We start from the raw sequence: 230686 nt of genomic DNA on the forward strand, positions 1-230686 counted from the left end.
ATGATAGACACAGCAAATATTTGGGATAAATGTCTAAACGATTTGCGTTATAACGTCAAAGACAACGTGTTTACTATGTGGCTGAGACCTCTGTCAGCTCATCAAGAAGCACAAACTTTAATTATTCTTGCTCCCAATGATTATTTTGTGACGTATATCAAGAAGAATCATCTTCAAGATATTCAGCAGCTGGTGACCAAACACAGTCAAGGTAGTATTGAAGAGGTCGTCGTACGTGTTGATAATGCTGGCCGTAATGCAGAAGATAACAGTCAATCAGGTTCTTTATTTGTAGAAGACGAGGTCTCCCCTACCCCATCCGAACATAAATTTGAATCTATTCATCATAACAACGCAAAAGCAGATATCGACGCGAACATGCGTCATAATGAGCCAGTTGAGTCTGCTGATACAAAATCATTAAGCTATCTGAACCCCGACTTTACTTTTGAAACCTTTGTTACAGGTAAGTCCAATAACTTGGCTTACAAGGCTTGTTATGAGCTTGGTAAGCGCCAATCAAAAAATCGTCACAATCCCTTATTTATATACGGCCCTTCTGGCTTGGGAAAAACGCATTTAATGCATTCTGTAGCTCATCGCTATTTAAAAATAATCAAAGTTTTTATTATTTCACTTCTGAGAAATTTATAAATCAATTAGTTTATTCATTAAGAAATAACAAAATAGAAGATTTTAAAAAGAAAATAAAAAAGTAGATTTATTAATTGTAGATGATATTCATGTATTGGCAGGGAAGACTAAAAGTAGTAATGAGTTTCTAACATTATTTGCAGATTTTACTAGTGGTGATAAACAGTTAATTTTGGCCTCTGATCGACACCCATCCCAAATGACGGAATTTGATGAACGATTTAGATCACGGTTTTCTTGGGGGTTAACAGTCGCTGTTGATCCTCCTGAGATTGATACTCGAGTACAAATTCTGCAGAAAAAAGCAGCCTCCTACGGGATGGTATTACCAAAGGAATGTGCGCTATTCATTGCACAAAATGTGGTGTCTAATGTCAGACGTTTGGAAGGTGCTTTAAATCAGGTATTTGCCAATGCTAACTTAACAGGAGCACAGATTACTCTTGAGATGGTGCAATACGCACTAAAAGACATCGTTGCGATGCGTGTGCAGGCAGTGAATATGGATAACATCCGTAAGATAGTTGCTGAGTACTATGATGTCACGGTCAAAGATATTATGGGGCGTAAACGTACGCGTAGTATTGCAAGACCACGTCAAATAGCGATGGCTTTGTCGCGTGAATTAACAGGCGATAGCTTCCCTGAAATTGGTCAGTCGTTCGGTGGACGCGACCATACAACGGTGATGCACGCTTGCGATAAAGTAAATGAGTTAAGAGCAGCAGATCCTGCGTTTGATAAGGATTATAAAACTCTAGCTCTAATGTTACAGGCAGGATAAAGGCGCCAAATATCATTGTGTTTTAGTAGATACAGATGGTTTATAATATCGAAAATATAAGTGCAAAGATGCTTTGTAGATTATCGTTAGTAGACAAGGTATTATTAAGCCATTACGATAAATATTTATAAAAAAATCATTCAAATAAGAGTAATTAAGCATGCAATTATCGATCAATCGAGAATCGTTACTAAAAGCTATCAACTTGATCGCCAAAGCCGCTGATAAACGCCACAATATGGTTATATTGGGTAATATCAAGCTACAGCTATCAGAATCTGAGCTTATCTTAACAGCGTCAGATTTAGAGGTAGAGCTGACATCGACATTGAAATTGCCTGCTGGTGCTTGTGTAGAAGCAGGTACAACGACACTTCCTGCAACCAAGCTAAAAGATATTTGTAAATCGCTACCTGCACAGGCTCAAGTTAATCTAGCAACTCAAGCAAATGAGCGTTGCTTATTAACTAGTGGTAAGAGTCGTTTTACATTAGGAACATTGCCAAGCGAAGACTATCCGAGCTTGGGTAACCCTGAGAATATCACACCTCTGACTATCAGCCGTAATCGTCTGACAGATTTGATTCACAAAACGCAGTTTGCGATGGCGATTCAAGATGTACGCTATTACTTAACAGGTATGTTGTTTGACGTTTCACAGCAGCAACTGACAACGGTAGCAACAGATGGCCATAGATTGGCATTAGCCCGTAGTGTTATCAATGTAAGCGCAGATCTCAATATGCAAGCTATCTTGCCACGTAAGGCAGTGATCGAACTTGAGCGTCTAGCTTCTGAGCTTGGTAAAATGTTGGGTGATCAGGACAACGCAGTTACCCTAAGTTTTGGCCGAGAGTTTTTACAAGTAAGTTTGCCGTTTGGTGATGTAGATAGTGCAGGGCAAGTTAGCCAAGATCTAATGGTGACGTTTACCGCACGTTTAATTGATGGTAAGTTCCCTGATTATCGCCGTGTGATGCCGAGCAATACTGATAAATTGGCTTTATTCAGTCAAGAAAAATGACAGACGTACTACGTCGTGTTGCCATCTTGAGTAATGAAAAATCTCGTGGTGTGGTCTTTAATTTTGCTAGCGATGGTATGGTCGAAGTACGTGCTAATAATGCTGAGCAGGATGAAGCAGTCGAGATGATACAAGCTAAGTATCAAGGTGAGCCGATGGAGCTGTCGTTTAATGCTGCGTATCTGCAAGATGTATTGGGCGTTATCCAAGGCGATTTACAAATGCATATGAGCCAATCGAATGCCTCTGTATTGGTCAATCAACTAAATGATGAGTTCCATCAATATGTCATCATGCCAATGCGTATATAGTGTTTTTTTTCTTTAGAGACAAACAAAATTGAATAGAAATAGTACGTTTTAAAGAACTTTGTTTTTAGTACTGAATATTAATTTTTAATAAACTTTTGCCTGCTAGATTAGCAGGCTTTAATGGGCGGCTATCGATACCATGATTGAACGTCTACAAATATCCCATCTTAGAAACCTTACTAAAATTAGTTTAGAGCCTGCTGCCTGCAACATAATTATTGGTGCAAATGGCAGTGGTAAAACCTCGTTGCTCGAATCTATATTCTTGTTATCAAGAGGTAAGAGCTTTCGTCATCACCAGCCAAAACGTTATATCCAACATCATCAGAATAACACGACTGTTCATGCTAAGCTCAATGATAGCCGTACTTTAGCTATTCAAAAGCAAGTAGATGCTACGACTATCCTACGCCTCAATCAAACCACTGTTTACAATCAGAGTATCTTGACAGAGCAGCTACCTACGTTGCTGATAGATCCATCGACAATGGATATGTTGGAGCAGGGAAGCGCCAGCCGTCGGCAGCTGCTAGATTGGTTAGTGTTTCACATGAAACAAGGATTTCATCCACAATGGATGGCTTATCAACGTCTTCTAAAACAGCGCAATAGTTTGCTAAAAATTACTCGTAATTTGACTCAAGTACAGCTTGCTGAGCTGAAATCATGGGATAAAGGGTTGAGCAACCATGCTGCCTTGATTCATCATTATCGCGAGCAAGTATTTACTGAATGGCAGCCTTATTTTTCCAAGAGCATTATACAGCTATTGCCATCTTACGCTGAGCAACTGAGCCTAAGCTATAACGCTGGTTACGACACCAGTGTCGCACTAGATGTGCAGCTTAATGAGCGGTTAGAGCAGGATTTGCAATTGGGATATACCCGTATAGGCAATCATCGTGCTGATATTCATGTGCATTGGCGTTCTGATGAGTCTATAAGCGACCAAACCACAGATCACAGAACAGCAGCTTCAGCACATAGTATCCAAACCAAATTACCGGCTTTAAAAGAGCAGGCAGCAAATGTATTGTCTCGCGGTGAAAAGAAACTGCTTATTACTGCACTGCGCCTATCGCAGCTACCACTGTTGCTAAACGATGAAGGGGGCAGTGACCCATTCAATGATGATTTATCATCGAAAGCAACCCCTGTTGTACTCCTAGATGATATCAATGCAGAATTAGATGATAGAGCTATAGAAATACTGCTATCGACCCTAGCTCAACTCCCTTGCCAAATATTTATGACCAGTCTGACAGATGATATTTTACCTTTAGTTAATGAACTTTGGCTACAACCAAATGTGTTTCACGTGAAACAAGGTGAGATTCTGCTTACTAACTAGTATTTCATTTTTCTGCTTATACTTTTGACGATAACCTATCTACTTTCACCTTTCATTACTCAGTACACTAGCCACTACTATCTGTCCTGACAGTTACTATGTTAAGACGACCTTTCACAGACCGTAAAACTCTCAGTAAACAGTGACTTAGAAGCAAAAAAATGTTAAAATAACCCTTTATTTTTGTCCTGTGCTCAGCAATTTATTTGATAGCATCATGGAAAAGATTTCTATTTTTCAATTCTTTATAAGTGTTTGATAAATATGTATTTTATTTATTTCAATAGTTTTAACAACGGTTAGAAAAACAAAGACTATTACTAATAAATAATTTGCTAATTTTATCTCTGTGCGGCCTTTTTTGAGGCTAACGGTGGTTAGTGGTTTAGCTGCTCATATGCACTTTAGATTATGAATAATATACGTTAATTCTAAGATGCCATTATGTAGCGGACTTTTTATAAGTGCGCTAATCGTAAATGGCTGATTATGGCTAGATTAAGGAATGTACATGAGTGATTCATTACCTATTGACCACGAGCAATTGATAGACGACAGTGCTACTGAAGCAGCTGTGCCTACGGTAGTTTCAGAAGTGTTACCTTCTGATTATAGTTCTAAAGATATTCGCGTATTGCGTGGGTTAGAGGCCGTACGGGTGCGTCCTGGTATGTATATCGGTGATACCGATGATGGCACAGGCTTGCATCATATGGTCTTTGAGGTAGTGGATAACTCTATCGATGAGGCGCTTGCCGGTCACTGTGATCAAATTGATATTGTCATCCACGAAGATGAATCTGTCAGTGTGATGGATAATGGTCGCGGTGTGCCTGTTGATATCCACCCAGAAGAGGGTGTATCAGCGGCTCAGGTTATTATGACTGTCTTGCATGCGGGCGGTAAGTTCGATGACAATAGCTATAAAGTGTCAGGTGGCTTGCATGGTGTAGGTGTATCAGTCGTTAACGCTTTGTCTCAAAAGCTTGAAATGAATATCTGGCGTGAAGGCTATCATTATCATCAGACTTATACTGATGGTGTACCTGATAGCGATATCCAACAGATGGAAGCAACCGATCAAACAGGTACCCAAATCCGCTTTTATCCTAGCAGTGATGTGTTTACTGGTACGATCTTTGAGTACGATATCTTGGCAAAACGCTTACGTGAGCTGTCATTTTTGAACTCTGGTGTGCGTATTGTTTTGACTGATGAACGTATTGATAAGCGTCACGAGTTTGAGCATAAAGGTGGCTTGCTAGAGTTTGTTAGCTACATTAATGCTGGTAAAGACGGTATCAATGAAGTCTTTCATTTTACCAGTCAGCAAGATGATGGTATCAGCGTAGAAGTCGCGCTACAGTGGACAGATACGTATAACGAAAAAGTACTGTGCTTCACCAACAATATCCCGCAAAAAGATGGCGGTACTCACTTATCTGGTTTCCGTTCAGCATTGACGCGATGCTTGAACAGTTATATGGATCGCGAGAACCTATTCAAAAAGAGAAAGTCGCTGCAACTGGTGATGATGCTCGCGAAGGGTTAACTGCAATTGTCTCTGTAAAAGTACCAGATCCAAAATTCTCAAGTCAGACCAAAGATAAGCTAGTATCAAGCGAAGTGAAATCTGCTGTTGAATCAGCGATGCATGATAAGTTCAATGACTATCTGTTAGAGAATCCAGGTGCTGGTAAAGCCATTGCTAATAAGATTATCGATGCAGCACGTGCGCGTGATGCGGCTCGTAAAGCGCGCGAGATGACACGTCGCAAGACCACTTTGGATATTGCAGGTCTACCTGGTAAATTGGCTGATTGCCAAGAAAAAGATCCAGTATTATCTGAACTATACATTGTGGAGGGTGACTCTGCAGGTGGGTCAGCTAAACAGGGTCGTAGCCGTAAAACGCAAGCAATTTTACCGCTAAAAGGTAAGATTTTAAACGTTGAGCGTGCTCGTTTCGATAAGATGCTATCGTCTGCCGAAGTGGGTAACCTGATTACTGCGTTAGGTTGTGGTATTGGTCCTGATGAGTATAATCCTGATAAAGTACGCTACCACAAAATCATCATCATGACCGATGCTGATGTTGATGGATCGCATATTCGTACGTTGCTATTGACGTTCTTCTTCCGTCAAACACCTGAGTTGATCGAGCGTGGTTATGTATATATTGCTCAGCCACCGCTATACAAAGTGAAAAAGGTCGTCAAGAGTTATACCTAAAAGATGATGAAGCGCTTAAAGCGTATCTATTGTCTTCAACGATTGATAATACCAAGCTACATATCAGTGCCGATGCGCCTGCGATTACTGGTCAAGCGCTTGAGACACTACTCAATGACTATAACCAAACGCAGTTGATCAAAGCACGTTTACAGATTCGTTTTCCAGCGGTGATTTTGGACGCATTGACGCATACACCAAAACTTAGCACTGACATGACTTATGATGAGTCTGCCATGCAGGATTGGAAAGCAGCAATGCAGACTAAGCTTGATCACTTCGGTAGCGATCTAAGCCCTGAGATTGAACTGGTTAATATCCATGCGCCGCAGCCAAAAATATGGATGCAGCCGCAGCAGATCTATTGGGTATGACGCCAGTAGTAGGTACCGCAGAAGGCGAAGCGTCAGATAGTGAGGCTTTATCTACCAAAGCACAGTGGCTGCCACGCGTCACGGTATATGTGCATCAACTGGCACACCATTATCTGTTAGATGCTAGCTTTATCAACTCTGGTGAGTATGGCAAGTTGTTACGTCTATCAAGCGAGTGGAATACGTTGCTTGAGAGCGACGCCTTTATTCGCCGTGAAGCAAGTGCGGGCACAACGAAAGATATCCCAGTACGTGACTTTGATTACCTATGGCAACAAATGATGCTGGATGCGCGTCGTGGTCTAGCTATCCAGCGTTACAAAGGGCTAGGTGAGATGAACGCCGACCAGCTGTGGGATACAACGATGGATCCTGAAAACCGTCGTATGCTACGCGTTACGATCGAAGATGCTATCGCTGCTGACCATATGTTTACCTGTTTAATGGGTGATCACGTTGAACCGCGTCGTATCTTTATTGAAGAGAATGCGCTAACAGTATCGAACTTAGATATCTAAATTTAAAATTGGTTACTGACAATTTATAAAAATACCGCTTTGATATTCAAGGCGGTATTTTTGTTTCACGTGAAACTCATTTTTTAACGTTGCTATTACTTAATAATTATAATTTGTGGGAATCAAATGGTTGAAGTAATTTTACTCGCTATTGCTTTAGCGATGGATGCGTTTGCAGTGTCGATAGGGTTGGGTGCTAAGGCTCAAAAATACAGTCATCAATATGTACTGCGGTTGGCTATCTATGCTGCGCTATACTTTGGTATTGCTCAGGGCGTGATGCCTCTTATTGGATACTTATTGGGTGCGGCAATGTTGGGTTGGCTGGCCGCTGCTGCACCTTGGGTTGGCGGTACTATATTGATTGCTCTAGGTGGCAAAATGCTTTACGAAGTGTTTACTACTGATGAGTCAGAGGATGACAGTGATGATCTGGACGTCAATAATGATGCTATTAATACTGGTAGTGACACAGTAACAGCCACGAGTAAGCATGGACATATTAATCATCACACCATGTTTACGTTAGCGGTTGCAACCAGTATTGATGCAATGGCGGCAGGGTTTACGCTGAATTTATTGGCACTGAACGCGTGGTTAGCATGCCTTATTATCGCTGTAGTAACCGCTATATTTGGCTGGATCGGGGTCTATTTGGGACGTCGCTCAGGCACATGGCTAGAAGATAAAGCTGAAGCATTGGGCGGTATCGTGCTTATTGCGATTGGTCTAAAAGTGATGTTTTTTAGCTAATTTATTTAGTTTTTTACTGAGTATTTATACAAAGACACCGCTTTGAATATCAAAACGGTGCTTTTTTGTTTCACGTGAAACTCGAATTGGCAATTTTGCTTAGTGATTATTCTTCGTCAGTGTCAAAACGCCAAGCTAGTACGCGAGTGCTTTTTGACCTTGGCTCATCTCGATGATACGCATTTGAGCGACGTTCAACTGCTTTAATAATAATTGCAATGGCTTAACGTTTTCAGATTTCGACACTAAGGTAGTGAACCAACCGACGTGCTCTGCAAAGCTCTGACTTTCTTTTGCCATCTTAGTCAAGAACGCAATTTCTCCACCTTCACTCCATAGCTCTTTGTGCTGACCGCCAAAGTTCAGGTTTTGCGCAGCGTTGCCTGATTTGGTTGAACTGCGGCTGATTTGCTCGCTTTCATTCTTACCACGATGGCGCTGCAAGTTATGTTGCTTGCGACTATTGGCTTCCATCGCTTCTTCTAATGAAGCATGAAACGGAGGATTACAAACCACGACATCAAAATAATCTTGACGACCAATGATGTTTTTAAAGATAAACTTAGGCTCAGGCTGCAGCTTTACCTTGACCGCACTTTTCAACTTTGGATTGGCTTCACAAATCAGCGCTGCGGTGTTGACCGAAATAGGGTCAATATCACTTGCTGTAAAGCGCCAGCCATAGCTTTGGCTACCGACGATAGGATAGATAGCACTGGCACCAGTACCGATATCAAGGGCGTGAATTTCCTTGCCCGTTGGCGGTGTGTTATCGGCATTTACGTGAGTGGTTTGCGCCAGTAAGTCCGCGATATAGTGAATATAATCGGCACGTCCAGGAATAGGCGGGCATAGATAGCCTTCAGGAATGTCCCAAAATTTAACACCGTAATAGTTCGCCAACAGTGCTTTATTTAGCACGCGAACAGCCTGATGATCCGAGAAGTTAATCGTCGACTCACCTTTAGGATTGGTAATGGTGTGGTCAGCAAGCTCGGGTAAGGCGCGAGTCAATACTGCAAAGTCGTAACGACCTTGGTGCGGGTTGCGTGGGTGCAGCTGACCGAGTTTTTTCGCGGTCGCAGGAGATCTGTTTCTATGTTTACTATTTGCAGGGTTACGGGTCATGGGCTTACTTGTCATAATGTCAGGCTACGATATATGGATATAAGTAACCAGTGTAGCAGATTTCGCAGGTTGCTAATTATTTATCCGCGCTTTATCGGTCGCTTATCGGTGACGCAATATCAAGTTAAGCCCTAATACGATCATCGCAGTACCCAATACGCGGTCGATCCAATGTTCAAAACGCTGAAAGCGTCGATGTACCGCAGGGATAGAAAGTAGCATGACGACCGTACTAAACCATGCCATCTGTAACACCATCATCCATACACCATAAATAGCCAATTGCCAAAGCGGTATATCAGGCGACAATACAAGAGTAAAAATGGCTACAAAATAGACAGGTGCTTTTGGATTGAAGACGTTACAAAGGAAACCGCGACGCAACGTGGCAAAGGTAGATTCGTTATTGCTAGGCGATTTTTCGATAGTGGTTTCTTTGGTTGTAGGTATAGTTTGACTAGTGAGCGTATCTTGTGGAACGTGAGCACTTGAACTTACTTGTGGTTCTGTTTTTTCTAAAGGATGCGTTTTTTCTAAAAGGTGAGCTGTGTCTAAATCTGCTGGTTTTTTAGGCTTAGCTTGGATACCTTGCCAACCTAAGTAAATCAGATAGCCGCCCCCAACCATTTAATAGTAGTCAATAACGGCTGTGAATGAGCAATGACAGTCGCCAGTCCTAATACAGAATAGATAATATGGACGGCAAGACCCAAGGTAATACCGAGACTACAAATCAAACCTGTGCGTCGGCCTTTTGCTAATGTCTGCTGCGAGACTAAGACAAAATCAGGGCCAGGTGAGGCCGCAGCCAATAGATGTACGCTAGTGATGAGCAAAAAACCGTGCCAAAATTCCATAAAATACTCTGAACCATATTTAGACCTGCAACATAGTTGCACTTATCGTAAATGAGGTCAAATTTTATCGATTTACGCTTTATTCGAGTCAGTTCTATTGCTTGTATTATCGCGCGAGGGTGTCTATATTAAAAGTGGGTTTATCGACAAATTTCTACGAATGAAGTACCGAGATTCGACTATACCTATTGTATGACAACCTATTATATAACCACTCATTATATAACAATGATTATTTCAACAAGGACAGCACCATGACTACGGACAGCAACGCCACAGAAAACCGCATCACTTATAACACCCAAGGCCATGTTTGCCTTGTCGGGCTCAATCGCGCCAATAAACGTAACGCCTTTGACAGCCATATGATTGGTCAACTGTCTGATGCGATGACACGCTACGAGCAAGACGACAATTTACGCTGTGCATTGATATTTGCGCATGGTGATCATTTTACCGCTGGGCTGGATTTGGTAGAGCTGCAAGACAAGCTAAACGATGGTGTGTTTGAGTTTAATGATGATCAAATCGACCCATGGGGCATTAGTGGAAAACTGCGTACCAAACCTGTGGTCGTGGCGGTAAAAGGTACTTGCTTCACCGTAGCTATCGAGCTGATGCTAAATAGCGACGTGGTCATCGCTAGTGATAACTGTAACTTTGCACAAATGGAAGTACAGCGCGGCATCATGCCATTTGGTGGGGCGACGGTACGGTTTGTAGCCGCTGCTGGCTGGCAAAAAGCCATGCCGTATCTACTCACTGGTAAAGCATTCGATGCGCAAACGGCAGATAGGCTGAATTTGGTCAGTGAAGTAGTAGCAAATGGAACTGAGTACGAGCGTGCATTGACGCTGGCACAAGAAATTTGCAAAGCTGCGCCGTTAGGTGTGAGAGGTGCATTGTCTTCAGCACAAGATGCCAGTCGAAATGGTGCAGCGACTGCATTGGCCAATATCCATAGCTATCTGCCGCCGCTGTTTCATTCAGAAGATGCGAAAGAAGGCGTAATGGCGATGGTTGAGAGACGTGAGGCTGAGTTTAAAGGGATATAGATAATGATGTTTTTCGATAGTGAGCTGTTTGGAAAAGTTCCTTCTCCAGAGTCAATTGAAGATTTATTAGCCTTAGTTAAGAGTCATGCTCCAAATCGTAGAAATGTTTATTTTTGGAGAGGGCAAAGTGATATCCAATGGCCTATTCATAGTGCAGCTTACAGACGGTTGAATATTACTAATAAAGAAGTGACTGAGCAAATTATGCAAAGTTATGAGAAGTCTTTGTTAGAGCATGCTACTCATCAAGGTTATAGATACGATAATAATAGAGAGCTTAAAGATCTAGAGTTACTAGCTAAACTTCAACATCATGGAGCTGCAACGAGATTGCTTGACTGCTCTAGAAATTTGTTAATAGGTCTATGGTTTGCTTGCACATCTGAGCAAGAAAAAAATGGGCTACTTTTCGGATTTCATTCCAACTTTGTTGGAGGATATGAAAATGAGCTTGAAGTTAGGTCTTATGCGGATGTGTGTAATGAGCTAGAAGGTTATGATCATCCATTCGTTTGGCAACCGCCAGTAGTTTCTAAAAGAATAGCATCTCAAAGTGCCCAGTTTCTTTATAGCGGAGTTACTAATAAACCGTCTGGAAGTGTAGCTATATCTAATAATATAGATTCATATATAGCCATAAACATTACTCCTTCCTTTAAAAACTAGCTTTCAAAGAGCTAGCAGAGACTTTTGATATAAGACATTTAACGTTATTTCCTGATCTTGATGGATTTGGGTATGTACATAGTTTTAGGTTCGGTCAGTTTCAACACAACCGTTGGTAAGCTAAACGAGTCTTTTACTAAGATTTTGAAAGGGTATAATATCTTTAAAAAAGTGAATTAAGAATAGAAATATTACTTTAAGCTACTTTAGCTGAAACCATCTACTTACATAGAGCAGCAAATGGCAGAATTGGCTCCAGCTTCATAATAACTCTGATAACCACGGAATCTAACGCAGCAATTCAAAATACCATCATATAAACTAACAATACCACCTAAAAAACCTCGCAATCGCGAGGTTTTTTTATTGAATTCGGCTAATTACATCTGCAGCAGCATTAGAAACTAGGTTCTAATAGACTATTATTTAGCTGACTTATAGTAATCAACCATCATCGTACCTAAAGTGCCGTTGTCATCGATCGTGACGATTCTGACCGTACCTGATTGTGCTGCGGTACTCGACTGCACTTGTCCGGCGTTACCTAGGACGACTTGGTTGTCTTTAGATGCCTTTGCCTCGTTACCGATAGCGATACTGTTCATGCCACCTGCCATAGATTTATTGCCAACCGCGACCGAAGTTGCGCCTTGAGCTGCTGCCGCTTCACCGACAGCGGTAGAGCGTACACCACTTGCATTGGCTAGATGACCAAACGCTTGTGCGCGTTCAGCAGTGGCTTTTGACTGCCAACCGATAGAGGTTGAGCCTAGACCAGTGGCATTGGCTTCACCGCCTACGGCAGTGGCTGAGTTTAGTCCTGCATTGGCTTTATTACCGACAGCAACCGTATCATTATTGCCACCTGCCATAGCTGCTTCACCGACAGCGGTAGAGCGTACACCGCTTGCATTGGCTAGATGACCAAAAGCTTGCGCACGTTCGGCAGTGGCTTTAGATTGCCAACCGATAGAGGTTGAGCCTAGACCAGCAGCGTTAGCTTGACCGCCAACGGCAGTAGCTGAGTTTAATCCTGCATTAGCCTGACTACCAATGGCAACGGTATCATTGGTGCCGCTAGTCGTGGCAGCATTGCCGAGAGTGATGGCGGTGCTGCTAGTTGCGTTTGCAGTTTGATGGTCAGTTCCTGTTGCCATAGCAGTGCAAGAAGCAGTTGCGGCAATGGCAAAGGTGAGCGCACTAATCTTTAGTACTGATTTCGGTAAAAAGTCCATTTTCATTCTTCATTCCTTTTTGTTAGCCTTGATGGCTTATTAGATAGTTTGGGTAGATGTTGATAGATTATAATCATGGCAACATCAGCGCACTCTGGCACAAATAACTTTATGATAGATAGAGTCCGAAACCTTAATGTAGCATTAATTTTTAATCATTATTAAAACAATGTTCACTTTATATCTTTGACGGTTATTTAAGCCGATAAATGGATAATTAAAGTCTAAGAGCACTTTAATTATTTGTAAAAAATCGAATGCGCCTTAATCTACTAGAGCAGATAGCGTAGCGTATATTGATAATATAGTGCACATATTGCGATGTGTTTTTGACGTTTCAAACCATTATTATTCCAAATAAGAAGAGTAGCAATGCAATATAACTTTGATGAAATAATCGACAGACGCGATACCGGCTCACTTAAGTGGCACTATACCGATGACACGATTGCGCTATGGGTCGCGGATATGGATTTTAAGGCTGCCGCACCGATATTAAGCGCGGTTGAGCAAGTCGTGCAGCATAGCATCTTGGGTTATACCAAGCCTACTGATGCCTTATACAACTCGATTATTAACTGGCATGGCAGTCGTTATGACTTGCAGTTAGAGAAGCAAAATATCTTGTTTTCCCCTGGTGTCGTGCCAAGCCTAGCGCTGATGATGAATGTCTTTACCAAGGTAGGCGAGGCGGTAATGGTCAACGATCCTATCTACACGCCTTTTATGACTAAGGTTGAGCAAAATGATCGCAAGCTTGTACTCTCTGCATTAAAGGAAGTCGAAGGTAAATATCATCTGGATTTGGCTGATATCGAAGCCAAGATAATCGAGCATGAGGTTAAGCTTTATCTACTGTGCAATCCGCACAATCCTGGCGGGCGTGTATGGACGAGGGACGAACTAAAAACGCTACTGGCCATTTGCAAAAAGCACAACGTGGCGATTGTTAGTGACGAAATTCATCAAGATTTGACCTTGACTGGTCATACGTTTACGCCATTTCTGACGCTAGCAAAAGGCTATGAGCACAATGTAGTCAGCCTGACTTCGATGACCAAAACCTTCAACATCGCAGGTATCAAAGGCTCAATGATATTTGCAACAGATGAGGCATTGGTCAAAAAAATCAGCCAGCAGCAGCAGTTAAATGATGAGTATGAGCTGAATCTATTTGCGTATACAGCCATGCGTAGTGCTTACGAGCACGGCGGTGAGTGGCTAGAGCAGGCGCTTAATTATATAGATGCCAATATTGAATTGACGATGCAGTTTTTAAATGAGCATTTGCCTGATATTAAAATCATGCGCCCAGAAGCATCGTACCTAATTTGGCTAGATTGCTCAGCATATAGCCAAGACGATCAAGCATTATATGATGCGCTTAGAGCTGCTAAAGTTGAGCTAAACGCTGGCATTAAATATGGCGAAGAAGGACATTTAAAGATGCGCCTAAATGTGGCCTGTCCTAAAGAAATATTGAGGGAAGGTTTGAATCGCATTCATGCAGTGTTGGGTGATATTACGTAGTAAACCTAGTAAATGGCTGATGAACAGAGAGGAAGATAGTTTGCTCATAATTGGGTTTGCTGTCTACTCTTTGCTTATTTTTATCATTGCTTAGAGAGTAATTATTCAAATTGAGGGTATGCGCGAATAATAATCGTGAATAATTAACCATCTAATAGCCAATAGAGGGCGTAAACTTGTTAAAATAGGGCACCAATTTATCTATTGATGGATATCGATTTATGACCACTGCTGCTGCCACTCCTGCAATCAAAGAAGATCGCATCTTAATCCTCGATTTTGGCTCGCAATATAGCCAGTTAATCGCTCGCCGTGTGCGCGATTCTGGGGTGTTTTGTGAGATGTTCCCTTATGATATCGACACTCAGCGCATCATCGATTTTGGCGCAAAAGGCGTCATTTTGTCAGGTGGCCCTGAGAGCGTCCACGCAGAAAACAGCCCACGTATCAACGATGCGGTATTTGATCTAGGCGTGCCAGTACTAGGTATCTGCTACGGTATGCAAGCGATGGCAGATCGTTTCGGCGGGCAAGTTCATGCCAGTGATATCCATGAGTTTGGTGCGGCGACTATCGAAGTAAATGGTCACTCGCAGCTGACTGACGGTATCGAAGACAGCAAGACTGACGGCGCGGCTGCCAAGCTAAACGTTTGGATGAGTCATGGTGACAAGGTCATTGAAGTACCTGAAGGCTTTGACATCATCGCTAGCACGCCAAGCTGTCCGATCGCGATTATGGCCAATGATGACAAGCAATACTACGGTCTACAGTTCCATCCAGAAGTCACGCATACGCTACAAGGTCAAGCGCTGCTTGGTCGTTTCGTTCATCAAATCTGTGAATGTGCAGGTGAGTGGACGCCAGACAATATCGCTGATATGCGTATCGCACAGTTAAAAGAGCAAATCGGTGACAAGCAAGTATTGCTAGGTCTATCGGGCGGTGTTGATAGTTCAGTCGTTGCCGCGTTATTGCACAAAGCAATCGGCGATCAGCTGACTTGTGTGTTCGTCGATAACGGTCTATTGCGTCTGCATGAAGGTGACCAAGTCATGCAAATCTTTGCAGAAAACATGGGTGTAAAAGTCATCCGTGTTGATGCTGAAGATTTGTTCTTAGATGCGCTAGCGGGCGAGTCTGATCCAGAGAAAAACGTAAAATCATCGGCAAAACCTTCATTGACGTATTCGCTGATAGCGCGCGTCAAGTGAGCGAGCAGAGCGATGGTAAAGTGGTTGAGTTCTTGGCACAGGGTACGATTTACCCAGACGTTATCGAATCTGCTAAGTCACATCAAGGCAAAGCACACGTGATTAAGAGCCACCATAACGTAGGCGGTTTGCCAGATGATTTGGCATTTAAACTGATTGAGCCGTTACGTGATTTGTTCAAGGACGAAGTGCGCAAGCTTGGTATTACATTGGGCCTACCAGCCAAAATGATCTATCGTCATCCGTTCCCAGGTCCAGGTTTGGGCGTGCGTATCCTTGGTGAAGTCAAAAAGAATATGCTGATATCCTGCGTTTGGCAGATGCGATCTTTATGCAAGAGCTTGAGCGTTCAGGCTGGTATGACAAGACGGCACAAGCATTTGCGGTATTCCAACCAATCAAATCTGTCGGCGTGGTCGGCGATGGCCGTCGCTATGCGTGGGTAATCGCGCTACGTGCGGTTGAGACTGTAGACTTTATGACGGCTCGCTTTGCACATCTGCCGTATGATTTGATCGAGACGGTATCGAACCGCATTATGAATGAAATCGCTGACGTATCCCGCGTGACTTATGATGTGTCGAGCAAGCCGCCTGCAACGATTGAGTGGGAATAGCATCAAACTAAAAATCTGATTAGCTCAATATAGTCATAAAAAAGCACTCAACTTAGTTGGGTGCTTTTTTTGGTTTATATGAAGAATTTAATTATTTTCAGAAGCTTTTATATACTATTGTGTGTTAACTTTTGTATAGTTAATTTTTACCATATAGTAGGCAATTAAAAATTGATTGCCTAAAAATTACGAAAAGGACAAGGTTTTATGATTAGTAAGATTGAAACTCAGAAGATAAAGATTAAAAACCAACCGTCAACAGACGGTACTTTTTGGAGAGGTTTAGGGGGTCATTTTAGTAACTTGACTCAAATTATTAGTGAATTTGTAGATAATAGTATTTCAGGTTTTGTGGAGTCACCTATACCAGTCGCTAACATCACAGTTAGTATAGTTAGAATCGCCAACGGTGATGTGAAAATTAAAATTATCGATAATGCTTCAGGAATTAAAGACTTAGATTCCGCATTTGAAATAGGTTCTATAAAGACCAAGTCAAGTAGCTTAAATGAACATGGTTTTGGTATGAAGCATGCTTTGGCATCTGCTAACCCTAATAATAATGACTGGGTAATAACAACTAGAACTATTGAAGACGCACATCTAAATCAGTACAAAGTTATTTCAGCACCTTATAAGTTTGATGATTTCGAAGCTACTTTATATGATGGCGCAGATCTTGAATCTAAAACGGGAACTAAGATTGAGTTCACTGTGAACAGGCAGTTGTTCAAAACAATAGTTGCAGGTTTGCCAGGAAACTATCAAGCTCTTTCATCAATAGTTAAAATATTGAAAGAGGATTTGGGTTATATATACTCTGCATTTATAAAAAATAATATAGCTTCAATAGTAATTGAATTCAACGAAGAGGGTCAAGAGCAGGAATTCGAAAAAGTTACTGCTGTTGAACCACAGGTAGAAGCGACTATTGATCCTGGTAATAGTCAGGAAAATATTGATTTAGGTGATGGTAATGTAGTTCTAGAATATAAATTTAGTAAAATAAATGAGAATCCAACATATAAGAAACATTATATAAAAACTATGTCGACTTCTGGTGTCGAGATAAGGATAAATGGTAGATTGTTAGCTGATAATTTGTTTAAAGAGATATGGGGTATAGAAAAACATAACTCATATAATTATTTGTTAGTACAAATAGATATTAAGTCTGAGTACTCTAACAGGTTACCGAAAACAACAACTTCTAAAACTGGCTTAAGACAAGATGATGAAAAGTTATCAGTTCTATATGAATGGATAAAAAAGAAGCTACCAACTCCAAAGCAAGACTCTAAGTTAAGTGACCATGAAATTGATCTATTCAAACAACTCAAAGACACTAAGAAACCTCATATAGCAGATACTGATATTATAACTTTAGAACAGCGTGCATATACAAATTTGAATGAAAAGATACGAATAGACTTCTATCTTAATCAAAATAATGAAATAAAGATTTATGAAGGAAAGAAAGATAAGACAACACCTAAAGATGTTTATCAACTAATGATGTATTGGGATGGTTTAGTATATGATGGTATAAATCCTGATGTTGGTATCTTAATTGCAGCTGAACACCCTAAGTCAGTAGAGTCGATCGTAGAATTAGTAAATAATAGGCTAGATGATAATAAAAGAAATTACAATTTCATTATGAAAACATGGAACCAAGAAGGTATTCCTTACCCAAATTAATTCGAATATAAAGTAACTTTATTCTAAAGGGAACAAAAAGCAGCACCTCAAAAGAGATGCTGCCTTTTTTATAATGCTTAACTGCTAAGCTAAAATTTTATCCTTTCACATTCACCACATAACGCCCAACCACTTTGCTAGACATAAAGCGATCTAAGTATTCTGGCGTTTGCTCTAGTGTAATCTCTTCCCCATAACTCTCTAGGTTAGGCAGTTTCATATCCGTAGCGACACGTTTCCAAATCGCTTCTTTATCAGCCAACGGGATATAGACCGAGTCGATACCCAATAATGATACCGCTCTAGTGATGAATGGCATGACCGTCATCGAAAACTCAGCGCCACTGGCTAGGCCACAGCTTGTCACCGCGCCGCCCGCTTTGGTTTGTTTGAGCAAATTAGATAGGTAATCGCCACCGATAGTATCGATAGCGTTTGCCCATAGCTCACGGCCAACAGGTTTGTTACCGATTTCATTGATGGTATCGCGATGACGTACTTCGCTCGCGCCAAGCTCTTTTAGATGTTCGCTTTGCTCTGGTTTACCTGAGAATGCAATCACCTCATAGCCGAGCTGCTTTAAGATAGCGATACTGATCGTACCCACGCCACCTGTTGCACCAGTCACGGCAACTGGGCCATCACTTGGTTTTGCGCCCATTTTCTCTAGCTTTTGCACACTTAGTGCTGCGGTTAGGCCGCCAGTACCATAGGTCATCGCTTCTTTTAGCGTCAGCGTTTCTGGGCAAGGTAGCGCCCACTCTGCGGGGATTGAGATCATTTGACCGAGACCACCATCTGTGTCCATACCGAGATCATAGCCGAATACCAATACCTCTTGTCCTGCGCTAAACGTGCCTGATTTATCACTGACGACCACGCCAGCTGCGTCGATACCTGGGGTATGCGGGTACTGTTTGGTGATTCGTTTATTACCAGTGGCTGACATCGCATCTTTAAAGTTTAACGATGAATAATGCACTTCGATGAGCAAATCATTTTCTGGCAAGTCACTGACTTTGCGCTCTTGAATGCTTTTTTGAATTCGCCATCGCTGGTTTCTTCGACAACTAAGGCTTTGAATGTTGTATCGTTTGACATAGCTATATCCTTACTAAATATTATTATTTGGGTTGATAGGTAACTGCTGATGAAACTAATTACTTTGAAATCATCATGACAACAGCATGGTTAAAATAAAAAAGCCCATAGTATTATCTGACGAGTAATACAAATGGACTTTTCATATTTATGATGCCTTCAATGACAATCAATGCAAGGTCAGAGTATCGCTTAAGGTTTTAGGATAACTTTACCTTTTTTACTTGATTGTACTTTTCCAGAGACGGCAGTTGTGATGTCATCTAGACTATAAATGGCTTCGATAGGGAGTTTTAGATCGCCGTTCGAAGCGCGTTCTAGTAGCTCATCGATTAGACGTTGTTTGTTAGCAAGATCCATTTCTTGACTGGTTTTACTGCCCCAGAATCCTTTGACAGTCGCTTGCTTAAAGATCAAGCTACCAGCATCTAATGCCATTGGTTTGCCTGACATGATACCGAATGAGACCAGCGTACCTTTGCTACCAAGTAATGATAGTAGCTCGTTGCTCGACTCACCACCGACTGAATCAACGGCTGCTGTGATCTTGTCATCACCAATGATAGCGCGAACTTGGTCTTTCCAGTCATCATCAGCGGTGACGACATTGTTTTTGATACCGAGCGAGGTCAACTCTTCTATCGCGTCTTTACTACGTACGAGATTGATCGTATTCACACCGCGTGCTGCTGCTAGCATCGCAAGGGTTTTACCCACCGCGCCGTTTGCCGCGTTATGAATAATCCATTGACCGCTAGTTACTTCTAAGAATTCTAATAGCATTAGGGCAGACAACGGCATAGCGATCAGCTGGGCAGCTAACTCGTCTTCGATGCTATCAGGCATGTTAAATACCATGCTGGCAGGAGCGACAAAATACTCCGCCCACGTCTCGTGCACACTGGCACAAGCCACACGTTGACCAACACTTAGATCTGTCACATCATCGCCCACGGCATCGATAATACCTAGCGCCTCACTACCACCGATGGCTGGCATCTCAGGCTTATAGCCGTATTGACCACTTACGGTTAGCAAGTCATGGTTATGAATAGGGGAGAGAATGGTTTTGATACGGACTTCGTTGGCAGCAGGCTGCGGCATGGGACTGTCGCCAGCGCTCAATACGTTGGAGGGTTTGCCAAAGCTGTTATGAATAGCACTACGCATGATGATTTCCTTTGTTTATTTTTAATAATCGTATTCTAGTTATTTGATTGTCTGTCAGTGATGGACACTTGAAGAAAGCGTGCAATCAGCTAACAACAGTAGCAACTTTGATGGATTGTTATCAGTACTTTTTTGGTTAAGTAACGTTGTTGCTTACTGATGAGGACATTGCACAATCATGGCAAATTCAAGACAGCGATATTATTGGGAAATATGCTGTAGTGCGCAGGAATATTTAATAAAACTCTATCCTGCTCAGTACATGCTCTTGTATTAGATAGGCGCAGATGTACGCACTTGGCCACGCAAAAATAAAAGCCAGTCCCCAAGAATGCATCAATTCTGTAAAAAGCCATCAACGTAGCCTACTTTTACCAATAATAGCGCTGACGAGATAATAAGCGACATCATCATCGCCATCAGACCTGTAAAGATAAGGCGATAGAGCTTGCGACGAATGCGTATTCTGATAGTGGGAAAGTTGGTCATAGTATTTGGTGTCCTACAGGATGATAGCAATTAATGACGCTCAGCCTATGATGCTGGCGTATGGCACAAATATAATTATGCGGTAATAAATAAGCGTAACTGACAAGATAGTTGGCTACGAGGGCACATGATACGCTTCGAAAATGAGTAGGTAAAATCGTTATTATTAATGGTAGGGTTTGCGATATGTTATTAATATGATTATTGTCTTTAAAGCAGCATTTTAAAGCTTTTTGAAGAGCTTATTGCTAAAACGAATATCTCTAAAAACAGCGCGTTCTCAACAGTCAGTTTTGCTACGATAACTTACTATAACTAAGACCAAAAACAACTAGGAGTATAGTATGGCAGCTCAAGAACAACGAGGGTCTCAACAAAAAACATTAGGAATCATCGGTGGTATGAGCTGGGAGAGTACCGAGAGCTATTATCGTCTGATTAATGAAGGTGTCAAGCATCAGCTTGGCGGACTACATTCAGCAGATTTGTTGATTCATAGTGTGGATTTTGCGTTGATCAATACGTTACAGGAGCAAGGCAGATGGGACGAGCTAGGTATGATAATGGCTAACAGTGCTCAGCGTCTACAAGTAGCTGGCGTACAAGGAATCATGATTGCTTCTAACACGATGCACAAACTGGTCGATGACGTGCGCTCCGCCACAGACTTGCCATTGACTCACATCGCTGATGCGACTACTGATGCTATCAAAAAACAAAATCTTAACAAAATAGCCTTACTTGGTACTCAGTTTACGATGACTCAAGATTTTTATAAGCAGCGTCTTATGGATGCGGATTTACAAGTATTGATACCAGAAGATGAGGCGAGAGCAGAAGTACATCGCATTATCAAAAAAGAGCTGTGTGTCGGTGAGTTTAAAGACAGCTCACGAGCGTATTATCGTCAAGTGATTAAAGATTTGGCAGCGAAAGGGGCAGAGGGTGTGATCTTGGGCTGCACAGAGATTGGTCTACTTATTAAACAGGCTGATAGCCCCATACCTGTATTTGATACCACAGCTATTCATGCAGCTGCGGCGGTAGATTTTTGTTAGAGTAGTGCGAACTGATAAAAATATTTAAGCCTATAATGTTTTTACCAGTCGCTCAAGCAGTTCAAGCGTGCTTTCTTGTTTGACCAAAGTTATCCCTTGTCCTGCCCATAAAGATTGATGTTCTGCATCCATATTCTGAGACGCATGAGCTCGCATAGATTTGGACATGGCATTTAATTGTGGGTAGGGCGGTAGCTCATCTGCACTCTCAAATTGAGCAAAATCACGTAGATAATCGTTTAATAAACCACGAGCGAGCTTACCTGAAAATAATCGAGTTAAGCGTGTCTCTGAGCTGCGCCTGCTGTGACTGGCATCGAGTAAGGCTTGTTTATAAGTATCATTGATACCGCATTGGTCAGTGGTCAAAAACGCCGTCCCCATCTGTGCAAGCTCAGCACCTGCCGCTTGTACTGCCTTGATATCCTGCCCCGTCATAATGCCACCTGCTGCAATCAAAGGAATATCAGTACAGGCGCGGGTTTGGGCAATCAAAGTCAATAATCCCAATGGATCTCTTTCACTTTGCGGTAACCAACCACCGCGATGACCTCCTGCTTCGACCCCTTGTACACATACCGCATCTGCGCCAATATCTGCCCATGCTATCGCTTCTAGTGGATGATTGGCAGTGCCGATGACGCGCGTGCCGAGACCTTGCAGACGCTGAACTTGCTCAGCACTGATAATGCCAAAGGTAAAACTGGCAACAGGAACGGGATTGTCATAGAGCACTTGTAGCTGCTCTGCGAAGCTCTGCGCTGGGCGTTCAGGTAGTGCAAATTCGATATTATTGTCTTGATAGTACTGACTTAGCCAAGCGGGAATTTCGGTATCAAAGGTCGTAGATTCTTGCTCAGACAATACCATGAGATTGATCATAAACGGACGGTCGGTGAGCGATTTAATGGTATTAATTTGGCTGGTCAAAACATCTGGCGCCGTCATGCCAGACCCTAATGAGCCCAGCCCACCAAAATTATTCACCCTCGCTGCCAGTTCAGGTGTGGTTGCTCCTGCCATTGGCGCTTGAACGATAGGGTAGGTGATATTAAGCGTATCAAGTAAGGTCATGAATGGTTCCTTTTTATTAGGATATTTGCATGGCTTACTTTAACAGAGCTGAGTACAGAGTATGTGAGATAGTGTTTATTTAGTTAGGAAATAGGAGGGGTGGGTTTTGGCTACGAAGTTGTAGTTTATTATTATTAATATGGAAAACATTATAATAATCTATGCTAAATTATATTTAATAATAAACTTAAGTTAAGAGGTTGGTATGAGGTTAGTTAAGGCAAGAATACAAAATTATCGTAGCATAATAGATGGGCGGTAACCCTCCCAAACCTAAGACACCTAATAAATAGAATTAAGCCGCTTGATTGAGTTTCTGTATTGGCGTAAAGCCGCCATTGCCCATATGTGGGCGCTCATTATTGTAGTGATATAACCAAGCCTCTGCTTGTGTGCGTACTTGATCAAGAGTATCAAACAGCTCCTGATTTAACCAATCATAGCGCATCGTTCTATTAAAGCGCTCCACATAAGCATTTTGCTGTGGATTGCCAGGCTCAATGTAACTAATCGTGATGACTTTCTGCTCAGCCCAGTCTTTAAGTGCATTACTGATATACTCAGGGCCATTGTCACATCTTATCTGCACAGGTCTACCTCGGCACTCAATTAACTGGTTCAAGCTACGTATAACCCTCCCAGCTGGTAGCGAGAAGTCAATCTCTACTGTCAGTGCTTCACGGTTATAGTCATCAATCACATTAAACAGTCGAAAGCCACGACCATCTGTTAAGCTATCATGCATAAAGTCCATGCTCCAGCTTTGATTGATCTTATCAGGTACTGCCAGTGGTACAGGCTTATTCGAAATAGAAGACTTAAAAACAATCATGGTTGGACCGAATGAAGCAGGAAAAACAGTAGTTTTGAAAGCTTTACAGCAGCTAAATAAACCAAAAGATGTAGATGGATTTGAAGCACTTAGAGATTACCCAAGGTCAAAATATAACGACATAACTTCTGGGAGAGTATTAATTGAAGATGTTACCGTCGTAACTGGTTGGTTTAGGCTAGATGAAGATGATAAAGAAGCTATACCTGCTGAATTTCACGATTGCATCTATGAAGTAAATAAAAGTATTGATAATCAGGTATACCACTCTCTTGAAAATGCTCCTCCAAAAATTTACTACAAAGATATTAGAAATGATTTATCAAGGTTGATAGCGCATTTAGATAAGCAGTATGCTATTGAATACCCAAACAAAGAAACTGAAAAACCCAGTGGGAATCTAAATACGATTATTAAAAACTGGAGTGATAATACAGTCATATCAGCAGATAAAGCTGGCGAGTTAAAAGGTTTTCTAGAAAATAATTTTGCTCTTATTGATGAAGATAATAATAAGGAAGAGCAAAGATTCGAAAACTTGAAAGATTTGATTCAGTTGAATGAACAGAGAGATAGTGTTCTAGAAACGTTAGATGAAAGAAAACCAGTATTTATTCTATTCAACAATTATTTTAAAGTTAAGCCTTCTGTACATTTGGCACATTTAGTACAAAGGACTGAAAATAACCTATTAGATGATGCTTATTATGATTATGGAAATTTATGTCTTCTCAAGCTACTAGGTTTTACTGCAAGAGAACTTTCAGAGTTAGGAAATACGCAAAGCCCTAAAATTAACGATACAGTAGCGCTAAAAGCTTATAAAGATAAACTTGATAGTAGAAGTTATCAACTAAACGCTGCAAGTGTTCAGTTAACAGATGAAATTCGAAAGGTATGGATGCCAAATCCCGAACGACCTGAAGCAGATAAATTGAAAGTAACAGCTGATGGACAGTATTTAAAAGTCGTTGTAGAGGACGATATTGGTGTTGATATTGAGCTTGATCAGAGATCTGAAGGCTTTCAATGGTTAGTGTCATTTTTTGTCGTATTCTTTGCCGAAGCAATGGATAAACATAAAAATGCTATTTTACTTTTAGATGAGCCTGGCATGAGTTTACACGGCTTAAAACAAAGAGATTTTAGAGAAACTATCACAAGATTAGCAGAAAAAAACCAGACTATTTATACTACTCATTCTCCATTTCTTGTAGGTCCCGACGAATTAGATATCGTTAAGGTAGTAGAAATGAAAAACCGTAGAGATGGGACCAAAATACATACTACGATTTCCTCAAGTGATCCAGCTGGTCTCCTACCTCTCCAAGAGGCATTAGGATATGATTTAGCTCAAAGTCTATTCACACAAAAGAAAAATTTAATTTTAGAAGGGATTACAGACTATTGGTATATAGAAGCAACTGCGGCGCTTTTACGTAAAGATAATGTAGTAAATTTAGATAATAAGATAGCTCTTGTCTTCGCTAATACAGCTGGTAAGGTTGTGTATTATGCAACTATATTACACGCACAGAAATTGAAAATTGCAGCGTTACTTGATTCAGATAGTGCAGGTGATCAAGCTGCTCAACAGGAAAATCTAATTCACACTTTAGGCAACAAGAACATATTTCGCACTAAGGACTATTGTAAAAATGTTTCTAAACCAGAAATCGAAGACTTACTACGTGAAACGCTTATCAATATTGTGGAGTCAGAATATTCTATTAACTGTAAAGAAATAGCAGATTCACAGCCTAGTAGAAGTATTGTAAATATATTCAGTAAAGAAGTACCAAATTTTTCTAAATATGATTTAGCTAAAGCTTTTATAAGATGGTCTAGAGATAACGATTCGTCAAAACTCTCTACTGATGAAGTTGAGGGTTGGAAGAGTCTTATAGATGACGTAAATAAGGCTCTAAAGTGATATCCAAGCTAATAATTTATGGGTCAGTATCTCGTTGATATTATTGATATTATTGATATTATTGAGATAATGACCCAATTTCATAACTTTATCAACTAACTTTGCTTATCTTTTAATTCAGCTGCAATGACCCTTTCGCATTCATCAGTAGCTCAACCACATCATCACCGCTAATCACTTCAAAGCGCTTGTCGATATCTGACTCTTCTACACCGTTGTATTTCATACAAGCGCCGCAGACCAACACTTGACCACCTTTTTCGATAAAGGCCTCTAGTAACTCACCAGCTGGCTCAAACGGATCGCCGATATCTACATTGTCTAGCGCGTTTGGTTTTGCCAGATGTACGGCATCCACCATTAATATCACAGTAGCAGAATGGCCTTTCTTCAATGCCACGCCTGCCATGGTAAACGCTAAAGTAATTTTGCTTGGGTTTGATTCGCTATTATCAAATAACGTACCGACATAATCTGTTGTATTAGCCATATTATTCTCCTTATAAGACTATATTTGTTTTGTCTGAGTATGTACTCACTACTATCCTAACATTTATTATATGTATTTATATAATGAGCTGTTATGGAATAGTAGCTATAAGGTTGCTTGCTTATACCATCTGTTAAATAAGCTAAAAGTAATGGGTTTCTAGCTTATAAAATTAAGTTAGTCAGCTGTATCAACAGGTGGCCACGGACGATCAGCATCACTTTTGATCCACTCAGCCACGTAACCTGTTGGCGGTAGATCCCAGTTAGATTGGTCAAGTGCAGCTAGTACTTGTGCCGTGTCGATCACTCTGCCACCCTTTGTCACACCAGTACGCAGTAGTCCAGATGAGCAGGGCTGGCCCTTGACCCACATTGATTGCTCTATATACAACCAGCGCGCATCGATACCGACGATTTTGGTCTTGAGCGTGACTTTTTGAAAGGCGCGAATACGCTTACGGTATTGAATAGTACTGCCAGCGATGACCAAACCCCAGCGTTGTTTTAACAACTGCTTGCCAAGCCCAGTCCGTACTGCAAAGTCCATACGACCCAAATCATAAAGCGTAAATACGCGGCCGTTATTCATCTCCAAAAAATTATCTATATCGGATAAGCGGCAGCGAAACTGAATCTCACTGGTGTCCTTAAACGTCAGTGTATCGCCTTTTTTGCTTTTAAGGCAGCATGAGCAATGGTGCTAGCATAACGGATAAATGGGTACATAAAACACTCTCAAAAGGTTATAAACGTTGGCGTTATTATTTTGTCATTGATGACAGTAATTATTTATTGTCAGAGCCCACATCCTGAGAAGACTCGCTATTAGAAGCCACGCCAATCCAATTAAAATAATCGCTGACCGTTTCAGGTATCCAGTTAATATCGAATTTTGAAGTCTTGGATTCTTTATCATTGGTGACAGACAATTTGCTTTTGGACTGACCGTTGTCTGAGCGATAACGCAAATAACCGATGTGCCCACCGTGCTCAGTATCTAAGATAGTGACATTCTCAGAGACATCATTTGGGGTAGCGGTAAAGCCGATAAAAGGGTCGTCCTTTGCACTGATTAATAGCAGAGGGTGAGTGACGTTGCGCAAATACGGCATGGCGGATGCGGTATGATAATAGTCGTTTTTGGAGCGATATCCGTGACGCGGCGCGGTAAAGATATCATCGAAATCACTGATACGATTGGCAGCTTTGATAGAATTGATTTCATCTTGAGTGAGATCGTTTGCCAATGCTTTTTTGATAATTGGGTTAAGCAGATAAGGCGTATAGATACGATGACTCAAGAAGCTGTGCATAGTAATGGCAGCTGAAGACATATCGACTGGCGCGGAGATAACAACGGCACCTTTACATAGAACTTTGTCCTCATATTCGCCCATGTATTTGGCCAGTGCATTGCCACCTAATGAGACGCCAACGGCATAGATATTGGCATACTGCTCACGCAAATTCTGTAGCGCATGATGCACCTCATCAGTGTCGCCTGCATTATAAAATACTGTGCCACTAGCAGGAATACCACCGCAACTACGGAAATGTGCCACCACAAAATGCCAACCTTGCGCGTGCATTTGGTACGCTAGTGCGCGTGCGTAATGACTGTCACTACTGCCTTCCATGCCGTGGAATAAGACAATCAACGGAGTTTGCTCAAGTTCGCCATCTTTTGATACTTCTACAGGGTGCGCATCATAAAAATCATAAGCAATATCGCTCTCGTCCAATGAGTCTTTTTCGACCACGCGGCGGTAGGTCGGTGCCTTTGGCGCAAAAAACTTGGGTAAGATGCTTTGCAAGTGTGGGTTGGTCAGCCAAAATGGTGGCTTAAAAGGTGCTGGAGAAAAAGGTTTGGTTGAAGTTGGCATATATTGGTCTTATTTAATAATCGTGGAAAAACAAATAGAGTAGTGTGATAAGGGTTTTTTATCATAACGTCAGTACCTGTGAAAACCAATAATTTTCAGTGAACGCATAATTACTGAAAACAGCTACTGAAAATTAGCTACTGAAAACAGCTACTGAAAGCAGTTACTGAGAAGTAGGTGCTACAAATTATTAACCGAGAAACAGTTACTGAAAAAGCTAACGAATAAATATACTGAAAAAGAACTATCTAAAACGGCCGATAAGTAGTTAGTCAGAATTTTTTAGTCTTCTGATTTATCCAATACTCGACCATCCATTGCTAAGCGGGCTTTTAGACTTTCGACATCTGCTTCAGCAAGTGTAGCGGTTAAAGTCACTTGTTTGCTATAGGCGACATCGTCGATATGACCGCTAAGGCTCTCTATCATATAGCGACATTGCGCTTCAGTCGCAAACTCTGCCAGTATCTGAATCTGGGTCATCGGTACATAAGGGTTTAATATCATCTCGTCGACGGCCGCTTGAGCAGAGCCCGCATAAGCACGGGTGAGACCGCCAGCACCCAATTTGATACCACCGAAGTAACGTACTACGATGATAATCACATTGCCGATCGACTTATGCTGCAGTACATTCAATATCGGCCTGCCTGCCGTACCGCTTGGCTCGCCATCATCATCGAAACCAGCACTAGTGGTATTATCTGGATCACCGATGATGTATGCCCAGCAGAAGTGCCGTGCATCGGGATATTGCTCGCGTAGTTGTTCCACGTGAAACATTGCTTGCTCACGAGAGGTCACCGGATAGGCGTAAGCGATAAACTCAGATTTTTTAATTTCGAGTCGCGTGGTAACGGCACGTTTTAGCGTTTGATAGCTCATATTTCATCAGGCTTAGGTTGGATATGTTAAACTGGTCTGACTTTCACTGGCTTTTGTATTGAGCACAGTGTTCATTTAATTTTTCATTATAGTACCATTTCTAACCATCGAAGATAACGAGCCGCTCACGGCTGAGTGCTGGCGTCGTTAGTTTCTGATTTAGGGCTGGTATAATAAAACCGATGGTAGTAAATAGTATGCGTTTAGATAAATTCATTAGTAAAGCCACCGAGCTGTCGCGTAAAGAGTCAAAAAAGATCATGCACGCCGGCGAAATCACCGTAAACGATCAAGTGGTTAAAGATCCTGGCCTACATGTCGATGTGGTCAATGATGATGTGATGTGGGCAGGCGAGCCGTTGTCGGTCGCTGCGGGCAATCGCTATATCTTGTTGTATAAGCCTGAAGGCTTCGAGTGCACGCTCAAAGTTAAAGAGTATCCAATTGTCACCGAACTGATTGCTGTACCAGAATTGGGCAGCTTGCGTATCGCTGGACGTCTCGATGTCGATACCACTGGCGCATTGCTCATGAGTGATGATGGCGGCTGGCTACATCGTGTCACCAGTCCTAAGCACGAGCATGCAAAGGTGTACGAGCTGACTTTGGCAGATGCAATGGATAGTGATGCACAAGAGAAAGCCGTGAAGAAAGTGGCGGAAGGCATCTTGCTTGAAGGTGATTATGAGCCGACAAAGCCGGCTGTTCTTGAGTTCATTGATGAAAAACATGCACGTCTGACATTAGAGCAGGGCAAGTATCATCAGGTCAAACGTATGATGGGTTACTTTGGTAATCGAGTAACTGAGCTGCACCGCGCCAGTATAGGTCATATCAATCTAGAAGGCCTAGAAAAAGGTGACAGCCGTTTCTTAACGCCAGAAGAAGTTGCCAAGTTTTAATAAATGAGCACTGAAACTATTAAGCTTTGGCATTAGGGCGTGTCTTCAATTGGATAAGCCCTAAATAATAGTTACAATACCGCATCTATTGAGTCGATGCGAGAAATACAAGTTATGGCAAGAAAAGCATTAACAGATACGCTTTGGGATCAATTGCAATCGACGATGATAAAGTACGGCTGCTATCAAACTCAAAACAGCCGAGAGATCATGGAAGCCATACTGTGGAAACTACGCACAGGGGCGCCTTGGCGTGACATACCTGAAGAATTATGTTCGTGGAAAACAGCCTATAGTCGTTTCAACCGCTGGTCGAAAACTGGCTTATGGGCGGATTTTTTTGGCTTACGAAAAGAAGTTGATACGGAATGGGTATTCACAGACGGAAGCTATGTTCGCTGTCATCAGCATGCAAGTGGAGCTCGGCGTGGTGAAGAGCGAGCAATTGGACAAAGCCGTGGCGGAGCAACTACAAAGATACACCTATCCTGTGATGCCGATGGATATCCGCTCCATTTTAAAATCACTGGGGGTGACGTCCACGACAGTCAAGTTGCAGGTGAATTGATTGAAATGATTGGACAAGCTGATTACTTTATCGCTGATAAAGGCTATGACTCAGAGTGTATCAGAGACAAAGCTCGCAGCCATAATATGATACCTGTCGTTCCTAAAAGGAAGAATGCCAAACAGCCTAATCCAGAGTTTGATAGCTATTTGTACAAGCTGCGTCATCTTGTTGAAAATATGTTTGCAAGGCTTAAACACTTTCGTAGTATCGCTACTCGCTATGAGAAGTTGGCTCGTAATTTTAAGTCGATGCTTTACCTAGCGTGTCCTCAATTCATTGCAAGATGAATTGAGGACACGCCCTAGTATTTGTCTTGAAACTATCGTTTTGGACCCATTAGCAGCCGCTACCTAGTGAGCTGCTTTTTGCGGTCTGCTATATTGTATTTATGTCTATTATCTGGCTGTGTTGCCTATCTCTTAAAGCTAAGTAGCAGTTTTGCGACATTGGTCAGTTAGTGCTATGCAAAACTATTCCATATGCTACAGTCTTTTCTATCTACGTTTTTATATAATAATCTTTTAGTGTTGACTCAGTGAGGCCCAATTAATAGGGTTAAGAATTAAAAAACAGCCATGATTAAAATCAGATAGGAATCTCTCTGTGACATTACCTGTATTAAAGTCCGCTAGCCTAATCAGCGTCATACTATTAGCAACCACTGCTTGCGCTCAGCCAAGTTCAGCGGATGCTAATAGCAATAACGTAACGCAAAGCACTACAAGTTCACAAGCAGCTCAAGTAGTGAGTGCGACTGTCGATAAGCGATTGCGTCAAATATTGATCCAAGCAGGCATCAAAACACAGATTACTTCTATTGTGCCATCCAAACTGCCTAATATGTATAAAGTGAATTTGGCTGGACAACTGCCGCTGCACATCACCGAAGATGGTCGTTACGTCATTCAGGGTGAGCTACAGAAAAACCCAAGCAAACGGGTAGTGACTAAAACACCAGTACGTAGCACGAGTGCGCAGGTAGGCGAACCTGTCAGTGCCTCAGTCAAATCGTCTATGCTAGCAAATATGGCTGCGCTTAAGAACATGAGCGCTAAAACGCCATTCCTTTATACCGCAGTACCGGGTGTTATCTGGGGAGCAACGCTAGAAGGCGTGCCGTTTTTACTATCAGATGATGCGCAGTATATTACCGATGGCGAAATATCAGTCATCGAAAATGGTCAGTTTATCGGTCTCGATGAGAACTTTGAAAAACATAAAAACCAGTCTGTGTTTGCGTCATTGGACAAAAGCCAGTTGATTACTTATCCAGCAACCACTACTGAGAGAGCCGTTATCTATGTGGCGGATGATGTGAATTGCCCTTACTGCCGCCGACTGCATCAGCAAGTGCCCTCGCTCAATGCAAAAGGTGTGACGGTCAATGTCATCGGCTATCCGATATATGAGGCGTCACCGAAGCAGATGCGCGGTATCTGGTGTCAAGTGGATGAAGACAGTCGTCGTCAGGCGTTTGACAAGGCGATGCTACAGGGTGAAATGACACCTGCATCAGCAAGTTGTACGGTTGACCATGTGACACCCAATCGTGAAAAAGCTGCTGGACTCGCGGTAATGGCGACACCTGCAATCTACCGTGAAGATGGCGTGCTATATCAGGCGAGTTTTGAGAGTCCAGAATTTCTAGAATTCTTGGGTGTTGAATAATTGATTGGTATGGTTGAGTGCTTCAGTAATTCAAAACTTTAAGGTATTGGACTGCTGAACAACGTAAAAAAACCGCCTTATGAATCAGTTTATAAGGCGGTTTTTTATGGTTCTATTCAGACATTTTTGCATCTCAAAAGCTGTCTTAAATAATTTATGGTAAGACGATATCAACGATTTTCCAATGGATAAGCCCTTCACGCTGCATCTCGATAGTGAGAGGATATCCTTTTACCTGACCACTGATACTAAAGCAATTGATACCGCAGTAGCTAAGCGTTGGCTTTTCGCTGTCATTGCCTTGGGCGACTTGCTGCTCAAGTTCGGCCGCTTGTTTTTTCATGACTTGCTGCATTTGGCTTTTGACCACGGCATCGACATCACCGCGCTGAATGATTAAGCTCTTAATTAGGTTTTTCAAGTCAACTTGATCGCTAGCGATGGCCCATGCTGCAGCTAGCTCTTTGGTTGCTGTATTGGCTTGACCTTGGGTATTAATCACCTTTTCGATATTCTGCGGTGTGATGGCACCTTCAACTGCCTGCGCGATAAAACCATTCGCGGCTTCGGTCAACGGCTCACCGCCCAGTTCAGAAATTAGTGGATACTTAGTCATTGTCGTCGCAAATTGTCTGGTTAGCTGGTTTTGAACGCTTGGTCGCACTTGCTCATAATCAATAGCCGCTGCGATAGTGGCACCATCTTTATCGTCATAAGCATTTTTGAGCTGATAAGCGCTGTAATAAGGCGAGCCTGCATACACTGCTACCGCAATGATGATTAATAGAATAACCAGCTTTTTCATAAGACTTGGTACCTTGTCGCAATCGTCATCACTATGAGTATAAATGACCGTAGATGTGGCGGTAAATATTAGCACGACTGGGCACTGCTCAGGTACGAAAAGCTTTGCAGTAACCTTAATGAATCGTTTGGCTTTTGCCGCGGCGAAGCCAACTGCTAATTTCATCATTTAAGAGCTTGATAAATCAGCAGACCATCTCCATAAATAGCGCAAACTTTTTATAATTGATTTGGCTAAGCAGCCTTCACCGTATTTGTTGGTTAAGTCTAAGCATTATGGTTCTATAGCATATGATTTGTAATGTTTCATGTGAAACGCTATACGTATCCACTAGCTAAGAACCACGAATAAGATTAAGACAACTATCAATTGAGCTTATGATTTGACGAACCGGTGTGGCTGTAAAGACGATAGGAGAGAGCATGAGTAAGCGCGATTTTTATGAAATATTAGGTGTCAGCAAGACCGCTGACAGCAAAGAAATTAAGCGAGCCTACCGTAAGCTTGCCATGAAATACCATCCAGATCGCAACTCTGATGATCCTGATTCGGAAGACAAATTCAAAGAAGCTTCAATGGCTTATGAAGTATTGAGCGACGAAGAGAAACGTTCAGCCTACGACCGTATGGGCCATGCAGCCTTTGAAAACGGCATGGGTGGCGGCGGCTTCGGCGGCGCAGGTGGCGGTAACTTCCAAGATATCTTTGGCGATATCTTTGGTAACTTCGGTGATATCTTCGGTCAGCAGCGTGGCGGTGGCGGTGGGCGTTCGCGTCGCGGCTCTGACTTGCGTTATGTGATTGAGCTGACATTAGAAGAAGCTGTACGTGGCTGCAAAAAGAAATCAGTTTCACGGCTCCTGCGCCTTGTGATACCTGTGATGGTAAAGGGGCAAAAAATGCGTCCGATGTGGTCACCTGTCAGACTTGTCATGGCCAAGGTCAAGTACGTATGCAGCAAGGTTTCTTTGCAGTACAGCAAGCTTGTCCTCATTGCGGCGGTACTGGTAAACAGATCAAAAACCCTTGTTCAGACTGTCATGGCAACGGCGTAAAAGACAAATCACGCACGTTAGAAGTCTCTATCCCTGCAGGCGTCGATGATGGTGATCGCGTTCGTCTAGCAGGCGAGGGCGAAGCGGGCGGCGCTGGCGTACAAAACGGCGATCTATATGTCGAAGTACGCGTCAAACATCACAATGTCTTTACCCGTCAAGGCGCTGATCTATATATGGATGTACCCGTAAGCATCACTGATGCAGCATTGGGTAAAGAAGTCGAAATCCCAACCTTAGATGGTAAAGTAAAAATCAAAGTGGCAGAAGGTACGCAAAGCGGTAAGTTATTGCGTGTACGCGGCAAAGGTGTAACGCCAGTCCGTACTACCATGAAAGGTGATTTGATTTGCCGTGTGGTTATCGAAACGCCAGTGAATCTGACTCGTGAGCAAAAAGACTTGTTACGCCAATTCCAAGACACGTTGGATGATGACAGCAAGCATCAACAGTCGCCACATAAAAAGTCATTCTTCAAAAAAATCGGTGATTTGTTCGATTAAGAAATAGTTTAACTAAGTAGCTAGTATTAAACTAAGCCCAAAGGTTTCACATGAAACCTTTGGGCTTTTTATTGATGGTATAAAAAGCCATTCATGTGATGATATTTGCTAAACTTACGATAAATATGGTCAAAGATAATTTCACCAAATATAAAACGTCTAAGGTAAAAACATGAGCGAACAATCGAATAATAAATCTATCAACGTTGGGGTAATCGGTGCAGGCGGACGTATGGGTCGTATGCTCATCGAGGCAGTACAGAATAACCCGCAAACTACATTAAAAGCAGCGATTGAGCGTCAAGGCTCTAGCCTAGTCGGTGCTGATGCCGGCGAAATTGCTGCTATCGGCCATTTAAATGTGCAAATCGTTGATGACTTAGCCGCTGTGATTGATGATATTGATGTACTGATTGATTTTAGCTTACCTGACGCCACTGAAGAAAATATGCAAGTTTGTGCTGAGCATAATGTAGCTATGGTCATCGGTACCACAGGATTCAATGAACAGCAAGAACAAGTACTGGCAAAAGCAAGTGAGAAAATAACTATCGTATATGCGGGCAACTATTCGACAGGCGTTAATTTATCATTGAAGCTACTCGGTATGGCTGCCAAAGCGTTTGGTAATGATGCTGATGTAGAAATCATTGAGGCACATCATAAGCATAAAATTGATGCGCCTTCTGGTACGGCGTATATGATGGCCGAAGCCGTCGCGGAAGCGCGCGGACAGAACCTAAAAGACGTCGCTATTTATGGCCGCGAAGGACAAACTGGCGAGCGCAAATCTGGAACAATTGGTATTCATGCAGTACGTGGTGGCGAAATCGTAGGCGACCATACTGTGATGTTCATCGCAGATGGTGAAGTGGTCGAGATTACCCATCGTGCACGTGCGCGCATGACATTTGCCGCTGGTGCAGTGCGTGCCGCAACTTGGGTCGTTGAGCAGGAAGTAGGTCAGTACAACATGCAAGATGTACTTGGATTAAGTGACTAACGACTATTTATAATTAATGGTTGATGATTGACTATAGCGTGATGACTGATGACTTAATAGCAGCAAGGGAGCAGGTATGAATAGTATCAAACGTTATGTTAGGCATAAACTGATAAATACTTTTTGTACCACCAACCTTGCAAGCCTATCAGCCTTTGCACTGAGTCTAGCGGTTCTACCAATTAGCGTACAAGCCAGTACTGCTCAAACCTATGTTATCCATACTTATGGCGGGGCTAGTTTGTTACCTGCAGTAAGGCAGCTATTAAGTAGTAGCGCAGACGGTGGCACGGTGACTAATTATCAAGATAAATTGGTACTGCAAACGACGGCACGCAATTATCAGGCGGTACAGCAGTTATTGTCTCAGATCGACCGTCAGCCACAGGCATTGACGGTCGCTGTACGTGTTGGCAATAGTAGTGGCCTGCAAGGTAGTATTCAGCAGGGTCAGGTCATTATTACCAATCGTGGTATCCAAGGTACAGGGGTTATTAGTCAGCGTAGCAGCCAACAGCAGAGTAGTAATCTATATCAAGTACAAACACTATCTGGCAGTGCGGCGAGTATCAGCACAGGTACGCTCTACTCATTGACTCAAACCTATAATGCTAATAACTATTCAACTTATCATCGTTCAGCTAACGATAATTTCAAACCACAGATCGTGATTCAGCAGCAAATACTACTGCCAACGACACAAGGGATTGCCGTCACACCAAGACTGCTGCCTAGCGGGCAGGTAGAAATACAACTTTCACAAGTGGAAGAAAGGTTAGTGCAGCCGAATTTACCTTATAATCAAATGAGTTCTGCTGATAATACTAACCGTGCTAGTAATGCTATTCGGGCTAGTAATGCTATTCGGGCTAGTAATGCTATTCGGGGTCAAAGATTGAACAGTACGATTATCGTGCCACGTGGACAGTGGGTGACGATTGGACAGATTTCACAAAACTCAAGCAGTAGTACCAGTAACGGTAGCCGAACTATTAATAACAACAATAGCGTGCCTATTTCCTTACGAGTTGACTAGTTATGAAATCGTTACGTACAAAAAAGCGCGACACGAGTATTAACAACCGTGCCGCGCTTTTTTGTGGAACAGTATTAAGTACTAGTCAATATAAACCACTTCGAGCGGTGGGAAACCATTAAACTCTACCGATGAGTAAGAGTTGGTATAAGCACCAGTGGTCAGCCAGTAGATTTTATCACCAATCTCAAGCTCTTCTGGTAGCTGATAACCCGCTTCTTCATACATGATATCGGTTGAATCACAGGTTGGGCCTGCCAATACCACAGTACCCTCGCTGGTAGACGTTTCCATCTTAGGCGTATAGACAGGGTACTTGATAGCTTCGCCTAGCGTTTCGATTAAGCCTTGGAATAGACCAACGTCGGTATATACCCAACGAGTCAAATCGGTATCTGACTTACGAGAGATCAGTACCACATCACTAACCAAGACACCTGAACCACCAACGAGTGAACGGCCTGGTTCTAAAATAATCTCAGGCATCTCATCATCATTATAATCATCAGTCAAATAGCTGGTAATCTCTTCTGCATAGACCTTAATAGGATTGACTTCGCTGATGTAGTTGGTTGGGAAGCCGCCGCCCAAATTAATCATTTGTAGCTTGATGCCTTCTTCGTTCTTCATCCAGTCAAACATATATTTAACTTTGGCTAATGCATCATCCCATGCAGCGACGTCTTTTTGCTGGCTACCAACGTGGAATGAGATACCATAAGGCACCAAGCCCAGCTCACGTGCTTGAACCAGTAGGTCGATGGCCATATTAGGATGGCAACCAAACTTACGTGATAATGGCCATTCTGCTGTCTCTGATCCTTGCACTAAGATACGAACAAATATTTTAGAGCCTGGAGCGTGTTTGGCAATGTTTTTTAGATCCGCTTCTGAATCAGTCGCATATAGATCGATGCCTTTCTCAAAAGCATATTTAACATGCTCAGCTTTTTTGATGGTGTTGCCATACGAGATACGAGATGGATCAACGCCGCAACCAAGCACGCGATCAAGCTCATAAATAGAGGCACAGTCAAAGTTAGAACCAAGGTTTGCTAGTAAATTGATTACTTCCACCGCAGGGCTAGCTTTCATTGCATAATGCAGTTTTGCATTAGGAAACAGACTTACCATTTCATGGTATTTGGTTTCGATTCGACTAAGGTCAACTACCAAGAAAGGCGTCTCGCGACCTTCAGCAGCCTTGGTAAATTTCTGCCAGCTGGCAGGGTCAAAATATTGGTCAATTTTGATCATTGTCATAGTAGTAAACCTTTGTGGAAACTGTATCGGTTAGAAAAGTTATCGCCAAACAGTGAATGCTAAATATTAACACTCACTGTAGACGTAACTATGTGAAGGATAAAGACGAAATAAAGAGATAAGAATAAAGAGTAGAGCTTTAAGAATTGACGGCTTGTGTCTGTTTTTCTGCTGATTGAGCTTCTTGCTTTTCGCGTATTTTAAGAACTTTGCGAACTTTATCACGAGCACGAGTCTGTTTAAGACGAGACAAGTAGTCAACGAAGATTACGCCATTTAGGTGATCCATTTCATGCTGGATACAAACAGCAAGCAGTCCTTCGACTACTTCGTCGATGACCTCACCGTTACCGTCTAACGCTTCGATACGGACTTTATTAGGACGCTCGACCTTGTCATAGACATCAGGTACAGATAAGCAGCCTTCTTCATACGGTTGCTTTTCTTCTACCAGTGGCGTGACTTTTGGATTGATAAAAACTCTAGGAGAGCTTTTGTCTTCAGACAAATCCATAACGATAAGCTGAATATGATGATCCACTTGACTGGCTGCAAGCCCAATGCCTTGAGCATCATACATCGTCTCGATCATGTCTGCGATTAAGGTTTTGATTTCAGCAGTCACTTCCTTGACAGGCTTGGCGATAGTACGCAAGCGAGGATCTGGGTAACTTAAGATAGGGAGTAGTGCCATAACGCTCACCTCAATGATAAGGACAAAATAGGGTTGATATTATAAGATAAATGGGGACAAAAGTAATGCTTATCAATACTTTCCCGTTCATATCAGGTTTTATAAGTCTGTAGAATAGAGAGGCTTATGTTTATTGATACAAAAAAACCTCGCTTAGTGCGAGGCTTCTTTGATTGTTTTGTGTGACTGCTAACTATATGCGGTCATTAGGCACGGCGTTTGCTTACAATCATTTCATATAAGAACAGTAGGATAATTGCACCAATTACTGAGAATATAAGACCAGTGAAACCACCATCAGCGTTAATACCGATTAGGCCAGCTAGGAAACCACCTAGCATTGCACCAACGATACCCAATACGATAGTCATAACCCAACCCATAGGGTCATTACCTGGTTTGATAGCACGTGCTAATAAACCTGCGACTAAACCTACAATAATCATCCAAATAAAGCTCATGTTATTCTCCTAATATTATTAATATTTATAATGTGTTACAAATTTTGATAAATCTATTGTAAACACTCCTCAGACGCAAAAGTAAGCATAAAATGTTACTACTGTAGGGGCTATGTGAGGAAAAAGTCCGATTTGCTATTGAGTAAGAGCAATAAGTAAACGAAAGGTTACAAAGGTAGCAGTGGTGCTAACAGCGTTTATCAACGTGGTACTTGTAAGGCTGAATCCATATAATGAAGATATGTAAATATTAGAAATAAAAAACGCAGCCATCTATTAGATGAGCTGCGTTTGTATAGAGAAAAATAAGAAAAGCTATTTCTTGATTCTAGCTAAAAGCGTTAACCGTTATGCAATGCCGTTAATAAACGCTGATGAATCCCTTCAAAACCGCCATTTGACATAACCACAATCGCGTCACCTGCTTTTGCATGACCGCTGATATGCTCAATAATAGCATCAATGCTTGATAGTACTTGTTGGTTGCCGATAGAGTCGCTAGTAGACTTAGCTTGTTCGATGACCTCTTTTAAGCCCCATTCCAAACCAGTAGGCTCGTACCATAATGTGTAGTCAGCAAGTGCTGCTGATTGAGCCAAGCTGTCTTGATGAATGCCCATTTTCATGGTGTTGCTACGCGGCTCAATGATAGCCCAAATGCGTCTATCAGCCAGCTTCTTTTTGGCACCATCCAATGTGGTTGTAATAGCTGTTGGATGATGGGCAAAATCATCAAAGACTAAAATGTCATTGACGTCGCCAATCAGTTCCATCCGGCGCTTGATACCAGCGAAATCTGATAAAGCAGCACAAGCAGTCTCAACACTGACACCAACATCATAGGCCGCAGCTACAGCAACTAACGCGTTATTGACGTTATGGATGCCGCTCATTGACCAGTTTACGATAGCAGAGGCATCTTCATTAGCGGCAAAACTGACTTTGAACTTACTACCGTCTTCTTGAATCAGCTCAGCCTGCCAATCGCTACTATCTTTTAGAGCACGCGCATTTTCGCTGGTATCAGCTAAAGTAGAGTCGATGACAGCAGTACGCCAAATAGGTGTCCAAACCCCTTTCGCTAGCGTATCTTCTAAACTGATGGTCGCGGCTGGCATGATAATTTTGCCAGTGCTTGGAATCATACGCACCATATGGTGGAACTGAGTTTGTATCGCATTAAGATCTGCGAAGATATCTGCATGATCAAATTCAAGGTTATTCAAAATAGCAGTACGCGGACGATAGTGAACGAACTTCGAACGCTTATCAAAGAAGGCAGAATCGTACTCATCTGCTTCAATCACAAAATAACCAGATTTATCATCATCGCTTTTATCAGCACCCAAATAGCTGCTATGGGCAAACACTTGCTGTAAGTGCTCGTCAGTCGTATCAACCAATGGCACACCGCCAATCAAAAACCCTGCATCAATACCAGCATAATGTAATATCCACGCAAGCATAGTCGTGGTTGTAGTCTTACCATGCGTACCTGCAACGGCGATTACGTGGCGTGACTGCAATACTTGCTCAGATAAGAACTGCGGACCTGAGGTATAGCGCAAGCCATTATCTAGCATATACTCAATCACATCCATGCCGCGCTTCATCGCGTTCCCAACGACGACTAAATCTGGCGTTGGTTGCAAGTGCTCTACCAGATAGCCTTCTTCGATAGTCACGCCAGCATTTTCGAGCTGAGTGGACATAGGAGGATAGACATTGGCATCTGACCCCGTGACCGTATGCCCAAGCGCACGTGCTAGCAATGCCAGTGAGCCCATAAAAGTACCACAAATACCAAGGATATGAATATGCATAGACGTTCCGTACGCGCTTGAATGAAAAGAATAGAGAGCTGATAAAATAAAGTGTGAGGTGCTTAGCTGTTAGCAGTAAAAATAACCACTTTGATAAACAACGACCAATATATCAGCTGGCAAACAAGCAATCATTGTAAAGTAAACCCTGTTCGATGACCAATAAAAAACGCCTAACAAGTAGGCGCTATGTAGCTAATGTAATTTGGTCATTTTAGTATGTAGCGATACGCCAACTATAGTTAGCATGATGACGCTTTTATTTGCGAGATAACGTATAGTCATCCTCTAAATTATCGTGTTCATCAATCCGTATTAAGTGGTTGTCTTGGATATGATAGGTCTCGATATTTTTTCCTTCATAGACAATGGTGATCTTATCATTGTCTTGTCGGTAGATACCCGATTCGAGTAGAGGTGTTTTTGGTTTTTCAGGATTATGATAATAACTTGATTTTAGTACGGAACCATCAGCGAATAGGTTCAGTGTAACGTCGATACTGTCGCAATCTATACAAGAGACCATACCGCCATAATCGCCCATCAATGTCGCTTGCAGCATACTGCTTTTTGCTTCTGATCGCTCCATAGAGCTGTCTGCATAGGTATCTTTATTTGACTGAGCAGCAGCAATTAATGATTGCCCTTCCACCATTTCGCCTGTCTCATCATCATTCGCTAGCTCAGCACTCTCAATATTGTCATCTTGCAATGATTGTGAAGCCTCCTGCGATTCAGAACCAGTCGACGCAAACGTAGATACCATGTCTTTATCGGTATTGGACGAGGCACTATCACAGCCTACGAGTAGCACACATAGTGACGCTACAAGTAACGAAGGACGCCACCGTTTTACGATAGCAAGCGTGGTAGAGCGAACGGGAGCAAAATATATCATGGTCATACCAAAAACAGTTTTTAACAAGTATTTTTCAAGCTCATCTATACTATCGACAACGTAAAGCCATTGTCAAAGATAAGGATAATAAGGCATGGGCGCGTAGTAATAATATAAATTAAGAACTTGACAGCATTATCTTATATTCAAAATACAGATAGCTTATGAGTAGAAAGCGACAAATATCTAATGCTTATCCGTTTATAAGGTAAGCTGACTAAAGATATCAAAGGCTTGAAAATATCTCTGTGGGCTTTTTGTTGTTGGCCTTATATCTAAAAGGCATAAGTCGACATTAGCGATACCTGTTGGTAACGCTAATATGGGTTGTAAGGGCGGGTTAATAGTAGACAAAAAAACAGACATCGTATCGAAGATAGCAATGTCTGTTTTAAAAGCAGAACTAGGAAAGAAACCTAACGTCTTATTGAGTCATAAGATACTAATTAGCAGATTTTACGATACGCATTAATATCAAGACATGTACGATCAGCAGCACACTAAATAGAATCAACGACTGCTCAGGAATACTTAATCCCATAAGCGTCCAATCAACAGAGGCGCATTCGCCAGATCCTGCAAATACTTCTTTGAATACTTGTAGGATAGGGAGGGTATCGAGCCAATAGTTCAGTCCTGGACCACAAGAAGGTACTTGGTCAGCAGGTAAATGTTGCAGCCATACATGGCGTGCTGCTACCGCAGTTGCCCAGCCGATACCTAATAGGCTACCAAGCCATAATAGTAGTCTTATCACTTTAGACTTAGGATTAAACAACGCTGATATCAGGGCAAAACCGCCCATGACGATCAAGCCAACACGCTGAAAAATACAGAGCGGGCAAGGTGAAAGCCCTAAATGACGCTGTAAATAAAACAGCGCAAAGCTCATGCCTATCACGGCCATTATCACCAAAAATACTTGCAGGTTACGGTAAGTGGTTAGCTGTCGCATTGTGCGGTTACTCTTATGGGTTTATCTATAATAGATGTGGGGTAGCAATCCAGATTAAACAGTCAAAATTGCACAGTCAGGACTTAGAAATCAGACCTTAGCAATCGTCAACTAGTCATCAGAATTCAGCAATCAATAACTGGCAGTTAAAAGTTAGTAATCAAAAGCTAGTAATCACGCCTTAGCGATACTGCTGTAAAAATTCCGTAAAGTCTTCTGTTTCAGACTGCTCAATCTCAGCTTGCTGTAAGATAGATTTTTCTGCCAATACTTCGTATTTAGCTTGAGTATTTGGACTAAGTGTCTGCTGTAATAAAGACTCGCGATGCTGCTGAGCCAACGTAAATCCAAGCTGCCATAAGCTGCCTAAGCGTTTGCTATCGGAATTTACTTGTGCAGAGATAGTCGACTCAGAGTGTCCTGCTTTGCCTTGCATCAATGCTACAGCCGCGCGGTAATCGTTACCACCGTAGTGAGCATCAAGCAATGCAGCAAGCGGCTGCATACGCTCTAAATGCGTTAGCATCCAGCTTTCAAGTGACTGCTCTTGGCCATTATTGATAATATGCAAGTCATCACGGCGACCTTCATTGACCACCCGCTCAAGATTGATAGCGAGCGTGTCTTCTTCTTCAGGTAGCAGGTCTGGTGAGTCACTAAACAGGCAATACAGCGCCATCACTTCCAAGAAGCAAGCACTAGAGAGGCGAATACCTACGTCACTGTATGGGTCAAGATCGATAGCGCGGAACTCAACATAGGCGATACCGCGACGCTCAAGCGCTTCGGTTGGTGTTTCACCGCTCATTGCGATTTGTTTAGGACGAATAGGGCTGTAGTACTCGTTTTCTATTTGTAGAATATGATTGTTAATTTGGATCGGGTTACCATCTTCGTCTTCTAAGCCAAGCTTAGCAAAGCTCTCGTGCGGTGTTTGGATGGCACGGCGTAGACCATCGACATACTCTGGCAGATAGTTATAACGGATATCAAGTTGCTCTTGCACGCTATTGGTATAGCCAAGCTTGCCCATACGCAGGCTAGTCGCAGCAGGTTTGTAATAGGTCGAATCATTGAGCAATTCTAAATCGTGCTCACGCCCTGCCAAGAAACAAGGACACACGCTCGGACTGGCACCCAGTAAATATAAAACAAGGCTGGTTAGACGTTTAAAGTTACGAATCAACCCTAAGTATTTCTCGTTTTTGAACTCTGTCAACGTTTGACTTTGTGCGGTCGGTATTTGGGCTTGCCATGTCTCAAACAACGTATCACCAAAAGACAAGTTGTAATGCAGACCAGCAATCGTCTGCATGCGGCGACCATAGCGGATACCAAGGCCACTACGATATAGGGTTTTTAGCTTACCCGTATTAGAGCTACCATAATCAGCTAGTGGAATATCTTCATCTTTAGAAGACAACATACAAGGCATCGATAATGGCCACATCAGCTCACCTTCAGGTATGCCCTGATAGACCAATACGTGCAATTGGCGCAGCATATTGAGGGTCTCTTTTGGTGAGGATTTTGGTTCAGTGATGAGCTCAAGCAGACTTTCTGAGTAATCGGTAGTAATAAAAGGATGGGTAAGTTTTGACCCAAGTTTGGCTGGATGCGGGGTCTGTGCCAAGAAACCATCAGGCTTTACGCGTAGGCCCTCTTTTTCAATACCGCGGAGCATACCCGTTAAGTGTTGGCTATCAAACCAATTAGGGATCTCGAAATTAACAAAGCTACTCGCAAAATTACTCATAATAGTCATCTATTGTTATTTATTATGGTGGATCAAAACACGATAAGCGTTTGTCCATAAAATAGGTAAATGTTAGGTCAATAATTCCGTCAGTTTAGCTCAAAGCTGTCTTGAAAACCACGGACAATTACAAATACGATAAGCTTTAGGCAAAGCGATTTGTGAGGGTTTTGACCCTGTTTTTAATACAAATTCATCTTGAATATAGCGTTATTCTGGCCAGACAGTTTGATAAAAAAGCATCTACCTGAGAGATAGATGCTTTGTTCATTATGCCTACAAGCCATTTGACATAGTATTGGCACACTATCGCATTATCTTAATAATCATAGCGCGACCGCGTCTATTTGGCTTATATAGAGAATGACGAACCGCAGCCGCAAGTGGTCGTGGCATTTGGATTGGTCACGACAAAACGTGCCCCTTCCAGTCCTTCAGTATAATCAACGGTCGAGCCTTGCAAGTATTGATAGCTTAGCGAATCGACGACTAACGTCACATCACCATTATCAAAATTGGCATCGTCTTCGTTTAGATCGTTGGCAAAGTTAAACCCGTAAGAGAAACCAGAACAACCGCCACCTGTCACATAGACACGTAACATAAGATCGCTATCGCCTTCTTCTTCGCGTAGACGGCGTACTTTTTGCGCCGCACTATCAGTTAGGCTTAATACGGTTGGGTCTACTGGTTGGCTTGAGCTTGGACTAAATTGGTTGGCTGATTCGTTCATATCTACCTCAGTTGCTAGGATCAAATGCGGTCGTCGTCCTGTTTGGGTTTGCAATAGGGTACTTGCAAATAAAGATACGCACGGCGTTTGATTTAATTGGGTGCTGTCATTATGGCAAAGCTATTGGTGCATTATAAGCTGTTTGTGCAATTTCAAAATAGTATTTGTGCCACTACAATATTTTATTGGCTCTATTGATAGTGGGCACTTATCTTTTAGCAGTATATCATAATGGGGGTGCTGATTCGTTTGTCAAGAGTGATGCAACTATTGAATTATTACTAATAAATGACAGTGTCCCAATTTTGATATTGTGTTTTTTAAAATAACTGCGTCAATGGGCTAAACCAATAACCAGACTAAAAAATAATAGCGTGTGACTGTATAAAACACTACTTAATAATATTAGGCAGTCTTAAAGCTTATTAGTCATATTACGGTATTTTACGGCCATAACCTTTATAATAGTAACAACCATGTATGAGCTCAAGAGTCGCTTGTACAACATAAGGTGTTTGGCGTAATAAATACTTAGTTTTGAAATAGTTATTTAATTGTTTGCCTATGGGGCAAGCGTTTGAAATAATAGCCGCCAGTTGGCATACCCTATGTGTGTTTCTTATTGCCCTATATCTATATTATTGTTGAGATGAAGAAATTATATGATCGAATTTAAAGACGTTGGTGTTCGCCGTGATGGTCGTGAATTGTTTGCAGGTGCAAGCTTTCAGCTCCATCCAGGTCACAAAGTTGGACTGACGGGCAACAACGGCACAGGCAAATCTACTTTATTTGCGCTGTTACTGACGCAGATGGGTACAGGCGATACAGAAGTCACCCTTGATAAAGGTGAAGTCAGTATTCCTGATAGCTGGCATGTGGCGCACATGGCACAGGAAGTTGGTGCTACGACGCAGTCTGCAATCGATTATGTATTGAGCGGTGATGAGCAGTGGTATGAAATTAATGCTGCGCTAAATGATTTGAGCAGTGTCAGTGATGAGCAAATTGGTGTGCTACACCAGCAGTTCGATGAAATCGACGGATATCGTACGCCGACCAAAGCAGCACAAATTATGGCAGGTCTTGGTTTTAAGACTAGCCAGCATGAGCTGCCTGTAGAAGGGTTTTCTGGTGGTTGGCGTATGCGCTTAAACCTTGCCAAAACCTTGATGAGCCGTGCTGATTTGATGTTACTTGATGAGCCAACCAACCATTTGGATTTGGATGCTATCCTGTGGCTTGAAACATGGATTAATGCCTACATGGGTCTGGTCATCGTCATCTCGCATGATCAGGCATTTCTAGATGCGACAGTCGGTCATATCCTGCATGTAGAGCAGCAAAAAATCACCCTTTATACTGGTAACTATCAGCAGTTTATCCGTACCCGTCACGAACGTATGGCGCAGCAGCAGCAAGCGTTTGAAAAGCAAGAAGCAACTAAGGCACATTTAGATGATTTCATTCGTCGTTTCCGTGCCAAAGCCAGTAAAGCTAAGCAAGCACAGAGCCGTATTAAGCAGTTAGAGCGCATGGCAGAGCTGTCACCAATGATGGCTGACAACCCGTTCTCCTTCCAGTTCTATGAGCCTGCAAACATGAGCTCACCGCTGATTGAGCTGACCAACGCAGATATTGGCTATAGTGACACACCGCTTCTACATAATGCCAATGTACAGGTAACCCCTGATACCCGTCTCGGCTTACTGGGTATGAACGGCGCTGGTAAATCAACGCTGATTAAAGCATTAGTCGGTGAGCTTGGTGTATTAACAGGGAAGTATCGTGTTTCGGATACGCTAAAGCTAGGCTATTTCAATCAGCATCAAATGGATATCCTAGATGCCAAAGCCACGCCTATAGAGATGCTACGTCGCCTAGCAGGTAAAACCTCCGATGCGATGCTACGCTCGTTTTTGGGTAGCTTTGACTTCCGCGGTGAGCGTATTGATACACCAAGTGAGCTATTCTCAGGTGGTGAGCGTGCACGTCTAACGCTAGCATTGATCGTTTGGCAACGTCCAAATGTCCTTGTGCTTGATGAGCCAACCAACCATTTGGATTTACAAATGCGTCAAGCGTTGACCATAGCCTTGCAAGGTTTCCAAGGCGCAGTGGTACTGGTATCGCATGATCGAGAACTAATTGCCAATGTCTGTGATGAGCTGTATCTAGTACATGATGGCATCATCGAAGAGTTCGATGGTGACATTGGCGACTATGGTAAATGGCTAGCAGAGAAGCGCAAGCAAGAGAACGCATCAGATAAGAATACCGGTAAGAAAAAAGTAAAAAAGAGAGCAAGAAGTTTGTTTCACGTGAAACAGATAATAGCCAAGCAAGCAACAAGTCATCTGATAACTCATCAAACAGTAAAGCTGCGACGCCTGCGCTTAGTAAAGAAGAGCAGCGTAAACTAGCCGCTGAACAGCGTAAAATGACAGCACCTATCCGCCGCGAGATAGAAGAAACAGAAAAAACATTGGCTAAGATTGATAAGCAGCTCGTGACGCTGGAAGAAAAACTGGCTGATACGGAGCTGTACGAAGAGAGCCGTAAGTCTGACTTACTTGTATTACTCAATGAGCAAACAGCGCTACAGCAGCAACATAGTGATAATGAAGAGAAGTTACTACTATCAATGACGACTTTAGAAGAGATGGAAGCTAAGTTCGCATAAAGCGTTCTAGATAGTTAGTTATATAAGCAGACATAAAAAAGGGATGGCATAAGCCATCCCTTTTTATTACATTATTCCTTACGATATTTGCCATCACCGTACGACAGTATTTCCATCGTGGTCGTACAAAGCTGACAGTTTATTTCACCAGCAGCGGCTTTTGATAAATCAAGGATACGACCTCTAATAAAAGGTCCTCTGTCCGTGATTTTTACAACGACGCTCTGCTTTGTCTTTTGATTGGTTACTTGTACCTTCGTGCCGAACGGTAACGTGCGATGTGCAGCGGTTAGAGAGTTCATGTTGAAGATACTGCCACTCGCTGTGCGCTTGCCATGAAACTTACTACCGTAGTAACTGGTATTGGCAGCGAAAACTGTGGTGCTAAGTAGTAGCGATAAGGTGACAACCAAAGACTTGATTAAATAAGACATTTAATACCTTTAAGCAATTAATAAAATAGACAGATGCTCTTGCCTACGTTATCTATACTCCCTATGAGTATGAATAATAGGGGATTCTACAAGAGCTAGCTTGTCATATTATTACTGCCGTGTAAAAAAATCATGAGGTCAAATAGCTGTTTTTTAAGGAAAAATAGCTATTTTTTAGCAAAAATAATGATGGCGTGGGTACTAAAATTAGACTTATAAAGAGTGATTCTCATAAAGAAGCCAACAAAATATTGGAAAGCCATTAATACAATATAAATAGGTAATATATAAAGACCAAATCTATCGATATAGCATAATTATCGTTATGAAAGCTCAAGTAGAAATAGATAATATAATGTAAAAAAACCTTGCTATATTCTTACTATTTTGTAGAATAGATAAGGTTAGACATTATTCTAGAGTATCTATCAAATATACTCATAATAAGTTTGATTTTTTATCAAATAATCTATTTTTTATCGTCTTTCGAGGAAGTTTTATGTTAAAGAAAATTGCGTTCGCTTCAGTTGTTGCTGCTATGATTCCATTTAGCGCAGCTAATGCCGATCTTGGTTCTAAATTTAAAACGGCAGAAACTGGTCGCACTATCGAGCAGATTTATAAGCAGTGTGGTATTGGTGGCGCTTTGTTTGGTAATTCTAGCCCTATCTTAGCTATTATCTCTAACGTGACTTGGGATTTAGGTACTACGGCTGCTACTTCTGACTCTATGTCTCCTGAAACTTGCCAAGGTGGTAACGTTAGAGCTGCGGTTTTGATTAAAGAAGCCTTCCCAAGTGTTGAAAAAGATCTAGCTTCAGGCCAAGGTGCTCATTTATCAGCATTACAAAGCGTTGCTAACTGTGATTCAGCCGCTAGTGTACGTGCACAGTATGGTCAATATGCACAGACTTCTGCTTATCGCACTGCTACGCAAGATCAAAATGCAGAAGCGCTATTCAGCATCGTTAAAACAAGCTGTGCTATCTAAATATTGAAAGTGCTAGGTATTAAGTTTTTAGTTTAATACTCAAACTTTTGATGATTTAATGATAAAAACACGTAAACCTAGTGCTTACGTGTTTTTTATTGCTCATGTATTTATGGTATCTAAATAAAATGCAAAAGATGTTTTTATGGGTGGCCTGTTTGGCTGCAACGACTATTTGCAATGCGGAAGTTGATGAAACGAATGCCTATGCTTCAGATCCAGTAATAGTAGATAACGAAAATAAGTTCTCTTCTAGTAATGATTCGGCTATCGCAGCAGACATGACTTTAAGTGATCGCGAGAACTTGTCAGATATTGAGCCAAGCGTACAACGACTCACTGAATCGCAGATACAAGAGCAAAACCGAAACTCTCAAAAAAATACCGCTATTGATCCCATAAAACTAAAATCATTGGCTAAGCACTCCCAATGGCAACATTTATTGTTTTATAAAAATGGCAAGGCTGAAGTCATCTCACCAGATTTTTATTTAACCAATCCTAAGCCTCGTTCGAAACGTAATTTTGACCCCTATGCAGAGCTTATAGCAACGATAGAGCAAATGAATAATGAGGGCGTAGTTTGTAAGTATCCAGCCAGATATTTATGGCTTAATCATCATTTACCAGAACTGAACGTCGATCTCAAAAACTGCTCAAAATTACCCGATGCGAATCAAGAAATAAGCCTGATCCTAGTAAGCAGCTATTTAAAAAACCCAGCTTCTTCATTTGGTCATGTACTGGTCAAAACCAACACGCCTATAGATAATGCCAATAATACGAACAGTGATGTCAGAGAGCTATCTAGCGAGGACTTACTTAATAACTCATACAACTTCGGCGCTCGTATTCCAGAAAATGAGAACGGTGCGATGTACGCGCTAAAAGGACTATTTGGGTTTTATGATGCTGGGTTTTCAGAGACGGAATTTTTTAAACAAGACGCGGTATATTCCAAGAACGAGCAACGTGATATGTGGGAGTACGTGCTCAATCTAGATACCTTTGAAACGCAATTATTGAACTATCATTTGTACGAAGCAAAGTTCGCTCGCTTTGACTATTATTTTATCAAACAAAATTGTGGTTATCGCTCAGGAGAGATACTTGAGCTGATAAGCGACATAAAAACGACTGAGCGAGTAGGTCCTTGGTATGCGCCAGACTATGTATTCGATCAGCTATTAGAACACGACAACGGCGCTGATTCCTTAGTTTCTTCAGTACGCTATTTGCCCTCTGAACAAACGCAGCTGCGCGAGAAGTTTGTACAATTATCTAGGCCAATACAAGCCATCATAAACTCTGTCATTCGTACAGAAGACACTGCCCCACTTGCTACTTTAAACGCGGACGATAAGGCAGTTGCGCTTGATTTTCTGATCTTACATCGTACTTATAAAATCACACAAGACAATACACCGAAGCAGAGAGCTCTCAAAAGCGAATTGCTCAGTCAGCGTTTTGCGCTACCAGCTAGCAATGGTTTGGCTCAGCTGCCTGTACCAAACAAACCCTCTCCAGCATTGAGTAACAAAACCACGCAGACTACCGTCGTTTTATCTGAGGAGAGGGCAGAAGTTGGTTTATCGTTATTTGTAAAAGACCCACTGAACGCTCATACAGATATTGATAAACGTTTTGAAGCCGTAAAAGCGTCACTGGGTTATAGCTTTGATATGCATCAATGGACATTGACGGATTTCGTATTTTTAGACATGCAGCAGATTGAAGATCTTAGACAACCGTTATCAGGCGAACCGAAACTGTCTTGGCAACTAAAAACAGGCGCTCGTATAGACATGTTTACTGGTAATCGACATAGCCCTTATGCACAAGCTGGCGTTGGCGCAGGCGCTAAGTTTGGTAAACATATACTTGGCTATGGTATGGTCAATGCGACGGTCCATGATCAAGATAGACACGCAGATATCGGTATTGAGCTTGGCTTACGTATGAAACGTAATAGCCAAAGTGCTGAATTGTCTTACGTAACTTCAAAGAGAGAAGGGCGCGCTGCTATTGATGTTGCCAAATTGACATTACGTCAGCAGCTATCAAAGAATAACGATGCTAGGCTTATAATGACATATTCAGACACTGTGATGGCCGATAATAGCGTAGTGTTAGGTGAATCAGATAAGATAGATGCTGCAGTCGCTTGGCATCACTACTGGTAATATTTATATAACGGTGTTTGTGGTAATTATTGTTATGATGATAAGTAGGCTACAAAAATTGCTATAGCAAAATCTAGTAGCTATCTATACCGTATCGTTTGAAATTGGCAGACTGATACCACTAATATGTTTTTATTTTGGGGAAATAACATGGCAGAGAAAAACTACTATGACATTTTAGGGGTCAAAAAAGACGCCTCAGACGCTGATATCAAAAAAAATACCGTAAGCTCGTTCGTCAGTATCATCCCGATGTCAGTGATCATCCAGACGCTGATAATAAAATTGCAGAAATAAACAACGCTTACGAAACGATCAGAGATAAAGAAAAGCGCGCCGAATATGACGCTATGCTCAATAATCCATTTGCTGGTCAAAGTAGATCAAGTGGGTTTGGTGGTAGTGGGCAAACTGATGCGGGTCAAGGTGGTTTTCGCTGGGAAGATATCAAAGACCAGTTTGGTGACGGTGAGGCCTTTGGTGATGGTGGTTTTCGCTTCGATGACATTTTTTCAGCATTTGGTCGCGGCGCACGTGGGTCAACTGGTGGACAAACGGGCAGTCGCTCTCAAAGCAGTGGCTTCGATCAATTTGGTGGTGGCTTTGGGACGCAAGATAGCAAAGGTCAAGATCAACATGCCGAGATTACCGTTGATTTATCTTCAGTCTATAGTGGCGACGACTATAGTATTAAGTTAAACGTCCCTGTTCGTCAGCCCAATGGCAATGTCGACTACGACAATAAAACCCTTAAGATAAAAATCCCTAAAGGTATCACTGACGGTAAGCAAATTCGTTTAGCAGGGCAAGGTGCTGCTGGTAGCAGTAATGGCAAAAATGGTGATTTGTTTTTAAAGGTTAAAATTCGTCATGATGCCAATATTCGTATAGAAGGTGCAGACGTTTATCAAACTGTGAATATTGCACCGTGGGAAGCGGCATTGGGTGAAAAAATCAACGTCAGTACGCCAGCGGGTATGCTTGGTGTGACCATTCCTAAGAATAGCAAGTCCGGTAGCAATTTACGTCTTAAAGGAAAAGGTATCCCTGCTAAGCAAGCAGGTGACTTGTATCTAACTCTAAATATCGTCAATCCTGATGTCAGTAGTGATGCGTCGATACAGGCTTATGAGCAGCTAAAACAAGCCTTTGCGGATACCAATATTAGTCGTTAAACAAGATTATGAATAACTGTCATTTATTACTGAAGTAATAAACGGATAGCAGAGATGAACACGATACCGATGAAATAAAGAGAAAACGAGGATAATAGCTATGAACCACTCGACTGAATTTACAGACATCATCATGAGCTTAGATGAACTGGTCTCTGCCTGTGGCCAAGAGCGCCAATGGGTCATCGAATTAATCGAAGAAAATATCATTGAATATGATGTACCAGAGCATGAAAAATTTACTGGTTATCAGCTGACGACAGTGCGCCGTGCATCGCGACTGAGTCGTGACTTTGAAGCCAGCGTACCAGCAATTGGTTTGATACTTGAGCTGTTAGATGAGGTTGAGCAACTGCGCCAACTTAAACGTCAAATAGAGCAGCAAACACCAGTCATCGAAGTCGACATAGACAACCTAAAGTAATCAAACAATCAAAATACCGCATAAAAAAGGGCCCTATAAAGGCCCTTTTTTATGTCTATAGAAAACCCTTCAGCAGAAATTAACGCGAATACGTCGGATCCGCTGCTGCTGTAAACAATACATCAGTAGAAGAGTTCAAGGCAGTTTCAGCTGAATCTTGAATCACACCGATGATAAAGCCAATCGCAACCACTTGCATCGCGATATCATTTGGAATGCTAAATAAGCTAGCAGCGAGTGGAATCAATAGTAATGAACCACCAGCAACACCAGAAGCACCGCAAGCACTAATCGTAGCAACCAGACTGAGTAGCAGCGCTGATGCAAACGTCACTTCGATACCCAACGTATGAGCAGCAGCAAGCGTTAATACGTTAATCGTAATCGCAGCACCAGCCATGTTTATAGTGGCACCTAGTGGAATGGTCACCGAATAAGTGTCTTCATGCAATCCAAGCTTACGGGCAAGGTTCATGTTGACTGGAATATTGGCCGCTGAACTACGTGTAAAGAAGGCAGTAATTCCTGATTCGCGTAGACATCTGAACACGAGTGGATAAGGATTTTTGCCCGTTTTAATAAGGACGATAAGCGGATTGGCGACCAACGCAATGAATAACATACAGCTGATTAATACCATTAAGATACGCGCGTAGCCTGCCAAAGAAGCAAAGCCTGTCTCAGCAACCGTGCTAGCGACTAGGCCTAAGATACCAAATGGGGCTAAAGCAATAATCCATTTAACCACTTGTGAGATGGCATCAGCAAAATCGCCAACGACATTGCGCGCCGTATCACTGGCTTGGCGCAATGCAAAACCAATAATAATTGCCCATGCTAAGATACCAATATAGTTGGCTTCAGCGATTGCATTGATCGGATTGGCGACCAAGTTCATGAGCAAGTTCGTCAAAACTTCTTTTAGGTCAGCAGGTGGTACTTGTGCGATATCGGCGTTGATCAAGACCAGCTCTGTCGGGAACAAAAAGCTGGCACCGACTGCCGTTAGCGCTGCCAAAAAAGTGCCGAACATGTACATGATAAGCACCGGCTTTACGTAGACTTCATTGCCACTGCGATGTTGACTAATGGCTGCCATAACCAGAATAAATACTAGGATGGGAGCGACTGCTTTTAGTGCACCGACAAAGAGTGTACCAAGCAACCCTATGGCGGTGCCGATACTTGGCGCCAGCCAACCAATCAATACCCCTAGCACCAAGCCAATAATAATAAGCGACACCAGCCCTATACGCTGATACATCGCAATTAATGAACGCATCTGTACACCCTCAAGTCCGTTAAAAGTAAGTGAATTGTCACAACAGAAAATCTATCGAAGGATGGTAGCATTTTTTGACATATTCGCATACCGCTCATAGCAGTAGCTGTTGCGTGCAAACAGAGGGATAGTAGAGTCATACAACTAGTACAAAAAGAATGCAGCACTTATAGGCAAGGGCCAGCTACTCAGAATACCTCATTTATAAGAGAGTAAAAGCAGCGATATAGGTAGTGATATATAAGGTAGGAAGAGATTTCGCTGTAAAAGGTAAGAGAGAAATAAACAGCAAAGCTATACCTTAAAGTGGGTCAGATCGTAACCTAATTGCTGGTAGGCTTTATATTTGTTGCGACCTTCTTGGGTACTTGTAGCATCAGGTCGGATCAGCTCAAGGATTCGGGAAGGTTTTGAATTATTAGTAGCAGCCATGAAATCGTTGACGGGACGTGTCGTTGTATTGAGCACGATACCATTAAAATTTGCTGGCATATGATTGCCTAGCAGTACAGGCGCTAATGATTTATGAGCAACAATGTTGATGTTGCTATCATCAGTACCTCTATCATTGGTACTTTTACTGTCAGGATCAGAAAGACATTGATGCGGTATAAAACTCGTGGACTCTTGTGCCCAAAGTGCCGTATCTAGATTTGATAGTAATGTCTCGTCTTCAATTAAAATCAGCAAAGACTGAGCGCTTTTGTTAAGCGCCGTCTGAGTCAGCTGACAAATAAAGCCCAAGAAATCTTGGGCCTTACTTTCACTTAATACATAAAAACTAATTTTCATAAATGGATTAAGCCATCTCTGCGCTGTTTTTTAGATATTGCATAAACAGTGGTACAGGACGTCCAGTGGCTGCTTTGTCTTTGCCTGAGTTCCATGCAGTACCAGCGATGTCTAAATGGGCCCATGCTTGACCTTCTTCAATGAAACGCGACAAGAAGCAGGCGGCAGTTACCGCGCCAGCACCTTTACCACCAATGTTTTGCATATCAGCGATTGGTGAGTCAAGCTGAGCTTGATATTCATCATCCAAAGGCATATGCCAAATAAGATCGCCTGATAGGTTACTGGCATTTTCTAAATCAAACAGGACATCTTCATCATTACTAAATACTGCTGAACGAACATGACCTAGTGCAACCACACAAGCGCCAGTCAAGGTGGCAACATCGATGATGGCTTTTGGCTGATAGCGCTGCACGTAGCACAAAGTATCTGCTAGTACCAAGCGACCTTCAGCATCAGTATTTAAGATTTCGACTGATTTACCATTCATCGCTTTGACGATATCGCCTGGACGTGTTGCATCACCTGATGGCATGTTTTCAGCACAGGCTAGCGCACCAACGACGTTGATTGGTAGACGAGCTTCGCACAACGCTTTGATTGTACCAAGTACTGACGCCGAACCACCCATGTCAAACTTCATCTCATCCATCGCCGCACCTGGCTTGATTGAGATACCGCCTGAATCAAAGGTTACGCCTTTACCGACTAATACGATAGGTGCGTCGTCATTGGTCGCTTGTGCATGGTCATTGCTATTTTTGCTTGCATTTTTAGCTGACTTTTTGGTTGGTAGTTTATCGGCCAATGCCTTTAGACCACTCACTTTTGCGTTGCTAGTGGTGTGCTCGGTAGTGCCTGCATTTGAACTAAATTCTGATTTACCACGGTACTCCATGAGTACCAGTTTACCTTCTTTGGTAGAGCCTTGTGCAACGGCCAAGAAGCAATGCATACCTAGCGCTGACATCTCGTCCTCACCTAGTACCTTCACGGTTAATAGGTCAGGGTAAGTTTTTGCAAGTTCTTGAGCTTGTTCAGCCATGTAAGCTGGGAAGCATATATTGCCAGGTTCATTGGCCACATCACGAGTGAGGCTCTGACCAGCAAATACTGACTGAGCAAAGGCAAGTGCAGGCTGTAGTGACTCATCAGCTAACAGATAAACATCAGTCAATACAGGACTCGCTTGCTCAGACTTATACTTGTCAAAGCGGTAGCTTGCTGCTAGTAGATTAAGGGCAAATTGACCAAAGTGATTTTCTTCCAGTGCATCACCCAAGGCGACAGTGATAGAAGACACACGCTTTTGTGTGCTGCTATAGATAGTGTTGGCGATTTTTTGCAGTACGGTGTTGTTGAACTTATCAGTGTTACCTACACCGACCAACAGCAGTTGTACAGGGTTTTGCTTAGTGGTTTTTTTATCACCTGCTAATGCGTAGTCAGCAACAGTCTCACAGGTAGTGCCCTTGAAGTGAGATACTTCAATCAGCTGCTCAATACGAGTGGTATATTCGGTCAGCACAGATTCAGCAAGAATGTTTTTCTTGTCATCGACCAATACAACTAGACAAGCATCGTCTTTACTTTTGGCTTCTTTTTTCAGGATTTTTTGCGTATGGGTCTTTGGTAAATGCTGAGATAATTTGATATTCATATAGTTATCCTTATTAGAGTTATGAAAATTGCAGGATTTAAATGACTGCTTATACCTGTCAGATTATTAAATTATTTGGTCTGTTGAGCAATCACAGTAGTGTAGCATATTGCGATAATCGTGCGCAGTTAGCAAGTCTTGGGTAATACGTTTGAATTATTATGCTGTACTAACTTACGCTATGGTTTAGCGGTTACATTTACATTATCATTTTTCGATGAGGCCAACATACTAGTCATTGACCAATTCATCGGTCGTTACCATCGCGGCAAATCTATCTTGTAATGCTGCCATGGCAGTATCATGCATGATTTCAGCGTTTATCGGCTCTCTTGTAGCGCTAGGTAGGTCGCGAGTGGCACAGGCATCGTGACAGACGAAACTATCAAAACCTAAATCAAATGCGGCGCGGACGCTTGAGCTGACGCACATATGACTCATAAAACCCGCAAAAATAATCTGCTTCTTTTCTGCTGCTGAGATCAATGACTGTAATTGCGTATCATAAAAGGCATTCGGATGCTTTTTGGCAATCACTGTTTCGCCACCTTGCGGCTGCAACTGTTCGACGATCTCAACGTTAGCTGATAAAGGATCAAAGACATTGCCATTCTTGGCGCCATGATGGGTAATGTGGAAGATAGGTAAATCTTGCTGACGCGCTTTATCGAGTACTAGGCGCGCATTGGCGATGGCTTTTGCCCCAGCGTCCCCTAATGGCATAGCGCCATCGACGTATTCGTTTTGATAGTCGATAAGAACCAGCGTGCAATTTGACCAGTCAAGCGTATCGAATGTGCCGCCAGCGAGTTCAAGTAGGGTAGAGGGTGTAGAGGTCGTTTTATTCATTAGTATTATTCTCCGTTTGACGATATAAGTATATTTTTCTATCAGTCAGTCTAGCAACTAATAACAGAGATAAATGTTTGATGATACGAATGACAAACAAACCTTTCTAAAATAAATAAAGCAAAAACCTGACGCTATAAATATTATCAACTCAATGTAATTTGAGGTTTTATTAATTATTTATCCAATATTTGCTATGTTTATCACCTATTGTCAATAATGCGCTGTCAGCAAGGTGTAGGTAATGTTTTCAAACACATTTCACAGCCATTTTTGGGCAAAACATGCTAGCATTAGCGGTTATATCTGTCGCTTGTGTTTATTGAGTATGACTAACCAGTCGCTTAGTAACGTTTACCGTTATTTGAGTATGTAGATGACCCATATCATGCTGATGATATGTCGTCGTACGACCTAAATATTCAATAAGCTCATCATCAATCGCGCACATACCAACCGTTTAAGAGTACCCATTGTGATATTACGCCGCTACATGACACAACAAGTTGCCTCGACCACTGCCTTAGTGTTGGGGTTTTTGGTAGTGATGATGCTCGGCGGTCGTTTGATACGCTATTTTGGCATCGCTGCTGAAGGTCGTTTGGACGTCAGCCTACTGTTTACTATCATTGGGTATAACCTACCGTACTTTTTAGAGCTCATTTTACCGTTAGCATTCTTTATTGCTTTGATGCTCGTATTTGGCCGCTTATATGTCGATCAAGAAATGGCAGTAATTAATGCTAGTGGCGTGTCTCGCGGTAGACTTGCTCGATTGATGACACCATTAATATTGGCATTGTTCGTCGGCGAGGCGGCACTATCTGTCGTTGGCAAGCCTTGGGGTGTCCGCTCGTCTGAAGCTGTCTGGCAGCAGCAAGCATTGACCAGTGCGTTTGATTTGATTCGTCCGAACGAGTTTATCAGTAGCGGTAATTATCATTTGTATGTGGGTAGTCTCAGCGATGATAAGAAAAAACTGCAAGATGTGATCTTGATCCAATCTGAACCTGCGAAAAAAGGTAGTGCTGCTGAAAGTGTCGATGCTAATGCTACTGATATGAATAATACGATCGACAGCGAAACAGCCGAACAAATTGGCATATCTGACATACCAAAAAATATTATAAATAGTGGTGCAAAGGACATTAGCAAAGACACGATTACGTTGGCTAAGCGTGCTGAGCAAGTGAATACTGGCAATAGCGGCGTTACTCAGTTGGATTTGTTCCAAGGACGTCGTTACGAAGTTGGCGCAGGCAGTCTGAAATATAATCAAGTCGCTTTTGATCGTTATCGCATCACCTTGACTGAGTCTTCACAGGAAGTTATCACCGAAGACAATATTGAAATGCAGAAGATTGGACCATTGTGGCAAGTCGCAACGAGTAGCTCACCATCAGGCTCTAACAGTGCAATGCGCGCTGCACAAGGTGAGCTTGGCTATCGTTTGGCGCTACCATGGCTGATGATTATCGCGCCTATGTTGGCCGTGCCACTGGCGCAAGTCCGTCCGCGTCAAGGACGTTGGCTGCGCTTGTTTCCTTCTATCTTATTATTTGTCAGCTGTGCATTAGGTATCATCTCGCTCAAAAACGCGGTGAGCAAAGACAGCATCAGCGTATGGGCGTATGCATGGCTTATCTTAGGATTTATGGCATTGGCGCTTTATATGAATTGGGGTAGCCGTGTGCAACATCGACTGCGCTTTCGCAAACAAGAAAATAGGCTAGCCGCTGCCACCACTAGTTCAGTTAGCGACATAGATAATCAGAACAACAGCTCACAAGGAGGGCAGTTTTAATGCGCTCTTTATTTGCTAAGTCAGCCGAGTCTGATCAATTGGCTAAGAAACCTGCCAATCTAAAAGTCCTCAGTCGCTATGTCAAACTCAACGCTCTATTGGCTATTATCGCTGCCGTCATTGGTTTATGGGCCTTGCAGCTGATTTTCTCTTACTTATCAGAGCTTGATTCTTTAGGCGATAACTACACCATGGGCGAGGCGCTCAAATATATCTTTTATCGCTCGCCTTACTTTTTAGAGCAATTTATCCCAACGGGTGCGCTATTGGGTGCTGTCATAGGATTGGGCTTGCTGGCTAATAAAAGCGAGCTGGTTGTCATGCGCGCGGCTGGGGTCAGTATCTATCGTATCGTCGGCTGGGTATTACAGCCCGCTTTGATATTTGTGCTATTGGCATTGGCTATCAATCAGTTCGTCCTACCGTCTTCTAACCAGTTAGCGAAACAGATTAATGATGAAGACAGCACCTCACTGGTCACATCAGTACGCGGCTACTGGACGATACAGCCACGTTTCGAAACCGCAGAAGATGGCAGTGCAACACCTGATGGTAGCGATATTTTATATATTGATTATGCTGATGTCGCGGGTAATATTGGCGAGGTGAAACGCTGGCATTTGGACAATAACGGTAATTTACAAACTGCTGTCCACGCGGAAGGTGGGAAATATACTGGCCGTGAACCAATTGATGTAAATAGTGAGAAGCCAAGTGAGCAGTATCGTTACGAGTGGCAATTAAACGATATGGTTAAGCTCTCTATCAATCAAGGTTTTGAGAGTAGCCAAGCCGTTTCACCATCAGATACGTTAAGCTTACCCTTTGCCCCAGAGTCTGTGTATCTGCTGACGCGTAAGGCAGAAGATTTGTCATTGACGCAGCTGTACGAGCATCGCGCGTTTATGCGTCAACAGGGCAATCGCTCCTTAGAGCATGAAGTGGCATTTTGGCAAAAGCTACTATCGCCATTATCCATATTGTCGCTAGTGATTGTTGCTTGTTCATTTGTCTTTGGCTCGCTGCGGACGCACAGCTTAGGCTTGCGTATCGTTGTGGCATTGTTGTTTGGTCTACTATTTAGCTATATTCAAGACTTAGTTGGTTTTGTATCGCTAGCGACAGGCTTTTCACCGATGCTTATGGTGCTATTGCCGATTATCGGCAGCGCGCTATTGGGTGGATATTTGATAAAACGCCAGATGTAAAAAGACAATTGGTCATACAAAATAAAAAGCACGCTAAATCTAATTTAGCGTGCTTTTTTATGTCGATTTCAATTTACGCCTCAGTTTAAATAGCCGAAACTCAAGCAGGCAAAGCTAAAACTAGTCTTTGGTCGCCATCGTAATTGTATAGGTTTTACCTTGTTTGATTTTGTCGCTATTGCCAAACACTTCGGTAAACGAGCGTTTCACAAATTGGCGCAGACCGTTGATGGTCACCACGTAAAAACGTCCACCTTTACGCATGCGTGCATAGGCATCGAGGAAGTATAAATAATGCTGCTCTTTACCGACTTTGGCTGGCAAGTTCGACATCACAAGGCTAAAGTCTTTATCTTTTGCCACATGATTAAAGCCATTTGATAAATGCACATCGACATTGTTTAGACCATTTTTCTCACAGTTACGACGTGCGTATTCTACTGCCATAAAATCTTTATCAATCAGCGTATGCTGACCATTCGGACATTCACGCGCTGCCGTCATACCAAGTACACCATAACCACAGCCCAAATCAATCGAATCATCATCTTGCTCAAAATCTACATAATCAAGCAGCATCAAGCTACCATCATCGAGCTTTTGCGGTGAAAAAATGCCCCACGTGGTCGCAAAATCAAACGGCTTACCCAGCACTTCTTGGCGAAAATTGATATCTTCGCGCCAGTGTTCGGCGTTTTTTAATAGGTCAGCAGGTGGTCTATGGCTCATGGGATTCTCGGATAATAGATAGGAAAAAGGTAGTGCGCAGCCCATTTAGGCAGCATGTATATCATGACGCACTTTAATAAGGGTATTGTAACGAGAAAAGGATGGGTTTGCAGCTATCTATTTCTAGAACTGCATTTTGCTATATCGCAAAAATTTTTAAGAAAAATGTTAGAGACATTAGATAAGAGGCATCGCTTAAGATAGAATCAAATTTAACCTGATAGTCTCTAAGTATTATTTATGCCAGACATTACATTCGTATCTAAAGTAGACTTCTGGCTTGTACTGTTACTTTGGGGTTTGAGTTTATTTACTGTGTCTGTTCCATTATGGCAGTGGAAGCGAGGTGCTCACAAATCCCTCATACAAACCATATTAATGACGGTTACTCTCATACCTATTGCAGCACTAATGCTCATCCCTTTTTCGGTACTAAGTACATATTAACGAACGAACAGCTACAAGTAGATAGTGGATTCTCTGTTCAAAAAATTGAGATTACAGATATCACCTATATTACGCCGACTCGAAGTATGAGTTCTGCGCCAGCACTATCATTGGATAGGATTAAAATATCATATCAAGATGAAGAAATACTAATCTCACCAAAAGACAAGTCACGTTTTTATCGGGAGATACAGGCACGTAATCCAAGTATAGCGATAGATACAGCAGGCGAATAGAATGGCATTATCGTTAGCTGGATTCAGCTATACATCGTTCCTGATAGTGAATTTTTTTGAAACTACTTCCTCAAACTCTTCTTTAATAAATGATCAAATATAAATGGCCCAAATGGTAAAAACGAGCCAAGCACGCCAGCAGGTAGTGCCCAAAGCGGCATTTTTATTCTGCTCGCGGTGATGATTAATACCATGACATAAGCAACGAATAATACCCCATGCACTGGGCCGACATAGCTCACCGCTTCTGGAATATCGAACATATATTTGAGTGGCATAGCGATACCAAGTAACAATAGAAAAGATGTACCTTCTAAATAACCCATGATAGTAAGGTTTCTGAGTGCAGTGTTTTGACTCTTTGATAAGGCAGATGGTTGAGCTTGCGACACGATATATTCCTCTTACAATCATCAATAATATTAGATTTCAATGCTGCCCATATGGCAAGGCTACCCACGTGGATGATGCTCCGCATGTAATTTCTGCAATCTCGCTGTCGCCACATGAGTATAGATTTGCGTGGTGGACAAGTCACTATGTCCTAGCAATAACTGCACACTACGTAAGTCTGCACCATGATTGAGCAAATGTGTGGCAAAGGCATGACGTAGCGTATGCGGGGATAATTCTTTATCGATACTGGCAACTTTGGCGTACTTCTTAAGTAAATACCAAAAGTTCTGCCGCGTCATATAGCCACCTTGCGCCGTCAAAAATACCGCTTGGCAATTGCCCGATTTTAAATGAGCAATCAAATCGCCACGTCCATGAGACAGATAATCTTCCAATGCATCCGCTGCATATTCGCCGAGGGGCACCAGTCGCGTTTTATTCCCTTTACCCGTGATTTGTAGCCAGCCTGAGTTTAGATTCACTTGCTCTAATGAGAGGTTAATCAACTCACTCACCCGCAGACCGCAGGCGTATAAAACTTCTAGCATGGCTTTATCACGGAGACCGAGCGCGGTGCTGGTATCAGGTGCGGCAAGTAGATTATCGACATCCGCTTCAGCTAAGTCTTTTGGCAGCGGACGACCTAGCTTTGGGCTTTTGATACGCTCACAAGGATTGTCCTCACGCAGATTACTGGCAATCATCCATAGATAAAACTGACGCAAGCTTGAGAGCATGCGTGCTTGGGTACGTGGGGTTTTGCCATCTTGAGCAAGGAGCGACAGACAATGCAGCACATCATCAGGCTGCCAACGTGTCAGGGCAATAGAATTGGTCAGCTCACAAGAGCGTAGGTCGCGCACGTACGCATTACGAGTACGCGTCGCTAGACCTCGCGCTAGCATGGCTTGACGAAACTCAGTCATGTAAGCTGGCTCATCATCGACCGCCAATGCTTTAGGCTGTCGTTGTTGCACGGCGCGATCACGACTCATAGGATAATACTCAGATAGGGGTTAAGTTAGCAATGACAGACAGTTATTAAAATAATGCCAAATCTATCATGCCGTTTTTTCTTAACCAGATAGCGATATAGCGTTACGCTTGCAGGCGTATCATCATCGCTATCGATGGTGATTTCGTCAGGATCAGCGTCTAAGCTCACGTTTTCAGCCAATGTTTCTTGGCCTATTAGCTCATGCCCCAAATGGCGACAGAAATTCGGAATGTCGCGCGTGGTAGCTGGATCTGTCGCCAATATCTCAATCACTTCACCGCCATCTGCTTTGCGAATGACGCGGTGTAGCATCATGACGGGTTCAGGACAAATGAGCCCTTGAGTATCTAAGTGATGGTGGATAAGCGTGTCTGGTATCGAAGTGGTCATAGTCATTATCGTAAAGCTAAATAAGTGAATTTGAGGGTAAGTAGTTTGCTTAAGTGCTTATCGCGGCGTACTTTGTAGATCGTCTATGCTTTAGTACTTTCAGCCTCTTCGTCGGCATCAGGCGTATCAGCTACTTCTAAAAAGTTAAAAAACCGCTTAAAACTTACTTTAAATAAAAATGCCACACCTAGCCAACAAGATAGTCCCAACCATGCAGTATCGGCAAAAATTAATCCACCAACCAATATAATAGTCGATACGCCAATACTCATGGCAATCATCGACGGTTGGTTTAAGCGATAACGATAAACGACCAATGCATCATAAATAGTAATGGGTATCGTGAGGGCTACCAGGGCGTAGGGCAAATTGTAAAATAACTGATAAAGCAGCTGGTTGTCATGGAAAGCTTTGATACTAGCAATCGTGCCAAAGACCACAAATGCAAAAATAGCCGCATAAATGAGATAAATCGCTATTTGGTTGGCACGTTGGGCGCCTTTAATACGGGCAATAGCAAGTGGAGCAAAACCATGCTGTGACTTATGTTGCGAGGGTTGGTCTGAGACAGTGGTCATAGTAATCAGTCATTTATCCGTTAAGAGGTACGATGTATCGAAGTGACATTATAGCCGCACACGTGTCTTTTACCTATTTGGCTGCTTTATTCTGCTTTGATTGCATCGATAGCGATACTGCTATTAGGATCAGCAAAATAGGTCGACATTAGGATACAAGCGGAGATATCATCGATTGGGTCGCGTTCGTTTTTGATCCAACCATTGTCCCATGCGATTTCTCTTGCTTCGATTGAAGTCAGCCGCTCATCACACAGTGATACGGTCACTGGCAGATGTTGTTCCATCACTCTATGGGCCAGACGACGAGCGAATTTGTGCGCTCGTTTTGAAAGCATGGAGCTAGTACCATCCATATTAAGCGGTAGACCGACCACGACTTGCGCCACGCCCCAGACTTTGATGATACCAATTAAATTGTCCCAATCTGGCTGGCCGTTATTCATTGCCAAAATGTCAAAGGCACGCGCCGTCTGCGTAATGGTATTACCGAGCGCCATGCCCATCTTTTTGACGCCGTAATCTAGCGCCAAGATAAGATGCGGCTTTACTTCTGGCTCGATAGTTTCAGCAGTGATATTGCTATCGAGAGTATCAAATTCATTTTCAATGTCATTATCTATAGCGTCTGTGCTACTGGCTGTAAAAGTACTATCTACCATAGTAATGGGTGTCCTTTATGTCTTTATCTAAATTCGCAGAGCGTATGATATTACGCATGACCTATGTCACTACTAAAATAGTCAAAGTTGACACCGATTTTGTCGGCTGCGATTTGCCAGCGTTCTTCAAACGGTGTATCAAATAATAAGTTCAGATCAGCAGGGCAGACTAACCAGTCACCATTACTGAGCTCTTGGTCTAGCTGTTTTTTGCCCCAACTGGCATGTCCAAGGCACAGTTGATAATGACCAACACCTTGGCCTGCGGCAATACGCTTTAGAATATCTTGGCTAGTTGTGATGCAAACGTTCTCCGAAATAGCAAAAGAAGAAGCCCATTCTGGCTGACCAGTATGCAGCACAAAGCCGACCTCAGGATACATAGGGCCGCCCTCTAATGCCACATCTTCCATCACCTGCGGATTGGTCACTTCAATATCTAAATCTTCTAGCAGCTTACCTACGCGAGATTGCTCGAGCGGACGATTGACCATCAGACCTAGTGCACCATGCTTGTCATGACGGCAAATATATATAAGTGCCTGCTCAAACCTTGGGTCTGACAGCTCTGGTGCTGCAATCAAAAAATGATGGGTCAAATTGGTTTTAGACATAGAAACAAATGCAACCTAATAATAAGGGTGAAAGACCACTATATGGTGATAATCAACAGAAAAGCAAGATTCGCACTAATTGCTACTGACCATCATACAGACTCAGATAACCATCCGTTTTGATGAAAACGAACGGTTATTTAACGTTAGATAGGTCAGGTAGAGCGTTATTTAACATCGGATAATAAGCTGCGGGCATGATCGCGCGTGACATCAGTAATAATGACACCACCAGACATACGCGCCAACTCGTCTACTTGCGCACTGTTGGTCAGTATGAGTAGCTCGCTTTCGGTCTGTTCTTGATGGTGCTTTTGTACCAAGATATGTTGATGCGCTTGCGCTGCGACTTGTGCTTGGTGTGTGATGGCTAGCAATTGCTGTGTTTGCCCAAGCGAGCGTAGCAGTTCGCCAACCACTTGCGCAGTACCGCCACTAATACCAACGTCGACCTCATCAAATACCAACATAGGCTTGGCAGCGTTGTTATCAGCATTGGTCGCTTGTAAGACTTGCATCACGAGCGCCATACGTGACAGTTCACCACCTGAGGCGATTTTGTGTAGAGGCTGCATTGGCATACCGACATTGGCGCTGAATAATAAATCAATATCGAAACAACCTTGGGCATTGTACTGACTAGGTTCAGCTTTTTGGTAAAGACAAATTCACAGCGAGCATTAGGTAGCGCAAGCGGTTGTAGTTGTTTGATGAGTTGCTTACTAATTATCGGAGCAGCTTTTGTGCGCTCTTTATTCAACTGTGTCGCCAGAGCGAGATAGTCTTGCCAAGCCTGCTCAATTTGCGCTGCCATTGCATCACTGCTTGGCTCGTTCTCTAGCTGCTCTAATTGCGCTTCCCAGCCTTTTGCTTCATCAATTAAATCACTCGCTGGCAAGCTATGCTTACGTGACAGACGATGTCCTAAGCTGATTAAATTGTCTAGTGTTTGCAAGCGTTCAGGATCAGGTAGCTGCTGTTCGGCATAATCTGATAGCAGCGCAGTCACCTCAGTGATTTGCTGCTGTGCTAGATGGAGCTGTTCAGAAGCTTGTTCAAACGTTTGACTGACGCTTACTTGATTGTCACAGAGTTTAATCGCTTGTCCGAGCAAGGTCATTACATCTGGCTCATCGGTATCGTTGTCGAGTAAATGCAGACCATGACTGGCCTCTTGCATTAAGGCTTCAATATTGGAGAGCTCTTCGTGTTCAGATTCAACTTCGGCGTAGTCCACAGCCAATAATGGCGCAATATCTGCTAATTGGCTCTGCAACAACTGAATACGATCTTGACGCTGGGCTTCACGGCTCGCGATATCATCCGCGCGACGTTTTAGCTGCTGATAGGCTTGATAGCTACTGGCAGTTTGGATGGCTAGCGGTGTTATCTGGGCCATCTCATCAAGCCATTGCACCACAAACTGCGGCTTAAGCAATGCTTGCTGAGCATGTTGGCTATGTATATTGACCAGTAAAGTGCCTAAGCTCTTTAGCTCCGCTAAGCTAACTGGTGAACCATTTAGCCATGCTTTTGAGCGGCCAGTATTGCTTAATTGTCGACGAATAAGTACTTCAGGCTCTTCTAGCGATCGCTCATTTTTGGTAAACCACTCAGCGATGACACTGTTATTTTCTACATCAAATTGAGCGTAGATATCTGCATGCGCGGCGCCATGCCTGACCATCGCACTGTCTGCTCGCTCACCGACACACAGTGATAGTGCATCTAGCAATAACGACTTGCCAGCACCTGTTTCACCAGTGATGACATTAAAACCTTCAGCCACGCTCAGCTCATGCTGAGCAATCAACGCAAACTGATGTAAAGTTAACGATACTAGCATCAACGCCTCTCAGGACAGACAATGGACATCATATAAATCTTAGGAAGCCATCTATAAATAGGATAAATGAGGAAGTGAAAATATCTGTTTAAACTTGCTAATTAGATAAATATTGTAGGCAAATAGTATGGTGTTAAATGTGCGTAAATACAAACTTTAAGACGAGGTATAACAGAATTTATTATTGGGAGATTACCATAAAACTATTAAAAACTGACAATAAATCATCAACATAATATCTATAATGTTAATCATTAGGGTCATTGGATATCTAAAGATAAGCATAGTATGCGAAGAAGTATTTTGACTGATAATGATAAAAATATACCTAAGTTAGTGGCCTAGCATCCGCCTAGAAAAATACTAAATAAATATGAAATGAGTGAGTAGATACTTTCCATCAAATAGCATTTTCCTAGTCGCTTTAACAAACTTTATAGATATAATGTGGTAGCATAATCTCACATAATGATAAACTCTTCTTATGAGTTTGATGCGCTATGCAACCTAATAACGAGTCATAATTTTGTAAAATTGTAGGCGTATAGTGGTAAAAACATGCCACTCGATCATTATTCAAAAGCGTTTTCATAGAACCTGTGGCTACTCTTAGCACGCAGATATCTAGTAGAGAAGGATACCGCACTCAGTGCAGAGAGGTGTGTTGATGACGCGGCTCTAGCGGTAACCAGTTACTTATTTTTTAGTTTTACCATAATTATTTGATAAGGAAGCCACTATGACAGCGGCGCAATTTACTAACGTAACAATTAATGCCCAAGCGACAGTATCTTATGATGGTCGCTGTTCCAGCCATACCATTATGTTTGAAGACGGTCGTCACAAAACCTTGGGTGTGATCTTACCTTGTGATAACTTGGTTGAGCATTATCACTTTAGCACCAATACATCCGAGCGTATCGAAATCACCGGCGGCGAGTGTGAAGTGAAAATTAATGGTGATGACGAGTTTAGCTACTACCGTGCTGGTCAATCGTTTGTTGTCGAAGGCAATAGCGGTTTTAACCTACGTACTGAAGAAATTGTCCAGTATGTCTGCCATTTAGAAGGTTGATATTATCAACAATGCGATTAAGTTAACATTGGGTGCGGTCAAGCTAGTACCATCAGTGAATAGCTAACGCCATCAAATCTTAATGACCAAACAATAAACAATATCGGATTGGTGTTGTTTATTTCTGTTTTTAGTGCTGACCTAATCGCTCCCTCATTGGCAACGAGTTGCAGTGCTCAATGCCAATGACATTCTTCTTATCCCATCGCTTACCGCGATATCCACCTGATATTTAATAGGCATATTATGGCAAAACCCATTTATTTTTACGGCATTCATGCCATTGATGCGTTACTTAAACACCGCCCTTTGGATGGTCTTAGCTTGTTTGTGCAACAGGGACGCGAAAGTGATAGTCATGTACAAGCGATTATGGCTGAGGCGGAAGCTAATGGTATCAGTATCCAGCCGACCCAAAAAGATAAGCTGACACAGCTATGTGGTAGCCCGCAGCATCAAGGCGTGGTACTCAATGCTCGTCCGCTAGGTTTTGCTGATGAAGGTCTGCTTGATACCATTATTGGTCGCGAACAGTGCTTATTGTTAGTGCTAGATCAAATCACAGACGCACATAACTTTGGCGCTTGCTTGCGCACAGCCGTAGCAATGGGTGTGGACGCCGTGGTTTGTCCGAAGCACCATGCAGCAAGCCTGACGCCCACAGTCGCTAAAGTATCTGTTGGGGCCGCAGAGATGATGCCGATTATTAGTGTCACCAATTTGGCACGCACATTGTCGCAAATCAAAAACGCAGGAGTATTTGTGTTTGGTACGGCGCTCAATGCCGATGCGAAGCCTATCCATGCCGCTGATCTGACTGGCAAAATCGCCATCATTATGGGGTCAGAAGGAGAGGGGATGCGCCGCCTGACAATGGAGAGCTGCGATGAGCTAGTTTATATTCCGATGTCAGGAAACGAGCATGGCAACCTACAAAGCTTAAACGTAAGCGTCGCTACTGGTATGGCTCTATATGAGGTTAATCGCCAGCGAACTTTAGCTGCTGGGCAAGCGTAAGGTACTCTTGGTGTAGGGGCTCTAGCTGTAAGTATAGAGAGGCAAGGTCGCTCTCGTTGAGTATGATATCGTCTGCATGACGATTGCGCTCTTCACGACTAAGCTGGTTGGTCATAATGGCTTTGATTTTTTGAATACTTTGATCATCACGCTGACTGGCACGCGCAAGCTGCGTGTCTTCGGTGGCATCCATCACAAGGATACGTTGGCATAAATTGGCAAGACCCGCTTCTGCTCCCTCAATGAGTAGAGGTGCGGACAATACCACATAAGCTGAGGTACTAGACTCTAACTGTGCTTTTGCTGTCTCACGTATCGCTGGATGCGTGATCGCCTCAAGCTCAATAAGCGCTTCAGGATTTGCAAATACATGCGTACGTACAGCGGCCCTATCCATTGACCCATCACCATTTAACACCCAATCACCGAATCTTTTTTGGATTTTGCGCAGAGTATCGCTGCCTTTAGTAACGATCTCATGAGCGATCACATCGGCATCGATAATATCGATCCCTTGCTCAGAAAACCAAGCACTAGCGGCAGATTTACCACTACCGATACCACCCGTCAAACCGACTACGAGCTTCTTATTTTTTGGTTGCGTGGTTTGTGGCTGGTGTGAATAAAAGTGCGATGTATTTTTTGACATAATAATGGCTTATCTGACAGATAGAACAATGAATGCAGTTTTGAACTCACAATCGGCCTTTTAAGGTTTCGTTCATGGGTCACTGCCGAAAATTTACTACAATAATCTAGTGTACGCTATCAGTTATTAGACATACATACCAAGATACCAACTGACAATATCTGAGCCGTATAATAAGGCAACAATACCTGCAATAGCGATATAAGGCCCGAAAGCAAAAGGTCGACTTTCACCCTGTTTTTTCATCAAGATCAATCCAACGATAGAGCCAAGTAAAGACGATAGTAGGATGATTAAGGGTAACATCATAGGTCCGAGCCAAGCACCTAATACTGCTAGTAGTTTAAAATCCCCTTGACCCATTCCATGTTTTTTAGTGATTAAATAGAATACCTTGACTACTATCCATAGCGATAAAAACCCAAGTAGTAATCCCCATATTGATTGTGTTGGTGAGACGAACCAGCTTTGTGAGTTTACCGCCAATCCTAAGCCTGCCAAAGGAAAAGTTAGACGATCAGGTAGTAGCTGTGTGTCAAAGTCGATACCTGTTAACGCCACTAGTGTCCATACTAAAACCAATGCGGACAAGCCTGTAGTACTTACCCCAAACTTATATATTACTAATACGGACAGGATGGCGGTTACTAGCTCAACGAGAGGATAACGTAGACCGATAGCCGCTTTGCAGCTTGAACAGCGTCCGCGTAGTAATGGCCAACTTATTAAAGGAATATTTTCATACCACTTAATTTTATGTGCGCAATGAGGGCAGCGTGAAGCAGGGCGACTTAGGGTAATCGGTTGGTCAGTAGCGACAATATTTGCTATGGGCAGCGTATGCTCGCGTGGCATATCTGCCTGTTCAGACATAAACTGGCTACACTCTTGTCTCCAACCATACACCATCATCAGCGGTATGCGATGAATCACGACATTTAAAAACTGCCAACGCAAAGACCTAATAGGCCAAATACGAATAAAGCTAGGGTACTGTTCTCTTGTAGTAACTGTATAAATTGCATCAAGTCATTATCCTACTACTGCGCCCATCTGGAAGATTGGCAAGTACATTGCGATGACTAGGCCACCAACTAATACACCTAATACTGCCATAATTAACGGTTCCATTAAGCTGGTCAATCCATCAACAGCGTTATCAACTTCGTTTTCGTAGTAGACAGCGACTTTATCTAGCATTTCTTCTAAGCTACCAGACTCTTCGCCAATGCCAACCATTTGAATGACTAGACTCGGAAACAAGTTGGTCGAGCGTATGGAAAACTGTAATTGCTGACCAGTGGATACATCATTCTTAATTTGCTGAGTGGCATTATAAAATACGACATTATTGGTCGCACCAGCAGTAGAGTCTAGGGCATCGATAAGTGGAACACCCGCCGCAAAAGTTGTAGATAGTGTACGAGAGAAACGTGCAATAATCGCTTGATAGGCGATGTTGCCAAATATGGGAGCTTTTAAGACAGCACGGTCTAAAAAGTCACGAAATTTTTAGATCGTTTTTTAGCTTCTGAAAAACCGATAATTGCACCACCGATAGCAATAATTAAGATGAACCACCATGCTTGCATCCATTCAGACATGCTAACTACCATCTGTGTAAAGGCAGGCAGCTCTGCGCCAAATGATTCAAATAGATCAGAGAATACAGGTACTACTTTTATCAATAGAATCATGGTGACAATGATAGCAACCACGATAACGGCAATAGGGTACTTCATTGCTTTTTTAATTTTTGCTTTTAGTAGCTCACTTTTTTCTTTATAAGTAGCGACTCGTTCAAGCATCGTCTCAAGTGCACCGGATTGTTCGCCCGATTCGACGAGGGAGCAGAATAAATCATCAAAGTAACGAGGATGTTTGCGCAAAGAAGAGGCAAAGGTGCCACCTGCTTCAATATCTGCTTTTATTTTCAATACTAAGTCTTTCATACTTGGATTATCGAGCGAGTCGGCGACAATCTCAAATGACTGGGTCAACGGTACACCTGCTTTCATCATTGTTGCCAACTGCCGAGCAAAAATAGCAATATCAATGGCTTTAATAGCTTTTTTGAAGGTATAAAGTGGTTTTGGCTTTTTCTTAATCCCTTTAACCGTAATACCTTGTTTACGTAGGGTGGCTTTTGCCAGCTCTAAACTACGGCTAGTAGTTTCGCCCTTTACCTTCTGCCCGCGTCGGTTTACACCATCGTAAACAAAATCTAACAACATATCGGTCTTAGCTTTTGCCATATTACTACCCTCGAAATTGTCTAATATATATTGTATATTTACAATAGAATACCAGACTTAAGATACCAGTCAGGCATACTTTATTTTAGCGTAAAAAACCAGTGTTTATCTGTTTTATCTTGAAAAGTATCCGATAATAAAAGTTACAGGTTTATAACTTAATTGATAATTTGAATGCTAAGACCTAGCATGTATATTCTATGAGGGTACTTATTATTCAGAAGTCACCCGCATCATTTCTTGAATACTCGTGACACCTTGCAACACTTTTAAAATCCCAGAACGACGCAAATCGCGAAAACCATTTTTAATGGCAGCGTCTTTAATATCTATTGCGTTACCATCTTCCATGATAATGCGTGAAATATCAGGACTCACTTTCATCACTTCATAGATACCTACACGGCCTTTATAACCTTCACGGCATTCATTACAGCCGACTGGTTCATAAATGACATTGTCAGTGTTATCTAGATCAATATCAGTAAAACCAATCTCTAATAAGCTCTGACGCGGTATGCTAATAGGTTTTTACAGTTCTTGCAGAGACGTCGTGCCAATCGTTGGGCAATAACTAGATTGACTGACGTGGCAATATTAAAAGAAGCGACGCCCATGTTACGTAGACGCGTTAATGTTTCAGGTGCCGAGTTAGTATGCAAGGTAGAAAGAACCATATGACCTGTTTGCGCCGCTTTAATCGCAATCTCAGCAGTCTCAAGGTCACGAATCTCACCGACCATGACAATATCAGGGTCTTGACGTAAAAAAGACTTAAGCGCATTGGCAAACGTTAGACCAACTTTGGCGTTAACGTTAACTTGGTTGATTCCTTCAAGATTAATTTCGACTGGATCTTCAGCCGTTGAGATATTGGTTGCGCCAGTATTTAAGATATTGATACCAGTATAAAGGGAGACAGTCTTACCAGAACCAGTAGGACCAGTGATAAGCAACATGCCCTGCGGTTTGTGCAATGCTTCTAAAAACATTTCCTGCTGATCTGGTTCATACCCCAATGCATCAATACCTAGCATGGCTGAGGATGGATCAAGGATACGCAAAACAAGCTTTTCACCGAATAACGTTGGTAATGAGTTTACTCGAAAATCAATGGCTTTATTTTTAGAAATTTTTAGTTTAATACGTCCATCTTGTGGTATCCGGCGTTCTGAGATATCCATTTGCGACATGACTTTTAAGCGTGCCGCAATTTTATTTGCAAGTTGAACCGGTGGATTGGCCATTTTTTGCATGACGCCATCGACACGAAATCGTACTCTGAAAGATTTTTCGTATGGCTCGAAATGTAAATCAGAAGCACCCATACGGATAGCATCGACTAGCATTTTATTGACGAATTTTACGACAGGTGCTTCATCGACGCCATCGTTTAGCTGAGTTTCGCCATCCTCTTTATCTTCGTCACCGTCTTCAAAGCCAACATTTAAATCACTATCAGAGAAGCTATCAAAGCTTTGCATCGTATCCGCGTAAATATTTTCAATACGCTTTTTAAGCTTATTTTCTTCGACAACAATGGTTTCTATCGATAGCCGAGAGTTAAAGGCAATAGCATCAATGGCGTCAACGCGTGTTGGATCACTCAGCGCGACAAACAGGCGTTGTCCTCGTTTAAAGAGTGGTAATGCATTAAACTTGCGAACGATTTTTTCATCCACTAAGTCTTTTGGAATAACATCAACGTTTAATGCATCAAGATCGAATAGAGGGTCGCCGAAAGCTTGGGATAGCATTTGGGCAAGTTGATAAGCATCGGCCAATTTATTGTCTACCAGATAAGGTACCAGTCCTATTTGCTGCTGCTGCGACTCAATCTGTGCCGTCTTCATGTTCGCTTCGCTAACGACACCGTCGCTAATTAGTTGCTGCGCTAGACCGCCGTACTTACTAGTTGCGATAGACATTTTAACCTCTCCTTTGATACAAAATATTCTGTAGACTTGCTTGGTCTTGCCCGCTATATACTTGTCGTTGCTAGTCGATAACTCGCTATAACTGTCTGGCTTTGTTTATCTTATCTACCTGTATATCTATATATAGAACCAGCAACAATATTTGATTTTATAAACTCTATATTTCATCAACTCTGTAGTATAGAACTTTACTTTAGTTTGAAAAAATTATATATACCATTAGACGACTAGCTCGTAAAAATAATGGTCTATTGATGCATTATATGTAGATAAGTTTGCAGAAGTGATTCTGTGCATGGTGGCACGCTACTATAGCACTTACGAATTATTTGTTATACTGACGCGCATATTAGCCGAATTGGCATGAATACATGAGACAAGGTAAATAAGTATGCAAGCTTGGGTAATTGGCAATTGGAAACAGAATCCTGCGACTAACAGTGCTGTCAATGCACTATTGGACGACTTATTGACTAAAGTTAATACTGAAGAACAAGCCAACTCGCAGGCATCAAAAAACCGCTGTAAATTAATGGTAGCACCAAGTTGTGTTCATTTAAGTACAGTGAGTACGCGTCTAGCAGATAGCTCAATACTCTGTGCCGCACAGGACGTCAGTACCTATAGTGCAAGTACAGGAGCCTATACGGGTGACTGCTCAGCGCAGCAGGTAGCAGATGCAGGTGCCACTTGGACGCTACTTGGCCACTCTGAGCGTCGCCAATATCACAAAGAGTCTCATGATTGCCTGATAAGCAAATTGTCTCATGCGTTTTCTCAGAAATTAGGCGTGGTGTTTTGTATCGGCGAAACGCAAGAGCAGTATGACAATGGTCAAACACTCGACGTTATCAATGAGCAACTTTCGGTTATTAAGGATTTACTGACTCAACAGCCAGAGTTAGCATCATCGTTATCTGAAAGGCTGCTCATCGCTTACGAACCTGTATGGGCCATTGGTACAGGTAAAGTGCCTACTGTGGCAGAAGTGAGTAAGACTCATCAGTACATCAAACAAACGGTTGCAAGCTTTGCTGATATAACAGATACGATTACCGTGCTGTATGGCGGTAGTGTTAATGCTGATAATGCCAATAGCTTTGCTTCTGACGCTATGATTGATGGCGCATTAGTAGGCGGTGCTTCATTAAAAGCAGAGAGCTTTCTAGCGATTGCCGATGCATTTAACCAAGCCAATGCTTAAATGAATAAATAACGCTCAGATATCAAGATCATAGCTTATAGACAGTATGCTTTTATCAGTTAGTAAAAGTAGGTTTAACACTGCCCTTGCAATCGTGTACAATGCGCCTTATTTATATAGTCGATTTGGCATTTGATCATGCCGATTGTCATTCTATTAACCTTACGTTTTATTTTCCGTTATCAGTCGTCATTACGCGGCAAAAGAGGCCACCATGTTTACGTTTATATTAGCCCTGCATATTATTGTGGCCATTGCCATGATCGGCTTGATTCTGATACAGCATGGTAAAGGGGCAGACGCTGGAGCTTCTTTTGGTGCCGGTTCATCAGGTACCGTGTTTGGCGCAGCAGGAACTGCTAACTTCTTGACGCGTGCCACGGCAGTACTAACGGTCATATTTTTTATTACTAGTATGACACTTGCTGTTCATGCTCGTAAGCAAGCAGAAGATCAGTTTCGTCTAGATGCGCCAGTTTCAGCACCGCAAACGCCGCGTCCATTGACTCAAAATCCTGAGTAAGCCTCTTTTAAGTAGGCAGCGCTTGCTATTTTGGTAGGTTAGATTTACAATGCTTTCCTGTTTTCGCAACTCCTGTTCTATAGATGCCTACCTTAAGCATCATCGATTATAGACTGGATGATAGGAACAGAGCAGTACAATGCGATTGTGGTGGAATGGTAGACACGCCATCTTGAGGGGTGGTGGCGAAAGCTGTGGGGGTTCAAGTCCCCCCAATCGCACCAAGTTTTACAGACGCAGCATAGCGTCAGGTTGGATTTTTAGCAGATAATACTTATTTTATAATTAATTTAAAAAAGTATTGACACTTCTACGAAACCTCCCTATAATATGCGTTCTAGATTGATGCGGGGTGGAGCAGTCTGGTAGCTCGTCGGGCTCATAACCCGAAGGTCGTTGGTTCAAATCCAGCCCCCGCTACCACTTTTTATACTGATGTTTTGTACACTAAATTTGTCAGTACCGATTAGCCCACCATTATGTTTGTGGGTTTTTTTGTATCTGAAGGTCAGTGTTATCGCGGTATCTATCCTACTTATGCTAAGCTCTAAGTCTATAGAGTACGATATTACTCGTCACTGGTCATCATCGGCCGCTACCGGCACGATGCTTCTTAAGCAACACTATCTTTTATTCCTCATACTTTTATCGATAGTAGTGCTTTATAAATAATAAAAGCATTGTTTGGCCGAGCTTGATGTTTTTTACGCTCGTCCCTATATAAATGCACAATATGTATCATATATTTGTGATTTAAAATTATATACTGACCGTGATTCTTATCATCATAAGATTGTTATATATAGATAAGAGTCAATCTTTAATACGGTTTACTAAGTACGATAGATAAGTGAATAGGAAAATACAAAGAGATTATGAAGCTTTCGACTAAAGTTGCAGAACTGACTAATATTATTGCCCCTGCCGTGGCCGCTTGTGATGTGTCACTATGGGGTATCGAGTTTGCGCCACAAGGTCGTCGCTCTTTACTACGTATCTATATTGAGGCATTGCCAGAAGAGCAAGCCCAAGATAAACAAGTAACGATTGAAGACTGCGCGGCAGTAAACCATCAAGTAAGCGGTATCTTAGAAGTTCATGATCCTATCGCTGGTGAATACATCTTAGAAGTATCTTCACCTGGTTTTGATCGTGCGTTTTTCTCAGATGAGCAAATGCATGCGTATGTTGGTCAAACTGTGAGCTTGCGTCTGATTCAAGCTATCGGTACAGGCGATCAAAAACGTCGTAAAGCCACAGGTACTTTAGATAGTATTGATGAAAACTCTTTAAAACTGACGTCAAGTGATGGCGAGCAGTTTGAGATTGCACTAAGTAATATTGATAAAGCCAATTTGATTTATGAAGATGCCTAGATTTTTACTAGGGTAACTGTTTATAAATAGACAGTTTTATCTTCCAATAGCTTATGTGGCTTATAGCAACTATATAATAGCAGCACCCAAATTATAAAATTTAAGTCAATTAAAAAATGATAGGACAGGTATAGCATGAGTCGTGAAATCTTAACGGTAGTAGAAACTGTCAGTAATGAAAAGGGCTTAAATCCTGAAGATATCTTTGAAGCAATTGAAGACGCTTTAGTGGTATCGACTAAGAAAAAAGTATATACCGAGCAGCCAGAAGTGGCTGTACGGGTAGCAATCGACCGTGCAACTGGCGATTACGATACTTATCGTTACTGGACAGTGGTTGCAGATGAAGACCATGAAATGCCAGCTTGTCAGCTTGCTATCACCGATCTTGATCAAGAAGAATGGTCAATTGGTGATATTAAAGAAGAGCAAATTGAATCAATCGAATTTGGTCGTATTGCTGCTACACAAGCCAAACAGGTTATTATCCAAAAGATTCGTGAAGCTGAGCGTGCACTAGTTGCAGACGCTTTCGAGCCGCGTGTTGGTGAGATGATGTATGGCGAAGTCAAAAAACAGACTCGTGATGGCTATATCATCGATTTGGGTGACAATGCTGAAGGTTATTTGTCACGCGATCAAATGTTACCACGCGAACAATTACGTGCAAAATCGCGCATTAACGCTATCTTGTACCATGTAAATCGTGAAAACCGCGGTGCGCAGTTACTGTTATCTCGCACGCATCCTGAAATGCTATCAGCATTGATGCAAAAAGAAGTGCCTGAGATTGCAGAACAAATTATCGAAATTCGTAACGTCGCTCGTCTACCAGGTACTCGTGCTAAAATAGCCGTGAAGACTAACGATCATCGTATTGATCCAGTTGGCGCTTGTATTGGTATGCGTGGCACACGTATCCAAGCAGTACAGCAAGAGCTAGATGGTGAGCGTATTGATGTGGTGGTATGGTCAGATGATCCTGCCCAGTTTATCATCAGCTCTCTAGAGCCTGCTGACGTAAGCAGTATCATTTTAGATGAAGATACGCAAACGGCAGATATTATCTTTAGCACCAATGATCAGTTGGCGCGTGCTATTGGCTCACAAGGTCAAAACGTACGTCTAGCGTCTGAGTTGACAGGCTATAAGCTTAATATGATGCTCGAAGAAGAGTATCAGCAACGTCAGCAAAACGAATCAAAAGCGTTTATTGAATTATTCTATGAGCGTCTAGAAGTAGACAAAGATTTAGCACAGGCATTGGTTGATATTGGTTTTACCAGTATTGAAGAAGTTGCCTATGTACCAGTTGAGACTTTCTATGATATCGAAGGTCTAGACGATGAAGCAATTGATATGATTCAAGAGCGTGCTAAAGAAGTCGTCATCGCTGATGAACTGGTCAAACAACAGAACATGAAAGAGCCAAGTCAAGAGCTTCAAGAGCTTGAAGGTATGACAGTCAGTTGGGCTTATAAAATGGCGCAAAAAGACATCATTACTGTTGATGACTTGGCAGAACAAGCCGTCTTCGATCTAGAAGATATCGAAGGATTAGACTCTGAAACTGCAGGAAAACTCATCATGAAAGCTCGGGAATCTTGGTTCGATGAATAAGCGGTAACTGCATATCGCTGTCTTTTGGTGATATGCTATTGAGAATAAAGCGCTGATATCTATTTATAAGTATCAGCCTTAACCCAATCATTTGTAGCCAACAACTGAATTGAACATATAGCAAATAATAGACAGTAGGTGATAATAAATGGCAGATAAGACCGTCAAAGAACTGGCAGAAATGGTAGGCAAAACTACAGATGCTGTAAAGCAGCAATTAGTAGATGCTGGCCTGCCTGCTCGCGCAGAGGATGACCTAGTCACCGAGCTTGAGCAAGAAAAGCTGGTGACGTATTTAAAGCAAAGTCATGGTCAACAAGAAAAGCGTCGTATTAGTCTTAAATCTAAGACGACCAGTACTGCACGTGTGACCGGCTCTTCTGGTAAATCTAAGAGCGTCAACGTAGAAGTGCGTAAAAGAAAGTATTCGAAAAGCCTGATCCAGAAAAAATGGCTGAAGAGCTAGCCGCTCGTGAGCAGGCTCTAATTGAGTCTCAAGAACGTGCAGCAAAAGAAGCTGAGGAACGCGCCGCTACTAAGAAAAAAGCGGAAGAGCGTCAAGCAGCAACGCTAGCAGCAATGCGTGCAAGCCTAGGCTCTAGCAAAAGATCAGACGACAAAAACGATGATATTTCTACATCAGTTGTCGTCAAAAAAGGCGGCAAAGCGACTGCTGAAGTTAAGCCTAAAGAGCAGCCGAAGAAAAAGGTTGCTGCTACTAAGCCTAAAGTTGAAACCGCTGCTGAACGTAAAGCTCGCGAGATTCGTGAGAAAGAAGAAGCGCGTCTGCGTGAAATCGAATTAGAAACCCGCCGTACACAAGCTGAAGAAGCGCAAAAGCGTACACTTGAGCAAATGCGCAAAATGGCTGGTAAATATACAGATCGTGAGCCTGTTACTGAAGTACGTAAAGATGAGCCATTGGCTGAAGGTTTGGTCGGTGATGCACTAGAAGAGTCTTTCGAAAAAGAGCGTCGCGAAATCAAACGTGGTTCGAACAGTACTGGTACTCGTGGTCGTCGTCGTAAGAACCAAGATGAACGCGAAATCAAAAACCGCAAAAACGGTTTGCGTTCAACTCAAGCATCACAGCATAAGTTTGAAAAACCTGTCGAAAAAATCGTCTATGATGTCGAGATTAGTGAGCAAATTTCAGTTGCCGATCTTGCGCAGCGCATGGCGGTTAAAGCTCGCGAAGTAACTAAATTACTTATGAAAATGGGTGAAATGGCTCGTGAGTCAGATACGATTGATCAAGCAACCGCAAGCTTGCTTGTTGAAGAAATGGGCCACAACCCAGTACCAGTTAGTGATACTAAAGTTGAAGATGACTTACAATACGCAGTTGATGAGCGTAGTAGTAACGTTCAGACTCGTCCACCAGTAGTGACTATCATGGGTCACGTCGATCATGGTAAGACTTCACTACTAGATAAAATTCGTGAAACGAAAGTTGCGAATGGCGAAGCGGGCGGCATTACACAGCATATCGGTGCTTATCATGTAAAAACTGATCGCGGTGTTATTACTTTCCTTGATACTCCAGGTCACGCAGCGTTTAGCGCAATGCGTTCACGTGGTGCTCAAGCGACTGATATCGTTGTATTGGTGGTTGCAGCTGATGATGGCATGATGCCACAAACAGCAGAAGCGATTGATCATGCACGTGCAGCTGGTACGCCGATTATTGTTGCTATCAACAAAATGGATAAGCCAGGCGCTGATCCTGACCGTGTTCTTAATGAATTAACGACGAAAGAAGTTGTTTCAGAAGAATGGGGCGGCGATACACCAATGGCTCGTATCTCAGCCAAAACTGGTGAAGGTATCGAAGACCTACTAGAATTCATTAGCTTACAAGCTGAGCTAATGGAGCTAGAAGCGCCATTAGACGGTGCTGCTCAGGGTGTGGTTATTGAGTCAAGACTGGAAAAAGGTCGTGGTCCTGTCGTTAGTGTCCTAGTGAAAAAGGTACATTGAAGCAAGGCGACTTGGTTCTAGCTGGTGAGCACTATGGTAAAGTTCGTGCATTGACCGACGAGCATGGCCAACGTATTAAATCAGCTGGTCCTTCTATTCCTGTAGAGATTTTGGGTCTGCCTGAAACACCTGCTGCTGGTAGTGAGTTCCTAGTTGTAACGGATGAGAAAAAGCTCGTGAAGTTGCGGACTTTAGAACCAACCGTGAGCGTGAGCGTCAACTTGAGCGTCAAAATGCCATGCGTTTAGAAAGCATGTTTGATCAGATGGGCCAAGGCGATGTGTCATTCTTGAATATCGTACTAAAAACAGACGTACGTGGTTCACTTGAAGCACTACTAGCTGCCCTAAACGAATTGTCTACTGACGAAGTAAAAGTCAGAGTGATCAGTTCAGGCGTTGGTCCTATCTCTGAGTCTGACGTAACCCTGGCAGAGTCTAGTGAAGCGGTACTGTTAGGCTTCAACGTTCGTGCAGATGCTACCGCACGCCGCAAAGCAGACACTGCTAACATGGATATTCGCTACTATAGCGTAATCTATGGTTTGATCGATGATGTTAAATCAGCAATGAGCGGTATGCTTGCTCCTGAACATCGTGAGAAAATCCTTGGTGTTGCAGACGTTCGTGAAGTATTCCGTTCTAGTAAGTTCGGTGCTGCTGCTGGTTGTATGGTGGTCGAAGGTACAATCTATCGCAACAAACCTATCCGCGTATTGCGTGATGACCAAGTTATCTTTACTGGTCAATTGCAATCATTGCGTCGTTACAAAGAAGACGTTAATGAAGTACGTACTGGTATGGAATGTGGTCTGGCCGTTCGTGGCTATGATGTTGAAGCTGGCGATAAGATCGAAGTCTTCGAAATCCAAGAGTTCGCACGTACTATCTAAAGCTGCTGTTCGATAGCAGAGTATGTATTAATGCAATATGCGTAATCCGCTAAGCTTTTAGATACTTTGCTAATATTCAGCTGTACTTAGGCCTAACAGGTACATCCTGCTAGGCCTTTTTAGCACATATCAGTGCAACATTTATTAATCAACAGATTTATACAGTAATAAAATAAGCCCATTAAAGTAAGGTAATAACATGAACCAACGTTTACAAAGATTATCGGATCAGATTCAGCGTGAGCTTGCTGTTCTTATTCGCGATGAAGTCAATGACCCTCGTCTAACGGGTTTTGTCACGATCTCTAGCGTCAAAGTTAGCCCAGATTTAGGCTATGCGGATGTCTATGTCACTATCATGGAGCCTGAGCTCAATGATGCTATGAACAAGACCAACCATGAAGAAAGCATCAAAGTACTTAATAAAGCGGCAGGATTCTTGCGTACGGAATTAAGCCATAGCTTAAAGACACGTACTACGCCGCGCCTACGTTTTCATTACGATGAAGTGACTGCTCGTGGTAACTATATGATGGACTTGATTAGTAAAGCCGTGACTAAAACTGAGCAAAACGAGAATGACGAGTAAATTATTATTATGTCTATAGCGTCTAAGCAGGTTGATAAACAAGCCAATAAAGTACCTGATAAAGTAAAAGTTTCAGGTGTCATATTGGTGGATAAACCCAAAGGTATGACCTCGCAGCAAGTTGTGTCAAAAGTGAAGTATTTATTTAAATCACCTTTCCACGATAGTAAAAAGGCAGGGCATACAGGAACGCTTGATCCGATGGCAACTGGCCTGTTGCCTATTTGCTTGGGTGAAGCCACCAAGTTTAGCCATTATCAACTGGATGCTGATAAATCTTATCAAGCGACTATTTTGCTAGGTAGTCAAACCGATACTGGTGATGCTGATGGTCAAATCGTAACGCAGGCTTCTATCCCCGTATTTGACGAAGCCTCATTAGCGACTATTGCCCAGCAGTTCTTGGGTGCTCAGCAGCAGATACCACCGATGTATTCAGCGCTAAAAAAGACGGCAAAAAATTGTATGAATATGCTCGCGCTGGTATTGAGGTTGATAGACCACCTAGAGATATTACGATTAAAGCAATCAATCTACAGATGATAGATGATACCCAGATTAATCTAACGGTTACTTGTACCAAAGGTACTTACGTACGTGTATTAGCGGAAGATATTGCAAAGCAGCTAGGTACGCTAGGACATTTGACGGCATTACGTCGTACACAAGTAGGGAACTTCAGCATTGATGATGCGATCGCTTTATCTTCATTAGAAGAGCATGGTTTAGAGGAGCGTCAGTTTTGGCTGCTGCCTATCGATGCTTGTATTGATATCGATGCTGAACTGACGCTGACAGAGGAGCAATGCGCCCGCGTACATATGGGTCAGCGCCTAAACGTATTTGATGAGCTAACAGGTAAGCTCAAAGATTATGTTGCAAGCAATGCTGCTTATCAAATATCCAATGCCAGTGAAGCAGAAACTAATACTGTTGGTACTGAAGACAGCATTGACATCTCGCAGCCTTTAGAGCACGAGCTACCTATTGATATACGTTTACTTAATGAGCAGGGAGAGTTTCTTGGTTTGGGGTCTGTGAGCTTAAACGGACGTCTACAACCTAAGAAATTGATTCAGCGCTAATAGTAAAGTTTTCATCAATGCTACTTAAATAGAGAAACTACCACCTAATATTGGCTTGATTTACTAATAGTTTACACTAATCACATACCGTCACATTTTATTGCAGGTTTCGCCTATGGTGAAACCTGTTTTTTTTGTACTCTAGATTCATCAGATAGGGAATACTGAGTTAAAAAATAAAACGGACAAATATTATAAAAATAAAAAATTGCCATAAGGTTAATAACTAAAACGATAAACAATTAAAAGTAAAAACCAATGCAGAAAGGACGCATTTGAACAAAAATAAAATAGTTCAAAGGAGAATGTACTGCCAAACAATAATAAAACTAACTTATAAAAATATACTGGCTCACAAAAACTAATAGATAAGAAGAAGGAAAGTTATGAAAACGATCGCTTTTTTACTACATAACCACTTTGAACAAGCAGAGTATGAAGACGTCAATAATCAGCTAAAAGACAAAGGCTATAAAACACTTCTCATAACAACAAATGATAAAAAAGAAGTGCAAGCCATGCAGCAAGACGTAGATAAGAGTGATACTTTTACTGCTGATATCTTTGTAGAAGATGCTAACGTTTCTGACTATGATGCATTGGTGTTACCAGGTGGTACTGTCAACGCTGATACTATTCGTGGTAACGAAAAGGCTCATCAAATTATCAATGCTATAAATGAAGCAGGAAAGCCACTAGCTGTTATTTGTCATGCTCCTTGGGCTCTCATCAATACAGGTATTGCTAAAGGCAAAACACTCACCGCTTATCCTACTTTGCAACTAGATTTAGAAAATGCTGGAGCAAACTACGTAGATAAGACAGTACAAGTAGATGGCAATCTTATTACCTCGCGTAACCCAGACGATATTCCTAATTTTGTTGATGCCATAGATAAAGCATTATCTTAGAATTTTGACTTCTAATTAAACAAGTCTAATCAACTAAGTACTATTAAATTTCAACTCTGTACAACTAATATTCATAATCATAACTAAGGAAGATACTATGTCAAACTCTAACCCAAACGATACTAAACTTGAGCAACAACGTTCTGATTCAGCAGAAGCAGCACTTAAAGGTCAAACTGAAGACAATCACAATGAAAATAGCGAAGCAGCAGCAGAACGTATCGCAGCTAATTTAGAAAGCGCGAAAGAAGACAGGTAAGTTTTTAATATGCCACCTGTAGTAGGGTGGCATTAATACGTTTATAGTTTGCACGTCTTATGCTCGATGAGTGCAACTACCGTTAGTCCACAAAATAATAATTCAGGAGCTAATATGAGTAATTCACCGAACAATATGGACGAGCAGGAAAAAGAGATTGAAAAGCTTGCAGAAGAAATCAATCCAAGTGAGCATACTGCCCCAGACAGTCTAGCGGAAGTTACTACTGCTGCGCCTCTTGAAGATGATGAACTAGGCGGCAATGCGACAGAGTCTGACGCTAATAGGTATCCTAGGTAGGCTCTTAATAGATAGTTATATAATAACTGTCATCTATTAACGATTGATTGTAGTTTTACAAGTATTATGAAAAACTGCTGCTAGTTCAGCAGTTTTTTGTTATAATTACCCCCACATTTAAATTAGGTTTTGAATGATGTACTGTCATTAGCGCATTACTTTGATTAAGTAGTGCTATAGCTAAATGCAATGTACGATTCAAAACATACTAAATGGTTGTTAACTGAGCTTGTCGTACACTAGGTCAACTCTAGTAATGCAGGGTTGTCCTGAATGGCGTACAGGTTATTTTATTTATTATTCTATTGCTTTAATACTGACTCAAATTGCAGCCTGTATTTAAAGTTTTTAGCATTGCCGGAGATATTTATGCTAACTAATACCGATCGTGAACAAATCATCGCTCAATACCAACGTGGCGAAAATGACACTGGTTCCCCAGAAGTTCAAGTAGCTTTGTTGAGTGCTCGTATCAATGATTTGCAGAACCACTTTAAAGCACACAAAGCTGACCATCATAGCCGTCGCGGTCTTATCCGTATGGTTAACACGCGTCGTAAACTGCTTGATTACTTAAAAGGTAAAGACCTTGGTCGTTACACTACTCTAATCAGCCAGTTAGGTCTACGTCGTTAATCTAACGACAATAGTACGAGTGGATGCTGAATTTTTTGCTAAATCGCTTGGAACTTGTTTGTTGTTATCGATAAAATAGATTTTTCCAAAAACGGTGTGGAATAGTTTCACGCCGTTTTTTTATGCTTATTCGTTTTAGATACCGTGCTCAAATAGTAAGAGCTATAGCTCCTTTTATAGAATAGTTAAGAGGAATATAGGTATAAACTGTACTAACCAAGTCTGAAATACGGTATTTTCTGACGATAATTACGCTACTGTGCAATTAATTGGTCAATGGCTATAAATCACTGTAAAATAATGCCTTGTGAGTTTGATAGCGCATCTGCTACAGATATGGCGATTATTGATAAAATACTTATGATTTGGCTTGGTAATCGGCGCGGATAGCTGATATTTGAAAGCCTAGAAAATAGCATGTAGGGTTTTTAGCATCGAAGTCTTTTGACTTAATGTCTTTTGATAGTATTTATAGTAAAGCCAAAATTGCACGACCGAATATACATAATAGTACGATGTCTAACTCAGACAAATATATGAGACAACCAAGTAACGTTATTGGCATTGGTTGCGATGATTTCTAATAGAAAACATGTCAACTGATAGCCATATACACAGAATTTTAATGACAGATATCAGCTTTTTTGACGCTGATATCAGTTTTGTCAGTCAACATTAGGAAGATTATATGACAATGTTCAACACCATTAAGCGTGAATTTCAATATGGCAACCAGCAGGTTGTTATCGAGACAGGCCGTATTGCCCGTCAAGCAAACTCTATTTTAGTACATATGGGCGGCGTAACAGTATTAGTTGCAGCAGTCGTAAAATCAGAAGCTAAAGAAGGTCAAAACTTCTTTCCGCTAACGGTTAATTATCAAGAAAAAATGTATGCAGCGGGTAAAATCCCAGGTGCTTACGGCAAACGCGAAGGCCGTGCGAGCGAATTTGAAACCTTAACTTCACGCTTGATTGACCGTCCGATTCGTCCGCTATTCCCAGAAGGCTACGTAAACGAAATCCAAATCACCGCTACAGTTGTATCATCAGATAAAACTCAGTCTGCAGATATCGCTGCACTAATCGGTGCCTCAGCAGCATTGGCTATCTCTGATGCGCCATTTAATGGTCCTGTTGCTGCCGCTCGTGTTGGTTTCATTAACGGCGAATACGTTCTAAACCCAACATCTGAGCAGCTTGAAACCAGTGATCTAGACTTGGTTGTGGCTGGTACTAAGTCTGCGGTATTGATGGTTGAGTCTGAAGCGGCAGAGCTGTCAGAAGACCAGATGTTAGGTGCAGTATTGTACGGCCATCAGCAACAACAAATCGTTATTAATAACATTGCTTCAATGGCTGAAGAAATTGGCACTGCTAAGCAGCAATATTCTGCTCCTGAGCGTGATCAAGCACTTACCAGTAGCATGAAAGAGCAGTTCGGCGAGCAAGTTGCTGACGCTTATACCATTACTGATAAGCAAGCACGTTACACGAAGCTTGATGAAATTAAGCAATCAATTATTGATGCACTTGCTGGTGATGCTGAGTCAGAAACTTATGCTGATACCGTATCTGAGCTTAAAGAAATCTATAACGACCTTAAATATCGTACCGTTCGTGACAACATCTTGTCAGGTAAGCCGCGTATCGATGGTCGTGACCCTGAGACAGTTCGTGCGCTTGACGTACAAGTTGGTGTATTGCCATATACGCATGGTTCAGCATTGTTCACACGTGGTGAGACGCAGGCATTGGTTACTACCACACTTGGTAACAGCCGTGACGTCAACATGATTGACTCACTAGGTGGCACGATTCGTGACCATTTCATGCTGCATTATAACTTCCCGCATTTCTCAGTTGGTGAAACTGGCCGTGAAGGTATTCCAAAACGTCGTGAAATCGGCCATGGTCGTCTAGCACGCCGCGGTGTACAAGCGATGTTACCAGATAGTGAGCGTTTCCCGTATGTGATTCGTGTGGTATCAGAAATTACTGAATCTAACGGTTCATCTTCTATGGCTTCTGTTTGTGGCGCAAGCTTGGCATTGATGGACGCAGGCGTACCATTAAAAGCACCAGTTGCTGGTATCGCGATGGGTCTGGTTAAAGAAGGCGATCGTTTTGCTGTATTGTCAGATATCTTGGGTGATGAAGATCATCTAGGTGATATGGACTTTAAAGTAGCCGGTTCTAAAAATGGTATCACTGCACTTCAGATGGATATCAAAATCGAAGGTATTACCCCTGACATCATGGAGCAAGCGCTTAAACAAGCTCATGCAGGTCGTATCCATATCCTAGAAGCAATGAACCAAGTATTGCCTGAGAGCCGTACTGAAATCAATGCTCATGCACCAAACTACGCGGTTATCGAAATCAACCCGGACAAGATTCGTGACGTTATCGGTAAAGGCGGCGCAACTATCCGTCAGCTAACGGAAGAAACTGGCGCGGTTATCGATATCGATGATGCAGGTACCATCCGTATCTTTGGTGAAAACAAAGCAGCGACCAAGGCAGCTATCGGCAAAATCGAAGCACTAACTGCTGAAGTTGAAGTTGGTAAAACTTATGAAGGTACCGTTGCTCGTATCGTCGACTTCGGTGCATTTGTAAATGTCTTGCCAAACACTGATGGTCTAGTACATATTTCACAAATCGCAGAAGAGCGCGTAGAGAATGTGTCAGACTACCTAAAAGAAGGTCAGGTCGTTAAAGTACTTGTACAAGACGTTGACAACCGTGGTCGTATCAAACTAACTATGAAAGGTGTTGAGCAGAACTAATATTCAATATCTGATGTGGTTTAAATAAGAAAAAACCGCCTTGAAATGCTCGTTATGAGTATTCAAGGCGGTTTTTTTATGTGTCCAAAAAGATGATGACTGGCTAGCTAAAAGGCCATTTATAACTCAATGCTTTTAGGCAGGTGTATATCGATACGAAGTTTTGGTAGGTCTTGTAAGTACTCAGTTAGTAATGGCAAAGTATCAGCATGCCAGTCTAAAGGCAGGGTATCTACTGTAGTGCTTTCACTGGATACGATATCACGTGGTCTGCCTGAGATAAGTGGCCGTGCAAGCAATGCAACTCTGCGTATGCCTTGGTAACGTATAAGCGGCATTATTTGCTGTTGCAAATCAATCAAGGCAGCAGTCAGCCAACGTGTGCGCGCTGGATGATAAGGATGGTTTGATATCACAAGGTTGGCAATATAGTTTGGCTGGTTACCGTTACTACTGATACCAAGTCCGACCTGCTCACGTGTACGCTTATTAATTAAGCAGCTACCAACATTCAGACTACCATCGCGGCATGCACGATGATAGTGACTATAGTTATCAGCAAATAGAGTTTTCGCTCGTGTGAGTACAGGATCTAAAACGATACCAGTATTGTTGACAGGTAAAACAAGCAGCTGTGCATTGCTATTTAAAATAGAGGCATGTGTGAATTGCAAAATCGCCATCGTAAGCCTCTCTATAACTAAATCAAGTATACGGTTATTGAACCGTCGCTTTATTAGAGTCGTTTGCTTCTAACTGAGCAATTTGTTGTTCGAGTAGCGCAATTTGTTCTGCCTTCATATCAGTCAACTGCTTATTCATAGCCACTTGTTCAGCGGCTAACTTTTCTTGTTCGGCCAGTCGCTGACGCTCATCTTCTAAACGATCAATCTCTTCTTTCGCCAAGCTATCATTTTCTGGTAGAGGCGCATCTAATATAGCAGTAGGATTTGGTATCGCGTTATTGTCATTATTGGCTGCTCCAGAGTTTTCATCTATGAGCACACCATCGTTAATCACAGAATCATCTGTTTCTTTCGAAGTGCTGTCTTTGGCTAATTCTGTCTGCGTTTGCTCAGTTGCTGGTGCTGAAGTGGCGTTATCTACAGGGAGTGTGGATTGAGTGCCAGCCCTTCCTATGATAAGGTAGACAATGATAATAAGTAGCAATATGGAGATAAGTACTACCAAAATTTTCTGACGTGATTTAGTCTGTTTCTTCTTAGAAGTGTGGGTGGATGAAGGCCGGATATTGTCTGGTTTCATATTATGATCGATTCAAGTCAAGAATATAAGTAGCCATACTATAGCAAACTCAAAATAAAAAGCCTATCTATTGATAGATAGGCTTAATAGACTCATTAAATAATAAAGTATTTAATCTAGTTTCAAGTATAAGTGCTAGATAGCTAAGGCTTAAATTTTACAGTGCCGCTGGTGCCAGTCGCCATCGCATCACGAGCCATCTGATCTTCTAAATGGTTCTTTGCACTAATGGCATCAGGATCGGGGCGTTGCTCTGTGTGTCCACACTGAGTACATTCAATATACTCATCTGGGGCAGGGGTTACGATATTGACTTGCACCACAGCGTCCATCTCCTGACATTTCGGACAACGTACCCCTGCTAAAAATCGGCGCTTGGGACTAGATGATTGATAACGCATTTAAATGACCTCGCGCGTCGTTTGAGTATTTGCGGCCTCAATATTTTCAGCATCAGTGAAACCATTATGACGTAGCAAGGCATCGATACTGGCGCTACGACCGCGGAAATTTTCAAAGTTGGTCTTCGCTGGGAAACTGCCGCCAACAGATAAGATAGATTCACGGAACGCTTTGCCTGTCGCTGGGTTGAAAATACCGTCTTCTTCAAACTTGCTAAACGCATCAGCTGACAGCAGTTCCGCCCATTTATATGAGTAATAGCCTGCAGCATAACCACCCGCGAATATATGACTAAAACCATTAGCAAAGCGGTTATAGTCAGGTGTTTGCATAACGGAGATATCATGACGGACAGTATTGAGCGTCTCTAAAATACCATCGTAACTTAGTGCTGGCGTATGAGCGTGAATGAGTAAATCAAATAGAGCAAACTCAATCTGACGCAGTGTTTGCATGCCGCTTTGAAAGTTTTTCACTGCTAGTAGTGCATCGAGCTTGTCTTTAGGTAATGGCTCACCAGTCTCAACGTGACTGCTGATAAGAGCGATACCTTCAGCGTCCCAAGCCCAGTTTTCCATAAACTGACTAGGAAGCTCGACCGCATCCCATTCAACGCCATTGACACCAGCGACATCGCCCACCGTGACTTGAGTCAATAAATGATGCAAGCCATGACCAAACTCGTGGAATAAGGTTAATACTTCATCATGGGTCAATAAACTAGGTTTGCCATCAAGTGCTGGCGTGAAATTACCAACCATAAAGCAAACGGGTAGTTGCTGATGGTTCTGTTCTTCGTAGCTATAGCGAGATTGGAAACCACTCATCCATGCACCGCCACGCTTACCACTACGTGCAAATAAGTCAAAGTAGAAGCCACCAAGCAAGCGATCATCAGCGTCGAATAATTGATAAAAACTCACATCGTCATGCCAGCGAGAGACTGAGTCACTTTCTGCATCTTTATGACCTTGCTCTTGTACTTTGATACCGTATAGACGCTCAACGATAGTGAACAAGCCATTAATCACTTTGGGTAATGGGAAATATGGGCGAATCTCCTCTTGCGATAAGCTGAACTCACTTTGTTTTACCTTTTCAGCGATATAGGCGCTATCCCACGGTTGCAACTCGTCAATGCCATAATCGCTAGCATATTTTTGTAGCTGTGCCAAATCTGCTTTGGCAGCAGGGGTTGCTTGCGTTGCTAAGTCACGTAAGAATGTTTCAACTTCTAAGACGCTGTCTGCCATCTTAGTCGATAGCGATACTTCAGCATAATTTGCAAAACCAAGTAGCTTAGCCTTTTGCTCACGTAATGAGAGTATTTGACTCATATTGTCAGCATTATTTAATGAATTACCTTTTGCATTGGTATGCGTATCAAACTCAGAGGCGCGCGTGACATAAGCATGATACAGCGTCTCACGCAGGCTACGATCGTCCGCATGAGTCATGATCGCTAGATATACGGGGATATTTAAACTGGCCACATAATAAGGAGTAGGAAGTGCATCTATATCTGTTTGACTCAGAGTGCCATTAGCAAGCTCACGCGCTTTGTATTGCTCGCCTGCATCTGCCAATAGTGCCAGACCGCTCTCTGTTAACCCCTTTAACTGAGAACCTTCTAAAGGCAGGGCAAATGCTTGTGTCGCATCCAAGATATTGTCCGAAAAGGTTGCAGACAGGGTTGATAACTCACTTTGGATAGCGGCAAAATTTTCTTGCTCAGCTTGAGGTAACGCAACGCCTGATAGCTCAAAACTACGTAATGCCAGTTCGATTGCACGTGCACGAGCAGGCTCTAACGTAGCAAAGAAATCTGTGTCATTGACGATAGCTTGATAGCGATTAAACAACGGCTGATGCTGTCCAACCCGCGTACCGTAAGCAGATAGCTTTGGTAGCAGCTCATGGTGAACATGACGAATCTCATCGTTACTCATCACGCTATTGAGATGCGACAAAATACCCCAGCTACGATCTAATGCCAAATTGACATGGTCAAAGCTCATCACATCTGCTAAAGCTTGTTCAGCGCTTATTTTTTCAGCACTTGTTTTTCAGCACTTGTTTTTTCAGCACTGCCGCTTTCTATCGCGGTTAAAGTATCTAAAAAAGCATTGGCAGCATCAATAGCATCAATTACTTGGTTTTGTAACGTATGTGGCGCAGTGTCGGCAAAATCGACAAGGCGTAAATCTAAAGGAGAAGGTGTCATATAGGTATCCGATATCAATGAATTATTATTAATCAAAATGAGAAAAGTCTGGCTATTATTGAAATATACAGTGTGTTCTTATTTTATATATAGATTATATAAAAGATGGGTTCGTTTGGTAAAAATACAACCTAAGCACTTTTATACGATTCAACTAATTAGGACAGTGCTAGCAATCTGAAAGTAGATGTCGAGATTCTGGTATTTAGATTCAACTTCTCAAGATAATTATCTGAATATGTAGCTATGTTCGTTAAGGCAGTTCTTTAACAATATAGAGTGCTCTACTTACAAAGCGCTATCATTTGCTTGCAAATTAACCCTACAGGGAGTGGGGTATAGCTGTTAGCATCAAGATAATGGAATTTAAATATTATGCATCGATAAGATGTAAGAAAAACACGGATAGAAATTTCTACGCTTATAACAGTATATGAGTGAAGAGATATATAAATTTAAAAATGAATGATAATAAAACAAGGAGCAATATATGAAAGCGACTCTTAAAAGTTTACGTGAAACTAAAGCTAACCCTGCAGTAAGTATCTTTGTTAAAACGCATCGTGAACATCCAGCTAATGAGCAAGATCCTATCGCTCTAAAAAACCAATTAAAGGTTGCCGAAGATCGTCTGACAAAAGAGTACGATAAACGAACAGCGACTACCATTCTAGATAATATTCAAAATAAAATCAGTGAGCTCAATCACAATTATAACCTTGATACTTTAGCTATATTTGCTAGTACAGATGATGTGCAAGTCATTCGTATGCCAATTGATACAACAGAACGCGTTGTGATCTCAGATAGATTTGCTACGCGTGACTTGGTTCGTGATATGGCAAGTGCGGTTCATTATTATACGGTGGTCTTAACTCGTGATAATGCGCGTTTGATTGAAGCGTCTAACGACCGCGTTGTAAGAGAGTTCGATAAAGATGATGATGCACAAAACAATATGGAGAACATTCAGTTCCCTGTTGAAAACAACGGACTATACACAACAGGCGACGGTGGCTCAGATCGCTCATCAAACAATGAAAGCAGTCACTTAAAAGAATTCTTTAACCAAGTTGATAAAAGTGTCCAAGAATTGTGGGGCGAGCATAAAATGCCTCTTGTTATAGTTGGTGATGCAAAAAATATTGGCTACTATAAAGAAATCTGTGATCGTCCAGACAATATCATCGCTACAGTATCGAATGCGACCAATCTAGAAGACGGTAGTGCTCAGCATATCGTAGATAGCGTGCAAGAAGCCGTAGAAGAGTATCGCACCTCATTACATAAAGCTGCATTGGGCGAAATCGACAAAGCTCGCGGTGCGAATATGTTGCAGACTGACTTGCAGGAAGTATATCGAAGTGCTTTCCAAGGAGCTGGCGAGACACTTTATGTACGACGTGGCTATATACAATCTGCTAAGATTGATGAAAAGGCACAAACGTTAAGCCCTGCCAATGATGCTACTACGGAAGGCATCACAGATGATGCAATCGGTGAAATCATCGAGCACGTCATTCACAATGGCGGCGAAGCTGTATTTATGCCACAAGATATTATGGGTGAAGATCAACCAATAGCGCTAGTAACTCGCTACTAATCTGACTATGACACCTATGCGCGATGTTCATTTATGAATCAGCCATTTATGAATTAGCCGTTAATAATACATAGGTGTACTATGAGAGCATTGGTTCAATACGAGCCAGTGCTCTTTTTATGTCTGTCATTACAATCACTATGGATGCTATCGTAGCTGAGCTATTGATCTTTACTCCATAAATAATGAGCGTACAACTAACCAAACTATGACTACCACCTCTTTTGTTTTAACCAGCTACAACATCCACAAAGGCATGTCACCGCTGAATCGCCAAGTGAAGATGCAAGGTATTGCTCAGGCGCTAGAGTCTGTGGGTTCAGACGTCTTGTGCCTGCAAGAAGTGCAAGGCCAAAACCTTAAACGCAATATGCAATACAACGAGTACCCAGATCAATCGCAGCATGAATGGTTCGGCGAATTTTTAGATTTGCAAAACAGTTACGGTAAAAACTCCGAATACGAAAACGGCCACCACGGCAATGCAGTATTGAGCCGCTTTCCGCTAGACCCCAAACACAATGTAAATATTACGGTTAATAAGCTTGAGCAGCGCGGTGTCTTGCACTGTGAGGTACAGCCTATCGGTTGGGAGATGCCAGTTGTCGTATTGTGTGCACATTTAAATTTATTTGAGCGTGATCGTATCAAGCAGTATCAAGCGATTAGTGATTATGTGCGAAATGAGATTGCGCCGAATCAACCGCTCATCTTGGCAGGCGATTTTAACGATTGGAAAAAGATGTCTTGTGACAAACTGGCGTCAGATCTCGGTATGATAGAAGCGTTCAAGCATTGTCATGGCAAGCTGTTGTCAACCTTTCCCGCAAAACTGCCAGTGCTTAGTTTAGATCGTATCTACGTGCGCAATTTGCTTGTTAAGGATGCTTGGGTACACACTGGAAAACCTTGGTCCTCGCTATCAGATCACCTGCCCATTAGTGCAGAACTGATGTTGCCCTAATACCTAACTATAATAATTCGTCTAAATGTATTATATTGGCAATCTATCGATATATGAACAATTGTCTTTATTGATCATATTATTAATTAACTATGTTCTCGATTGAAAGTGATATTAACAGCACAACGTTTCAATAAAATGAATAACAAGTACAGCCTAATAAACAAAATATAAGGATATCCTACGATGGCAACAACGTCTACTACTGATAATAATCAACAAGCTAACCACAATATACCTAAGACACAGCACGCCGTACTCATACGCGAGTTCGGTGAGCCTGAAGTAATGAAATATCAAGATGGTGCTGATGTCCCTGAGCTACAGGACGACCAAGTACTGGTAAAAATTGCCTATGCTGGGATTAACCCTGTCGATTATAAAACTCGCCAAGGTAAAGGCTGGGGTGCGGAAAACATTCGCAAAGACAAGTTTGAGAATGATCAGCCAGCTATTTTAGGGTTCGATGTATCAGGCGAAGTAGTCAGCAGTAATAGCGACGAGTTTGCTGTTGGCGATAGAGTAGCGGCCTTGACCTTTAGCGGTGGCGGCTATGCGCAATATGCAACAGTAGATGCCAAGTTGCTCGCAAAAGTACCAGATAATGTCAGCTTAGAGCAGGCAGGTGCTTTGCCTTGTATCGGACAAACGGCACTACAATTTGTAGATTTTGCTGATATAAAAACAGGCGAGCATGTGGTGATTAATGCACCAGCAGGCGGTGTTGGTCATTTATTAATTCAACTGCTCATGAATAAGGTGGCACAAGATAACATCAAGGTGACGGTAATTTGCTCGCCAGAAAAATACGCCAAGCTTGATGAGTTGATAGACGTATCTAAGCTGGCGGGTTGGATAGATTATACCAAAGATGAAGCGTTTCCTGACCTACAAGCCGATATGCTACTTGATTTAGTCGGTAATGATGCAGGTGTCCGCGCGCTTAGCGTACTCAAATCAGGTGCTCGAGTAAATGTGTTGCCAACTATTTGGGTTGATAAGCTCAAAGAAGCCGGTCAGCAAAAGACTTAGCAGTAGCAGGTTACAAAGCGCAGCGTAGTGGTCAAGATATGGCGCGTGCTTTACAGGAAGTGGCCGATGGTAATTTAACTTTAAAAATTCAAAAAACCTATCCACTCTCAGAAGTCGTTGCAGCGCACCATGAGTTACAAAAGGCGATGCTTTTGGCAAGATTGTCTTAGCAGCAGCTGAGTGAATGTCAAGATTGCCTAATTATTTGGTAGTATTTATTAGTAAAGGGATATCTGTTGAAACCCAGTAAACTTAACTGATGACTTAACAAATCATACAAAAGTTTTATTTTGAACAACAGAACGTCCCTGTAGTCTTCGTTTATTTATCATAGGATAGAAAGCGAACGATACTAATAAAGGGAATAATATGACTATCAACAATAAGACTATCAACAATAAGACTATCAATAATAAGACCAGCAATGAAAGAACAGATGACCACATTGCTTATGAAGCAAAAGTCCGTGCAGAGATAGAAGCATGGAAGAACCCTGATAAAAGGATCTTGGACAAGACGTTAGCAGTGCTTAATACCCCTGTGATAGCAGCTGGTGATGCATTGATGGAAGCTCCACAATTTGGTAATTCTCTAAAAAAAGCAACTGAGGGAACGATTACTGCTTTGAGTGATGCAGCCAACTGGACATTGGACACTCAAGGCATTATCGATAGCTATCAAGAGACAGCAGATATTAATGACTCCTCTATTAAAACGCTGTCTGACATTAAACGTCTACCCATTGCTGTTGTAGATAAACAAGTTAAGTTTTTCAAAAGCAAATATGTAGCGCTAACCAGTGCGCAAGGGGTGACCACAGGGGTCGTAGGCTGGGCAGGTATCCCTGCTGACGTCGTTGGGCTTATTACAGCCAATCTACGTGCGATTGGAGAATATGCAACGTACTATGGCTTTGATATCAATGATGAAGGCGAGCAGCTATTTGCTATGTCTTTATTGGCTGTAGCAACTTCTGCCTCTGTTGAAGAGCGTAAAGCGGCGTTAGATGACACTCAGGCGATGATTAAAGATCCAGAAACTCAAGCATTCAATCAGATTAATGAAGAAGTCATGTCTCGTGTACTGCGTCAGACAGCGACTAAAGTAGCCACTAACATCGTTAAGACAAAAGCGGCGCAAATCATTCCAGCGGTAGGCGCAGTAGTCGCAGGTGGTGTTAATGCTAGCTACACTGCCAATGTGTGTGAAGCTGCTTACCAGTGTTATCGTGAGCGTTTTTTAGATCGTCTCGCGTAAGAATTAAATGACTCGTTAAGTCAGCGATAGTATCAAGATGTAAGCATATGCCGAAACGTTAGACTGATTCTCCCAGCATCGACCGTCTTTGTCTTAGTAATCGTATGCTTCCAAAAGGTTTGTGTATCACCATGCATCACAACGAGCTGACCAGACTCAAGATAAAGTTCAACTTTGTCTTGAGTTTTTTTATGTTTAAAAACAAATTTACGTGTGGCACCAAGCGATAAGGAGGCGATAACTGGTTGATGACCGAGCTCTTTTTCGTCATCAGCATGGTAGCCCATACCATCAGTGCCAGAAGGGTAGTAATTAAGCAGGCAGGTATTGAAACTAGCGATGACACCAATCTCTGCTAAAGCTTGCTCGATACCCTGTTTCACGTGAAACACCATATCTGACCATGGAACAGTTTGCCGTACATGGCCTGAATATTGATAGTCTGCATCTTTATCTCCCATCCAGACAATTTGCCGAGTAGTTATATGGGTCTTACCAAATAACGTCACGATGTCTGGCTGCCACGGTAGCTCATTTAGTAGAGTATTATAAAGGGCAGTGGCATCGTCGATAATTACGCCTAGATCATTCACCTTACCATCATAGGGCAGTAAATTATCGGTGGGTGCAGGAGCAAAGAGGTCAGTCATAATTCAGTCGTTGTAAATCCTTATTTACTGCTTTGATAGTGCTCGTTGATAATTTGAGCGCATAGTTCAGGTGCTTCCATTGGCAATAGATGACCATAATCTGACAGCGAAATAAGACTGCTATCTGGGACAAATTTTTTCCATTGCTTTCGTACTTTGTCATTGATGAACAGGGTAGGCTTACCTGTAATCAACGTATAGGGACAGCGTAGTTTTTTGAGTGCGGCATCGATATGAGGTGCGCCAAAATAATTGGCCAGCTCTTGTTCTGGTGCAAATATAAGCGTATAGCTACCATCTGTGTTTTTGCTCAGACTTTGCTCAGCAAATACTTGCAAGTGCTCATCGCTGATACGCTTATAGGCACGCTGCGCACGTAGGCTCTCGTAATAACTATGGGTACTTGGCCAAGTAGATTGCTTAGTTAACGTACTTTTGAAAGGCTCGCGGCTTAGTAGGACAGAGCGTGGCAAAAGGTTATATAAGGTAGCTTGGTTTTTGGTAAATGTGACAGGCTCGATCAGGTATAATTGCGAAAACAACTCTGGACGTTTGGCAGCTGCTATCGCTGTGGCTGTCGCCCCTTGCGAATGACCAATACCTACGACAGGCTTGTCTTGTGTCTTTTCTAAAAACTCAATCAGCATATCAGCATCTTGCTCTCGCGTCAGACGACGACTTTGCGGCTTATCATACCAGTAGCCACGTAGGGCAAGTGAGCTGATATCAAACTCAGTGGCTAGCTTACTTAATAGTGGCGTATAAGTACCAACAGTAAAACTATTACCACTATAAAAATGTGCTGGCGCGCGGGGAGTAGAGCTTGAATCTAGCGGCTGATTAAACTGGCTAAGGTCGTAGTAACGTGCCTGCTTTCCGCTAAGATTAATGCGGTTTGTGAATGCTTCCATAAAATAAACACTTCCTTGTGACTTATTTTGAGTGATTTGTTTTTCGTAGCTTTGCTTTTTATGATTGAGCTGACTTAATGAATCCTAGTTATCTTCACCTAAGAAGCCACCGCTTTGACGTTGCCACAGTCGAGCGTAGACACCATTCAATGCTAATAGTTCATCATGACTACCTTGCTCAATGATGCGACCTTGATGCATAACGACCAGTCTATCTAACGCAGCAATGGTAGAGAGTCGATGGGCGATAGCGATAACCGTTTTGCCGGTCATGATGTCATTTAAGCTTTCGGTAATGGCATATTCAATCTCAGAATCTAGCGCACTGGTCGCTTCATCCAAAAGTAAAATCGGCGCATTTTTTAGCATAACACGTGAGATAGCAATACGTTGACGTTGACCGCCAGATAGTTTGACTCCGCGTTCACCCACTTGGGTATCAAGTCCTGTATTGCCTTTATCATCGTACAGATCTTTGATGAAATCCCATGCCTGAGCTTGTTTGGCAGCGATCATAATCTCTTCGTCAGTAGCATCAGGACGACCATAGGCGATGTTTTCACGCACAGTACGATGTAGCAACGAGGTATCTTGAGTCACCATGCCAATCTGTTGGCGCAACGATTCTTGCGTAACGGCATCAATAGCCTGACCATCAATTAGAATCTTACCGCTATCGACATCAAAAAAGCGCAATAGCAAATTGACCAAGGTCGATTTACCAGCACCTGAGCGCCCAACCAAACCAATCTTTTCACCCGGCTTAATATCTAAGTGGAAGTTGTCCAACAGTTTGATATATGAGTTAGGAGCGCGCTTAGCGATGTTGGTACTATCAATAGGCTCGCTAGTTTGGTCATTGTCTTCTTCGTCATTTTCATAACTGAAGTCGACATGGTCAAATACGATACGCCCGTCCGTGACGGCTAGCGCTGGCGCGTCAGGTTTATCAATGATCGTCTGCGGTGCTGACAACGTACGCATACCGTCTTGAACTGTACCGATACTCTCAAACAAACTGGCTGTCTGCCACATAATCCAACGCGTCAAACCATTTAGACGTAATGCCATAGCAGTCGCAGCAGCAATGGCACCAACACCAACTGCGCCTTGTTGCCACAAGTACAATCCAATACCTGCCGTACTACTGACCAAGATCACGCTGATAAGATGGGTCGATACTTCTAAATAGCTGACCCAGCGCATCTGTGCATGTACCGTACCTAAAAATTGCCCCATGGCGTTTTTAGCATCAGCCTAGCTCACGACGAGAGTGGCTAAATAGCTTAACGGTCATGATATTGGCATAAGCATCAGTGATTCGTCCTGTCATCAAGGCACGGGCATCCGCTTGCACAATCGCTGTCTCCTTGAGCTTAGGGATAAAGTACCAAATGGTGATGGCAACCAAGACCAGCCAAATAATAAATGGAATGAGTAGTAAGCTGTCTAAATTAAACAAAATCACCCCTGAGGTGATAAAGTAGACAGAGACATACATAAACATATCGGTGACGGTCATTACGGTATCGCGTACTGCTAGGGCTGTCTGCATTACCTTAGCTGAGACACGTCCCGAAAACTCATCCTGATAAAACTGCATGGATTGCCCAAGCATGCGCTGATGAAACCGCCAGCGCATCTGCATAGGAAACACGCCCTGCAAGGTCTGAAAGTGGATAAACGATGACAAGGCAATCCACAATGGGCTTACTATCATGACAGCGAGCATGATGAGCAGCATATCGCCTTTTTCTACCCATAAGTTTTGCGGCGTATAAACGCCCAACCAATCGACGATATTACCTATCCAAGCAAACAGCATGGCCTCGTAAATACCGATACCAGCGGACAAAATCATAAAAATTAGTAGCCAGCCGCGTAAGCCATTGGTACATGCCCACAAAAACTTCAGCATACCATCTTTAGGTGATGGCAATGGCATGGGTGTGTCTGGAAAGGCGGGTAGGCGGTTTTCAAAAAAGCGAAATAAAGCATTCATAGGCAGTAATAAAACATCAATAGCAGTACGTCAAGATGAACGAGAGGACTCGTTATCTAGAATCTTTACTTTTGTGATTGGGATTAGGTGCTATTTTAGCAAAATTACTAATCATACCTGCATGCTAATTGTAATTTACTTAAGAATAGCTGTGTCTTTAGTGCCTTAGTCACAACAATAATAAATAGATTGCTGTGGAAAACATATTTTGTTACATTCCACATCCAAACTTATTCATATTTTAAATATTGCTTTTATAAGCATGATTTCATTGCGAAAATCAGCTGATTAGCAGGCATTTTATTTAATGGTTTTTATAAATGTACGAACAGTAATAACTCAACATTGAAGTTCAAAAGGTAGCAGTGAATGATGTATTTAATAATAGCGGTGCTATGTAGCGTCGCTGTCTCAGTACTTTTGAAAATATTGCGCCAGAAAAATATAGATATTCGTCAGACCATCGTGGCAGGCTATCCTGTGGCTTTTTTACTGACTTGGGTGTTACTAAAACCTGATGTAAGTGCCATTCATGCGCTTGATAGCGCTTGGGGCATCATCATTGCACTTGGAGTACTACTGCCTGCCGTATTTATCATTCTCGGACGAGCTATTAAAGCGGTGGGGATGGTAGCAACCGACGCGTCTCAGCGCTTATCACTTATTATTCCTATCGTAGCGGCTTTTTGCTATTCGGTGAGGTGCTGACTGGTACACGTATACTTGGACTGGCGTTGGGCTTTTTGGCATTAGGTGCGCTTGTCTATCGACCACAGCATAACGATATTACTCGGCAAGCAAAGCATACGCCACTGTGGTTATTCGGGGTATGGGCAGGCTACGGCATTATTGATATTTTGTTCAAACAAGTTGCCAAACAAGGGGCAGCTTTTCCGTTGACTCTACTGGTTAGCTTCGGGGTAGCAGGTGTATTGCTTTTAATCTATTTACTTGTCATAAGGGTACGTTGGCAAAAACAAGCGCTTATGACAGGCTTGCTGCTCGGTACATTAAACATGGGCAATATTTATGCTTATGTGCGGGCACACCAAGTGCTGCATGATTCTCCTAGCATCGTTTTCACTGGTATGAATGTCGGTGTTATTGCCGTAGCGACATTGATTGGCGTAGGAGTGTTTAAAGAGCAGCTAAACCGTATCAACATAATAGGATTAGTATTGGCAGTCTGCTGTGTAGGGGTACTATTTTTGGCGTAAAGCGCACTGTCCAAAAGTATTGGTTTCATAATTTTTTAGCTATATTGTCACGTATCCTATATAGGCATATAAATCATCCTATGATAAGGTTATCTACAAATAACACGGCTTGTATGGAATAAAAAAGCTTAGTTTATGATATTTAACTTAACCAATAAAAATAGGATGCAGGCTCAATGGAATACGATAAGCAATTACAGCGTATAAAAAATGGTTCAGGCTTTATTGCTGCTCTTGATCAAAGTGGCGGCAGCACACCGAAAGCGTTAGAGACTTATGGTGTCAGCAGCGACGACTATGATAACGATGAAGCCATGTTTGATTTGGTTCATGAAATGCGTGCTCGTATCATGACGTGCGACTGTTTTGATAGCGAGCGTGTACTTGGTGCAATTTTATTTGAAGATACCATGGAGCGCGAAGTCAATGGTAAGTCGACAGCTAATTACCTATGGGAAGATAAAAATATCGTACCATTCTTGAAGGTAGATAAAGGTCTGGCTGAGCAAATGAGCGGCGTACAAGTTATGAAGCCAATCCCGAATCTAGATCTATTATTGGATAAAGCAAAAAACTATCCCCTATTCGGTACTAAAATGCGCTCAGTCATTTATGAGCCAAACGTCGATGGTATCGAGCTTGTGGTACAGCAGCAGTTCGATGTGGCTAAGCAAATTATTTCAAAAGGTTTGATGCCAATCGTTGAGCCAGAGGTCAACATCGACAGTGCCCAAAAGCATGAGTGCGAAGTACTGTTAAAAGCCGATATCCTGCGCAATCTGGAACGCTTAAATGACGAACATCAAGTGATGCTGAAGCTAACATTGCCAGAAGAAGCAGGGTTTTATCAGGAGTTGATTGACCATCCTAAAGTGTTAAAAGTTGTGGCGTTGTCTGGTGGTTATAGTCGTAGCGATGCTTGTGCCAAACTCAAACAAAACCCAGGTATGATTGCGAGCTTCTCGCGTGCCTTTACTGAAGGCTTGAGTAAGCAACAAAGTGATAGCGAGTTTGCTGAAACCATTAATGCCTCAATTGAAGAGATTTATCAGGCGTCGAAAGTGTAAACGTAGTAAATAAAAACTCGCACATGAATCATGAGTAAATAAGCAAAAAAGCCCTACTAGATAAGTGTGCAAATACTTAAATAGTAGGGCTTTTCTTATTTCAAAAGCATAGGTTATTAACACTACACCTCTTTATATAACTGGCGTCCTTCGTTGTTATATTTCTTAGTCATCTCCGCCATGCCTTGGCGAATTTCCTCAGCAGTGGCTTCACCAACTTGTCCAACGAGCTCTGTATCTACCTCTTTGATTAGATGACCAGCGTCAGTTAAGTCGCCTGTTTGCGGCGTTACTTTTTGGTTGGCAGCAGCTTTATCCAGCCCTGCTGCATATTCACGCACGTTTTGAGTGATTTTCATTGAACAAAACTTAGGGCCACACATGGAGCAAAAGTGTGCCGATTTGTGTGCGTCTTTTGGCAACGTCTCATCATGATATTCACGTGCAGTATCAGGATCGAGCGCTAGGTTGAACTGATCATCCCAGCGGAATTCGAAACGGGCTTTAGATAGCGCGTTGTCACGTGCTTGTGCTCCTGGATGACCCTTAGCAAGGTCAGCAGCGTGTGCAGCGATTTTATAAGTAATAATGCCGTCTTTAACGTCTTTTTTGTTTGGTAGACCTAAGTGTTCTTTTGGCGTGACATAGCATAGCATCGCTGTACCAAACCATCCAATCATCGCAGCTCCGATGGCGCTAGTAATATGGTCATAGCCTGGGGCGATGTCTGTGGTTAATGGCCCTAAAGTATAGAAAGGCGCGTCAGCACATAGCTCAAGCTGCAAGTCCATGTTTTCTTTGATGCGGTTCATCGCAACGTGTCCAGGGCCTTCGATCATCACCTGTACATCGTGATCCCATGCCACTTTAGTCAATTCACCAAGCGTACGTAGCTCACCGAACTGCGCTTCATCATTGGCATCTTGCAAGCAGCCAGGACGTAGGCCATCACCTAGACTAAATGCCACATCGTACTGCTTCATAATCTCGCAGATGTCTTCGAAATGCGTATATAAAAAGCTTTCTTTGTGATGGGCTAGACACCACTGCGCCATGATTGAACCACCACGTGAGACGATACCTGTCAGACGCTTTGCGGTGAGCGGTACATAGCGTAATAGTACGCCGGCGTGAATGGTAAAGTAATCTACGCCTTGTTCTGCTTGCTCGATCAACGTATCACGGAATATCTCCCACGTTAGGTCTTCTGCGACGCCATCGACTTTTTCTAATGCTTGATAAATCGGTACGGTACCAATCGGCACAGGAGAGTTACGGATTAGCCATTCACGGGTTTCATGAATATGATTACCCGTTGATAAATCCATAATGGTATCCGCACCCCAACGCGTGGCCCACGTCATTTTGGATACTTCTTCATCGATAGATGAACCTAACGCTGAGTTACCGATATTGGCATTGATTTTTACCAAGAAATTGCGCCCGATGATCATCGGCTCAGATTCAGGGTGGTTGATGTTGTTTGGGATAATTGCGCGTCCAGCCGCCACTTCATCGCGAACAAATTCAGGGGTGATGATTTGAGGCGTATTGGCACCGAAGCTTTCTCCATCATGTTGACGCATATCGGTCAGTTCATGCTGCTTTTGCGTTTCGCGTATGGCGATATATTCCATCTCAGGAGTGATGATGCCACGGCGTGCATAGTACATTTGCGTGACGTTCTGTCCTGCTTTGGCGCGACGCGGTTTATCAATATGAGCAAATCTAAGATTGGCAGTGCTGATATCGCGAGCACGCGCTTGTCCGTATGAGCTAGATAGGCCGCTTAATTGCTCGGTATCACCGCGTTCTGCGATCCAGTTCTCACGCAATTTTGGCAATCCACGTGTGAGGTCGATATCGACATTAGGGTCGGTATATACACCTGAGGTGTCATATACATAAAACGGCGGATTATGCTCACCGTCTTTATCTCCAGTGCCACCTACAGGTGTATCAGCCAAGCTGATTTCACGCATCGGTACTTGGATGTCAGGTCTTGAGCCTTCGATATAGACTTTTCTTGAGGCAGGTAAAATACGGTGCAAGTCGCGTGCATCTTCTTCGAAACGGGCATCACTTGCGGCACGGTGAGCAGGGGTTTTTAACGCATCTGCTTTTTTATCTGCTTTGACGTTGGTCGTGTCAGCAGCATTTGAAGCAAGCGTTGAGTTGTCGGCTGGGTTATGCGTTTGGGCTTTCGGTGCAATTGAGGTGGTGTCTGCAGTAGTCATATGCTGTCCTAGCGTGTTGGTTTTTGAATAAAATCAACACCGCCAGTATCTGCGGGGGTAGGCATCCATCATCTAGACAAATTTATATCATGAACCCACAACTTCGACCAAAAAGTATCGTCGCGCATGGTGATCATCAAATATTGGACGCAGCTTTATATCCTCTCTTCTTATCTGTTTATGCATTACGCATATTAAGACAATAGTGACGATAAAAATGTATTTCTACGCGCCCTTTGTCATAAATAACAAAGTGCTTAAGACTTCCCTGCGTCGGTACTAACCGCATCAGGTTCGGCGGGTGATCTCTCAGCGAATGTATCAAGGCGACTACTTTGATAAAGCAAGTTTAATAAAGTGAGCCAAAAATACACCGCACCCCGAGTCTGTCAGTGTTGTAAATCAGCCTTCATACTAACAAAATTCTGTACCAACGGCTAATAGTATTTGGATACAAATATTCTGTGTCAAACACACGGTTCAATATTTTCGTGAATAATTTTTTTGAGTGTTGATAGATGAGGGTACTTAGTATTACTAGGTTGTAGACAAATTGTTCAAATATTATGTAAAGCGAATGAAGGATTCTAGAAGTTGTCATTAAACTGTCATAAAGATTTGGCAAGATAACACGCATATCACAAGCAATGCTTTTTTATACCGTTGTTAAACTTCAGGAGTCCTACATGCGTTATTCGTTATTAGCAGTGGCCGTCAGTTGTACATTAATGCTTACGGCGTGTAATAAGTCAACAGATACAGCGGAGCCAACTGCTGATACTAGCAGTAGCGCTGTGACAACAGCTGAAACAACCTCTCAGACAGCATCTTCTGCTACGTCAGATTTTAAATCTGCTGAAAATATCGCTATGAATATTACAGGTGCAGGTGCGTCATTCCCGCAGCCTATCTATGCGAAATGGTCATATGATTACAATGCTGCGACTGGTGGCCAAGTCAACTATCAGTCGATTGGCTCATCTGGTGGTATCAAACAAATTCAGTCAAAAACAGTAGACTTTGGTGCTTCTGATGCCCCAATGACGCCTGAAGAGTTAGACGAAGCAGGTCTGATTCAGTTCCCAACAGTCATCGGTGGTGTTGTACCAATCGTCAACATTGATGGCGTTGAGCCTGGTGCACTGAAGCTAGACGGTACGACTTTAGCTGATATCTATTTGGGTAAGATTAGCAACTGGAATGACCCTGCGATTAAGGCGATGAACCCAGATTTGACCTTGCCAGATGCCCCAATCACAACAGTATTCCGCTCAGATGGTTCAGGTACGACCTTCAACTTCACTGACTATCTTGCCAAGGTTTCACCAGACTGGAAAGACACTGTTGGCGTTGATAAAACCGTCAAATGGCCGACCTCTGCTACTGGTGCAGGCGGTAAAGGTAACGAAGGCGTTTCAAGCTACGTAAACCGCATGAAAAACTCTATCGGTTATGTTGAGTATGCTTACGCTAAGCAAAATAAAATGTCACATACTGCGCTGAAAAACGCAGCTGGTAACATCGTACAGCCATCTGCTGAGACGTTTGCTGCGGCAGGTGATATCGACTGGTCACAACAAGAAGGCTTTTATAAAGTCATCACCAACTCTGAAACTGACCAAGCATGGCCTATCGCTGCTGCGACCTTTATCTTGGTACATAAGCAACCAGAAAATCCTCAGCAAGTCGCTGGCGTATTGAACTTCTTTGACTGGGCTTATACCCAAGGTGATGACAGCGCCATGGAACTAGACTACGTACCATTCTCTGACACGGCAGTAGCCTTGTTCAAAGAGAAGTGGAACGAAGTGAAAGGTAGCGATGGACAGCCTGTCTACAAGCCAGCTCAGTAATTTGTTTTTGCTAAATACTATTTAGCAACTGACAAGTTATCCTCTCGAATAACTATTCTCCGGTAGTTATTTGAGAGGTTTTAACACAGCAAATTTGATGGATACATCTCGATAAATATGCTTACTCATACCGTTTAAGTTTGTTGTGTTAAGACCTGATATACATCTTTTTAATATTTCGATTCATCCCATTCAATGCTGAGACACTTATGACAGACTTAAGGTCCCAACTGGCTAAACAAAAACGTTACGACGCTTTATTTGTTAACTCTACTAAAGCGTTTGCCATACTCGTCCTCCTATCTTTAGGGGGCATTTTGGTGTCTCTAATTGTTGGAGCATGGCCGAGTATTCAAGAGTTTGGTTTGGGATTTTACACCAGCAATAACTGGGATACAGTCGCCAATGAATACGGGGCATTAGCGCCTATTTACGGTACTTTAGTCACGTCATTTATCGCTATTGTTATCGCGGTTCCAGTCAGTTTCGGTATTGCGATATTTTTAACCGAGATGTGCCCTAAGTTCCTCAAAAAACCACTTGGTATCGCCATTGAGTTGTTGGCTGGTATTCCATCTATCATTTACGGTATGTGGGGATTGTTCGTATTTGCGCCATTCTTTGGTGATCACATTCAGCCATGGTTTATTGAGCACGTCGGCCCTTTGCCTATTATTGGTAAGCTGTTTGCAGGTGCGCCTATGGGACTGGGTATGTTTACCGCTTCCTAGTACTGGCCATTATGATCATACCGTTCATCGCTGCCACCATGCGCGATGTTTTCTCTGTCGTACCAGACTTACTGAAAGAGTCAGCATATGGCATGGGCGCGACGACTTGGGAAGTCATGTTCAAAATTATCCTACCTTATACCAAAGCTGGTGTTGTTGGTGGCGTAATTTTGGGTCTGGGTCGAGCATTGGGTGAGACGATGGCAGTTACTTTCTTGATTGGCAATGCGTTTAATATCAGTCCAAGCCTATTTACTTCTGGTGTGACAATTACCTCGGCCTTGGCCAATGAGTTTGCTGAAGCGTCTAGTGAGCTACATCTTGCGTCTCTACTACATCTAGGCTTAATCTTATTTGTCATCACCTTCATTGTGCTGTCTTTAGCAAAACTGATGCTCATGCGCATGGATCACAAAGCAGGTAATCGATAGATCTGTTACCGATTTATTGAACCTTGATAGATATTGATAAAAGATATGGGAAATAAATATTATGCCCGCTAACAATGCGATCAATGCACCACTACCTACTAAGCCAAACGGCGCTACCCGCTACAATCAAAGCCTTTATAACAAGCGTCGTTTGACCAACAAGTTAGGTCTAGGCTTTGCCATGTCAGCGATGGTTTTTGGCCTGTTTTGGTTGTCATGGATTTTGGTGACTTTGTTTGTTGAAGGCTTTCAAGGCATGATGCAGTTGCCAATCTTTACCGCTGATACGCCGCCACCGATGAGTGCGGGCGGCTTACGTAATGCCATCGTTGGTTCAGTCATGTTAGCGTTTTCAGGATTGTTCATCGGTGCACCTATTGGTCTTATGACAGGTATTTACTTATCTGAGTTTTCTAAAGGCAGTATGCTGGGCAAGGTCACACGCTTCTTAAATGATATTCTGTTGTCAGCGCCATCGATTGTCATCGGTCTATTTATCTATGCACTGATGGTAAAAGGTCAAAGTTTCTCTGGTTGGGCAGGCGCGTTGGCATTGGCATTGATTGTTATTCCGGTGGTCGTGCGTACGACAGAAAACATGCTGAATCTAGTACCTAATAGTCTACGCGAAGCGGCCTATGCGCTAGGTACTCCTAAGTGGAAACTGGTCACTCAGGTAACGGTAAAAGCTGCACGAGCTGGACTGACCACAGGTGTGCTATTGGCTTTTGCTCGAATCACTGGTGAGACAGCGCCGTTACTATTTACCGCACTTAACAATCAATACTTCAGTACAGATATGGGTCAGCCTATTGCTAACTTACCCAATACCATTTACCAGTTTGCGATGAGTCCTTATGACAACTGGCATACATTGGCCTGGGCGGCAGCACTACTTATCACCGCATCTGTCCTAGTATTGAATATTTTGGCAAGATTTATCGGTGGTAGAGGTCAGCCCAAATAAGGGCTGAGAGCAGACCAGACTGTAGTACGCTGCACGCTAAGCATTTACTTAAACTTATATAAAATTAATTGAGCTAGGTTGAAATATTATGAATGATGTCCTAAGCAACGTCCGTACAAACACGACTGCTGACAACTTTAATACGGCAACAGGTAGCCTATTAAATAGACCCATGTCTACTAGCGCCCAAGCTCAGCAACCAAACACTGCTGATTTTAATAAGCAAACGATTCAAGATATTCCTAAGAATATGCCTGCTGCAAAAATGGAAGTTCGAGATCTAAACTTCTATTACGATGATTTTCAGGCATTAAAAAACATCAATATCGATATCGCGGATAAAAAAGTGACCGCTTTTATTGGTCCTTCAGGTTGTGGTAAGTCTACGCTACTACGTACCTTTAACCGCATGTACGATCTATATCCAGGTATGCGTGCAGAAGGCAGCATCAATCTAGATGGCAAAAACATATTGGGTAAAGATATTGATGTGAACTTACTGCGTGCACAAGTTGGTATGGTCTTTCAGAAGCCAACGCCGTTCCCGATGTCAATCTATGACAATGTCGCCTTTGGCGTACGACTATATGAAAAATTAAGCAAAGACGAGCTGGATCATCGCGTAGAGTGGGCACTGAAAAAATCAGCACTATGGCCAGAAGTGAAAGACAAGCTAAAAGCATCAGGACTGTCGTTATCAGGTGGTCAGCAGCAGCGTCTATGTATCGCACGTAGTGTAGCTACCAAGCCTGAAGTACTGTTGCTTGACGAGCCGACATCAGCGTTGGATCCTATCTCGACGGGTGCTATCGAAGACTTGATCGAAGATCTGAAAAACGACTACACCATCGCTATCGTCACTCACAATATGCAGCAAGCAGCACGCGTATCTGATTATACGGTCTATATGTATCTAGGCGATATGATTGAGATGGGTGAGACCGATCAGATATTTACCAAACCTACCCAAACCGCGACAGAAGACTATATTACAGGTCGTTATGGCTAACATTGATTGAGATTGAAATCGGTACAAGCAGACAACGCTGATTAGCATGTCATAAGCCGACTTTCTAACTTCATAGGCACACTGCGCTATTAAAATATAGATTCTAGGGAATACCTCTCATGCAAAGTGATAAGCATATCTCCAAAAGTTTTGACCAAGATCTTGATGAAGCCATCCGTTTATTTTTATACATGGGTGATAGCGCGGCTAACCAAGTGGCCAAAGCTATTCATGCTCTTATCGATAAAGACGAAACACTGGCGCAAGAAGTCATCGATATGGACTTCGATATCAATCGAATGGAAGTCGAGCTCGACGAGCACATTTTATTATTGGTTGCCAAACGCCAGCCCGCTGCCAGTGATTTGCGCTTAGTCATGTCGATCAGTAAAGGTGTGGTCGATTTGGAACGTATCGGCGATGAAGCGGTAAAAATTGCGCGAATGGCCAGTAAAATTGCGGCAGAAGGTAAATCAGCATACGGCTATGCTGAAGTTCAGCATCTGAGCAATCAAGTTCGTCTGATGCTAAACAACTCGCTAGAAGCTTTTAGTCAGTCGAATGCGGAGCAAGCGTTTGAAGTGATGCGTAATGACAGCGCGGTCAATACCGAATATCAGTCAGCTATTCGTGCTTTGATGACCTATATTATGGAAGACTCGCGCCACGTATCAAAAGTCATCAATATCATGTGGATATTACGATCGCTTGAGCGTATCGGTGACCATGCACAAAATGTCGCAGAGTTAGTGATTAACTATATCAGTGGGCAAGACGTGCGTCATTCAGACTATGCCATGGTCGAAAAAGCGGTACAAGAAGCCAATGATCGCTTAGCTGCTCGTCAAGTTAATACATTGTCAGCCAATGAACTTGAAACGTCAGATAGTGATGAAGGCTGATAGGAAGAACTATGCTTTTTACCTTATAATAAAAAACGCGCTATAGTAAGCGCGTTTTTTTATAACTACTAAATGTAGCTATTAGAAAGCCAGTAAATACTAACTTTCTGGTGTCCAGCCTTGTGCGCGCTCATAGTCTTCATTGTCTAAGAACTTATCACGCTGCTCTGTTAAAAACTTTTTAGCAGCAGGATCCATCATGCTTAGATGATTCTCATTAATAAGCATAGTTTGATGCTCAAGCCATTCTTTCCACGCCTTTTCAGATACGGTCTCTTGCAGCTCTTGACCTTTCTTATTAGGGAAGGGTGGATGCGGCATCTTTGGCAAATCTTGCTTATATTTACGACAAAACACAGTATTTGCTTGAGGGTTAAAAGTCTCAGTCATAAGGCATTCCTTATTCATTATCTTAAGTGGTTAAATCAAATATCATATGAGTCTATGATAACGGTCTTGATAGATTTAGCAAAGGGTACTAATGTATATCGTCAAGCCTCTATCTATTTGTTATAAAGCCTTTGGTAGTTGGTGTATGACAAATATTGTCTACGTTTAACCTTTTTATTGAAATTTGCAAAGCTATTGATATTTTGATAATGACATTGGCTAATCCAGTAGAGGTCATAGAACAAATAAAAACACCCGCGTAAATAGCGGGTGTTAAATTTATATTAGCAGGTTAGCTTTTATTCAAAAGTACTGATTAGGCAAAGGCTTTTAAGCGAGCACGGCCATTGACCACCGCTTGCTTGACTTGGTTTGGCGCAGTGCCACCTAAATGGTCACGAGCTGCTAATGAGCCTTCTAGCGTTAGATAGTCGAAGACATCTTCACCGATAGCATCGCTAAATTGCTGTAGCTGTGCCAATGACAAATCACTTAGATCAACACCTTCTTTGATGCCTAAAGCAACAGCGTTACCAACCACTTCATGGGCGTCACGGAATGCCACACCTTGACGTACTAAGTAATCTGCCAAGTCAGTCGCAGTCGCATAGCCTTTCATCGTAGCGGCACGCATGCTTTCCTTGTTTGGCGTGATATTTGGTAGCATATCAGCAAACGCTAATAGTGAACCTGTCAACGTATCAACGCAATCAAACAAAGGCTCTTTGTCTTCTTGATTGTCTTTGTTGTAGGCGAGTGGCTGGCTTTTCATTAGGCTAAGTAAAGTCATCAACTGACCAAAAACACGTGCCGCTTTACCGCGTACCAACTCAGGTACGTCAGGATTCTTCTTTTGCGGCATGATCGATGAGCCAGTACAGAAGCGATCTGGTATCTGCACAAAATTAAATTGTGCTGACATCCAAAGAATAATCTCTTCGCTCATACGCGACATATGCATCATCAGAATAGATGCTGCTGAAGTAAACTCAATCGCAAAATCACGGTCCGAAACGGCATCGAGTGAGTTTTGGCAAATACCTTCAAAACCTAATAGTTCAGCAGTGATGGTACGATCGATTGGGAAAGTTGTACCAGCAAGCGCTGCACTACCAAGTGGCATCTGGTTGATACGGCGACGTGCATCGACAAGACGCTCAGTATCGCGATATAACATCTCAAACCATGCCATCACATGATGCCCAAAGCTAACAGGCTGTGCCGTTTGCAAATGAGTAAAGCCTGGCATGATAGTGTCAGTATGTTGCTCAGCCAAATCAAGCAAGCCACTTTGTAAGCGTACTAATAACTCAATAATATTATCAGTCTCTTCGCGCAACCATAGGCGAATATCTGTGGCTACCTGATCGTTACGGCTACGACCAGTGTGTAGCTTTTTACCAACGGCACCTACAATGTCAGTCAGACGTGACTCGACGTTCATATGCACGTCTTCAAGGGCGATCGACCAGTTAAACTCACCTGCTTCAATCTCGCGCAATACTTGCTGAAGGCCATCGATAATGGTGGCAACTTCATCAGCAGTTAAAATGTTACATTCTTTTAGCATCGTTGCATGAGCAATCGAGCCTTGAATATCGTGACGAGCAAAGCGTTGATCAAAGCCTACAGAGGCAGTAAAGGCGGCAACGAAGCTATCTGTCGCTTCACTAAAGCGCCCGCCCCACATTTGTTGGCCTTGGCTACTAGCAGGCGCAGTCTGCGTTGTGGTACTTGTTATCGGAGCATCTGTGCTAAAATCAGAGTCAGATGAACTTTTACTTGATTCAGGATTACTAGGTTTTGAAGAATTGGCGTTCATATCGGTACAAGACAAGTCAAGAGAATAAGAACTCGAGTATAGCAAATGATGAGGTTGCCTTACTAGCTACACGCTTAGAGTTTTTTATTCCTAAACTCATGGAAATCATGAGGCCTTGGCAGTGGCTGACATATATCTTTTTTGGTCCTTGTTCCTAACGGTAATGGAGCGCCATAGTCTAGCCACTTGGTCAGACTTCATGATTCAGTTTGTACGTAGCTTCACTCAAAACACTCTGACGGTTATTCCCTCACTGTATTTAGTTGACTACCTACGCCCTGCCTTCAAAAACGCCAGTATTCTTAGCGTAAGTATGCGCATTGTATTGTTACTGATGTTTGCTGCTGCAGTTTCGATGGCGTTAGTCACATTATCTATGATTAATTTTGGTTGGCTAACATATGATAGTCGCACGTTTGTATTGAATATTGTGCTCAATACAGTGTTGTCTGGCGGTTTTACGACTGTATTCTTATTATATTTTTGCGTAGCTATCGTGAGCTTAATGCGCTTAAGTTGTCCTTTGAATATAAATTAACCGCACAAAATGATCTAATAAAAGCCCGTACGGCCCCGCACTTTTTCTTTAATACTATCAATACACTCGTATCACTGATTGAATCGAACCCGCCCAAAGCCGCTGATTTATTACAGCACGTTTCTGCATTATTCCGCGCTAGTTTTAGTGGTACACGTGAGATTAGCTTTGAAGAAGAGATTGATCTTTGTGAGCATTATTTGGCAATCGAATCTAGTCGTTTAGCAGACAAGCTCGAAGTCAATTGGAAGTTACCTGAAGAAGATATCATGTATGACATGGTTATCACTGCGCTAACGCTACAAAGCGTGCTAGAGAAAATACTCCTCAATGTGGTAGAGCTGACCACAGAAACTATCTGTATTAATATTGAAGTCACGTGGGAACAACACCGAGTTAAAATCATGATTGATGTTGCGCTTCCCAAAAAGACACTAAGCATCAATCATGACTTGCGTCAGCATATGAATTTCTATATTCAAGCTGATCGTTTGCGCGCCCATTTTGGACAAAGTGCTGATATCCAAAGTTCGGTAGCCAGTACTCAAATTATCACCATCATCGACTATCCTCTACAAGACGTTGGTTTATAACTTACTGTTCTTTATTAGCTTTCTCCATTCTTTTACCTTTCAAAAGCCTATATGGCATACTTATTGCATCACTATGTATAGACGTCATAATTTATGCTTGATAAATAATGATTACGAATAAGTAATATCATAACTACCGTGAAACACAATTACACCATATAAAATCTACCGATAGCAGGAGTATATTGTCCGCTATAAAAACTGGTAGCTTTCGTCAGAATTTTATTAAATAATTTAGATTATATATTCTAAGTGATTGATAATGAGTGCTAATATAGCCGTAATACTATTGAAAAAAATATTAAGTATGTCCTTGGATGGGAGTTTGCATGCGTATCGTAGTTTGTGATGATGAGCCCCTAGCGCGTGAGCGCTTGGTGAGAATTGTACAGGAGTCAGGCCATGAGGTAGTTGCTCAGGCCACAACAGGTGCAGAAGCCATCGTCGCTGTAAAAACCCAGCAGCCAGATATTATATTATTAGATATCCGAATGCCTGAAATGGACGGCGTGCGTTGTGCTCAAGAACTTGCCAAACTTGAACATCCACCAGCGATTATATTTGTGACGGCATACGACCATTATGCGATCGCAGCGTTAAAAGCCAATGCAATTGGCTACTTGTTGAAACCTGCAAACAAAGATGAGCTACTAGAGGCATTAAACAAAGCAAAGAACCTAAATGCTGCTCAACTAAACGAAATTCGCAAGCTTGAAAACCCGACAGCACGTCCGATACGTGAACATATCGCTGCTCGTACGCATCGCGGTGTTGAGCTGATTAAGCTAAAGGATATCTACTATTTTGCAGCAGATCAAAAATACGTCAAAGTGCGTCACAAAGATGGCATGGTATTGATTGATGAAACGCTAAAAGAGTTAGAGCAAGAATTTGATGATCGTCTGTTCCGAGTACATCGCAATGCCATCATCAACCTTAGTTATTTGGACTTTTTAGAAACCCTAGACGCAGGCCAGTATCAGATACGTTTTAAAGGTATTGATGAGACGCTAGCGGTCAGTCGTCGTCACTTACCTGCCTTACGTGATAAAATCCAAAGCATGTAATAGGCTGTCCTGATAGCGCCCAATCATCCGTATCATCAAACCCTTATTTATGCTTAAATAGGGGTATTTTTTGCGTCAGCATCTACTATTAATCATTTGAGTCGCCTAAGCTTTGGCAAACTTGCCCTATCGAGTAATATCGATATTATTCAGTATAAAGATGAACAGTACTGACATTGGGAATATAGCCATTATAGTATTAGTATCGAACTTATTGAGGCCCTTTATGAGCAATCCGCAGCAACCTGTTTTGACTACTCTAAATATCGCTACACGTCAAAGTCCTTTAGCCTTATGGCAGGCCGAGCATATTCGCGATCGTTTACTGGCGTTGTATCCCAATCTGACGATTAATTTACTAAAAATTGTCACTAAGGGTGACAAGATTTTGGACACACCTTTGGCCAAAATCGGTGGTAAAGGACTGTTTGTAAAAGAGCTTGAACAAGCGCTGTATGACAAACAAGCAGATATAGCAGTGCATTCGCTAAAAGATGTACCGATGCAACTTCCCGAAGGCCTCACATTAGGCGTCTACTGTAAACGCGCCTCACCAACAGATGCCTTTGTCTCAAACACCTATAATAGTATTGATGAATTACCACAAGGTGCAGTCGTTGGGACATCAAGTTTACGTCGTCAATGCCAAATCAAAGCTTATCGACCTGATCTACAAATCAAAACGTTGCGCGGCAATGTCGGCACTCGTTTGGGCAAGCTAGATGCTGGTGAATACGATGCCATCATTCTGGCAACTAGCGGCTTGCAACGTATTGAGCTGGATGAGAGAATACGCGGTGAGCTTGATATCGCAGCTTGCTTGCCTGCAGTTGGGCAAGGTGCCTTAGCAATCGAATGCCGTGAAGGCGATGAAGAAGTGCTCAAGTTACTTGCACCACTCAATGATGATAAAGCCCGTATTCGACTTATCGCTGAGCGTGCTCTGAACCGTCATTTAGAGGGCGGCTGCCAAGTACCGATCGCCGCTTATGCAGTTCTGCAGACAGCTGAAGAAACCAGTGTTAATAATGATAACAATGGTGATAACGGCAATAACGATAGTGGGAATGTGCTATGGCTACGCGGTCGAGTGGGTCAGGCCGATGGTAGCGAATTGTTGAAGGCAGACAAACGAGCTACGTTGGTTGGGACACAAGCCGAGCAAGAAGCCCAAGCCAACCAACTAGGTATCGATGTCGCAGAAATACTACTTGCTGATGGCGCAGGAGATATTTTGTCAGCGATATATCAGCCTGAGTAGTACGAGTACTGTTGCTATAGGTTGGATTAACCGTAAGATAGGCTGATCTAAGCATCAGCCATTTTTGTAGACTTAAGTCTTTTTCACTCTTTCGTTTTTTGTCATGGTATATCGATGTCATCAATGCCAACTCAATCTACATACATAACTTCTCATAAGAATTGTTCTAATGATAAGTCAGACGTAATGCCGCAAATTGTCATCAATACTCGCCCAGTAGAGCGAGCAGCACCGTTGACGCAGCATTTGCAAGTAGCAGGATTGATAGTGGTTGATATGCCAATGTTGACGCTACGACCACGTCAAACAACTGATCTAGATATTGCATTAATGCATCAGTGGATGGCGGGGAGTACAAAGCACTTGTTATCGTCAGTCCAACTGCGGCAGCTTCAGGGCTAGTCGCTTGGCAATCACTTGAACATGAAAAGCGTAAATACAAAGCGAAAGATAGTAATGGCAAATATGTGCAGAGATTGTCAGAAGGTTTGTCACTACCTAGTCCTCTGGTTGCGGTTGGTGAAGCAACGGCAGCAGAGTTCAGTCAGGTGCGTATAGATACAACAGACTATCAAATACTTCAGCCTCAGACGGCCAATAACGAAGGCATGCTAGCAATGCCTGAAATCGATAGCTTACAAGCAGGCGATAAATTGCTGATATGGCGCGGGCTTGGTGGTCGACGATTATTGGTTGATACATTGCAGGCGCGCGGTGTACATATCGATAGTATTGCTTGGTACGAGCGTATAATGCCTATCGATGCGATTGCCGAGTATCAGCAGTGGCAACAAGATTTTCTTACTCATAGTACTACGTCATCACAGCAGCCAAAGCCAATAGTCGTCATCAGTAGTGCGGCAGCTTTTGAGCATTGGTCAAATATCGTCAATGACGAGCAATCGAAGACGTTAAAAAAAGAGCAAAATTCTGATGCAGTGGCTGATAAAACACAGCGTCTAGCGCTTACGTTAAATGATTTTTCCTACGTTGTGTTGGGTGAGCGTCTTGCCAATATGGTTGCCGCACAGCAGTTGAGCTACTGGCGAGTAGAGGATTTGTCGCCAGATACGATTCTCTCAGCCATTCATTCTAAAATATAATACTTTAAATTTTCCATTTGCTTTAAACATGTTTATCTATACCAATAACGGTACTGCCTTATGTCAATGAATTCTGAGTCCTTATCTAAGGATCCTTCTACTGTTCAGCAGCGCCGGCAAGCAAATATTTTGCTGCTACGGATGCAATGGCTGGTTATCTTGTTACTGATCGCTGCATTATTGTGGCTATATATTAGTCAGCAGCGCTTTCAGCATAGTGTCAACGACCGTTTGCAGAGTAATGAGCAAGTAATCAGTCGACTAAACGAAATGGACGATCGTCTATTTGCCATGAGTCAGCAGACGTTGCCAGAACCTAGAGTTAAGGCCAGTAGCCAAGCTCAGAATCAGTTGGACCTATTGCGTATCCAAATTAAAGCGGCTGATAGACTGTTGGCGGATAGTAATGACAGTGCCGCGATTGAGTTATTGCGAGGTCTACATTGGCAGTTATCGCAAAGCAGTAATGAAATTGCACCTGCGCTAACCATCGTTATAAAGCAAAGTTTGATTAAAGATATTGAGCGTCTGCAGGCACAAAGCTCACAGCCAAGCCCGTGGCAAATACAAAATCTTGCGATTCAAAACATTCAGGAGTTTTTGCACAGTCATGAGCGTCTTGGCAGTTATGAAGGTACGGATCTACAGCGTCGAGAGCTGGTAGATGCAGCTACTGAGAACAAGCAGCTACTCAAAGCAACCAATGCCACTGATACCTCAGCGACTAGTGATACAAATTTAACGCGTCGTCAGCTCACTATCCATGAAGTCATCATGACGTTGAATTTAGCAAGCCAAGCCAGCAATATGCGTAAGCAAGATCAACTTGTCAGCTATTTGACGCAGGCACGCAAACAGTTAAAAACGTTGGTACCTAAAGCTTCAACTAGCGATAATAAAAAATCAGTACAAGCTGGCGCGATTGGAATTGTACAAGCAAATAAAAAACCAATCGATGGTCAAAGTAATCTTGAGACAATGAAAGCACCGAGTGACATACCAGAAGTAATTGTATGGCTAAATCAGTTGATTGCTCATGCACCAAAACCAACGCCATTATTGACGACAGAAATTTTAGACAAGCCGCAACGCTAACGAAAGCTAGTCACAATAGTTAATACAGAAAATATAAAATGTAAGGTAAGCAATGACCCATTCTAATGAAAAATCAGCATCTATGTTTGGTGTAGCAAACGATCATCGCCCTGAGTTACTAGCTCATTATCCTGTTATTCATCATCAGCCGATACAGTGGGGAGAGATGGATGCCTTCAATCATCTGAACAATGTGGTTTACTATCGTTACGCTGAGTCAGCACGCATTAGTTATTTGCATGCGCTAGGTATGTTTGATGGCAGTATGGTCACTGTTTTAGCCCAGTCTAGCTGCCAGTATTTACGCCCAGTTACTTATCCTGATACGTTACTATTAGGAGTTCGTTGTAAGCGTTTAGGCGATACAAGTATGGCGATGGAATATAGTTACTATAGTATCGTGCAAGAGATCATCGTTGCTACGGCAGAGGCTGTGGTAGTACGTCTGGATAGTGATGGAAAAGGTAAGTTGCCATGGACGGCAGCAGAGCGTCAACAGCTGCTAGCACTGGAAGCCAAGTTTGGTCATACGCCTGAGCTTTAGGTTGGTTCCTATGTGAGTCGATTGTTCATTTTTTCAAAAAAATTATTATAAATTAAAAGCTAAAAACAAAAAAGGCACGCTAATATAATGTCAGCGTGCTTTTTTAATAACTCATCATTCAACTATTTTCTTAAACAGTTTTTAGTCTTGCTGCGGTGCATGAACAAAATCAACCACATTTAGATCAAAACCTGATAAAGCAAAAAACTTCATTGGCGATGATAATAAGCGCATATCACGGACACCTAAGTGACGTAATATCTGTGCACCAACGCCGATACTACGATAAGGTTGCTGCGTGATGGTTGATTGCGACTCGTTGTCTGCGGCTTTGTCCAGCGCATCTCCCAAATCAACTGGCTGATTACTACCAATCCATACCAGCACACCACGATCTGAAGCACTGATTTCTTCTAGTGCTGACTGTACGCTCCAGCCACTACGGCCAGTCATATCGTTTTTAGCTGCAAACAAATCGCGTAATGGGTGGAAGCCATGTACACGTACAGTGCTGACGCCTTCGCTGACATCACCTTTACCAAGGCTAAATGTGTTTCTTCAGCGCCAAACTCACGGAAGCGATGTAGCGTAAAAGTACCGTGTTCAGTTTCAAACGGATGTGACTCAATCTCTTCTACCGTTTGCTCATTAGCGATACGATAATTGATAAGGTCAGCAATCGTGCCTATCTTAATGTCATGCTCTTTTGCAAATATTTCAAGGTCGTCACGGCGCGCCATCGTACCATCTGCATTGATAATCTCTACAATCACTGCTGCAGGCTCTAGACCCGCTAAACGTGCTAAATCACAACCTGCTTCTGTATGGCCTGCACGGTGAAGAACACCGCCGTTTTGTGCCATAATTGGAAAAATGTGACCAGGCTGAACGATGTCTTCAGGCTTCGCTGACGAAGATACCGCTGCCTGAATAGTACGTGCACGATCACCAGCAGAAATACCCGTGGTGACGCCTTCAGCAGCTTCAATCGAGACAGTAAAGTTGGTGCTAAACTTCGCCTCGTTACGATCTGACATCAGTGGCAGTGCCAATTGCTGGCAACGCGCTTGTGATAAGGTCAAACAAACTAGACCACGCGCGTGAGTAATCATAAAGTTAATATCTTCAGGGCGCACATGGGTCGCTGCCATGATGATATCACCTTCGTTTTCGCGGTCTTCATCATCCATCAAGATGACCATTTTTCCAGCACGAATATCTTCGATAATCTCAGGGATTGCATTTAAACTCATAGTAAATCTCAATATTTTATTATTTATAAATAGGTGTCATTTGGAATATAGGGCTCTATCTGCTTATTGTAGCAGTAGGTAATACAAAGCGCTGTTACGGTCAAGCAAAGCGCTACTACGGTCAAGTAAATCGCGCTATAAGCAATATAATTTGATATAAAAGTAACTTGCTTAATTGCTTGTATATATCATTATGAGGTTATTTTAACGCTTTTCAGCGTCACGTGCTGCGCCATCTTCCCACTATATCGTTCAGTATGTCAAAAATAGTCATAAATATTATCAATGACCATTAAAACTGACTCGTAAATCTGTGCGTTATCTTTTTTATTGATCTATATCACAGTTAGTCATTGCTCGCTGCTTGGCTTTTTAACCAATCCATAAATTGCTTACTGTGCTGCTCACGCTGGTTATCTGCAAACTCGTAAAAACTGGTACCAATCAAATTATCTGGTAAGTAGCTTTGAGGATAGTAATGGTTAGGATAATCGTGCGGGTAAGCATAACCCTGACCGTAGCCTTGACTACGCATCAGTTTGGTCACGCCATTGCGCAAATGTAGCGGTACAGGTGAGGCATCTTTTCCAGCCAACGCCATTGCAGCATTGATCGCTTTATAAGTGCTATTGCTTTTGGCACTGGTCGCTAAATACACCACAACTTGACCTAAAATAATACGCGCTTCTGGCATACCGATAGATTGCACACTACGTAATGCCGCATCAGCTAGGAGTAAGGCATTAGGATTGGCATTACCGATATCTTCACTGGCCAAAATCACTAAGCGCCGCGCAATAAAATCAGCAGGTTCGCCGCCTACGAGCATACGTGCCATCCAATACAATGCCGCATCTGGATCTGAGCCGCGGACGGACTTTATCATCGCTGAGATAATATCGTAATGCTGCTCACCGTCTTTGTCATATCTTACCAAAGCAGTCTGTGCTACTCGGCTGACCAATTCATCATCGATAATCACTGGTGACTGCTTGGCATCAGCGGTCTGAATGGCTAGCTCTAATAAATTTAGCGCTTTTCGAGCATCACCGTGAGCCAGCTGACTAATAGTATCTTTTGCTTGTAAATCGACGTTTAGTTTTTTGAGTATATTGTCTTCTGAGAGGGCTCGTTGTAGCACAGTATTTATCTGCTCAGGTGTTAACGGCTCTAAACGATATACCTGACAACGTGATAAGAGAGCGTTGTTGATGCTAAATGATGGGTTCTCCGTAGTAGCACCAATTAGCGTGATGTCACCAGATTCTACTGCACCCAATAGTGCATCTTGCTGTGCTTTATTGAAACGATGAATCTCGTCAATGAAGACCACAGGTGATTCAAATGCCAATGAATCTTTATTATCTAGGACTTCGCGTAACTGTTTGACCCCAGTATTTAACGCGGAGAGCGCATGAAAAGGTCGATTAACGGCATCAGCTAACAACATCGCAATGGTTGTTTTGCCAATACCTGCTTCACCGTGCAGGATAATAGATGGCAGGTGGCCTTGCTCTACCAAACGTCGTAACGGTGCTCCAGCTGCCAGCAAGTGCTCTTGACCAATAATATCAGTAAGAGAAGTAGGGCGCATACGCTGAGCAAGTGGGGTATCAGCATGGAAGTTAGGTGGCATAAGACTCTCTATCGGAAAATGAAAAAGCTATCTACTTGCTGCAATGGTAGTAATGGCAAGGTCTCTATAGTTAAATCCAAATAACAGCATGCTAGGCTACCTTTATCATTTTTATTGAGTTTCGACACTCATATACGTTTGGCATGATTTTCGCAGCAATTTTATAATAGCAATGAGTATTAGACATCAGTAGTAGAAGTAAGCTAGTTTATAAGGATGGTACTTGTTACAAGTCATACGCGCTAGGTTAACGCAAAAATATGTTAATGAAAGCTAACTAAGCGTATAGCTTGTGTCCCGAACACTTTAGTTTTCGTCATTGACCTATATTAATGGCTCTACTATTAACAGTTCTACCGTATTGATGGGAAAGGTTGGCTAATTGCGACTGTTAACTATTAAACACTAAAAATGGCTTATCAAATATAAGGTATTGCATTAACGATGTCTGAACCGACTCTTAAACGCTTATTCAATCGTTACTTGCGTAGTGATACGGGCAAGCAGCAGTCACGTTATCTGACAGCTGGCGAAATAGCATTGGCGCATTCAGTATTTGGTAATAGTATCAAACTCGACGAAGTGCAGTTAAAGACAGCATGGTGGGTACTAAAACATTATGCAGTCAGCCCCAATGGCAATATTTATTTTAACTCAGTCGATTGGATTACGGATTTTAGCGAAGCTCCATTGAGCAAACAAAGCTGGCTTATACATGAGCTAACGCACGTATGGCAGTTACAGCAAGGCTTAAAAGTGGTACGCGGAGCAATTATCAACCGAAAATACGACTACGTGTTAGAAACAGGCAAATCATTTTTTAAGTATGGTATTGAGCAGCAGGCACGCATAGTACAAGACTATTTTGTACGTCGTCATCATGGTCAGAACTGCCAAGAGTGGGAAGCTTGTATTCCGTTCTTGACGGTGCAGTCTATTGTTAAGGCAGAAAGTACTGATGATGCATCAGTCATCTAATTTTTAAAAGTAATAGTAAGCTTGGCTTATGAGAAGTCCTAACCGAGCTATAGAACGATTAAACTATATAGCAATTGAGATACAGGTCAATTGGATAAATACTGGATAACTATATTGGACGATTTAACAGTTAATTGTATTGCTAAAAATCAAAAAACAATGAACCGTAATTGTAATTTACCCTTTAATAATTTTGCTTTACCAAAGGATATATACTCTCATGTTTAAATTTTTGTCAGTAAAGCCTAATGTTGATACTCGATATCCATCGACCTTGCTTGTAGCCGCACTGTCAGGAGTATTGTTTTTGACAGGTTGTCAGCAGTCTGAAACATTGCCTGTAGCTGATGACAGTCAAACCAGTGAAAAAACAAGCGTAGAAGACAGTCAGCCTATGCCAAAAAGTGACTCAGCTGCTGCGCGCATAAAACAATTTCAGCCGATATATGTCGCACAGGCGCAGAGTTTACAGAGACGATTGCAAGCGGAATATGAGTCATTGCAAGCGGCAGATGCGTCAGACAGTGAGGAGCTTTTATTACTGAATACTAATAATAATGAAAATACAGATAGTAATAACGAAGTAGCGACCGATGATACCGCTCCCATTGCGAATACTACTGCTACCAGTTCTGAAGAAGTGGCGTCATCGAATATCGATATCGCCCCGATAGACAATAATACGAATGTAGATGCAGAGGCTGACGTCAATACTAGCACTGAAGTTGGTGAGCGTGACTTAACGGTTTTAAAACGCATCAGTCTTGAGCCGCGTAAACCTGTTATGTTGACCGAGGACCAAATTATAGAACGCTATCAGCAAACCATGGATGCCTTGTATCAACCAGTGACAATACCGCTTAGTGCAGAGGATTCTGATACATTAATCAATATGGCGACCTTGGTTCCGCAGCTATTTGAGCATGCAGAGATTGCTGGTAGAGTAAGTGCAAAAAGTCCGGCGCTTGCCCGTTTAATCATTCAGCATCAGGTATGGGAACAAATAGAAGCCCAGCAAGTGGTTGATATGCAGCAAATGAAACAGAAGCAGCAACAAGAGTTTGAAGCTTTAATGGCTAAATTTAATGAAACTATCGAAGGATACGATGAGCAGATTGCCAAATATGAGCAAACGTTAAAAGAGTTTCAGTAACTGACTATACTTTTATAAATTGATTGAATTCATCATTTCTCATAAAACAATCAATATCAAATAACGAGAGTTAAGAGAATAAAAAATCCCGCACGATGGCGGGATTTTTTATTGGATAACGATTATTTGTGCTTACTTGCGATCTTCAACTTTTACAAAATCACGGCGCGTTTCACCAGTGTATAACTGACGTGGACGACCGATTTTGAACGGTGCACTGTGCATTTCTAACCAATGGCTGATCCAACCTGAAGTGCGAGCCAATGCAAAGATTACGGTAAACATTGACGTTGGGATACCAATGGCTTTCAAGATGATGCCAGAGTAGAAATCAACGTTTGGATATAGGTTACGCTCGATGAAGAACGGGTCTTCTAGCGCAATTTTCTCTAGTGCCATTGCCAATTCAAGCTTAGGATCGTTGATACCTAGTGCTTCTAGTACTTCATCACAAGTCTCTTTCATTACTTGAGCGCGTGGATCAAAGTTTTTGTAAACACGGTGACCAAAGCCCATTAGCTTCACTTCACGGCTCTTCACTTTTTCCATGAACTCAGGCACGTTCTCAACAGTACCGATTTCGTCTAGCATCTCAAGAACAGCTTCGTTCGCGCCGCCATGTGATGGTCCCCAAAGGGCTGCGATACCAGCAGCGATACATGCATAAGGGTTTGCACCAGTAGAACCAGCTAAACGTACCGTTGAGGTAGAGGCGTTTTGCTCATGGTCAGCGTGCAAAGTAAAGATTTTGTCCATTGCGCGAGTGATAACGTCGTTTTTCTCGTAGTCTACGTCAGCAGGCGTTGCAAACATCATGTATAAGAAGTTTTCTGCGTAGTTAAAGTCGTTACGCGGATACATGAACGGTTCGCCTTGTGAGTATTTATAACTCATCGCAGCAAGCGTAGGCATCTTAGCAATCAAACGAATCGCTGTGATTTCGCGATGTTCTTCATTGCTTACGTCTAGGTCTTCATGATAGAACGCTGATAAGGCACCAACGACACCAACCATGATAGCCATTGGATGCGCGTCACGGCGGAAGCCTTCAAAGAACTTACGCAATTGATCATGAACAGCAGTATGCTCGCGGATTTTTTCAAAAAAGTCTGCTTTTGCTCAGCAGTAGGTAGGTCACCATGTAAAAGTGCATAAGCAACTTCTAGGTATTCAGCGTTGTTCGCTAGCTCGTCGATAGGGTAGCCGCGGTGTAATAACTCGCCTTTGCCACCATCAATATAAGTAATCTTTGATTCAACTGGAGCAGTTACTTTAAAACCAGGGTCATAAGACCAAAATCCTGATTCTTGTAAAGCAGCAATATCGATAACTGGGCGCCCTAAAGTACCTTTAATAATAGGAAGTTCGTATTCTTCACCATTCACGGTTAGTTTGGCATTAGTATCAGCCATAAATTGCTCTCCATTGGTTTGACTTGTTAGAATAAATTACTACAGACGCATACCCTCGCGTCATTGTCGGTTGAACGGTAAAAGTGCATTCAACTCATTTAGTACGCAGGGTATATTAGCAGCAATTCTTGATGATTTGAAAAAACTTTTATGGACCATGTGTCCAATTGGCGCGGTGTGGCGGTAGTTATTCGCTGTAATTTTTGTATCAAAATATGTCTGTCAGGTTATTTTGCTTAAAATTCCTCTGTTTTTGAGCAAGTTTATAGCAGCATTATCAGAGCAATATTTTGGGTTTCTAAATATATTTTAGAGACAAAACTCATAAATAATGACACTAAAAACTGGCAGACTATGCCTAGTAAGCGGATTAAAGTTTGTCATAATAATCACTGTTAAAACCAGTATTATCCTTATCCATTCATTTATTGATTAAATATGTATATATTCTTACTGAATGGATAAATTTGTAATTATTGCTCAGGCATTTTATAATTGTAGGAATTAACTGGCACTAGCTTTGCGCGAATTAATAAATGACCATGTTATAGTGTCGTTCAGAGCGTCTTCTATTCATGCTTGTTTACGATTGTCTGATGTTACGATAGACCAAACCGCATTTTATGGTTTGAACTTTCTTCTTAACCAATCTTTTTTATTTGCTTGGCATAGGATTTCAAGTGCCTAATATAAGGTCTGCTCTGATATAGAAGACATAGTAACGTTGTCTTACTATTCATACGACCTCTAAAATAGACTGGTTAGTCGATGTTACTCATGTTTATTCTCTTTGTTGTATAATAGATAGGTTGTTTGATAGGCCTGTCGATTCGACAAGCGACATTGAACAGTCTATCAATACCTTTATATACATGATCCTTTCTTCATATTTAGCGCAAACTAAACGAAGTCAGCTAGCTCTTCCTTACTTTATTCGTCTCGTGTGTTGCTCAATGCTCAATTGGCACTATTTATGTCAGGCGTTGATAGCAGATACAGGAGTATAACCGCAAAAGGATGCCCGCTGTGAAAAGCAACCGACCTATTGATCTGCCTTTAAGCCAAGTGATTAGCGTTAATCGCTCACCGATCGCGATCGCCTCTATCTTGCATCGTATCTCTGGCATTATTTTATTTTTATTGATTCCTGTCATGTTATGGATACTACAGAACTCATTGGCATCGCCTGAGAGTTTTGCAACCGTATTTGACAACGTACTTGTGCGCTTTTTAGCATGGATATTTGTTGCCGCCATTGCATATCATTTTGTGATGGGTATCAAACATTTATTTGCTGATATGGGCATGAACGAAGAGCTAAAATCTGGCCGCACTGCCTCTATGGTCAGTTTTGTGATTGCAGCGATTTTAGTTGTCGCGTCATTTGTATGGGTGATGTTCTAATGATAAAAAATGATTCAGGAATCAAAAGTGCTACTGGTCTGACAGGTTCAGGCTCACGTGATTGGATTATTCAGCGTATTAGTGCTGTTGTTTTAGCCGTTTATAGTGTGGTGTTGCTGGGCTTCTTTTTGACCCATGGCGATGTCACTTTTGTTGAATGGTCATCATTTATGACCAGCCTACCGATGCGTCTATTCAGCTTGGTTGCCGTACTTGCACTAGCTGGTCATGCTTGGGTTGGGATGTGGACAGTATTTACTGACTATATTACGACGGGCAAACTAGGCTCAAGCGCAGCAGGTTTACGTTTAGTACTACAGTCATTGATGATTATCGCTATTTTAGTATTTCTATTTTGGGGCATCATGATTTTTTGGGGTAACGGTTTCGGTATCGCTGCCGTTTAACCATCTCATAAAAAGCTCTGATATCTATATATAACGACGGATGCATCCAACTGATACATTAGTTGGCAAAGTATTTTAGAGTCATCCGTTGATAGCCAAGAATAGTCATAGCATTGGACTAGCATTACTGATCAGCTAATCTGATTATAGTTGAGTAGGCTTAGTTCAGTATAACGATAGATATGCAAATTAAGTGGTTAACGACTATTAATACTCTTTATTTTATAAGCTTAGAAATGGCCAAATAGTAAGCCTTTATAGCTGTAATAGAGATGTCTCAAAAAGTCTTTGATTTACTTTTACGCATTAACAGGCATTAGGAAAACCGTAATGGCAACTAGACAAGACAATACCATTAGTAATATCAAGACCCTAAACTACGATGCAGTTATCGTTGGTGGCGGCGGCTCAGGTATGCGTGCTTCATTGCATTTAGCGGAAGCGGGCATGAAGGTTGCAGTCCTAACCAAAGTATTCCCAACGCGTTCGCACACGGTTGCCGCTCAGGGTGGTATCGGTGCAAGTTTGGGTAACATGAGCAATGATAACTGGCACTTCCACTTCTATGATACCGTTAAAGGATCAGATTGGTTGGGTGACCAAGACGCTATCGAATATATGTGTCGTGAGGCGCCAAAAGTAGTCTATGAGCTTGAGCACATGGGCATGCCGTTTGACCGTAACGAAGACGGTACGATTTATCAGCGTCCGTTCGGTGGTCACACGTCTAACTATGGCGAAAAAGCAGTACAACGTGCTTGTGCTGCTGCTGACCGTACAGGTCATGCACTATTACATACGCTATATCAGAAAAACCTAGAGCAAGGCACTGAGTTCTTTATCGAGTGGATCGCGCTTGATTTGATCAAAGACGAAGTGGGTAACATCAACGGTGTCGTCGCGCTTGAGCAAGAGACGGGTACGATTGCAGTATTCCAGTCACCAATTACTGTCCTAGCGACAGGTGGTGCTGGTCGTATCTTCGCAGCTTCTACCAATGCTTATATCAATACTGGTGACGGTATTGGCATGGCAGTACGTGCTGGTATTCCATTACAAGATATGGAGTTCTGGCAGTTCCACCCAACTGGTGTTCATGGTGCAGGTGTACTATTGACTGAAGGTTGCCGTGGTGAAGGTGCTATCTTGCGTAATAAAGATGGCGAAGCGTTCATGGAGCGTTATGCACCAACCGTGAAAGACTTGGCACCACGTGATCTCGTATCGCGCTCAATGGACCAAGAAATCAAAGAAGGCCGTGGTTGTGGTCCTAATGCTGATCATATCGTAATGGATATGACGCATTTAGGTGTTGAAACCATCATGAAGCGTCTACCATCAGTATTTGAGATTGGTAAAAACTTCGCTAACGTTGACATCACTAAAGAGCCAATTCCAGTAATCCCAACCATTCACTACATGATGGGCGGTATTCCAACCACTATTCATGGTCAAGTGATTGTACCGGATCTAGACGCAGGTACTGATGAAGACGGCCTATATGCTAAAGGCAACGTCGTTAAAGGTCTTTATGCAATCGGTGAATGTGCTTGTGTCAGTGTACATGGTGCTAACCGTCTAGGTACGAACTCTCTGCTAGATCTATTGGTATTTGGCCGCGCAGCTGGTAAGCATATTGTTGATGAGTTCCATCATGCAGATCATAACTATAAGCCGCTTGATCCACGCGTACTTGATTTTACAGTGAAGCGTTTAGACAAACTACAACAGTCTACTGAAGGCTACAACGCGCAAGACGTGGCTGATGAGATTCGTGCTACGATGCAAAAGCACGCTAGTGTATTCCGTACGCAAGCGATGATGGACGAAGGCGTTGAGAAAATTTTAGCGCTAGGTGAAAAGATCGACAAGATCCATCTTGGCGATAAATCACAAGTGTTCAACACAGCACGTATTGAAGCATTCGAAGTTGCTAACTTGTATGAAGTAGCCAAAGCGACAATGATATCTGCAGCGAAGCGTCATGAAAGCCGCGGCGCGCACAGTGTATCTGACTATGATCGTCCAGAAGATGATGATTACGCACCTAACGGTCGTAATGACCACGATTGGATGAAGCATACTTTATGGTACTCTGAAGGCAATCGCATCATTTATAAGCCAGTACGTAAAGTGCCATTAACTGTTGATTATATCGAACCAAAAGTTCGCGTCTACTAATTCTAGACTGCATACTTTATATATAGTTGATAGATAACAGCAGTGTTAACGTTTTATCCCTTATTAATTTATTAAAAAGGTGACCGCCAGCTACATGCTCATGCCAGCGCTACGACGCTATTAATTGGTATTCGATATTGGTTATCAGTACTGATTAATAGCTAGCGCAAATATGTTGCAATCTTTGTATGCCCGCCATCACCTACGTGTGGAGTTTAGCATTATGAGCCGAGGTACTCGCACCATCGAAATCTATCGCTACGATCCTGATCTGGACGCAGCGCCACGCATGCAAACTTATACGATTGAGCTACTTGATTCAGATCGTATGTTGCTTGACGTACTATTACGCCTAAAGAAAGAAGACGAAACACTTACTTTCCGTCGCTCTTGCCGCGAAGGTATTTGTGGCTCTGACGGGATGAATATCAATGGTAAGAACGGTTTGGCATGTCTAATCAACATGAACACGCTACCAGAAAAAGTAACGGTTCGTCCGCTACCTGGTTTGCCAGTGGTTCGTGACTTGGTTGTTGATATGAACCAGTTCTATGAGCAGTATGAGAAAGTACATCCATACTTAATTAATGATCAGCCAGCACCGCCAACTGAGCGTCTACAGTCGCCTGAACAGCGTGAAAAACTGAACGGTCTATACGAATGTATTCTATGTGCTTGTTGTTCAACCAGTTGTCCATCTTTCTGGTGGAACCCTGATAAGTTCCTAGGTCCATCAGCATTACTGCATGCTTATCGCTTCGTTGCTGATAGCCGTGACGGTGATACTCAAGCACGTTTAGCTCGCTTAGACGATCCGTTTAGCTTGTTCCGTTGCCGCGGTATCATGAACTGTGTATCAGTTTGTCCAAAAGGCTTGAATCCGACTAAAGCGATCGGTCACTTACGTAATATGTTGATTGACCAAGCTGGTTAAGCATAAGTAATTGATATTTATAGTTACTATACGAAAAACACCACCTATTCATTAGGTGGTGTTTTTGTTAGTTAAAAAGCTGATATATAGATTTACTACTGTTTATAGTTGGCTTGTTATTTAAAAGTATGGTGAATTTAGCCTATTGAAAAATAGGTATTAAATGATTTATGAGTAAAACTGTATGGTCAATACGTTGGTCGTATGTAAGAAGAAATAATATATAGACAATCACCCTATATAATCGAATATAGACATAGTCGAATTTTGGTATAATTGCTTTGGTATTTAATGAGATGGTTAAAGTGTCTTTTTTAGCGCTTAATATGTATTGTTTAAACACATTATGACATTATCGGGCTAAAATACTATGCGCACAATGATTATGCGTTTATAATTGATGATAGATATTCATTACATAAATACCTAGTATTGAATAAACAAACTATGTCGAAAAAAATGGGCATGATAATCTATACAGCAATGTATGTCTGTCTGAAAAGGCAGAATTTATCAGCAAATTTAGGGTAATTCAGCATCAATAACCAGTTTATAGGTTAGCTGAAAATATAATTATCTATTAATAGCTTATCATTAATGGATTGGTTATGACTCAAAGAAGTATATATAAATTAATGTTGTGAAACGAGCTAGATAAGAAAACTGAGCGTTCACAAATAGTTTTATTTTTAGACGGGTATTGCAATAAGACTTGTTACCACTATTTAGCATCACTTGCTCTTGTAGACAATGACAGCAACATTCTATGGTGATGGCAATACTTAGGGATAAAAGTGTTTTATCGAATAGTATTTAACAGGATATGACACATTGTCTAACTACCTGAGCATACAACGACTGACACAATAATAAGCACGATTCCATTCATTTATCTATCAAATAGACGATTATTATGAATAGTATAACCAAAGAAAAATCTGGCCAAGTACATACTGAACTGGCTGCCGATAACGCCAACTATATAGAAGCTCTCTACGAGCAATACCTAACAGACCCTGATAGTGTTGATACTGACTGGCAAACGTACTTTGAACAGTATAAGTCGCAGAACGATGCTCAGCATAACGCTATCAAAGATCAGTTCTTACTACTTGCTCGTAATCAAACGGCAAATAAGAGTAGCAGTACTGATACCGACTCTAGCGGCTCTGCCAACTGTGATCCTAAGCAGATGGGCGTACAGCAACTAATCTCAGCATATCGTCGTCGCGGTCATCGCCGTGCCAAACTTGATCCTTTAGATTTGCATCCACGTGCAGAAGTAGAAGACTTGACGCTTGCTTATCATAATTTGTCAGAAGCTGATCTTGATACCGTATTCCCGACCAATGATTTAGTCATCGGTAAAGATGAAGCGACATTGCGCGAAATCATCGAAATCATGGAACGTGTTTACTGTGGCCATATCGGTGTCGAGTACATGCACGTTACTACCAGTACAGAAAAACGCTGGATGGAAGAATACCTAGAAACCAATCTAGGTTATATCAAATTTGATAAAGAAAAACGTTTATCTATTCTTGAGCGCTTGACGGCTGCTGAAGGTCTAGAAAAATATCTTGCTCGTAAATATACGGGTGTTAAGCGTTTTGGTTTGGAAGGCGGCGAGAGCTTCATTCCTGCTATCAATGAAATCATTCAACGTGCTGGTGGGTATGGCACAAAAGAAATGGTCATTGGTATGGCTCACCGTGGCCGCCTAAACCTACTAGTCAACATCTTAGGTAAAAACCCTGCAGATTTGTTTGATGAGTTTGATGGTAAGGTACAGCCAGAAAAAGGCTCAGGTGACGTTAAATACCACAATGGTTTTTCATCTAATGTGATGACACCAGGGGCGAAGCGCATTTGGCTTTAGCATTTAACCCATCGCATCTTGAAATTGTAGCTCCAGTATTACAAGGCTCAGTACGTGCCCGTCAAGTACGTCGTAACGATCAGCCATTACTAGATAATACTGGTGGTAATTCAGTATTACCTATCGTGATTCATGGTGATGCTGCTTTTGCTGGTCAAGGTGTAGTCCAAGAAACCTTCCAAATGTCACAGACCCGTGCTTATACCACTGGCGGTACTGTGCATATCGTGATCAATAACCAAGTTGGCTTTACTACCAGCCGTCAAGAAGATGTTCGTTCAACTGAATATTGTACTGATGTTGCTAAGATGGTTCATGCTCCTATCCTACATGTAAACGGTGATGATCCTGAAGCAGTCGTATTTGCCGCTCAGTTAGCATTAGATTATCGTCATAAGTTTGACAAAGACATCATCATTGATTTGTTCTGCTATCGTCGTAATGGCCATAACGAGGCAGATGAGCCATCTGCAACTCAGCCATTGATGTATGCTGTTATTAAGAAGCTTCCAACTACTCGTACTCTGTATGCGCAGAAGCTTATCGCAGAAGGTATCTTGAATGCCGAAGAAGAGAAACAGTACGAAGATGACTATCGTGAGTCGTTAGACCGTGGTGATTATGTTGTTAGCTCACTGGTTCAAGAGCCTAACGAGCAGCTGTTTGTAGATTGGAAACCTTATCTAGGTCATGACTTGGTTGATGACTGGGATACCAGTGTTGATATCGAAAAGCTCAAAGGTTATGGACGCCGTATGGCCGAAATGCCAGAAGGTTATAAGCTACAGCGTCAGGTTCAAAAAGTTGTTGAGCAGCGTCTAGCGATGCAAACGGGCGAAGAGCCTCTTAACTGGGGTGCAGCTGAGACATTGGCTTATGCATCATTGGTTGATAATGACGGCGTACTAGTACGTATTACTGGTGAAGATGTTGGCCGTGGTACTTTCTCACATCGTCATAGTGAAATATATAATGTCAATGATGGCAGCATGTATGTACCGTTGTCTCATTTGAGCGAAAATCAAGCGCGCTTTGCTACTTACAACTCATTGTTATCAGAAGAAGCGGTACTAGCTTTTGAATATGGTTACGCGACCACTGTACCGAACGCATTGATCGTTTGGGAAGCACAGTTTGGTGATTTCGTTAACGGTGCTCAGGTAGTGATTGACCAGTTTATCTCAAGTGGCGAGACCAAATGGCAGCGTGTTTGTGGTTTAACGATGTTGCTACCACATGGCTTTGAAGGTCAAGGCCCTGAGCATTCATCTGCACGTTTAGAGCGTTTCTTACAGCTATGTGCTGAAGACAATATGCAGGTCATTACTCCAACGACTCCTGCGCAAATTTATCATGCATTACGTCGTCAGGCAGTACGTCCTATTCGTAAGCCGTTGATTGTTATGTCACCAAAGAGCTTATTACGTCATAAGCTAGCGACTTCTAACCTAGAAGAGCTTGCTAACGGTAAGTTTGAGACGGTATTGCCAGAGATGGACGATCATAACGCAGATAAAGTGACTCGTATGGTTCTGTGTGGTGGTAAGGTTTATTATGATTTGTTAGAGCAGCGCCGCGCATTAGGTCTCGATCATGTGGCTATCGTTCGTATTGAGCAATTGTATCCATTGCCAGAGACTCGCTTAATCGCTGAAATCGAAAAATACAGCAACCTAACTGAAATCGTATGGACGCAAGAAGAGCCATTGAATCAAGGCGCTTGGTACTATTTAGCACCGCATATGTTCCGTATTGTCGTACCGCATCCAACCAAAGCAAAAGTCATGGAGCCAGTAGCGCGTCCTCCTAGTGCAGCCCCTGCAACAGGATCACCGAAACTGCATGCTCAACAACAGCAAGCACTCATTGCTGGTGGCCTTGGCATAAGTGTTGATGAATTAGCTCAGTAACACCTTGTCTAATCAAAGATTATAGAAGATAAATGAATCAGGCGATGACAGTCAGTGTTTTTTAATAAAATATAAGCAAAGTTATTAAAAGATTACCGGCTGCTTATCACGACTTAATAATAAGTATGAATACCCAAATCTAAGGAGTATATCGATGGCTGACATCAAAGCCCCCGTTTTTCCAGAATCGGTTGCCGATGGCACAATCGTTGAGTGGCATGTCACTGAAGGTCAACAAGTTAATCGTGATGACCTATTGGCTGAAATTGAAACTGATAAAGTTGTATTAGAAGTTGTAGCACCTGATGATGGTGTATTGACCAAAATCGTAAAGCAAGTTGACGATACTGTATTGTCTGATGAGCTTATCGCTCAGTTTGAAGCCGGTGCAAGTGCTGGTGCTAGCGCAGAAGAAGCGCCAGCAGTAGATCCAGACCAACCAGCTGCGCCAGTTCAAGCAAAACAAGCTGCTGATGGTGGCGAGCCTGTTCAAGCAACAGATAAGAAAGGCGAAGCTGATCATAAAGATCAAAGCCCAGCAGTTCGTAAAGCAGCAAAAGAGTCAGGCGTAGATCCTAAAGAAGTTGAAGGTAGTGGCCGCGGTGGTCGTGTAACCAAAACTGATATGGCTAATCCAACATTGAAATCAGACAGTAGCATCAAGTCTGATAGCGGCCGTCCTGTTGCTGAATCAATGGGTGAGCGTACTGAAAAACGTGTTCCAATGACTCGTCTTCGTAAGCGTGTTGCTGAGCGTCTATTATCAGCATCACAAGATACAGCCATGTTGACGACGTTTAACGAAGTGAACATGAAGCCATTGATGGACATGCGCGCTAAATATAAAGAGAAGTTCGAAAAACGTCATGGTGTACGTTTAGGCTTTATGTCGTTATTCGTAAAAGCAGCGACAGAAGCGCTAAAACGCTTCCCAGCAGTAAACGCTTCACTAGATGGTGATGACATTGTTTATCATGGTTTTTATGATATCGGTGTAGCAGTATCTTCAGATCGTGGCTTGGTTGTTCCAGTACTACGTGATACTGATCGCATGAGCATGGCTGACGTTGAAAGCACAATCCGTGAGTTTGGCGGTAAAGCACAGCAAGGTAAGCTTGGTCTAGAAGACATGACTGGTGGTACTTTCACTATCTCTAACGGTGGTGTATTTGGTTCATTGATGTCAACACCTATTCTGAACCCACCACAAACTGCTATCCTAGGTATGCATGCTATCAATGATCGCCCAATGGCAGTCGATGGCAAAGTTGAAATCTTACCAATGATGTACCTAGCACTATCTTATGACCATCGTATGATTGATGGTAAAGAAGCCGTACAGTTCTTGGTAACTATCAAAGAGTTGGTCGAAGACCCTGCAATGCTACTACTAGACCTGTAAGCTTTTAAGCTTGTATTGGCAACCGCTGATACAAGCTTTTTAACTTTGGTATAGATAATGATTTTTATTACTCAGCGATCGCTTGATGCGCTGTTAACTGTATTCAAATGAATTTAATAATGGTGACTTGCTATCGATTATTGATGAGTGAGTCTATCTCATTGACATAGTGTATTAACTATTCAGTGTAGATAACGCTGATTTATCAGCAAGATAACAACCAGTTTAAATGACACATACAATTAAAAATAGGAACGTACTATGAAAGACAATTATGATTTAGTCGTCATCGGCGGCGGTCCTGGTGGTTACGAAGCAGCTATTCGTGCAGGCCAGCTCGGTATGAGTGTTGCCTGTATCGAAAAGCGCGTTTATAAAGGTGAGCCAGCACTTGGCGGCACTTGTTTAAACGTTGGTTGTATCCCATCAAAAGCCCTACTCGATAGCTCGCATCGTTACGAAGCTACTAAGCATGACCTTGACGAGCACGGTATCAGTACTGGTGATGTCGCTATCAATATCGAAAAAATGATAGAGCGTAAAGAAGGTATCGTTAAGCAGTTGACAGGCGGTGTTGCAGCGTTGCTAAAAGGCAATGGCGTTGATTGGCTACAAGGCTGGGGTACGCTAGTTGATGGCAAAGGCACTAATAAGCAAGTCAAATTCACTGCTCTAGAAGACGATAGCGAAACGACGATCACTGCTAAGAATGTTATCCTTGCAGCAGGTTCTGTACCTATCGATATTCCTGTTGCCAAAACTGACGGCGACCGTATCGTTGATTCGACTGGCGCACTTGATTTCACCGAAGTACCTAAGCGTCTAGGCGTTATCGGTGCCGGTGTTATCGGTCTTGAGCTTGGTTCAGTATGGCGTCGTTTAGGTAGCGAGGTCGTTGTGTATGAAGCGCTTCCTAGTTTCCTAGCTGCTGCTGACAAAGACATCTCAAAAGAAGCTGGCAAAATGCTGAAGAAGCAAGGTCTTGATATCCGTGTCGATACCAAAGTAACCAATGCTGAAGTTCAAGGTGACCAAGTTGTCGTCACTAGCGAAAGCAAAGGTGAATCAAGCGAGGAAAGCTTTGATAAGCTAATTGTTTGTGTTGGCCGCCGCGCTTATTCTGAAAAACTTCTTGGCGATGACAGCGGTATCACGTTGACTGAACGCGGTCTTATCGATGTTAATGATCAGTGCAAAACCAATCTTGATGGCGTTTATGCTATCGGTGATTTGGTCCGTGGTCCTATGCTTGCGCATAAAGCTATGGAAGAAGGCATGATGGCTGTTGAGCGTATTCATGGCGAAAAACCTCAAGTTAACTATGACACTATCATCAATGTCATTTATACTCACCCAGAAATCGCATGGGTAGGTTTGACTGAGCAAGAAGCCGAAGAAGCTGGCTATGAAGTTAAAACAGGTTCTTTCAACCTAGCTGCTAACGGTCGTGCATTAGCGCAAAGTGAAGCGCAAGGTTCTGTAAAAGTAGTTGCTGATGCGAAGACAGATCGTCTATTAGGTATGCATGCTATCTCTGCTGGTGCTGGTGATATCGTCCATCAAGGTATGATCGCGATGGAATTTGTTTCTAGTATTGAAGATTTGCAGTTGATGACATTTGCTCATCCAACTATTTCAGAAGCAGTGCATGAAGCTGCTCTATCTGCAGATGGCCGTGCTATTCACGCTATCCAGCGCAAAAAACGTAAGAAATAAGTAGTTGCTCGTTTAGTTATTATCGATTTACAACCTGATTGGGGTATCGCTATTTTGGTGATGCCACAATCATGAGTGCGTCAGACGTATGATTAATATGTACATGTGCGCACTTGATTTCACTTTTTATTAATTGTAAAAAATAAAGGATACAATCAATGAATTTACATGAGTATCAAGCAAAAGAGCTATTAAAAAGCTACGGTTTGCCAATTCAAGAAGGCATCATCGCTCATAACGGCGAAGAAGCTGCTGCAGCTTTTGATAAAACCCCAACTGACATTGCGGTAATTAAAGCGCAAGTACATGCTGGTGGTCGCGGTAAAGCTGGTGGTGTGAAGCTGGTTAAAACTCGTGAAGAAGCTAAGCAAGTTGCTGAAGATTTGATCGGTACTAACCTAGTAACGTTCCAAACTGATGCTGATGGTCAGCCAGTAAACTTCGTATTGGTTGCAGAAGATATGTACCCAGTACAAACTGAGCTATATCTTGGTGCAGTAGTTGATCGTGCGACTCGTCGTGTAACCTTCATGGCATCTACCGAAGGTGGTGTAGATATTGAAGAAGTAGCAAACGAGACACCAGAAAAAATCTTTAAAGTACATGTTGATCCTTTAGTTGGTTTGATGCCTTTCCAAGCGCGCGACGTTGCGTTCAAACTTGGTCTAGAAGGCAAGCAAATCAACCAGTTCGTTAAATTGATGACTGGCGCTTATAAAGCATTTGTTGAAAATGACTTTGCTCTAATGGAAATCAACCCATTAGCTGTTCGTGAAAATGGCGAAATCGTTTGTGTTGATGGCAAAATCGGTATCGATTCAAACGCACTATATCGTCTGCCAAAAATCGCAGCGCTACAAGACAAGACTCAAGAAAATGAGCGTGAGCTTAAAGCCGCTGAATTTGACCTAAACTATGTTGCTCTAGAAGGTAACATCGGTTGTATGGTTAACGGTGCTGGTCTTGCAATGGCGACCATGGACATCATCAAATTGTATGGCGGCAAGCCTGCTAACTTCTTGGACGTTGGCGGCGGTGCAACTAAAGATCGCGTTGTTGAAGCGTTCAAAATTATCCTAGAAGACAGCAGTGTCGAAGGCGTTCTAATCAACATCTTCGGTGGTATCGTACGTTGTGACATGATTGCAGAAGCTATTATCGCTGCTATCAAAGAAGTTGACGTACAAGTACCAGTTGTTGTTCGTTTAGAAGGTAACAACGCTGAGCTAGGCGCACAAATCCTAGAAGAGTCTGGTCTGAAATTGATTTCAGCTCAAGGTTTATCTGACGCGGCTCAAAAAATTGTCGATGCTGTTAAAGCGTAAGTCTTTAAACATAAGTGTTTAGAGATAGACGCTTAAGCATAGTAGTCAAATCGTAATAGTGGTTTTCATAATAAAAATTTGTTATCAAAATTTGATAATGATAGTTATAAAGACCGCTGTTACAAGACAACCGAATACAAGGAAAATATAATGAGTGTATTAATCGATAAAGATACCAAAGTATTGGTACAAGGTTTTACTGGTAAAAATGGTACGTTCCATTCTGAACAAGCCATCGAATATGGCACAAAAGTTGTTGGTGGTGTGACTCCAGGTAAAGGCGGCCAAACGCACCTAGGCCTACCAGTATTCAACACTATGGCGGAAGCCATGGAAGCGACTCAAGCTGACGCTTCTGTTATCTACGTACCAGCACCATTTGTACTAGATTCTATCGTTGAAGCAATCGATGCTGGCGTTAAGTTGATCGTTGTGATCACTGAAGGCGTACCGACTATCGATATGCTAAAAGCAAAACGCTATCTTGAAGAAGCTGGCGATGTGCGTTTAGTTGGTCCTAACTGCCCAGGCGTTATCACTCCAGGTCAGTGCAAAATCGGTATCATGCCAGGCCATATCCATCAGCCAGGTAAAGTGGGTATCATCTCACGCTCTGGTACGTTGACTTATGAAGCCGTAGCTCAGACGACTAAGCTTGGTTTTGGTCAGTCAACTTGTATCGGTATCGGTGGTGATCCTATTCCTGGTATGAACCAGATTGACGCATTGAAACTGTTCGAAGCTGATCCACAGACTGAAGCTATCATCCTAATCGGTGAGATTGGTGGTACTGCTGAAGAAGAAGCTGCTGCGTATATCAAAGACCATGTAACTAAACCAGTTGTTGGTTATATCGCTGGTGTTACTGCTCCAGAAGGTAAGCGTATGGGCCATGCTGGCGCTATCATCTCTGGTGGTCAAGGTACTGCTGAAGAGAAATTCAAAGCGTTTGAAGATGCAGGCATCGCGTATACACGTGACCCATCTAAACTTGGCGATAAGCTAAAAGAAGTTACTGGTTGGTAAGATAGGCATTAGTCTACTAACTACCAAAACTTTATTGAAATATCGAGAGGACACCCCTACAATGGGGTGTCTTTTTTGCTTTAAAACTCTATGAAGAATAAAATACTATAGTCAATCCAAAATAAAAGAAGTACAACCCATATTATGAAATAGTTTAGGTAGATTATTCTCCATCCAACCTTGTCGTAGAAACTTAGCTTGTGCCCATTTCTTTTCAATAGGATTTAAGTCAGGACTATAGGATGGTAGAAATAAAAGCCTGTGACCATGCCTATTCAGAAGACTTTTCACTCGTTTATGAAAGCTGGCATTATCCATGACGATTACGCATTTAGTTTTAAGGCTTGGAATGAGCGTATATTTGCACCAGTCATAGAATATATCGCCATTGATGTTTTTCTCAAAGTAATCAAGCGCAAAAAGCATCTTTTCATACAGAGCACCGATGACATTGGTACGTTTTTTAGCTTGCCAATTATAGCTATCAATACAAGGTTTACCTATCGGTGCGTAGCCATAAGGACGAATAGTTTCAGCCTCAAAGCCACTCTCATCCATATAGACAACGGGATAGCCTTGCTGCTTAAAATGATCAAGCTTATTCTTATATACCGCTCTTTTTATTGAACACGCTTTTGGATGTGCTAAGGTCTTTTTTTGGCTGATATTTAATCTTTTTAAGGCATAGCCAATACCTGATTTACTACAGTTTAAACGACGAGCTCGCTCATATAGATAGTCATCTGGGTATTGATTAACGTCTTGTAGAAGAGCTTCATTGGGTATACTGCTTGGCGTTTTGACTCTGGTCGTTTGGATGCTTGGGTCTATAAGCCAGCGCTGTAGTGTACTCTTGCTGATATTATAAAAAATACAGGCCTGACGGATGCTCATGTCTTTTGCTCAATGTTTTTGATAACTTGTGCTCGAAAATCTGCTGAGTAGGTCATCTTTTATATTTCTCTTTGCTTGGTTTAAAAGCATTGTACCTTTTCTATTTTGGACTGACTATAGTCACGGGTGGTGCAGGCTATATTGGCACTCACACCTGTATACCACTGTATTACTCATATCGTGGTTTTAACCTGTCATTTTCGACGTTAAGAATGATTATAATTGCTAAGATATCATGTGAATAGAGTAGAATCTAAGAAAGTATGAACTATCTAAGACTTATTGAACCTTACTATTAAGTTACCATCTTTTAAGATAGCTAAAAAACTATGAAAAAATCACTCACGCTGTTATTCCTGTCGCAGGCTTTGGCACCCGTATGCTGCCATTGTCGAAATCTGTGCCAAAAGAGTTGTTGCCGCTTGGCAATCGCCCTGCTATTCACTACGTGGTCGAAGAGGCTATTGCTGCCGGTATCAAGCATATTGTCTTGGTCGGTCATGCGCAAAAAAGCGCTATAGAAAACTACTTTGATATAAATGCGGAATTGGACAATCAATTGCGTCACAAAGGCAAAGATGAGCTGGCTGATAGCTTGAACTGGTTGCCAGAGGATGTGACAGTATCGATGATACGTCAAGGTAAAGCGTTAGGTTTGGGTCATGCAGTACTGGCAGCGCGACCAATTATCGGTGAGCATGACTTTGCCGTATTGTTACCTGATGTCGTGCTTGATCCATTTACCACTAACATGTCTGCTGATAATTTGGCTTTTATGTTGGATCAGTTTGCTACAGATAGTCATTCACAAATATTGGTTAATAAAGTAGCAGACGAAGACGTACATAAGTATGGTATCGCTCAACTAGATGAAAAGCTCAGTGATACTAGTGAGATTAATGAAGAAATAAATACTAATGCTAGCTTTAAAGTGACTGGTTTTGTAGAAAAGCCCAACTTAGCTGATGCTCCGTCCAATCTGGCAGTGGTAGGGCGCTATGTATTTAGTAATAAGATATTTGATTATCTAGCCAATACTAAAGCTTCAGTCGGTGGTGAGATTCAACTGACAGATGCGATTGACGCGCTCATTAGTGAATATGGTGTCCATGTCACGACCATGCGTGGTGATAGCTACGATGCAGGCGATATGCGCTCGTATATGCAGGCGTTCATCTACTTCGCCGAGCAGCAATTAGCAGATGATGAATAGCAGATGAATGAGATAAAGGGCAATAAGGCATATAGCAGTGCTCGACATTCTAAATACTGGCAGCAACTACAGACGCTTGCAAAGCACCCGTGGTCGCTTGCACAGTTATTCGCGCAAGATGATAAACGCGCTAAGCATTTCAGTGTGCAGGATGGTGCACTGTATATGGACTTTAGTAAGCAGCGTATTGATCAGACAGTATTGTCTAATTTGCTAAGTTTGGCCGATAGTTGTGAGCTGGATGCTCGTATTGATTCATTACTGCAAGGGGCGATGGTAAATACCAGCGAGCAGCGTGCTGCGTTGCATACAGCATTACGATTGCCAGCGACAGCGACATTACAAGTCGATGGACAAAATATCGTCGCTGATGTACATCATAGTTTGGCACAAGTAGCACGCCTCTCAGAGCGCGTACGCAATGGCACGTGGCGTGGGTTTTCTGGCAAGGCAATTACAGATGTTGTCAATATCGGGGTTGGCGGTTCTGATCTTGGCCCACTCATGGCGACTACAGCGCTCGACGAATGGGCAGATACCAGTATTGAAGTGCATTTTGTCTCCAATATGGACGGTACGCAGCTTGATAATCTACTCAAGCATTTAAATCCTGAGACCACACTATTTATTATCTCTTCCAAATCCTTTGGTACGGTTGATACTTTATCAAATGCTAAGACAGCATTATCTTGGCTACTTGCGACGGCAAAACTCCGTGCAGGTACAGAAGGTAGTGTATTGCGTCGACACTTCATCGGCATCTCAGCCAATAGTGAAAAAATGAGTGCTTGGGGAATTCATCCTGAGCATCAGTTACAGCTTTGGGAATGGGTCGGCGGGCGCTTTTCTTTATGGTCGGCGATAGGACTTGCCATTGCTATTCGTATTGGTATGAGTGGCTTTAAGGCATTATTAAGTGGCGCTCATAGTATGGATGAGCATTTTGCACAAGCTGACTTTGCCGACAATTTACCTGTACTGTTAGGCTTGCTAGCTGTTTGGAACAGTACTTTTTACAAGTAAATGCGCATACTGTATTACCTTATGATGGCAGGCTAGGCTATCTACCCAGCTATCTTACCCAGCTAGAGATGGAGAGTAATGGTAAGTCTGTTACTCGGAATGGGGATCATATTGATTATGATACGTGTCCAATTCTATGGGGTGAAATTGGCTCAAATGCGCAGCATGCATTCTATCAGCTGCTACACCAAGGTACGCAGCAGGTCTCCTGTGACTTTATCGCTTGCGTACGTCGCTACGGTGATGATGCACAAAACTCCTCATTGCCACAACAGCACGAGTTGTCTTTAGCCAACTGTTTGGCACAAAGTCGAGTATTGGCATTTGGCAATGCTGCTGTGACGGATCTGGTCGATCCACAGATAGTTTCCGAAGCAGACAAATATAAGTACTACCGTGGGAATCAACCGTCAACCACATTACTGATTGATGAGCTGACGCCGCATAGCTTAGGCGCATTGATAGCGCTTTACGAGCATAAGGTCTATGTCATGGCCAGTATCTGGGATATCAATCCGTTTGATCAATGGGGCGTCGAGATGGGTAAGCAAATGGCAGACTCCGTACACCATGCTATGCAGCACGTGCAGCAAGATTCTCAAGGTCTATTCGATACATCTACTGACCAATTACTAAAGCGTATCAAACAGCTGTCCTAGCGATAGTGGTGTGTCAATAATATAGGAAAGCACGCTCATGGAAACGGTTTTAGATGGTAGCCATATGAATAAATACAATAATGAATCTGAACCAAACCAATTAACTGATTCCACAGTTTGTGTGCTTATTGGTCACAGCATAGAGGCAATTACCAGTGCAGTGGTGCTAGCAAGTCTCGGTCAGCGTGTGCATCTCTACGCAGACAAGACACTACTGACGCAGCAGATACAGCAATATAGTTTTGAGCATCATCTGCAAGCGCTATGGCAAATGTATGAGCAGCAGCAGGTTATTACTAGTAAGGAATTACCAGCTAGTGCCGATATGCTAATAAAAGGTTATGAAGCAGTAGGCCATGACAAAACTGATGCTCAAAGTACGGTAACACTTTATTGGTTGTTTTTAGACAGTGTCAAGCTGGCATGGGCAGAAGACAGTTGGATTACCGCATTTAATCACAGCTATCAGCAGGCGCTACCTGTGATTATGAGCGGCATTGAGCAATTAGGCCATGTAGCCGATTTGGCTCAGCGTTTACAACGTGCTTGGGTCTATTATGTGCCATTTGTATTCTTACAGGACGGCGATGCGTATAGCTCGATGTTGAATCCTTCGTTATGGCTACTAGGTGAAAAGACAGCTAGTAGCAGCCAGCACTTGAATGTGTTGAAGCCTTTAATGCAGCACGCACGAGCTACTCATCATGCTGATATCGCAACGATAGAGTTTGCTCGCAGTAGTATCATGGCAATGCTAGCGACTAGAGTGAGCTTTATGAATGAGATGTCACGTTTGGCTGATAGTCAAAATGTCGATATCAGTCAAGTCAGTCGTATTATGGGATTGGATGATCGGGTAGGCAGCAGTTATCTAAAAGCAGGATGGGGGTTCGGTGGTAATACTTTGCCCACTGAGCTGGCTAAATTGCAACAATCAAGCCGTACACACAGTTTGGATATGCCTTTATTGCAATCTATTATGCATATTAATGAAGATCAGAAAGAGCTGATATTCCGTAAATTCTGGCAATATTTTGATGGTTTTATTGATAATAAAACAGTCATGATTTGGGGCGGTAGTTATAAATCAGGTTCAGGACGTACTGCTGGCTCAGCTATCCATCCGTTATTATTATTACTGTGGTCTTATAATATTCGTACACTGGTTTATAGTGATAAGGCACAGCACGAGCTTGCCGAGCTTTATCAGCAACAGCCATTGTTTGAGCTGATTACTAGTCCCTATCAACAGCTTTGCGATACCCATGCTATCTTCATCGTTAGTTGGTCACCGCGAGATCAATTAGATATCGCCCAAATCAATCAACAAGCCATGCCAGTATTTGATGCGCAAAATGCCCTGACACGCTCGCAAATTAATAGCTTAGTAGGTGACTATATGGGTATTGGCCGAACTAAATAGTTTGGTTTGAGGTTTTCTTTGTATAGAAAAAGGCTCGCTAATACTCGTTAGCGAGCCTTTTTTGACTTATAATCAGAACTGTTTTACTGGGTTAATAACTTTATGCTGGTACGGCACCTTGAGTTGCTAGCCATTGCTGAATGTCTTGAGTTTTAGCAGCCAGTAACAGTTGCTCACCGCGACTTTCGATATTCAATCTGATAAGCGGCTCGGTATTCGATGCTCGCAGATTGAAGCGCCATTCGCCAAAATTCAGACTTAAACCATCAAGTGTCGATTTAACTGGTTGCTCGTTGCTGAATTTATCTTCAATTGCGCTAATAATTGTTGGTGCGTCATAGGTTGTAAGACGAAAGTTTAGCTCACCTGAGCTGGGATAGGCGGCAATATAGCCTGTGACCAATTCAGACAGTGTTTTACCAGTGTTAGACAACAGCTCAATGGTCAATAACCATGGAATCATGCCACTATCGCAATAGAAGAAGTCGCGGAAATAGTGATGGGCAGACATTTCACCGCCATATACAGCACCTGAGTCCCGCATGACTTGCTTGATAAATGAGTGTCCAGATTTACTAATGACAGCCCTACCATTATGTTCTTCTATCACTGCTTCGGTATTATAAATTACTCGTGGGTCATAGACGATTGATTCATTCGGGTATTTGTTTAAAAAAGCTTGAGCGAGCATACCGACGATATAGCTACCATCGATAAATTCACCACGTTCATCGAATAGGAAGCAGCGATCAAAGTCACCATCAAAGGCAATGCCAAGATCCGCGTTATTTTCCAAAACGGCTTGCTGGGTAGCCACTCTATTGGCTTCAATCATTGGATTAGGGATGCCGTTAGGGAAGCTACCATCTGGTGTATGATGCAATTTAATCACTTCAATCGGTGCTTCTGCTTGTGCTAACTTATCAATTAATAAATCGACCACAGGACCTGCACTACCATTGCCTGAATTAACGACCAGTTTGAGTGGTTTTAGTTTATCAGTATCAATAAAAGTCATAACATGATCGATGTACGCGCTTTTATCCGTCAATAACTGCAATTTGCCTGATTGATTATTCGTAGTGAACTGCCCAGATTCTGCCAGTGCTTGAATCTCTGCTAACCCATCATCAGCGCTGATTGGTTTTGAATGTTCTTTAACCAGTTTTAGGCCATTATAATTGATAGGGTTATGACTGGCAGTAACCTCAATACCACCTAACGCCTGATAGTGACTGGTGGCAAAATATACTTCTTCCGTACCACTCATTCCCAAATCAATAACGTCGACGCCTGCATCAACGATGCCTTTGATAGCGGCTTGTTTTAATTGCTCACTAGAGTGGCGAATATCGCTACCGATAACGATAGCAGGTTTTAAAGTTGCTATATCATCGGCTTGGGTTTGAGCTGCTGCCTGATAACGCTGATATAAAATCTGTGCGAACGCGCGCCCGATACGGTAGGCAATCTCTTCATCGAGATTGACCCCAAGTTCACCCCGAATGTCATAGGCTTTAAATGAGCTGATAGTAATAGGGTCGAATGTTGCGGTTGGTTGATAGTTGGTGGTCGCAGAAGTGGACATAATGATAAAGTTCCTCGCGCATGAGCAGTGGTAAAATGAAGAGGTTAGTAGCACAATTATAAGCTAAGATGTGTTCAATGATACACTAACTATTAGACGAATCAGCAAACAACACATAAAACGATAAGAGCCACCCTTATGAGTATTCCAGACAAAAAATTACCGTGCCTGTACCAGTACAAGGAACACCAGAAGCCACTGGCCAGCTTGATGATTTGTTAACGTTGATGGCACGACTAAGGGCAGTCTGTCCGTGGGACAAAAAGCAAACCAATCATAGCCTTATTCCGTATGCCATTGAAGAGGCTTACGAGCTAGGCGAAGCGGTACAAAGCGATGATGATGAGGACATCAAAGGTGAGCTTGGCGATGTGCTGCTGCAAGTGGTGTTTCATTGTCAGATGTATGCGGAGCAAGGGCGCTTTGATATGAGTGATGTTATCAGTACTTTGCAAGAGAAGCTGGTTCGTCGTCATCCGCATGTGTTTGAAGCCGAAACGCTCAAAGATGATGCAGCAGTAAAAGTACGCTGGGACGAAATTAAGTTCGAGGAGCAGCAGGCACGCGAAGCACGTGGCAAATCAAAACGTCGCTTAGATCAAGTCAAAGCAGGTAGCGCACTAATGCAGGCACAAGATGTACAAAAGCAAGCGTCAAAGTTGGGCTTTGATTGGGAAGGCATGGCAGGTGCCGTGGATAAGCTAGACGAAGAGATTGCTGAGCTAAAGCATGAGCTAACAGGTAAATCTACAGCTGCTATTGAATATAATATAAGCAAAGCCAATATCAGAGAGGTCGAAAAAGAATTAGGCGACTGTATGTTTGCACTTGTGAACATTGCACGTAAACTAAACCTTGATGCAGAGACAGCAACCTTAACCTGCGTGCACAAGTTTAAATCTCGCTTTGGTTATATTGAGGAGCAGCTAGAACTCGCTGGCAAGCGACTAGAAGACAGCGATATAACTGAAATGGATGCACTATGGGAAGCGGCGAAACAATATGAACGCTCATCGTAAATTCTCATTTGCCAGCTTACTGACGACCACCGCTTTTAGTCTTGTATTGTCTGTGGTCGCACTCAGTAATGCCAATGCAGATCCTTGTTTTGACGACCCTCAGCGTGCTTATGAGTATTTGATCGCAAAAGAAAAAGCTATTACACAAGCGCGTAAGCAGAAAGTCATCAATATCAATCGAGCCAATGAAGGCGAGCTGGTTTCGTTAGATGGTATCGGCAGTAGTAAAGCGCAGGCGATAATTTTATATCGTGACATGTTTGGCGATTTTAAGACAGTGGATGAGCTGGCAAAGGTGAAAGGTATCGGTGCAAAAACAGTCGAGAAAAACCAAAGACGTTTAAGTGTGCGTGATTAATGGCGGTGTTTTGCATTAATTAACCCCAATATTGACAAAATAGCATGTAAGTAAATGTCATAACACCCCCAGTAGGTCCAAAATTTGTTAAACTAGCGGGTACATCCGCCTGATAAACGCTGTGTTATTCAGGGGTAGTTAAAGAATACCGGCGAGGAGTAGATGCATGGCCGAGCGTGCCGCCAAGCAGTTAGAACTGAACAAATCTGAATTACCCAATTCCATTACTGAAGTGATTGCCACATTGACCCGTGCTGGGTTTGATGCGTATATCGTCGGTGGTGGTGTGCGCGATACTTTATTAGGTCTGCGCCCGAAAGACTTTGATGCCGTCACCGATGCCAAGCCGCATGAGATTAAAGATGTCTTTGGTAAGCGCTGCCGCATTATCGGTCGCCGCTTCCAGTTAGCGCATGTGTATTCAGGTCGCGAGTTGATTGAAGTTGCTACTTTCCGTGGTCCACCAACCAGTGATGCTAATACCAATCAAGACGGTATGATTCTGCGCGACAATGTTTGGGGCGATATTCAACAAGATTTCTCCCGTCGCGATTTCTCTATCAATGCGCTTTATTATCAACCGCTCAAAGGCATCGTTCATGATTTCTGCGGCGCGCTTGATGATATTGATAACAGAATCATTCGTCTATTGGGCAATGCGCCAGTACGTATCGAAGAAGATCCTGTGCGCTTGCTCCGTGCCTTACGTTTCAAGGCCAAGCTAGGTTTTGAATTTGATGAAGCGTTGTCCGAGCAGTTCAATGACGGGAACTGGGCGCTGCTTGAGCAAATATCACCGCATCGTCTCTATGATGAAACGCAAAAGATGTTTACTGGTGGCTATCTAGTACCCCTGTTGCCATTATTGTTTGAATCAGGTGCGATTGATAGTCTCATTATCTATCCACCGTCTGAGCCAAGTGCTTTAGTCAATCAGGTAGCTATCAATACCGATAAGCGTATTGCAGCGGGCAAGAGTATCAACCCTGCGTTCTTCTATGCTGCCTTACTGTGGGAAAATTACCTACATCAATTAGCAAAAGCTAAGAAACGTAATATGCCGTTTGCCGAAGCGCAAATGCATGCGGCTGGCAAAGTCATCGACCGTCAGCGTATCAAAACCGCTATTCCGAAATTTGCTGAGCAATTCATTCGAGATATCTGGATATTGCAGCCAAAACTTGCAGCCCCACGTAGCAAACAGATCGTTCAGCTATCAGAGCATCCGCGTTTCCGTGCGGGCTTTGACTTTTTATTATTACGTGAGCAGTGCGGCGATGCTGAGCATCCGCTATCAGAGTCAACCAACGATATGGGTGACTGGTGGCAGACGTATCAAACCTTGTCTGAACAAGAGCAACAGCAGGCGATTGATGAGTTTGACGAAAATATTCGCCGAGGTGCTTATAAAAAAGGGCAACGTGGTCGCGGACGTAATCGTCAAGAATCAAAAACACAGACTACTGATAATGCAGCACCTAATCAGAACAGTACAAAGCAAAACAAAGCTGATGACCGTGCTGAAAAAGGTAGAAATGATCAAACAATGGTAAATGATTCGTCAAATATTCCAGCCCGTCGTCGCCGTGCTGCCAGCCAATCTAAAGCTAGTCGCAATGACAGCGGAAGACACAACGTGCAGCAAATAGAGCAAGACAATAACGAGCTTGCTCAGCTACAGCAGTTGTCTCTTGCTAATAACAAGCAATCGGCAAGCCAACACGCAAAGCCTAAGCCACTATTTATTATCGAGCACGAGAACGTTGTGCCGCCATTGCAGAAGCAGCTGTCAGCTGATGATACGTCGAAGCGCAACAAAGCACCTGTACGAAAGCCAGCACCAACCAATCAAGAAGCTCCAAAGCAAGCGGTTAAGTCTGAACGCTCAAATAACGTTCAGCCGTCTAATACTAATCAGCCAGAAGCTCAGGCATCAGCTAGTCAGGCTAGACCAGCTCGCTCGATCGCAAGATCACCTGCGTTAGTCAGTATGAATAACGAGCCGATCCCGCATAAACGTCGCCGTCGCCAACCTACTGTAGATAGTGCGAGCAATATCGAAGTACAAGGCAGTAATGATTCGAAGGACAGTAGTAATCGAGCACAGCCAAAGGCAAAGTATGTGAAAAAAGCGCCTAAACCTGCAGTTGAAGCGTCTGATAAAAGCGATACTAAAAGTGTAAAGGAAGTAGGTAGCAAGGCAGTAGATAGCAAAGACGCGACAAAAACCGCTGCACCTACGAGAGCCAGGAAATCGGTGAAAGCAACTACTGCAAAGGCTGCTAAAGCGACGCAAGATACAAATGATCAGATGCCTGCTGTGAAAGTAACTGATAACAAAGGCCCTGTACCGTCGAAGCGCCGCCGCCGTCAGCCTAGTACTGAAAGTGCATAATATGGATAACAGTACAGATAATAGTAACTGGGTTACCTGTTATGTGGGCTTGGGTAGCAACCTCGCTAATGAGCTGGGTTCGCCTACCGATCATTTGCAGCATGCGCTTGCAGTAATGCGAGCACATGAGCAGGTACGTGAAGTAAGTGTATCTTCTTTTACGCTTCAGCACCGATGGGTCCACAAGACCAGCCAGATTTTGTCAATGCAGTAGCTGGTTTTGAGACAACGTTTGACCCTTATGAGCTGCTTGTTTTTTGTCAGCAATTAGAAATCATGGCCAAGCGAGCACGTTTACGCCGTTGGGGCGAACGTAGTCTGGACGTTGATATTTTGCTATACGGTGAGACGCAGATTACTGATCCAACACTGACGATACCGCACGCTGGCTTAAGTGAGCGCAATTTTGTCTTAATACCACTGCGAGAAGTGGCACCAAACTTAACCATCGCCGGTAAGTTGATAAGTGACTATGCACAAAGTCGCGATTGGACAGGTTTAACATTACTATCAAGCGATTGATTATAAGTAAATGATGCTAAGTGATGGGAGATTGGTTTAAGACATCTCGATCACAGCTAGAATAGTAGCAGTATTGATAATCAAAGGCATTGCAGATTAATTGAGGGTCATATGACGACATTATCTACGTTAAATAAGTTTAAAAAGAAGGTACCAAGTTCACTTGCTTGACCTGCTATGACTCGATGTTTGCACGAATGATGGAAAAAGCCGAAATTGATACGATTTTAATTGGGGATAGCTTGGGCATGGTTGTACAAGGCCATGACTCAACATTACCTGTAACAGTCAATGATATGGCTTATCACACTGCCAATATTGCCCGTAGCAACAAACACGCGCTGATATTGGCTGACCTACCGTTTATGAGTTATGTGACACTGCCAGAAGCCGTCGCTAATAGCCGCACATTAATGCAAGCAGGGGCGCATGTCATAAAAATCGAAGGTGGTAGAGAGCTGTGTGAATTGGTAACGACCTTGGCACAAGCAGGCACACCAACTTGTGTACATCTTGGTTTGACCCCGCAGTCTGTGAACGTATTTGGTGGCTATAAAATTCAAGGCCGCGGTGATGAGGCGGCTAATAAACTGCTTGCCGATGCCAAAGCAGTCGTCGATGCTGGTGCTGCATTACTAGTACTAGAATGTGTTCCAGCCGCGCTTGCAAAAGCCGTTACTGAAGCTGTTGCCGTGCCAGTTATTGGTATTGGTGCTGGAGCCGATACTGATGGTCAGGTATTGGTTATGCATGACATGCTAGGTATGGCGCATGGTCGAGTGCCACGTTTTATCCATGATTTTTTAACCGATGAGCGCAATAGCGCACACAGTATCGAAGGTGCTTTTGCGCTCTATCAGCAGTCAGTACGCGAAGGTAGTTTCCCGACTGAGCAGCACCAATTTAGCTGATTTTGCAGTTATTAAAGTTATTGAACAACAGAACGTGTGAATAGAAGAAAAGTAATCATGTCTCCAATTATTTATCATGATATCTCGTCACTACGTGAAGCGCTGCAGTCTTATCGTGGTCAGCAACGTGACAAACAAGACCGTCAGCAGCGCATTGCGCTAGTACCAACGATGGGTAATCTGCATGACGGTCATCTTGAGCTGGTAAAAATTGCCAAGCAGCATGCAGATGTAGTGGTGGTCAGTATTTTCGTTAACCCTACTCAGTTTGGCGTTGGGGAAGATTTTGACAGCTATCCCCGTACGCTAGATGCAGATGTGGCTAAGCTTGCGACAGTGGATGCAGATTACGTGTTTGCACCTAGTATTGATGCAATGTATCCAGTATTACCACCACCTACTGCTGTATTGGCTGGTGCTATTGCCAATAAGTTATGTGGTCAATCACGTCCTGGACACTTTGATGGTGTTGGTATTGTGGTCGCTAAACTGTTCAATATCGTACAACCAGATGTGGCAGTATTTGGACAAAAAGACTATCAGCAGCTTGCTATCATTAAGCAGTTGGTACGTGACTTGAGTTATCCTATTAATATCATTGGTGCGCCTATTGTTCGTGCTGATGATGGCTTAGCGCTATCATCGCGCAATCAATACTTAAGTGCAAATGAGCGTCAAGCTGCCCCTGTATTACATCAAGCATTGCAAGAATTAGCGCAGAGTTTAAAAAGTACGGCTCTTAGTCAACAAGCATTTGATAAGCTATTAGTAGATACGCGGACACGTATTAGTGACGCAGGTTTTATTATTGATTATCTGGAAATAAAGACTGAGGAGTTAGGTTCTGTCGTAAGTGACTCTAAAGTCTTTAATATAGAAAACAAAAATATCGTTATTTTAGTTGCAGCGTGGCTAGGAAAAGCGCGTTTGTTAGACAATCAGTTGGTAATGGTAAATTAGCTTTTATGACATAGCAGTAGACTAGATACAATAGACTTGGATGAGTAGATCATGGGTGTAAGTCAGGATCAAAATAGTAATGCGGCAGCAACAATAGCGGATCAGACGTCTACGAATAAGCTCAGTATATTGGTGGTCTCAGGGCGTTCAGGATCTGGTAAAACCTCAGTATTGAATATCTTAGAAGATCTAGGCTATTACTCTATTGATAACCTACCGCTGTCTTTGTTGCCTAATGCTGCTCATAAACTGGTTAATGAAAGCGGCATTCATCGTATTGCGCTGGGTGTCGATATTCGAACGCCACGTGCTGATTTATCTAACTTTGCGGTGACGTATGCTTCTCTCAAGGAGACTTATGGGTCTCATGCGGTACAGATTTTATATGTGACTGCACAAGAGAGTACGCTGATAGCTCGTTTCAATGCGACGCGACGCGTACATCCGCTAATGTCACAAGATATTGATAGTGATAACGCTAAGCATATTGCCTTTAATTTACCCGCTGCTATCAAAAAGGAAGTTGAGCTATTAGAGCCAATTGCTAGTCACGCTGATATTAGGATTGATACCAGTAGCCTAAATATCCATCAGTTAAAAGACAGCTTGCGTGAACACATAGGTATGGACAACCAGATTGTCATCAATCTACTGTCTTTCGGTTTTAAATACGGTAGCCCCATTGATGCTGACTTTGTATTCGACGTTAGAATTCTACCGAATCCGCATTGGAACCCTGAATTACGTGACTCGACAGGTCTGGATACTGAGGTAGGCGCATTCTTCTTAGATTATCCAGAAGTAGCAGAAATGATGGGTGATATTGATAAGTTTTTGACCCGTTGGCTACCAGAGTTTTTGCACAATAATCGTCATACGGTCACGGTTGCCATAGGCTGTACAGGCGGCAAACATCGCTCTGTTTTTATCACTGATCATCTACAACGCCGCCTTGCTGATGCCATGCCTAAAGGTGTGAAGGTATTGGCAAAACATCGCGAAAAAGTCGTTGGTAGTGATATCAGACACTCTTTAATTTATTAATTATTATTTTGGAAAGCTTTTATGATTGACTGGAAAGAACAGGACATGCGCGTCTCGCGCACAGAACTCAAAAAAGCCCATGAGCGCTTGCAGCAATTATCTATACCGCTTGCTAGCTTATCGAAAAAACAGCTAAAAGCCTTACCTGCCAGTGATTATTTTATGGCGGAGCTAATGGCATTGGCTGATATTACCAGCGCAAATGCTCGTAATCGTCAGACCAAACGTGTCGGCAAGCTTATGATTGAAGAAAATCGTCATGAGCTGATAAAGGCACTATTTGATGCCTTTTTTCCTAAAGAGCAAGTCTCAAAAATAGAGAGCTGGTACGAGCGTCTGAATATCAATGATGAAGGTACACTCAAGCAGTTTGTGAAGCAATATAAAGCTTCTGAGCACCACAGTATGTATCAGTTACTATTGTGGATAGAGTATGCCAAACACATGCAAGATGATGAGTTGCTAGCAGAATCTAAAGCAGATTTGGCAAGCTATATACGTGAAGTGGCTATTTTATCGCAGCTAAAAAATAACATCTATATACCAAGCTAGAAATCTATTAATTAGAATTTTATTAGTTGAAAGATTAGTAGTTAGAAATGAGTAATTAAAAGACGTATAGCTAAAAGGTTAAGATGCAAAAAAGCCAATCAATATATGATTGGCTTTTTTGTGCACGACATACAAATATGCTGTACGTCATGTGAGTTATTCAAGTATTTATTGCTTGAGTTATTTCTTTTCAGCACGGGCTTTGTCGACCAAGTAGTCGACGACTTTAGGTACTTTAGCACTCTCACCAGTGACTACATATTTGCCTTGCACCACCACAGCTGGTACGCCAGAAAGCTGATAACGTTTAGCGCCTTCTTGTGAGCGACCAATTTTTGTACCAACAGCGAATGAGTTATATAGGCTGTTAAATTTCTTTTCATTCACGCCTTTTGACGCGTACCATTTGCTCAATGATGATTGATCAAACAGTTTTTTACCATCTTTGTGGATAGCATCAAATAATGCAGAATGAGTTTTGTCTTCGAACCCTAAAAGCTGAGCCGCATAAAAACCGCGTGCATTGGCTTCCCAAACAGGGTTAAGTGCCGCTGGTGTTTTGAAGAATACGACATCTTTGTCTTTAGTCTTTGCCCATTTTTCCATATGTGGATCAAGCACATTACAATGTGGGCAACCATACCAAAAGAATTCACGAACAATGATAGCATCACCGCTGATTTTCTCTGGGTTGTCTAGCACACGGTAATCTTTTCCAGCGACATAGTCTGCAGCTTGTGCGCCCATAGAGGCAAGTCCAATGGCCATGGCTAGACCAGTCAGTGTGATGACACGTTTCATACTTTATCCTTGAGGTGTGGAGACTTAGAATGGGTTAAGAGGTTTGTGTCTATATGGTTGTTAAACATGTGATGCTTTAAAATATATAGCTTTTAAAGCGTCTAAACCAGACAGTGTCGAGTATAATCGAACAATAGCAAAGTATCGACTATGATAACGTAAAATGTATGTACTTGTGAATCGCATTCTTAACCGATAGTTGTAAAGCTGTTAGCTATTATTTAAGGTATATTGCTTGTTATTTTTTGAACCTACTGTTTCTCAAGTGTCTGCTTTATTTTTATGTAAGATTTAAGACATTCAAAAGTATCAGGATGCGATATTGTCACGAGGATACGTATCTTTTCTATATCAAGATACTGCCCAAAAAACAGGGTAAAGTTTAAGCCTATTCACAATCGGTGACGATGTGCTTACGACAAAACTGCTACTCTCATGCTAATATTAAGCACATAATCGTGCACTGTAAACGATAATAACGATAGTGACAATCAAGGAACATACCATGAGCTCAGCTTTAAATTCTTCATCAACTTCGAGTGATCAAAATAACAATAGCGCTTTCAATAATACAGAGTCTAACACCATCAACGTAGATCCTAGCGAAGTCGAAAAATTTAATAACTTGGCGAGTGAGTGGTGGAGCAATACAGGTGCCTTTGCAACGCTACACGAGATCAATCCATTACGTCTAAATTGGATAGAAGAAAACATCAAACGTGGCTATCAAAACGCTGCTAATAAAACCGCTGAGCAAGGACTTTCTGGCAAAAAAGTACTCGATGTAGGGTGCGGCGGCGGAATATTGTCAGAATCTATGGCACGCCGCGGTGCTGATGTGACAGGGATTGATTTAGGTACAGAAAACCTAAAAGCTGCTGCGTTACATGCAGAGCAAAGCCAGTTAGAGAGTACGCTTCGTTATCAGCATATACCCGTTGAAGAGTTGGCAAAAACACAGGCTGGTCAGTTTGATGTGGTGACTTGTATGGAGATGCTAGAGCACGTGCCAGATCCTAGCTCGATTGTGCAGGCTTGTTATGAGTTACTGGCTCCTGGCGGCGTCTGTGTGTTATCAACGATTAATCGCAATCCTAAGTCTTATCTGTTTGCCATCGTTGGTGCAGAGTATGTGCTACGATTGCTTGATCGTGGTACCCATGACTATGCCAAATTTATTACGCCAGCAGAATTAGACAAAATGGCACTTAATACTGGATTTGTTCGTCAGGATATTATCGGTTTGCATTATAATCCGCTGACCAAACGCTACTGGCTTGCCCAAAACGTCGATGTTAATTATATGATAGCCGTACAAAAGCCATTGGTTTAATGCTTCACGCAGCCATTTATTTGCCATACTTTCACTAAACACGTCATCAATCTCAAGAGCATTCACTATGACCCAATTTGTAAAAGCTGTTTTATTTGACCTTGATGGGACATTAATCGATACTGCTGCTGATTTTGTTCGTATCATCGGTAAAATGAGTCTCGAAAATGATTGGCAGGCACCGCCTGAAGCGGAAATCCGAGAGCAAGTCTCTGCGGGTGCCTCGGCCATGGTGCAATTGATGCTAAGACATAACAATCAACTCGAAGTCAGCGAGGAAGCGTTGCTTGAGTTTCGTCAGCAGTTCTTAGATGATTATGAAGCAGATATCTGTGTCGATAGCTGCGTGTTTCAGGCGCTTGAAGCGGTACTGACTGAGCTTGAAGCAAAAGGTGTGCCTTGGGGTATCGTTACCAACAAGCCACGTTATTTAGCCGAAAAGCTATTAAATGAGATGCAACTGGATCAACGCTGTGCAGTTTTGGTCTGTCCAGATGATGTATCACGTACCAAACCAGATCCAGAGCCAATGTATATGGCGCTAGAAAAACTGGGTATTCCACGAGGGGCGGCAGGCTGCGTACTCTATGTCGGTGACCATGTACGTGATATTGAAGCTGGCAACGCCGCTGGCATGCCAACGATTTTGGCCGCTTATGGATATATTCCACCTGAAGATCAAAAGTCTTTGAAAAAATGGGGCGCCGACTATATTACGGATACGCCTGAGCAGTTAAATAAATTACTGCTATCGTCTGGTAAGTTTGAGTATTTATAGACTGCTATATATCACCAGTTTTTCAACCATAAGCACATATCCTCAACGATTTAATGATAAGTAGTGAGCAATGCCATGAGTGACAATAATAATCAACCAGTCGAGCCACAAGACAATAAAAAAACGGTTCAAAGTCCTATTCAGCCTTTGACTCATGATGATATTCGTAGCTTTGTACCGTCCAGTAATTGCTTAGATGGTAAGACTATTTTGGTGACTGGTGCGGGGGATGGTATTGGCCGTGTTGCCGCACTGACCTATGCTCGTTATGGTGCCACAGTTTTATTGTTAGGACGCACTAGCAGCAAGCTTGAATACGTCTACGATGAGATTGAAAGCCTTGGTGGTAAGCAGCCTGCTATGTTGCCGATGAATCTAGAAGGGGCAACTTACGCTGAAATGCAACAGCTCGAAGGGCTAATCAATAAAGAAGTCGGCCAGTTAGACGGTATCTTGCATAATGCTGGTGTATTAGGACAACTGACGCCGCTTGAGATGTATGATGTCGATACTTTCGCCCAAGTGATGAAAGTAAATTTCACAGCGACTTTTATGCTGACGCAAGCGTTATTGCCACTGCTCAAAGATGCAGATCATGGCTCTGTTGTTTTCACCTCTAGCACTGTAGGTACACATCCTCGCGCATTTTGGGGGCTTATGCACTTTCCAAACAAGCAGTAGAAGGTATGAGTGATATCTTTACTCAAGAGACTCAGAACACCACCAATCTACGTTTTAACTGCATTAATCCAGGTGGTACTCGTACTAATATGCGTGCGCATGCGTATCCAGGTGAAAACCCTATGAGCTTAAAAACACCTGAAGATATCATGGCAGGCTACGTTTGTCTGATGAGTGATGAGAGCATTGGCGTACGTGGTCAAGTCATTGAGCTACAACCTAAAGATTAGTAGCAAAGTTTGTAAATCGATTACGTCATTTTTTATGGATGGTTTTATACACTATCGCAGGTTGCAATTAACCATAGTTAGCCCCATCTATTTGTTATTAAAGACATTTGTATTGTCTAATTATAATGAATAAAAAATAGGATAAGATTATGGCAGGTGGCTGGTCAAGAGATGGTGCTGAGCACGAACAAATGGATGCAACGGTCAATGATGCATTGGAGCGAGCGCGACGTTCGTTGCCGACAGGGGTAAGTGCTGAGCTGTGTGACGAATGTGGTAAGCCTATTCCGGAGGAGCGGCGACTAGCGGTGCCTGGTATCCAGCATTGCGTCAGTTGTCAGACAGCGCTTGAGCAAGAGGCAAAAGCGGCTGAACTGTTTAATCGTCGTGGTAGTAAAGACAGTCAGTTGCGTTAAACAATAGTTAGGGCGTGTCCTCAATTCAATCGATAGTCATCTAAATGGGTTAAAAATGGCTAAATCTTGCCAAACGGCGTCAAATAGCTGACTAATATCTCGATATTATCTGCGCTATTTTCCTTGTTTGACTGCGACTTATCTCATTTTTATCACCATTTTTAAAATGAGGACACGGCCTAGTTGCGTTGAAAAAGAAAGGGCGGACATTGCTAGATAAAATAGCAATGTCTGCCCTTTTTTGTCTGTTGCTATATAACCAGTGCCATCAGTTCGCGATCGCACTCTTCCCAATCTATCAATACTGATGACGCTTTGGCACCATTCTCAGTTTCTGATTTTTCTGTAGCTGTATCGACAGTATTTGTATCTACAGCATTGCCTAGTTGCAAAATGATTTCTAGCCGACTATCAGACTGTGGATTAATAGTTCTGGTGGTCAGACTACCAGGGTTAAAATTGATCTGCAGCCAGCCATCAGAAGTATGAACCACGCCTTTGATGCGTTGCCAATTTGGCAAATTCAATAGCCAATTCTGCAAATCGTCAGCGTTTAGTTGGTAATGAGCGGGTAGTCGCCATCCAGCCAACTGAAAATCCTGCTGCTCTTCATGGTAGCGATAGGGCAGATCACTATCAGCACTAGCCTGAGCTTCGGTCTCATCGGTAGATGAACTCGATGATGGCACAGTTGCTAAAGAGCTAGCTTGAGACTGTAAACCAATCATAGATTTTGTAGGATGAGCAATACTGACTTTTCGTTGATTCGAAATGATAGAGCTAGGCTGATTCAGTTGGTCGTTTAACGTTTTAGAGTATGCATCTGCTACAAGACCATCTGATGAATGAACGTCTGATGAGTTAGTTGTCTTAGATGTCGTTAGTCCTGATGCTGCCCAAATAATTTTTACTTGTGAATTTAGCGTGGTTATCCATTCTACCAAGACCTGTTTTTCGCTAATATCTAATTGGGTATAACGATTGATTATCAGCACATCGGCATCACGGACATGCGCTTGAAAACCATCATGATCACGATACTTAATCTGTTGCCACTGCTCGCCACTTAGCACGGTTATGACAGCATTCATTTTTAGGGCAGTTTGCCAATGCGGCGCACTGAGTTGTAGTATCAGCTCACGTGGATGTGCCAATCCTGTGGGCTCGATTAACAATCGCTGTGGATGATGGTCACTGAGCAGACAACTGATTGCAATCTGTAAGGGCAGCTGGCTGGTGCAGCAAATACAGCCACCACTGACTTCACGAATGGCAATATTCTTTTGCTCAAGATTTGTGTCTTGGGAGCTTGCTAGGAGTGCGCCATCAATACCGATACGACCAAACTCATTGATTAAGAGAGCCCAGCGTTCGTCATCAGGTTTTGTGGCCAGTAATTGATTGATTACGGTGGTTTTGCCAGCACCTAAAAACCCTGTCACTAACGTGCAGGGTATGTTTTGAAAAATAATTGGGTTTTTCACAAATAGGCTCATCATATTGGCACGTGTTTGTGAGTAAACAAACACGGCCTATATTAAAAGGAATTAGATCAGTCAAAAGTTATTCACTCTTGATGGTTTCTACCTCGGCTTCATCAGGAACGAACACGTAGCCAACGCCCCATACGGTCTGAATATAACGCGCTTGTGAAGGGTTGTCTTCAATCAGGCGACGCAGACGTGATACTTGGACGTCGATAGAACGCTCCATCGCACCCCATTCACGACCACGGGCAAGGTTCATCAATTTATCACGAGTCAATGGCTCACGTGGATGTTGTACGAGCGCTTTTAGCACTGAAAACTCACCTGTCGTCAAAGTGACTACGTTACCATCGCGTTTAAGTGTACGAGTCGATAGATCTAGTGTCCATGGACCAAACTCGACCACTTCCATTTGATGACTTGGCGCACCTGGCAACTCACGGTTTTGACGACGTAGTACAGCTTTAATACGAGCTAACAGCTCTTTTGGGTTAAAAGGCTTAGGCAGATAATCATCTGCACCCGCTTCTAGACCGGCGATACGGTCTGCATCGCCACCTTTGGCAGTAAGCATAATGATAGGAATATCTGCATTATCTTCACGCAGACGCTTACAGATACTGATACCGTCTTCGCCTGGCAGCATCAAATCGAGCACGACCAAAGAGAAAAGCTCACGTTGCATGAGTTTGTCCATCTGACTGCCATCATGAGCGGTACGAACGACAAAACCGTCGTCTTCTAGGAAGCGTTGCAACAAAGAGCGCAGACGAGCGTCATCATCGACGACTAAAATACGCTGAGTCAACGTGTCAGGGCTGTTGTTATCAGTCATACAGGCATCCTTTTATAAAAATTATTGTTATCAGAAACTACAAGTAAATAGCTATGAGCAAAAACACTGCCATTAATTATCATTATTTAATTATTGGTTACGAATAAGCACTTCATAAAATTAAAAACTATTGTTCAATATGTCAGCGCATATCGATATTTGTGTTATTGATACTTTAGTGTATAAGATTGCACCGAGAATTGCATCACCCATGATAATAAATGCTGTATGCGTTTGTTTAACAAGTCCATAGGATGTGTGATATAGAACGATTTGCGTCCTAAAATGCGCAATAAATAACGAAAAGATAAAAAGGATTTTTATTCATGCAGCTTTTGCTATAATGCAAAGCTACATTTCTCAACGATTGATACGTATATGAGTAGCACTGATACCTTAACGTCATCTCAAACCTCGACAAATGCACAGGTTTTAGATGCAACCACACACGCGAATATTCACGACAAGCTTGCTCGCGCGCTTGGCATTAAGACTGCTCAAGTCAATGCGTTTGTCAAACTTTATGATGAAGGCGCGACGGTTCCTTTTATTGCGCGTTACCGCAAAGAAAAGACTCAGAATCTTGATGATGCGCAGCTGCGTGCTTTAGAGAAGTCTCTTAATTACGAGCGTGACATGGCAACACGTCGCCTCAAAATTACTGAGCTGCTAAGCACACAAGGCAATCTGACTGACGAGCTACAGACGCGTATCGATAATGCGACGTCTAAGCTTGAGCTTGAAGACATCTATCTGCCATATCGTCCGCGTCGTCGTTCACCTGCTGCCAAAGCTCGCGCCGCTGGTCTTGATACTGCTGCCCAAGCGGTCTTGACCCAAGAAATCACCCCGACGGATGCCTTGGCTGATTATCAAGTCCAGTCAAGTATCACTGATGACAGTGGTAATGAAATCGAGGTTGATTTTAGCGATATTGAAAAACAACTCGCTGGCGTACAAGCGATTATCGTTGATGAGTGGACACAAGCATTGGGTTTGTTGGACAATTTACGCAGTGGTTTTGCCAAAACTGCCAGTATCGTATCGAGCGTTGCGAGCGAAGAAAAGCGCGAAGTTGGCGGAAAATTCAAAGACTACTTTGAGCATAGCGAAAGCCTTGCTCGACTGCCAAATCATCGCCTATTAGCAATGTTGCGCGGTCGTCAAGAAAATGTCTTGGGTCTAAAAATTGAAGGCGAAGACGCACCATTTATCGAAAAAATCATCAGTCATTTCGATGTCGATGCTAAAGCACCAGCAGCCCGCTGTGAGTTTTTATCAGAGGCAGCCAGTAGCTTGTGGAAAGACAAATGGCGTCCGCATATCGAGCACCGCTTGTTAACTGAAAAGCGCCTAGCTGCAGAAGCGGATGCGATTGATGTGTTCGCTAGCAACTTACAGCATTTGCTAATGTCTGCACCTGCAGGTCCTAAAGTGATCTTAGGTGTCGATCCTGGTATCCGTCATGGCGTAAAAATGGCCATCGTCGATGCGCAAGGTCATGTCATGTCAGATAGCGAAGAGAAACCTGTTATTGCGACGGTTTATCCGTTTGCACCTGATAATAAGATGGATGAAGCCAAGAAAGTCATCGATGCGCTGTTGAGCACTTATAACGTTGATTTGGTCGCTATCGGTAATGGTACGGCAAGTCGCGAAACAGATGCGATGATCAAAGAGATTTTGGCTGCGAACGATGCGCTAAAAGCCAAAGCCGTTATCGTTAATGAGTCTGGCGCGTCTGTTTATTCAGCGAGTGAACTTGCTAGTGATGAGTTGGCCAATCTAGACGTTTCTGTACGTGGCGCGGTTTCTATCGCGCGTCGCTTGCAGGATCCATTATCAGAGCTTGTTAAAGTTGATCCAAAAGCCATTGGCGTGGGTCAATATCAGCATGACGTCAATCAAAACCAGCTTGCAGATAGCCTTGATAAAGTCACTCAAGACAGCGTAAACGCGGTTGGCGTTGATGTAAATACGGCGAGCCCAGCTATCTTGGCTCATATCGCTGGTCTTAACCGCAATGTGGCACAGCAAATTGTAACCTATCGCAAAGAGCACGGTGCATTTGATAGTCGTGAAGCGCTCAAAAATGTCCCGCGTCTAGGCGCTAAGACATTTGAGCAAGCAGCTGGTTTCTTACGTATTCATAACGGTAGCAATCCATTAGATGCCACTGGTGTGCATCCAGAGAGCTATGCGCTGGTCGATAACTTACTCGCACAAGCGGCCAAGCCGTTGTCAGAAGTTATTGGTAACGACGGTGTGTTAAATACGATTGATACGACTACACTGGCTGCTAACGATGACAATGTCAGCGTAAAAGCGATTATCGAAGAGCTTGCTAAACCTGCTCGTGATCCTCGCCCTGAGTTTAAAACGGCCAATTTCCGTGATGACGTCAATAGTATCAAAGATTTGAGCGAAGATATGACGTTAGAAGGGGTAGTCACCAACGTAACGGCCTTTGGTTGTTTCGTTGATGTTGGTGTCCATCAGGATGGTTTGGTCCATATCTCGCAGATGGCCAATGACTTTGTCGCAGATCCTATGAACCGTGTCAAACCTGGCGATATCGTATCGGTACGGGTTATCTCTATCGATGAAAAACGTGGTCGTATCGGCTTTAGCATGAAACCTGAATCTGAAAAACCTGTCCGTACTGCTGCCAAGTCTACGACAGCTAGTACAGATGGCGAGAAAACCAGTCGTCCACGCAATAATAACGCAAATAGTGACCGTCCAAATAATAGCCGTCCAGCTGCTGACAAACGTCCGTCTAAGCCACGTGGCAAGCGTCAGGATAAAGACAGCGCGAGCAATCGTAGTAAGCCAGTAAAAAATGATAAAGCTGAAGCCCCAAGTAAAATGGGTACACTTGGTGCCTTATTACAAAAAGCTGGCGTGACTAAAAATAAGAAATAATCAAAATTGAAATAGCTAGCATAGATAGTTTAATATAAAAAAGGGCAGCCAATAGGCTGCCCTTTTTATGTTTGTTAATATACTTAAATATTAATGGCCATATTAACGATTTACAACAATACGGCGGTTTTCTTTAAACTGTACATTTGCTGGCTGAGTGGCTAATAACTCACCACGGTTGTCTTTTTCTTTTCTTGCAAGGTACTAGTAGCATTTGCCGTTTTATTGTTAGAAGCGGCTTCACCAGCGATTAAAGGCTGATAGTCTGCATTGCTATGCTGCATGTTTGGCGTTTGCGTACGTTGGGTAGACTGTGTAGAGGCTGCACCCGTTGTCGTTGGCACGTTACCGTTCATAGTAGGCATATTACTATTGCTCATAGTGCCAGCTTTATCATTCATCTTGTCATTAGATTCGTTCACTCTGTTGTCAGAGTTGTTCATACTCTTGTTCGAATCATTCATCTCACTACGAGAGTCGTTCATCTTATTGCTAGAGTCATTGATATTGACATGGCTAGGCTGTGCAGCTCCCAATTTACCAGTTGGTCCTTCTACACCGACTTGTACATTGCTTTTGACAGAGCTACTTGGCATACGTGATTGCATAGAATCACTGCTGTTGGTCGGCATAGCCATTGCAAGTGTAGGCAATGCAAGCGTAGTACCTAAAATTAACGATAAAATATTCTTTTTCATTATAAAGCTCCCATATGTATTATTAGTAATAATTAAAAACGATAACTCATATTTAATGATAAGCCGTTTTTACTCAAAGGTATCTGTAAATACTGTATGCAAATTATCAACGATGTAGTTTATATTTCAGTAGCAAACTCATTAAGGTTCTAACAGTTTAATGTTTTCTTGTGACGTTATGAAACTGTCATACTTAAAGTCTAGCTAGCACTCTGTCTTTAAATTTTATTAAAGATTCATTAGTAGCAAAGGTTGATTGTGTTATTAAAGCTGTTAATAAGTGAGTTTGTTAATAATAAATATCTACCGACGTCTCTAGTATTAAAAATATGAATGTTTGATTGCTTATAGTTATTATTTTTACTTATCTAGTTGTTATTAATAATTTTTTAGGAGGTTATATGAATATTGTAGAGAATTGTTTTAAATTTTCTTACTTATAGTTTAAAGCTAGTGCTTAGATAATTCTTAAATTCTATTACATAAATTCTTTGATAACATATACTTAATTAAACTAATGTTTATACCTATTTTTTCTACAATATCTATAAAATGATAGTAGCAATATTAGATTAGTAGTTAGTATCATAAAGTATTAAATAATCGGTAAACAGAAACATTGTTCACCAAAAAAGTACGTTATTTTTAATTTAATTTTTGTCTAAATATTTATAGCAAGCCATAAAAAACCGTATCTCGAAACCAAGATACGGTCATAAAGACATTGAGCCTTTGTTATCACTCAATAGATTAACTATCAATCACTTCAAAGCTAAGACCAGAATGCGCTTCTAAGCGTGTTATTAGCTTATCTCCCATCGCAGATGCTGGTGTCCAGAACCCACCGCCAACGTCCTCTTTGCTGATATCTTGTGCCAGACATAATGCCGCCTGCGAAATCATACGAGAAGTACTGCCGTAACCAGGATCTTTATCACCTGTTACTTTAACGGTAATAGTGTCATTTTTGGCCGTTTGTCCAAAATGACGAATATCAAAGTAGCCGTTCTCTTGCTCGTCTTTAGAAGGGCCTGAGCCAGCTTTTGGTAAGACGTGCTTGGATAGTAACTCGCGACTTGGTTTAATCATCATCGCAGTGGCAAAGCCCAATAAACCTGCGCTCATGGCATAGCTAGACAGTTTTCCTTTGACGCCATCTTTCATCCACATTGCTTCGTCATATTTGAAATCGCGACCGTACTCATAGCTGAGCAATTGGTTAGTACGATGGACGATACGCGTGTTGATGGTGGCCATGACGAACGGTGCTAACCAGCGCTTATGATTACTGTCATATACTGGTTTGCTGACATTGTCCTGACGTACGTTTGGTGCATCAGTATCATCGTTTAACAGATAAGGATTGGCCACTTGTTTGCGACGTGCTTTGTCCTCACCAGCTTCTTCAAATATTGATGCCATCGATGCGATAGTACCACCTGAGATACCACCTTTCGCTGCTTTGACACGCATATGGATAACATTACAGGTCTCGCCGAACTTTTCTTCTGCCTTAGCTTGGGTAAAGTACGCGCCCAAATCTGATGGAATAGAATCAAAACCACAAGAGTTAACAATACGGGCACCACTTTGCTTGGCAGTGTCTTGGTACTTATCCATCATATCTTTGATGAAAATGGCCTCACCAGTAAGATCGACATAGTCCGTACCGTTTTCAGCACAAGATTTAATCAGTGGCTCACCATATTTTAGATAAGGACCGACAGTTGAGATGATGACTTGAGTTTGCTTTGTCATCTTATCAAGGCTGGCAGCATCGTTACTGTTAGCAATAATAATGTCTACCTTGCTCTCAAGTTTTGCCTGTAGCTTGTTGAGCTTGTCTTCATCACGACCTGCGATCGCCCATGATACATTTGAGCCATCTTCGTTCTTATTATTTGATAAAAAATTGGTTAAATAGTGGGCAGTGATCTGACCGACGAAACTTGTCGCACCATATAGAACAACTGCATAAGGGCGTGTGTCGCCGCTGGTTTTTTGTATAGAGTTTTCAGTATCCGTATTGGTATCCATATGTATTGTCCTTAATAGATTTGAGAATAAGTGGATAGTAAACTATAAACCAAGTCGTTTGATTAGGTTAGAGGTTTGTGAGGTCGCTACAGTTTATAGTTTGCAGCCAACCTTCCATACAACATCACATATAACGTGAGGAATTTAAAATAGTTCTGCATACAGTTGGAAGAGTAGCGTTCAGTAAAATAGTATTCAATAAAAGCATATTCAGGTAAAAAGCACTTAGTTTAAGAACGCTCAGTTAAATAACGCTGCATTCAGAAATATAATTCTATTTCGAAAATATCATCTATTAAAGAAAAAGAGGTATGAGACATTAACAGTTACTACAAACTTTACATAACCTACCGATATTATTACTAAAATGAACGTTTTCTAGAGACGAACATTGCTAATCTATAAGCGTAAACAGTAATAACTAGCATTAGATAAAAACAAGTTAAATAGATGCTATATAAATTCTAATATCTGTTTTTTACCATTATTTGAGGAGAAGATTATGTTTCGTTGGGCTATTATTTTTGCAGTGATCGCATTACTAGCGAGTTTCCTAGGTTTCGGTGGTGTCGCAGGATTGTCTGCTAATTTGGCATACATTTTCTTAGCAGTCGCTGTGATTTTGTTTATCGTTGCCTTTGTCAGTCGTAAGATGTAAACACAGCTTATCGTTGTAAATACCTACTATAAAAAGACCCTCAATTGAGGGTCTTTTTTGTCTGCTTTAACGAAGGTAATCGTTAGAAAGCTAAAATAATCGGCATCAAGGCATACGTTGTAGACTTGCTACTACAACCGTTTGGGTTGAATGATATGCTCCATGCGTTTGGCTAAACGAATATCCAGACTAGATATGCCACCTGTGTCGTGGTTGGTTAAACGAACTTCAACGATATTGTAGGTATTACGCCATTCTGGATGGTGCTCAAGCGCTTCAGCATGAAATGCCGCTTGATTCATAAAGCTCATAGCCTCGATAAAATCGCTAAAATGATAGGTTTTGACGATGCTATTGCCGTCACGTTGCCAACCAGCAAGCTCTTCTAGCTGTAGATTGATTTGTTTGTCAGATAAACTACTCATATTAATAACCTTTATTGTTATGTCGAATTGGTTTATTAAAAGTGGTGCTGGGGTATGTCTCCTATGCTAAATAAATATCTACGTATTTTCCTGCTTTGCCCGATATCACTTAACTGAGCTTCGTTAACGAATTAATTGAACCTAACTACGTAGCCAATTAAATTAAATCTTGATACTCAGGATGTTTGCTAATGTATGACGCGACAAATGAGCATTGTGGTATCACTTTCTTGTCTTGCTCACGCGCATAATTCAATGCGTGCTTAACGAGTGCTGAACCAACGCCTTGACCGCCTAATTGCTGCGGTACGATAGTATGATCGTAGACCAACTTGTCAGCACTTTCCTGATAGCTAATATAACCTGTCTGACCATCGATAGAGGTCTCAAAGCGGTTCGCTGCTTGATTATGAATAATGTCTAGATTTGGTTTAGAGGTTTGGTTACTCATTAATATACTCCATTTTTTATTATCGAATTTTTATTATGAACTAAATATTTATTAATTTAATAGTGCCAGTTTAGTATGTAGGTTTGATGCTTAACAATCTAGACGCTTACCGTAATCGTTGATAGGACGACTTTTAATGTCATCTATGTTTGTTGTCCTACCTTATCATGGCCGTATCTGGTTGCAAATATGAATATTTCACCATGCATAGGATATGGCTTTAAGAACGACTGGAGGCAAAAAGCGAGTGAAACCACCAGTGTTTTCTATCGCTAATTTGTCTTCTAATTTTTTTCTAAATTGGCCGCTGACCTATTATCTTTATGAGTAGTACTATCTGCATTTTCCGTTGACTGTACATGGGCTTGCCATTCTTGTTCACTGGGTTTGCTAAAGTGATAAATACGTCCGAGTACTTGCTTGAGTTGCGTACCAAAACGGCCAGTGTTATAGATTAAATCATACTTACGGCATATGGCCTGTACCTGCGGCGCAATCTTTGCATAGTGGCCGGCTGGCATATCAGGAAATATATGATGCTCAATTTGATGAGATAAATTACCTGTCAAAAGGTGAAACCATTTGCTGCCTTTGATATTGCTAGAGCCAAGGATTTGGCGTACGTACCAATCGCCTTTACTTTCATTGGCATCGAGATGAGTATAGATATGCGCTTGCTCAGTGAAATGGCCGCAAAAATCACTGCCCACGTCCATAGGTTGCGGACAGTGTTTGCAGTCATGTTACCGCTCAATGTACTAAAGGCGCTACGATGGCCTAGCGTCATCTCTACCACAGACGGCAGTGCGATATAGTCTTTGCCTATTTGTCGTCCAATTTTGGCAAATAACGCGCGAGACTTTTGCTGCATGATTTTGTGCAGATCAGGGGAGTCAGCGTATTCATCTGCACTGATTTGGATGTCATGAAAGGCTACCGCCCATTCAAATCCAAATGCCAGTACCGCTGTACTAAACATATTGTAGCGATCTTCTAGCGTCCAAGGCTGCTCATCAGTCACTCGAATCAAGTGATAGCCTACGTCATGATCACGGCCTACAATATTGGTAAAAGTATGATGTAAATAATTATGTGAGTGTTGCCATAATGGAGCAGGGCAGACAATATCCCAGTCGAATTTTTGACTATTAAGGTGCGGGTGTTGCATCCAGTCATATTGACCATGCATGACGTTATGACCCAGCTCCATGTTGTTCAATATTTTGCTAAAGCTAAGTAAAGACGTACCTAGTAGCCAAGTAGCGACCAGACTGCGTTTCGATGGCATACGCCCAACCGCTGCGAGTAAACCACGGGCGATAATTTCACTATATACCACGGTGGCATATACTCGCTGTATGTAGCGTGCATCCTTACTGCCTAGCGAGTCCATGACGCTTGTGTACAGGGCATTGAGCTCTACGGCTAAAGCATCACTTTGAGGCTTTGATAGAGGGGCATCAGTTACTGTTGGGTAGCGAGTCCGTGTTGACGTGTCTGGCTGATCGCTATCATTGATTGCTTTATCATTAAGCTGCGTGTAAGGCGTTTGCGATGTCAAAGGCAAAGGCGCGTTTTTCGCTAGTTGTGCATCGGACAGGGGCGTCAAGATAGGCACAGCAGATTGTGGCGTAGTAACGGGTGGTAGTAAGCGCATAAATAAGTCCTTAACCGAAACGGCATGAATAAGCAGCACTGCATCCGGTTTGATAAGTCATCTGAGTTTTAGCCTATAAAGTAACGCTTGTCTTCTATTTCTTATAGGTTGTTTGGCATATGCTTTCTATTGAGCCGGTCGTTCTATTGAGCCAGTCATTAAACATCGAGAACCACATCAGTCATGGCAATACTAATGCAAGTCTGAATAGACTCGTAACCATCCCCGCTCACTTTCCCTGTTTGAACGTTTTTGACCACACCGCTGACTTTATTACATCGACACAACTGACAAATACCTTGCCGGCAACCATGCGCTAGCCGTACATCTGCATTCTCAGCCGCAGCCAGTATGGTCGTGTCACTGCTAAATCGTCGTTGCCGTGATCGCAAATAGACAGTGTGTTCTTCTACAGGTATCGTTTTATCGAATGTTTGATTGCTGCTGATATCAAAATCAGCTAGGGCATTACCAAAGTTCTCTACGATGATGTTATCGCGCAGCTGTTCGTCTGTAGGTGTTATCTCTGCGGCGACTTTATATAAGCCAGCTAATAACGCTTGTGAACCGCAAGCAAATATCTGCGTATCTGCTAGAGGTAAGTTTAGCAACAGCAGACCCTCTGCACTTAAATATCGTGTACCAGCCAAATAGGTAGTCGGATCTTCAGTATGGATTAGATGATAAGTGAAGTCTGGATGAGTATCGTTCAGCTGTTGCCACTGATGTTGCAGTTTGGATGAAATAGTTCGGCTGTAATGCAATAGCGTCACCTGATGACCATTACTCAGGGCTTGAGTGATAAGTCCGAGTATGGGCGTGATACCGCTACCACCAGCGATGAATAGCAAAGGAATAAGTTTGTCATTCTCTGATATTTCCTGCCCTACTATCGAGGTCTGTTCCAAAGTAAATTGACCAAGTGGCAGGCTTGTATCAACGATGCTAGCCAGTGGCATCTGCTTAGTTAAATAGTCAGATACCAACCCTTGCGGTTTAATCGCGATAGTCACCGTATGGCGTTGGTCTGCCGTATTACTATCGGTAGTATTGTCGAGCCACCAGAGTTGTTGATGCGCCAAACCCACTATCGAGTAACTACGTTGGTGATAGACCCCTTCAATACAAACGCGCAAATCAAGATATTGACCGCCTTGCCAACCACCCATCACCTCAGAAATCTGCTGTTTAAAGGCTCTATTGGTCTCAAATCGAAGTGCTATCAAATCATCACTTAATTCATAGCGTGCAATCAGGCGTAACTTAGGAGTCGTCAATGACCAAAACGGATGTAAGCGCGATCCGATAAAATCGACAAACGCACGTTGAATAATTTCAGGGCGATAGCCGTTGGCCATATTATCAGTACCTTTATGATTGCTATAAAGTAGGTGTTGAGACGAACACAAAGTCAGATGAACAATCATTTTGATAATTAAATGTCAGACGGATCCACTCGACCTTGTTAAGCCACACTAACATGCTAACGGCTATTGATTAAATTTGCGAAAGTTTTGATGCTATTTTTTGTGGTCTTTATAAAACGCTAATGAATCAAAATGTTAAGTTAGTTCATTAAGATAAGACTTTTTGCGTTACTTTTCCAACGCGTGTTTTATAGCCAAAGGGCATAGCCTGCTGTCAAAAACAGTAAAACAACTGGTAAAACAACTGGTAAAACAACCTGTCAGCTTGCAGGGTATGCGCCACAATGCGATAATGACCTATAATTTGTAACCCTGATTTTGAGGTACGGCACGCTTGGCATCATCGCTGAGTTGCATTTGCTGTTCTCTTCTATGCAGTCTATCGGAGTGTTAATGGCTCAATATATTTACACGATGAACAACGTGTCAAAACTTGTTCCCCCTAAGCGTGAAATCCTAAAAAATATCAACCTATCGTTTTTCCCTGGTGCCAAAATTGGTGTTTTGGGTATCAACGGTTCAGGTAAATCAACCTTGCTACGTATCATGGCAGGCGTGGATACTGAGTTTAGTGGTGAAGCACGCGCACAAGCCGGTACCAAAGTTGGCTATCTGCCACAGGAACCACAGCTAGATGATAGCAAAGACGTTCGTGGTAATGTCGAAGACGGTATGCGCGAAGCACTAGATGCGCTAGCACGTCTAGATGCTATCTATGCAGAATACGCAGAGCCTGATGCTGATTTTGATAAGCTTGCTGAAGAACAAGGCAAGATGGAAGATATCATCCAGTCTTGGGATGCACATAACTTAAATAACCAGCTAGAAAAAGCAGCCGATGCGCTACGTCTGCCACCATGGGATGCCGACGTTAGCAAGCTGTCAGGTGGTGAGAAACGCCGTGTGGCACTATGCCGTCTACTATTGTCGCGCCCTGACATGCTATTACTTGACGAACCGACCAACCATTTGGACGCCGAGTCTGTTGCGTGGTTAGAGCAGTTCTTGCAGAACTACAGCGGTACGATCGTTGCCATTACCCATGATCGCTATTTCTTGGATAATGTTGCTCAGTGGATCTTGGAGCTTGACCGTGGCCATGGCTATCCGTATGAAGGCAACTATACCGAGTGGCTAGAGCAAAAGAATACGCGTCTAGAGCAACAGAATAAGCAAGAAGAATCATTTGCTAAAGCGCTGAAAAAAGAGCTTGAGTGGATTCGCAAAAACCAAAAAGGTCAACAGGCTAAGTCTAAATCTCGTGTACAGCGTTTTGAAGAGTTGAACTCAACTGAGTTCCAGAAACGTAATGAGACTTCTGAGATTTATATTCCACCTGGTCCACGTTTGGGTAACAAGGTTATTGAGATTAATGACATCTCTAAATCATTCGGCGATCGTCTGCTGTATGAAAACCTAAGCTTTAACGTACCAGCTGGTGGTATCGTTGGTATTATCGGTCCAAATGGTGCGGGTAAAACCACGCTGTTTAACATGATTACTGAGCGCGATACGCCAGATACTGGTTCAGTTGATTTGGGTGAAAGTGTTAAAGTTGCCTATGTTGGTCAGGTACGTGATCATCTAGATGATAATAAAACCGTATGGGAAGAAGTCTCTGATGGCCTTGATATCATTACCGTTGGCGACTACACCACGCCAAGCCGTGCTTATATCGGACGTTTTAACTTCAAAGGCTCAGATCAGCAAAAGCACGTCGGTCAATTATCAGGTGGTGAGCGTAACCGTCTACAATTGGCGAAAACGCTAAAGCAAGGCGCAAACGTATTGCTCCTCGATGAACCATCAAACGATTTGGACATCGAAACCTTACGTGCACTAGAGGATGCGATTCAAGTATTCCCAGGTACAGTAATGGTCGTATCGCATGATCGCTGGTTCCTTGACCGTATCGCGACTCATATCTTGGCATTCGAAGAAGAAGGCCCAGTTTGGTTCGACGGTAACTACACTGAGTTTGAAGCGTATCGTAAAAAGACGATGGGTGATGATGCCAGTCCTAAACGTGCCAAGTATAAGAAAATTACTAACTAATACGGCTGTTTAATATAGTCCAAGCCAAAAAAGACCGCTAATGATTAGCGGTCTTTTTTGTTTAGCGTAAAATCTTAAAGGGTATGGGTATCCGTTAAAATTAACGCTTGCGCCCAAACTTACGCTGCTTTTTATTACTAATTTCAGTAATGGCGTGAGTGATTTCTTCTTCATCCAAACTAGCAACTTGCTGCAAGATTTGCATCATATCAGGCGTTAGTACGTACTTAGCATGATGAGCGATGTCGTTAATGCGATGGTCGAAAGTCAGTATGCCTGTTTCATCGTCTTTTTGTAGATAGTCAAGACGAGTCAACGCACTAATGAAACTGGTAAACAAGGCGCGATCAAAGAAATCGGGAATATCATCTGCATAGAGCACAGACAAACGCTGCCCAAGTAAGTGACATAGGTCCACAACTTCGTTTTCAGTTAAATTACCAGAGCCTTGCTGAGCAAGTAAAGCAAGCGTCATAAAGTAACGCTCAAGGCTTTGTCCAACTGGAGTCGCAAGCACTTGCAGCTGCTGATAATGCTTACTATTAGACTCAGGCACGCTGAGCGTATCATCACCCAAGTTAACGATGAGCCCATGAGACAGCAAGTTATCAACTTTCTTATTGAGCGTATCAGCTAAGCCATGTGCTGGGTAATACAAGAACAGCTCACTTTGTAAGAACGGATATAGCTGCTCAGCGATACTATCGAGACGGCTGCGCTTTATACGCCCGTTGCGTGCGACTAGTGCAGACAGGAACGACAGCAAAATAAAGACATGCAAGATGTTATTACGGAAGTAGCTAAGTAAAGCTGCTTGCTTACCTGCGACCTGAATGATGTCGCCCAAGATGTGCGGCGTACGCTCAATAAGTTTTAGCTTAATACCATAATCAATGATTTGCTGCGGCGTCATATCAGTGATAACTGTATCCTCTGAGTAGACCAGCTGCTGAGCCAGACCTTGGTACAGTGCGATTTGCTCGCGGCAAATGTTTTCATCCAATGCAGCTTTCGGTGCTGATAGCAGAACCAATGATAGCAGCGATACAGGGGTGACGACTGCAGCTTTATTGATATGCTGCATGACTTTCACGCCAATGTTATCAACCATGGCGCTAGTTTTTCATCGAGCGGTGAGTCAGTACGATCGGATGGCAAGCTATTGGCTGGTACATCGAATTTCGTCATAAAGTCGCTAAGGTGCAACGGTGTACCAAAGCTCAAGTGCACATTACCGAAGATACGTTCGATTTTACGGCCAACTTTGAGCAGCCCGATCAAAGACTCTGACTCTTTTGGCTTACCTTTTAACTCACCGACATAAGTGCCGCCTTCCATAATACGCTCGTAACCAATATAAGTCGGTATAAATACCACAGGCTTATTGGTTTGGCGTAATTGGCTATGGACGGTCATCGCTAGCATACCCATTTTTGGCGGTAGCAAGCGACCTGAACGTGAGCGACCACCTTCGATGAAGTATTCAATCGGGGTGTTGCGTGTGATAAGAGTATGCATATATTCGCGCAGTACAGCGGTATATAGTGCGTTACCACGGAAGCTACGACGAATATAAAAAGCGACTGCACCGCGTAATAGGGGCCTAATACAGGTACATCTAAGTTATCACCTGCTGCGACATAGGGGATACTCAGGCCACGTTTGTAGATAACATAAGAAAGTAATAGATAGTCGACATGGCTGCGATGACAAGGTACATAAATCAGCTCATAATCGGTTGCAAGGTCACGTACTCGCTCGAAGTGATGGACTTCTACGCCGTCATATAACTGCGTCCATAACCATGTCAAAAATTTATAAAAGCCTCTAATAATGGAATGAGAGTAGTCATTGACCATCTCATTAGCATAGCCTCTAGCCTGACTACGAGCTTCTCGAACGCTGGTCCCTTTTTCGGCTGCTTCCATCTCGATCGCATGTTTAATCGCTGGCGAGTACACCAGTTTGTCTACCAAGTTACGTCTATCTGATAAATCAGGGCCAAGCATGCTGGCGCGCTGCTTATCTAAATAAATTGACAGTTGCTGCTGCAACATACGAACCAGTTCACGATTACTATCAGCCGATGCGACTAGCGCATAGTTTGGTATCTGCGCAGCGTCAGTTGCGTCATCACTGTTAGTAGCCGTTGACTCTGTATCGAGTGAATCCGCCGCTGTTAAATCTGCTTTAAGGGCATCTGTAGCAACTGAGTCAAAGGTAGCAGGTCCTTCCACATCGCCTTTTAGATTATCGTTGATAATGGTACGTAAGTCTTGCGGTGGGTGGAACTGTACAAAAGTGTCGCGGCCCATCACCCCGATATTAAATAATTGCTTAGTGATGCTAGGATCTTGCCAGTTGTCAGCAGTCAGTAGCTTAAATAACGAATCTTCTTTTTCAGGTGCGCGTCCCCACAGAATCGATACGGGTACTAGACGTACTTTCAACTCTGGATATTGCAACACAGCAGATACTAAGCGAGAAAGGCGAGGAGACAATTGGCTGTCTTTGGCACTTGGGTGATTCAAAAATATGATGGCCGCATTTTCTTTAATATTATGGGCGGCATCATTTACTCCAACCAGTGCAGGCGGTAAGTTGTGCTCTTGCGTCTGCAAGTCAATCAGAATACTGTTGGAACGAGAATAGTCCTGTAGTACATAAAACCGTAGCGTCTGATCATCATTGTCGAACTCAGGTAGCTCGCCTAATAGCTTAGGTTTTACGGCGATATCGAGCATCTGACCTGACAGCTTACGATACAGCTGATTGATCGGTGCATTAGAATAAGGCTTAGTAGCGATTGCATTGCCAACAGTTTTAGCAGTGCCATCAGTCGCGACTGGCGCTTTAAAAATCCGTTTTTTTAAGAACTTCGGTATCATAATCAGTATCAAAAATAGTCAAATATGTTGCGCTTATGATGCCATAAAAGCCACCAAAGCGATATATAGTGTCTGTATATACTACCAATATTAATACGGTTTGGTTACGCTGTAGTGAGTGACCAATTATACAAAATGCTCAAACATTTGAAAGTTCACATGTTTAGGGTAATAATATATTTATATCACCGATGACTCATAAATATAGCGTCTATTTTTCAATTTCATTTTATTAAGCCTAAAACTTATGACTCCAGCTATCGATCTTGCCAAAAAACGTAACCTTGATTACCAAGTACACGAATATACTCACGACAGCAATGCCGTATCGTTTGGTTTAGAAGCCGCAGAAAAACTTGGCGTAGCGGTGACACAGGTATTCAAAACTCTAGTGGTGACCACTGATAATGGCGTACTGGCTGTAGCGATATTACCAGTTGATAAAACACTTAATTTTAAAAAAATGGCTAAGGCGCTATCTTCTAACAAATTGCTATCTTGCAAAAAAGTGCAGATGGCCGACCCAAAACAAGTAGAACGAAGTACAGGCTATGTGTTGGGTGGCGTCAGTCCACTGGGTCAAAAGAAGCGACTAAAAACCGTGATAGATAGCACAGCTCAAGATCAGGCCACTATCTATGTGAGTGGGGGTCGCCGTGGTCTAGAGATTGAATTGCCGCCTACACAATTGGCCACAACGCTTGATGCTTGCTTTGACGCTATTACTGATGAATAAAAGATTCTACGGTAGCTATAATCTGCCTATTACAAAATGGCCGTGCCGATAGTTTTGCTAAGTGTATTCATGCCTAATTTACACCGAGTTCGCTTGTATTGAAGATATTTTGGCGCAAGATTGTTGTAGATTGACCATAGCGATAAGGCGTAGACTTATACGCCAGCTTATCTATTATTTTTATCTACATTTAAGGACATGCTCATGCCACATTTAACCATTCAAGTGACACCCAACGTCAGTATCGCTCATGAAGAATCATTGCTCAAATCGCTAAACAAGGCGTTATGGGATAGTGGTCAGTTTAAGCTGCCTACTGATATAAAAGCCCGCATTGTACCTATTAACTCATTTCTAGTAGGTGTTGAAGATGATGAGCAGGCCAATGGATTTATTTACGCCCACCTAAAGCTAATGAGTGGACGTGATATGGCCACTCGTGATCAATTGGCTGAGCTGTTGGTTGCTACTATCGAGGAAAAAATAGGCGCAGAGCAGTCAGGGCGTGCGGCATTGCAGATATGTGTAGAAGTTGAAGAGATAAGTGCGGTCTATCATAAGAAGATGCTTGGTAGCTAACAGTACTCGCCTTAAATTGCTCGTTGCTGTGGATTCTATATAAATAGATTGTCAGTTAAGCATAAAAAAGCGCCTAAATAATAGGCGCTTTTTTATTAATTATCGATGCAGTTTTAGTCAATTTTAATCTAAGAAAGCAAAGTGATCGATTTCCATTGATGTCATGCTTTCGCTTGGGGCAACCATCGCTTCTGCGTGACCAGACGTGCGTGGTAGCAACTTATCAAAGTAGAATTCAGCAGTCTGAATTTTTGCTTTGTAGAACTCTGGTGCTTCTGTGCCGCCATTTTCTAGCTTTTCATAAGCGACCGCTGCCATACGCGCCCAGTGATAACCCATCATTACGTAGCCTGAGTACATTAGGAAATCATCTGACGCTGCTGAGATGATTTCACGATCTTTACGTGCCATCAGCATCAAGCGTACCGTTAAGGTATTCCACTCAGCACATAGTTTGGTCAGTGCCCAAACAAATTTACGCATTTCTTTATCGAGTGCGTACTCGCCACACCATTTCATGATGTTTGACGTGTAGTCACGGATAATCTTACCTTTAGACTGTAAGATAACCTTACGACCTAGTAGATCAAGTGCTTGTACGCCAGTAGTACCTTCGTACATCGTCGCAATACGAGCATCACGAGCGATCATCTCCATGCCCCATTCTTTGATGTAGCCATGACCGCCATAGACTTGCTGACCATGCTTGGCAGCTTCGATACCTAGCTCAGTTAAGAAGCCTTTTAGAATTGGCGTATAGAAGCCCAATTTGTCGTCCCACTTTTCGAACTCTTCATCATCGCCATTGATAATACCTTGTGCCATTTTATCGGCATAACGTGCTGAATGATAAATCATTGAGCGACCGCCTTCAGCAAAGGCTTTTTGCGTCAGTAGCATACGGCGTACGTCGGCATGATGGATGATAGCATCAGCTACTTTTTCAGGATCTTTAGTACCAGATAGCGTACGCATAGAACGGCGTTCTTTGGCATATGGCAAGGCGTTTTGGAAAGACAATTCAGTATGCGCCAGACCTTGGATACCAGTACCGATACGAGCCGTGTTCATAAAAGTGAACATGGCTTTTAGGCCTTTATGCGGTTCGCCGATTAGGTAGCCGACTGCGCCATCAAAGTTCAATACACATGTCGAAGATGCGCTGATGCCCATTTTGTGCTCAATTGAACCACAAACAACGGCATTGCGCTCGCCAGCTTCACCTTCAGCATTCGGGGTGAACTTTGGTACGATAAATAGTGATATACCGCGCGTGCCTTCTGGTGCATTTGGTAGGCGTGCTAGGACGATATGGACGATGTTATCTGTTAAGTCATGCTCACCGCTTGAGATAAAGATTTTGGTACCGCTGATTTTATAGGTGCCGTCATCTTGTGGAATGGCTTTCGATTTAACTTGACCCAAATCCGTACCACACTGTGGTTCAGTCAGACACATGGTACCTGCCCATGAGCCTTCGACCAACTTAGGTAAATACAGTGCTTTTTGCTCGTCAGTACCGTACTGAAGCAGCGTGTTGATACAACCTGTTGATAGACCAGGATACATTGACCATGACCAGTTAGCAGTACCGATCATCTCAGATTTGATAAGGTTGATTGACGTTGGCAGATTCATACCACCGAATTCTTCAGGGTATGAAATACCTTGCCAGCCGCCTTCTACAAACTGGTCATAAGCCTCTTTGAAGCCTTTTGGTGTGGTCACGACGCCATCTTCAAAATGACAGCCTTCTTCACCACCTGATTGATAGAGCGGGGCAATGACGTTTTCAGCAAAATCAGCCATACCTTGTAGAATCATGTCTACAGTTTCAGGATCAGCGTTTTCGCCGTTGTCTAAGCTTTTATAATGCGTCTGATAGTCAAATACATCATTAATCAAAAATTTGATATCACGTAAGGGGGCTTTGTAAGTTAACATAATCGCTCTCTTTGGTTAGTTCGCTATCATAGACTTATGGCGCAATATTTGAGTCACAACTTATGTAAGCGATATTTACTTATTTTGGATGAGCTAGACGTTATATTAGTCATCAAGTGAGTTGTTAGTGGACAGCTTTCCAGTGTATTAGTTATTAGAACGTCTTTAGCGACGGACAGCTGTTATGGCGTTGATATGATTATAAATCTTAAACAGCGACAAATATACAACTAATAACTATTATTCATGATTAATTATGTTATTAATTCATTTTAGTTTGTATAGGTAAATTGTATCTTCGCTTGAAATTACTCTATAAAGGGCTATGTAGACTCATCTAAATTCAAAGAAAAATGGACTTATCAAATAGGAAAAGCCATTTATGAGCACCTCAAAAAAGCAACAGCGAGCCTCTTGGTTGAGCGCACTATTAACTCGTATTAAGGGGTTAATCGATGGTGAGCTAAGTCATTTACTGACAGTCAATCGCAGCCATCGACCATGGCATATGCCAATCATCGCGGCGATTGCGATTAGCTTTCCGGTGTTTGTAGGGGCTTATTTTGGTGACTTATCTTCAGGTATCAAAGCCTCGCTAGGCTCGATGATTATTCTAAACCTACCATTTGCAGGCGGGCTACCACATCGGCTAGTGACAGTTATGGCTTGGGGGTTTGCGATGATACTGAGCTTTGCATTAGGTCTGATCGCGCAGCTGTTACCAGTGCTGCGATTACCTGTGTTTATGCTGATTGGCATTAGCGTAGTGATGCTAGGTCGTTATTATCGGCAACCACCACCAGCAGGATTGTTTGTGTTGATGGCGGGTGCGATTGCGCTATTTATCCCTGTGCCGATTGATCAAGTGCTCTCAGCGATAGGGCTTGTGATATTGGGTAGTGGCTCCTCGATGTTGCTAGCGCTACTCTATAGTTTGTTCTTATTGGCGACGCGTCCAGTTGCTTCTGTACCTGTCTATGACTATCAGCCTGATATGATTAGCGATAGTCTGATCGTGGTAAGTTTCGTTAGTTTGGCGTTGGTCGTTGCTGTTCTGTTAGAGCTGCCTTATCCCTACTGGGCAGCGATGAGCTGCTTTATTATCACCCAAGGTATGCAGCTACGAACCATGTGGATCAAACAGTTGCACCGTTTATTGGGTACGTTGGCTGGCATGGGCGTGGCGGGCTGGATGCTGTCTTGGGGACTATCAGGATGGAGCATCGCTATAGCAATACTATGTATGATGTTTTTGATTGAATCGTTTGTCGATCGGCATTATGGACTGGCGGTAATATTTATCACGCCGCTGACGATATTTATCGCCGAGTATGGTAGTACGATGTCAGTGCCACCAGTCGCTGGAGACGTTATCCAAGCGCGTATGATTGATACGGCGCTCGGCTGCGTGATTGGATTGAGCGGTGGTCTGGCGATACACTCTACGCGATTGCGTGTACCGCTGCGCCGTTTTGAAAATTGGCTATTACTGCGTTTTAGTTAATAGCTTTACAATGCATTCTCTTTGATTAACCGTCTTTATTTAACGCTGTTGTCGCTTGTGCTACATCGATAGTATGCCCAGTCCAACGCTCAAAACTTAAAGCGGCTTGACCGATAAGCATACCGTAGCCTTCAGAGATCTGTGCGCCACGAGCAGCAAAATGCTGCAAGAATGGCAGCGGACGACCATACATCATGTCATAAGCGTATTGACAGTTTAGAGCATCATCTAGCGGCAACGTATCACCTGACAAGCCAATAGAAGTGGCATTAATGATAATGTCAAAAGCGCCACTGAGTTCATTGGTCGCGCAAACCTCGATATTTTGGTCATCGATTATTGAGCTGGCCGCACTGAGCTCATTTACCAAATCAGCTGCCTTAGACACGGTGCGATTGGCAATCGTGAGAGAGTTAATACCTGCTTCAAATAACGGTAGTATCACGCCACGAGCGGCACCACCTGCACCTATTAGCGCCACACGAGCATCGGTCAGCGGCCAGTCCATACTCATAATGTGATTGATAAGTCCTTGTCCATCCGTGTTATCACCATAGAGTGCTTCAGTGATTGGCACGCCGCTTTCTAGTAGTGCTTTGTTCAACATTAATGTATTGACCGCGCCTGCCGTTTTGGCATGTTCTGATAAGCCACCACGCGCTGCGCAGCAGTCATAAGCGACTTGTTTAAAAGGAACTGTCACGTTAGCGCCCACACCGCCACCGCAAAAAACGCCTCAACAACAGCTGTAAAACTGGCGGCATCATCAGGGCAGTACTGCCGCTGATAGCTAATATCAATCCCTGCTTGTACAGCAAACTGCTCATGAATCTCGGGAGATTTACTATGGGCGATTGGATTGCCAATAACGATAAAGTGTTGGGTCATAAATAGTCCGCTGGCTAGAAAATAAACATACCATCAAAGAAGCAAGTAAGTGGCGCTCAATCATCATAATGGATAACGCTATGATTGACAAACCAAGAGGCTATGACCAATCAATGATGAGAAAGTGACAGCGTTAATTAGAGGTTGCCTTATCGCTTTTGAAAATAAATTGTGATATTGAAGCAGCTTTAGGTAATTAGTACGCAGGCAGTTTTCTACTTCCTATTAAAGAAAAGACTGTTTTGGTACGTTATATATTTAACAAATCTGTACTCTCGGGGAGTGCTCCGCGTAACGTAAAAGGTAGTCAAGTGCTGAGCAGTTGGGTAAACTATAAAACATGGAAACCTATATCAATATGCTGTAATGACTGCTAGATTATAATATTTGTGAAATATGCTCTTTATTGAAAACTATTCGTTATCAGCGGCGTTTCTGCCAGCTCGTTAATCCTATTTCGAGATCAATCTAAAAGTGTGAGTAAATTATCCATGTGGAATCCTAACCTACAGACCCTTCTAGTCGGTACGATAATGGCAGTTGGTGTGACGCTCAGTGGCTGTGACAGCACCAAAGAAGATGCTCCAAACCCAGATGCTGAAACCACTGAGCAGGTAACAACGAATGAGCCAGTACAGGACAACGCAAACAATCCTGACCTAGATGGCGCCACTGCTCAGCAAGGCACGCCAGTGAGATATGATGTCGCAGCATGGGGTACGGATAAGGTTGAGTCGCTCGCGGTGGACGAGTTAGATAGTATAAAATCGGTGTTTGGCGAAGTGATGAGCACGGATGAAAACAGCCTAGACTATGCCAGTAATCCAGCGGCAAAATATCGCTTTATGAAAACGGACGCGCCTTATCTAGATATCATCGACTCTGAAAAATATCTAGAGCTTGGCTGGTACTATGCCAATCCTACTGACACAGACAAAGAAAAAGAGCTGAGCCAAAACCACGCCAAAAAAGCCTATCAACTATCGCGTCAACTGATGGGCGATGATGGCGGAAAAATGGTTGCTGATATGCTCAATAGTCAAATCATCAAAAATAGAATCGTCGGTGGACAAAAAATAGAGCTAGCAAAATGCGAGTTTTATAGCTGCATGCTGGTGATCAATAAAGCCGCCGCTCAAACAGACAATAGCTAAATCATGACCGATATGACGTCAGTGCCAAACGGCTGGGTTTGTCTGTATCCACAAGTCAGCAGTGTGACCGATGATAGTAGTTTGACCAAAGACAGCAGTGTGACCGAAGAGGGCAGGTCGACTAGCCAAACGGTAACCATGTCTTTAGATAATCGCGGGCTGGCATACGCTGACGGTTTTTTACCACCATGGGTGTCATTGATGGATTGATACTGTGGTCAGACTACCATTATCAGAGGCTTGTCTCTCATGCTAAAGCCTTGCAGCTAAACATAAATAGCGAAGAGCTATTAGCCGTACTGCAACTGTATGCCCAGCAGTTAGAGCAGGGTATGCTAAAGCTAATAGTTACTCGCGCTGCGCAGAATGTACGCGGTTATGGTTATACACCTAATGCAAATGGTAGCGACTGTGAAATATGGCTAAAGGCTACTGCAATGCGAGTTTCTACGGCGCTGCAACTGTCCTTGCCTGATGGGAGCTTAATACCTATCCAACCTAATGCTTCGGCAATATGTTTGGCTTCTCAGATTGCTTGCTTACCACCACCGCTGGCAGGTCTCAAGAGCCTTAATCGTTTAGACAATGTCCTCGCTAGTAGTGAGCTACAACGTATAAAAGCTGAGCCATTGGCATCAAATCTTGCTTCAACACTTGGTGAAGGTCTGTTACGCGACATGAGCGGGCAGTGGGTCGAAGGTACGATGAGTAATGTATTCTATCAATTGGCAGAAGAGTCGCTATCGGAATCCAAAACTACCTCTAGTATTCATAAAGATAATGAAAACTACCTAACCACCGGTCAGTGGTACACCCCTTCTATGGCTCAATCGGGTGTCGCTGGCGTCATGCGTCAGGTAATTATAGATGCACTATCCACGACGCAATATCCAGTCAGAATCAGGTCGCTACAAGATGAAGATTTGCCTAAATTAACGCAGTTATTCTTTTGCAATGCACTGCGCGGTATCATGCCAATGAGCAGTCTGACGTTGTTGTCAGGTGATGTTGTGGATTTTGAATCCGTTTAGTTGTTATTGAAAAACAATAAATTTGGTATCAATAAAATCATCTGGATATAAAACCACTTGCTCATTTCTATACATTTCTTGCGCTTTCAAAAGCGCACTTTGCTCATCTTCTGCGACAACATCCACGATAGTGCTTAATGTTTCGACAATTTCAACTTGAAAGGTTTGTGCTGCCTTTTTATCTTTTCTTATTATATTCACACTCGATTCTCATATATCACTTCAGTCATTTACACCAAGTAGATTAGCAAAAGCCCTCAAAAGAAGTGATCGTCTTTTGTTACGTGGTCTTGTGTCTTAAAGCAAATCGATCAATGCTGCTTATCTAATAAGGAGATAAGCCAATGTACGAAGTTTATGAAGATGAAAGTATCCCGCTACAAATCCGTCGTTTGATGGTGTTTGATGAAATCTGTAAATTAGCGAAGAAAGAACCTGATGAAATTATTCATTTATCAAAATTTACTCAGTTATCACTCGGAGTTATGTATCTAAAGGATTTCAAGAAATTTATAGCTTTTGGTGGTGTGTTTGAGTATGCACAAACACCCGAAGAAGTTATTGAACAACGTATTCGCATTTTTCCTAACGATGAGCCAGTAAAGTGTGCGCTAACTGTTAATTTAAAGCAGTTTACTCGCCCAGCTAGTACACCTATACAATTAGTGTGGTATTGGAATAAATATGTAAAGAATAGAATGCATGCTTATATTGACTATCGTGAAGAAGTTTTTTTCGGATAAATGATGAAATTGATTCGGATTACCCACCGCATAAGTTTCATGACCGTCTAGTTGCGACAGCTCGTCTGCCACTATGGGATGATAGAGATGAGTTAATTGCAGATGTATACCGTGACAATCAAGGCGAACCTAGACCTGAACGTTATAATGAAAGGCGTCTGTTATAATTCGAAATAATTACTATGTTATACGAAACTCATAATTAAGTTACTACTTATAGTTATAGCTGCTAATAAATTTTAGCGGCTATAATATTATGATCTTGATACTGTGTTTATATGACGTATTAGCCTTCTTACATAAATCACCACTAGCCTTTGTAGCTCCGTCAATTGAAGTTAATGCACTGGTACTTTCGCAAGAAGTCTATTGAGTGATGCATATCTCCAATAACGTTCTTCATAATTGATCGTCTTTTGTTAATGAGTATTGCGTACTGATGTTAATCGATCAATGATTGCATTCTATCCAATACTATCTAACAGGGGATAATAAATGCGTACTACCTATGAAGATCAACGAATTCCACTACAAATCAGACGCTTGATGATATTCAATAAAGTTTGCGGTGCAGCGAAAAGAAATCCTGATGAAATGATTCACTTACCTTGTTATTCACAGATAGCATTTAGTATTGTTTATTCTAAGAAAGATAGAAAATACACAGCATTTGGGAGTGTGTTTAAGTATGCGCATACTCGTCAAGAAGTCATTGAACAAGGTTTAGATAAGCAGTTTCATGAAGATACTGTGATGTGTGCAATCACAACCGAAAGACAAGCTTTTACTAAAGCTTCTCGCACTCCGTTAGGGCTGCTAATGAGCTGGAATAAACAGGTAAAAAATCGAGCTTATACCTGTCTCGATGGCAATGTGAAACACTTTTTCAAAGTAAATGATGAGCTAGAGCTAGATTACCCTCCTCATAAGTTTGACGGTCGTTTGGTTGCTGCCAAAGGTTTACCATTATGGGATGATAAGTGTTCTTAGTATAATTTTCGATAGTGACCACGGCTTACAAATTCAATGATGCCTTTATCTCGTAATATTTGTAATTGTTGGCGAATTTTATCTTTTACGTGGTTGTTTTCAGGATGTTTGAGCTGCAACTCATTAGCAAAAGCATAAACTTGATTGAGAGAAAAACTGACATCGAGACGGTCGATACATTGCCAGACATCGAGTGTCCAACCGCGTGAAGCCATAGATTGCTTGCGTAAAAATAAAGTCTTTTGGAACTGTTGGGTGACATTTTCACGCGGTATAACTTGTTGGTCTTTGACCAAAAACACTTTGCCTGATTCGGGTACTTGGCGTAAGTCAATATTGCAACCAACCCAACCTGCTCGTTTTGCCGTCACTGATAAGGGTTGACGCTTAACAATAATATCGGGTGTAAAGAAATGCTTGGGAATAATTAGAAAATTGTTGACGGTGTATTCTTTTGAGTAGGTTAAAAAGAAAAAGCTGGGATTGTCCTTACTATTGATACGCTCAATCATCGTCTTATAAGCGCCATCATTGACAACATTGCTTAACTTGGCTTTTTTACTTTTTAGCTCATATTGCTCATTACAATTTTCGCAATAAAAATCAGCGACAGGTTTGTTATTAGCAAACTCAGCTAGCGATTGGGCGCTACAATTGGTGCAGTAACTATTTTCTTTTACCCATGCTTCACTGAGTACACGAACTTTTGAGGTTCAGAGTGATAGTTTTTAGCAAGACTTTGGTTGAAATGTAGGTTCATAAGATATTTTTATTATTAATAGATAAGCTGAGAATACTGAAAAAAACGCCTAAGTATTAAGCCATATAAACTGCTATCAAGAGCAAGATAATTCATAAGCTAAGCAAATACCATTGAAAATCGCACGGTTCAGTGCTAAATTCTAGCAAACATCTGCCTCGCGAGTTGCCATGAGCAAGCCTACACCTAATATACCACCTGAACGTCCCAATGAGTCGCCGTCAAACAAGCAAGATGGCACAGTCGAGGAGCGTGTCGATACCACGCTGCCGGACGCGCAACCAGTGGTAGATGAGGTGGAAGACACATCAGCAACGCCAGCAACCAACGTCTCGCTTATCAGTGGTAACAGTAAACCGCGTCAATATAAAGTCAATAACCCATCGTTTTTTATGCAACGTGGCTATCAAGTGCTGCTAGTGTTGGGGCTGATTGCTGCATTTTTCTTAGTCATGGTTTATCAGACGTTGTTTGGTCGTATCGAGCAGCCGCAGCAAATGGTCACGATTGAGCCAGGTCAGACGTATTATGGTCTACTACCGCAGTGGCAGCAGCAGATTCCGCTGTTCTCAGCAGGCGTGGCCAAGCTATATATCAAATCGCAAGTCGATGCGCCGTTGCATGCTGGTACGTATCAATTACCCGAAAACCCGACTATCGCTGAGGCGCTACAAATACTAGGTCAAGGCGCAAAAGCGGCTATGGTCAAGGTACAGATTATCGAAGGCAAGACATCTAAAGACCTTTATCAAGCGCTGCGTGACAATGACAAAATCGAAAAAGAAGTACTGACCGCAGATAGTGACAATGCCAGTATTGCTCAAGCATTGGATTTAACGGGTGTATTGCCAGACAGCGTGACTAATAGCAGTGACCCGATTGTTAACTATAATCTTGAAGGTTGGTTCGCGCCTGATACCTATTATTACGGTGAAGGAACTAGCGATAAAAAAGTATTGACTGACTTGTATAAGCGTCAGCAGCAGGTACTGACTGATGCGTGGGAAAATCGTGCGCCGAATCTGCCTTACAAGAGTCCTTATGAAGCGCTAGTCATGGCGTCTATTATCGAAAAAGAGACCAGCGTTGCTGATGAACGTCCTTTAGTTTCTGCCGTATTTAGAAATCGCTTGAATAAAAACATGCGTATGCAGACAGACCCGACTATTATCTACGGTATGGGCAGTCGTTATGATGGTAATATTCGCCGTAAAGACATCAATGAGAAAACGTCGTACAATACCTACCAAATTGATGGTTTACCGCCAACGCCAATTGCGCTACCATCAGCGGCTTCTATCGAAGCGACCTTACATCCTGCCGATAGTGAAGCGTTGTATTTTGTGGCAACGGGCAATGGCGGGCACAAATTTACCAACAGCTTGGCTGAGCATAATCAAGCGGTAAAAGACTACCTCAGTGTCATGCGTGAGAAAAAATCTCAAACGCCGCCGCAGTAATATTCCTTCTTAATCTTCTTAAAAACTTATCGTTTATTGAGCGCTACAAAGTAGAGGTAGTGCTCATCAATGACATAAGGTCATATCATGTCAGTATCTATGCACACCAGCGCAACACCGTCACATACCAACACACCACCATCGAATCCACCTGAATCAAGTGCTTCAAATACGGAGACGGTGCCTAATTTAGGGCGCTTTATTAGTTTTGAAGGGACTGAAGGCGTAGGCAAAACCACCGCAATTGAACAGTTGTGCTTGCGCTTAGAAGCTAATGGTATTCCATATCTACGTACTCGTGAGCCAGGTGGTAGCCCATTTGCCGAGCAATTGCGTGACATATTATTGGACCCAGCGACGGATATCGAAGACGATACTGAGTTGCTGCTATTGTTTGCGGCGCGCTGTGATCACATGCAGCAAGTCATTTTACCAGCGCTCCAAAATGGTACTTGGGTGATATGTGACAGGTTTACCGACTCTACTATTGCGTATCAGGGCTTTGGGCGTGCGTATGGTGATGAGCTGGTACGCGGCAAAATCGATTTGCTTATCAAACAATTTGTGACGCAGCTTCCTGAGCTGACGTTGTGGTTGGATTTGCCAGTAGCAGAGGGTATGAAACGTGCCAATAAGCGCAGTGCGGCAGATCGTTTTGAGCAGCAGGCTACCGAGTTTTTTACTTGGGTGCATACTGGTTTTAGTCAGCTTGCGAGCGAGTATCCTGAGCGCATACAGCGTATTGATGCATCGGGCAGTACGGATGATGTGAGTGCGCGTATATGGCAGACTGTTATGGACAGATTCGATATCAAATAATTAAATTTTGCCAAGTAGGTTTGTAGATTTATAAGGCAGTTAGATGTATCGATAGCTAGTCAATCAGTCAGTTAGCACCAATAAAAAGCCCCAGCACATTGCTGGGGCTTTTTATTAAGGTAAATATTTTATCTTTAAGTCAATAAAGCAGATAACAACACATATTATTTTTCGTCTGGCTTATCTACTTTTACATCCTCAGTAGTAGCGCTAGAGGCGTCGCTATCTTGAGCAGAGTCAGGTAGACGATTTGGGTCAAGCGCACCTTTTTTGTTTTTAGGCGCACTACCATTGCCATTACTGTTCGTAGAGGTTTTGGTCTTCGAAGTCGCTGTCGAATTTGCAGACATGACGCCTTTATTATCCACATTAGTAGCAGACGTTTTTGGCTCTTCTACTGCTCCACTTTTCTCTACCGTAGTGCTAGAAGGTGACTGAGTCTCGGTACTACTGCTTTGAGTGGTTGATGACTGATTAGCAGTGTTTTGCTCATCGCTTTTGTCACTATCTACCGAAGGCTCTGGCGCTGCTGTCTGGCTATCGTCAGGGTTAGGCTCCTGCTCTTTACGCTTTTCAGGGGCTTTTGAATTGGACTCAAAGTTAGCATCCGCTGCCATGCGAGCCTGCTCTTGCTTAGGCGTTACATCGACTGGCTTTGGCTGTACTTCATCGTCTACCACTAGCGATATAAGCTTACGGTCACGAGGGACAGTACCGTCAAATTTATCGGTGATGACGTGCAGTTTGCCTTCTTTGTCGACGGTATATAGCGGTACGAATTGCTTATTATCGGCTTTATATTGCTCAAAGCTATAGCTATCCGTGATGTTGGTAATCTTAATTCGAGCTTTTTGGACAGCATACTGGCAAGCTTGGTATAGGTTACATCTTTGCCAAACAACCACTGTGAATGGAAGTTAGATTGCTTGTCATCACGCTCGCTTTTGACTTTTTCGTCACTGAATTTAAGACGATATAGCTTACGCTCACCAAATTCATGACGATAATGAATCTCGGACAACGTGTTCATTTCTTTGTCCATACTCATCGCAAACAAGCGACCAATACCGATCAGATCCAGATGATGATCTGCGTGATCAGAGATAGGGTTGCCAAAGTAAGTACGTAGACCGCTCATGCGTGCGCGTGCAATATTAGTGTAGTTATTGTGCGCAACGATGACGTCAAAACCTTGGTCTTTGAGAGAGGTAGCAATCAATAGCGTAATTGGATTTGAGCCAACGATAAGGATACCGTTGGTCTCAGGCTCACGTACGCCTAGTAGATTACCGATGACCTTTGCACCCAGGCCCTGAATCATGACCGTACCGATAATGACCATAAATACCAGAGGTACAAGTAGCTCTACGCCTTGAATATCATACTCTTGCAAACGAATCGCAAACAGGGATGAGATAGCAGCAGCGACGATACCACGTGGCCCAATCCAGCTAATCATCAGCTTTTCATTGGTCTTAAGGTTCGAGCCGATAGCCGATGCCCAGACCGATAGTGGACGTGCGACAAACATCACGATAGCGAGCAGCACTAGCCCTGCAAAACCAACGCTGAGCAAGCTTGCTAGCTCTACACGCGCCGCCAGAATAATGAACAGCACTGAAATCAGCAAAATGGTCAACGACTCATTAAACTCTAAAATCGTCTCACGTGGGAATTTTGGCCAGTTCGCCAATGCCACGCCCAGTACTGTGACGGTCAATAGACCAGATTCATGCTCTAGATGATTCGATATCGAAAATAACACCAGTACAAATGCTAAGGTAAAGACATTACGTAAGAATTCAGGAATCATATGACGGCGCATAAGGAATGCAAGTAGCCAAGCGCCCGCCATACCCATTGCAGTTGCCAATACGACAATTTTAGCAAACAGTAGAATACTACTGGCTTCACCGCCTGAGATAATGTACTCATAGACCAATACCACAGCGATAGCGCCGATTGGGTCAATGATAATACCTTCCCATTTCAAGATATTGGAAATGGTTTTGTTAGGGCGTACACTGCGCAGCAGCGGCATAATAACCGTCGGACCAGTCACACAGACTAGCGCACCGAAGAGTAAAGCAATCAATGGATCGACATCGAATAGTAAATAAGTCGATAGTGCCACGATAGCAATGGTAATCAGTACACCGACCGATACTAGCATCTGTACCACGGTACCATGTTGCTTAATCTCATCGAACTCTAGCGTTAGCGATCCTTCAAATAGGATAATTGCTACGCCCAAAGAGATGAAAGGAAACATCAGCTCGCCTAATACCAGATCTGGGTCAAATACACCCAGCACTGGGCCGACGATAATACCAATCAGTAATAAAAATAAAATGGATGGTTGCTTTAAATACCAAGCCAACCATTGGGCGGCAATGCCAATCCCAACCACGCCGGATAGCAAAAGGGCGGTATCCATAAATTAATCCTTTTATAATCTTGTCATATTTTATATCTACCGATAGCTGTTATAAGATAGTCGCTACCGTTTATTTCACAATAAGTTGTTATCCGTTTTTATTGTAGCTAGACCATCGCACTGATAGCCATCATGAATCACAACATAAGCTAGATATGATATAACTACTATAAAGTAGCAAAGACAAAAGCGCTTCTAGATAAATCACAATACGCTAGAAATGCAAAAGATGGAAAACAAGAGTGATGATAGCCAGTTTATAAACCTGCAATAAACAGTCTTATATACAAGCTAACTTTTGTTTGTTTAGTAAAATATTTGGTTTGACATCATACCATGATTTTATTTCAAGCTGATGTAAGCCGTACCTGCTAAAAAGCTATCTCACGGCCACAAAAGTATACGAAGTCCGTATGAAATAACACTGCCTTAGGTTATCCTGCACTATGCAAAAGGCATTAGTATCATACTTTAAGTTTTTATTTATCATACAGTAGCTGCGTGGGGCATGCACGTCACGCATAGGATAATAGTGTTGGCGTCATAAAATGTCATATACTGATAGCTGAGAGTATTTATTTTTATAAGACGCTATTAATCATGTTCTACACTATTAACCATCTTCTAAAGACAGGCACTCTATAAATATTCAAGTAGTGAGTAGTGATAAAAATAAGCGTAAAGTAATTGCTAAATAGCTATGACAATAAGTTCGAATAAAAGTGCTGCGTAGCATAAATAGACAAGATAAATAGATAAAAGAATATAATTTCACCAAATAGTAACGAATAGGGACATGCCGCTTGGTGTAGTCGCTATCGCTGACAATCATAACGTGGCTGTTAATAGCAGCGATTACTCATATGGAGGACACAAAATGCCTATCAATATGTTCAAAGGACAGACCACTGCCGATATGCAGCGCTGGTTACAACGTAGTGCTCTAGCATTCGCTATTAGTACCGCTATGTTTGCTAGTATCAATGTCACGACGATAAACAGTGCGCAGGCTGCAGTCACGACGGCTGATTTTTCTGGTTTGGTGCAACAAGTCACGCCAGCAGTGGCACGTGTCAATGTTACCAAAACGATTAGTGAGGCCGAGCTCGCTAAGGCTCAGACTGCTGAAGTGTTGCGTCAGTTCTTTGGTGATCGTCTACGTATTCCTGATCGAGTCGCGACGCCAGCGATTGAACATGCTTATGGTACGGCCTTTTTATTACCTCCAATGGATATATGCTGACCAACCATCATGTCATCGCAGGTGCGGACAAAATCACTGTGACGCTCAATGATAGAACCGAGCTTGATGCAACTTTGGTTGGTAGTGACGAGCGCTCAGATGTGGCTGTGCTAAAAGTTGAGGGCAGTCAATTTCCAGCCCTGCCTATCGGCGACTCAAGTGGTCTAAAAGTAGGGGAGCCAGTGTTAGCAATCGGTTCGCCATTTGGTTTTGACTACTCAGCCTCTGCCGGTATTGTCAGTGCCAAATCGCGTAGCTTCTCACGTGAGACGAGCGTACCATTTATCCAAACAGATGTAGCACTAAACCCTGGTAACTCTGGCGGACCACTATTTAATCAACGCGGCGAAGTGATTGGTATTAACTCGCGCATTTTTAGTGGTACTGGCGGTTATATGGGACTGTCATTCTCTATCCCTATTGACGCTGCCATGGATATTTATGAGCAGCTAAAAAATGATGGTGAAGTAGCGCGTGCATATCTAGGAATCTATCCACAAGATATCGATCGCAATCTGGCCGAGGCTTACAATTTAGAGCGCCCTCAAGGTGCCTTACTGACTCGTGTATCACCAGATTCACCAGCACAAAAATCAGGCCTAAAACCTGGTGACATCATTTTGCAATACAATGACGTACAAATCATGGAGGCATCAGATTTGCTGAACTTGCTCAATCGAGCGCGTCCAAGCGACCCCTTCCGTGCACGGATTCAGCGTAACGGTAAGCAGATGGTGATTAACGGTAAGCTCGCTTATGCGCCCAATGATGTAAGAGCACAGAGCGGTGATGAGCAAAATGATGATGTGCAGTTGGGCTTGCGTTTACGCGATTTGACGGCAGATGAACAAGCAGAAATCGCTGTCGATAATAAAACGGGCATATTGGTTACCACTGTGGATCCTACTGGATTGGCCGCGCGCTCAGGTATTCTGGCAGGCGATGTCATCACTAACTTTCATCAAAAGCCGATTGAAACAGTAGCAGACTTTTCAGGTGCTATCTCATCTCTTCCTAAAAAGGCGTGGTCACTATAGAAGTTATACGCCAAGGCATTCCTGCTATTATTGGTCTACGTATTGAGTAGGTGTCCTGGTTAAAGCGTGGCTGTTAATGTGACTAATAACGTAACTCAGATTACGGTGCAGAGTATAAAGGCAGCGCGCACGTCAATAATTGTGCTTGTCTATCATGGAGGTCGACCTCTATAATGTTTGGTTTTTTATCAAACAGCTAAGAGTAAGACCTCAACAGCAATCCATTCGTTAAGTGAGTTATTGATCAATCAATGGGCTCTAAGGTGGGCCGAGTCGCTTAGTAGGCTCGTACCATTATGCAACCGCTAGGTAATTATGACTGACCCCGCTCTACATACGCTTATTACAACGACGTCAGCAGCATTGCTAGCGTACATTGCACTGTGGTCAGGGCTACAAACGTTTAATGCCAATCCTACCAAGCGCTTTATACGTATTTGGGTGAAGCTTGCATTATATTATGCCGCCTATACGATGCCTGTTTGGGTGATATTGCTTATCATGGTTTGGTCACAGGACCTGATGCCGATGTTAGCTCAGCTATCATTACCTGCCGTACTGATGGCAATATTGATGATGGGCTTATATTTTTTACTGTCATTGTGCAACCCAACCGCTTACGATTAGAGCATCATTCTATTAACTTAGACTTGTCTACACCGCTCAAAGTCGCCGTATTAGCAGATTTACGTATAGGAATATACGGTGGTAAGCCGCGTCATATTCGCAAGCTAGTCTCTACTATTAATGCCTTGTCAGCAGACGCCGTACTGATTACGGGCGACTGGCTATACTATCCTAGTGCAGACTTGGTGGGTCAGTTAATGCTATTTAAAGGGGTGAATAAACCTGTTTATACGGTCATGAGCACCTCGGACTTGCGTTATCAATCTATGAATACGACCAAGCAAGGTCAGCCACTATTAGAAGATACATTGGCCAGTACTTTTGATGTCCTCGATATTAACTATATTGGTCAGCAATGTACGTCGCTGCCACTCAAGTGTGCAAGAGCAATAAATAAGCCGTCAGTCGTCAATCAGTCTACTCATCAAACTAATAATCAAGATAGTGCTGAGCAAGAAAACCCGAATATAAATCCATCAATAGCGGTGCTTTGCGGCTGGCAAGATGTGCCCAAGCAATCTACAGATATTGAAACGTCAGAGGCGACTGATAAAGCAATGCTTGGAACAGAGATTGCCAATGCCACCAGTCCAGTGATTATCTTGGCATCACGATTTGATAGTATCAGTGATCTGCCAAAGTCTTTACAGCCACGTCCTTTATTAATAACAGGTGCTGCAAAGGCTATTCAAAAAATATCCTGCTTGCTCAAAAACAGAACGATATTCGACGCAGTAGTGAGCAATCAGCATTGCTATATAACAGTCGTATGGGTAAGCAGCGCGGCTTATATCAACATGCAAGTGCACAGATATTTGTTAGTAGCGGCATCGGTACGAGAGGGTTGCCTTTTCGATTCTATCGACCTACTATCGATGTGTTGACGATTCGTTAATATTACATAAGAGACTTATCAGCGTACATTGATTGCGCTAAACTGCTTCTGTAGTAATGTGATTATTTATTTGCAAGGTTGTAGGCCAAGCTTTATAAGTTCAAGTAAAAAATAATACACGTTTTTTGGTACTAAATTTATAGGCTGACTGCCAATTGATTGATAGCGGTCAAATCAAAATATGCTACACTAACGAGCACTCTTATTATTATATTTCTGTCGGTTAGTAAGTACGCCTATTACTCTTGGTAGATTGCCATCACGATACTGATATCGTAGATATGATCATCTATGACACAAACGCTATTATAGTAAGTAGAGAAGCAGCATTAACATCAAGTAAGTTACGCCATTAGCGTTTATCAACGCATACAAAGCAATGGCCACTTGCAAACGACCTATCATGTGACAGCTTTAATAAAAGCTAGGATAATACAGTAAGGCACGGTTATGAGCACAGCATACGACGAGATCAAAACCCGACTACAAGGCTCAATGGTAGCTTTGGTAACGCCCATGCACCCTGACGGTAAGGTCGATTATAAACGTCTCGCAGATCTCATAGATTGGCAGATCGAGCAGGGCACACACTGCCTTGTGGCTGTTGGTACTACTGGCGAATCAGCGACCTTATCTATGCAAGAGCATAGCGATGTTATTCGCTATTTCGTTCAGCATGTCAAAGGTCGTGTACCGGTCATCGCGGGTACTGGTGCCAACAACACGATGGAAGCCATCAAGTTGACTCAGGATGCTGCCGATGCAGGTGCGGACTGCGCGTTGCTAGTCGCTCCTTACTACAATAAGCCACCACAAGAAGGCTTATTCCAGCATTATCAAGCCATTGCCAAAGCCGTAAATATACCGCAAATGCTGTATAACGTGCCTGGACGTACAGTGGTTGATATCGCTCAAGAAACGGTTGAGCGTTTGTGCGATATCGATAATATCGTTGCTATCAAAGATGCGACAGGATCTGTCGGTCGCGGTGAGCAATTGATAAAAGCCGTTGGTGACAGAATGGTTGTGTTATCTGGTGATGATGGCACTGCGCTTGATCTAATGAAAGTAGGTGGCAAAGGTAATATCTCAGTCACTGCTAACGTAGCACCAAAAGCCATGAGTGAGACTTTTTCTGCGGGTTTACGTGGTGATTTTGAAGCGGCTGGTAAAATCCATGACGTGGTCAAACATTTGCACCGTGACCTATTCATCGAATCAAGCCCTATCCCAGCGAAGTACGCCTTGCATAAAATGGGCATTATCGATAAAGGTATCCGTCTGCCATTGGTTTGGCTCGCCGAGCAGCATCATGCGACTATTGATGAAGCATTGGTTCGAGCAAACATACGATAAATTGATATTTAGCCAATTAATATTCGGTGATTTAAGACTTGCTGCACATTAGATGAGTGCCATTCGATCTAGCAGTAAGTCAACTTATCACGATAAGTCAATCGCATACATGAGCAATAACTGCTAACTCAGAGAGACAACATGATGACAGTATCATCAAAGACAGTATCATCAAAGACGACAAAACTACTTCCAGCAATGCTGACCTTGGTTTTGGGTAGCACTTTGGTATTAAGCGGCTGTCAAGCGACCAAAAACCTGCTTGGTAAACGTGATAACGGCAGCTTAGATTATCAACAAAGCAAAAAGCTTGCACCGATAGAGCTACCTGCCGCCCAAGAAACGGCACCTTTTGTACCTTTGTACCCAACACCGAATGTGGGTGCGAACACGCTCAAACTACAGAATGAGTCAGGTAATCAGTATCAGCTGCCAAAGCCTCAGCGTGCTGTTAGTAGCCCTTCAAACTAATTTATTTCTTCACTTGTACCGCCGATTTTTATGATTATTGATTAAAATAATATCGATATTGTAATAAGAGTCAGCGGTCGCTGCGCGTTTTTACCACATAAGCTTGAACGAACAGGAACCCTATAATGCAAAAGCAACAACTGCTGTATAAAGGCAAAGCCAAATCTGTCTATGAAACAGAAGACAATGATCTTCTTATTTTACACTTCCGTGATGATACCTCAGCGCTTGATGGTAAGCGTATCGAACAATTGGCACGTAAAGGCGTGGTGAATAACCGCTTTAATGCTTTTATCATGCAAAAATTGTCTGATGCTGGTATCGAAACGCATTTCGAAAAGCAATTGTCTGACGACGAAGTGTTGGTTAAACGCTTGGACATGATTCCTGTAGAGTGCGTGGTGCGTAACTTTGCAGCTGGTAGTTTGGTGCGTCGTTTAGGCTTAGAAGAAGGTCAGGCATTGACGCCGCCAACTTATGAGCTTTTTTATAAAGACGATGCGCTAGGTGATCCGATGGTTAACGAATCACTTTCTGTGTCTCTTGGTTGGGCGACCAAAGAGCAATTGGCTAAGATGGAAGAGCTAACCTATCAAGTCAACGATGTATTAAAGGCATTGTTTGATGCGGGTGATTTGATTCTAGTTGATTTTAAACTAGAGTTTGGCGTATTCCATGACCGTATCGTATTAGGTGATGAGTTCTCACCAGATGGCTGCCGTATCTGGGACAAGAACACTAAGAAGAAACTTGATAAAGACCGTTTCCGTCAATCATTAGGCGATGTGATCGAAGCTTATGAAGAAGTGGCTGACCGTATTGGTGTGCCATTAAAATAAGTATCTGATACTTAGCATACAATAAAAACTGAGCCATGTGCTCAGTTTTTTTATGTCATTATATTAATGTTGGTTCCCTAGTGAGGACTTGAATCTTTGGCTGTGGGTTGATGATCTCAGTATATTTAGGTAGTCGCGAGGTACTTGATAATGTACATGCAGTGAGCCTTTGTATCGTTATTTTTATTTACAATAAGTGCTGTGAGATTTCTTAGACAGCTATTTGACTTATATTATTGTTCGTATTTCTCATCATCATATTATAGTGTGAGATATGACCTGTCTTTTCGAACACAGCCTCAAAAATTCTATTATATTCGTCTATAGATGCAAATTGTCCATCAATAAATAGATCATCTGGAATACAGTGAGATCCGTCATTGACCCAACATATAAGAGATTTACAAATTAATTGCTCATTCGAACAAGTAAACTTACTTAGAATATCATCATCTCCCATACTTCCAAGAATTTTAAAATAATTCTCAATTATTCGTCGCATAGAGTTTTGAATAGCTATTGGGGAACCCATGTTTTCTTGTAACTCTCGCCATAACATCTCATAAGAGCTGTATATCGGATTCTTATTTTGATAATTAATAATGCTTGTCTTATTTTCTGATTTTCTTAATTTCCAGAAATTAACTGTATTCTCCGACTGTGCTTGGCCGTTCACAAAGGATATTTCTTTATGGAAGTAAATGTTATGAGTTAATATTATTAATTGTTTAAACTGATGATTATCATCATTTTTTACGTTTTTTATTATGTCTTTAACCAAGCTACTAACAACAAAAAGGATATTACTATCTAAGCTTGATATTGGATCATCAATTACGATAACTCGATCGGTATTTATTGAACTTTCAGTTCGTCCTCCTTTGCATAGATGATAAAAATAAAGAAAAGTTATGAATGTTACTTCACCTTCACTTAGAGTATCTTTGGCAAGAGTGCCGTCACCCCTATGCAGCTGATACCTGTTTTGCTCAAAAGGTTGTATGCTAAATCCAGTAAAACCAAAAGATAATAATGAAGCATTTATATCCTGAACCGTCGTTATAGTATTAGTTGGTATCTGCGAAAGATCGTCTATCTCTTGCTCTATACCTTTCATTATTAAATTTGCAGTTTCAATTTGCTGTGTAATACCCGTTATAGCTTTAACTAAATTCCTTTTTTTGGAGTTATATTCGTCAAGTATGGTTTTATTAGAGTTGACCGTATAGTGCCACACTTGCTGTTTCAAACGAGCTTTTGAGTCACTTAAACGTGCAACTAAATTGTTGTGAGCTTGAATTGCACCGTTTGAACTAGCAATAATTTCCTGTAATCGTTCGAACTCTTCTGAGGTAGTGTAAATATCTAAATCACGACTCAACTCCTGTGATTTATCACGCATAATATTAAGATTTAATTCTAGTTTTATTTTGAGTTGATCAGAAGTCTGCTTGAATAGATCTATGTCAAAACTATAAGGGTTAGACTGCTCATGTATACTAATTATACGATTTAATGACGATTTTATAGTGTTAACTTCGCTAACGTAATTAGCAAGTAACCTATCTACTAGAGCCTTTTTTTCCTTATAAGTCGCATCAAAATAATTTTCTATGCTTTCTCTAAATTCATCATCGATTGTCTCTTTTGACAAAACGGACATGTGCTACTATTTTCTTGAATATGTTCTACACCTGTGCTTACCCAATCACTAATTCTCAAGTGCTCTATTAGATTTGATATGCCAATGTCATTTTTGCCTATTATCACTTCTTTCCAGATAGTATTATCTTCTATTCTGGATAAAGCTTCTGGCGATATATTCTCTATATTGGATATTGTAGATGTACTGTCATGAAAAATAGATGTTGCAGTGGTTTCCAATTCCTCCAATGTTAAGACTGGCGTATTATCGCTTAACCCCTGTAGGTTCTTTTTGAAAAAAGCAGCTTTGTTGTTTAGGAAAGACAAGGAACTTCTAAGGAGGTTATGGTGACGTAGTACACTATTGTTCCAAATAGCTTCTGTTTTTTCTTCTTCTAACGTACTTAATAAACCTTGTTTAGTCTCCAATGTAGATGTAAATCGTCTAAGGTTCTCCATTGCATCATTTAGTTTAAGTTTTTCTTCTCTGATTTTTTTTCGTTATCTACATCTTCTTCACCAATTGTAAAAATACCTTCAAAACTACTATTAAGAATATTTCTGTCTTTAAAATCTTTGTTGTATACAAAAGTTTCAACTGTACGGTTGTCTAACCAGTTAATCGTACAGTTAGATTGTGGTTTATCTAACAGCTTAGAGATTGTAGTTTTTCCACTACCATTAGCTCCATAAATAAAATTAACCTTTTCTAAGTTATTACAGCTTATTCCTATTGCATCGTATGTACCAATATTTCTAATTTGGAAGCTCTGAATCATACCTATAATCAAAGTAAAGAGTGTTTATGCTTGTAGAAAACACTAAGAGAGAGGAAAGACACAACTAATTTTGATAAATTTTATAGCCTTACATCATAGGATACTCATGACATAAAATCAAAATTAAAGAACATTTCCACTCAGATAGTATCTATCATTTATTAGCATACCCCAAGAGAACCATTTACCTAACCCTTCAAACCTATTAACAGACTGAACCGCCCCGACTTTATCGGAGAGTGATTTACTTGAGTCAGGCAGCGATGCCTGACAGGGTTAAATTATCATAATACCGCTTTTCAAATTCAAAAGGTGACACATAACCAATCGTGCTATGCAGTCGTGTTTTGTTAAACCAATCGACCCATTCAAGGGTTGCTAGTTCAACATCGTTCACACCAGACCAGCTCTCTTTCAAATAATGAATGACCTCAGACTTATAAAGCCCGTTGACCGTCTCAGCCAGTGCATTGTCGTATGAATCACCTGTAGTGCCAACAGAGGCAATCACACCGCAGTCAGCCATTTTATCAGTATAGCGAATGGATAAATACTGAACCCTCGATCACTGTGATGAATCACATCTTTGGGATAGTTTCTATCTGCTATTGCTTGATTTAACGCCGCCATCACCATATCTGTGTTCATACGATTAGATACTTTCCAGCCCACAATAGCGCGAGCAAACACATCAATAATAAAAGCGGTATACACCCAGCCGCTTATCGTCTTGATATAAGTAAAGTCTGCCACCCAGAGCTGGTTAGGGCGATGAGCGCTAAAGTTACGATTAACCAAGTCATCAGCACGCTTTTGATCATCACGGCTGTGAGTTGTTATTTTACCCTTACCGCGCCAGACACCTTGTAGGCCATGCTGTCTCATTAAACGCTCTATGGTACAACGAGCAACCTTTAACCCGTCAGCTTTCATCTGCTGCCATACTTTACGCGCACCGTAACGGCATTTGCTGTCCTGCCAGATACGTTTAATCTCGCTGATGTAAAAGTCGTCATGTTGACTGCGCAATGAGCGTTTTTCAGGGTAGCTCTCCAAGTCTTTAGCACGGTGATAGGTTGATGGGGCAATCGGTAATACTCTACAGATCAGCTCGACCCCATAATTATTCTTATGATCGTCGATGAATTGAATCATGATTTTAGTCAGCGGTCGAGCTCCGCCTGGGCGAAAAAGCGGCAGCCTTACGTATGATCTCATTGGCTTGCTTGAGCTCTCTGCATTCGCGTTCAAGCTCCTTGATGCGCTCTTTATCACTTTGCGCTTGCACCGATGCAGGAATAGTTTGATCTATGTGCTTTTATGCCACGACCGCAGGGTTTCAGGCGTACAGCCAATCTTAGGGGCAATGGCTTGAATCGCTGACCATGTGGAGGGATAGTCGCCCAACGCTTCTATCAGCATGCGAACGGCGCGTTCTTTAATCTCAGGAGTGTAGGTTTGTTTTTTCATTGTCGTATTCTCTCAGAATGTTGAGTCTCCGACAATCCCGGGGCGGTTCAGACCGCTATAATGGAACCACTTATAACAGACTGCAATTCCTATCCATTTATCAACCAGTATCACTCTTTAGGCACGGGCTTGTAGTTTAGATCGTATAAAAAGCAAACATAGCACAAACATTATCCTCAATACCTTATCTTAATTTCATGCTAATTTGTTAATGCTTACTCATATTGATTAGATAATAAAAATAAGATAAGGTTTCGCTAATGTCTACTGCCTCATCAACCGTTTTGGATCCTGGCTGGTTCACTCATCCGACCTGTGTGGTCGCTGCTGACCTGATTGGTAAAGTCTTATGTCGGCAGCTAACCGATAGCGATGGACAGCAAAAACGCTACGTATGCGTATCTCTGAGACCGAAGCCTATATTGGTCAAGATGACCCCGCTTGCCATTCACATGCAGGCACTCGAACGGCACGCACAGAGATTATGTATGAGCAAGGTGGCGTGTTCTATGTCTATCTGACCTATGGCGTGCATCATATGCTAAATTTGATTAGCGGCTCTGTAGAGTCGCCTGAATCGGTATTGATACGCGCTGGGTTTTTGACTGATGATAGTGACCGTCTGATTGAAGAGCAACAACTCAGTCCGGATAAGCAGTTTACACATCCTAAGCAGTTCGCAGGCCCTGGTAAATTGACCAAACGCTTGCAAATTGATCGCGATTTATATGGCAAGCCTATTTCGCCAGCATCAGAAGTTTGGATAGAAAATGATGGCTGCCAGCCACCTGTATCACTACGCCCACGTATTGGTATTGATTATGCAGGTGACGCCAAAGACTGGCTACTACGTTATATATGGACCGATCATTCTTCCTTATCTAAGAACTAGCAGATTGAGATTCAAAACCATTCTATGAGGTAAACCTATGTATAAGTTGACCGTTTTTATTCCTGATGCAGCGTTAGAACAAGTGAAATCTGCTTTGTTTACTGCTGGCGCTGGGAAAATTGGAAACTATGAGCAATGCTGTTGGCAGGTACAAGGAGCCGGTCAGTTTATGCCATTGTCAGGTAGTATGCCGCACATTGGTACACAGGATAGCTTAGAAACTGTCGATGAGTGGCGAGTTGAAATGGTGGTAGATGAAGCTTTTATCGATGCTACCATTGCCGCGTTAAAAGAGGCGCATCCCTATGAAACGCCAGCTTATGATGTGATAAAAGTTTTGGATTTTTAGTTTTATATAGAAAAATACCAGATTCTTGAGTGTAAGAATTCTCATAAAAAAACCAAATAAATCATTTGATGACTTATTTGGTTATAAAGTTTTTAAAGTTCCAACTGAGTATTAATAGTGAATATCAGACCCTAATGATCGATTAATCTTTTTAAGTTTAATCACGTTGTAGCTTGGATAGCCTAGCTCGATTTTATAATCATCGCGTCCACGTTCAGCCTTTATCTTAATCTTACGATCACCATTTTTATATTTGACGTCTTTGACGCGATATCCCATGCTACGGACTTTACTAGCAGCTCGTTGCTCGACAACGGAGACATAGCTGTCTTTGTCGTTCTTTTTGTCTTTGTGTTTTTTATGGCCTTTATTGTCCTTATGAGTATGCTCGTAAAGGTCGTCATAGCCATTGTAGCCGTTCGGCGCAGTCACACAGCCTGTGGTCACTGCCAATAAAGCTGCGACTATGCTGCCAGTCGCTACCGTTTTTAATGTTGAAAATGATAGAGTTTTCATAATGATTTCCTAGTAATATATCGTTGCTCAATATGGGTAAAAGCTAAACGTACCGAGGTAATTAGCTAAAAATGCTAAAAGTAATCAATCTTTTCTGACTTTGATCACATCTAAATTTGGATAACTCAATAGTATCTCGTACTTCTGTGAACCGCGTTTGGCCTCAATCTCAAAGACGCCGCGCCTGTTTTTTTCTTCAAGCTCGATATCTTCGACACGGTAGCCCATCGCTCTTACTTTGTTGATAGCATGGCGTTTGATAGCTGGGTAACGTGATTCTCTTTAATAGTGTCTTCGACATCGCCTTTTTTATAGCGCTGACCATTTTGATAATTATCTTTATGCTTGTTTTCTTTATAGCGGTCATTATTCTTTTGCGACTTATTATTGTCCCAGTTATCTGGCCATGCTTCTTTGCTTGAGCTGATGAGTCTTAGGGTAGGGTAAGTATATTTTAGCTCGTAGGCTTGGTTGTTCTTTTTAGCATAAGCCGTAAGAGCTCGATCACCACGGTAACTATCAGCTCTGATATCTATAACTTGATAGCCTTTGCGCCGCAAGTCTTGTCGAAGCTGCTGACTTACGCGATTAAAATTATTGTTTTGGCTATTATTATCACCACGATAGACAGGCTGATTGTCATATCCTGAACCTACAACCGCACAACCCACTGTCGTACCCAATAATGCAACGACAAGACCAGTAGATACAGTGGCCTTAATAGAGAAAGGTTTTATTGTTTTCATGAGGCAATATCCTATGATGGTATTAAGTAGGCGATATATGTTAGAAATATCTATAACTATAAGATTTTAAAAGTATTCTGATGAATTAAATTAGATCGTAATTAACAAGTATCTTTATTAGGTTATTTTTCGAAATATTTCCTTACATTATCTATAATAGAGCACAAAACTTTGCGCTAGGTGTCATTTGCGTTAATAAGTTGTAATAATTGTGGCAAGTAAAATAGATTGTTGTAAGCATATGCTTACACGTAATGACGTTTACGCGACTTAACATACGAGTGAGAGTTAGGCATTATAGTCACACGGCATTAGGGAATGTGACTCAAGGATTGAGTTAACCGCATTAAGGATAATGATTCGATAACTAGCGTCAGGATGACAATAGCGATTGAAGTAAGGACACAGTCCCTTTGCTGATAGCAGCAAGTAATACTGAAGCTGTAGTGTAGTAAAAAGGGTAGGATGCCCAGTATCACAATGTACTGAATATTTGTGCAAGGATGCATGAAAAGCAGTCGTGGTAGGTAACATGGATAGTTAACAATAAAACCGCATAACAATTGATTGCTATGCGGTTTTATCGTGTCTGGAGAATGGTAATTTATTTCTCCAACAGCTTACCTGTACAGTATAAATTCGCCATAAAAACCGCATATATTTCTATGCGGTTTTTCAGTTTATTCAGTACAGTAATTATGCAGCGAATAAGCATACAATGAATATATTAATATTTGTTTTCTACACGCCAGTCATCTACTTCACGCTCTGCGTCTTCGGCATGACCATAGCGCTCTTGTACGCGGCCTACTAGCTTGTCACGGCTACCTTCGATATGGGTAAGGTCATCATCTGTTAGCTCGGCCCATTTTTGTTTAACTGAACCTTTCATTTGGTTCCATTCGCCTTTTAGAGTATGTTCGTTCATTATATTATTCCTTTTATTGAACTTATTGTGTTTGATTTATTTCTTAATAACTATTTTGGTTCTTATTTCACGATTTCGATTACTGACACTACTACTTAATTTTTATTCTAATTATATTACACAAGGATAAAGAATGGGTTCCAAATATCTTGTGAGATTAAATATAGGACTTTTCAATTCAGCTGTCTGTATATGCTATGTTTATAGTGTTACTTAATTATAATGAGCGTTTGCTAAGTGTTATCTACAGGGCTACTGTAGTAGTGCCACGTAAATTGCGTCTATTGTGCGTGATAATAATTTTTTCTATGAACTTGTTTTTTTATATAAATATTAAGAAAATATATTATTTATTCAAAAATAATTATGCAAATAAAAAGCAGAGATTCAAAAGTAGAGTAGCTGCTTTTTTATTGTCTTTGAAATTGATTGAAAGTTATTTCATCGAATATTTATTCAAATATTGATGATAGCGTTTAGTGAGTTTCTTTATTTGTATACGATCAGAAATCAATGAGAAAATTGGCGACGCATTTGGTTTGGGTGATTTTCCTTGCCCCATGCGCTGTAATTGTCGCTTGATGACCGCCATTGTAGCAACTGCACTTAAGGTTTTATCTTTCCAGCGTACCACAGGATTGTGAGCACTAAGCGTACTATCATTTTCCCAGTCATTCGGTAGAGCAGGGTTCATGGCTAATGCGGTTCCCATACCAACCACGTCAATCCCTTGCGCCAGTATATCTTCTGCGACAGCCAATCGCCTAACGCCACCTGTCGTCATGATAGGCATGGTAGCAACTTGAGCAATCTCTTTGCGAAATCTAAAAAGTAAGCTTCTCGTTGCAACGTGCGACCATCTGCTGTGCTGCCTTGCATGGCTGGGCTTTCGTAGCTGCCACCTGATAGCTCAACCAAATCTACGGCCAATTCATTCATCGCTAAAATAACCACTTTGGCATCATCTGCATCGAATCCTCCGCGCTGGAAATCGGCTGAGTTTATCTTCACAGCGACTGCAAAGGTAGGCGCAACTTGAGCACGAACGGCTTTGATTACTTCGATCAATAGTCGCATACGATTCTCAATTGAGCCACCGTATTCATCTTTACGTTTATTGGTAAGCGGTGATAAAAATTGAGAAATTAGATAGCCGTGGGCGGCATGAATCTGTACACCATCGAAGCCAGCCTGTTCTGCTTTTAGTGCACTATCGGCAAACCGCTGGATCAATTGTTCAATATCTTGCTGCGTCATCGCACGAGGTCTGCCAAATAGATGGGAGTGCTTGCCCAAGTCAATTGCCACGTCAGAAGGTGACAGCACATCGCCGCCCATGGCAGCATATACTTGACGGCCAGGATGATTGAGCTGCATCCAAACCTGCGTATTGTTGTGCTTGGCAGCATTTGCCCACGCTCTAAAAGGCGCTATCTCACTGTGTTTGTCTAATACGACCCCACCAGGCCCTGTCATAGCGCGGCTATCCACCATCACGTTTCCCGTGATTAACAGACCTGTCCCGCCTTCTGCCCAATTCTTATATAGACGGAGCAGTGTAGGGCCAGGGACTTGACCGACATCAGCCATGTTTTCTTCCATGGCAGCTTTCGCTAAGCGGTTGGGTAATGTAGCGCCACAAGGCAGAACTAAAGGGGAGAATACAGGTGATGTCATGATAGCGGCCTAAAAATGGTTGTTTTGTGAAGCATGAGTTCTACTATGGGTTTGGCTATAGACATATGGTTTAAATGACTATAACCTTATAGCTAAGATATTCGCTATCGGCAATTGACCATTATCATCACATTTTTTGGCACAATAGCACCTAAGGTAAATTACTGGTGTGTCGATATAATTATCTATTGAATAGGAATACCTCTGCATTGAATGTATTAGCGCAAGATTTGACAGTCCCAGTAGAGTCCAAACGTGAGCTGGCAAAAGCCAAGACTCGGCGTGCGTTATTAAAAAGTGCCTTGCGGTTGTATAGTTTGGAAGGTGCTCAGGGCATGAGCATGAATAAAGTTGCCAAAGGTGCAGGTATTGCCCAGCCCAGTTTTTACAATCATTTTGAGAGTCTAGAGGCGCTACAAAACGAGCTGAGCGCCCAACTAAAAGACAATTATCTATCACCGATGCGACTGGCATGGGTCAATATGCTCAAAGATTATGATGTATTGAGTAAAGATCAGTTTAATCAGCAATGTCGACAATGCTTGATTATGATTTTTGATTCTGCATTTGAGAATATCGCATTGTTTCAGCATTTGTTAGAGGACCGTCCTAGGTTTAGTGACAGTATAGAAAACCAGTCTTCATTAAATAATGGATTGGGCAATCTGATTACCGAAATACAAGAAGAATGGACAGAGATATTTATTCAAGGATTGCAGTTATCCAATCGTTCTTGCGAACGCAGCGCTGTCAATCTATGCGTCGATATGGCGGCGGCACAAGTACATGAGTTGATATTGGGCTGTCATCAGCAGCGATACTCAAGACAACAAGCGATTGCCACCTTGAGTATCAGCTTTGACGCACTGTTTGCCAATTTTTTGCACGGAAGCAATACTAGTCAGTAGTGATAATAAGCAAAAATTATTGTCATGAAATCTAGAACAAAAAACACAACAGGGAGAGTGACTATGGCCACAACCACGGCTGCACCAACGTTAGGCGAAGCGCAAACGCATTTTAGAACTTGTACATTGTGCGAGGCGATGTGCGGTGTCGAAATAAAACATGATGGCGAAAAAGTCTTGTCGATTAAAGGGGATAAAAACGATCCCTTTTCGCAAGGCTATATTTGTCCGAAAGCCACCGCTTTGCAAGATTTGCATGAAGATCCTGACCGTTTACGTCAGCCGGTAGAGAGAACGGTAGACGGTTGGAAATCTATTAGTTGGCCAGAAGCGTTGGATAAAGTCGCCGCAGGTATTCAGTCCATACAGCAAAAGTATGGTCAAAATGCGTTAGGTGTTTATCTAGGCAATCCTAACGTACACAACATGGGTGGTATGTTGACCATCAAACAACTGCTTACCAGTTTAAAGACGCGCAGTCGTTTTTCTGCCACTTCTATCGACCAGCTGCCACATCATATTATTAGTATGCATCTGTTTGGTCACATGCTGCGTATCCCAGTTCCTGACGTCAATAACACGCAATACATGCTTATCATCGGTGGCAATCCGTTGGCTTCTAACGGCAGTATCATGACTGCGCCCAATATGCGTCAAAAGCTAAAAGATATCAAAGCGCGCGATGGCAAGGTAGTAGTGATTGATCCAAGACGTACCGAAACTGCTGACATCGCCAGCGAACACCACTTTATTCGTCCAGCGACGGATGTACTGCTGTTATTAGCTATGCTCAATGAAATCTATACGCAGGGTTATGCCAAGCTCGATACTAGAGTGGCAGCCTTGGCACCAGAGATCGATCGACTTGCTTTGTTTGCTGAACAATACACACCTGAGTCAGTGGCAGACATCACGGGCATTACCGCAGCTGAAATCAAACGTATCGTCAAAGAGTTTTGTGAAGCGGAAAGCTCAGTTTGTTATGGTCGTATGGGCATCTCAGTGCAAGAGTTTGGTTTGCTGAGCCAATATCTATCTATGGTCATCAATATCGTCACAGGTCGTTTAGATGAAGTGGGCGGACTTATGTTCCCAAATCCTGCCGTAGATGTTGTGAACAGCTCAGGCCCAGGCTATTTAGGTAAACGTCATAGCCGCGTCAGCAATTTGCCAGATTTTAATGGTGAGTATCCAGTGGTTGCGATGGCAGATGAAATGTTAGTCGAAGGGGAAGGCCAGTTAAAGGGATTCGTTACGGTCGCTGGCAACCCGGTTCTGAGTACGCCAAATGGTGAAAAATTGGACGAAGCATTATCTCAGTTAGAATTTATGGTTTCGCTTGATTATTTCGTGACTGAGACCAGTCGCCATGCCAATATTATTTTGCCGCCTGTATCACCATTAGAGCGCGACCATTATGACATTACTTTTAACGGCTTTGCCGTGCACAATGTCGCCAAATATTCGCCTGCTTTGTTTGATAAAACCGACGATACCAAGCATGACTGGGAGATTTATTTAGGACTGGCAGAGCGCTTAGACAAAGATGCGCCAGAAGCAACGCAGAAAGAACGTGCCGCGACAAAAGCATTTGGTCCTAAGTTCTTGTTAGAGCAAGGCCTAAAGTATGGACCTCATAAAGAGGTGACATTTGAAGCCTTAGTCGAAAATCCGCATGGTATCGATTTAGGTCCGCTGCATCGTATGTTGCCAGAGGCCATCAAACATGCCGACAAACAAATTCATCTTCATGTCGATTTTTATCAGTCAGATTTGGCACGTGTTAAAGAAATGGTGCAACAGTACAACAGTAATGAGATTTTGCTAATCGGTCGTCGTCATGTACGTAGCAACAATTCATGGTTGCACAATAGCCATCGATTGGTAAAGGGTAAATCTCGCTGTACATTGATGTTGCATCCGCAAACGGCAGCGCAACATGGCATTGCAGACGGCCAAGATGTCAGAGTAACTTCTCGAGTAGGTAGCGTGGTCATTGCAGCAGAAGTGACGGATGAGCTGATGCCAGGAGTGGTCAGCATCCCGCATGGTTTTGGACACGGACGCAAAGGGGTGAAGCAAAAGATTGCGCAAGCGCATGCAGGTGTCAGCGTTAATGATTTGACCGATGAGACGTTGATTGATCAGTTGAGTGGTAATGCCGCCGTTAATGGTGTACCTGTGCAACTAGAAGCATTGGATATGGGTGTAGATGGTTTATCTACTGCTACAGAGACTGTAGCGGAAGGCGCACTAGCATAAAGTTAATCATACCTTTGTAAAAGTATAAAAAGGCGTTCACGTAAAGTGAGCGCCTTTTTTTACAATCTGAATATATCGCTGATCCGATTAAACGCTCATACCGACGAAATCAAAATTGACATTAGGGGTTTCGCCTTGAATTAATAAACTAAGGGCCTTTGCAGAGCCACAAGAGTGTGTCCACCCTAATGTACCATGTCCCGTATTGAGCCATAAATTATCAAAAGTAGCTGAAGCGTTATGACTACCATGTTTGACTTGACCACAGTGTGCGCGTCCAATTAGGGGCACGTTTGATGGAGTCATCGGGCGCAGTCCTGTCCAATATTGCACCGAGTTTGCGATGATGCCTTTTGGAAATAATTGCTGCACACGCCGAGTGATGGCTTCACAGCGCGTAGCATTTAAGTCTAGGTTATAGCCATTAAATTCAGCTGTACCAGCGACTCGCAATTTGTCACCCAGTCTTGAGGTGACCAGCTTAAATTCATCATCAATCAAACTGACAAAAGGCGCTAAGTGCGGTGCTCGTGGATTAACGGTATAGGTAGCCGAATAACCTTTGCTGGAAATATTGGCGCGTGTATCCCCAAAGGTTTTAGCAGAGGTACGCTATAGCTGCCAAGCGCGACCACATGACTATCAGCCATGAAGGTCTGCGCGTTTTCGTTTTTTGGACGAATAGTAATACTATGTACATGTGGACGAGCAGAGTCGGTATCGGTATTGAGTGCTAAAATCTCGGTATCATATAGAAACTGTACGCCAGCATCGATGCAGCGCTGCGCTAACCGTTGAGTAAATAGGTGCGCATTGCCGGACTCATCACGACTGGTATAGGTCGCCCCAGTGAGCTTATGCGCAACTGGGTAGAGCGCTGGCTCTAAATTGACAGCATTATTAATATCAATCACATGGCGCTCACAACCAAGCGCTTGCATGCGTTCAGTTGGTTCAATAGCCGCATCAAACTCTGCCTGATTGGTATAAAAATGCATAATACCGCGCGTCTGTTGCTCGTAATTAATACCGATATCTGCACGCAGCTGTTGTAAAGTATCTCTTGAATATAGACCTAAGCGCACCATTTGTACTAGATTGGCATCGGCTCTATCGGCGCGGCACTCTTGCAAAAACTGCATGGCCCATTTGAGCTGCGCTTTATCCGCACGCAAGCGATACAGTAGCGGAGCATCTTCCTTAAACAGCCACTTGAGCGCTTTCATCGGGGTCGCAGGATTGGCCCAAGGCGTGGCATGTGAGACAGATATTTGACCGCCATTGGCAAATGACGTCTGCATACCTGCTGCCGGTTCGCGCTCAATCACGGTCACATCATAGCCTGCCTGACGTAGATACCATGCGGTGGTCACGCCCACCACGCCTGCTCCGAGTACCGCAATATGTGTCATAGGATTCTCTATGCTCATGTTAGTCATGACGGTCGCGCTGTATTGAACGACCATCACCTTCGCTACGTCGCTTGCCTGATTCGAGGTGCTTTTATTTTGGGCGTGCGACATCTACTTGTAGTGCAGCTGGTAAGTCCAATATGCTCAAATCGCTTTCTGCCAATTGTTCAGGACGTGCCACGACCAAAGCGGTAAAGCCATCGTCATTTTTCATCGCATTGACCACTTGGATTTTATCAATCTTGTCACCTGCGTTTGGTGTCTCACCGGTGCCTTGTACATAGTGTAAAAATGCTTTGGGTGCAGATTTAAAGTAGATGCGAGCGATGACTTCCTGACCTAAGTAGCAGCCTTTATCATAGTCCATGCCGCCGCGTTGATGTAGACGCAGCTCTTGTGGTTGGAACTCACCTTGAGTCGCGGCCACAATCCAATAATTACCAGTAGCTAGGCTGCATGCCATCCAAGCCTGCGTATCGTCAGTAGTATTATGGTCATCTTTGTGGCTAAAAGATGGCTCATCTGCTAGCACGCAAGGATAGATCGCTGCTGGTGCACTGGTTTTAAATTTAGAAAACGCCCCGTACTTATTAAGATGCGCCTGCAAAGACTCAGCACAGTCGCTACTTATGACCAAATCATAATGTTTCTCTGCTTGTTTTTTGATCCAGATACCGAACTCAATACGACCTTTTAGGTTACCGATGGCGGCTGCCTGATAGCTAAGCCCGAGCTTGGTAACATCACAAGTTAATTGCCCTTGCAAGAATTTTTCGGCGTCTTCGCCTTGGATAGTTAATTGCGAAAACTGCGGTACGGCTGATAAATTTGAAGACTGAGTCATTGTTATTATCCTTCTGAGGAGAGCTTATTTATTAATATAGAGGGTAAATCGAAGTGATAAAAAATTATATGGGCGCTTTTGTCATTGACAGTGTTTGTGCATATAAATTTAAATGAGGCTAAGAAGAGTACCACAAAAACCCTGTCATAAAAAACGTCATCAGTAAGCGATGAGTTAAGTGTTAAATTGGGCATAGCGTTTGATTTTCAAGCTTACAAATTGGTTAAAGATGGTAAGTTACGGTACAATATCAGCTCTACAATTAACCTAATGTACGATGGCTGCCGAGGAAATAATGAGCTTACCAAATTGCCCTAAATGTGATGCTGAATATACGTATGAAGATGGTGCGTTACTGGTATGTCCTATGTGTGCTCATGAATGGACGGCGGCTGAGACTGATGCAGCGCAAGCTGAAGACCAAGACGCAGTTATTCGTGATGCTGTTGGCAATGAGCTACAGGACGGCGATGCGGTGACGGTCATTAAAGACCTAAAAGTCAAAGGCTCTTCAATCGTGATTAAAGTAGGAACGAAAGCGAAAAGTATTCGCCTGTTGCCAGATGCTACTGACGGTCATGATATCGACTGCAAACTTGACGGCTACGGACCAATGAAGCTTAAGTCTTCTGTGGTCAAAAAAGCTTAAATTGTAAAAACTTCTTGAAAGATTCGATAATAAACAAATATAAAGCAGACGTTTAATCACAAAGCATTGTCGTTATAAATGTCGCTATAAGTAGAGAATAATTATGAGTACTAAAAACGAACAGCTCTTTGCACAAGCACGTAAACACATCCCAGGTGGTGTTAACTCACCGGTTCGCGCCTTTGCAGGGGTTGGTGGTACGCCAATCTTTATGCATCGTGCCAATGGCAGCAAAATTTATGATACCGAAGACAATGCCTATATTGATTATGTTGGCTCGTGGGGCCCAATGATTTTGGGTCATGCGCACCCAAAAGTCATCGATGCGGTAAAAAAGCGGCCGATGATGGTTTGAGCTTTGGTACACCAACGCCGTTCTGAAACCACTGTTGCTGACAAGATTTGCGAAATCGTACCAAGCGTTGAAATGATTCGTATGACTAGCTCTGGTACCGAAGCAACCATGAGTGCGATTCGTCTAGCACGTGGTTATACCCAGCGTGACAAAATCGTGAAGTTTGAAGGCTGCTACCATGGGCATTCAGATAGCCTATTAGTAAAAGCAGGTTCCGGCATGCTTGATATCGGCGAACCAACGTCGAAAGGTGTACCTGCTGATTTTGCTAAGCATACGATTACGATTCCTTATAATGATCCGCAAGCGATTAAAGACTGCTTTGAGAAATGGGGTGAGGAGATTGCCTGCGTTATCTTAGAGCCTATCGCTGGCAACATGAATATGGTTATTCCAACACAAGAGTTCCATAATGCGTTGCGCGCAGAATGTACGGCTAATGGCGCGGTATTAATTTTTGATGAAGTGATGACTGGCTTCCGCGTTGGTCTTGGCGGTGCGCAAGCCCATTTCGGTATAGACCCAGACTTGACCTGTTTCGGTAAAATCATCGGTGCAGGTCTACCTGTTGGCGCTTTCGGCGGTAAAAAAGAAGTCATGTCTTGCATCGCGCCACTTGGCGGCGTCTATCAAGCTGGCACGTTATCAGGCAATCCACTAGCGATGCGCGCTGGTATCGCTATGTTTGAGGACTTAACCGCAGAAGGTTTCTACGACGAGTTAGCAGCGAAAGTTGATCGCCTAGTAGACGGTTTCCAAGCAGCAGCTGACAAACATGGTATTCATTTACGTACCAATAAGCTGGGCGGCATGTTTGGTATGTTCTTTGTTAAAGACAGTGCAACCGAAACACCAAAGAACTTCGATGACGTGACAGAGTGCGATATGGACGTATTCAATACTTTCTTCCACGGTATGCTAGATCGCGGTATTTACTTGGCACCGTCAGCTTATGAGGCAGGATTTATGTCTATCAAACATAGTGATGAAGACATTGATGCGTCAATCAAAGCAGCTGATGAGATATTTGCAGAAATGGCGAAAGCATAGTTTAGCCATGTAAGTTATTAGCTAACTAAAAAGTTAAAGCTTAAAAACCAGCAAGGTCATCCCGTGATCTTTGCTGGTTTTTTTTGTTTATCGATATTTTATTTATAATCATATTGGGAATAAGATAGAGTGTGTCATTTAATTTATATGACGACTAAACCTCATCATGCTTTATCAAACTTACGATTTCTCAAGCTTAGATTGCCTCGTAGTACATCGCTATACATACGAAAGTCGCTGACAAAGCTTTTCAATGGAAACTTAAAAGAAGCGGGTTTGTTCTTTTCAAAGAAAAAATGTCCAACCCATGCACAAGCATATCCAGCAGCGATGCCCTTTACCAAAGGCTTAGCTGAGCCAGTTTTGACAGATTTTGCCAGTCCTAATAAGCCAAAGCTACTGCCTGCAAAATGTAGCCGGCGACAGGCCATGTTTTGATGCTCATCTAAGTAAAAATCATAAAATGCTTGTTTGGGCGAAGTTTCAGTTTTTACCATGTCTTTTTTAGCGCTACTGATGGGAGTTTCAGTATTTTGGGTTGCGTCTTTTGTCGTGGTCTGATTCATGTGATTAGCTTCCTTGCTGGTGGGTTTGACAACTACTAATTGCGGATGATTTTCAACCGATTAGTTGGTGACTTTTTAAGTAAATTATACGGATAAAAATTCTGTAAATAACGGTTTTTTATCATAATATTGATAGCTTTCAATGTAGCAAACCGATATGAGTAACACAAGCGCTAGATACTGAGCCGATACCTGTCAGCTTATAGGGTGGTCTTCGATGTTCCCGCTACAGTTTTGCATCGCTTGCGAGTGTTTGGCATAAATGCTTTAATGATAAAATTGTCCTGATTTTTGTGGTTATGACTTTTTCTATACATGTGATTTTATAACTATATAGCACGTGATTTTGGTAAACTATCCACTCTCTCTAACACGGTGACGACTTGTCCTATGCCTATTGACTACCTTACGAATCCGCCAATTGGCGATGATGAAATGATGGCAGCCATCGATATTGGTTCCAACAGTTTCCATTTAGCTATTGCTCGTCTTGACCATGGGGAAGTGCGAAAAGTAGTCTCGATGTCTGAAAAGGTACAGCTCGCCGCTGGTCTGGACGAAAATAATATTCTAAGCGCAGCTGCTGAACAGCGCGGTCTTGATTGTTTAAGCCGCTTTGTAGCGCGCTTAGATTCAGTACCGCCAGAGCGTATTCGTGTGGTGGCGACCAATGCATTGCGTCAAGCCAAAAACGCCAACGACTTTATTTCCCGTGCCAATAAAATCTTGCCAAAACCTATTGAGATTATCGCGGGCCGCGAAGAAGCGCGATTGATTTATTTGGGCGTCTCGCATACCAATGAGAGTAGTGATAAGCGCTTGGTTATGGATATTGGCGGCGGTTCGACAGAGTTTATTATTGGTCAAAATTTCGATCCATTATTGACTGAAAGTTTACAAATGGGCTGTGTTTCTTTTACCCAAAAATTCTTCGCTGATGGCCTGATTACTAAAGAAGCTTTCAATAATGCGATTTCAGGTGCGCGCAAAGAAGTCTTAGCGATTAACGGTCGTTATCAAAAGACAGGCTGGAGTAGCGTGGTTGGCTCAAGCGGTACAATCAAAGCGGTGCGCAATGTTTTAGTGTCAAAAGGTTGGGCCGATGAGCAAGAGCGCATTACTTACAAAGGTGTCAAAAAATTAGAGAAATTGCTGATCAAGATTGGCAATATTGATGATATCGAGTTAGAAGGCGTCAAAGAACATCGTAAAGCTGTATTTCCTGCTGGTGTGGCAGTGCTGCGCGCGGTGATGAAAGTGCTGGGCGTTGAGACCATTACCTACTCAGATGGTGCGTTACGTGAAGGTGTTATGTACGATATGCTCGGGCGCTTTGCTAGTGAAGATGTGCGTGACCGCAGTGTATTGGCATTAATCAAGCGTTATTCAGGAGACAAAAAGCAAGCCAAGCAAGTGGTGAAAACCAGCCGTCATTTATTTGAGCAAGTAAAAGATAAGCTTGCGCTGTCCAATGATGATTGCGACTTGCTCAGACGTGCTGCTTTCTTGCATGAGATAGGACTGGCAATCAGTCACAGTAGTTATCACAAGCATAGCGCGTATTTGCTTGAGTATTCTGATATTCCAGGATTCTCACAAGTCGATCAGAAACGCATGGCGCAGCTGATGCTTAACCATCGCCGCAAGCTCAAAGCCGATATGCTAGAGCAGACTTGTCAGATTGGTGGGGATCAGTTGGTTTACCTTTGCTTACTGTTGCGCCTCGCCGTACTGGCACATCATAGCCGCAGTGATTACGCGCTACCAGAGTTAGAACTAAAGGTAGTCGCTGAAAACAGTTGGCAAATCACCTTAGCGGATAGCAGTGAGCATTATGCGTTCTTGCTCGCAGATTTACGTACGGAGATTGACCAGTTTGCTAAGTGGGGCGTACAGCTTAGTGTGATTGAAGCCCAAGAGGCCGAGACTCCAGAGGTTGAGCAGTTACCATTGTAAGTATTGAGTTAAAGATTAACGTAACAAAAGCGGCGTTGTCGATAATGTCATGCTATTTAAGATGTGCTACTATAGCTCCTATTGAGTTTACAACTGTACTTTCATTATCTGAACACGGATAACGATATTATTCTTAAACATAAATACATTAAGTATAATTATTAAAGGGAAGCGTCTATGAGCACTGTCTGGGATAGTGTGCAGCTTGCACGACACGCCAAGCGTCCATTATTTATGGACTATGTTAATCAGCTTTTTACCGAATTTGACGAGTTGCATGGCGACCGTGCTTTTGCCGATGACAAAGCCATTTTAGGTGGTCTTGCGCGTTTTGATGGTCAGCCTGTGATGGTAATTGGTCAGCATCGTGGTCGTAGCACCCGTGAGCGTATTGCTCATAACTTTGGTATGGCCAATCCTGAAGGCTATCGCAAAGTGATTCGTTTGGTCAAAATGGCCGAGCGCTTTAACATTCCTGTGATGACCTTTGTAGATACTCAAGGTGCTTATCCTGGTATTGGTGCAGAAGAGCGCGGACAGGCGCAAGCGATTGCAGAAAGCATCGCTGTATTTTCTAGCCTTAAAGTGCCTGTGATTGTGACTATCATTGGTGAAGGCGGCTCAGGTGGCGCATTGGCGATTGGTGTCGGTGATAAAGTAAATATGCTACAAAACAGCATTTACTCAGTGATCTCTCCTGAAGGCTGTGCTTCTATCCTATGGAAAACCGCTGAAAAAGCACAAGACGCTAGTGAAGCGCTAAAATTAAACGCCATTAACCTTTATCAAATGGGTTTGATTGACGCTGTCATCGAAGAAGGCGAGGGCGCACATGTGCAGCCACAACCTGTAATGAATGCACTAAAAGCATTGATTACTGAACAACTTGATGAGATTAAAGATTTAGATCCTCAAGAGCGTTGTGAGCTACGTTATGAAAAGCTAAAGTCTTTTAACTCAGAAGTGATGTTGCCTGCCTAATTGGCTAATACTGTACCAACCTAATATTAAACGTCACAAATGCGTGGCTTTTAATATTAGAGTCTGAGTCTTAGTGCTAAAATAAAAACGTGTCATTTAATGGCGCGTTTTTTTTGGCTGTTACTATTACTGTTGCTATGTACAGCACCTAACATAAAGCACCTAACGTAACTAAAAATAAGGCTGAATATGACCAGCAGTGCAATTATCTCACATCCTATTAAATCAATTGCCGATTTGCCAGTTGATAAGACACTAGCAACCGCATTAGTGAGCAGTATGTCTGAGTATAGTGATCAGTTGCATGGTCGTCGTCTTTGGCTGGCATGTAGTGGTGGGCGTGATTCATTGGCACTTGCAGCGCTGTGTGTGCAGCTCTACCGACAAGGTAAATTGCCATGTCTGCCGCAGCTGTTACATGTCGATCATGGGCTACAATCGGATAGTCGGCATTGGGCTAAGCATGTTGCCAACTGGGCGCAAGCGCAGCAGATACCTTGTCGTATTTTACAGGCACAAGTGAATGGACATGATGAGCAGGCCGCTCGGCAAGCACGCTATAATGTTATGCGCGCTCATATCAACCAAGACGATGTATTACTATTAGCGCATCACGCTGATGACCAAGCTGAAACGGTATTAATGCGATTGATTCAAGGAGCAGGAGTCAATGGTCTGTCTGGTATGCAGCCATGGCGAGTGCAAACGCAGGGCGTACAGCGCAATATACTGTGGCGACCTTGGCTCACGATACGACGTGCAAACATTAGTGCCTATGCTAAGCGTTTAGAGTTGCCTTATATAGATGATCCTACTAATGACAGCGGCGACAACGTACGTAGTGGGCTACGCCGCGATATCATGCCAATACTGGCTACATACAATCCTAATGTCATTGATAATATTGCTCGCAGCGCTCAGCTGTTAAGTGATGCACAGGAAACAGTCAATGCTCAAGCTATGCAGGATATGCAGCAGACAGAACATACAGACCTGCAACTTTTACCTGCACAGCGGGTATTAAATATTGATGCGTTGCAAAAGCTACCCATGTATCGTCAGCGGCCATTATTGCACTATTGGCTCGGTCAAGATGAGCCGTTACCACCTGCTAAGCAACTCGTCGATGATGTGCTAACTCTCAGCCAACGTGATGACCAAGATCATCAGACAGAATTATTTTGGCAAGGTCGTAAGGCATCTTATACCATTCGCCGCTATCGTAAGCAGCTCTATCGTATGAGCAGCGGGTGGCTATCTTGGCTAAATGTACCGCTGACCGAGCAGGTGCTGACTTTATCTAATAATTTATTTAGTCATTCAGATAATAATTTAACATCCCTCACCATGCGTAGCAGTGATCGCTATACTTGGCAGTTGCAAGTAAATGCAGATGCGCTGGTACGATTGTTAGAAAATAGTGCGAACGGTGTAGCACAGCAGGTAGGGTTAAAAGTAGTACCGTTAGGTAGAAAGCAGCGGTTACAAACTAAGATGGCTGGGCGCCCACAAGCAGAAAAAAACTGTATCAGACGCTTGGGGTTCCATTATGGCTACGGGAAAGCCTGATGGTAGTCAGCATCACCCTTATAAAAAAATCTGAAGATGGAAGTAATATACAAACTGATATTCCTCTATTACTAGCATCGCCATTTGAGAGTTGGCTTTTGAGTTCTGAGCAGACGGATAGCGATGCTAAAAGCAATCAATTAGTCGAGCACATCAAAAGTGAGCTTAGACTAGAATAGAAAGCGTCAAAATTTTAATATCCGTTGGCTGACTCATTGATTTTTATCAGGTTGATGTCAAGTGTGACATTTTGAATTTATCAAACGGTGGTAGTGGCAGTATGATAAACTGAGTGTCGTTTTACATATCAGTATGTTAAGTTGAATACCTTTGAATTTTGTGACTAGGAGACAAGTATGTCGGTATTAGATAATAAAAAATCAGTTTTATTGGTGGCGGAAACATGGCACAAGCGCTCATTAGCGGGCTTGTGGGTTGCGGCATCAAACCAAATCTCATCACGGTCGCCGATCCTAGCAGCGATGCACGTGAGCAATTAGCTGCCAAAGGTCTAAATACTGTTGATCCAATGGCTGATCCTAAATCTGCTGTAATCGGTGCGGATATTGTGGTACTCGCAGTAAAGCCACAAATGATGAAGGTGGTGGTAAGTGCTTTTGCTGATGTACTAGACACTCAGTTAGTCATTTCAGTAGCAGCAGGTTTGTCGACTGATCTTCTGTCAAATATGCTAGGCGGCTATAGCAATATCGTCCGTGCAATGCCAAACACGCCTTCTATGATTCAGATGGGTGCGACAGGCCTTTATGGTACAGATAACATTTCAGCAGAACAGAAGCAGCTAGCAACGGCCGTTATGGAAGCCTCAGGTTTGGTCATGTGGGTTGATGACGAAGAACATATGCATGCGGTCACAGCCGTATCAGGTTCAGCGCCAGCGTATATGTTTTACTTCATTGAATCGATGGTCGATGGGGCAGTTGCATTAGGGTTAGATAAAGAACAAGCCTCAGCACTTGCTATGCAGACCATGTTAGGTGCTGCAAAAATGGCGATGAATAGTGATGATGCGCCAGCTGAGTTACGCCGTAAAGTGACTTCACCGAACGGTACTACTCAGGCAGCGGTCGAGTCAATGCAAGCAAATGAGATTGGTCGTCAAATCAGCGAGGCCATGCAAGCTTGCTATGATCGTAGCCAAGCGTTAAGTGAAGAGATGAGTAAGTAAACACTGACAAGGTGTGCTGTGAGTCACCACTGACGACACACTTTATGTAATCATCAGCATCTGATAATGACATTTGTCATCCTAGAATCTGTTAATAATGTCACATTGAGTAGCACTTCATGAACAACATGTTATTTCAAATTTTTGATTTGGTCACCACATTCGCTATGATGCTGGTGTTTATTCGTTTTATGTTGCAGTTTGCAGGGATGGATGCGAGCAATCCGATGATTGCACCTGCCTATAAGGCGACGCATATCGTCGATGTGTTCGGGCGTATTTTTCCGACTGTTGCACAGGGACGTATTAGCATTGCTGCTATCGTGTTGATGTTTTTGATTCGTCTAATCGATATCTCTGGAAAGGCAGCATTGACACATAAAGGTATTGCCCCTGTACCGCTATTCTTTACAGGTACGACTAGCTTATTGTTAGACTTTTTACGCATGTGTCGCTATCTAGTGATTGGTTCTATCATCGTTAGCTGGATTGTGGTGTTTACCAGATCTGAGCATCCGATTATTGGCATTATCATTAATTTGGCTGAGCCTATTTTGGCCCCGTTTCGTCGTATCACGCCGAATTTAGGTATGCTCGACTTATCGCCAATGGTTGCTTTCTTAGCATTTTATTTGCTGGAGATATTCATCGGTGGTTTGGCCGCGAGTGTGTTGCCAACCTTGGGTTAAACCTAATTAAATGTAAAAACTGTCATAAAAAAGGCGTTCTATAAAAATATAGAGCGCCTTTTTTATGTCTGCTACTTGGGTAAGCTATAGCTTGTTAGGTATGCTAAAAACGAACAAAGCGATTTGGTATGAGTTGAGCCTGAGTATCATCAGGATGCGGTGCATCAGCTGCCCGCAATGTCTGGGTAATCCAACTATCTGCCGCTTGCACAGCATCGATAAGAGCATCGCCCATTGCCAAGCGTCCAGCGATAAAGCTGGCGAGTGAACATCCTGAGCCATGGAACTCACCATCTAAGCGCGGCAAGGTACTTTTATGGACCATTTCCCCTGTATGTATAAGTACTGCTCAATATCACCACTATCAAAATCATGTGAGGTTTTTACTAATACCGCATGAGCGCCTTGAGCACATAGCTTTTTCGCACCGACATGCAGGTCTTGCTCTCCGCTAAGCGCACGTAGCTCATGAGTATTTGGGGTGACTAAAGTAGCATAGGGCAGCAATTGTCTAAAGGCGCTAACCAGTGTTTTCTCATCGCCCAAGCTGCCACCGCTATTTGCGACTAGTACAGGGTCTAAGACAAATGGCGTATCATTATCGATAACTTGATCAGCAAATAGTTCGGTCAACATTGCGATATTATCAGTGGTACCGAGCATACCTGATTTAATAGCACTAACAGGCAAGTCATCAAGAACCGCAGTAGCTTGAGCTTTTACCAATGATGCCGCACAAGCCTCAAAGCCAAATACCTGCTGCGAGCTTTGGATGGTGACCGCCGTACACGCGATAGCTGCATGTGCCCCTGACTGTCCAATGGCCTCGATATCCGCTTGTAATCCAGCACCGCCTGAGGGATCTAATCCTGAAAAACACAGTACGACAGGTCGCATAACAGCTCCTTTTGAGATATTTTGAAAGTAAGTGACAAATACTATAGCCACCTACTACTAAAAAATCTATCATAGTCTTATGCTTGTGGATAAGGTGTAAGACGGTAGAGTGAGTAGTCCTAATATTATTGAGCAGTTTAGTTGTTATATTTAGCAATAATATGCCGCAATTTTCCGTATAAAAATGCAAGATGAGTACTTATATCTATAATTTTGATAAAAGCCGCATTAAATCTGTAGACAACGCTTGCAATTCGTTTTGGCTTTGTTATAATACTCGCCCACGACATGAGACGTATTGTTAGCATCAATACTATGTTTATAGAAATTTTATAAATGTCTTGAATCGTTAGGTGAAGTGGGTGAGTGGCTGAAACCAGTTCCCTGCTAAGGAACCATACGTGTAAGCGTATCGAGGGTTCGAATCCCTCCTTCACCGCCATTTATTCAGTTGTTATTAGAGTAATAACGCAATATACTGCGTTAAACATTTTAATAATTAATTCAAAAAATAATTTGTTTTAATTAAAAAAGATGTTGACACAAGCGATATTATCTATATAATGACCAACCTAATTTACTGCAAAAGATATTATCTGCGCAGTGGATAAAGTGCAAAATACGCGCCTGTAGCTCAGTTGGATAGAGCACTTGGCTACGAACTAAGGGGTCGGGAGTTCGAATCTCTCCAGGCGCACCATTTGCATAATAGCTTAATTTAAGCTAAAAAATATTAAAATAATCGCCTGTCTTATGACAATTGGCGGTTTTTTTATGTCTGTAACTTTTACCCTTCTACTTATTTATTCTACGATCATCTCTTATATGTAGCATGATTGGATAGCCAACTAATAATATTAGAGAGCCATCTACGATGTTAGATAGTCATCTAGGATAATGTACGATAGCCCCACCATTTACGGTACAATAGCGTTACTATTCACTGCTTGCTATGAGCTTGTACCATGTCAAAAAGTCCATCTAAACGTCCGTCAAAAACGACTCGCAAATCAAAGCCTCAACTGAGTGCGCCTGTACAGCAAGATCCTAACGAAGAGCCAACTATCGCTAAGCCTATGATTCGTGTCGTGGCGATTCTCTATGATGGTATGCTGATTTTGGCGCTGTTATTTTTGGTAGGGACGATACTAACCGTGGTTGGTACGCTATTGACTATGGAGACTGGTACTGAGTCATCACAAGCTCAGTCACTGCCGCTCTGGTATCAGAACGCCATTATGACGCCATCGTTTGTACTAACACTTGTGGCATTCTACGGAATATTTTGGCGCCGTGGTGGTCAGACATTAGGTATGCAGACGTGGCGATTAAAAACGATTAATGATGCAGGCCAATGGCTAACGTGGGGTCAGTCGTTTAAGCGTATTTTGGCCGCTTGTTTGATGCCGTTGATTTTCGGCATTATTGGCAGTCTTATTGATGGGTCACGCGCAGCCTTATTGGCCAGCGCGTTTCTTGGTTTGGTATTCAACTATGTGTTCTGTCTGTTCAACCCTCGCGGTCTGGCGGTACAAGATATGCTGTCCAACACCATCACCCTAAAAATGCCAAAAGTGGCACATGAAGGGCTATGGCGCGGTTTTAAAAATCGTAAGAAAAAATCTTAATCTGATTTTATTGACGTAACAATTTTATTAACCTAGTAACTCTTATCGACGTGATAATTTAGTTGTAGCACTGCTCAGCTGGTTTAGCCTAAACAGTTACATACTAACGCTTTGAATCAGCCATGCGGTGTAGCCCATAAAGAACAGCACCAACATAGCACCTGACGTACGACCGAATTGGCGCTTTGTTTTAAAGGCAAATACGCACAGTGTCACTAGCAATATCGTCAAGACTCCCATTGCCATCACATCACGCGACAGAATCACTGGATCAGCAGCGATAGGAGCAATGACCGTTGCCAAGCCGACAACTGCCAAAGTATTAAAGATATTAGAGCCGATGATATTGCCGAGCGCCATATCATGTTCGCCTTTACGGGCGGCTGACAGGCTCGATACCAGTTCAGGTAATGAGGTCCCAACTGCGACAATTGTTAGACCAATGATAAGCTCACTGAGCCCCCATAGTGTTGCCAACTCGACAGCACCCCAAACGATAGCACGTGAGCTAGCTACGAGCATCAGCATACCGATAATTAAACTCACAAGACCACGCGTTACGCTTGGTTCTAGCTTTTCTAAGCTCTCTGAGCTATCTAAGTGCTCTAAGTTGTTTGAATGCTCTGAGTCAGCATTAGCCACGACCATATCGTCTTCGTGCTCATGATAGCCTTCGCGTATACTCATTATGATCTGTAGTCCTAAAACGGCGACCAACAAAATCAACAATACGATACCATCAGCTTGGCTCAATATCCCATCACGTAGCTGCCAAGCGGCGATGACAGTAATCAGTAGCAGCAAGGGCAAGTCGCGCTTTACGATGCCTCTACGGATGATAATAGGGCTAATCAATACGGTTGCACCGAGTACCAATGCGATGTTGATGATATTCGAGCCATAAGCGTTACCTAGAGCCAGCTCAGGGCTGCCTTCTATCGCTGCTAGTACTGATACCACCATCTCAGGCGCTGACGTGCCTATACCCAATATTAAGACACCAATTAAGAAGCTAGGCACACTAAACTTCTTTGCTAGTGCTGTCGCCCCATCAATAAAGACATCGGCACTCCAAACTAAAATTGCTAACCCAATCAGTATTGCAAGCGCGGCCAACCACATCAGTATGTTTCCTTATATATGATGAAAAATGTGAATTTGATAAATAAAAGTGGCATAAAAAAAGCCGAATCTTGATTTAGATTCAGCTTTCCCTTTAGCATCGAGATTTTTAGTAATAATAGCAGCTAATTCAAAGATGTAACTTTGTTTTTATCTTAAATTTACCAAAACCTCACCATCCTGTCATATTAAGCAACTTGTACAGGAATGATATTTGCAGTGTCTTTTACTGTGTTGTCTTCGTTGCAATAGACCAGTTTTGGCTGATACGTTGACGCTTCAACTTCATCAAAATGCGCGTAAGCACAAATGATAACGATATCGCCCAAATCTGCCATATGAGCCGCAGCACCATTTAATGAGATAATACCAGAGCCCGCCTCAGCACGGATAGCATAGGTGCGAAAGCGCTTGCCATTGGTCACATTATAGATATCGATAGATTCGTTTTCACGTAGACCAGCTAGGTCTAGTAGATCACCATCGATACCGCATGAGCCTTCATAGTGAAGCTCAGCATGGGTAACGCGAGCACGGTGTAATTTGCATTTAAGCATATTAAGTAGCATAGGTTGCTTCCTTAGCGTAACTGATATTAAATAACTAAATCAAAAGGTTAATGGGGACAAACCTACCAAAATAAAAGGCTATTACATAGAGGTAATATTTTATTCTGGTAATTTAAAGCCATTAATTTGTGAACGTGCTTTTTCGACCTCTCCATCTAGCAATAAGGGGAGCGCTTCAAATGCCGCCGTCAATGCGCTGTCAATGGCGATTTGCTCATCGGAAGACGCTTTTGAGAGGACATGTCCACTGACTTTGGATTTGTGACCAGGATGACCGATACCCACACGCAGACGATGAAAGTCATTACCGATATGCGGCGTGATATCACGTAGACCGTTGTGACCACCATGTCCACCGTCTGTTTTGAGTTTGATACTACCAGCTGGAATATCGAGCTCATCATGAGCAATCAACAATTCATCATTTTTGATGCCATAGAAATTTACCATAGGCACCACTGACTGACCAGATTTATTCATAAACGTCAGCGGCATAAGTAAACGCACATCAGATCCATGAATCTGCCCACGCCCTGTCACTCCATGAAATTTCTTATCAGGGGAGAGCGTGATATTAAACTGCTGAGCCAAATGATGGACAAACCAAAATCCTGCATTATGACGCGTAAACATATACTGCTGACCAGGATTACCAAGACCGACAATAAGCTTTATGGCCATAAAAACACCCTGCTTGAATTTGATAAATAGGGGTAAGGATTGAAGTACTGATAGACAGTTTATTTTCAAACCTTACTTACAAAAACAGCAGGAGATTTTAATCACCTGCTGTCTTATTGACTAAACGAATGTATCACTAACCAGCACAAAATAATGCACTAGTTAGAAATAGTATATTACTCGCTGTCTTTGTTTTCGTCAGTACCGTCGTTTTGCTCAGTTGCTGGTACTTCATCAGCATCAACGTCAGCATCAGCATCAACTTCTTCTACTGTTGGTGGCTGCATGTTAACGATAGTACGGTCATGACCGTCTTCTAGCTCAAGCTCATGGATAACAACGCCTTCAGGAAGTTTGATGTCTGATAGACGGAACAAATCACCGATTTCCATGCCAGACACATCTACTTCTAGGTATTCAGGAAGTTGTGATGGTAAGCAGATAACTTCGATATCAGATACTAGAGTAGATAGTACACCAGCAGCAGCAGTACCAGGCGCATCTTCACGACCAGTGAAATGAACAGGAACGTTCATGTGAATTTTCTGACCTTTTACAATGCGCTGGAAATCAGCATGCATTGGGAAGCCTTTAGCAGGATGGCGCTGCAAGTCTTTGATAACTGCTTGATGCTCTTCACCGTCAACGTTGATAGTCAAGATGTGTGAGAAAAACGCTTCGAATTCTAGTGATTTTACTAGTTCGTTAAGCTTGATAGAGATAGCTGTTGGCTGCTCACCACCACCATAGATGATAGCAGGAACTAGGTTCTGCTTACGTAGGCGGCGGCTCGCACCTTTACCTTGTAGTTCAGCAGCACGATCAACGGCGTTTAGTTCAAAATGATTAATGCTCATGGATATAATCCTATAAAAAAATGATGAAGTGTCTGGTCATAAAAAAGTGGATTTGCGACCAATCCACTAATACGTGATGATAGCTAAAATTATCGTTACGAATAAAACTCGTAATGTCTAAGCTTAGCCATTTGCTTATAGCAGTGCTCGCTATGATAATTACCATAACGATGGTTGCTGTTAAGCATGATCAGCACTTTTGATAGTGCCAGCCTAATAAAAACAACGAAAAGGTCAGCACAGGCGCGCATTATACGTGATTCTGTAGCAATAATAAAGACCTACGCAAAACGCCTACACAAAACAAAGCGCCAAGTAAGGATACTTGACGCTCTATTTTTTAACTATTCAAGATGTCTTACTACAGTCATTGCTATTCGAAATTACTGCAATAGCTGTTGAAAAGGCAGTTGTATCAACTTAGGCATCAAACATCGCGCTAATAGATTCTTCGTTATTGATACGGCGTAAGCTTTCAGCCAGCATCGGTGCAATACTTACCTGACGGATTTTGCTACAGGCTTTGGCTTCAGCAGATAGTGGAATTGTATCGGTCACAACCACTTCATCCAATGCAGATTCGCTGATGTTTTTAAGTGCGTTGCCTGATAGGACAGGGTGCGTGATGTAAGCTAAGACGCGACGGGCACCATTTTCTTTCAATGCTTCGGCAGCTTTACACAATGTACCTGCAGTATCGACCATATCATCAACGATAACGCAATCACGGTCACGAACATCACCGATGATATGCATTACTTGTGACTCATTGGCACGAGCACGGCGCTTGTCAATAATTGCCATATCGGTATCGCCTAACTGCTTAGCCATCGCACGTGCACGAACCACGCCGCCTACATCAGGTGAAACAACCATGATATTGTCATAGTCTTGCTTTTGTAGGTCGTTTAGTAATACAGGTGTGCCGTAGATGTTGTCTACAGGAATATCAAAGAAACCCTGAATCTGATCTGAGTGCAAATCAACAGTCATTACGCGATCGATACTAACGATGTTCAGCATGTCAGCGACCACTTTAGCCGAGATAGGTACACGAGCTGAGCGTGGACGACGATCCTGACGAGCATAACCAAAATAAGGCATGACAGCTGTGATACGGCCAGCACTAGAGCGACGCAAGGCGTCAGCCATCATCATGATTTCCATCAAGTTGTCGTTGGTCGGTGCACAAGTAGGCTGCATGATAAACACATCTTTACCACGTACGTGTTCTTTGATTTCCACGGCAATTTCGCCATCAGAAAAACGCGTGATGTCAGCTTTACCAAGAGGTATGTGAAGATGATCGGCTACGGTTTTTGCTAATTCTGGGTGGGCATTACCCGTAAAAATCGCCAAATAAGGCATGACAGAAGTCCTATTGATTGACTCAAGCAGCGACCGCTAAGCAGTGTCAAACTGCTCAAATTAAGAAAAGAGTGGTGAAGGTGTTGAAGTATACTATTACAGTAAAAAATGGCAGGGGTAGCTGGACTCGAACCAACGGATGTCAGGATCAAAACCTGATGCCTTACCAACTTGGCTATACCCCTGTAATGTCTAGGCTATGAACAACCGATATATAATAGCGACTAAGTAGTCGTTCTTAATATGGTGTCATGACCTGTCAGTTATCTAAAAAACGGATAAACCGTTTAAAACATAACTTTTCCCTAGCGGTGTCCATTGCGAACTATACCGAAACTGGGATAACGTTGTCAATGACAATAAGATAAGTGGCTGTCTATAAACCGCTTATACTCGATGTATCTCTAACGCTTCGTACTAAAAAATGGCAGGGGTAGCTGGACTCGAACCAACGGATGTCAGGATCAAAACCTGATGCCTTACCAACTTGGCTATACCCCTATTGTGGCGACCTATTATAAGTAAATTTTCAGATTTTGCAAGTCATTTGCAGCTTTTTCTGGTATTTATTCATCATAGGTTACTGCTGGCGCTATTTTAGCAAATTAAAATAGGCAATCCTACCGTTGTCATTATTTAGATGATAAGAAATCTAAAGGTTATATGTGCTATTTTAAGTTTCCAGCGATATATGCCGTACAAGGCGCATCTGCAATCCACTTCGCCACAAGTTTTTCATTAGTAGCCACACTCGCATCTAAAGGCAAAAACACGGCACTACCAGAGCCAGTCATTCGTGCTGTGCTCAATGCTTGCGCTTCTAACCCCTGTAGATAACTTAAGGCATCTGCAACAGCAGAAGCGAGGCTTGTGACGACTGGGGTAAAGACATTATGATAGGGCGTAGTGAGCGTTTGTACATAGTCAGCGTATTGGTTTTGGATAGTTGCAACCGATAGGGGCGCGATATCTCGCTGTAGTTTGGAATGTGCAAACAGCTTGGCAGTATTTACATGAGCGTTAGGCGTCAGTACTAAATATTGCTGGTCAGGCAACTCAATCGTAGTCAGTTCTTCACCAATTCCCATGGCAATAGCGTCTTGGCCAAAGATAAATATAGGTACATCCGCACCTACAGTCGCGCCAATCTTTATAAGCTCATCACAGGTAAAATTAAGCTGCCAAATCTCATTGAGCACTAGCATAGTCGTTGCTGCATTAGATGAGCCACCGCCTAGACCCGCGCCCATTGGCAAGTGCTTATCTAAAGTAACATGCACTTTTGCTAATTGCTCAGGTAAAGTGTTTGACTGTATGGCAAATGCTAGCAGTGCGCGCGCTGCTTTGAAGATTAAATTGTCTTCTATACTAATAGTGATAGCCTCTGCACCATCTAATATCAGTAGCTGATGACAGAATTGATTAGCACTTAATTCACTAGCTATAGTAGAAATCACAGCATTGTCGCTGACCGAAAAATGCAAATAATCGCCCCAGTCGAGCAGGCGAAATACCGTTTGCAAATTATGATAGCCATCGGCTCGTTTACCAGTGATGTGCAAAAACAGATTGAGTTTTGCAGGCGATAGACGGGTAATCGTAGAAATAGATGATGCGGCTATATTTTCAGTCATATTTTTTTATCATAAGGTGCAGTTATAAACAGCTATCTTAATTAGCAATGATGATTTTTGGCAGGCTTTCTGTTGTTAATGAAAGATGGATTAATGATTGATCGTCATTACAACTTTGTTGCCTTGTGGCTGTACTGCACTAATTTTACTAGGTAGCTTATCCGTACCTTTATAGGTAAAGCTGGCTGTCCACTCACCATTGACTGAGCTAACTAAGCGGCTCTGATCATCCAGTTGTGGCGCACTATCTGAAGGTGCCGGGCGACCAGAAATCCAGTAAGGCATTTGTGAAATTGGTGCTTGCCAACCAGTAGCTTTCTTTAGCAAGGTTTCAGGGTCGTCAGCGGTCAATGACCCTGTC

171 protein-coding genes, 6 tRNA genes, 37 pseudogenes, 1 riboswitch and 1 other annotated feature (1 of these 216 cut by a window edge) are annotated in these 230686 nt (G+C 42.5%); of the genes and pseudogenes, 121 read left to right on the forward strand and 93 right to left on the reverse strand.

The genetic code is table 11. The annotated features are described in order from the left end of the window. The 5 genes and pseudogenes from dnaA to ACOBWA_RS00025 all read left to right on the forward strand — a co-directional run bounded on the left by dnaA (position 1) and on the right by ACOBWA_RS00025 (position 8001). Positions 1-1438: pseudogene (dnaA, locus tag ACOBWA_RS00005) on the forward strand (chromosomal replication initiator protein DnaA). A gap of 160 nt (positions 1439-1598) precedes the next feature. After that, positions 1599-2773: pseudogene (gene dnaN, locus ACOBWA_RS00010) on the forward strand (DNA polymerase III subunit beta). A 139-nt stretch (positions 2774-2912) separates the two neighbouring features. Beyond that, positions 2913-4124 (forward strand): DNA replication/repair protein RecF, encoded by a 1212-nt coding sequence (recF, locus tag ACOBWA_RS00015; RefSeq protein WP_420229845.1) that lies wholly within the window; start codon positions 2913-2915, stop codon positions 4122-4124. A gap of 511 nt (positions 4125-4635) precedes the next feature. Continuing rightward, positions 4636-7248 (forward strand): annotated as a pseudogene (gene gyrB / locus ACOBWA_RS00020) (DNA topoisomerase (ATP-hydrolyzing) subunit B). Between the two features lie 126 nt (positions 7249-7374). Further along, positions 7375-8001, forward strand: coding sequence for a manganese efflux pump MntP family protein (locus ACOBWA_RS00025; protein ID WP_420229846.1), 627 nt, complete (start codon positions 7375-7377; stop codon positions 7999-8001). Positions 8002-8107: 106 nt separating this feature from the next. Here ACOBWA_RS00025 and rlmF read toward each other — a convergent pair. Continuing rightward, positions 8108-9144: pseudogene (rlmF, locus tag ACOBWA_RS00030) on the reverse strand (23S rRNA (adenine(1618)-N(6))-methyltransferase RlmF). An 87-nt stretch (positions 9145-9231) separates the two neighbouring features. Then, a pseudogene (locus tag ACOBWA_RS00035) lies at positions 9232-9986 on the reverse strand (LysE family translocator). A 254-nt stretch (positions 9987-10240) separates the two neighbouring features. On the opposite strand from ACOBWA_RS00035, the gene ACOBWA_RS00040 reads away from it, so the two are divergent. Continuing rightward, the gene (locus ACOBWA_RS00040) at positions 10241-11041 is read left to right on the forward strand and encodes a crotonase/enoyl-CoA hydratase family protein (protein WP_414559692.1); all 801 of its coding nucleotides are present in this window, start codon (positions 10241-10243) and stop codon (positions 11039-11041) included. A gap of 3 nt (positions 11042-11044) precedes the next feature. Beyond that, the gene (locus tag ACOBWA_RS00045) at positions 11045-11707 is read left to right on the forward strand and encodes an FRG domain-containing protein (protein ID WP_420229847.1); all 663 of its coding nucleotides are present in this window, start codon (positions 11045-11047) and stop codon (positions 11705-11707) included. A gap of 422 nt (positions 11708-12129) precedes the next feature. Here ACOBWA_RS00045 and ACOBWA_RS00050 read toward each other — a convergent pair whose 3' ends face one another. Then, entirely contained in the window at positions 12130-12948 is an 819-nt protein-coding gene (locus tag ACOBWA_RS00050) for a hypothetical protein (RefSeq protein ID WP_420229848.1), read from the reverse strand. A 366-nt stretch (positions 12949-13314) separates the two neighbouring features. Here ACOBWA_RS00050 and ACOBWA_RS00055 point away from each other — a divergent pair, with 366 nt between their 5' ends. From ACOBWA_RS00055 to ACOBWA_RS00065, 3 genes and pseudogenes are all read left to right on the forward strand, one after another. Further along, complete coding sequence (locus tag ACOBWA_RS00055) at positions 13315-14472, forward strand: MalY/PatB family protein (protein WP_420229849.1); 1158 nt, start codon at positions 13315-13317, stop codon at positions 14470-14472. Positions 14473-14693: 221 nt separating this feature from the next. After that, positions 14694-16302, forward strand: a pseudogene (gene guaA / locus ACOBWA_RS00060) (glutamine-hydrolyzing GMP synthase). A 207-nt stretch (positions 16303-16509) separates the two neighbouring features. Then, a complete protein-coding gene (locus tag ACOBWA_RS00065) occupies positions 16510-18003 on the forward strand; it encodes an ATP-binding protein (RefSeq protein WP_420229850.1) in 1494 nt (497 codons plus the stop codon). A gap of 97 nt (positions 18004-18100) precedes the next feature. Here the strand turns inward: ACOBWA_RS00065 and ACOBWA_RS00070 are convergent, their stop codons facing one another. The 4 genes from ACOBWA_RS00070 to ACOBWA_RS00085 form a co-directional block, all read right to left on the reverse strand. Continuing rightward, entirely contained in the window at positions 18101-19012 is a 912-nt protein-coding gene (locus tag ACOBWA_RS00070) for a YhdH/YhfP family quinone oxidoreductase (RefSeq protein ID WP_420229851.1), read from the reverse strand. Beyond that, complete coding sequence (locus ACOBWA_RS00075; protein ID WP_420229852.1) at positions 18967-19104, reverse strand: hypothetical protein; 138 nt, start codon at positions 19102-19104, stop codon at positions 18967-18969. Before ACOBWA_RS00075 ends, ACOBWA_RS00070 begins: the two co-directional genes overlap by 46 nt. A 192-nt stretch (positions 19105-19296) precedes the next feature. Further along, entirely contained in the window at positions 19297-20274 is a 978-nt protein-coding gene (locus tag ACOBWA_RS00080; protein WP_420229853.1) for a zinc-binding dehydrogenase, read from the reverse strand. Between the two features lie 336 nt (positions 20275-20610). Then, complete coding sequence (locus ACOBWA_RS00085) at positions 20611-20763, reverse strand: hypothetical protein (protein WP_420229854.1); 153 nt, start codon at positions 20761-20763, stop codon at positions 20611-20613. 344 nt (positions 20764-21107) lie between these two features. Between ACOBWA_RS00085 and ACOBWA_RS00090 the strand changes: the two genes are divergently transcribed. Then, entirely contained in the window at positions 21108-21821 is a 714-nt protein-coding gene (locus ACOBWA_RS00090) for an aspartate/glutamate racemase family protein (protein ID WP_420229855.1), read from the forward strand. Positions 21822-21851: 30 nt separating this feature from the next. Here the strand turns inward: ACOBWA_RS00090 and ACOBWA_RS00095 are convergent, their stop codons facing one another. Together ACOBWA_RS00095 and ACOBWA_RS00100 are read right to left on the reverse strand one after the other, a co-directional pair. Then, on the reverse strand, positions 21852-22895 hold the full coding sequence (locus ACOBWA_RS00095; RefSeq protein WP_420229856.1) for an NAD(P)H-dependent flavin oxidoreductase: 1044 nt from the start codon (positions 22893-22895) through the stop codon (positions 21852-21854). Between the two features lie 295 nt (positions 22896-23190). Next, positions 23191-23697 (reverse strand): annotated as a pseudogene (locus ACOBWA_RS00100) (IS3 family transposase); the annotation flags it as partial. A 28-nt stretch (positions 23698-23725) separates the two neighbouring features. Between ACOBWA_RS00100 and ACOBWA_RS00105 the strand changes: the two are divergent. Then, positions 23726-25660: an ATP-dependent nuclease gene (locus ACOBWA_RS00105; protein ID WP_420229857.1), complete on the forward strand. Its 1935-nt coding sequence runs from the start codon at positions 23726-23728 to the stop codon at positions 25658-25660. A 112-nt stretch (positions 25661-25772) separates the two neighbouring features. Here ACOBWA_RS00105 and ACOBWA_RS00110 read toward each other — a convergent pair whose 3' ends face one another. From ACOBWA_RS00110 to ACOBWA_RS00125, 4 genes are all read right to left on the reverse strand, one after another. After that, on the reverse strand, positions 25773-26150 hold the full coding sequence (locus ACOBWA_RS00110; RefSeq protein ID WP_420229858.1) for a DsrE family protein: 378 nt from the start codon (positions 26148-26150) through the stop codon (positions 25773-25775). A 177-nt stretch (positions 26151-26327) separates the two neighbouring features. After that, positions 26328-26741 (reverse strand): acyl-CoA thioesterase, encoded by a 414-nt coding sequence (locus tag ACOBWA_RS00115; protein WP_420229859.1) that lies wholly within the window; start codon positions 26739-26741, stop codon positions 26328-26330. Positions 26742-26937: 196 nt separating this feature from the next. Continuing rightward, the gene (locus tag ACOBWA_RS00120; RefSeq protein ID WP_420229860.1) at positions 26938-28035 is read right to left on the reverse strand and encodes a YheT family hydrolase; all 1098 of its coding nucleotides are present in this window, start codon (positions 28033-28035) and stop codon (positions 26938-26940) included. 282 nt (positions 28036-28317) lie between these two features. Continuing rightward, a complete protein-coding gene (locus ACOBWA_RS00125) occupies positions 28318-28920 on the reverse strand; it encodes a YigZ family protein (RefSeq protein WP_420229861.1) in 603 nt (200 codons plus the stop codon). Positions 28921-29117: 197 nt separating this feature from the next. On the opposite strand from ACOBWA_RS00125, the gene ACOBWA_RS00130 reads away from it, so the two are divergent. The 3 genes from ACOBWA_RS00130 to ACOBWA_RS00140 all read left to right on the forward strand — a co-directional run bounded on the left by ACOBWA_RS00130 (position 29118) and on the right by ACOBWA_RS00140 (position 32061). Next, entirely contained in the window at positions 29118-29822 is a 705-nt protein-coding gene (locus tag ACOBWA_RS00130) for a pseudouridine synthase (protein ID WP_057757631.1), read from the forward strand. Positions 29823-29936: 114 nt separating this feature from the next. Next, positions 29937-30685 (forward strand): IS5 family transposase gene (locus ACOBWA_RS00135; RefSeq protein WP_420229862.1). Its coding sequence is split into 2 segments (ribosomal slippage): positions 29937-30663 and positions 30663-30685, totalling 750 coding nucleotides; the frame shifts between segments, so codons are not numbered across the junction. 311 nt (positions 30686-30996) lie between these two features. Continuing rightward, complete coding sequence (locus ACOBWA_RS00140; protein WP_420229863.1) at positions 30997-32061, forward strand: disulfide isomerase DsbC N-terminal domain-containing protein; 1065 nt, start codon at positions 30997-30999, stop codon at positions 32059-32061. Between the two features lie 154 nt (positions 32062-32215). Here the strand turns inward: ACOBWA_RS00140 and ACOBWA_RS00145 are convergent, their stop codons facing one another. Next, complete coding sequence (locus ACOBWA_RS00145; protein ID WP_420229864.1) at positions 32216-33034, reverse strand: DUF2939 domain-containing protein; 819 nt, start codon at positions 33032-33034, stop codon at positions 32216-32218. 254 nt (positions 33035-33288) lie between these two features. Between ACOBWA_RS00145 and dnaJ the strand changes: the two are divergent. The 3 genes and pseudogenes from dnaJ to ACOBWA_RS00160 all read left to right on the forward strand — a co-directional run bounded on the left by dnaJ (position 33289) and on the right by ACOBWA_RS00160 (position 36463). Then, positions 33289-34424 (forward strand): annotated as a pseudogene (gene dnaJ / locus ACOBWA_RS00150) (molecular chaperone DnaJ). A 172-nt stretch (positions 34425-34596) separates the two neighbouring features. After that, positions 34597-35427 (forward strand): 4-hydroxy-tetrahydrodipicolinate reductase, encoded by an 831-nt coding sequence (dapB, locus tag ACOBWA_RS00155; protein ID WP_420229865.1) that lies wholly within the window; start codon positions 34597-34599, stop codon positions 35425-35427. Positions 35428-35503: 76 nt separating this feature from the next. Further along, positions 35504-36463, forward strand: a complete 960-nt coding sequence (locus ACOBWA_RS00160; RefSeq protein WP_420229866.1) for a hypothetical protein — start codon at positions 35504-35506, stop codon at positions 36461-36463. A gap of 81 nt (positions 36464-36544) precedes the next feature. Here the strand turns inward: ACOBWA_RS00160 and ACOBWA_RS00165 are convergent, their stop codons facing one another. The 8 genes from ACOBWA_RS00165 to erpA all read right to left on the reverse strand — a co-directional run bounded on the left by ACOBWA_RS00165 (position 36545) and on the right by erpA (position 45046). Next, positions 36545-37720, reverse strand: coding sequence for a type III PLP-dependent enzyme (locus ACOBWA_RS00165; protein WP_160021385.1), 1176 nt, complete (start codon positions 37718-37720; stop codon positions 36545-36547). Between the two features lie 145 nt (positions 37721-37865). Further along, positions 37866-38420, reverse strand: a complete 555-nt coding sequence (def, locus tag ACOBWA_RS00170; protein ID WP_057757649.1) for a peptide deformylase — start codon at positions 38418-38420, stop codon at positions 37866-37868. 206 nt (positions 38421-38626) lie between these two features. Continuing rightward, complete coding sequence (locus tag ACOBWA_RS00175) at positions 38627-38881, reverse strand: GlsB/YeaQ/YmgE family stress response membrane protein (protein WP_420229867.1); 255 nt, start codon at positions 38879-38881, stop codon at positions 38627-38629. Positions 38882-39222: 341 nt separating this feature from the next. After that, the gene (mpl, locus tag ACOBWA_RS00180; RefSeq protein WP_420229868.1) at positions 39223-40704 is read right to left on the reverse strand and encodes a UDP-N-acetylmuramate:L-alanyl-gamma-D-glutamyl-meso-diaminopimelate ligase; all 1482 of its coding nucleotides are present in this window, start codon (positions 40702-40704) and stop codon (positions 39223-39225) included. A gap of 259 nt (positions 40705-40963) precedes the next feature. Then, entirely contained in the window at positions 40964-41602 is a 639-nt protein-coding gene (locus ACOBWA_RS00185) for a copper resistance protein NlpE N-terminal domain-containing protein (protein WP_102091333.1), read from the reverse strand. Positions 41603-42044: 442 nt separating this feature from the next. Next, positions 42045-42557, reverse strand: a complete 513-nt coding sequence (locus ACOBWA_RS00190) for a disulfide bond formation protein B (protein WP_420229869.1) — start codon at positions 42555-42557, stop codon at positions 42045-42047. Between the two features lie 181 nt (positions 42558-42738). Next, positions 42739-44313, reverse strand: a complete 1575-nt coding sequence (gshA, locus tag ACOBWA_RS00195) for a glutamate--cysteine ligase (RefSeq protein WP_420229870.1) — start codon at positions 44311-44313, stop codon at positions 42739-42741. Between the two features lie 352 nt (positions 44314-44665). Further along, the gene (gene erpA / locus ACOBWA_RS00200) at positions 44666-45046 is read right to left on the reverse strand and encodes an iron-sulfur cluster insertion protein ErpA (RefSeq protein WP_057757666.1); all 381 of its coding nucleotides are present in this window, start codon (positions 45044-45046) and stop codon (positions 44666-44668) included. A gap of 662 nt (positions 45047-45708) precedes the next feature. Between erpA and ACOBWA_RS00205 the strand changes: the two are divergent. Further along, positions 45709-47729: pseudogene (locus ACOBWA_RS00205) on the forward strand (ATP-binding cassette domain-containing protein). Between the two features lie 71 nt (positions 47730-47800). On the opposite strand, the gene ACOBWA_RS00210 reads toward ACOBWA_RS00205, so the two are convergent. Next, complete coding sequence (locus tag ACOBWA_RS00210) at positions 47801-48163, reverse strand: septal ring lytic transglycosylase RlpA family protein (protein ID WP_057757673.1); 363 nt, start codon at positions 48161-48163, stop codon at positions 47801-47803. A 499-nt stretch (positions 48164-48662) separates the two neighbouring features. Here ACOBWA_RS00210 and ACOBWA_RS00215 point away from each other — a divergent pair, with 499 nt between their 5' ends. The 4 genes and pseudogenes from ACOBWA_RS00215 to ACOBWA_RS00230 all read left to right on the forward strand — a co-directional run bounded on the left by ACOBWA_RS00215 (position 48663) and on the right by ACOBWA_RS00230 (position 52936). Next, positions 48663-49154 (forward strand): DUF3015 family protein, encoded by a 492-nt coding sequence (locus ACOBWA_RS00215; RefSeq protein ID WP_420229871.1) that lies wholly within the window; start codon positions 48663-48665, stop codon positions 49152-49154. Positions 49155-49312: 158 nt separating this feature from the next. Further along, the gene (locus ACOBWA_RS00220; RefSeq protein ID WP_420229872.1) at positions 49313-51337 is read left to right on the forward strand and encodes a DUF4105 domain-containing protein; all 2025 of its coding nucleotides are present in this window, start codon (positions 49313-49315) and stop codon (positions 51335-51337) included. Positions 51338-51487: 150 nt separating this feature from the next. Beyond that, a pseudogene (locus ACOBWA_RS00225) lies at positions 51488-52512 on the forward strand (DnaJ C-terminal domain-containing protein). Positions 52513-52612: 100 nt separating this feature from the next. Continuing rightward, positions 52613-52936 carry a chaperone modulator CbpM gene (locus ACOBWA_RS00230; protein WP_102083164.1) on the forward strand — a complete coding sequence of 108 codons (324 nt, stop codon included), beginning with the start codon at positions 52613-52615 and terminating at the stop codon, positions 52934-52936. Positions 52937-53015: 79 nt separating this feature from the next. On the opposite strand, the gene sstT is transcribed toward ACOBWA_RS00230, so the two are convergent. The 4 genes from sstT to ACOBWA_RS00250 form a co-directional block, all read right to left on the reverse strand. Beyond that, positions 53016-54218 (reverse strand): serine/threonine transporter SstT, encoded by a 1203-nt coding sequence (gene sstT / locus ACOBWA_RS00235; protein ID WP_165596849.1) that lies wholly within the window; start codon positions 54216-54218, stop codon positions 53016-53018. A gap of 294 nt (positions 54219-54512) precedes the next feature. After that, positions 54513-55010, reverse strand: coding sequence for a DNA polymerase III subunit chi (locus tag ACOBWA_RS00240; protein WP_420229873.1), 498 nt, complete (start codon positions 55008-55010; stop codon positions 54513-54515). A gap of 7 nt (positions 55011-55017) precedes the next feature. Then, entirely contained in the window at positions 55018-56673 is a 1656-nt protein-coding gene (locus ACOBWA_RS00245) for a leucyl aminopeptidase (RefSeq protein ID WP_420229874.1), read from the reverse strand. A gap of 231 nt (positions 56674-56904) precedes the next feature. Next, complete coding sequence (locus ACOBWA_RS00250) at positions 56905-57522, reverse strand: cysteine hydrolase family protein (protein ID WP_420229875.1); 618 nt, start codon at positions 57520-57522, stop codon at positions 56905-56907. A 493-nt stretch (positions 57523-58015) separates the two neighbouring features. Between ACOBWA_RS00250 and ACOBWA_RS00255 the strand changes: the two genes are divergently transcribed. After that, positions 58016-59326, forward strand: a complete 1311-nt coding sequence (locus ACOBWA_RS00255; RefSeq protein ID WP_420229876.1) for an LPS export ABC transporter permease LptF — start codon at positions 58016-58018, stop codon at positions 59324-59326. After that, positions 59326-60534 carry an LPS export ABC transporter permease LptG gene (lptG, locus tag ACOBWA_RS00260; protein ID WP_134292246.1) on the forward strand — a complete coding sequence of 403 codons (1209 nt, stop codon included), beginning with the start codon at positions 59326-59328 and terminating at the stop codon, positions 60532-60534. The genes ACOBWA_RS00255 and lptG overlap by 1 nt, the downstream gene beginning before the upstream one ends. Positions 60535-60654: 120 nt before the next feature. On the opposite strand, the gene ACOBWA_RS00265 is transcribed toward lptG, so the two are convergent. Beyond that, complete coding sequence (locus ACOBWA_RS00265) at positions 60655-61263, reverse strand: class I SAM-dependent methyltransferase (RefSeq protein ID WP_101204678.1); 609 nt, start codon at positions 61261-61263, stop codon at positions 60655-60657. A 329-nt stretch (positions 61264-61592) separates the two neighbouring features. Between ACOBWA_RS00265 and ACOBWA_RS00270 the strand changes: the two genes are divergently transcribed. Further along, positions 61593-61946 carry a PH domain-containing protein gene (locus tag ACOBWA_RS00270; RefSeq protein WP_420229877.1) on the forward strand — a complete coding sequence of 118 codons (354 nt, stop codon included), beginning with the start codon at positions 61593-61595 and terminating at the stop codon, positions 61944-61946. Positions 61947-62008: 62 nt separating this feature from the next. Here ACOBWA_RS00270 and ACOBWA_RS00275 read toward each other — a convergent pair whose 3' ends face one another. The 7 genes and pseudogenes from ACOBWA_RS00275 to recN all read right to left on the reverse strand — a co-directional run bounded on the left by ACOBWA_RS00275 (position 62009) and on the right by recN (position 67429). Then, complete coding sequence (locus ACOBWA_RS00275) at positions 62009-62338, reverse strand: DUF3817 domain-containing protein (protein WP_420229878.1); 330 nt, start codon at positions 62336-62338, stop codon at positions 62009-62011. Positions 62339-62398: 60 nt separating this feature from the next. Beyond that, the gene (gene xerD, locus ACOBWA_RS00280) at positions 62399-63337 is read right to left on the reverse strand and encodes a site-specific tyrosine recombinase XerD (RefSeq protein ID WP_102091347.1); all 939 of its coding nucleotides are present in this window, start codon (positions 63335-63337) and stop codon (positions 62399-62401) included. 26 nt (positions 63338-63363) lie between these two features. After that, a complete protein-coding gene (gene tusA, locus ACOBWA_RS00285; RefSeq protein WP_420229879.1) occupies positions 63364-63729 on the reverse strand; it encodes a sulfurtransferase TusA in 366 nt (121 codons plus the stop codon). 83 nt (positions 63730-63812) lie between these two features. Beyond that, a complete protein-coding gene (locus ACOBWA_RS00290) occupies positions 63813-64307 on the reverse strand; it encodes a hypothetical protein (RefSeq protein ID WP_201572155.1) in 495 nt (164 codons plus the stop codon). An 86-nt stretch (positions 64308-64393) separates the two neighbouring features. Further along, the gene (gene ruvX / locus ACOBWA_RS00295; protein ID WP_394124743.1) at positions 64394-64885 is read right to left on the reverse strand and encodes a Holliday junction resolvase RuvX; all 492 of its coding nucleotides are present in this window, start codon (positions 64883-64885) and stop codon (positions 64394-64396) included. A gap of 134 nt (positions 64886-65019) precedes the next feature. Further along, positions 65020-65583: a YqgE/AlgH family protein gene (locus ACOBWA_RS00300; RefSeq protein WP_420229880.1), complete on the reverse strand. Its 564-nt coding sequence runs from the start codon at positions 65581-65583 to the stop codon at positions 65020-65022. 167 nt (positions 65584-65750) lie between these two features. Further along, positions 65751-67429: pseudogene (gene recN, locus ACOBWA_RS00305) on the reverse strand (DNA repair protein RecN). A gap of 739 nt (positions 67430-68168) precedes the next feature. Between recN and ACOBWA_RS00310 the strand changes: the two are divergent. Next, a complete protein-coding gene (locus ACOBWA_RS00310; RefSeq protein WP_420229881.1) occupies positions 68169-68504 on the forward strand; it encodes a pyrimidine/purine nucleoside phosphorylase in 336 nt (111 codons plus the stop codon). A 246-nt stretch (positions 68505-68750) separates the two neighbouring features. Next, on the forward strand, positions 68751-69521 hold the full coding sequence (gene rlmB, locus ACOBWA_RS00315; RefSeq protein ID WP_420229882.1) for a 23S rRNA (guanosine(2251)-2'-O)-methyltransferase RlmB: 771 nt from the start codon (positions 68751-68753) through the stop codon (positions 69519-69521). Here the strand turns inward: rlmB and coaE are convergent. The 4 genes and pseudogenes from coaE to pilB all read right to left on the reverse strand — a co-directional run bounded on the left by coaE (position 69484) and on the right by pilB (position 74353). Next, the gene (coaE, locus tag ACOBWA_RS00320) at positions 69484-70170 is read right to left on the reverse strand and encodes a dephospho-CoA kinase (protein ID WP_420229883.1); all 687 of its coding nucleotides are present in this window, start codon (positions 70168-70170) and stop codon (positions 69484-69486) included. The two genes, rlmB and coaE, sit on opposite strands and share 38 nt — an antisense overlap. Before the next feature lie 126 nt (positions 70171-70296). Then, a pseudogene (locus ACOBWA_RS00325) lies at positions 70297-71195 on the reverse strand (prepilin peptidase). 7 nt (positions 71196-71202) lie between these two features. Then, a pseudogene (locus tag ACOBWA_RS00330) lies at positions 71203-72425 on the reverse strand (type II secretion system F family protein). Between the two features lie 213 nt (positions 72426-72638). Continuing rightward, positions 72639-74353 (reverse strand): annotated as a pseudogene (gene pilB, locus ACOBWA_RS00335) (type IV-A pilus assembly ATPase PilB). 400 nt (positions 74354-74753) lie between these two features. Here pilB and tpiA point away from each other — a divergent pair. The 15 genes and pseudogenes from tpiA (at position 74754) to pnp (ending at position 88528) form a co-directional block, all read left to right on the forward strand. Further along, the gene (gene tpiA, locus ACOBWA_RS00340) at positions 74754-75566 is read left to right on the forward strand and encodes a triose-phosphate isomerase (RefSeq protein WP_420229884.1); all 813 of its coding nucleotides are present in this window, start codon (positions 74754-74756) and stop codon (positions 75564-75566) included. A gap of 214 nt (positions 75567-75780) precedes the next feature. Continuing rightward, entirely contained in the window at positions 75781-76089 is a 309-nt protein-coding gene (secG, locus tag ACOBWA_RS00345; protein WP_021814138.1) for a preprotein translocase subunit SecG, read from the forward strand. Positions 76090-76230: 141 nt separating this feature from the next. Next, positions 76231-76313, forward strand: a tRNA-OTHER gene (locus tag ACOBWA_RS00350). A 122-nt stretch (positions 76314-76435) separates the two neighbouring features. Beyond that, positions 76436-76512 (forward strand) — tRNA-Met (locus ACOBWA_RS00355). Positions 76513-76964: 452 nt separating this feature from the next. Then, complete coding sequence (gene rimP / locus ACOBWA_RS00360) at positions 76965-77465, forward strand: ribosome maturation factor RimP (RefSeq protein ID WP_057757748.1); 501 nt, start codon at positions 76965-76967, stop codon at positions 77463-77465. 135 nt (positions 77466-77600) lie between these two features. Further along, a complete protein-coding gene (nusA, locus tag ACOBWA_RS00365) occupies positions 77601-79085 on the forward strand; it encodes a transcription termination factor NusA (RefSeq protein ID WP_057757751.1) in 1485 nt (494 codons plus the stop codon). A gap of 148 nt (positions 79086-79233) precedes the next feature. Further along, positions 79234-81957, forward strand: a pseudogene (infB, locus tag ACOBWA_RS00370) (translation initiation factor IF-2). A gap of 199 nt (positions 81958-82156) precedes the next feature. Further along, positions 82157-82546: a ribosome-binding factor A gene (locus ACOBWA_RS00375; protein ID WP_102078739.1), complete on the forward strand. Its 390-nt coding sequence runs from the start codon at positions 82157-82159 to the stop codon at positions 82544-82546. A gap of 9 nt (positions 82547-82555) precedes the next feature. Further along, entirely contained in the window at positions 82556-83089 is a 534-nt protein-coding gene (locus ACOBWA_RS00380) for a hypothetical protein (protein ID WP_420229885.1), read from the forward strand. Beyond that, positions 83008-83631: a tRNA pseudouridine(55) synthase TruB gene (locus tag ACOBWA_RS00385; RefSeq protein ID WP_420229886.1), complete on the forward strand. Its 624-nt coding sequence runs from the start codon at positions 83008-83010 to the stop codon at positions 83629-83631. Before ACOBWA_RS00380 ends, ACOBWA_RS00385 begins: the two co-directional genes overlap by 82 nt. 386 nt (positions 83632-84017) lie before the next feature. Then, entirely contained in the window at positions 84018-84542 is a 525-nt protein-coding gene (locus ACOBWA_RS00390; RefSeq protein WP_102078737.1) for a type 1 glutamine amidotransferase domain-containing protein, read from the forward strand. Between the two features lie 97 nt (positions 84543-84639). Beyond that, a complete protein-coding gene (locus ACOBWA_RS00395) occupies positions 84640-84801 on the forward strand; it encodes a hypothetical protein (RefSeq protein WP_420229887.1) in 162 nt (53 codons plus the stop codon). Positions 84802-84915: 114 nt separating this feature from the next. Continuing rightward, a complete protein-coding gene (locus ACOBWA_RS00400) occupies positions 84916-85101 on the forward strand; it encodes a hypothetical protein (RefSeq protein WP_420229888.1) in 186 nt (61 codons plus the stop codon). A 369-nt stretch (positions 85102-85470) separates the two neighbouring features. Further along, positions 85471-85737, forward strand: coding sequence for a 30S ribosomal protein S15 (gene rpsO / locus ACOBWA_RS00405; RefSeq protein WP_045443035.1), 267 nt, complete (start codon positions 85471-85473; stop codon positions 85735-85737). Between the two features lie 688 nt (positions 85738-86425). Further along, entirely contained in the window at positions 86426-88528 is a 2103-nt protein-coding gene (gene pnp / locus ACOBWA_RS00410; protein ID WP_420229889.1) for a polyribonucleotide nucleotidyltransferase, read from the forward strand. Positions 88529-88647: 119 nt separating this feature from the next. On the opposite strand, the gene ACOBWA_RS00415 is transcribed toward pnp, so the two are convergent. The 5 genes from ACOBWA_RS00415 to ACOBWA_RS00435 all read right to left on the reverse strand — a co-directional run bounded on the left by ACOBWA_RS00415 (position 88648) and on the right by ACOBWA_RS00435 (position 92420). Then, positions 88648-89211: a hypothetical protein gene (locus ACOBWA_RS00415; protein WP_420229890.1), complete on the reverse strand. Its 564-nt coding sequence runs from the start codon at positions 89209-89211 to the stop codon at positions 88648-88650. Positions 89212-89245: 34 nt separating this feature from the next. Then, entirely contained in the window at positions 89246-89794 is a 549-nt protein-coding gene (locus ACOBWA_RS00420) for a hypothetical protein (protein ID WP_420229891.1), read from the reverse strand. Between the two features lie 143 nt (positions 89795-89937). Further along, a complete protein-coding gene (locus tag ACOBWA_RS00425) occupies positions 89938-90195 on the reverse strand; it encodes a YheV family putative metal-binding protein (protein ID WP_102092661.1) in 258 nt (85 codons plus the stop codon). Next, complete coding sequence (locus ACOBWA_RS00430; RefSeq protein WP_420229892.1) at positions 90196-92214, reverse strand: M3 family metallopeptidase; 2019 nt, start codon at positions 92212-92214, stop codon at positions 90196-90198. It abuts the gene before it with no gap. Between the two features lie 26 nt (positions 92215-92240). Then, positions 92241-92420, reverse strand: coding sequence for a hypothetical protein (locus tag ACOBWA_RS00435; protein WP_420229893.1), 180 nt, complete (start codon positions 92418-92420; stop codon positions 92241-92243). A gap of 490 nt (positions 92421-92910) precedes the next feature. On the opposite strand from ACOBWA_RS00435, the gene ACOBWA_RS00440 reads away from it, so the two are divergent. The 5 genes from ACOBWA_RS00440 to ACOBWA_RS00460 all read left to right on the forward strand — a co-directional run bounded on the left by ACOBWA_RS00440 (position 92911) and on the right by ACOBWA_RS00460 (position 97276). Next, positions 92911-94023, forward strand: a complete 1113-nt coding sequence (locus tag ACOBWA_RS00440; protein WP_102091366.1) for a hypothetical protein — start codon at positions 92911-92913, stop codon at positions 94021-94023. A gap of 208 nt (positions 94024-94231) precedes the next feature. Continuing rightward, positions 94232-94987, forward strand: coding sequence for an endonuclease/exonuclease/phosphatase family protein (locus ACOBWA_RS00445; protein ID WP_238068831.1), 756 nt, complete (start codon positions 94232-94234; stop codon positions 94985-94987). 186 nt (positions 94988-95173) lie between these two features. Continuing rightward, complete coding sequence (locus ACOBWA_RS00450; RefSeq protein WP_420229894.1) at positions 95174-96019, forward strand: NADP-dependent oxidoreductase; 846 nt, start codon at positions 95174-95176, stop codon at positions 96017-96019. Positions 96020-96057: 38 nt separating this feature from the next. Beyond that, the gene (locus ACOBWA_RS00455) at positions 96058-96189 is read left to right on the forward strand and encodes a hypothetical protein (RefSeq protein WP_420229895.1); all 132 of its coding nucleotides are present in this window, start codon (positions 96058-96060) and stop codon (positions 96187-96189) included. Between the two features lie 199 nt (positions 96190-96388). After that, a complete protein-coding gene (locus ACOBWA_RS00460) occupies positions 96389-97276 on the forward strand; it encodes an EcsC family protein (protein WP_420229896.1) in 888 nt (295 codons plus the stop codon). A 32-nt stretch (positions 97277-97308) separates the two neighbouring features. On the opposite strand, the gene ACOBWA_RS00465 is transcribed toward ACOBWA_RS00460, so the two are convergent. The 3 genes and pseudogenes from ACOBWA_RS00465 to ACOBWA_RS00475 all read right to left on the reverse strand — a co-directional run bounded on the left by ACOBWA_RS00465 (position 97309) and on the right by ACOBWA_RS00475 (position 100839). After that, positions 97309-97926 carry an alpha-ketoglutarate-dependent dioxygenase AlkB family protein gene (locus tag ACOBWA_RS00465; protein ID WP_420229897.1) on the reverse strand — a complete coding sequence of 206 codons (618 nt, stop codon included), beginning with the start codon at positions 97924-97926 and terminating at the stop codon, positions 97309-97311. Positions 97927-97946: 20 nt separating this feature from the next. Then, on the reverse strand, positions 97947-98837 hold the full coding sequence (locus tag ACOBWA_RS00470; RefSeq protein ID WP_420229898.1) for an alpha/beta fold hydrolase: 891 nt from the start codon (positions 98835-98837) through the stop codon (positions 97947-97949). A gap of 84 nt (positions 98838-98921) precedes the next feature. Beyond that, positions 98922-100839, reverse strand: a pseudogene (locus tag ACOBWA_RS00475) (ABC transporter ATP-binding protein). A gap of 369 nt (positions 100840-101208) precedes the next feature. Here ACOBWA_RS00475 and ACOBWA_RS00480 point away from each other — a divergent pair. Together ACOBWA_RS00480 and ACOBWA_RS00485 are read left to right on the forward strand one after the other, a co-directional pair. Then, positions 101209-102056 (forward strand): annotated as a pseudogene (locus tag ACOBWA_RS00480) (EamA/RhaT family transporter). A gap of 176 nt (positions 102057-102232) precedes the next feature. Beyond that, positions 102233-103123, forward strand: a complete 891-nt coding sequence (locus ACOBWA_RS00485; protein WP_420229899.1) for a fructose bisphosphate aldolase — start codon at positions 102233-102235, stop codon at positions 103121-103123. A 122-nt stretch (positions 103124-103245) separates the two neighbouring features. On the opposite strand, the gene thiC is transcribed toward ACOBWA_RS00485, so the two are convergent. Beyond that, entirely contained in the window at positions 103246-105360 is a 2115-nt protein-coding gene (thiC, locus tag ACOBWA_RS00490) for a phosphomethylpyrimidine synthase ThiC (protein ID WP_420229900.1), read from the reverse strand. 248 nt (positions 105361-105608) lie between these two features. Further along, positions 105609-105753, reverse strand: a riboswitch (TPP riboswitch). Between the two features lie 293 nt (positions 105754-106046). Between thiC and pstS the strand changes: the two genes are divergently transcribed. The 5 genes and pseudogenes from pstS to phoU all read left to right on the forward strand — a co-directional run bounded on the left by pstS (position 106047) and on the right by phoU (position 111253). Beyond that, positions 106047-107213 carry a phosphate ABC transporter substrate-binding protein PstS gene (gene pstS / locus ACOBWA_RS00495; RefSeq protein ID WP_057757805.1) on the forward strand — a complete coding sequence of 389 codons (1167 nt, stop codon included), beginning with the start codon at positions 106047-106049 and terminating at the stop codon, positions 107211-107213. 209 nt (positions 107214-107422) lie between these two features. Beyond that, positions 107423-108375, forward strand: a pseudogene (gene pstC / locus ACOBWA_RS00500) (phosphate ABC transporter permease subunit PstC). 61 nt (positions 108376-108436) lie between these two features. Further along, on the forward strand, positions 108437-109342 hold the full coding sequence (gene pstA, locus ACOBWA_RS00505) for a phosphate ABC transporter permease PstA (protein ID WP_420229901.1): 906 nt from the start codon (positions 108437-108439) through the stop codon (positions 109340-109342). A gap of 172 nt (positions 109343-109514) precedes the next feature. Then, entirely contained in the window at positions 109515-110351 is an 837-nt protein-coding gene (gene pstB / locus ACOBWA_RS00510) for a phosphate ABC transporter ATP-binding protein PstB (protein ID WP_394124741.1), read from the forward strand. A 119-nt stretch (positions 110352-110470) separates the two neighbouring features. Then, a complete protein-coding gene (gene phoU, locus ACOBWA_RS00515; protein ID WP_420229902.1) occupies positions 110471-111253 on the forward strand; it encodes a phosphate signaling complex protein PhoU in 783 nt (260 codons plus the stop codon). Positions 111254-111352: 99 nt separating this feature from the next. Here the strand turns inward: phoU and ACOBWA_RS00520 are convergent, their stop codons facing one another. Then, positions 111353-111643, reverse strand: a complete 291-nt coding sequence (locus ACOBWA_RS00520) for an oxidative damage protection protein (protein ID WP_057757820.1) — start codon at positions 111641-111643, stop codon at positions 111353-111355. A 316-nt stretch (positions 111644-111959) separates the two neighbouring features. Next, positions 111960-113333 (reverse strand): argininosuccinate lyase, encoded by a 1374-nt coding sequence (gene argH / locus ACOBWA_RS00525; RefSeq protein WP_102092674.1) that lies wholly within the window; start codon positions 113331-113333, stop codon positions 111960-111962. A 253-nt stretch (positions 113334-113586) separates the two neighbouring features. Between argH and ACOBWA_RS00530 the strand changes: the two genes are divergently transcribed. The 8 genes from ACOBWA_RS00530 to ACOBWA_RS00565 all read left to right on the forward strand — a co-directional run bounded on the left by ACOBWA_RS00530 (position 113587) and on the right by ACOBWA_RS00565 (position 119666). After that, complete coding sequence (locus tag ACOBWA_RS00530) at positions 113587-114003, forward strand: hypothetical protein (protein WP_420229903.1); 417 nt, start codon at positions 113587-113589, stop codon at positions 114001-114003. Continuing rightward, entirely contained in the window at positions 113982-114596 is a 615-nt protein-coding gene (locus ACOBWA_RS00535) for a histidine kinase (RefSeq protein WP_420229904.1), read from the forward strand. The genes ACOBWA_RS00530 and ACOBWA_RS00535 overlap by 22 nt, the downstream gene beginning before the upstream one ends. 329 nt (positions 114597-114925) lie before the next feature. Then, positions 114926-115663, forward strand: coding sequence for a LytR/AlgR family response regulator transcription factor (locus tag ACOBWA_RS00540; protein ID WP_420229905.1), 738 nt, complete (start codon positions 114926-114928; stop codon positions 115661-115663). Positions 115664-115889: 226 nt separating this feature from the next. Then, complete coding sequence (gene hemC / locus ACOBWA_RS00545; RefSeq protein ID WP_298808933.1) at positions 115890-116924, forward strand: hydroxymethylbilane synthase; 1035 nt, start codon at positions 115890-115892, stop codon at positions 116922-116924. Positions 116925-117110: 186 nt separating this feature from the next. After that, positions 117111-117326, forward strand: a complete 216-nt coding sequence (locus ACOBWA_RS00550; protein WP_420229906.1) for a hypothetical protein — start codon at positions 117111-117113, stop codon at positions 117324-117326. Further along, positions 117263-118027, forward strand: a complete 765-nt coding sequence (locus ACOBWA_RS00555; RefSeq protein ID WP_420229907.1) for a uroporphyrinogen-III synthase — start codon at positions 117263-117265, stop codon at positions 118025-118027. Before ACOBWA_RS00550 ends, ACOBWA_RS00555 begins: the two co-directional genes overlap by 64 nt. A gap of 60 nt (positions 118028-118087) precedes the next feature. Then, positions 118088-119122: a hypothetical protein gene (locus ACOBWA_RS00560; RefSeq protein WP_420229908.1), complete on the forward strand. Its 1035-nt coding sequence runs from the start codon at positions 118088-118090 to the stop codon at positions 119120-119122. Between the two features lie 52 nt (positions 119123-119174). Beyond that, positions 119175-119666, forward strand: a complete 492-nt coding sequence (locus ACOBWA_RS00565; protein ID WP_420229909.1) for an acyl-CoA thioesterase — start codon at positions 119175-119177, stop codon at positions 119664-119666. A 141-nt stretch (positions 119667-119807) separates the two neighbouring features. Here ACOBWA_RS00565 and ribBA read toward each other — a convergent pair. Together ribBA and ACOBWA_RS00575 are read right to left on the reverse strand one after the other, a co-directional pair. Then, a pseudogene (gene ribBA / locus ACOBWA_RS00570) lies at positions 119808-120919 on the reverse strand (bifunctional 3,4-dihydroxy-2-butanone-4-phosphate synthase/GTP cyclohydrolase II). A gap of 346 nt (positions 120920-121265) precedes the next feature. Beyond that, on the reverse strand, positions 121266-122555 hold the full coding sequence (locus ACOBWA_RS00575) for a replication-associated recombination protein A (RefSeq protein ID WP_420229910.1): 1290 nt from the start codon (positions 122553-122555) through the stop codon (positions 121266-121268). A gap of 444 nt (positions 122556-122999) precedes the next feature. Here ACOBWA_RS00575 and ACOBWA_RS00580 point away from each other — a divergent pair, with 444 nt between their 5' ends. Further along, positions 123000-123533 carry a type IV secretion protein Rhs gene (locus ACOBWA_RS00580; RefSeq protein ID WP_420229911.1) on the forward strand — a complete coding sequence of 178 codons (534 nt, stop codon included), beginning with the start codon at positions 123000-123002 and terminating at the stop codon, positions 123531-123533. A 220-nt stretch (positions 123534-123753) separates the two neighbouring features. Further along, positions 123754-124686, forward strand: a complete 933-nt coding sequence (locus tag ACOBWA_RS00585) for a hypothetical protein (protein WP_420229912.1) — start codon at positions 123754-123756, stop codon at positions 124684-124686. A 132-nt stretch (positions 124687-124818) separates the two neighbouring features. Here ACOBWA_RS00585 and gltA read toward each other — a convergent pair. After that, a pseudogene (gltA, locus tag ACOBWA_RS00590) lies at positions 124819-126098 on the reverse strand (citrate synthase). A 1017-nt stretch (positions 126099-127115) separates the two neighbouring features. On the opposite strand from gltA, the gene sdhC reads away from it, so the two are divergent. From sdhC to sucD, 9 genes and pseudogenes are all read left to right on the forward strand, one after another. Further along, positions 127116-127502 (forward strand): succinate dehydrogenase, cytochrome b556 subunit, encoded by a 387-nt coding sequence (gene sdhC, locus ACOBWA_RS00595; protein WP_082624524.1) that lies wholly within the window; start codon positions 127116-127118, stop codon positions 127500-127502. A 2-nt stretch (positions 127503-127504) separates the two neighbouring features. Then, positions 127505-127909 carry a succinate dehydrogenase, hydrophobic membrane anchor protein gene (sdhD, locus tag ACOBWA_RS00600; RefSeq protein WP_057762261.1) on the forward strand — a complete coding sequence of 135 codons (405 nt, stop codon included), beginning with the start codon at positions 127505-127507 and terminating at the stop codon, positions 127907-127909. Positions 127910-128239: 330 nt separating this feature from the next. Further along, the gene (gene sdhA / locus ACOBWA_RS00605) at positions 128240-130090 is read left to right on the forward strand and encodes a succinate dehydrogenase flavoprotein subunit (protein ID WP_420229913.1); all 1851 of its coding nucleotides are present in this window, start codon (positions 128240-128242) and stop codon (positions 130088-130090) included. A gap of 223 nt (positions 130091-130313) precedes the next feature. Beyond that, complete coding sequence (locus ACOBWA_RS00610; RefSeq protein ID WP_055123743.1) at positions 130314-131024, forward strand: succinate dehydrogenase iron-sulfur subunit; 711 nt, start codon at positions 130314-130316, stop codon at positions 131022-131024. 913 nt (positions 131025-131937) lie between these two features. Beyond that, positions 131938-134813 (forward strand): annotated as a pseudogene (locus ACOBWA_RS00615) (2-oxoglutarate dehydrogenase E1 component). A gap of 154 nt (positions 134814-134967) precedes the next feature. After that, on the forward strand, positions 134968-136215 hold the full coding sequence (gene odhB, locus ACOBWA_RS00620; protein ID WP_101204629.1) for a 2-oxoglutarate dehydrogenase complex dihydrolipoyllysine-residue succinyltransferase: 1248 nt from the start codon (positions 134968-134970) through the stop codon (positions 136213-136215). A gap of 261 nt (positions 136216-136476) precedes the next feature. Next, positions 136477-137931 (forward strand): dihydrolipoyl dehydrogenase, encoded by a 1455-nt coding sequence (gene lpdA, locus ACOBWA_RS00625; RefSeq protein WP_420229914.1) that lies wholly within the window; start codon positions 136477-136479, stop codon positions 137929-137931. Between the two features lie 158 nt (positions 137932-138089). Continuing rightward, positions 138090-139256, forward strand: coding sequence for an ADP-forming succinate--CoA ligase subunit beta (gene sucC, locus ACOBWA_RS00630; protein ID WP_179798603.1), 1167 nt, complete (start codon positions 138090-138092; stop codon positions 139254-139256). A gap of 150 nt (positions 139257-139406) precedes the next feature. After that, positions 139407-140282, forward strand: coding sequence for a succinate--CoA ligase subunit alpha (sucD, locus tag ACOBWA_RS00635; protein ID WP_101204626.1), 876 nt, complete (start codon positions 139407-139409; stop codon positions 140280-140282). 111 nt (positions 140283-140393) lie between these two features. Here sucD and ACOBWA_RS00640 read toward each other — a convergent pair whose 3' ends face one another. Continuing rightward, positions 140394-141176, reverse strand: coding sequence for an IS630 family transposase (locus ACOBWA_RS00640; RefSeq protein ID WP_420229794.1), 783 nt, complete (start codon positions 141174-141176; stop codon positions 140394-140396). Between the two features lie 379 nt (positions 141177-141555). On the opposite strand from ACOBWA_RS00640, the gene ACOBWA_RS00645 reads away from it, so the two are divergent. From ACOBWA_RS00645 to ACOBWA_RS00655, 3 genes and pseudogenes are all read left to right on the forward strand, one after another. Beyond that, positions 141556-142389, forward strand: a complete 834-nt coding sequence (locus ACOBWA_RS00645) for a UTP--glucose-1-phosphate uridylyltransferase (protein WP_420229915.1) — start codon at positions 141556-141558, stop codon at positions 142387-142389. 165 nt (positions 142390-142554) lie between these two features. Next, positions 142555-144071, forward strand: a pseudogene (pgi, locus tag ACOBWA_RS00650) (glucose-6-phosphate isomerase). Between the two features lie 64 nt (positions 144072-144135). After that, positions 144136-145494, forward strand: coding sequence for a UDP-glucose/GDP-mannose dehydrogenase family protein (locus tag ACOBWA_RS00655; RefSeq protein ID WP_420230688.1), 1359 nt, complete (start codon positions 144136-144138; stop codon positions 145492-145494). Between the two features lie 100 nt (positions 145495-145594). Here ACOBWA_RS00655 and ACOBWA_RS00660 read toward each other — a convergent pair whose 3' ends face one another. Further along, on the reverse strand, positions 145595-147082 hold the full coding sequence (locus tag ACOBWA_RS00660; protein WP_420229916.1) for a phosphomannomutase CpsG: 1488 nt from the start codon (positions 147080-147082) through the stop codon (positions 145595-145597). Between the two features lie 164 nt (positions 147083-147246). Between ACOBWA_RS00660 and mazG the strand changes: the two genes are divergently transcribed. The 8 genes and pseudogenes from mazG to yjgA all read left to right on the forward strand — a co-directional run bounded on the left by mazG (position 147247) and on the right by yjgA (position 154843). Next, positions 147247-148101, forward strand: coding sequence for a nucleoside triphosphate pyrophosphohydrolase (gene mazG, locus ACOBWA_RS00665; protein WP_420229917.1), 855 nt, complete (start codon positions 147247-147249; stop codon positions 148099-148101). Next, on the forward strand, positions 148085-148459 hold the full coding sequence (locus ACOBWA_RS00670) for a ComEA family DNA-binding protein (RefSeq protein WP_420229918.1): 375 nt from the start codon (positions 148085-148087) through the stop codon (positions 148457-148459). The genes mazG and ACOBWA_RS00670 overlap by 17 nt, the downstream gene beginning before the upstream one ends. 166 nt (positions 148460-148625) lie before the next feature. Next, a complete protein-coding gene (gene pcnB / locus ACOBWA_RS00675; RefSeq protein WP_420229919.1) occupies positions 148626-150854 on the forward strand; it encodes a polynucleotide adenylyltransferase PcnB in 2229 nt (742 codons plus the stop codon). 1 nt (position 150855) lies between these two features. Continuing rightward, positions 150856-151376: pseudogene (folK, locus tag ACOBWA_RS00680) on the forward strand (2-amino-4-hydroxy-6-hydroxymethyldihydropteridine diphosphokinase). A gap of 111 nt (positions 151377-151487) precedes the next feature. Continuing rightward, positions 151488-152287 (forward strand): annotated as a pseudogene (gene panB, locus ACOBWA_RS00685) (3-methyl-2-oxobutanoate hydroxymethyltransferase). Between the two features lie 57 nt (positions 152288-152344). Then, a complete protein-coding gene (gene panC, locus ACOBWA_RS00690; RefSeq protein ID WP_420229920.1) occupies positions 152345-153247 on the forward strand; it encodes a pantoate--beta-alanine ligase in 903 nt (300 codons plus the stop codon). Between the two features lie 51 nt (positions 153248-153298). Next, the gene (gene rapZ, locus ACOBWA_RS00695; RefSeq protein ID WP_420229921.1) at positions 153299-154291 is read left to right on the forward strand and encodes an RNase adapter RapZ; all 993 of its coding nucleotides are present in this window, start codon (positions 153299-153301) and stop codon (positions 154289-154291) included. A 21-nt stretch (positions 154292-154312) separates the two neighbouring features. Continuing rightward, positions 154313-154843 (forward strand): ribosome biogenesis factor YjgA, encoded by a 531-nt coding sequence (yjgA, locus tag ACOBWA_RS00700; protein WP_420229922.1) that lies wholly within the window; start codon positions 154313-154315, stop codon positions 154841-154843. A gap of 180 nt (positions 154844-155023) precedes the next feature. On the opposite strand, the gene ACOBWA_RS00705 is transcribed toward yjgA, so the two are convergent. Next, a complete protein-coding gene (locus tag ACOBWA_RS00705; protein WP_102091399.1) occupies positions 155024-155644 on the reverse strand; it encodes a thiol:disulfide interchange protein DsbA/DsbL in 621 nt (206 codons plus the stop codon). Positions 155645-156149: 505 nt separating this feature from the next. On the opposite strand from ACOBWA_RS00705, the gene ubiG reads away from it, so the two are divergent. The 4 genes and pseudogenes from ubiG (at position 156150) to ACOBWA_RS00725 (ending at position 159082) form a co-directional block, all read left to right on the forward strand. Then, complete coding sequence (ubiG, locus tag ACOBWA_RS00710; RefSeq protein ID WP_420229923.1) at positions 156150-156977, forward strand: bifunctional 2-polyprenyl-6-hydroxyphenol methylase/3-demethylubiquinol 3-O-methyltransferase UbiG; 828 nt, start codon at positions 156150-156152, stop codon at positions 156975-156977. Positions 156978-157044: 67 nt separating this feature from the next. Beyond that, positions 157045-157755: an HAD family hydrolase gene (locus ACOBWA_RS00715; RefSeq protein ID WP_420229924.1), complete on the forward strand. Its 711-nt coding sequence runs from the start codon at positions 157045-157047 to the stop codon at positions 157753-157755. A gap of 138 nt (positions 157756-157893) precedes the next feature. Further along, positions 157894-158666 (forward strand): annotated as a pseudogene (locus tag ACOBWA_RS00720) (YciK family oxidoreductase). Positions 158667-158815: 149 nt separating this feature from the next. Beyond that, complete coding sequence (locus ACOBWA_RS00725) at positions 158816-159082, forward strand: DksA/TraR family C4-type zinc finger protein (RefSeq protein ID WP_420229925.1); 267 nt, start codon at positions 158816-158818, stop codon at positions 159080-159082. A 251-nt stretch (positions 159083-159333) separates the two neighbouring features. On the opposite strand, the gene ACOBWA_RS00730 is transcribed toward ACOBWA_RS00725, so the two are convergent. Beyond that, entirely contained in the window at positions 159334-160611 is a 1278-nt protein-coding gene (locus ACOBWA_RS00730; RefSeq protein ID WP_420229926.1) for a CobW family GTP-binding protein, read from the reverse strand. Positions 160612-160645: 34 nt separating this feature from the next. Further along, positions 160646-161404 carry a two-component system response regulator OmpR gene (ompR, locus tag ACOBWA_RS00735; protein ID WP_057757943.1) on the reverse strand — a complete coding sequence of 253 codons (759 nt, stop codon included), beginning with the start codon at positions 161402-161404 and terminating at the stop codon, positions 160646-160648. 378 nt (positions 161405-161782) lie between these two features. On the opposite strand from ompR, the gene ACOBWA_RS00740 reads away from it, so the two are divergent. Next, entirely contained in the window at positions 161783-164329 is a 2547-nt protein-coding gene (locus ACOBWA_RS00740) for a helix-hairpin-helix domain-containing protein (protein WP_420229927.1), read from the forward strand. A gap of 161 nt (positions 164330-164490) precedes the next feature. Here the strand turns inward: ACOBWA_RS00740 and ACOBWA_RS00745 are convergent, their stop codons facing one another. Together ACOBWA_RS00745 and ACOBWA_RS00750 are read right to left on the reverse strand one after the other, a co-directional pair. Beyond that, entirely contained in the window at positions 164491-165027 is a 537-nt protein-coding gene (locus tag ACOBWA_RS00745; protein WP_420229928.1) for a hypothetical protein, read from the reverse strand. Positions 165028-165777: 750 nt separating this feature from the next. Beyond that, positions 165778-167064 carry a saccharopine dehydrogenase family protein gene (locus ACOBWA_RS00750; protein WP_420229929.1) on the reverse strand — a complete coding sequence of 429 codons (1287 nt, stop codon included), beginning with the start codon at positions 167062-167064 and terminating at the stop codon, positions 165778-165780. Positions 167065-167566: 502 nt separating this feature from the next. Here ACOBWA_RS00750 and ACOBWA_RS00755 point away from each other — a divergent pair. Further along, positions 167567-167722: a DUF1328 domain-containing protein gene (locus ACOBWA_RS00755; protein ID WP_082624527.1), complete on the forward strand. Its 156-nt coding sequence runs from the start codon at positions 167567-167569 to the stop codon at positions 167720-167722. A 131-nt stretch (positions 167723-167853) separates the two neighbouring features. Here ACOBWA_RS00755 and ACOBWA_RS00760 read toward each other — a convergent pair whose 3' ends face one another. From ACOBWA_RS00760 to ACOBWA_RS00780, 5 genes are all read right to left on the reverse strand, one after another. After that, a complete protein-coding gene (locus ACOBWA_RS00760) occupies positions 167854-168147 on the reverse strand; it encodes a 4a-hydroxytetrahydrobiopterin dehydratase (protein ID WP_057757953.1) in 294 nt (97 codons plus the stop codon). A 157-nt stretch (positions 168148-168304) separates the two neighbouring features. Next, a complete protein-coding gene (locus ACOBWA_RS00765; RefSeq protein ID WP_420229930.1) occupies positions 168305-168598 on the reverse strand; it encodes a GNAT family N-acetyltransferase in 294 nt (97 codons plus the stop codon). Between the two features lie 284 nt (positions 168599-168882). Then, a complete protein-coding gene (locus ACOBWA_RS00770; protein WP_420230689.1) occupies positions 168883-169266 on the reverse strand; it encodes a fatty acid desaturase in 384 nt (127 codons plus the stop codon). Next, the gene (locus tag ACOBWA_RS00775) at positions 169164-170255 is read right to left on the reverse strand and encodes a fatty acid desaturase family protein (protein ID WP_420229931.1); all 1092 of its coding nucleotides are present in this window, start codon (positions 170253-170255) and stop codon (positions 169164-169166) included. Before ACOBWA_RS00775 ends, ACOBWA_RS00770 begins: the two co-directional genes overlap by 103 nt. 158 nt (positions 170256-170413) lie before the next feature. Then, on the reverse strand, positions 170414-171613 hold the full coding sequence (locus ACOBWA_RS00780; protein WP_420229932.1) for a flavin reductase family protein: 1200 nt from the start codon (positions 171611-171613) through the stop codon (positions 170414-170416). A gap of 462 nt (positions 171614-172075) precedes the next feature. On the opposite strand from ACOBWA_RS00780, the gene ettA reads away from it, so the two are divergent. After that, on the forward strand, positions 172076-173737 hold the full coding sequence (gene ettA / locus ACOBWA_RS00785) for an energy-dependent translational throttle protein EttA (RefSeq protein WP_057757965.1): 1662 nt from the start codon (positions 172076-172078) through the stop codon (positions 173735-173737). Between the two features lie 100 nt (positions 173738-173837). On the opposite strand, the pseudogene plsB reads toward ettA, so the two are convergent. Continuing rightward, positions 173838-176481 (reverse strand): annotated as a pseudogene (gene plsB, locus ACOBWA_RS00790) (glycerol-3-phosphate 1-O-acyltransferase PlsB). 391 nt (positions 176482-176872) lie between these two features. Between plsB and ybaK the strand changes: the two are divergent. Further along, a complete protein-coding gene (gene ybaK / locus ACOBWA_RS00795; RefSeq protein WP_420229933.1) occupies positions 176873-177361 on the forward strand; it encodes a Cys-tRNA(Pro) deacylase in 489 nt (162 codons plus the stop codon). A 204-nt stretch (positions 177362-177565) separates the two neighbouring features. Further along, entirely contained in the window at positions 177566-177940 is a 375-nt protein-coding gene (locus tag ACOBWA_RS00800; protein WP_102090903.1) for a 5-carboxymethyl-2-hydroxymuconate Delta-isomerase, read from the forward strand. Between the two features lie 123 nt (positions 177941-178063). Here ACOBWA_RS00800 and ACOBWA_RS00805 read toward each other — a convergent pair whose 3' ends face one another. Further along, positions 178064-179884 (reverse strand): acyl-CoA dehydrogenase C-terminal domain-containing protein, encoded by a 1821-nt coding sequence (locus ACOBWA_RS00805; RefSeq protein WP_420229934.1) that lies wholly within the window; start codon positions 179882-179884, stop codon positions 178064-178066. A 382-nt stretch (positions 179885-180266) separates the two neighbouring features. Here ACOBWA_RS00805 and ACOBWA_RS00810 point away from each other — a divergent pair, with 382 nt between their 5' ends. After that, the gene (locus tag ACOBWA_RS00810) at positions 180267-181388 is read left to right on the forward strand and encodes an FUSC family protein (RefSeq protein WP_420229935.1); all 1122 of its coding nucleotides are present in this window, start codon (positions 180267-180269) and stop codon (positions 181386-181388) included. Positions 181389-181413: 25 nt separating this feature from the next. Here ACOBWA_RS00810 and aroE read toward each other — a convergent pair. Continuing rightward, a pseudogene (aroE, locus tag ACOBWA_RS00815) lies at positions 181414-182276 on the reverse strand (shikimate dehydrogenase). Positions 182277-182767: 491 nt separating this feature from the next. On the opposite strand from aroE, the gene ACOBWA_RS00820 reads away from it, so the two are divergent. Genes ACOBWA_RS00820 through ACOBWA_RS00830 form a run of 3 tightly spaced genes read left to right on the forward strand, consistent with a single transcriptional unit; the run spans position 182768 to position 184461 of the window. After that, positions 182768-183430, forward strand: a complete 663-nt coding sequence (locus tag ACOBWA_RS00820; protein ID WP_420229936.1) for a hypothetical protein — start codon at positions 182768-182770, stop codon at positions 183428-183430. A gap of 3 nt (positions 183431-183433) precedes the next feature. Further along, positions 183434-183640, forward strand: a complete 207-nt coding sequence (locus tag ACOBWA_RS00825; protein ID WP_420229937.1) for a hypothetical protein — start codon at positions 183434-183436, stop codon at positions 183638-183640. Next, a complete protein-coding gene (locus ACOBWA_RS00830) occupies positions 183619-184461 on the forward strand; it encodes an aminotransferase class IV (RefSeq protein WP_420229938.1) in 843 nt (280 codons plus the stop codon). The genes ACOBWA_RS00825 and ACOBWA_RS00830 overlap by 22 nt, the downstream gene beginning before the upstream one ends. Before the next feature lie 3 nt (positions 184462-184464). On the opposite strand, the gene ACOBWA_RS00835 is transcribed toward ACOBWA_RS00830, so the two are convergent. Then, positions 184465-184662: a DpnD/PcfM family protein gene (locus ACOBWA_RS00835; protein WP_397476631.1), complete on the reverse strand. Its 198-nt coding sequence runs from the start codon at positions 184660-184662 to the stop codon at positions 184465-184467. Positions 184663-184805: 143 nt separating this feature from the next. On the opposite strand from ACOBWA_RS00835, the gene ACOBWA_RS00840 reads away from it, so the two are divergent. Then, complete coding sequence (locus ACOBWA_RS00840) at positions 184806-185204, forward strand: hypothetical protein (RefSeq protein ID WP_420229939.1); 399 nt, start codon at positions 184806-184808, stop codon at positions 185202-185204. Between the two features lie 495 nt (positions 185205-185699). Continuing rightward, on the forward strand, positions 185700-186194 hold the full coding sequence (locus ACOBWA_RS00845; protein ID WP_420229940.1) for a hypothetical protein: 495 nt from the start codon (positions 185700-185702) through the stop codon (positions 186192-186194). Here ACOBWA_RS00845 and ACOBWA_RS00850 read toward each other — a convergent pair. Beyond that, complete coding sequence (locus ACOBWA_RS00850) at positions 186191-186409, reverse strand: hypothetical protein (RefSeq protein WP_420230690.1); 219 nt, start codon at positions 186407-186409, stop codon at positions 186191-186193. The genes ACOBWA_RS00845 and ACOBWA_RS00850 overlap by 4 nt on opposite strands. Positions 186410-186475: 66 nt before the next feature. Next, a pseudogene (locus ACOBWA_RS00855) lies at positions 186476-186844 on the reverse strand (DpnI domain-containing protein); the annotation flags it as partial. A gap of 280 nt (positions 186845-187124) precedes the next feature. Between ACOBWA_RS00855 and mltG the strand changes: the two are divergent. Next, positions 187125-188414, forward strand: a complete 1290-nt coding sequence (gene mltG / locus ACOBWA_RS00860; protein WP_420229941.1) for an endolytic transglycosylase MltG — start codon at positions 187125-187127, stop codon at positions 188412-188414. A gap of 99 nt (positions 188415-188513) precedes the next feature. Then, positions 188514-189233, forward strand: a complete 720-nt coding sequence (gene tmk / locus ACOBWA_RS00865; RefSeq protein ID WP_420230691.1) for a dTMP kinase — start codon at positions 188514-188516, stop codon at positions 189231-189233. A gap of 472 nt (positions 189234-189705) precedes the next feature. On the opposite strand, the pseudogene ACOBWA_RS00870 reads toward tmk, so the two are convergent. Continuing rightward, positions 189706-191670 (reverse strand): annotated as a pseudogene (locus ACOBWA_RS00870) (cation:proton antiporter); the annotation flags it as partial. Positions 191671-192586: 916 nt separating this feature from the next. On the opposite strand from ACOBWA_RS00870, the pseudogene ACOBWA_RS00875 reads away from it, so the two are divergent. The 5 genes and pseudogenes from ACOBWA_RS00875 (at position 192587) to purC (ending at position 198138) form a co-directional block, all read left to right on the forward strand. After that, positions 192587-194000, forward strand: a pseudogene (locus ACOBWA_RS00875) (Do family serine endopeptidase). Between the two features lie 432 nt (positions 194001-194432). Continuing rightward, positions 194433-195461, forward strand: coding sequence for a hypothetical protein (locus tag ACOBWA_RS00880; RefSeq protein ID WP_420229942.1), 1029 nt, complete (start codon positions 194433-194435; stop codon positions 195459-195461). A gap of 461 nt (positions 195462-195922) precedes the next feature. Then, positions 195923-196828, forward strand: coding sequence for a 4-hydroxy-tetrahydrodipicolinate synthase (gene dapA / locus ACOBWA_RS00885; protein WP_101204579.1), 906 nt, complete (start codon positions 195923-195925; stop codon positions 196826-196828). 141 nt (positions 196829-196969) lie between these two features. Further along, the gene (locus ACOBWA_RS00890; protein WP_227526661.1) at positions 196970-197299 is read left to right on the forward strand and encodes a hypothetical protein; all 330 of its coding nucleotides are present in this window, start codon (positions 196970-196972) and stop codon (positions 197297-197299) included. Between the two features lie 125 nt (positions 197300-197424). Beyond that, entirely contained in the window at positions 197425-198138 is a 714-nt protein-coding gene (gene purC / locus ACOBWA_RS00895) for a phosphoribosylaminoimidazolesuccinocarboxamide synthase (protein ID WP_057757995.1), read from the forward strand. Between the two features lie 211 nt (positions 198139-198349). On the opposite strand, the gene ACOBWA_RS00900 is transcribed toward purC, so the two are convergent. The 3 genes and pseudogenes from ACOBWA_RS00900 to ACOBWA_RS00910 all read right to left on the reverse strand — a co-directional run bounded on the left by ACOBWA_RS00900 (position 198350) and on the right by ACOBWA_RS00910 (position 202031). Further along, positions 198350-199792, reverse strand: a complete 1443-nt coding sequence (locus ACOBWA_RS00900) for an AAA family ATPase (RefSeq protein ID WP_420229943.1) — start codon at positions 199790-199792, stop codon at positions 198350-198352. Further along, a pseudogene (locus ACOBWA_RS00905) lies at positions 199750-200561 on the reverse strand (AAA family ATPase). The gene ACOBWA_RS00900 and the pseudogene ACOBWA_RS00905 overlap by 43 nt, the downstream one beginning before the upstream one ends. 253 nt (positions 200562-200814) lie before the next feature. Next, positions 200815-202031, reverse strand: a pseudogene (locus tag ACOBWA_RS00910) (IS3 family transposase). Next, positions 201642-201757 (reverse strand) — a sequence feature (AL1L pseudoknot). Its footprint overlaps the pseudogene before it by 116 nt. Positions 202032-202291: 260 nt before the next feature. Between ACOBWA_RS00910 and ACOBWA_RS00915 the strand changes: the two are divergent. Beyond that, a pseudogene (locus ACOBWA_RS00915) lies at positions 202292-202923 on the forward strand (DNA-3-methyladenine glycosylase). Positions 202924-202960: 37 nt separating this feature from the next. Then, complete coding sequence (locus ACOBWA_RS00920; protein ID WP_420229944.1) at positions 202961-203272, forward strand: NGG1p interacting factor NIF3; 312 nt, start codon at positions 202961-202963, stop codon at positions 203270-203272. Between the two features lie 111 nt (positions 203273-203383). Here the strand turns inward: ACOBWA_RS00920 and ACOBWA_RS00925 are convergent, their stop codons facing one another. The 5 genes and pseudogenes from ACOBWA_RS00925 to ACOBWA_RS00945 form a co-directional block, all read right to left on the reverse strand. Next, positions 203384-203788: a hypothetical protein gene (locus ACOBWA_RS00925; RefSeq protein ID WP_420229945.1), complete on the reverse strand. Its 405-nt coding sequence runs from the start codon at positions 203786-203788 to the stop codon at positions 203384-203386. An 84-nt stretch (positions 203789-203872) separates the two neighbouring features. Next, positions 203873-204016: a hypothetical protein gene (locus ACOBWA_RS00930; RefSeq protein WP_420229946.1), complete on the reverse strand. Its 144-nt coding sequence runs from the start codon at positions 204014-204016 to the stop codon at positions 203873-203875. Between the two features lie 5 nt (positions 204017-204021). Further along, on the reverse strand, positions 204022-204534 hold the full coding sequence (locus tag ACOBWA_RS00935) for a hypothetical protein (protein WP_420229947.1): 513 nt from the start codon (positions 204532-204534) through the stop codon (positions 204022-204024). Positions 204535-205261: 727 nt separating this feature from the next. Beyond that, positions 205262-205462, reverse strand: a complete 201-nt coding sequence (locus tag ACOBWA_RS00940) for a CsbD family protein (RefSeq protein WP_420229948.1) — start codon at positions 205460-205462, stop codon at positions 205262-205264. Positions 205463-205898: 436 nt separating this feature from the next. Then, positions 205899-207139: pseudogene (locus tag ACOBWA_RS00945) on the reverse strand (NADH:flavin oxidoreductase/NADH oxidase family protein). A 209-nt stretch (positions 207140-207348) separates the two neighbouring features. Here ACOBWA_RS00945 and ACOBWA_RS00950 point away from each other — a divergent pair. Together ACOBWA_RS00950 and ACOBWA_RS00955 are read left to right on the forward strand one after the other, a co-directional pair. Continuing rightward, a complete protein-coding gene (locus tag ACOBWA_RS00950; RefSeq protein WP_166739224.1) occupies positions 207349-208047 on the forward strand; it encodes a TetR/AcrR family transcriptional regulator in 699 nt (232 codons plus the stop codon). A 63-nt stretch (positions 208048-208110) separates the two neighbouring features. Further along, complete coding sequence (locus tag ACOBWA_RS00955) at positions 208111-210309, forward strand: molybdopterin oxidoreductase family protein (protein ID WP_420229949.1); 2199 nt, start codon at positions 208111-208113, stop codon at positions 210307-210309. Between the two features lie 87 nt (positions 210310-210396). On the opposite strand, the pseudogene ACOBWA_RS00960 reads toward ACOBWA_RS00955, so the two are convergent. Both ACOBWA_RS00960 and ACOBWA_RS00965 read right to left on the reverse strand, forming a co-directional pair. Then, positions 210397-211832 (reverse strand): annotated as a pseudogene (locus ACOBWA_RS00960) (D-amino acid dehydrogenase). Beyond that, positions 211813-212565, reverse strand: a complete 753-nt coding sequence (locus tag ACOBWA_RS00965; protein ID WP_420229950.1) for a YgfZ/GcvT domain-containing protein — start codon at positions 212563-212565, stop codon at positions 211813-211815. Before ACOBWA_RS00965 ends, ACOBWA_RS00960 begins: the two are co-directional and overlap by 20 nt. Positions 212566-212860: 295 nt before the next feature. Between ACOBWA_RS00965 and ACOBWA_RS00970 the strand changes: the two genes are divergently transcribed. Together ACOBWA_RS00970 and hemL are read left to right on the forward strand one after the other, a co-directional pair. Then, positions 212861-213214 carry a zinc ribbon domain-containing protein YjdM gene (locus tag ACOBWA_RS00970; protein ID WP_057758016.1) on the forward strand — a complete coding sequence of 118 codons (354 nt, stop codon included), beginning with the start codon at positions 212861-212863 and terminating at the stop codon, positions 213212-213214. A 211-nt stretch (positions 213215-213425) separates the two neighbouring features. Then, positions 213426-214619: pseudogene (gene hemL, locus ACOBWA_RS00975) on the forward strand (glutamate-1-semialdehyde 2,1-aminomutase). 164 nt (positions 214620-214783) lie between these two features. Here hemL and ACOBWA_RS00980 read toward each other — a convergent pair. Next, positions 214784-215116, reverse strand: coding sequence for an Mpo1-like protein (locus ACOBWA_RS00980; protein ID WP_420230692.1), 333 nt, complete (start codon positions 215114-215116; stop codon positions 214784-214786). A 459-nt stretch (positions 215117-215575) separates the two neighbouring features. On the opposite strand from ACOBWA_RS00980, the gene ppx reads away from it, so the two are divergent. The 5 genes from ppx (at position 215576) to ACOBWA_RS01005 (ending at position 221569) form a co-directional block, all read left to right on the forward strand. Continuing rightward, positions 215576-217141 carry an exopolyphosphatase gene (gene ppx, locus ACOBWA_RS00985; RefSeq protein WP_420229951.1) on the forward strand — a complete coding sequence of 522 codons (1566 nt, stop codon included), beginning with the start codon at positions 215576-215578 and terminating at the stop codon, positions 217139-217141. A gap of 177 nt (positions 217142-217318) precedes the next feature. Then, positions 217319-218122, forward strand: a complete 804-nt coding sequence (locus ACOBWA_RS00990) for an acetyl-CoA carboxylase carboxyltransferase subunit alpha (protein ID WP_102078709.1) — start codon at positions 217319-217321, stop codon at positions 218120-218122. Between the two features lie 189 nt (positions 218123-218311). Further along, the gene (tilS, locus tag ACOBWA_RS00995) at positions 218312-219691 is read left to right on the forward strand and encodes a tRNA lysidine(34) synthetase TilS (RefSeq protein ID WP_420229952.1); all 1380 of its coding nucleotides are present in this window, start codon (positions 218312-218314) and stop codon (positions 219689-219691) included. 403 nt (positions 219692-220094) lie between these two features. Continuing rightward, positions 220095-220880, forward strand: coding sequence for a pyrroline-5-carboxylate reductase (gene proC / locus ACOBWA_RS01000; RefSeq protein WP_420229953.1), 786 nt, complete (start codon positions 220095-220097; stop codon positions 220878-220880). A gap of 119 nt (positions 220881-220999) precedes the next feature. After that, positions 221000-221569: a YggT family protein gene (locus ACOBWA_RS01005; protein WP_101205146.1), complete on the forward strand. Its 570-nt coding sequence runs from the start codon at positions 221000-221002 to the stop codon at positions 221567-221569. 103 nt (positions 221570-221672) lie between these two features. Here ACOBWA_RS01005 and ACOBWA_RS01010 read toward each other — a convergent pair. Then, positions 221673-222466, reverse strand: a pseudogene (locus ACOBWA_RS01010) (hydroxymethylpyrimidine/phosphomethylpyrimidine kinase). Between the two features lie 352 nt (positions 222467-222818). On the opposite strand from ACOBWA_RS01010, the gene ACOBWA_RS01015 reads away from it, so the two are divergent. The 3 genes from ACOBWA_RS01015 to ACOBWA_RS01025 all read left to right on the forward strand — a co-directional run bounded on the left by ACOBWA_RS01015 (position 222819) and on the right by ACOBWA_RS01025 (position 224094). Next, positions 222819-222908: transfer RNA gene (locus ACOBWA_RS01015), tRNA-Ser, on the forward strand. A 181-nt stretch (positions 222909-223089) separates the two neighbouring features. Then, positions 223090-223166: transfer RNA gene (locus ACOBWA_RS01020), tRNA-Arg, on the forward strand. A 265-nt stretch (positions 223167-223431) separates the two neighbouring features. Then, positions 223432-224094, forward strand: a complete 663-nt coding sequence (locus ACOBWA_RS01025; protein WP_420229954.1) for an RDD family protein — start codon at positions 223432-223434, stop codon at positions 224092-224094. 96 nt (positions 224095-224190) lie between these two features. Here the strand turns inward: ACOBWA_RS01025 and ACOBWA_RS01030 are convergent, their stop codons facing one another. From ACOBWA_RS01030 to lolB, 9 genes are all read right to left on the reverse strand, one after another. Next, positions 224191-225216 carry a calcium/sodium antiporter gene (locus tag ACOBWA_RS01030; protein ID WP_420229955.1) on the reverse strand — a complete coding sequence of 342 codons (1026 nt, stop codon included), beginning with the start codon at positions 225214-225216 and terminating at the stop codon, positions 224191-224193. A gap of 188 nt (positions 225217-225404) precedes the next feature. Then, positions 225405-225785 carry an aspartate 1-decarboxylase gene (gene panD / locus ACOBWA_RS01035; protein ID WP_010196068.1) on the reverse strand — a complete coding sequence of 127 codons (381 nt, stop codon included), beginning with the start codon at positions 225783-225785 and terminating at the stop codon, positions 225405-225407. A 99-nt stretch (positions 225786-225884) separates the two neighbouring features. Next, positions 225885-226466: an aminoacyl-tRNA hydrolase gene (gene pth / locus ACOBWA_RS01040; RefSeq protein WP_420229956.1), complete on the reverse strand. Its 582-nt coding sequence runs from the start codon at positions 226464-226466 to the stop codon at positions 225885-225887. A 176-nt stretch (positions 226467-226642) separates the two neighbouring features. Then, positions 226643-227323, reverse strand: coding sequence for a 50S ribosomal protein L25/general stress protein Ctc (locus ACOBWA_RS01045; RefSeq protein ID WP_420229957.1), 681 nt, complete (start codon positions 227321-227323; stop codon positions 226643-226645). A 420-nt stretch (positions 227324-227743) separates the two neighbouring features. Then, positions 227744-228691 carry a ribose-phosphate pyrophosphokinase gene (locus tag ACOBWA_RS01050; protein WP_057758042.1) on the reverse strand — a complete coding sequence of 316 codons (948 nt, stop codon included), beginning with the start codon at positions 228689-228691 and terminating at the stop codon, positions 227744-227746. Between the two features lie 109 nt (positions 228692-228800). Then, positions 228801-228876, reverse strand: a tRNA-Gln gene (locus tag ACOBWA_RS01055). Positions 228877-229116: 240 nt separating this feature from the next. Next, a tRNA-Gln gene (locus tag ACOBWA_RS01060) sits at positions 229117-229192 on the reverse strand. Between the two features lie 167 nt (positions 229193-229359). Further along, a complete protein-coding gene (gene ispE, locus ACOBWA_RS01065; protein ID WP_420229958.1) occupies positions 229360-230325 on the reverse strand; it encodes a 4-(cytidine 5'-diphospho)-2-C-methyl-D-erythritol kinase in 966 nt (321 codons plus the stop codon). A 90-nt stretch (positions 230326-230415) separates the two neighbouring features. Further along, positions 230416-230686: the final stretch of a lipoprotein insertase outer membrane protein LolB gene (gene lolB, locus ACOBWA_RS01070; protein WP_420229959.1), read on the reverse strand. Its footprint extends 362 nt past the window's final position; only the last 271 of its 633 coding nucleotides appear in the window; the start codon falls outside the window, past its right edge; the stop codon is at positions 230416-230418.

The sequence above is a fragment of the Psychrobacter sp. ER1 genome (assembly GCF_048631835.1).
GTDB lineage: Bacteria > Pseudomonadota > Gammaproteobacteria > Pseudomonadales > Moraxellaceae > Psychrobacter.

What these genes read in the sequence shown, in the direction of transcription:
- recF (WP_420229845.1), top strand. Translation starts at nt 2,913, where the DNA reads ATGATTGAACGTCTACAAATATCCCATCTTAGAAACCTTACTAAAATT.
- ACOBWA_RS00025 (WP_420229846.1), top strand. Translation starts at nt 7,375, where the DNA reads ATGGTTGAAGTAATTTTACTCGCTATTGCTTTAGCGATGGATGCGTTT.
- ACOBWA_RS00040 (WP_414559692.1), top strand. Translation starts at nt 10,241, where the DNA reads ATGACTACGGACAGCAACGCCACAGAAAACCGCATCACTTATAACACC.
- ACOBWA_RS00045 (WP_420229847.1), top strand. Translation starts at nt 11,045, where the DNA reads ATGATGTTTTTCGATAGTGAGCTGTTTGGAAAAGTTCCTTCTCCAGAG.
- ACOBWA_RS00050 (WP_420229848.1), bottom strand. Translation starts at nt 12,948, where the DNA reads ATGAAAATGGACTTTTTACCGAAATCAGTACTAAAGATTAGTGCGCTC.
- ACOBWA_RS00055 (WP_420229849.1), top strand. Translation starts at nt 13,315, where the DNA reads ATGCAATATAACTTTGATGAAATAATCGACAGACGCGATACCGGCTCA.
- ACOBWA_RS00065 (WP_420229850.1), top strand. Translation starts at nt 16,510, where the DNA reads ATGATTAGTAAGATTGAAACTCAGAAGATAAAGATTAAAAACCAACCG.
- ACOBWA_RS00075 (WP_420229852.1), bottom strand. Translation starts at nt 19,104, where the DNA reads ATGTCAAACGATACAACATTCAAAGCCTTAGTTGTCGAAGAAACCAGC.
- ACOBWA_RS00080 (WP_420229853.1), bottom strand. Translation starts at nt 20,274, where the DNA reads ATGCGTAGTGCTATTCATAACAGCTTTGGCAAACCCTCCAACGTATTG.
- ACOBWA_RS00085 (WP_420229854.1), bottom strand. Translation starts at nt 20,763, where the DNA reads ATGACCAACTTTCCCACTATCAGAATACGCATTCGTCGCAAGCTCTAT.
- ACOBWA_RS00090 (WP_420229855.1), top strand. Translation starts at nt 21,108, where the DNA reads ATGGCAGCTCAAGAACAACGAGGGTCTCAACAAAAAACATTAGGAATC.
- ACOBWA_RS00095 (WP_420229856.1), bottom strand. Translation starts at nt 22,895, where the DNA reads ATGACCTTACTTGATACGCTTAATATCACCTACCCTATCGTTCAAGCG.
- ACOBWA_RS00105 (WP_420229857.1), top strand. Translation starts at nt 23,726, where the DNA reads ATGGTTGGACCGAATGAAGCAGGAAAAACAGTAGTTTTGAAAGCTTTA.
- ACOBWA_RS00110 (WP_420229858.1), bottom strand. Translation starts at nt 26,150, where the DNA reads ATGGCTAATACAACAGATTATGTCGGTACGTTATTTGATAATAGCGAA.
- ACOBWA_RS00115 (WP_420229859.1), bottom strand. Translation starts at nt 26,741, where the DNA reads ATGAATAACGGCCGCGTATTTACGCTTTATGATTTGGGTCGTATGGAC.
- ACOBWA_RS00120 (WP_420229860.1), bottom strand. Translation starts at nt 28,035, where the DNA reads ATGCCAACTTCAACCAAACCTTTTTCTCCAGCACCTTTTAAGCCACCA.
- ACOBWA_RS00125 (WP_420229861.1), bottom strand. Translation starts at nt 28,920, where the DNA reads ATGAGCTATCAAACGCTAAAACGTGCCGTTACCACGCGACTCGAAATT.
- ACOBWA_RS00130 (WP_057757631.1), top strand. Translation starts at nt 29,118, where the DNA reads ATGCGTTTAGATAAATTCATTAGTAAAGCCACCGAGCTGTCGCGTAAA.
- ACOBWA_RS00145 (WP_420229864.1), bottom strand. Translation starts at nt 33,034, where the DNA reads ATGATGAAATTAGCAGTTGGCTTCGCCGCGGCAAAAGCCAAACGATTC.
- dapB (WP_420229865.1), top strand. Translation starts at nt 34,597, where the DNA reads ATGAGCGAACAATCGAATAATAAATCTATCAACGTTGGGGTAATCGGT.
- ACOBWA_RS00160 (WP_420229866.1), top strand. Translation starts at nt 35,504, where the DNA reads ATGAATAGTATCAAACGTTATGTTAGGCATAAACTGATAAATACTTTT.
- ACOBWA_RS00165 (WP_160021385.1), bottom strand. Translation starts at nt 37,720, where the DNA reads ATGATCAAAATTGACCAATATTTTGACCCTGCCAGCTGGCAGAAATTT.
- def (WP_057757649.1), bottom strand. Translation starts at nt 38,420, where the DNA reads ATGGCACTACTCCCTATCTTAAGTTACCCAGATCCTCGCTTGCGTACT.
- ACOBWA_RS00175 (WP_420229867.1), bottom strand. Translation starts at nt 38,881, where the DNA reads ATGAGCTTTATTTGGATGATTATTGTAGGTTTAGTCGCAGGTTTATTA.
- mpl (WP_420229868.1), bottom strand. Translation starts at nt 40,704, where the DNA reads ATGCATATTCATATCCTTGGTATTTGTGGTACTTTTATGGGCTCACTG.
- ACOBWA_RS00185 (WP_102091333.1), bottom strand. Translation starts at nt 41,602, where the DNA reads ATGATATATTTTGCTCCCGTTCGCTCTACCACGCTTGCTATCGTAAAA.
- ACOBWA_RS00190 (WP_420229869.1), bottom strand. Translation starts at nt 42,557, where the DNA reads ATGCGACAGCTAACCACTTACCGTAACCTGCAAGTATTTTTGGTGATA.
- gshA (WP_420229870.1), bottom strand. Translation starts at nt 44,313, where the DNA reads ATGAGTAATTTTGCGAGTAGCTTTGTTAATTTCGAGATCCCTAATTGG.
- erpA (WP_057757666.1), bottom strand. Translation starts at nt 45,046, where the DNA reads ATGAACGAATCAGCCAACCAATTTAGTCCAAGCTCAAGCCAACCAGTA.
- ACOBWA_RS00210 (WP_057757673.1), bottom strand. Translation starts at nt 48,163, where the DNA reads ATGTCTTATTTAATCAAGTCTTTGGTTGTCACCTTATCGCTACTACTT.
- ACOBWA_RS00215 (WP_420229871.1), top strand. Translation starts at nt 48,663, where the DNA reads ATGTTAAAGAAAATTGCGTTCGCTTCAGTTGTTGCTGCTATGATTCCA.
- ACOBWA_RS00230 (WP_102083164.1), top strand. Translation starts at nt 52,613, where the DNA reads ATGAACCACTCGACTGAATTTACAGACATCATCATGAGCTTAGATGAA.
- sstT (WP_165596849.1), bottom strand. Translation starts at nt 54,218, where the DNA reads ATGCGTTCATTAATTGCGATGTATCAGCGTATAGGGCTGGTGTCGCTT.
- ACOBWA_RS00240 (WP_420229873.1), bottom strand. Translation starts at nt 55,010, where the DNA reads ATGAAAATTAGTTTTTATGTATTAAGTGAAAGTAAGGCCCAAGATTTC.
- ACOBWA_RS00245 (WP_420229874.1), bottom strand. Translation starts at nt 56,673, where the DNA reads ATGAATATCAAATTATCTCAGCATTTACCAAAGACCCATACGCAAAAA.
- ACOBWA_RS00250 (WP_420229875.1), bottom strand. Translation starts at nt 57,522, where the DNA reads ATGAATAAAACGACCTCTACACCCTCTACCCTACTTGAACTCGCTGGC.
- ACOBWA_RS00255 (WP_420229876.1), top strand. Translation starts at nt 58,016, where the DNA reads ATGACACAACAAGTTGCCTCGACCACTGCCTTAGTGTTGGGGTTTTTG.
- lptG (WP_134292246.1), top strand. Translation starts at nt 59,326, where the DNA reads ATGCGCTCTTTATTTGCTAAGTCAGCCGAGTCTGATCAATTGGCTAAG.
- ACOBWA_RS00265 (WP_101204678.1), bottom strand. Translation starts at nt 61,263, where the DNA reads ATGAGCCATAGACCACCTGCTGACCTATTAAAAAACGCCGAACACTGG.
- ACOBWA_RS00270 (WP_420229877.1), top strand. Translation starts at nt 61,593, where the DNA reads ATGGCAGTGGAAGCGAGGTGCTCACAAATCCCTCATACAAACCATATT.
- xerD (WP_102091347.1), bottom strand. Translation starts at nt 63,337, where the DNA reads ATGAGTCGTGATCGCGCCGTGCAACAACGACAGCCTAAAGCATTGGCG.
- tusA (WP_420229879.1), bottom strand. Translation starts at nt 63,729, where the DNA reads ATGACCACTTCGATACCAGACACGCTTATCCACCATCACTTAGATACT.
- ACOBWA_RS00290 (WP_201572155.1), bottom strand. Translation starts at nt 64,307, where the DNA reads ATGACCACTGTCTCAGACCAACCCTCGCAACATAAGTCACAGCATGGT.
- ACOBWA_RS00300 (WP_420229880.1), bottom strand. Translation starts at nt 65,583, where the DNA reads ATGTCTAAAACCAATTTGACCCATCATTTTTTGATTGCAGCACCAGAG.
- ACOBWA_RS00310 (WP_420229881.1), top strand. Translation starts at nt 68,169, where the DNA reads ATGACAGCGGCGCAATTTACTAACGTAACAATTAATGCCCAAGCGACA.
- rlmB (WP_420229882.1), top strand. Translation starts at nt 68,751, where the DNA reads ATGGCAAAACCCATTTATTTTTACGGCATTCATGCCATTGATGCGTTA.
- coaE (WP_420229883.1), bottom strand. Translation starts at nt 70,170, where the DNA reads ATGTCAAAAAATACATCGCACTTTTATTCACACCAGCCACAAACCACG.
- tpiA (WP_420229884.1), top strand. Translation starts at nt 74,754, where the DNA reads ATGCAAGCTTGGGTAATTGGCAATTGGAAACAGAATCCTGCGACTAAC.
- secG (WP_021814138.1), top strand. Translation starts at nt 75,781, where the DNA reads ATGTTTACGTTTATATTAGCCCTGCATATTATTGTGGCCATTGCCATG.
- rimP (WP_057757748.1), top strand. Translation starts at nt 76,965, where the DNA reads ATGAAGCTTTCGACTAAAGTTGCAGAACTGACTAATATTATTGCCCCT.
- nusA (WP_057757751.1), top strand. Translation starts at nt 77,601, where the DNA reads ATGAGTCGTGAAATCTTAACGGTAGTAGAAACTGTCAGTAATGAAAAG.
- ACOBWA_RS00375 (WP_102078739.1), top strand. Translation starts at nt 82,157, where the DNA reads ATGAACCAACGTTTACAAAGATTATCGGATCAGATTCAGCGTGAGCTT.
- ACOBWA_RS00380 (WP_420229885.1), top strand. Translation starts at nt 82,556, where the DNA reads ATGTCTATAGCGTCTAAGCAGGTTGATAAACAAGCCAATAAAGTACCT.
- ACOBWA_RS00390 (WP_102078737.1), top strand. Translation starts at nt 84,018, where the DNA reads ATGAAAACGATCGCTTTTTTACTACATAACCACTTTGAACAAGCAGAG.
- ACOBWA_RS00395 (WP_420229887.1), top strand. Translation starts at nt 84,640, where the DNA reads ATGTCAAACTCTAACCCAAACGATACTAAACTTGAGCAACAACGTTCT.
- ACOBWA_RS00400 (WP_420229888.1), top strand. Translation starts at nt 84,916, where the DNA reads ATGAGTAATTCACCGAACAATATGGACGAGCAGGAAAAAGAGATTGAA.
- rpsO (WP_045443035.1), top strand. Translation starts at nt 85,471, where the DNA reads ATGCTAACTAATACCGATCGTGAACAAATCATCGCTCAATACCAACGT.
- pnp (WP_420229889.1), top strand. Translation starts at nt 86,426, where the DNA reads ATGACAATGTTCAACACCATTAAGCGTGAATTTCAATATGGCAACCAG.
- ACOBWA_RS00415 (WP_420229890.1), bottom strand. Translation starts at nt 89,211, where the DNA reads ATGGCGATTTTGCAATTCACACATGCCTCTATTTTAAATAGCAATGCA.
- ACOBWA_RS00420 (WP_420229891.1), bottom strand. Translation starts at nt 89,794, where the DNA reads ATGAAACCAGACAATATCCGGCCTTCATCCACCCACACTTCTAAGAAG.
- ACOBWA_RS00425 (WP_102092661.1), bottom strand. Translation starts at nt 90,195, where the DNA reads ATGCGTTATCAATCATCTAGTCCCAAGCGCCGATTTTTAGCAGGGGTA.
- ACOBWA_RS00430 (WP_420229892.1), bottom strand. Translation starts at nt 92,214, where the DNA reads ATGAGCTTTGACCATGTCAATTTGGCATTAGATCGTAGCTGGGGTATT.
- ACOBWA_RS00435 (WP_420229893.1), bottom strand. Translation starts at nt 92,420, where the DNA reads ATGACACCTTCTCCTTTAGATTTACGCCTTGTCGATTTTGCCGACACT.
- ACOBWA_RS00440 (WP_102091366.1), top strand. Translation starts at nt 92,911, where the DNA reads ATGAAAGCGACTCTTAAAAGTTTACGTGAAACTAAAGCTAACCCTGCA.
- ACOBWA_RS00445 (WP_238068831.1), top strand. Translation starts at nt 94,232, where the DNA reads ATGACTACCACCTCTTTTGTTTTAACCAGCTACAACATCCACAAAGGC.
- ACOBWA_RS00450 (WP_420229894.1), top strand. Translation starts at nt 95,174, where the DNA reads ATGGCAACAACGTCTACTACTGATAATAATCAACAAGCTAACCACAAT.
- ACOBWA_RS00455 (WP_420229895.1), top strand. Translation starts at nt 96,058, where the DNA reads ATGGCGCGTGCTTTACAGGAAGTGGCCGATGGTAATTTAACTTTAAAA.
- ACOBWA_RS00460 (WP_420229896.1), top strand. Translation starts at nt 96,389, where the DNA reads ATGACTATCAACAATAAGACTATCAACAATAAGACTATCAATAATAAG.
- ACOBWA_RS00465 (WP_420229897.1), bottom strand. Translation starts at nt 97,926, where the DNA reads ATGACTGACCTCTTTGCTCCTGCACCCACCGATAATTTACTGCCCTAT.
- ACOBWA_RS00470 (WP_420229898.1), bottom strand. Translation starts at nt 98,837, where the DNA reads ATGGAAGCATTCACAAACCGCATTAATCTTAGCGGAAAGCAGGCACGT.
- ACOBWA_RS00485 (WP_420229899.1), top strand. Translation starts at nt 102,233, where the DNA reads ATGGAATACGATAAGCAATTACAGCGTATAAAAAATGGTTCAGGCTTT.
- thiC (WP_420229900.1), bottom strand. Translation starts at nt 105,360, where the DNA reads ATGACTACTGCAGACACCACCTCAATTGCACCGAAAGCCCAAACGCAT.
- pstS (WP_057757805.1), top strand. Translation starts at nt 106,047, where the DNA reads ATGCGTTATTCGTTATTAGCAGTGGCCGTCAGTTGTACATTAATGCTT.
- pstA (WP_420229901.1), top strand. Translation starts at nt 108,437, where the DNA reads ATGCCCGCTAACAATGCGATCAATGCACCACTACCTACTAAGCCAAAC.
- pstB (WP_394124741.1), top strand. Translation starts at nt 109,515, where the DNA reads ATGTCTACTAGCGCCCAAGCTCAGCAACCAAACACTGCTGATTTTAAT.
- phoU (WP_420229902.1), top strand. Translation starts at nt 110,471, where the DNA reads ATGCAAAGTGATAAGCATATCTCCAAAAGTTTTGACCAAGATCTTGAT.
- ACOBWA_RS00520 (WP_057757820.1), bottom strand. Translation starts at nt 111,643, where the DNA reads ATGACTGAGACTTTTAACCCTCAAGCAAATACTGTGTTTTGTCGTAAA.
- argH (WP_102092674.1), bottom strand. Translation starts at nt 113,333, where the DNA reads ATGTGGGGCGGGCGCTTTAGTGAAGCGACAGATAGCTTCGTTGCCGCC.
- ACOBWA_RS00540 (WP_420229905.1), top strand. Translation starts at nt 114,926, where the DNA reads ATGCGTATCGTAGTTTGTGATGATGAGCCCCTAGCGCGTGAGCGCTTG.
- hemC (WP_298808933.1), top strand. Translation starts at nt 115,890, where the DNA reads ATGAGCAATCCGCAGCAACCTGTTTTGACTACTCTAAATATCGCTACA.
- ACOBWA_RS00550 (WP_420229906.1), top strand. Translation starts at nt 117,111, where the DNA reads ATGCCGCAAATTGTCATCAATACTCGCCCAGTAGAGCGAGCAGCACCG.
- ACOBWA_RS00560 (WP_420229908.1), top strand. Translation starts at nt 118,088, where the DNA reads ATGTCAATGAATTCTGAGTCCTTATCTAAGGATCCTTCTACTGTTCAG.
- ACOBWA_RS00565 (WP_420229909.1), top strand. Translation starts at nt 119,175, where the DNA reads ATGACCCATTCTAATGAAAAATCAGCATCTATGTTTGGTGTAGCAAAC.
- ACOBWA_RS00575 (WP_420229910.1), bottom strand. Translation starts at nt 122,555, where the DNA reads ATGCCACCTAACTTCCATGCTGATACCCCACTTGCTCAGCGTATGCGC.
- ACOBWA_RS00580 (WP_420229911.1), top strand. Translation starts at nt 123,000, where the DNA reads ATGTCTGAACCGACTCTTAAACGCTTATTCAATCGTTACTTGCGTAGT.
- ACOBWA_RS00585 (WP_420229912.1), top strand. Translation starts at nt 123,754, where the DNA reads ATGTTTAAATTTTTGTCAGTAAAGCCTAATGTTGATACTCGATATCCA.
- sdhC (WP_082624524.1), top strand. Translation starts at nt 127,116, where the DNA reads ATGCCCGCTGTGAAAAGCAACCGACCTATTGATCTGCCTTTAAGCCAA.
- sdhA (WP_420229913.1), top strand. Translation starts at nt 128,240, where the DNA reads ATGGCAACTAGACAAGACAATACCATTAGTAATATCAAGACCCTAAAC.
- ACOBWA_RS00610 (WP_055123743.1), top strand. Translation starts at nt 130,314, where the DNA reads ATGAGCCGAGGTACTCGCACCATCGAAATCTATCGCTACGATCCTGAT.
- odhB (WP_101204629.1), top strand. Translation starts at nt 134,968, where the DNA reads ATGGCTGACATCAAAGCCCCCGTTTTTCCAGAATCGGTTGCCGATGGC.
- lpdA (WP_420229914.1), top strand. Translation starts at nt 136,477, where the DNA reads ATGAAAGACAATTATGATTTAGTCGTCATCGGCGGCGGTCCTGGTGGT.
- sucC (WP_179798603.1), top strand. Translation starts at nt 138,090, where the DNA reads ATGAATTTACATGAGTATCAAGCAAAAGAGCTATTAAAAAGCTACGGT.
- sucD (WP_101204626.1), top strand. Translation starts at nt 139,407, where the DNA reads ATGAGTGTATTAATCGATAAAGATACCAAAGTATTGGTACAAGGTTTT.
- ACOBWA_RS00640 (WP_420229794.1), bottom strand. Translation starts at nt 141,176, where the DNA reads ATGAGCATCCGTCAGGCCTGTATTTTTTATAATATCAGCAAGAGTACA.
- ACOBWA_RS00645 (WP_420229915.1), top strand. Translation starts at nt 141,556, where the DNA reads ATGCTGCCATTGTCGAAATCTGTGCCAAAAGAGTTGTTGCCGCTTGGC.
- ACOBWA_RS00655 (WP_420230688.1), top strand. Translation starts at nt 144,136, where the DNA reads ATGAATAAATACAATAATGAATCTGAACCAAACCAATTAACTGATTCC.
- ACOBWA_RS00660 (WP_420229916.1), bottom strand. Translation starts at nt 147,082, where the DNA reads ATGTCCACTTCTGCGACCACCAACTATCAACCAACCGCAACATTCGAC.
- ACOBWA_RS00670 (WP_420229918.1), top strand. Translation starts at nt 148,085, where the DNA reads ATGAACGCTCATCGTAAATTCTCATTTGCCAGCTTACTGACGACCACC.
- pcnB (WP_420229919.1), top strand. Translation starts at nt 148,626, where the DNA reads ATGGCCGAGCGTGCCGCCAAGCAGTTAGAACTGAACAAATCTGAATTA.
- panC (WP_420229920.1), top strand. Translation starts at nt 152,345, where the DNA reads ATGTCTCCAATTATTTATCATGATATCTCGTCACTACGTGAAGCGCTG.
- rapZ (WP_420229921.1), top strand. Translation starts at nt 153,299, where the DNA reads ATGGGTGTAAGTCAGGATCAAAATAGTAATGCGGCAGCAACAATAGCG.
- yjgA (WP_420229922.1), top strand. Translation starts at nt 154,313, where the DNA reads ATGATTGACTGGAAAGAACAGGACATGCGCGTCTCGCGCACAGAACTC.
- ACOBWA_RS00705 (WP_102091399.1), bottom strand. Translation starts at nt 155,644, where the DNA reads ATGAAACGTGTCATCACACTGACTGGTCTAGCCATGGCCATTGGACTT.
- ubiG (WP_420229923.1), top strand. Translation starts at nt 156,150, where the DNA reads ATGAGCTCAGCTTTAAATTCTTCATCAACTTCGAGTGATCAAAATAAC.
- ACOBWA_RS00715 (WP_420229924.1), top strand. Translation starts at nt 157,045, where the DNA reads ATGACCCAATTTGTAAAAGCTGTTTTATTTGACCTTGATGGGACATTA.
- ACOBWA_RS00725 (WP_420229925.1), top strand. Translation starts at nt 158,816, where the DNA reads ATGGCAGGTGGCTGGTCAAGAGATGGTGCTGAGCACGAACAAATGGAT.
- ompR (WP_057757943.1), bottom strand. Translation starts at nt 161,404, where the DNA reads ATGACTGATAACAACAGCCCTGACACGTTGACTCAGCGTATTTTAGTC.
- ACOBWA_RS00740 (WP_420229927.1), top strand. Translation starts at nt 161,783, where the DNA reads ATGAGTAGCACTGATACCTTAACGTCATCTCAAACCTCGACAAATGCA.
- ACOBWA_RS00745 (WP_420229928.1), bottom strand. Translation starts at nt 165,027, where the DNA reads ATGAAAAAGAATATTTTATCGTTAATTTTAGGTACTACGCTTGCATTG.
- ACOBWA_RS00750 (WP_420229929.1), bottom strand. Translation starts at nt 167,064, where the DNA reads ATGGATACCAATACGGATACTGAAAACTCTATACAAAAAACCAGCGGC.
- ACOBWA_RS00755 (WP_082624527.1), top strand. Translation starts at nt 167,567, where the DNA reads ATGTTTCGTTGGGCTATTATTTTTGCAGTGATCGCATTACTAGCGAGT.
- ACOBWA_RS00760 (WP_057757953.1), bottom strand. Translation starts at nt 168,147, where the DNA reads ATGAGTAGTTTATCTGACAAACAAATCAATCTACAGCTAGAAGAGCTT.
- ACOBWA_RS00765 (WP_420229930.1), bottom strand. Translation starts at nt 168,598, where the DNA reads ATGAGTAACCAAACCTCTAAACCAAATCTAGACATTATTCATAATCAA.
- ACOBWA_RS00775 (WP_420229931.1), bottom strand. Translation starts at nt 170,255, where the DNA reads ATGCGCTTACTACCACCCGTTACTACGCCACAATCTGCTGTGCCTATC.
- ACOBWA_RS00780 (WP_420229932.1), bottom strand. Translation starts at nt 171,613, where the DNA reads ATGGCCAACGGCTATCGCCCTGAAATTATTCAACGTGCGTTTGTCGAT.
- ettA (WP_057757965.1), top strand. Translation starts at nt 172,076, where the DNA reads ATGGCTCAATATATTTACACGATGAACAACGTGTCAAAACTTGTTCCC.
- ybaK (WP_420229933.1), top strand. Translation starts at nt 176,873, where the DNA reads ATGACTCCAGCTATCGATCTTGCCAAAAAACGTAACCTTGATTACCAA.
- ACOBWA_RS00800 (WP_102090903.1), top strand. Translation starts at nt 177,566, where the DNA reads ATGCCACATTTAACCATTCAAGTGACACCCAACGTCAGTATCGCTCAT.
- ACOBWA_RS00805 (WP_420229934.1), bottom strand. Translation starts at nt 179,884, where the DNA reads ATGTTAACTTACAAAGCCCCCTTACGTGATATCAAATTTTTGATTAAT.
- ACOBWA_RS00810 (WP_420229935.1), top strand. Translation starts at nt 180,267, where the DNA reads ATGAGCACCTCAAAAAAGCAACAGCGAGCCTCTTGGTTGAGCGCACTA.
- ACOBWA_RS00820 (WP_420229936.1), top strand. Translation starts at nt 182,768, where the DNA reads ATGTGGAATCCTAACCTACAGACCCTTCTAGTCGGTACGATAATGGCA.
- ACOBWA_RS00825 (WP_420229937.1), top strand. Translation starts at nt 183,434, where the DNA reads ATGACCGATATGACGTCAGTGCCAAACGGCTGGGTTTGTCTGTATCCA.
- ACOBWA_RS00830 (WP_420229938.1), top strand. Translation starts at nt 183,619, where the DNA reads ATGGGTGTCATTGATGGATTGATACTGTGGTCAGACTACCATTATCAG.
- ACOBWA_RS00840 (WP_420229939.1), top strand. Translation starts at nt 184,806, where the DNA reads ATGTACGAAGTTTATGAAGATGAAAGTATCCCGCTACAAATCCGTCGT.
- ACOBWA_RS00845 (WP_420229940.1), top strand. Translation starts at nt 185,700, where the DNA reads ATGCGTACTACCTATGAAGATCAACGAATTCCACTACAAATCAGACGC.
- ACOBWA_RS00850 (WP_420230690.1), bottom strand. Translation starts at nt 186,409, where the DNA reads ATGGCTTCACGCGGTTGGACACTCGATGTCTGGCAATGTATCGACCGT.
- mltG (WP_420229941.1), top strand. Translation starts at nt 187,125, where the DNA reads ATGAGCAAGCCTACACCTAATATACCACCTGAACGTCCCAATGAGTCG.
- tmk (WP_420230691.1), top strand. Translation starts at nt 188,514, where the DNA reads ATGCACACCAGCGCAACACCGTCACATACCAACACACCACCATCGAAT.
- dapA (WP_101204579.1), top strand. Translation starts at nt 195,923, where the DNA reads ATGAGCACAGCATACGACGAGATCAAAACCCGACTACAAGGCTCAATG.
- ACOBWA_RS00890 (WP_227526661.1), top strand. Translation starts at nt 196,970, where the DNA reads ATGATGACAGTATCATCAAAGACAGTATCATCAAAGACGACAAAACTA.
- purC (WP_057757995.1), top strand. Translation starts at nt 197,425, where the DNA reads ATGCAAAAGCAACAACTGCTGTATAAAGGCAAAGCCAAATCTGTCTAT.
- ACOBWA_RS00920 (WP_420229944.1), top strand. Translation starts at nt 202,961, where the DNA reads ATGTATAAGTTGACCGTTTTTATTCCTGATGCAGCGTTAGAACAAGTG.
- ACOBWA_RS00925 (WP_420229945.1), bottom strand. Translation starts at nt 203,788, where the DNA reads ATGAAAACTCTATCATTTTCAACATTAAAAACGGTAGCGACTGGCAGC.
- ACOBWA_RS00930 (WP_420229946.1), bottom strand. Translation starts at nt 204,016, where the DNA reads ATGGGCTACCGTGTCGAAGATATCGAGCTTGAAGAAAAAAACAGGCGC.
- ACOBWA_RS00935 (WP_420229947.1), bottom strand. Translation starts at nt 204,534, where the DNA reads ATGAAAACAATAAAACCTTTCTCTATTAAGGCCACTGTATCTACTGGT.
- ACOBWA_RS00940 (WP_420229948.1), bottom strand. Translation starts at nt 205,462, where the DNA reads ATGAACGAACATACTCTAAAAGGCGAATGGAACCAAATGAAAGGTTCA.
- ACOBWA_RS00955 (WP_420229949.1), top strand. Translation starts at nt 208,111, where the DNA reads ATGGCCACAACCACGGCTGCACCAACGTTAGGCGAAGCGCAAACGCAT.
- ACOBWA_RS00965 (WP_420229950.1), bottom strand. Translation starts at nt 212,565, where the DNA reads ATGACTCAGTCTTCAAATTTATCAGCCGTACCGCAGTTTTCGCAATTA.
- ACOBWA_RS00970 (WP_057758016.1), top strand. Translation starts at nt 212,861, where the DNA reads ATGAGCTTACCAAATTGCCCTAAATGTGATGCTGAATATACGTATGAA.
- ACOBWA_RS00980 (WP_420230692.1), bottom strand. Translation starts at nt 215,116, where the DNA reads ATGGTAAAAACTGAAACTTCGCCCAAACAAGCATTTTATGATTTTTAC.
- ppx (WP_420229951.1), top strand. Translation starts at nt 215,576, where the DNA reads ATGCCTATTGACTACCTTACGAATCCGCCAATTGGCGATGATGAAATG.
- ACOBWA_RS00990 (WP_102078709.1), top strand. Translation starts at nt 217,319, where the DNA reads ATGAGCACTGTCTGGGATAGTGTGCAGCTTGCACGACACGCCAAGCGT.
- tilS (WP_420229952.1), top strand. Translation starts at nt 218,312, where the DNA reads ATGACCAGCAGTGCAATTATCTCACATCCTATTAAATCAATTGCCGAT.
- proC (WP_420229953.1), top strand. Translation starts at nt 220,095, where the DNA reads ATGGCACAAGCGCTCATTAGCGGGCTTGTGGGTTGCGGCATCAAACCA.
- ACOBWA_RS01005 (WP_101205146.1), top strand. Translation starts at nt 221,000, where the DNA reads ATGAACAACATGTTATTTCAAATTTTTGATTTGGTCACCACATTCGCT.
- ACOBWA_RS01025 (WP_420229954.1), top strand. Translation starts at nt 223,432, where the DNA reads ATGTCAAAAAGTCCATCTAAACGTCCGTCAAAAACGACTCGCAAATCA.
- ACOBWA_RS01030 (WP_420229955.1), bottom strand. Translation starts at nt 225,216, where the DNA reads ATGTGGTTGGCCGCGCTTGCAATACTGATTGGGTTAGCAATTTTAGTT.
- panD (WP_010196068.1), bottom strand. Translation starts at nt 225,785, where the DNA reads ATGCTACTTAATATGCTTAAATGCAAATTACACCGTGCTCGCGTTACC.
- pth (WP_420229956.1), bottom strand. Translation starts at nt 226,466, where the DNA reads ATGGCCATAAAGCTTATTGTCGGTCTTGGTAATCCTGGTCAGCAGTAT.
- ACOBWA_RS01045 (WP_420229957.1), bottom strand. Translation starts at nt 227,323, where the DNA reads ATGAGCATTAATCATTTTGAACTAAACGCCGTTGATCGTGCTGCTGAA.
- ACOBWA_RS01050 (WP_057758042.1), bottom strand. Translation starts at nt 228,691, where the DNA reads ATGCCTTATTTGGCGATTTTTACGGGTAATGCCCACCCAGAATTAGCA.
- ispE (WP_420229958.1), bottom strand. Translation starts at nt 230,325, where the DNA reads ATGACTGAAAATATAGCCGCATCATCTATTTCTACGATTACCCGTCTA.